Source organism: Streptococcus cameli, from assembly GCF_053207365.1.
This window is the reverse complement of record NZ_JBRUIM010000001.1, coordinates 114,530-345,215: the sequence shown is the minus strand read 5'-3', so window position 1 is coordinate 345,215 and position 230,686 is coordinate 114,530. Positions and strand designations below refer to the sequence as shown.

Genomic DNA, 230,686 nt, shown 5'->3' with positions numbered 1-230,686 from the left:
TCATTTTTGGTGGCAATCAAAATGCTGTCGCCAAAGTCAGCCACGTTGATCCCGCCAAAAGCTGCTAGTGGCAGTCCGCCTTCTGGCAGATGCGCATAGAGAAGTTTTTCATCTTCCACCAATACAGTAGCTCCCTGATGTTGCACCACTCGAACAGAACGGTTATGCTCTTGATTAAACATATCGACTATAAAGCCTAGCAAGCGAGTCGGGGAACTGTAATCAATAACGATAACATCAAAGCCGTTTTCTGCTTCCCAGATGGCATCTCCCTTGCTTGGAACGAGCGTTTCTAAAATCGCATCAAAGGGAGACAAGTCAGCTCGGTCTACTCCCCAACCCATGATCATATTATGGCCATTCATTTTTCCAATGTACCAATCGTTTTGATCTCTGTATTCATAGCGTTTTTCTGTCATAAGGTTACATGCTCCACTTTCAAATTCATGCCCAACCAGTCTTCTGCAATTTCACGAAAGGCTACCGGACTAGCTGTTGTGTAAAAGCGATGGTCTAACGCCTCGCTTGTTCGCTCATGGTTGATCTCAAAATAATTTAAGAGAACGGATATATCACGCGCACATTCTGCCCCAGAATCAATCAATTTGACCTCCTTGCCCATAACATTTTGGATAATGGGACGCAACAAGGGATAGTGGGTACAACCAAGTACCACCGTATCCACTTTACCAGCCATGTCCCGAAGGGTTTCATAAACCACTTTTTTGGCCAAACTGGACTGGTAATTATTGGATTCAACCAGTGGAACAAACTTGGGGCAGGCTAAATTTTCTACCTGGCTTTCCGGAGAAAGAGCTTGGATTTTTTGGCGGTAAATATCCGATTCAATCGTCATTGGTGTCCCTAAAACACCAATCTTACCTGATTGGGTGGCCTTGATGGCTGCTGATGCCCCTGGCAAAATAACCCCCAAAACAGGAATATCCAAGGCTTCTTTGACTTCCTCCCAAGCAACAGCTGTCGCTGTATTGCAGGCAAAGACAATCATTTTGACATTTTTGGTCAAGAGAAAATTCACCAGTTCCCAGGTAAATTCCCTGATCTGTTCAGCTGATCGTGGCCCGTATGGAGCACGTGCTGAATCTCCAATATACACAATTTCTTCATGAGGAAGCTGGCGCATGAGCTCTCTTACAACGGTAAGGCCTCCTACACCCGAATCCAAAAAACCAATTGGTCGATTATCCATCTTACTTTCCTTTGTCAGAGCCATTTGGCAGGATGAGCTTTGGCTCGAAAAAAGGACTTGGGATTGCATCCCAGTCCCATTTTATACTTATTTCTTTTTAGCAGCTTGTTTTTGCTGAGCTTTGATTTGACGGTAAGCCTGTTGGACTTTTGCTTCGCTTGGTTTTTGACCCATTTGGGTCATCATCACGCGCAAGGCATTCTCGTCAAGGACTGGTTTGTCCGCAATCATCTTTTCTACTTGTTTGCGTGCGATAAACATGCCTAATGCGACGCCTCCAAGCAAAGCTACGATGACTAACAAAACAATTAAAGTTGTATTCATTCTAGTTCAATCTCCTTTGAATTTTTCATTTCATTATACCAAAATCTGGACAGATTTACAATGGCTAGTAGTTGTTTTGAGACGCTTTCTAGAAATCAAATCCCTGAATAGTCGCAAAGTAATCTTCTGGGGTTTCCGCACGGCGAATGAGACGTGGGGTCCCATCTTCTTGTAAGAGAATTTCCGCTGAACGCAATCGGCCATTGTACTGGTAGCCCATGGAGAAGCCGTGGGCACCCGTATCATGGATGACAAGAGTATCGCCTACTTCTGCTTTTGGCAACTCACGGTGGACTGCAAATTTATCATTGTTTTCACACAAGGATCCTGTCACGTCAACGATTTCGGTCTCTGCATCTGGTCGTGTGCTATTGGTAATATGGTGGTAGGCCCCATAAAAGGCTGGGCGCATAAGGTTTGCTGCAGAAGCATCTACCCCAATGTAGGTTCGGTAGGTTTCCTTACGGTGCAAGACCTTGGTGACCAAAATCCCATGTGGGGCCAACATAAAGCGACCCAATTCGGTATAGATTTTCACATCACCCATGCCAGCAGGAGTTAAAATTTCCTCGTAGACCTTGCGGACCCCTTCACCAATCACTGCAATATCATTGGCCTCTTCTTCTGGACGGTAATTGACGCCAATTCCACCTGAGAGGTTGATAAAGTCCAAGGTGACTCCTGTTACTTCACGAATCTCCAGCGCCAATTCAAAGAGTTGGCGGGCCAACTCTGGATAATAGTCATTGGTCACCGTATTGGAGGCTAAAAAAGCATGCAGACCAAAGGTCTTGACCCCTGCTTCCTTCAACTCTTGGTAACCCTTGAGCAGTTGCTCCTTGGTCATTCCGAATTTGGAATCCTGAGGATGGTCCATGATATCTGTTCCCAAGGCAAAGACCCCACCTGGATTGTAGCGCAAGCAGACTGTATCTGGAAGCCCCGCTGTTTCTTTAAGAAAGGCAATGTGCTCATAGGCGTCCAAATTGATAATAGCCCCTGCTTCGCGTGCATAGACGAATTCTTCTGCCTGGGTATCATTCGAGGTAAACATGATGTCGTCAAAGCCCATCTTAACACCCATCATGACCTCAACATTAGTAGCACAATCCACACCACAATTTTCTTCTTGGAGAATTTTCAAAATGGCAGGAGTTGGGGTGGCCTTAACGGCAAAATATTCCTTAAAACCCTTGTTCCAAGAAAAAGCCTTGTTTAAAGCTCGTGCTTTCTCCCGAATGCCTTTTTCATCATACAAATGAAAGGGAGTTGGAAATTGGTCTGTAATCACATCTAGGGCTGTACCCGAAATAAAAGGAGTCTTGCTCATCTCTCTACCTCATCAAGTCATAAAATTTTTTTCTATTATACCACAATCCCATGGGAAAGGTTGGGGAAGCGACTATTTTCAAAAAGAAGGGGTAAAACTTGATTTATAGTCTGAAAGTTTTATAATAGAATTATCAAAAAAATTAGGAGTGCTTTATGGAAAAATTAACTGAACCTTTTACAGAGAAATTATTTGCCGATTACCTAGCCAATACCAAGTACCAGGCTATCGAAAATGCGGTGACCAACAATGGCTTACTCAAATCGCTCGAAACACGAAAAAGTCAAATTGACAATGACTTTACTTTTTCCATTGATTTGACCAAGGACGCCGTATCCAATCAAAAAGCTTCGGGTCGGTGTTGGATGTTTGCGGCCCTCAACACCTTTCGCCACAAATTGATTTCCGAATTCAAGTTGGAAAACTTTGAATTATCGCAAGCCCATACCTTTTTCTGGGACAAATACGAAAAATCCAACTGGTTTTTAGAGCAAGTCATTGCGACTGCAGACCAAGAATTAACCAGTCGTAAGGTCAAGTTCCTCTTGGATGTTCCTCAACAAGATGGTGGGCAATGGGATATGGTCGTGGCTCTCTTTGAAAAATACGGTGTCGTCCCAAAATCGGTTTACCCAGAATCCATTTCTTCCAGTGCCAGCCGTGAGTTGAATACCTACCTCAATAAATTATTGCGCCAAGATGCCCAAATTCTACGCGAAGCCCTTGCAAAAGGCGAGGATAATATTCAAGCAGTCAAAGAAGAGATGCTCCAAGAAATTTTTAATTTCCTAGCCATGAACTTGGGATTACCCCCTCGTAGCTTTGATTTTGCCTTCAGAGACAAGGACAACAATTTCCAAACAGAAACAGATATCACACCACAGGCCTTTTATGAAAAATACGTTGGCCTAGAACTATCGGATTACGTTTCTGTTATCAATGCCCCAACCGCTGACAAGCCTTACGGAAAATCCTATACCGTTGAGATGCTGGGCAATGTTGTCGGAGGACAGGATGTTCGCTACATCAACTTAGACATGGATCGTTTCAAAGAATTGGCCGTGGCCCAGCTTCAAGCCGGTGAAAGCATTTGGTTTGGTTGTGATGTTGGTCAATTATCTGACCGCCAAAAAGGCATCATGGCCATGGATGCCTATGACTTTACTGCTAGCATGGACCTTGCCTTTTCCCAAGACAAGGCCGGACGCTTGGATTACAGCGAAAGCCTCATGACCCACGCCATGGTCTTGACTGGAGTCGACTTAGATGAATCTGGCAAACCAACCAAGTGGAAGGTCGAAAATTCTTGGGGTGATAAGGTCGGTGAAAAAGGCTATTTTGTCGCTTCCGATGCTTGGATGGATGAGTTCACCTACCAAATCGTTGTTCGCAAGGAATTCTTAACACCTGAAGAATTGGCAGCCTACGAGGCAGAACCTACTGTCCTAGCACCTTGGGATCCAATGGGAGCCCTGGCTTCTCACTAATCAAAACCCAACAGCTTGGACAAGGTTCAAGCTGTTTTTTTCAAAAATAAAAGATGGAGCTTTTTGAAAACAAAAAAAGACCCTCTCGGATCTTTTTGCTTAGTCGCGTCTTCCCAATAAACGAAGGATATTGAGGAAGAGATTGATAAAGTCAAGATAGAGTTGAAGCGCCATGGAAACAGCCCAACCTTGGTTGACATTGCCGTTTGTCTCTTCAAAGACATAGCGAATGCGTTGGTTGTCATAGGCAATCAATCCGGAAAAGATGACCACGGAGATAATCGAGATAATCAAGCTCATGGTAGAACTTTGAAGGAAAATATTGATAGCTCCCGCAATGATAACCCCAATCAAACCAGCAAGAAAGGCTTGCCCCATACCAGAAAGATTTTTCTTGGTTGTCATACCGATAACAGCCATCACTCCAAACATCAAGACTGTTGAGAGAAAGGCTAAGAAGACGGTCTCCCCTGTATAAGCCAATAGGATAAAGCTCATGGTAAATCCATTCAAGGCTGAGTAGAGCAAGAAAAGTGGCAAAGCCATTGGACTATTTTTAGCTGCTGCACCTGATGCAACGAAGACCAGGGCAATTTCACCCAGCAAGAAGCCCCAAAGCAAGAAGCTACTACCAGTCAAGACTGCATAAGTCATCGACCAAAAAGTTGTTAGGGATAAGAAAGCGACCAAGGCTGAAATGGCTAAGCCCAAGGCCACAAAGCCGTAAATTTTACCGTAAAAACGGTTTAAAGCTGTATTATCAGACTGCGCCTGATGAACGATAAATGGATTGTCTTTCATATTAAATCTCCTCATAATTATGGTAGTTTCAAGCGGAGAATCTTGCGGTTTTTCCACTTGTGCTGCATAGGAAGGGTTGCTTCGCGTACAGCCCAGTACTTGTCCACACAGGTTACGATCCAAGATTCCTTGTAGCGTGGTGGTGCTATGGTTGCACCAAACATGTGTTTGACAATGATGTCTTCTTCAATCTTGTTAAGAGTTGTTAATTTTTTAGCATTTCTCACCGCAATACGTGGATGAGTCCAAGCATGGCTCTTCTTGAACTTGGTGGTTCGCCAGTCATAGAAGAACAAATCATGCATGAGCGCCCCACGGGCAGTTGATTTTGCATCCCAACCAAACCTCTTCGCCAATTTATAACTAGTATAGGAAACATTGATCGAATGTTCTAATCTTGTCGAGTGGTAGTGGTGGGTAATACCTGCTAATTTTTGAACAGATGGCGTGTCAATCAAATGACCAACATGTTCCATAAATTCAATATCTTTTTGATAGGGGGTCATGGTATACACCTCATTCCTTAGTATTTATTATACCATATTTTACTCAGCTTTTCTTAAACAAAACTGAACATGAGAATACCTGCTGCCACGGCAACATTTAAACTCTCTGCTTGACCTGGCATAGAAATATGTACCAATTCATCAGCTACTTGAACAATCCTATCTGAAATTCCCTGTCCTTCATTTCCCATGACCAAAGCCAGAGACAACTTGTTTCCCAATTTCTTATAATCAATCGAATCCGATGATAAGGTCGTTGCAAAAATCGGAATCTCTGCCTTTTTCAGATGGGCAATAATGTCTTCTATCGGCAAGCGATAGATTGGCAGATGAAAATGACTCCCCTGCATCGAACGTAAGACCTTGCTATTATACACATCTGCTGATTGATTGGTCAAAAAGACTGCATCAAAACCAGCCGCATCAGCCGTCCGAATCATAGTTCCGACATTTCCGGGGTCTTGGACGTCTTCTAAGACCAGATACTTCCCAGATGTTATGTCTAACAGTTCTTGTTGGGGCATGGCAATCTGAGCCACCACTCCTTGTGGCGCCTTGCTCTCTGATAATTCCGCTAAAATAGTTGCACTAACAACTGTTACCTTGTCAGTATGCGCAATCCGAGTAGCCTCTTCTTCTGAAACAAAGATTCGCTCAATGGTTGCCTGAAAAGACTGAGCTTCTTCTAATAAATGCCAGCCCTCAATTAAGTAAGAATCCTTACGGTATTTTTTTTGGTGTAATTTCTTGGCTTGTTTGATGAGTTGATTGTTTTTGGATCGGATAACTTCCATACTTTTCCTCTTTTTCATTCTCTGTCAACCATGATATAATAAAGTAAATCACTTGTCAAAAAGGAGCCGTTCAAATGAAAAAGGTAAAAATGATTGCTTCTGGCCGAGTGCAAGGCGTTGGCTTTCGCTGGAGTGTTCAATTTTTAGCCACTGAAATCGGAGAGATTTTTGGCCGGGTTTGGAACAACGAAGATGGGACTGTCACCATCCTAGCCCAATCCAGTCATCCTGAAAAACTCAGTCAGTTTATTCACCAAATTCGAAAAGGCCCCTCTCGCTTCTCCAAAGTCACTTATCTTGACGTGACGCTGGCGCAGTTCCAGGATTTCTCAGATTTCAAAGTAAAACACGAGGTCTGACTTGTATATTTTGCTAAAAACAAGTAAAATAGAACTTATCATGAAAAAAGGAATTGCAAACGTGAAAAAAAATAATCGCTTCGTCTTATCGAGTATCTTACTCAGTACTTTATTGTTCCTATCAGGATGTGTCCAACAAAAAAATGGCGTACCAACAGGTGAAGGCTGGGTATACAATCTCTTGGTAAAACCGATGGGGCAGGTCATTACCTACTTTGCTGAAAACCAAGGGCTCGGCTTTGGTGTTGCCATTATCATCGTAACCTTAATGGTTCGTTTTCTGATTTTACCGCTTGGCATTTACCAATCTTGGAAAGCGACTTATCAATCTGAGAAAATGCGCTATTTGAAACCGATTTTGGATCCTATCCAAGAACGGATGCGTAACGCCTCTACCCAAGAAGAACAAATAGCTGCTCAACAAGAATTAATGGCTACTCAAAAAGAGTATGGCGTCAGCCTATTAGGTGGGATGGGATGCTTGCCTCTCCTTATTCAAATGCCATTCTTTACAGCCTTGTTCTACGCAGCCCGCTTCACAGACGGAATTGCGGATGCCACTTTCTTTGGTATTAACCTTGGGGAACGCAGCATGGTACTCATAGTGATTGCTGGTGTACTCTATCTAGCCCAATCACTCTTTATGCAGGTTGGCATGGAAGAAGAACAGAGAAAACAAATGCGTTCCATGATGTTCTTAAATCCAGCCATGATTATGTATTTCTCATGGAATTCTCCAGCCGGCGTAACCCTCTACTGGGTTGTCGGTGGACTCTTTGGTATCATCCAACAAGCCATTACAACTTTCTTGGTTAAACCTCGCATTCGCAAACAAATTCAAGAGGAATTTGAAAAAAATCCACCAAAAGCTCCAGTCGTTCGTGCAAAAGATGTCACCCCAAAACCAGTTTCTGCCATTGAAACAACACCTAAAAAAACAAACCGTAACGCCGGCAAACAACGAACAAGAAAATAAATAAAAATGACGTGGCTCAGTAATGCTAAAACATCTAATGATCTATGCAGTGGCAATATTAACACTGTCAAAGTCAGTGAGTGTTACTCAAACCACTGCGTCTTATTTAACTCATAACCAATTATTTGAAGGCTGGGATTTTTGTCCCAGCCTCTTTTTGTCTAATCACATACAAAAAAAGAAGCCAATGGCTTCTTTTGGGTATTATTTAGTATAGAAAGCTACACCTTCGTATCTCCAACCATGTTTTGCAGCTAAGATATCTTTTTCATTTTTATTAGCTGTGTAAAGATGGGTTTGGAAAATTGGATGGTAGAGACGGTAAACTGGTTTTGTTCCACCTGAATACCAAGCTACACCCTCATATCTCCAACCATGTTTTGCAACCAAGATATCTCTCTCACCTTGACTTGTGGTGTAAAAATGTTTTGAAAGTGCGCGATTGTATAGGCGATAAACTGGTTTTCCAGAAGTTACCGTTCTGAAGCTTACCCCTTCAAATCTCCAGCCATGTTTCTGTAACGCATTTGCTTCATTAAGACTTTGTGTATACAGGTGGCGACGAAGATTTGGGTTATATAAACGATAGGTAGTACCTGATTTTGTCTCACGATAGGCAGTTACATTGACATTAGTTGCTTTGTTCTTCTTCGCAATATCAATCATCTGCAGGGCTAAGCCATCAATTCGACGTCCCCAGTTTTTGTCTCCATAAGGACGTACCAAACCATAACGACCAGCTGAGTGAACGCCGACAACTTGGTTTTTTGCATTAAGAATCGGAGACCCACTGTTTCCACCTTCTGTGTCGACAGTATGGCTAATTTGCTTACTAGAAATACCATCTGCTTTACCAAAAGAAGTATGCATGTAACGAGCTTTAGAAGATGTGTAAGCTGGATAGCCTGGAACCTGAAGACGTTCATTACGACTCACTGTTTTTGAAATAGGTAAGTAACCCACTGATGATGGAACATTTTTCGTTAATTTGATAACCGCAATATCGTAATTACTTGGTACAACATTGCCTTCTGTTGTGTATGTACGCAGAACATAGTAGTTCGCTGCTTCAAACTTACCATATGGTGTTTCTCCACCATTTCGAGCAGGGGCAGCAGTCACGGATTTTGCCCATTTTTTTGTACGTTGGTTATAGACATTATGTGCTACTGTTAGAATCAGATTAGGTGCAATCATAACACCAGAACCTACGTATGTCCCATCATCGTATTCCATTTCCAAATGCACTACTGTACGGTAAGGAAAGGCTTTGGTATTTTTAACACGGTATTGATCATCCTTGCCGATAATGGCTTCCAAGGTTGCGTTTTCAGATGATAAATCAGGTGCTGTCTTTTCGCTTGGCTCAGTAGAAGATGAACTACTTGGTTCATCGCTGGATGAACTGCTTGGTTCAACGCTAGAGGAACTACTTGGTTCAACGCTGGATGAACTGCTTGGTTCAACGCTGGATGAACTGCTTGGTTCAACGCTAGATGAGCTACTTGGTTCATCGCTGGATGAACTGCTTGGTTCAACACTAGAGGTGCTGCTCGGCTCAACACTGGATGAACTACTTGAGCTAACTGCTACTGATGAGCTAGTTGAAGATGTGCTCTCTGCTAATGTTGCGACTGGTAAGGTTGTACCAAGCAAAACACTGAGCAAGAGGACTGAACTAAGTGATTTTCTGTGTTTCATATGATTTCCTCCTATTATGAAGTATACTATTTTTCCCCTTAATTGTAAATAATATTTAGAAAAAAAGTAGGTCTCCCTACTTTCTTTCCTTATTTTGTTTTTTCAACTTTTAAAATTTGGATATCATATCCACCAACAGGTGTTTTAACTGTCACAGTGTCACCTGTTTTTTTACCAATCAGGGCTTGTCCGATAGGACTTTCATTTGACACCTTATTTGAAAAGGCATCTGCACCAGCTGCTCCAACAATGTGGTAGACTTCTGTTTCAGATTCACCAACTTCTTGGACCGTTACAGATTTACCAATTGCAACTTCATCTGCTGCAACGGCATCGCTATTAACAATCTCTGCGTAGCGAATTTTTGTTTCAATACTTGAAATTTGTCCCTCAACAAAAGCTTGTTCATCTTTTGCTGCTTCATATTCACTATTTTCAGAAAGATCGCCGTACGAACGAGCGATTTTAATCCGTTCCACAATCTCAGGACGTCGAACCAATTTTAATTCTTCCAATTCCTGCTCTAATTTTAACTTTTCTTCCATTGTCATTGGATAAGTTTTTTCAGCCATTTATTTCTTTCTCTCTTTTCCTTTTGGTTATCAAAATAAAATTATGTGGTGTTACCCACATAATTTGAATGAGTCTTACTCACTTAATTTACTGTTAACATACTGTTCTACCTTTTGATTGTGTTCTTCTAAGGTCACAGAATAATAGATAGTCCCAGTCGTAACATCTGCCACAAAATAGTAATAATCTGTTTTGTTGGGATTAACGGTTGCTTCAATCGCTGCTAAACTTGGACTAGCGACTGCTCCTGGCATAAGTCCAGTATGAATGTATATATTATAAGGCGAATCGATTCCGGTGTCAATACCCGCATCTTCTGCCAATGTTGTTTTTTCACCTAACTTACCCATTGCATAAAGGATTGCAATATTGGATTGCAATGGCATACCAGTATTGATGCGGTTATAAAAGACACTTGCAATATTGCGTCGGTCCTCATCAGTCGCACCTTCTTTTTCAACAAGCGAAGCCATTGTAAGAAGAGCATTGACATCTAAGCCCTTGTTTGACAAAACACCATAATAGGCTTGTAAATTAGCATCCATGGCTGCAATCATTTTTTCTACCAACTCTTCTACCGTTGTTTTCTCACTGTATTCATAGGTGGCAGGGAATAAGTATCCTTCTAGTTGGTAACGAACACCACTTTCCTTACTTGGCAGGCTCGCAAGTAAATTTGGATACTTTTGTACCATACTCTGAATAAATTCAGGATTTTGAACAGTTTCTAAGAATGCTTCTTTTGTAAATGGAGTTTTATCATCCTTGTCATCAGTATAGACATTATCTGTAACTGCTGACCCCATTTGCTCTAGTGTATAGCCTTCAATGATTAAAACTTTACCTGCAATTGGATCTTGAGGAATTGCTGCACCTGTTTCTTGCAAGGCTTTTGCTATCTCATCTACCGACATGGATTGGTTTAGATTGTAGTAACCACTTTGGAAATTATTGTAACTTTTTAGCTTTGCGTAATAATTGAAAATCGTCGCATTTTTAATTAACTTATTTTCAACCAAGATATTCCCAATATCCTTTGTGGTCGAACCTTCTGGAATCTGAATTTGAATATTTTGGGTCGATTGCTCATTAACAGGCTCCAAGCTAGTTTTTACGTACGTATACCCTGTAAATCCTGTAATCGCAATGGCTAACAGTACAACACTGATGATAATCGTAACAATCCGTTTTACTAAAGCTTCTTGTTTTTTTCTATTTCCACGATCACGAGAATTTCTGCGGCTTCTCGTTGCTGTTTGTTTTTCTGTTTGTTTCTTCGATGGCATCGGTGCAATAATGGTATCTTCTAATTCATCATTTGAAATCGACTCTTCTTCCTGCATCAGAAAATCAAATCGTTCTTCTGTTTGACTTTCTACAAGCGAGTCCATTTCAAGCATACTACCTAATAAAGATTCTGATGGTATCGTCGCTTCGACAGTATTCTCACTGATATGTTCTGATTCAGCCATATCTAGCATACTTTCAGCTTCTTCGGAAGAAAATGATTCAGATTGGATTTCAACCGTATGCTCGATTTCTTCTGTTTCAATTACTGATTTGGCCATCAATTTTTCAATGTGTTCTTTTAGCACACTATCGTCTTTTGAAGTTGGAGTGCTCGTAGCAGTCTCTCCTATTCTTTGGTCACGACCTTCTTCTAATTCTTTTAAAATTTTCTCTCTAAAACTAAGAGGTTGTGTGTCTTTTGATGTTGATTCGTCCACTAAAATGAAACTCCTTTCACACAATTACTTGTTATTATAACTTAAAACGATTATAAAAGCAAGAAATTCCGCATTGCAAAGGGGGTTAGCCCATTTTCTCTGCTTTGTAAAACAAAAACAAAGTGGCCAACATGACCACTTCTACTATTGAACATTTTTTGCAAGGTTAGCTAGCAATTGTTCAAATGAATATTCGTAGGATTGAATGTCTCCTGCTCCCATAAATACATAGACAGCATTACTATGATCCAGTAGCGGAGAAGTGTTTTCAACCGTAATCACACTGCCTTTTTTAGTGATTTTAGCAGCTAGATCTTCTACCTTAACTTCACCTTTATCCACCTCACGGGCAGAGCCGTATATCTGAGCTAGATAAACAGCATCGGCTTGGTTTAAGGCTTGGGCAAACTCGTCTAAGAGAGCGATGGTTCGTGTAAAGGTATGCGGTTGGAAAATCGCTACAATTTCTTTACTTGGGTACTTTTGACGGGCCGCATCAATGGTTGCAATGATTTCCGTTGGATGATGGGCAAAGTCATCAATCACAACTGTCCCATTGATGATTTTCTCGGTAAAGCGACGCTTCACTCCTGCAAAGGTTTTGAGGTGCTCTGCCACCAACTTCAAATCAAATCCTGCAATATAGAGATTCGCAATGACAGCTGTTGCATTCAAGACATTGTGTTTGCCAAAGGTTGGAATTTGGAAATCCCCCAATTCTTTTTCCTTGTAACGCAACTTGAATTGAGACCCTGTCGTTGAACGACGAAGATCATAAGCGACAAAATCGTCGTTTTCTTCAAAACCATAATAGTAGATCGGGGCCGTCGCACGAATCTGACGCAGCTGTTCATCTTCTCCATAGACAAAGAGCCCTTTTTGTACTTGCTTGGCATAGTCATTAAAGGCATTAAAGACATCTTCTAAACTCGTAAAATAATCTGGGTGATCAAAATCAATGTTGGTAATGATGCTATACTCTGGATAATAGGGTTTAAAATGGCGCTCATACTCATCTGATTCAAAGACAAAATATTGGGCATTTTCAGAGCCACGCCCAGTCCCATCTCCAATCAGATAAGAGGTGTCTGTAATATTGTGCATGACATGCGCCAAGAGTCCTGTTGTCGAGGTTTTTCCGTGTGCCCCAGCAACACCAAAGCTCGTAAATTGGCGCATGAAATCACCTAGAAATTCATGGTAGCGTTTATAGGGAATGCCTTGTGCATCTGCGTAAGCAATCTCTACATTGTTATCCGGACGAAAAGCATTTCCGGCAATCAACTCAACATCTGGGCCTATATTTTTTTCATCAAAAGAAAGGATATTAATCCCTGCTTGCTCTAGACCTCGTTGGGTAAAGTAATATTTGTCGACATCACTTCCTTGAACCTGGTGTCCCATTTGATGCAACATCAATGCCAACGCGCTCATACCTGAGCCTTTAATACCGATAAAGTGGTAAGTTTTTGTCATCCTATTCCTCTTCCATATGTGTCAAATTTAGCTCTTGTGCCAATTGACGTTCTTTGTTTCGTTTTCGTTCAGGATAATTATAGACCTGACTCTTCTTCAAAAAATCATAAGAATTTTTCTTTACAACTGATTCTTTTTGGCGTTCTTCTTTTTCCAAAGGATAAGTCACTGGCATATCTGCCAAAATATACTGCTCTTGTCTCAAACGATTGGCCAACTGATGAAGTGGAGAAACTTCTGGTTGCTGCGTCGGTACTGGTTTAGACACCTGGTTTACAGGCTTAGTCATACGACTTTGGATTGGTTTATCGTCTTTCAGATAAGCTGCGGAGCGTTTCTTCTTGAGATCCTCCCTCGCCTTCTCACGTGCTAGCTGTCCTTGCGTTTTTCCTTGATGAGAAGCAGTTTCATTTGAACGGCTAGCTTTTTGTAGTCGGTCTTTCCGTGAAAAGCGACTGGGTTCCGCATGAAACAAGGGTGGCAACAAGTCATTTGGTGTCACCGAAGGTCTAGATTGGTCTGTTTGAGAAGAGGCAGCGACAGGAATGCTTTCATAAACTGCTTTTTCTTGATAAGGCCCCTTGATATTGCTGATTAAATCCGACTCATCATAGAGGTTCATTTGCGGAATGTGCCCTACAATTGGCTCATCATCTCCTACTAATGGAAATCTCGTCTGTTTTTGAATCATACTTATTCCTTTCAAAAGATTATTATAGCATAAATCCGCTATTTGGTCTTCTACTTGATTAGGAAAGCCCTAAAATCTCCTTGATGTCCTCTGCCGTCATGCTGGAACGGCTCTCGTTTCCGTCTAAAACAGTCGTGACCAAATTCTTCTTGGTTTCTTGAAGCGCCTGTATTTTTTCTTCAATGGTGCCTCTAGTAATCAAGCGGTAAAATTCAACTGTTTCTGTCTGCCCCATTCGGTGGGCACGACTGATCGCCTGGGCCTCAACAGCGGGATTCCACCATAAATCAACTAGAATAACCGTATCTGCTCCAGTCAAATTCAATCCAACTCCGCCTGCCTTAAGGGAAATTAGAAAGGCATCCCGACTCCCTGCGTTAAAGGCACGAGTCATTTCTTGTCGTTGGCTAGCGGGAGTTGAACCTGTTAAGGTATAACTTGAAATCGCTAAATCTGCCAACTCTTCTTCGATGATATCCAACATATTGCGAAACTGGGAGAAAATCAGCACACGGCGTCCCCCTTCTTTCAGTTGCACCAGCAGGTCTCTCAAGCTATTAAGCTTCCCACTTTCCCCCTGATAACCATCCATAAACAATTGAGGTGTATCACAAATTTGCCGTAAGCGGGTAATACCAGAAAGAATTTCGATTTTGCGTCGGTTAATTTCTGCTTCACTGGCGCCAGCAATAGCTCCCTGCATCTGTTGCAATTGCGCTAAATAAATGGCTTTTTGCTCATCGGTCAATTCGTTTAGTACATTGATTTCCATCAAATCAGGTAATTCCAACAAGACATCTTCTTTTTTCCGCCTCAATACAAAAGGTTTGATAATACGAGATACTTGCTTGGCCGTCAGTTTGTTAAAAGCTGATTGTTCTGGCAAAAGACCCGGCAACACTATCTGGAAGATAGACCAAATTTCTGACAGATGGTTTTCGATTGGTGTTCCAGAAAGAGCAAAACAATTGCCAACTTCAAAATCACGTAACTGCTGGGCAATCTTGGTTTGGGCATTCTTCATGACTTGGGCTTCGTCCAATATCAGGTAATCATATCTGCCTTTTTTGTAGCTTTCAACATCTTGTCGAAAAGATGTGTAGCTGGTCACTACAACAGTATGTTCCTCTGCTAAGATCGCCTCACGTTCCGTTTTATTTCCATAGACAACAGCTACATCCAAGCGCGGTGCAAAACGATGGAATTCTTCCTCCCAATTGTAAATCAAGCTGGCTGGCGCCAAAATCAGGACACGAGAGGTCTTTTCAATCTTACTTGATAAAAAGGCGATGGTCTGCAAGGTTTTTCCTAAGCCCATATCATCCGCTAAAATGCCACCAAATCCATATTTGTCTAACATTGTCAACCATTTGACACCTAGTTCTTGGTAGTCCCGCAAGGAGGCTTGCAGAGACAAATCGGCTAGTTGTGTTTCTTCAGGATGCGTCAACTCATACGCCATTTCTTGAAAAGCTGCAGAAAGCTGAACAGTATCACTCGTTCCAGCTAAGCTGGCTAATTGATAAGAGGCCAAACTAGATAACTGCAAGCTTCCGTTTACCCCGTACTGTGCTCGCAACGCCAAGAGACTTTTGCTGATTTTTTGAATCCCTTCGTCAAAAACAATGATTTTACCGCTTTTACTGGTAAAGTACTCTTCCTGAGCCAGTAAACTTGCAACAGCTTGTTCAATCTCGTCTTCTTCAATCCCTGAAAAGTCAAAAGAGATATCTAACAGGGAACCCGTACGCTCAATCTGGATGGTGCTGCTTTCCTCCACAATCAAATCGGATAGTTCACCCGATACCTGAACCTGCCCCAAGTAAGACAGATGCTTAATAACTTCCTGATAAGAGGCATACCAAGAATCAAGATTTTCCAAAGAGAGTTGAGCCTGGAAACCTCCTTGAAATCCTAGATCACTAATAGTGGAAAAAATATGTTCCACATGCTGGTAATGTAGTGAAAACGGCAACTGTTCTAACGCTTCTTGACTCCTTATCTCAAACCCATCCAAGCGCAAAATTGTTTGCAACTGTAAGGCAGCCGCTGTCTTTGAAAGTACAAAACTCGGGGTTACATCATAAATCGTGAATTTTTTAGGGGCTTTTACGGGTCCCAATTCCCGCAACTCAAAGAGTGCCAAGGCCAGTTTATCTTGGTCTTGAAGGTCCACTTGAAGACTACGGTAGCCATCTTCTTTCACTGTGATGCTATTAACCCAGGCCAGTAATTTTCCTTGTTTTTCATCTAGAGTATAAATCTGATTTTTTTCCACCAAATAATGGCCATACAAAAGAGAGCGAACGGTTTTTTCCATCATTTTGAGTTCAATTACCTGCTGGTGAACAAAAACTTCGCTTCGCACGATTTCAAGACTGGCATCAAACGGCTGCACATGCAATTCCTGATACGTTTGAAAATCAGATTCAAATTGAAAAGAATAGAGATCTTGCAAGAGCTCCAAACCTTCTTCGAAATAAACCAAGGGAAATCGGAGATTGCGCCCAAAATGAATCAGAATATCTGTGTCTGATACGGACTTGGCAGGTAGCATCCGTCCTAAAAAAAGCAACAAGTCTTGACTGGCTTGGTCAAACTGCCCCAACGAAATCTGCTCATAGTAATTCTTCCCAATTTGGTAATGCCCTCCTTGTTGGACAATCCGCAAAAAAGTGCCAATGTCTCGAATAACATAGCTTCGCTGATCTGGTAGCCGACTAATTTTCAAGGTCCAATCAATTTGTTGTTCAAAAGGACGAAGACTACCTTCTGCTGCAAGGCGGTAGGTGATAGAGCGATTTGCCAAGGGTTGCAATAGTTGGTCTAAAAATACCCCACCTGCATAGGTTTTCAGAGAGCGCACCTCTTCTTCCTTGTCCTTCTTAGAAAGGTCTTCCACTGTTTCCCTACCTGTGGCATCATTTTTTAAATAATACTCCACAGCCGCTAAATGAGGGCAATAGCCTTTTTGAGCAAAACTCGAACAGCTACATTGGATGGTGGACTCGTCAAGGGCATAAGAAAATTCCTCACCTGCTATACGAAATGAGATGTGCCCATTGCCAACATTTTGGACAAGTAACTGCCCGGTTTCATACAATTCAATTCCCTCTTGGCGCACCCGCCCCGGCATCATTCTACTCATGTACTCTCCTTTGATTATCTCTTTATTATACCACAGTTCGCTCATCAAAAAACACTCGAAGAATCCAATCTTTCGAGTGTTTGTATGTTAACTTGCTGTTTTTGTTAAGCGAATCAGCTGAGCAGTCGCAACGATTGGAATCACGGTTAATAAAATCAGCGAAGCTATTTGCCAATCTATTCTAACATATGTGAACAGCCCGTATACCCAATGCCAGTTCGATAGCACAAAACAAATAAGAGCTAGGAGCCAAACCAAATAGTTTTGGCTTTTCTTGGCTAACAAAGAAACTAGAGTAGCTACAAAAATGACTGGCAAATGTGGTAGAAAAACCCACAAATAGGCAAAAGCTCCCCAACCACGTTCAAATCCAAAGAGTACAACAGCTGCAATCACATGTAAGACCCAGTAAAGAGCCAAATAGTGAAAGAGCATTGTTTGGTAGAATTTGATTTTTCGTTGGTTCATACAGGTACCTACTTTCTCTTGCGTGCAATCAAATGAATCGGTGTTCCTTCAAAGACAAAGGCCTTGCGAATCTGGTTTTCTAGGAAACGCATGTAAGAAAAGTGCATGAGCTCTTCTTCGTTGACAAAGACGACAAAGGTTGGTGGCTTGGTCGCCACTTGGGTTGCATAGAAGATTTTCAAGCGTCTACCCTTGTCTGTCGGAGTCGGATTGATGGCAATGGCATCCATGATGACATCATTCAATACGGCAGATGGAATGCGGGTATTTTGACTTTGGCTAATGGCCTTGATCATATCAGGCAACTTGTTCAAGCGTTGTTTGGTCAAAGCGGAAACAAAGATAATCGGCGCGTAAGATAAGTATTGGAACTGGTCTCGAATGTCTTCTTCCCAGTTTTTCATGGTGTGGTTGTCCTTTTCCAAGGTATCCCACTTGTTCACGACGATAATGATTCCTTTTCCTGCTTCATGGGCAAATCCAGCGATTCGTTTGTCGTATTCTCGAATGCCCTCTTCAGCATTGATGACCATCAAGACCACATCGGAGCGGTCAATAGCCCGCATAGCCCGCATGACCGAATACTTTTCGGTGTTTTCATAGACCTTACCAGATTTGCGCATACCCGCCGTATCAATCATGGTAAATTCTTGGCCTTCACTGTCTGTAAAATGCGTATCAATAGCATCACGGGTCGTTCCAGCCACTGGCGAGGCAATCACGCGGTCTTCACCTAAAATGGCATTGATCAAGCTCGATTTTCCGACGTTTGGACGGCCAATCAAGCTAAATTTGATAATATCTGGATTTTCTTCTTCAATGCGGGTTGGTAGGTTTTCCACTATGGCATCCAAAACATCCCCTGTTCCGATACCGTGAACAGAAGAAACAGGATACGGATCTCCTAGACCGAGTGCATAGAAATCATAGATTTCGTTTCGCATTTCAGGATTATCGACCTTGTTAACAGCCAAAATCACTGGCTTATTGGTCTTGTACAGGATTCGAGCCACATACTCATCCGCATCGGTAATGCCTTCTTTACCTGACACCACAAAAACAATGACATCCGCCTCGTCCATGGCAATTTCTGCCTGGTGCTTGATTTGGGTCATAAATGGGGCATCTACATCATCGATACCGCCGGTATCAATAATGGAAAACTTGCGATTCAGCCATTCTGCTGTCGCATAAATCCGGTCTCGGGTCACACCCTCCACATCTTCGACAATGGAAATGCGCTCCCCAGCGAGCCGGTTAAAAAATGTTGATTTGCCGACGTTTGGACGTCCGACAATTGCAATCGTTGGTAAAGCCATTTTTTCTCACTTTTCTATAATAGTTTGTGTTTTTCAAGAAGTAACTTGGTTTCTGGTTGCTCGACATCTTTAAACTGATTGACCAATCGCTCCGACCAAAGTTCGGTTTGTCTTGCACCTGCATACTCCGTTTGAACCGCATCATGATCTTCAATAGCAGCCACATCCTGTTCTTGGTATTCTTCTTCAAAGACAATGGCTTCATAGGCCATACGCGGTTTGACTGGATGCTGTTGGTTTGGTACACCAAGGGCGATACAAAAGATTGGATAGGTGTAATCTGGCAAGGCAATCAATTCTGATACTGCGAGAGCTACGTGGCGAATCATGCCAATAAAGACTCCGCCGTAGCCAAGGCTCTCTGCTGCCAACATAGCGTTTTGTGCCGCCAAAGAAGCATCAACAGACGAAATCAGGAGATTTTCTGTCCCCTTGGCATCAAAAGGAGCACCATGCAAGGCAGCAGCCTTGCTGGCTCGATTGTGGTCCCCGACAAACACCAAAATCTTATCCGCCTGTAAAATCGCAGGTTGGGGCAAGAGGTCATAGAGCGCTTGTTTTTTCTCAGTGGACGATAGGACAACAATCGAGTAAGATTGGAAATTCTTCCAGGTCGAAGCCGCGCGTCCCGCATTGATAATGGCTTTTAAGTGGTCTTCTGGAATCGCCTCTTCCTTAAAGCGGCGGACAGAAGAATGGCGGTTCATCAAATCAATCGTCTCACTCATGGCGTTGGTTTTCTCCTTCCAAATGAACTTCTTTTGCTAAAAAACGAATTCGTTCCATCACGCGCTTGGCCTGCCAGGTCTCATCACCAGATTTGCCTTGAGACAAGCGTTTTTCCAAATCAGCAAATGAAAAATTCGACGTAAAGAAGGTCGGTAAATTTTCCTGCATCCGGTGTTGTAAAATAACCTGCAAGACATCATCACGGACCCAAGGACTGTGCTGCTCCGCTCCAATGTCATCCAAAATCAGAATATCGGCCTGCTTAACCGCATCAATTTCAGTTTTAACTTGTCCAGTTTGAATGGCATTTTTGACATTGACAACAAAGCTCGGGTAATGGAGCATGGTTGTCCCGACACCGTATCTCTCTGATAAGTCATGGGCCAAAGCCGCCAAGAGAAAACTCTTTCCAACCCCAAAATCCCCATAGACATAGAGCCCCTTTTTTTCTTGAGAAGTAAAATTGGCAATAAACTCATTTAAAAGTGTCAAGGCTTGAGCACGACCGTTTGTCAACTGGACACTATTTGCAGTGCCAGGTTTGAGAGTGGCCTGCTTTAAGCTGGCTGGCAATTCCACCAAGTTCATTCGCCTACGAATAGCGTCTTGGCGTTGGGCTTCTACCAATTCTGCTGTCTCTTGATAGGAGACGTCCGCATACCCTTCGTTCATAATGAGGATCGGTTTATAGCCTTTTGCAATGTAGGTTTGGTCTTGACTAAGCCATTTGTCCCGTTCCTTGATGTATTCAAAAAACTTGGAAATCGAGCGTTCCACAACGGCCTCATCAAGCTGATGTAACTGTACAAAATGGGAAACTTCACTATCTGCTAGAATCTCTTGGCAAATTTCCTGATAGGACTTGCGAACATGACGAGAGGTTGGATGCAATTTATCTTGAATATTCTTCATCTAGTCTCCTTTCTCTAAGTTGGCTAAAATTTCACGTTGAATTTTTTCAAGTTCTACCAAATCTTCTGCTGTCGTTGTATCCTTATAATCTGGATTGCTCCAACTTGGAATATTGGATTCTTTATGGCTAGTCTCAGCTTTTTTCTGACCTGCTTGCGGTTTTCGTTCAATTTTAAGATGCAAAATAGCCGCTTCTGCCGTCCGAATTTGATGATAGGAAAAATCATTCCCTAACTTCATGGCATATTTTTCATTCAGATTGGCCGAATCCACCTTGTTAAAGGTGTAGAGCACAATCACATTGATGACTTCATTCAAGAGGCCCAAATGAGCTAGTTCGTTCAAACAGGCTCTCTCTGAAGCCATCACCGAAGCCCGTTTGTTGGTTTTAATAGCCGTTAAAAAATCCAATGGAGTGAGACTCTTGCTTTCTCGAATCAAGGCTTGCTCCGCTTTAGAAAATTCGGCTGGACTTGTTGCGCCAGAAGAAACTTGCAAACGCTCCTTCATCCGTTTCGGCGAGATTTGATGTCCAACTGCCGTTTCTTTCGCCAATTGATATAAACTCAGCCAATCCATCTGTTCACTTTCAGCTAAATGATAGAGCCCAATCAAATCCGACTCTTCATCTGTAAACCGCAACTGATGGCGAGCCATCATGTGTTGAAAGGCACTGCTATCAAAAGAGGTGTTTGCCTTTTTCTTCTCATCTGGTTGTCCATCCATTTGAAAGACTTGAGAAAAGCGCTTAGAAACAGAATCGCCCTTTACTGGATGGCTTGCCTGCATCTGTTCTACCGCATGCTCTCCGATTTTTTTACTTAAAAGAGAGCGATAGAGCCTCTCCTGTAAAAAATCTTCCTGCGACAGAGGAGCCTTTAAGACCAGAGTATAATGAGACTCGTTTTCAAAAATTTCCAACAACTGCAGAGCACTTAAGACATCAAGAGCTTGCTCCAAAACCGTTTGTCCAAAATTCAAATGGTTTAAAATCTGGCTAAAACGGTAACGCCCAGCACCACCATCCTCATTGGCCACCAAGTAATGGTAGAGAGCAAAGGCTGGTAAACCAATAATCGGCTGGTAACACTGGATTAAACTGTGGCTATCTGGAACAAAACGCGGGATTTTATGATAGGAAAAAGTGTTATTTGGGATCATGGCATTCTCCTATTTTTTATTGCGGTTCCCCTTGGTGATTTGCTTGAGGAGATTTTCGATTTCACTGACATCTTTAAAGGAACGGTAAACAGAGGCAAAACGAACATAGGTAATTTCGTCTAATTCAACCAATTCTTCCATGACAAAATTACCAATCACATCACTCTCTACTTCTCCATCACTATAAGAACGCACCTTTTGTTCAATTCGGTTCACGATTTCGTCAATATCAGCAGTTGAAACAGGACGTTTTTGTGCAGAACGAATAATGCCATTAAAGATTTTTTCACGAGAAAATTGTTCCCTTGTTCCATCTTTTTTAACAACTACTAGGGTTTTTTCTTCCAATCGTTCGTAGGTCGTAAAGCGATAAGCACAGTTTTCACATTCTCTTCTTCGTCTAATAGTATTTCCATCGTCAGCTTGACGCGTATCAACAACACTGGATTTTATACTCGTACATTTGGGACAACGCATCTTCTCTCCCCCATTCTATCATTATCACTTCATTGTACCACACTTTAGGGGAGATGGAAAGTTATCCCTATCTTCCTTTGAAAGAACAAAAAGACAAGCCAAGGCTTGTCCCAAGTTTAGGTTGTGGTTGCATCTTGACATTCAATATCCTTTTTAGCCAGACGACGATAAGTCCACTCACGAACTAGACGATAAACAACTGCAAAGATCGGGGTAAAAAAGACCATCCCCAATAAACCAAATAGATTTCCACCAATTAAGGCCGCAGCCAAGGTAAAAAGAGTCGGTAAGCCAACAGACTGGCCGACAACACGTGGGTAAATCACATTCCCCTCAATAAGCTGAATGACTTGAAACAACACAATAGAGCCCAAACCTAATAAGGGATCTTGAACAGCGATAAAGAGCGCACTAATCAAGCAAGCCGATAACGGACCAATATAAGGGATAAAAGAAAGCACTCCCGATAAAATCCCTGCCATCGCAGCATAAGGCATACCAAACAAACTATAACTCACAAAAACCAAGGTTCCGATAATAACAGCTTCTACGATTTGACTCATCAAAAACTTATCATAGGTATCCACAATAACCTCGCCAATGTAATGTACCATACGAACAATACGCTCTGAAAAAAAGGCATTCAATAACTTGATGGCCATAGAAGATAGATGCTCTTTGCTAGTTAAAATACTAATGGTAAAAAAGAATGCCATGATAAGCGTCAACACGTTGGAAAAAAGGCCTCCAACGTTTGCTACCAAACCAGACAAAAATGCCGTTACATAACCGGAAACACTATCCCAACCTTTAAAACTAGCAAGATATTCTTTCACCTGTCCCTCAATACTCTCTGGTAAGAATCCGCTATTGGTCAAAAAATCACCAATCTTCGGAATTGCGGTGTTCACAACGGTCACCAACTGTGAAATCGTTGTTGTCAAAGTGGGCAAAACAATCAAAACAAGGCCTGTCACAATTAAGACAAAGGCGACCAAGACACTGGCCAAGGCAAAGCCTCTACGAAATCGTTCTGGCAGCTTCAGCTTCTCCAGCAATTCTTCTGTTTTTTTCATAGGGACATTTAAAACAAAAGCCAACATCCCACCCACAAAAAGAGAATTCATACTGCCCAAAATCCATTGAAAGGATTGATACAACTCTCCATAATTCAAGACCGCTAACAAAACTAGGGCCGCAAAACTAATCAATGCTATCTTTTCTTTAAAACTTGTGTTCATTCTTTTTCAAACTCCAAAAAATCAGTATAGTTTATTATAGCGTACATGGGAAAAAAAGTCTGTTTTGAAGGCACAATAAAAGACTGAGTTCTATCTCAGCCTTTTATTCTTCATCTCTCATGGCATATCCAAAACCACGAATGGTGCGGATATAGGATTCTTGTCCTGGAACGTCTAGCTTGCCACGTAGATAGCGAATGTACACATCCACCACATTTGTTCCCGTAGCAGAATCATACTTCCAAACCTTTGCCAAAAGGTACTCACGCGTCAGAGGTTCCTGACTGTCCATCAAGATTGCTAACAAGTCATATTCTCTACGCGTTAAGCTAATCACTTCATTTCCACGCGAAACGGTTCGATTTTGAAAATCAATCTTCAAATCCCGATAAGCAGCCTGCAATTTGACTTGTTTACAATTCTTATCAATAAAATCACGACCACGGAAAATGGCTGCAACTTGCTCTACTAAGTCACTAATGACAAAGGGTTTTATCGTGTAAAAGACAGCGTATTGTTCAATCTCTTCTCCGTGAGCTTTGGCTTCATCACTTTCAACAACTACTACCATGACAGTAGCTGGTTTGAAACGGATAATTTCTTTGGCTAGTTGTGTACTAGTCATATCCGATAGTTGGTAACTCATCAAAATCAAATCAAAATCCGTCTCATGTGCTAAAAGAAGCGCTTCTGCTCCGGTCGCAGCATAATCCACAAGATAGTCATATTTTTGCAGTTCCATAGACACGAAATGTGAGAGATTTCGCTCTTTTCCTGCGATCAGAATTTTTTTAGCCATGCTTAGTTTTCATCATACCATGAATAATGGAATGTGCCTTCTTTGTCTTTTCGTTGGTAAGTGTGGGCACCAAAGTAATCGCGTTGCGCTTGAATCAAGTTGGCTGGCAAATCAGCAGAACGGTAGCTATCATAATAAGTAATCGCTGCTGAAAAGGTTGGAGCTGGCACTCCTGCTTGTACAGCAATGGTTACAATATCACGAACAGCCTGTTGGTACTTGCTGGTCACATCCAAGAAGTATTCGTCCAAGAGAAGGTTTGCCAAGTCTGCTTCACGGTTGTAGGCATCTGTAATCTTTTGTAAGAATTGCGAACGAATGATACAACCATCACGCCAGATAGAAGCGATGTCCGCAAATGGCAAGTTCCAGTTGTGTTCTTTAGAAGCTACGCGCAATTGAGCAAATCCTTGAGCGTATGAAATAATCTTAGAGAAGTACAAGGCTTGACGAATTTTTTCAATCAATTCAGCCTTATCACCTTCATAGGTATAGTCTACGCCTGGTAAAACTTTGCTAGCATGCACACGTTCTTCTTTATAGGTTGAGATATAACGGGCAAAGACTGATTCTGTAATCAGAGACAATGGCACACCCAAGTCAAGCGCGTTTTGACTTGTCCATTTACCTGTTCCCTTGTTTCCAGCAGCGTCTAAGATGTAATCCACGATTGGGCCATCTTGGCCTTGGTCATCTTTACGGCTCAAGATATCTGCTGTGATTTGGATCAAATAGCTGTCTAATTCTCCCTTATTCCATTCTGCAAAAATATCTGCCATTTCGTCTGCTGAAAGCCCCAGTAGATTTTGCATCAAATCGTAAGATTCAGCGATCAACTGCATGTCTCCGTACTCAATCCCGTTGTGGACTGTTTTTACATAATGTCCTGCACCATCTGGTCCGATATAGGTCACACACGGTTTGCCATCTTGTGGCGCTTTGGCAGAGATTTCTTCCAAGACATCTGCTACCAAGTCATAGGCTTCTTTTTGACCACCAGGCATGATGGATGGACCTTCGAGAGCTCCTTTTTCACCGCCAGATACACCTGTTCCAATAAAGTTAATACCTGAGTCTGCCAATTCTTTGGAGCGACGAATGGTATCTTCAAAGTAGGTGTTTCCACCATCAATCAAGATGTCGCCCTTGTCCAAGTGTGGCAAGAGGGCTTGGATCGTTGCATCTGTACCAGGACCTGCTTGAACCATCAACATAATGCGACGTGGGGTTTCAATCGATTGCACAAAACTTTCCACATCATAGCTTGGTAATAAGTTTTTACCTGGGTTGCTGGCTACTACATCTTCTGTTTTGTCTGCTGAACGGTTGTAAATCGCCACCTTATAGCCACGTGATTCTACATTGAGGGCAAGGTTACGGCCCATAACTGCCATACCAACCACACCAAAATTTGCTTTTGTCATGAATTCATACTCCTTAACATACTTTGCCAATTGAAAAATTGAGATTGTTTTCCCAATCAATTGGCGATGTTCCATTTTAATTTATAATTGGAACAAATTTTATCTCTTCTATTATACACAGAAAAATGTGATTTTTCAAATTTTCTGTCAATTTCATTCTTCATCGAATAATCCCTGCAATCCTGCAAAGGGACTTGCTTCTTCTTGTTTTTCCTGTAAGCTAGCTTGGTATTGACTTTCCGTCATCACCGTCCAATTTTCTCCAGAGGGCATTGCCTCTTCTTGCTCTTCCGCTTCTGTCAAAACTTTGGCAGGTAAGTTGAGCAGGATATTGTCCGCCACACTCTCATCTAAGATAATGGTCTCATTTTCAATCAGCAAGACCATCTCTGCATCGACCATGTCTTTTTCTTTGAGCGTTACTTCATCTGCTACAAACAACTCTAAAACAGGGTACGACTCCGTCCATGAAACAGGCTCCATGGAACGACTAGACGCCATGGTGATGTCATAAGAGAGTTGGTATTCCAAAAAATACATGCCTGCTTCGTAACGAACCCGACCAAGGGCAGTAAGTGATGAGAGGTCTAAAATCTCTGGATTCCTACTCAACAATTCTGCTGTTAAATCCAACTTTTCATCAAAGACGATGCCTTCTGGATTTTTCTGCAAGTCATAAATATGGAATTGAACCATCTTATCCCTCCAATTCCGTAATGTATTGGTAGACTTGTTGTCCCGCAATAGCTCCATCTCCAACTGCGGTCGTTACTTGACGCAAGTGCTTCTGACGCAAATCACCAATGGCAAAAATCCCCGCTTGACTCGTTTCCATTTTTTCATTGGTCAAAACCCAGCCAGCGTTATCTGTAATGCCTAAATTGGCAACCGATTCAGACATTGGATCCAAACCGACATAGATAAAGACCCCACCAAAGGCTTGTTCTGAAACATCACCTGTTTTGACATTTTTGATGACGACAGACTGAACTTTTCGCTCATCACCCTTGATTTCTTCGACCACACTATCCCAGATAAATTTAATTTTCTCATTGGCAAAGGCACGGTCTTGAATAATCTTTTGAGCACGGAGTTCATTGCGGCGGTGAACAATGGTCACACTGCTTGCAAACTGTGTTAAGAAAATAGCCTCTTCAACAGCTGAGTCGCCTCCCCCAACAACCAAGAGATCTTGGTCTCGGAAGAAGGCCCCATCACAAACCGCACAATAAGAAACACCACGGCTATTGAATTCTGATTCTCCTGGGACGCCTAGTGGACGGTGAACAGCTCCCATAGCAAGAATGACCGTTTTGGCTTCAAAGGTTTCATCTTCTGTGATGACTTTTTTGACCACACCGTCAGTCTCCACACGCACCACATGACCAAACAGGTGTTCTACACCAAATTTTTCCAAGGGCTCATACATCTTTTCTGCCAACTCTGGGCCTGTAATCATCTCATAGCCTGGATAATTTTCAATCTCGGAGGTATTGTTCATCTGTCCGCCGTAGATTCCACGTTCCAAGAGCCCAACTTTTAAATTACTACGGGCTGCATATAGTGCCGCTGTCATTCCAGCAGGGCCTGATCCAATAATTAGGGTATCGTACATATTTTCCTCATTCTAACTTGAACTTATGCTCGAAGCATCAACAAAATCCCAATAACACCAAAAGCTGTAATGGGAATGGTCATGACATTGATCATCAAAAGATCAACTAATACATCTCGTCTTTCCTGCAGGGTCTTGTCTACGCCCTTAAAAGCTCGGCGTAAAAACCAGACCAAACTAATAGATACAACTACAATTGCCGCAATCAACAAGCTTTGTAGGTAGAGACTTAAAATGGTTTGCAACATGGATTTTCCTATTCTTTTTAGAAGGTTTGACGTTTGGCCTTGCGCTCTGCACGACCTTTGGCACGGGCTTCTACACGTTTGGTTTTGCGGCGTTTCTCATCAACTGCCCATTTGATTTTTTTCTTGTAACCTGGTTTGATTTTTTTCTTTTTCTTCTTAACCAAGCCCATCATTTCCAAATCCAATTTTTCCTTGGATTTTTCCCGATTGATTCGACGGTCACGGTCGTAGGTATCTACGAACTCGCCATCTTTCATCTCTTTTGGAGCAAAGGAAATGTTGAGTTTTTCTAATTCACGGATATCAGCATCATCGCTTGGCTGGTATAGCGTGATGGCAATGCCAGATAGGCCATTTCGACCTGTCCGCCCAACACGGTGAACAAAGAAGGATAAATCTTGCGGAATTGCATCGTTGATGACATGACTGACACCTTCGATGTCAATCCCACGAGCTGCCAAATCAGTGGCCACAATGTATTCAAAATCCAGGTTTTTAACCTGGTTCATAATCCGTTTTCGTTCACGCGGTGGAATATCCCCATGGATTTTTGCTACCCGCAAGCCATTGGCTGTCAAATAGGCGTGGAGTTCATCAGCCCGTGTCTTGGTATTGACGAAAATCATGGCCAAATAAGGTTGCATGAGTTTGGTCATTTCCAAAATTTGCGCATTTTTATCCCGCCCCTTGGTGGAGATCAGCCAATTCTCAATGGTATCGGAAATCACTGTCTTGGTCTTGATTTGCTCCATTATCGGATTGGTCAAGTATTTTTTCAAAAAGGGTTGTAATTTCTGCGGAATTGTCGCAGAAAAGACCATGAATTGCAGTTGTTTAGGAAGACTAGAGGCAATTTTATCAACTGTTTCCAAAAAGCCCATGTCCAAGGTCATATCGGCTTCGTCCACAACAAAGACACCAGCCTTGTGAATGGCCAAATCCCCAGACTTCACCAAGTCATAAATACGTCCAGGCGTTCCAATGACAATGTGGGGCTGGTTGCTCTGCAATTTGCCTATTTGACGGGTCTTATCTGTTCCACCGACATAGTTGGCCACACGCACTTCAATCTCTGAGTGCTCCGCAATTTGCCGCGCAGCCTGGTAGATTTGCGTTGCTAACTCACGAGATGGTGCTGTAATCACCGCTTGGACCTGATCCTTTTCTTCTTCCAACTGTTGAAAAATCGGAATCAAGAAGGTATGGGTCTTCCCAGATCCTGTCTTTGACTCCCCCACCAAATCCCGTCCAGATAAGACAATAGGAATCAGCTTTTCTTGGACCTCTGTCGCTGTTACAAAGTTGATGGCTGCCAAGGCTTTCTGGATATAATCTTTTAATGTAAATTCTGTAAATTTCATAGTTTCCTCAATTTCTAGTATCTTCTATTATAGCAGAAAAAACAGCAGTTGACTGCTGTTTGATATTAGAAATACAAAATAGCCAGTGTGACAAGACTCATGAACAAGCCCAGTCCCCACAAAAAGGCGTCCACTTTCCATTCACTCCATTTTCCGCCTTTTCCTGTCAATCCACCCAGTTCCAAATGATGGTGGAAAGGGGTCATCCGAAAAATCCGACGGCCTTCTCCATATTTTTTCTTGGTATATTTGAAATAAGCAACTTGCAACATGACAGAAGCCGTTTCAATGACATAGACCAACCCTATCAAGAGAAGAGTCCATTCTTGGTGCAGCGCGATAGAAATGGTTGCTAGCATTCCACCGAGGGCCAAACTTCCGACATCCCCCATAAAAATCTTTGCAGGCTTGTGATTGTAAACAAAGAAGCCAAGCAAACCACCAATCATTGTTACACAGACCAATAAGATATCATACTGCTTTTGAACAAAAGCAATGATTGAATAAGCGACCAGACTAATCACAACGGAGATAGAGGCTAAACCATCAATACCATCTGTTAAATTGACGGCATTGGAAAAGCCGACTAACCAAAAGAGGGCAAAAAAGATATAGAAGACGCCGATATGGAGTGAATAGCCAAAAATATTTAATTCTCCACCACCAGAAGCTTGTACATGTGAAAAATAGAAAACCAAGCCACCTAGGATTTGCAAGGCCAGTTTTTGTCTAGGGTTCAAGCCTTCATTGATTTTACGAAAAACTTTCAAGAAATCATCTAAAAAACCAACAAAGCCATATAGTGTTAGGATAAACAATATTGCTGCTACCCCGCCTGTCAACATCTTACTAGCAAGGGCTGCTAAGAGGCTCACTAAAATCGAAACAAGCAAGAAGACAGTGCCGCCCATAGTTGGCGTTCCAGCCTTGAATTGGTGCTGCTTGACATCTTCATGCATCTGTTGGCCTTCAATGCGCTTGGCCTGATAAAATTTAATAAAAACTGGAATCAACAAAACTGTACCTATAAAGGACAAGATTCCTGCTACAAGAGTAGCTACCATATTATTCTCCTAGAGTTACTTTTATTTTTTTCGTTTTCTTAATCGACTTTCCTGTCTCTATATTCTGCTCAATGACTTTGCCACCTTCACCTTCAAAGACAACTTCAATTTTTGTCCACTCTGAAAACTGTTCTACATTCTCTTTTGTCCAGCCGTACATATCCGGCATGCTCTCTGGTTTTCCTGTATAGAGTAATACTTGTTGATTGGCAACAAGGTTTTCCCCGATAGGAACAGAGGTTTTTTTTATGGTATTGGTATGACCGATAATGATTGGCTGAACCAATTGCCGACGTAATTGATCTGCGGTATCACCTGGGGTCTGACCAACAACATCTGGCATGGCATAAGCCGTCTCATTCCGTACCATTGATAAGGTTGCAGCTGGACCCTCCAAATTTAAACTGTCCTTTAAGAGCATCGCTTCCTTTAAAACAGGGTTGACGATGTCTTGCCAATTTAAAAGCGAAAAAGCTTCTGGCTCCCTTAAGGTCACATACATGATAAATTCTGGATTTTCTGCAGGAACCATGGCAACAACCGAGTTGATAACAGCATTGGCTCCCTCTACATATCCTGTCCCATCATCTTTTGCAATCTCGGCTGTACCAGATTTCACTGCAACATTATAACCGTCAACCTTGATAACTGCTCCACCTGCATAAGAAGAATAAAGGGTTCCATAGTAAGGATCTGTACCAACGCCAATCATATATTGGCGGGTGTCCTGTGCTGCTTTTGCTGAAACTGGATTTCCGACCACTTCTTTTTGGGAAATCCGACTACTGTCTGTATTTGGATCATAGAGAGCAGAGATAAACTTAGGCTCTAGCATAATCCCATCATTTCCAATAGCACTAAAGGCACGAAGCATCTGTACCTGGGTCACCGAAATGGCCTGCCCAAAGGAACTCATGCCAATGGACACGATATTGTCTGCAGGAAGAATCCCTGCTTCTTCTCCTCCCATACCAAAACGAGTCGGATAGCCAAAACGAAACTTCGCCAAGTAATCCAACCACTTGGCATCTCCCATTTCATGTTGCAAGCGCAACATCCCAACGTTACTAGAGATTGTAAAGCCCTGAATGTAATTTAAAAGCATCGGATCTTTACCGCCATTGACCATCCAGTCATTGATGGTACGGTCTGCAATGGTATAACCATTATTGACATAAGTATCATGCGGTCGAAAGCTTCCATTATCAATGGCAGCAGCCACTGTCATCACTTTCATGGTTGACCCTGGTTCAAAGTTTTCTTGGTAGAGTTGCGAGCGCCATACCAAATCTTTTGTCAACCCTTTTTTGGTATCCGCATCGAAACTAGGTCTTTGAGCTGTCGCTAAAATCTCGCCGGTCTTTGCTGATACTAAAGTGGCATTTGCTAGCTTTCCTTTTGTCTTCTCATAAAAGACGTCCATGTTGGTTTCTAGTGAGCGTTGCAACTCAGTTGATAGAGTCGTATAAACGTCTTGTCCATCTCTTTTTTCACGTTCAACGGTTTCAGTACCTGGAATGATTCGTCCAGAACTATCTTTTTCATAACGAATTTTTCCATCTTGACCAGACAAAATAGCATTCAGCGCATTTTCTAAACCAGTCTGGCCTTTTAGGCTCTGGCTACCATCTTTATTGTCTTCCAACTGCGCCAATCCAATAAAAAAGCTCGCAAAATTTCCATTTGGATACATCCGTCCTGGACTAGTTGAAAAGCTAATACCTTTTATACCTGCTGATTCAGCATCTGCCAAAATTGCATTCATAGTACTGTATGAAATGTTTTTCCCTTTCACACCAAAATAAATCTGATAAAGGTTAGGAAGATTAAGCTGTTCTATAACGAAGGATTCTTTCATGTCCAAGTGCTTTTTGAAGATTTTGGCAACCTTGTTAAAGTGATCTTTCTGGACATACAGAGGTTCCCCTGAAGCAGAAACATAATTTTTATCTACTACCGCATAAACTGTATAGGTCGTAGAATCTTCTGCAATCGGCATCCCGGTCCGGTCATAGATGGTTCCTCTTTTCGCTTGTACCGTCACGGTCGTTTGATGGACACGCTTGGCCCCTTCTGATAAATCGACTCCAAACTTTTGATCTGTTCCAATGATAATGGCAAAATTGATCAAAAAGACAAAGAAAATAAACACACTCAAAAATGTTAAACTTTGGCCAACACGAGCTCTATTTTGTGCAGGAGTTTGCTTGTTTTTTAAGATATATCTCAGAAGTTTTTGTTTTTTACTTGGCATCTTATTCTGCTACTCCAATATTGTTATTATTGTAGACCAACCCCTCTTCTTCTGCAATTTCAAGCAAGGTTTCCTTTCGGATGGCATCGTGAACTGCCTGTTTGCCATCATTGATTTCTACTTGTTTGGCATTGATGTCTTGATTAGTCTTTGCCAATTCTGACTGTACTTGGAGAATTCTAGTTTGTAAAAAGATAATCCCAATGGCCAAGACCAAGCCGGATAAGATAATGCTGGCATAGAAGGCTTTTTCGACCCGGTTAAAGGTCTTTATTTTAGCTTCAATCACCTGCATGGTTAACTCTTTGCGTTTTTCTTGCAGCATTCGTCTCTCCTTTATTTTTCAAACACTTTCTTAGCAACTCTTAGTTTGGCAGAATGCGCCCGATTGTTTTGTTCCAACTCTTCTGTGCTTGGTAGAATCGGTTTGCGGTTGACTAATTCCAAGGGTGCTTTTAAGTCATCTGGAATAAATGGCAACCCTTTTGGCACATCTACTGTGCTTGCTTCCTTAAATAGTTGCTTTGTCAATCGGTCTTCCAAAGAATGGAAGGTAATGACTGAGATTCGGCCACCTGCGGCCAACAAGTCAATGGCTTGTTGAATGGATTCGTCAGCGGCCCCCAATTCATCATTAACTTCAATCCGGATGGCTTGGAAAATCTGTTTAGCAGGATGGCCTTTTTTCTTCAATTCTTTGGCTGGTTTAGCGGATTTGATAATCTCGGCCAATTCGGTTGTCGTTTCTATTGGCTTCACTTCCCGAGCCTGCTCAATTTTTCGAGCAATCTGTTTGGAAAACTTGTCCTCACCATATTTAAAGAAAATCCGTACCAAATCATGGTAATCATAGGTATTGACCACATCATAGGCTGAAAAAGCCTGGTCTTGGTTCATTCGCATATCCAATGGTGCATCTTGCTTGTAGGAGAAACCACGTTCCCGCTCATCCAATTGTGGACTTGAGACTCCCAAATCATAGCAAATGCCATCAATTTCTGAAACACCGTAATCAGCTAGACGCTCTTTTAACTGACGAAAATTGGCTTTTATAAAGGTAACCTGCCCTTTTTCAATAAAAGGAGCTAAACGATTCTTAGCATTGTCAATTGCTCTTTGGTCCTGATCAAAGGCATAGAGATGCCCCTTGTCGCTCAATTTCCCCAATAAATATTCACTGTGACCAGCTCCACCCAGCGTGGCATCCACATATATTCCATCTGGTTTAATGTCTAATAAATCAACCGTCTCATGTAGTAAAACGGTTGTATGTTGAAATTCTTTTGTCATATCTGTTTATTATACCATACTTGAAGAAATTACACCTTAAATTCTTATTTTGAAAATCTTTTCAAAAAAATATATCAGATATAGTTGATATGCTTTCGAAAAAGAGATATACTCAGTGTGTTGGATATAATTGACACATCGATGTTCTAAATTTGCTACAAGGAAGAATTGACTGAAAAAGAACAAAAGCAAGTTAGCCTCATTGGACTTCGGACCGGAATTCCTTTTGGACTCTTCCAAGCTCTTTTTAACGCTTGGAATTTAGGAGGAAACCTTCTTGAAAATCTATTTCAACCAAAAGTTCTATTCATAGCCATTTTCAGCGGTCTATTATTTGGTCTCAGCATGCATTTCATCGCAAAAAACAAGGAGGATTCTTCTAGGGAAGAATAAATAAGAGCGGAAAATCATCTTTTGGTGGTTTTCCCTTTCTTTTTTGATAGAATGTGATAAAATAGCTTCATATTTCATTTATTATAAGGATTTAAAAAGAGGAAAGATGTTTTTTTCTAAGCTTGTCTTAACACCGACTCAGCGGATTATTGTGAGTTTTATCAGTGTGATATTAATCGGTTCATTGTTATTGAGCCTCCCTTTTTTCCAGCTAGAGACGGCTTCTGCCACTTACTGGGATCACTTATTTATGGCCATTTCAATGGTCTGTGTAACAGGGCTTTCGACCGTTCCTGTTGCGGAAACCTACAATGGTTTTGGCCAGGCTATCTGTCTTTTATTGATTCAGATTGGTGGCCTTAGTCTGATTAGTTTTATCGGAATCTTTTCTTTAACTGCTGGTCGCAAGCTAAGTTTTATCAATCTAGCAACACTGCAAGAAAGTCTGAGCCGAGATGATACCAAACACTTCAAACAATTTATCCAATCAGTTTTTCTTTTTACATTTACACTTGAAGCACTTGGCGCACTCTTTCTTTCCTTTTATTTTGTGCCAGAATATGGTCTTGGAAAGGGATTATCGCATTCTATTTTCCTTGCAATCTCTGCATTTTGCAACGCTGGTTTTGACAACTTAGGAGCCATCAGTCTCCTTTCTTATCTTGAAAATCCTTGGATCAATCTTGTTATTGCTTCCTTGATTATCATGGGTGGACTTGGTTTTTCGGTTTGGTTTGATTTGCAAACACAATTCCAAAATAAAGCAAGCATTCGCAAGCTGCGTTTTCATTCAAAAGTCGTCATTAGCTTTACACTCCTTCTCTTGTTTTCTGGAACAATGATTACTTTCTTAACAGAATACAACAATCCAGATACAATCGGAAATTTATCTTTTGGCAACAAATTACTAGCTAGTTTCTTCCAAACAGTAACCATGCGGACCGCCGGATTTGCAACTATTGATTATACAAAAGCAAATCCTATCACCCTCCTCATCTATGTCTTTCAAATGATGCTGGGAGGAGCCCCAGGAGGGACTGCTGGAGGAATAAAAATAACAGCTTTTCTAACTCTTGTCCTCTTTGCTCGAAGTGAAATATTAGGATTGCCACATACAAACTTCATGGCTCACACCATTGACACGGTGACAATCCGAAAAGCCTTTGCTGTCTTTAGTGTCTTTATCATGACCTTCCTGTTCGGACTCTTAGCGATTAGCTTCACCGATCCCACAGTCCCATTTTTATTCTTAGTTTTTGAAGTCATGTCTGCTCTAGCCACTGTCGGTGTAACGGCTAATTTAACACCTGTGCTTAGCCAAGCTGGTCAGCTGGTTATTATGGCCCTCATGTTCTTTGGCCGGATTGGTCCTATGTCCATTCTAATGAGTCTATCCAGCCGCAAGCCATCCAAAGAAGACACTATTCAATATTCAAAATCATCAATGATCGTATAAAGGAGACATCATGCCTGTACACACTATTGGAATTTTAGGGCTGGGAGTATTTGGTACCAGTATTGCCAAAACACTCTGCAAATACAACAGCCATATTATTGCTGTTGATAACCACGAAAGTCAAATCAATCAATTAGAAGCTATTTTAACGCGAGGAGTTGTAGGAGACATTACCGACAAAGACTTGCTACGTGCTGCCGGAATTGCTTCTTGCGACACCGTTGTTATCGCAACCGGGAACAATTTGGAATCCAGTGTTCTTGCTGTCTTGCACTGTAAATCCTTAGGTGTTCCAAAAGTCATTGCCAAGGCTAAAAGCAAGACAACGCGTGAAGTTTTACTAAAAATTGGAGCAGACAAAGTCATCTCCCCAGAGCGTGAAACGGGTATTTCCCTTGCCAAACATTTGCTCCACCAAGACACAACCGATTTGATCGAATTAGATGATCATGTCACCATTGTGGAATTCCAGCCACCTGCAAAATGGCTCGGCAAAACCTTGGCCCAATTGAAACTGCGTCAAAACTACAACATGAACATCATTGGTTACCGAAGCAAACATTCTAAAGACCGCACACTCAATATCCAATTATCACCAGATTATATCTTCAATGAGGACGAACTCATTATGGCCGTAACGGATAACAACACCGTGGACCACTTCGAAGAATACACCAACAGAATGTAAAAAAACCTTGTCATTGACAAGGTTTTTTCTTACGAATTTGGGTCATCCAAACTACGGCCGTGGAGGCCTTTTTCTCGTTGGATTTGGCGTAACTTTTCGGGTGTCACGTCATTTCCTTCTTCGTCAACAACCTTGATTCCTTCTAGGTGGTGGCGAACGGAACGGCGGTACCCTTCGATGTATTCTTTGCGAAGGATAGCTTGTTCTGCCAATTCTTCCTCCGTCAAACCAAGCGTTTTTTTCTTGCGGGCCAACTCATTAATCCGATTAATCTTTGCTTGTTCCATACAACCTCCTATTTGGTATTGAGCTTGTTAAAGGCACAAATCGTATTGGCTTTTGCCACTAATGTTGCTAGCAAGGCTAGACGATTTTCTTTTACAGCTGCATCATCTGCCATGACCATGGTGTTGTCAAAGAAGGCATCAATGACTGGGCTAAGAGCAAAAAGGGCTGTAATCTTTTCGTCTGCTGTTCCCGTCAAAGCTAGCGCACTAATGGCCTGATAAAGTGTCTTTTCTTCTTCATTTTCAAAGAGGGCCTGATTGATTTCAACAGTTCCAGAAGCTTTTTCAGCCAAGTTAAAGGCACGTGACAAGCTCTCTACTGCTGGTTTGTAGCTGCTGTCTTTGCTAGCTGTTACAAGTGCAGTAGCGTTTTCCAACATTTCTGGAACCACAAAGGTTGAGCCAGCTAGAACGGCTTCTCGAATATCTTTTGGCACGTCCTTGTCCATCATCTTGTCGACACGGGCACGGATAAAGGACAACACTTCCTCTTTATGGGCATAGGTCAAACTAGCGAATTCCAAATCATAGAGGCTATCGATCAATTGGTCCATTGGAATAGTCCAGCCAAAGAATTCCAGAATTCGAACAATCCCTTGTGTGGCACGACGAAGGGCATAAGGATCATTGGAACCACTTGGAATAAGACCAACAGAGAAGAAAGATAGGAGGGTATCTAATTTATCAGCCAGGGCCAAAACAGCACCAACCCTTGTTTCAGGAAGGGCACCTTCTGCAGCATTTGGAAGGTAATGTTCCCGAATGGCAGCCGCAACTGCTGGATTTTCACCAGCTAAGAGGGCATATTTTTCCCCCATAATCCCTTGTAGCTCATCAAATTCACCGACCATCCCCGTCAAGAGGTCAAATTTGTAGATTTGGCTAGCACGAACCAGTTCCGTTTCTTCTTCACTGGTCAAATCCGCCTGGGCAGAAAGTGCTTTTGCAATCACACCAACCCGGTCCATATGCTCTGCGAGGCTACCGATTTTCTCATGGAAGGTAACGTTAGCGAGTTTCGCAACCAAGTCTGAAATCTGCAATTTTTGGTCTTCTCGCCAAAAGAATTCCCCATCTTCCAAACGAGCGACCAATACTTTTTCATTTCCTTTGACCACATTTTCCAGGTGATGGTGATTTCCATTACGGACGGAAATAAAGTTTGGCATGAGGTTGCCATCTTGATCACGGACCACAAAGTAACGTTGGTGATTTTTCATGGACGTTACCAAGACTTCTTCTGGTACATCCAAGTATTTAGCATCAAAACTGCCCATGAAAGCAGTCGGGTATTCAACCAGGTTCAAGACTTCATTAAGCAAGTCGGCATCAATTTCAACCTGAACATTTTGTGCTGCTTCAATGGCCTTGATTTGCTCAACAATCATGTTTTCGCGTTCTTTGGCATCTGCAATGACAAAGACCTCACGCAAGTCAGCTTCGTAGGAATCGGCATGCGTAATATCTGTCTCTTGACCCAAGAAACGGTGCCCACGGCTGACGCGACCAGATTGGATATCCAAGAAGTCCAGTTCAAGCGCCTCATCATCCAAGAGGACGGTCAATGTATGAACAGGACGGATGTATTCAAATTGGTTGCTTGCCCAATGCATACTGACTGGGAAAGTCAAGCTCGCAAGAATTTCAGGTACGTGTGCAAGAACTTCCTTGGCAGGCTTACCTGCTTCATTTTTCGTCACGTAGACATACTCTTCACCCTTGATTTCTTCAAAACGGATGTCGTCTGTTGTCAAGCCTTTGCCTCGAACAAAGCCTTCTGCAGCCTTGGTGAAGTTCCCATCGCTATCCACAGCAATTTTCTTAGCAGGACCTTTAAAGTCTTCTGTTAAATCCGTTTGTTGTTCTGCTAGTCCCATCACCCGCACTGCCAAACGACGTGGAGTTGAAAACGTTTGAAGACCTTGGAAACTCAAGCGGTTGTCTTCCAAGAATCGAGCAACTTTTTCACCCAATTGCTGTTCACTTGGTGTGACGACATAGGCTGGCAACTCTTCCAATCCCAATTCAATCAATAAATTCTTAGTCATTATTCTGCGTCCTCCTTCAAGAGTGTTGCTCTGCTTTCTTCATCCAACAATGGGAAACCTAATTTTTTCCGTTCTGCGACAAAGGTCTTAGCTACGACACGCGCCAAGTTTCGGATGCGGGCAATGTAGCCCGCACGTTCTGTAACAGAAACAGCCCCGCGTGCGTCTAACAAGTTAAAGGTATGGGAGCATTTCAAGACATAGTCATAGGCTGGATGCACCAAGCCTTCTTCCAAGGCCCGCGCCGCTTCTTTTTCAAACTTCTCAAAGTTCTCAAGGAGCATATCCTGGTCTGAGATTTCAAAGCTGTATTTGGAATGCTCGTACTCCGGTTGCAAGAATATTTCACCGTATTTGACACCTGGTGCCCACTCAATGTCGTAGACCGAATCCACTTCTTGGATATAAGAAGCGAGACGCTCCAGACCATAAGTAACCTCAGCTGTGACAGGTCCTGTTTCCAATCCACCAACTTGTTGGAAATAAGTAAACTGCGTGATTTCCATTCCATCCAACCACACTTCCCAGCCGAGACCTGCAGAACCGGTTGATGGATTTTCCCAGTTATCCTCGACAAAGCGGATATCGTGCTCCAAAGGATTGATGCCCAATTTTTCCAAGGATTCCAAATACAATTCTTGGATATTGCTTGGGCTTGGTTTCATAACCACTTGGAACTGGTGGTGTTGGTAAAGTCGGTTTGGATTTTCCCCGTAACGGCCATCTGCAGGACGACGAGACGGCTCAACATAGGCTGCATTCCATGGCTCTGGTCCAATAGCCCGCAAGAAGGTGTAGGGACTCATAGTTCCTGCCCCTTTTTCATTGTCATAGGCCTGCATGAGCATACAGCCTTGGTCATTCCAGTATTGTTGCAAGGTCAAGATAATTTCTTGAAAAGTTAATGATGTTGACATGGTGTTCTCCTTTTTTATGGTGTGGACAAGAACAAGAAAAAAGAACCGCTTCTTTCTCCTCCTATGTCCAGTGACATAGGGGCGTACAAGACGCGGTTCCACCCTAATTTATTGCTTCATTTTGTATTGAGTTTATTCTGAAAGCGCCCGCCTGTCTCCGTTTTTACCTGACTTCCACCATCACAGGCTCGCTAAAAAAACACTGATAAGACTTTCTTTCTTGACAAACATTATAGCAGAATATATGTTCTCTGTCTAGTTTTTCTGCCAGAAAGTCAGAATTAGAAATTGGTATTGTCCGGATCGTAGGGACCTGTGACACCGTTGATGGCTTGAATGGTCTCCATATCTTCAGGAATCAAATCGATATCTTGAAAATCCAAGTTTTCGATAATACGGCTTTCTGTCACGGATTTCGGCAGTGGTAAAAAACCATTGGCCCATGACCAAGCTAGTGCAATCTGAGCGACTGTCTTTCCGTATTTCTCAGCTAAGGCTAACATAGTGGGATGGCTAAACAACTCCCCACGTCCCAGTGGGCTCCAAGCCTCTAACACAATTCCTTTTTCTTTACAGTAATTGACAATCTCTTCTTGGTAGACACCAGGAGCTAGTCGCAATTGGTTGACAGCAGGAATAAGGGTTGCAGTTTCCAGCAAGGCTTCCAAATGGTGTACCAAGAAATTGCTGACGCCAATCGTACGAATCAGACCTTGCTCCACCATCTCTTCCATGGCACGCCAAGTGTCCGCATTGGCTTTTTGCCAGCAATCCCTTAAATTGACAGGGTTTGGCCAATGAATAAGGTACAAGTCAATATAGTCCAGTTGCAATTTTGATAAAGAATCGGCTAAAGCCACCTTAGCTTCTTCATACCCATGGGCATCATTCCAAAGTTTAGTTGTAATAAATAGTTCTTCTCGTGGAATACCTGAATCCCGAATGGCTCTGCCAATACTTTCTTCATTGCCATAATAAGCCGCTGTATCAATGTGACGATAGCCAGCTTTTAAGGCGACCAAGACTGCTTGGTAGAGTTCCTCGCCATCAGAATCAAAAGTCCCAAAACCAACTGCTGGAATGGAATATCCGCTATTCATCGTATAAGTCTTCATCTGCTTCTCCTTTTTTCTTTTAGTGATAGTATAACAAAAACCAAGCAAAAAGGCTTGGTTTAATCGGTATTTACCGGTGGCTAATTTTTCGTGTTAAATAGTCACCGATCAACTGGATGGTAAAGATAATAAGGATGATGATCCCTGTCGCAACCCAGGTGACATCATGATTAAATCGATCAAAACCATAAGATTTGGCAATATTTCCAATCCCGCCACTACCGATGGCTCCCGCCATGGCTGTTTCACCCACTAATGAAATCAAGGTAACGGTTGATACCCGAATCAAATCTGGCAGACCTTCACTGAGATAAACCTTTATTAGATCAAAAGTAGTCGCACCTGAAGCTTGAGCTGCCTCAATCACTCCTCGGTCCATTTCGGACATAACTACCTGGACTTGACGAGTAAAGAAGGCAAATGTCGCAAAGGCCAGAGGAACGATAGCCGCAGTTGGTCCAAGGCTGGTCTTCACAATTAAGTAAGTCAGAGGCTGTAAAATAAACAGTAAAATAATAAAAGGAATCGCTCTAAAAACAGAGGTCATCTTATCCAAAATATGAAAAACATATTTGTTTTCTAAAACCCCACCAGGAGCTGTCAAGACAAGAAAGAGACCCGTTAGCAGACCAATTGCTCCACCAAAAATAAAGGCCCATACTGTCATATAAAGCGTGGTATAAATGGCTGCCAACCAGCCCTTATCCCCAAATAATCCAATTTTATAGACATTTGGTAAGTAGGTTTGAATCCAATCTGTCATCTAGGCACCTCTTTTCAATACAGTCAATTGCACACCAGCTTGGACAATAGCTTCTTGAGCCGCTACTAAATCAGCTGGATTTCCCGATAGGACAACCACCATTTCACCTACCGGCGTATTGTCCAAAATTTCAATATTCCCATAAAGGATATTGGCGGTCACTTCAAAACGTTTGTAAATGTCATTCAAAATAGGCTCATCTGTAGTATGACCGGCATATTTTAACTGAGCCAAAATGGCATTGGCTGGCAGGTCTTCGACAATCTCTTGCTTGTTGATTTTGACCATGGCTTCATCAATTCCTGTTGCTGTTGTGATGAATTCACGGGTCAATTCTTGTTTTGGATGAGAGAAAATCTCCAAGACACTGCCTTCTTCAATCAAACGACCGTTTTGCATGACTGCTACACGATTGCAGATATCTTTGACAATCTGCATCTCATGGGTGATCATCACAACTGTTAACCCTAATTTTTGGTTCAAATCTTGCAAGAGTGCCAAAATTTGCTTGGTTGTTTTAGGGTCAAGCGCGGAAGTTGACTCATCTGAAATCAAAATTTCTGGGTCATTGGCCAAAGCACGCGCTATCGCCACCCGTTGCTTTTGACCACCTGATAACTGAGCAGGATAGTTGTCTGCCCGGTCTGCTAAACCAACCAACTCCAGCAATTCTTCTACTTTTGCTTCCCGATCAGTCTTAGATAATTCTGAATGACGAAGGGCAAAGGCCACGTTTTGACGGGCTGTTTTCTGGGCCATCAAATTGAAATGTTGGAAAATCATTCCTATTTCTTGGCGTTTTTGCCGCAATGCACTAGCTGACAATTGGACTTGACCGTTTGCATAGGTCACCAGACCATCAATGGTAATTTTACCTGCAGTCGGCACCTGTAACAAGTTGATCACCCGAACCAGGGTTGACTTCCCTGCTCCTGAATAACCAACAATTCCATAGATATCCCCTTTGTTAATGGCCACTGAGACATCTTTCACTGCCTCAATGACATTTTTTTTCTGGTGAAAGGTGATATCAATATTCTCTAATTGAATAATCGTTTCACTCATAACTTCTAATTAACTCCTCTATCATTTCTATATGGGTGACGTAATGGTCAATCGAAACATTTTCATCTCCCCCATGATCCCGGCTATTGGGGTTTCCAATCCCGAAGGCCACAATCGGAACTTCTAAAACTTCAAACACTTGGTGCATGGGACCCGTCCCTGCTGTTGTTGGTAAGACTGCAACTCCTTTTGGTGAGAATTCGTTCGCAATCTCAATGACTTTTACTATTGCAGGGTCTGTCATATCACTACGGTAACCTTCTTCACCCAAAGTATAGACCAAACGAACCTGTTCAAATCCATTTTTTCGTAATTGGTCTTGGATTTGTTGCAGGACTTTCTTGGGTTTCATACCAGGCACTAGGCGAACTTCTAATTTGGCACTGGCCTGAGCAGGTAGGATCGTCTTGACCCCCTGACCTTGGTAACCAGTTGAAAGTCCTTCAATGTTTAAGGATGGTTCAAAGAACAAGGTCTTAAGCAAACTTTCTTGATTTTGACTCAGTAAGGGCAACTGCAGATCATACAGATCAATCAAGCTTTCTCGATCAATAAAAGAAAATTCTTTGACCAAATCGAGTTCCCGCTGGGTCGGCTCAAGAACATCCTCATAAATTCCATCCACTAAAATCCGTCCATTGGCGTCCCGAAGACTGGAGAGAGCCTGAATCAGATACCAACTACTGCTATTGATATTCCCACCAAATTTAGAATGGATGTCCACATTGGCACTCTCCACCACTGCATCAAAGGTCACAATTCCCTTGGTACCACCCGAAATTTCTATCTGGCCTTGGGCATTGAAAATCCCTTGTTCCCATACGAGGAGATCCGCCCCAGCTAATTCTGATTGGTACTTTTCTAGGTAGTGTTCCAAATCGACAGAAGCCGATTCTTCTGCCCCTTCCATCATAAAAATGATATTGACAGGCAAGTCCTTGTGTCGATTTAAATACCGCTTGACAGCTGTCAAGCGAGCTGTAATATGCCCCTTGTCATCATCTACACCACGTCCATACAAGTACCCATCCCGCTCAGTCAGGGTAAAGGGATCACTGGTCCAAGGTTGATCAGCGTCTGCTGGTTGAACATCATAGTGGTTATAAAAAATGATGGTTCGAGCAACTGGATTGGAACTCTCAAAGCGAGCCAAGAGAAAGGGAGCTGTATAGGAATCATCAAGCAAGACACTTGCCCCAGCTTCTTCAAAGACTTCCTTAAGGTAGCTAGCCGCCTCTTTTAAGCCAGTTTGCTGGGCAAAGATACTTCTTTTGGCAATCAAGTTCTGCAAAATGGCAATATTCTCTTGGATAAACGAATCCGTTTGAAATAGCTCTTGTTTGTCTTTTGTCATCTATACTCCTTATAAACACAAATACGGCGTGTGTTCACACGCCAATATTTGTCCTGTTCTATTTTGGTAATGACCCACAAGTTTATTCTGCTGATGGAGCACCTTCCCATGCAGCAATATCAATACCATTTGAAGTATCTTTTAGGGCTTGTGCTACATTATCTGTTTGGTAAGCTTTCACCAAGGCTTTAATCAAGTCAGCTTTATCTGATTTTTCCCAATCTTTTTGAGCTGCAATCAAGTTTACCCACTGGTGTGATTCTGGAGTAATTTCTTCTTTAAACAATACTGTTGCGTAATCTACATCAGCATCAACAGCGTAGTTGTTGTTAATGATGGCTGCGTCTACTGATGTACGAGTAGAAGCTGTTTGGCTCGCATCCAATTCCTTGATGTCCAAATTCTTTGGATTTTCAACAATATTGACAATGGTCGCCAACTCTTCACCAGATACATCCAGCTTAATCAAGCCAGCTGATTCTAGCAAGTAAAGGGCACGGCTTTCATTTGTTGCATCGTTTGGTACTGAAATCACACCACCATCTGGAATTTGGGAAATATCTGTGTATTTTACTTTTTCCCCATCTAAACCAGAGAAAATACGAAGTGGACTAATCAAGGTGTCCCCTGCAGCTACCAAATCACCGTTGCTTTCCTTGTTCCAGTTGTTCAAGAAGTTGTAGTGTTGGAAGGCATTGACATCAATTTCCCCATTGGCAAGGGCCTTGTTTGGTTGTGAGTAATCTGTAAACTCAACAAAATCTAATTCAATTCCTTCTTTTTCAAGATTTTCTTCAACTTGATCCCACAATTCTTCAGTAGCATCCGTGAAGGTCATAACACCCACTTTTAGTGTTTTTTCATTGTCGTTATCAGAACCTGAAGACGGTGCACAAGCCGCTAATACACCAACAGACAAGGCTGCTACTGCAGTAAAACGAATCAATTTTGTAAACTTCATAATAAAAACTCCTTTTGGTCTTCTCTACATGACCAGTTTGTTAACTGTTCTAATCTTAACATAAGTAGGGCTATCTGGCTAGTAGAGATTTTTTAAGACCTTCTTAAAATTTTTTTATGACTCTTTTGTAATACTTATAGTTTTTAACTATACCATCATCAGATAAAAAAAGAAATGGACATTTTCCATTTCTATAATTGATGCACTAAATAGTGAAATAGACGGCGATTGTCAACACATTCCTTACTCAAGAGCTCTGGGTGCCATTGCAAACCAAGAAGTGGATACACTCGGTGTTCTATCGCCTCGATTGTGCCATCTCTTGGATCAAAAGCTGTCGCTACCAAATCTGGTGCCAAATCCTTGATGCATTGGTGGTGAAGAGAATTAATTTGCACCCCTTCTTGGAAGAGCTGACTCACACGGCTACGCGGTTTCACACTTAAAGAATGCGACGTCCCTGTCACCTCATCTTGCCAGTGATTGGTAATCGACTGTTCCAAGGTACCGCCTAGGGCAACATTAACCAGTTGCATGCCTCTACAAATGGCAACTATCGGCTTCTTCTGCTTAAGGGCTTCCTTAACCAAGGCCAATTCAAAGGCATCTCGTTCCAAGGAATAATCATCACTATCAATTTCCTTTTCTTGACCGTAAAAACTGGGATCCACATGCTGGCCACCCGACAAGACCAACTTATCAATCATAGCGATGTAATCCTTGGCCATATGTGGATGGCCGACAGGAATGACAATCGGTAAGCCTCCCGCTTCCTTGATGCTATCTGAAAAATTGCGAGGAGCTGCATCGTATTCTAGTCCTGAAAGGGCAGGCATTTCTTTGATATTTCCTGAAATCCCAACAATCACTTTTGACATAGACAACTCCTCCAATTTGAATTTTTATTATGATAACACGTTGAAGGTAGTCTGTCTAATATAGTTTTTAAAAGAGGGATTAAAGAATTTAAAAGGACGGTCGTTAAGATTTGTTTTGTCGAACAAAATGCCCTGGTTCTACTTCAACCCAGTCAAAAGCTTCTGTCAAAGTGAAATCTTTGATTTGACTGGAGACTTTAGCTAATTGTTTGCGGGCTTTTTCAGGTGATAGAGGCAGATTCGCCGCCAACAAATACTGGGTATAAGGATGCTGTGGATTGGCAAACAAGGTTTCAGCTGGCGCCACTTCCACCAATTTCCCCTTGTAAAGGACCGCAATCCGTTGTGCAAAATGCTCGACTACTGTTAAGTCATGGGAAATAAAGAGATAGGATAGCTGAAATTCTTCCTGCAAATCTGCCAACAAGCTCAAGATTTGAGCCTGAATAGACACATCCAGGGCTGAAGTCGGCTCATCGCAGACTACAAATTGCGGCCTCGATACCACAGCTCTTGCAATACCAATCCGTTGGCGTTGGCCTCCACTAAATGATTTTGGTCGCCTGTGGACGGCTTCTCCTTCAATCCCCACCCGTTTCAAAACGGCTAGCGCCATTTCTTCTGCAACATCTTTGGGATAGGCATAAAGTGGTTCCTTGACAATATCAAGAGCAGACAAGTAGGGATTTAAAGACGAATACGGATCCTGGTAAATAATTTGCAGAGCCTGATTCTGTAACTCTTTTGGACTCAATCCTGTATAGGCTACAGAACCACTGGTTGGTCGCTCCAGACCCAGAATCAATTTAGACAACGTCGATTTCCCGCTACCCGATTCGCCCACCAAGCCCAAAGTTTCCCCTTTATAGAGTGTCAAGCTAACCCCATCGACAGCAACTTGTCGGCTTTCTTTTCCTAAGAGTGATTTTTTACTATATATTTTTTGTACGTCTCTGACTTCCAACAATACATCTTTAGGCATGGCCAAGCTCCTTTCTGACAAAATGGGTTTCGGAAACAGCCACCAAGGCTGTTGGACCAGAAACCGTACTAAGCTCCTCATCGTCAACAGCTTCTAAGCGGGCTGCTTGCAATAATTTTTGTGTGTAAGAGTGCAAGGGATTGTCAAAAATATCCTCAATGGTCCCCTCTTCCACAATTTCTCCTGATTTCATGACCTTCACTTGGTCACAGAGACTGGCAATCACACCAAAATCATGGCTCACAATCACCACTGTCAATCCAAAACTTTCCTGCAATTCCTTAATCAGAGCCAATATCTGTGCTTGAATGGTGACATCCAAGGCCGTTGTAGGCTCATCTGCGATTAAAACCCGAGGCTCAGAAAGCAGAGCCATGGCAATCAAAATCCGTTGCCGCATCCCACCGGAAAACTCAAAGGGGTATTGGTTCAAGCGTTTTGCAGGCTGTGGAATCCCAACTTTTTCAAGGATAGCCAGCATTTTTTGTTCCCGTTCCTTAGCAGATAAACCTGGCGTATAACGATTGACAATCTCTTCTAAATGAAAGCCAATTTTACGCAAGGGGTTCAAGGACGTCATCGGGTCTTGGAAAATCATAGAAATTGGCAAAACCGCTCCCCTTTCTACTTCTTTTCCTTCAAATACCAAGCGTTTGTAGCTAGACTGAACACTTTTTGGCTCAATCCCCATAATGGTCTTAACCGTCAAACTCTTCCCACTGCCAGATTCGCCTACGATCCCAACAATTTTTCCACTTGGTATCCGCAAATCTACATCACTAACCAAGACCTGCTCAGCCTTTTTACTCCGATTGGTGATGGTCAGACCTTCTAATACAATCTTATCATCCATCAGTTTCCAACCTCCTTTTGTAGAGCATCGCGAATCAAATCGCCAATATTGTTAAATGAATAAATCGTCAATAAAATAAATAAACCTGGTAAAATCGCCATATAAGGAGCGCTTTGCAGGGTTGACTGGGCATTTTGCAAGAGGCTCCCCCAAGATGCCATTGGTTGCTGGATCCCAATTCCTAGAAAGCTCAGGGCAGACTCTGTCATAATAGCAGATGAAATGCTATTGGAAGCAGCGACGATCAAGGTCGGTAAAATCGCTGGCACAATATGACGTAAAAGAATGGTAATCGACTTAACCCCAATAAAAGCAGCGTACTGGACATAGTCCTGCTGTTTGGCAGACAGGGTCTCCGCTCGAATCAAACGGGCAATCCGCATCCATGAAAAACCACCAATCACCACGATAATGGTCGTCAAACCTGGTTTCAAAAAGACGCTCAGTACAATGACCAAGACCAGCCAGGGAATGGAAGACAAAATATCAACCAATCGCATCAAAAGACTGTCTATTTTTCCGCCCCAGTATCCAGCAACCAAACCTACTGTTGTCCCAATTAAGACCGAAGCAAACATGGCAAGAACACCAACCAATAGAGAGATCCGCCCACCAAAAACAACTCGGGCAAAATAGTCACGACCAACATTGTCCGTCCCGAATAAGTATTCTAGACTAGGCGCTTGGTTCATTTGGCTGATATTGGTTTCATTAGGTTCAAGCGGTAAGACAGGTGCCAAAAGCGATAAGAGCATCAAGCCCAACAAAAATAGAACAGAAAATAAATAAAGAGGAGAAGATAAAAGTTCTTCTTTGAACCGTTTAAAAAACTTCATTACATTTCTCCTCCTTTTGTGATACGCGGATCCACTAGGGTATACAAAATATCAGACAGCAAATTCCCTAAAATCACTAGGGTCGCAGAAAACAGCATAACAGCCATGATAACTGGATAGTCTAGACTGCGTGTTGCTGCGGTCAAATAAGGACCGACACCAGGCCATGCATAGATGGTTTCCGTAATCAAAGCTCCCGTCACCAACATCGGAAGAGCCAGTCCAATTTGGGTCACAATGGGAATCAAGATATTGCGGACAATGTGTTTGCCAAAAATTTCTTTTTTATTGGCCCGAAAAGCTTCCTGAACGGTCACATAATCCTTATCCACCTCCACAATGGCCGAACTTCGAATGTAGCGAATTAAATCCGGCATAAAGGCCATGACCAAGGTCACATAAGGAAGGATGAAATGGGCGAGAAAATCAGCTACATCCCCCTCTTTTCCAAGCGTATGCATCCCGATAAAGGGAAACCAATTCAAACGGTAGCCAAATACATAAATCAAAATCATGGCAAACCAGAATGTTGGCACCGCAATGCCAAGAGATGCAAACCCATCAATCAATCGATCCAAGAATTTTCCACGTTGCGAGGCAGCCAAAAGACCTAACAGAATCGCTAAGATTAGGGCTGTTATATAGGCTGGAAGCACCAAAGATATGGTATTAGGAATCTTGACGGCTAGGTCTGCGACAATACTGTGATGGGTCAAAAGGGAATAGCCGAAATCACCTGTTAAGATGTTTTTCAACCAGATAAAATACTGGACCAAAAAGGGCTGGTTCAGTCCATGTTGTTCCTTAAGCAATTCAATTTGGGCCGGCTCCATGTTCGGTGTCACCATGGAATCAATCACATCATAGGGTGCCAAATGAATCAAGGAAAATACAATAAAGGAAATCAACAGCAACAAGGGAATGGCCTGCAACATCCTTTTTAAAATATAGCGTAACATAATCTCTCCTGTAAATGGGAATAGACTGGCCTCAGCCAGTCCTTCCTTATTTTTTCACACGCAAGTGTGATGGATCTTCAAATGTGTAAATTGGAACCAATCCCGCTTCTTCAACCCCTTCAATACGGTTGTTAACCGCAAGAATTTTTTTGTTATCTACAATTGGGTAGATCGCTGCTTGGTCTGCCAAGGTTGCTTGCAAGTCATCATAGATAGTTGCACGTTTGTCCTTGTCCAACTCCACCGCACCTTCTTCAAATAAACCATCAATTTCTTCATCATTCAATTTGAAGTAGTTTGAACCACCGCCTGTTTTAAAGAGACGCGTATATTGATCTGGATCATTTCCCATGATGTAACCACCAAGGAACAAATCATAGGCAACAGAACCTTCTTTACGCAATTCTGTAAAGAGGGCAGTTGAATCGCCTCCAGCCAATTCAACTGTCACACCAATTTTAGACAATTGCTCTTGGATTAAAGTTGCTTGCAAGGTTTGAGCCGCATCAGATGAATTGTAGCCAAGGTTCACTGTCAAACTAGTCACACCCGCATCAGCCAATAATTTCTTAGCCTTATCAAGATCCTGTTTATAGGATTCTACTTTTTCCGTACGGAATGGATTGGCAACTGGTAAGAAGGATGTTGGCGCATCATAATACTCCTTATCAAGATAAGCTGCTTGGTTCATGTCCTCTTTGTTCAAGGCAAAGAGAAGGGCTTGACGAACACGAACATCTTTGAGTTCAGGCGTTGTTGTGTTCAAACCAAGGTAACCAACACGGTTTTCAGTATAGGCATAAGTTGTAATCGCCTTTGTATCCAAATCTTTGATATCAGTTGGAAGCACAAAGGATGCATCCACCTCACCAGTTTGAAGTGCAACCTTACGCGTATCCGCACTGGTAATGATTTTCAAGACCAAATTGTCAATTTCAGGCTCACCCTTGTAATAGTGTTCATTGGCTTCTAACTTAATGTGTTCACCATGCTTGTACTCTACAAATTTGTAAGGACCTGTTCCCACATGGGTATTGGTCAATTGAGAAACAGAGAAGTCTGCTTCATCATTGAAGACATGTTCTGGAAGGATATAAGTTTCTGTAACGATATTGTCCAAAGCTGCCGCACTGACTGCTGGAATGACAAATTTCACAGTGTAATCATCCACTTTTTCGACTGTCACTGGTTTTTCATTGATATAAAGACCAGATGAGCCACCGTTTTCTTCCTTGACTTTTTGCTTATAGGTAAAGAGAACATCATCTGCTGTAAAGTCTTCTCCATCTGACCATTTCACATCTTTGCGCAAAGCAACTGTAATGCTTAAACCATCTTCTGCAATTTTATAATTCTCAGCCAATTCATTGACATAAGACCCATCTGCTTCTACCCGAATCAATGGTGAATAAATAAAGTTGGTCAAGGTCAATCCCCAACGATCACTAGTGTTGATCGGATTAGTTGAACTTGGATCTCCATCAATAGCATAAGTAAATGTTTCAGGATTACCTGATGTAGTGGAAGAGGCCGTCTTTGTACTGGATGCTCCACCGCCACATGCAGCCAAAGTCACAACCGCTACTGTTGATAATAAACCTGCTAAGATTTTCTTTTTCATACAAAACTCCTTTGGAATGAGATAGTAGTTATCTTATCAATATTTAGTGAGTTTGTACAATATATATTTTTTAAGCTGACTTAAATATTTTTTATGAAAACGCCATAAAAAGAAAAGACCAGCCGAAGCTGGTTTTCGTTTTTTTAAAATCCTTCTACATTGGTGTAGATTTTCTGAACATCTTCATCGTCGTCCAAGGCATCATACAATTTTTCAAAGGTTGCCAAGTCATCTGCCGAGAGTTCGACTTCTGATTGAGGAATCATTTCCAGCTCTGTTACTTGGAACTCCACCACACCAGACTCTTTCAAGGCTACAATAGCCTTATGCAAATCAGTTGGTGCCGTATAAACTGTAATAGTTCCTTCTTCTGCTTCTACGTCTTCTACATCAACATCTGCTTCTAACAAGAGTTCAAAAATGCTGTCTGCATTGTCTCCTGCAAAGACGACCACTCCCTTGTTGTCAAACAAGTAGGAAACAGAACCACTAGCCCCCATATTGCCGCCATTTTTACCAAAAGCCGCACGAACATTAGCAGCCGTCCGATTCACATTAGATGTCAAGGTATCTACAATAATCATAGAACCATTTGGGCCAAAACCTTCATAACGACCTTCCACAAAGGTTTCATCTGTGTTTCCCTTAGCCTTATCAATCGCCTTATCAATGATGTGTTTTGGAACCTGTGCTTGTTTGGCACGATCAATAACAAACTTCAATGAGGAGTTGGTTTCTGGATCTGGGTCACCTTTTTTCGCAGCTACATAAATCTCTACACCAAATTTCGCATACACTTTCGAGTTTGCACCATCTTTAGCGGTCTTTTTCGCAACAATATTCGCCCATTTACGTCCCATGGGATTCACCTCATTCTAGGATCAAGCTTCTTTTTTCACTTGACCAACTTTGTATTTTTTCATTGGAAAATAGCAGAGCTACTTCCTTGTAACTCTCTTATTATAACATGTTGGAGAAGGTTAGTAAAATAGGAAATCACAATTTTTTCACTAGCTTTTCTAATTTTACTTGACTTATACAGTTAGACGATATATAATCAAACTATACAGTTAAGCGATATACAAAGGAGTTGTTTTATGAAAACATTTATCAAAAGTCTTAATGTTATCGGAATTTTTCTTGTCTCACAAATTTGGGGATTCCTTTTAGGAATGTTTGCTACACCAAGTCTCATGAGCGGCAGTAGCTTTAAACCCAACATACTCGTTCAACTCATCATCGTCCTATCTGCTATGGGTTCGGTTGGGTTAACTTGGTTTTTGGCAAAGAAAACGGATATCCCACTTCCGCAGTTTAAAGATTGGACCTTAAAAGCTACTGGTTTTGTCATCGCTGCAACCCTTGTAACAAGAAGTTTAGCTCATCTAGGCATTTACCTCTTGCATCAATCCAATATCGAGAGTACTGCTAACGATGCCGTTCTTAACCAATTCTTTGAACACTTTAGCTTTCCACTTCTCTTTATACTAGTCGCCATTTGCGGACCGATTTTAGAAGAATGGGTCTTCCGTGCAGGGATTATCGGCTACCTTTTTGAACGCTATCCCTTCATCGGAGTTATCATCAGTAGCATCATCTTTGGGGCTATGCACATGCCGACCAATCTCATTAGTTGGTTTATTTATGGCGGAATTGGGGCGGTTTTATCCCTTGTCTACTATAAGACCAAACGCTTAGAATTGGTTATGGTCATTCATATCCTCCACAACGCCGCTTCTTTCTGGCTTTAATTCTAAAAAAAGGAGATTTCAATGAAACGAAATCCTGCCCTACCACTCACCGAAACCAGTTACTACATATTGCTCTCTTTTTTGGAACCCCGCCATGGCTACGCTGTCATGCAAGAGGTCGAAAAAATGAGTCAGGGGGATGTCAAAATTGCCGCTGGTACCATGTATGGCGCAATTGACAACCTCTTAAAGTCTGGTTGGATCCTGCCAGTTGCAAGTCAAGATGCCAGACGCAAAACTTACCAAATTAGTCCCCTTGGCAAGGAATTGCTCCAACACGAAACCCAACGCATTCGTAAACTCAGCCGTATTGCTGAAAAACTAGATTTTTAGGAGTTGCTTATGAAAAAATGGAAAATCTTTTCCCACCTAAAAGACGAGGAAAATTGGATCAACAGTATTCAAGAAACAGGCTACCAACTTGAAAATGTCAATCTTTATCTAGGGATTTATCACTTTACACCCTGTCCTCCTCAGACTATCTCACCTATACGCATCGATTACCGTAGCAACTTTTCCAAAGAAGCCTACCAAGATTATTTAGCCTTATACCTAGATAGTGGTTGGGAGTTGATTTCTGGGCACCAAACCAGTGGCATACAGTATTTCAAGAAACTCCAACACGCCTCAGAAGATACCCTGTTTTCAGACCAGGAATCCCAAAATGCTTTTTACAAACGCTACCAGCAAAATGCTTTAACATATGCCTTTGTATTTCTTTGCTACACGTTTTTGCATCTTCAAGTAGCCAATAACCAAACGTACAGCATTTGGAACCCCAAAACCTTATTTTTAACACCCGATTTATGGCAAAAGGAGGGTGGTGCTTTCTGGTCTGCTTTCTTGTTTGAATTACCCTTCGCCTTCTTCCGAAGCGGACTCATCATTCTCATCATGTTTGCCGGAGCTCTTTTCTATCTCTACATCGCCTATCGCGCAAAACCTAAAAAATAAACTCTATTAGACACCCGACTACATATTGCGGTGTCTTTTTCTTTGTCCAAACACCACGAAAAAAGCGACCAGTTTTATCAACTAGTCGCTTTTTGATAGCTATTTTCATTAGATTTGAAATCAACGGTTATTTGCGTTTTGGTGGGTTGTGGATTGCAACACCAAGTACGTCCAAGAAGGCTTCGTACATAACCTCTGAGAAGGTTGGGTGTCCATGGATTGATGCCGCAACATCATCAACTGTCAATTCAGACTCCATGATGGTTGCTGCTTCATTGATCATATCCGCAGCGATTGGACCAATGATGTGAACACCAAGGATTTCATGGTATTTCTTATCAGCAATGACCTTAACAAATCCATGTGCTTCACTTGAGGCAATGGCACGACCGTTACCTGTAAAGCTGTTGCGTCCGATTAAGATATTGTCTTTACCATATTTCTCAATCGCTTGTTCTTCTGTCAAACCAACCATGGCAATTTCAGGATGAGTGTAAACTGCAGCTGGTGTGAAGTCCAGTTTCGCTTTATGGTGGTTGCCTTTAATGGCATTTTCAGCCGCCACTTCACCCATGCGATAAGCTGCGTGAGCAAGCATTTTCGTACCGTTAACATCACCTGGTGCATAGATACCTGGGATAGATGTTTCTTGGTAAGCATTGACCTTGATACGACCACGGTCCATTTCAAGGTTCAAGTTCTCAAGGCCAGCCAATTGTGGTACACGTCCGATAGACAAGAGGGCACGATCTGCAACCACTTCTTCACCATTGTTGAGTTTGATGGTCAAGTTGTTGCTGCCTTCAACGATTTCAGATACACCAACAGATGTCAAGAACTTCATACCTTTCTTAGAAAGGACTTTTTGAAGCTCAACAGAAATTTCACGGTCCATACCTGGAATGATGCGGTCTGCCATCTCGATAACAGTTACTTCTACACCGTAGGATGCCCATACAAGTCCAAGCTCGACACCGACTACACCACCACCCATGACAGCGAGTGATTTCGGCATTTCACGAAGGTCAAGGATATCATCTGATGTCAAGACAAATTTAGAATCGATACCTGGGATATTGATACGAGATACTTTAGAACCCGTTGCAAGAACGATCGAACGTCCTTTGATCGTTTCTGAACCAATTGTAACAGTCTTGTCAGGGTTAACTTGACCAAGTCCGTTAAAGATGGTTACTTTGTTCGCTTTCAAGAGACCTTGAACACCACCTGTAAGGGTCTTAACAACTGAGTTCTTGAAGTCAACTGTTTTGTCCATATCGATAGTGTAGTTTGTTGAAGCCAAGTTGATACCACGACCAGCGGCAATCTTCAAACCATCAAGGATTTCAGCGTTTTTAAGGTAAGTCTTGGTTGGGATACAGCCGACGTTCAAGCAGGTACCACCAAATTCAGATTTTTCAACGATGGCAATCTTACCACCAAGTTGCGCACCACGAATGGCTGCGTAGTAACCAGCAGGTCCACCACCAACAACAATCATGTCATACTCATCAGCAGCCAATTCTGCTTTTGGTGCAGCTGGAGCTGCAGCAGCAGGGGCAGCAGGAACTTCAAGACCAGCAGCTTTCAAGTCTGCTTCCGCTTGAGCAACAGCAGCTGCAGGAGCTGCAGCAGCACCTTCTTCAACCACTTCGCCTTCAGCACCGATGTAACCAATAACTTCTGTTACAGGAACTGTTTCACCGTTTCCACGAACGATTTTGATCAAGACACCTGAATCTTCCGCTTCTAATTCCATGCTGGTTTTGTCAGACATCATCTCTAAGATCACATCACCTTCATTGACAACATCACCTTCTTGTTTTTTCCACTCGATGATTTCGCCTTCTTGCATGTCAACGCCGAGTTTCGGCATAATAATTTCAACAGCCATTTTTTTATTTCCTTTCGAATAAGATACAAAATAAATTCATTTTCTTCCTTACTCGTCTGATAAGACAAGTAGTCGTTTCTGTCAGGTAACCTCTAAAGCACACAGACAGGTCATTCGTTACAACATCAAATCAACAACTCTAATGGATTTTCCAACAAGTGCTTCAAGTCAACCATGAATTTCGCACCATTCATACCATCAATAATACGGTGGTCGATGGTCAAGCAAAGGGCCATAATTGGACGAATTTTGATTTCACCGTCGATGACTACTGGTGTTTGAACAGTTGATGCAACACCTAAGATAGCAGAGTTTGGTTGGTTGATGATTGGGTTGAAAGTTTTTGTACCAAACATACCCAAGTTGGTGATAGAGAAGGTCGAACCGGACATCTCTGCACCTTTTAATTTACCAGATTGAGCTTTTTTGATAACATCTTTTGATGCCACAACAAAGTCTGATAAACTCATCTTATCTGCGCCATGAACAACTGGTACAACTAGTCCTTCATCCAAACCAACCGCAATCCCTAAATTCACAAATTTGTGCAATTCAATTTCTTGGGCATCGTTGATAAGAGAAGCATTCATATAACGGTGCTCTTCTTTCATCAAGGTACGCGTTACAGCAAGTCCGATCAAATCCGTAAAGGTTACTTTCAGACCTGTTTTGTTCATGATTGGCTCAAGAACTTGTTTACGAAGCGCCATCAAATTGGTCATATCGATGTCGTAATTCAAGGTAAAGGTTGGCGCTGTCAAGTAAGAGTTGACCATACCTTTTGAGATTGCCTTACGCATTGGGCTCATCTTGATGATTTCAACGCCTTCTGGTAATTCTTTAGCAGGTTTTTCTGCTGCAGCAGCTTTTGGAGCTGCTTGTGTTGGAGCTTGCGCTTCAAGAATAGCTAGGATATCTTCTTTAACAATCTTGCCACCGACACCGGTACCAATAATACTTGCAAGATCAATTCCCTTGTCTTCTGCCATACGACGAGCCAATGGAGTTGCTTTTGGTTGCGCACCTTTAAATTCTTCTACATCTGATTTATGTACACGACCATTTGCACCAGTCCCTGGAACAGTTCCCAAGTCGATGTTTAATTCGCGCGCCGCCTTACGAGCTGCAGGGGTTGCCCGAACTTTTTCACCACCTTGAGGAGCTGCTGCTACTGGAGCAGGAGTTGCTGGAACTGCCTCTTTAGGTGCTTCTGTTGCGACTACTGGAGCATCACCAGTTCCTGGAGATGAAGTAGCAACGACTGTCTCATCAATTGTCTCCCCTTCGCTTCCTAAGTAGGCAATGACTTCTGTAACCGGCACTGTTGCACCATTTCCATGGACGATTTTCAAGAGAACACCAGATTCTTCTGCTTCCAATTCCATGCTGGTTTTATCAGACATCATTTCCAAGATGACGTCACCTTCATTGACAAAGTCGCCTTCTTGTTTTTTCCACTCGATGATTTCGCCTTCTTGCATGTCTACACCGAGCTTAGGCATGATAATTTCTACTGCCATCTTATCTTCCTTTCTTCTGATTCTTAGTTATTGCTATTCAATGTCAAAGCTGGTTATCCAATTGCAGATAAACCAGCTCTTTTAGACAGAACATAAACTAGGAATTGATTCTTATCCTTTGTTGACTTGCTTGTAAATGGCTGCCTTGATTTTTTCAACGTTTGGCAAGACTGCATTTTCCAAGTTGTTGGCATACGGTACTGGAACGTCATCTGATGCAATACGAACAACAGGCGCATCCAAGTAGTCAAAGGCTTCACTTTCTGTGATGACTGAAGCAATCTCACCGATAAAGCCACCTGTCTTATAAGCGTCATTGACAAGGATAACCTTACCAGTCTTCTTAACTGATTCAATAATCAATTCTTTATCCAATGGAATAAGGGTACGTGGGTCAACGACTTCAACGCTAATTCCTTCTGCAGCTACTTCTTCAGCAGCTTTCAAGACACGCTCCAACATACGTCCGTAAGAGATAATGGTCACATCTGTTCCCTCACGTTTGATTTCACCTTTGCCAAGTGGGATATAGAAGTCTGGATCTTGGTTTACTTCCTCTTTTTTACCATAAAGAGCTTTTGGCTCCAAGAAGATAACAGGATTGTTGTCCAAGATAGAAGATTTCAAAAGACCTTTAGCATCGTTAGCAGTACCAGGTGCAACCACTTTGATCCCTGGAATATGAGTCAACCATGCTTCAAGAGATTGCGAGTGTTGGGCTGCTGAACCAATACCTGAACCTGATGCAACTCGGAACGTTACAGGTGTTTTCAAGCCGCCACCAAACATGTAGTTGGTTTTTGCTGCTTGGTTGACAATTGCATCCAAGGCAATGGTAATGAAGTCCATGAAGGTCAAGTCAACGATTGGGCGAAGACCAGTTTGGGCAGCACCTACTGCTGAACCGGCAATCGCAGCCTCTGAAATAGGCGTGTCGCGAACGCGTTTTGGTCCAAACTCTTCCAACATACCAACAGAGGTACCAAAGTCTCCTCCGTAGATACCAACGTCTTCTCCCATCAAGAAGACTTTTTCGTCCTTGCGCATTTCTTCACTTTGAGCCAGGTTAATTGCCTCACGCAAGGCCATTACTTTCATTTCTGACATGTATTCTTTCTCCTCTAAATAAAATACTGATTGATTTTTTGCTTAATCTACAAATACGTCTTCGAATGCAACAGACACATCTGGGAATGGACTTTCTTCTGCAAATTTCACAGCGTCTTCCACTTGTTGTGCCACTTGTGCTTCGATTTCGCTCAATTCTTCTTCAGTCGCAATCTTATTTTCAATCAAGTACTTACGGTAGCGTTTTACTGGATCTTTTGCTTTCCAAGTGTCTACTTCTTCTTTGGTACGGTATACACCAGCATCAGCGGTTGAGTGACCAAACCAACGGTATGACTCCACTTCGACTAGAGCAGGACCATTACCAGCACGAACATATTCAATCACTTCTTGCATTTTTTCATAGACAGCGATGATATCATTTCCGTCTTCAACATAATGACCTGGCATACCGTATGCATCTGCACGCATGTAAAGGTGTGGGATTTTAGTTGAGTAGTTGATGTCTGTTGAAATACCATAACGGTTGTTTGTGATAAAGAAAATGACTGGTAAATTCCAAACCGCTGCCAAGTTCATTGACTCATGGAAAGAACCTTCATTGGTCGCAGAATCTCCTGAAAAAGCAATAACAATGTTATCTGTTCCAAGGTACTGTTGGGTAAGGGCTGCACCAACCGCGAGGGCATATCCACCACCAACGATACCATTTGAACCGAAGTTTCCTTTTTCAACGTTGGCCAAGTGCATGGAACCACCGCGTCCTTTTGACGTACCTGTTGCACGACCTGCCAATTCAGCCATCATACCGTTGATGTCGATACCCTTTGCGATAACATGACCATGTCCACGGTGGTGTGAAAAGATAATATCTTGATCAGTCAAGCTAGCAATCGGACCAACTGCTGCTGCTTCTTCACCAACTGAGAAGTGTGTCATACCTTGAACGAAGCCACGACGGACCAATTTGTTCAATTTCATATCCACATCACGAATTTGTTGCATTTTTAAGAACATATCCAAATGTTGTTCTTTAGAGATAGATACCATAGTTCCTCCAAAATTATTCTAATTCACTACTTATGATAGACCAAAAATTCACAAATAGCAAATAATTTAACCGATTTCTACTATGAAATACCATCTAAAAAACCCTGTTATGTCACAGATTTTTCTAACAATTCTTTTTATAATCTAGAAAGAAAGTGTTGTTTTTCACAATGTTTTCAAAAAACATTGTCAACCGCTTACTTTTATGCTAACATAGACGCTGGAGGATGCTATGGACATTGATTTCTTTTTATTAATTTGTAACTATATTGGCACCATCGCTTTTGCTGTTTCTGGTGTTGTTAAAGGCTTTAAAAAAAATCTAGACATTTTTGGTATCACTCTCTTAGGAATGATTACAGCCGTAGGCGGAGGGATTCTTCGAGATTGCTTAATCAATCGGATTCCGGTCGCCTTAACTGATCCCACGTCTATCTATTTGTCTATTGTCGTGGCACTTGTCATGTATGTCGTTGTCATTACCAAGAAAAATGAAACACCTAGAGAAAAGCAGATGATTCAATTTTTGACCACTACAAACCTTGTATTTGATGCCATTGGGTTAGCGATTTTTTCTCTTATTGGAGCTAGTGCAGGTGTGCGATTAGAGCTAAATTTTCTAACATCTGGTATACTGGCAACGTTAACAGGTGTCGGAGGCGGAATTATCCGAGATTTGCTGGTCAATGAAACACCTATCGTGTTGAAAGAAGATGTTTATGCTGTACTAGCCTTCGTTGCTGGCATCAGCTACCATATCCTCGTGTTGGATTTTCACATGCAGCGTATCCCAGTTTACCTGATTCTCTTTACCATTTTCTTATTGATACGCTTAGCAGTTATTAAATACAAGATTCAGCTGCCAAATATGGAACGTAAGTCCAAATCATTGAATAACCCTCACTAGTCGTTGTCTTCACCTATTTTCAATAGGTGTTTTTTGTTCATGCTATGTGAATAAACAACAAGTCAAAATTCTCGCAATATCTAATTCCCTGTGATAGAATAGCACCGTAAAAATTTGAAAAGGGGACTTCATTCTCATGAGTCAAAGAAAAATTTCTGCTTCTGCAGCTATGTTAAACGTCTTAAAAACGTGGGGCGTTGATACAATTTATGGTATTCCTTCAGGAACATTAAGCTCATTAATGGACGCTTTAGCTGAAGACAAGGACATCAACTTCTTACAAGTTCGCCACGAAGAAACTGGTGCTCTTGCTGCTTTGATGCAACGCAAATTCGGTGGATCAATCGGGGTCTGCGTTGGTTCTGGTGGACCAGGTGCAACACATTTGATCAATGGAATTTACGATGCAGCTATGGATGCTACTCCGATGTTAGCTATCTTAGGTTCACGTCCTGTCAACGAATTGAACATGGATGCTTTCCAAGAATTAAACCAAAATCCAATGTACCATGGTGTTGCCGTTTACAACAAACGTGTTGCATATGCTGAACAATTGCCAAAAGTAATTGATGAGGCTTGTCGTGCAGCAATTGCTAAAAAAGGGCCTGCAGTTGTTGAAATCCCGGTTAACTTTGGTTTCCAAGAAATCGATGCAGATTCTTACTACGGATCAGGTCAATACGATCGTACATTTGTTGCACCAGCTTTGAACGAAGTCGAAATCGATAAAGCCGTTGAAATCTTGAACAAGGCTAAACGCCCAGTAATCTATTCTGGTTTTGGTGGTGTTGGTGCTGGTGAATTGGTAACGGAATTATCTCGTAAAATCAAAGCACCAATCATTACAACTGGTAAAAACTTTGAAGCATTTGAATGGAGCTACGAAGGCTTGACTGGTTCAGCTTACCGTGTTGGTTGGAAACCAGCCAACGAAGTGATCTTTGAAGCAGATACTGTTCTCTTCATGGGTTGTAACTTCCCATTCTCAGAAGTATACAATACCTTCAAAAATGTTGAAAAATTCATCCAAGTAGATATCGATCCTTACAAACTTGGGAAACGTCATGCCCTTGATGCTTCTATCCTTGGTGATGTTGCGGAAGCAACAAAAGCAATTACTGCTAAAGTTGATGCTGTTGAATCAACACCATGGTGGAGAGCAACTGTTAAGAACAACCAAAACTGGCGCGATTACATGAACAAGCTTGAAGGTAAAACTGAAGGCGAATTGCAATTGTACCAAGTATACAATGCAATTAACAAATACGCTGACGAGAATGCTATCTACTCTATCGACGTCGGTAACTCTACACAAACCTCTACACGTCACTTGCACATGACACCTAAGAACATGTGGCGTACGTCTCCATTGTTTGCGACAATGGGTATTGCCCTTCCTGGTGGTATCGCTGCGAAAAAAGACAACCCAGACCGTCAAGTATGGAACATCATGGGTGATGGCGCATTTGGTATGTGCTACCCAGACGTGATTACAAACGTTCAATACAACTTGCCAGTTATCAACGTTGTCTTCTCAAACGCTGAATATGCCTTCATCAAGAACAAGTATGAAGATACCAACAAACACTTGTTTGGTGTAGACTTCACTAACCCTGACTACAAGATGATTGCTGAAGCACAAGGTGCTATCGGTTTCACTGTTAACCGTATCGAAGATATTGATGCCGTTGTTAAAGAAGCAGTTGAACTCAATAAAGCTGGTAAGACAATCGTGATTGATGCCCGCATCACTCAACACCGTCCAATCCCAGTTGAAGCTCCTGAACTTCGTTTGGATCCAAAAGCCTACTCTGCTGAAGAGATTGCTGCTTTCCGTGAAAAATACGAAGCAGAAGAATTGGTACCATTTAGCCAATACCTTGCTGAAGAAGGCCTTGAGTCTCGTAACTACAAGTAAGACGATAGCTATAATAGCAAATAACCCTCTCAATCGAGAGGGTTATTTTTACGATCAAAAAAAGTAGCCTAAGGCTACTTTTTTATTGTTTGCTTTCTAAATCGCGCAGCATTTGATCAATCTTATTCCCATACTCGATGGATTGATCTTTTTCAAAAGCCAAATCAGGAATTTTGTATAACTTCAAATTCCGTCCCAATTCGCGTTTGATAGTACCAGTTGCTTTTTCCAAACCAGTTTGGGCTTTTTGATTGTCAGACGCTAGCGTACTGTGGATGGTATAGTAGATTTTTGCTAGTGACAAATCACCTGTCATATGGACATCTGTAATCGTCACTCCTTGGACACGAGGGTCACGAACTTTCTTTTGCAGAATGTCATTGACTTCCCGTTTGATCTCCATACCGACACGGTCGCTACGAAAATGATTGGCCATGATGGCTCCTTTCTAATCTTGTAAAAGGAAAGCTGAGAGACCTCTCAGCTTTTTTATAATCGTTTATTTTTTAATTTCTTCCATGATGTAGGCTTCGATAGTATCATCCACTTTCAAGTCGTTGTAATTGTCAATCATCAAACCACCCTCTTGGGCATTTCCGACTTCTTTTACATCATCCTTGTAATGTTTCAAGCTGACCAATTTGCCATCGTGAACAACCACACCGTCACGGATAACACGGACACTTGAGTCACGGGTAACTTTACCATTGATTACCATAAAGCCGCCGATAGTTCCCACTTTTGATACTTTAAAGGTCTCACGGATAATTGCTTCACCAATCACTTTTTCTTCAAATTCAGGATCCAACATACCTTTCATGGCATCTTCCATTTCTTCGATCACCTTGTAGATAATGCTGTGGAGACGAATTTCAACTTCATCAGCATCTGCTTGTTGGCGAGCCATTGGGGTCGGACGAACATTAAAGCCGATAACCAAAGCATTTGAAGCTGCAGCCAAGGTAATGTCTGATTCATTGATAGCACCAACCGCCGAATGGACGATAGTCACTTTTACACCTTCTACATCGATCTTCATAAGAGAAGAAGCCAAGGCCTCAACAGAACCTTGTACGTCTGCCTTGATAATCACATTAACAGATTTGACTTCACCAGCTTTAAGGGTATCAAAGAGGTTTTCAAGGTTGACACGTTGAGTTGCCTGACGTTGCTTGAGAAGTGCTCGTTTCGCCCGTTCTTCACCAGCTGCACGAGCTGATTTTTCATCTTCGTAAACCGCAAAGTGGTCCCCTGCCATCGGCGTTTCGTTTAAACCAGTGATGGAAACTGGTGTCGATGGACCCGCAACCTTGACACGGCGTCCAAGGTCATTTGTCATAGCACGAACACGTCCAAAGGTATTTCCGACAACGATTGGATCTTGTACATTCAAGGTACCTTGTTGGACCAAAAGGGTCGCAACTGCACCTTTTCCTTTGTCCAAGTGAGCTTCAATTACCGTACCGATGGCACGAACAGTTGGATCAGCCTTCAACTCTTGAATTTCAGCTACAAGGAGTACTGTTTCCAACAACTCATCGATGTTCTGATTGAATTTAGCTGAAATTTCAACAAACTCAGATTCACCACCCCAAGCAGTTGAGATTACACCGTGTTCAGCCAACTCACCGATTACACGTTCTGGGTTTGCACCTGGTTTATCGATTTTGTTGATGGCTACAATGATTGGAACTTCTGCAGCTTTTGAGTGGTTAATCGCCTCGATTGTCTGTGGCATAACACCATCATCTGCTGCAACCACCAAGATGGTCAAGTCAGTGACAGAAGCTCCACGAGCCCGCATGGAGGTGAAGGCCGCGTGACCTGGTGTATCCAAGAAGGTAATTTTCTTGCCATTTTCTTCGATTTGGTAGGCACCGATATGCTGGGTAATCCCCCCTGCCTCGCCAGTTGCAACACGCGAATTCCGAAGGGTGTCCAAAAGCGTTGTTTTACCGTGGTCAACGTGTCCCATGATGGTCACAACTGGTGGACGTTCCACTAATTGGTCTTCATTGAGGTACCCTTCTTCGACAAAGAAACGCTCAATGTCAGCATTGTCTACTTCAACTTTTTCCTTGGCTTCAATACCGTAATCAACCAAGAGCAATTCGATGGTATCTCCATCCAAAGATTGGTTTTGTGTCGCCATGACACCCATCATAAAGAGTTTCTTAACGATTTCAGCAGGTTCGCGTTTGATGCGTTTTGCAATGTCCGCAACCGTCATACCTGGTGTGTATTCTAATTCTGTTGGCAATTCATGGAACTTACGCTCTGTCACAGGTTTTGCCACAGGTGCATTCTTGCCTCGTTTGTTCTTTTTATTATTGTTCCAGTTACTATTTCTTTGATTTCTCACTTGATTTTGATTATTTCGATTCTTTTGTTGTTTGCGTGGGCCATCTTCCAAATCGTTTGTAAACTCGCGTTTTTTATCGACTTTGGCCTGTTTCTTCCGACGAGTATCTACTGCTGGAGTTGCAACAGGAGGTTGAACAACTGGTTTTACTTCAATAACCGGTTCTTCAAACTTGATTTCTTTTGGTTTTACCTGTTTTTGTTTCTTAGCTTCTTGAGCTTGACGGAAACGCTCTTCGCTACCACGAGCGTACTCTGCATTTTGTTCTGCTTTTAAGGCTGCTGCCCGAGCCTTAAAATCAATTTTGGGAGCAGCTGGACGCTGTTGTTGCCCATAGCCTTGTTGCTGGTCACGGCGTCCTTGTTGTGGACGGTTATCGCGATTTCGATCATTACGACGTTTATTTTCATTGCGATTGTTTGAACGGAAATCACGGCGTTCCCCACGCCCTTGTTCTTGATTCGGTTTTTGCTGTTGACGCTTAGCCCTTTTTTCAGCTTCTGCTTTTGCACGCGCTTCACGCTCTGCTTTAAAATTTCGACTTTGTGGCCGAACAGGAGCTGGTTTTGCTTCTGTTACTGCTTTCTCAGCTGGCGCAACAGGCGCCTTCTGTTCCACTTTTTCTGCTTTCGGTTGTTCGTTCTTAACTTCTTTTTTTACCGGTTCTACTTCAACCGGTTTTGAAGTTGCAGTTTTTGCAGGGCTTTTAGCTTTCTCAGCAGATGGGGAACCGAAGCTAGCTGCAATTTTTGCTGCTGCCGCCTCCTCTACACTGGAAGCGTGACTTTTGACTTCAAAACCTAGTTCCTGTGCTTTGGCAACAACTTCTTTACTGGCTACGCCCAATTCACGGGCGATTTCATTTAATCTCTTCTTAGACAATTTCTTGTCCTCCTGTTCTATTCCATAATAGACCTCATTTTCTTAGTAAATCCAGCATCTGTTAGGGCAATCGCCTTGCGGCTTTTGCCAACAGCAGTGCTTAATTCCAGCGTTGAAAACGCGGTGACAACGTCTACCTGATAAGACTGACTCTTATCGCTTACTTTTTTACTTAAGTTGTGGGCAGCATCATTGGCTAAAAACACCAACTTTGCCTGACCTTTTCGGATGGCCTCTACCACAAATTCTTCACCAGATACTAGGCAATTGGCCCGTTGGGCCAATCCGAGTAACTGCAATATTTTTTGTTTCTTATTCGAGTCCAAGCTCTCTCCTTTTGACCTTGTGGTCAACATAGGCAATCAATTCGTCATAAAACTCAGCCGGTACTTCCATGCTAAAAGAGCGATCAAACACCCGTCTCTTTTGGGCTTGTTGAGCCTCTTCATTAGACAATTTAATATAAGCACCACGGCCGTTTGCCTTCCCGGTTGGATCTATAAAGATGTGCCCGTCCTTGTTTTTTACAATTCTGAGAAGGTCTCGCTTGTCAATAATCTCTCCAGAAACAACTGACTTTCTTAATGGGATTTTTCTAGCTTTTGCCATAATGCCCCCTTAATCTTCTTGACTTTCCTCTGCTGTCTCTTCCGTCACATCTCCGTATAGTGCTGCTTCCATGGCTTCAAATTCTGAAGCGGACTTGATATCAATGCGGAAGCCAGTTAAGTGAGCAGCCAAGCGGACATTTTGACCACGACGACCAATTGCAAGGGACAATTTGCTATCTGGCACAACAACTGTCGCGTGTTTGCCATCTTCTGTATCAAACAGAACTTGGTCTACTTCAGCAGGTGCAATGGCATTGTAAATGTATTCTGCTGGATCTGCAACCCACTCAATGACATCGATATTTTCCTCAGTTGGAATCATCCGATCAGACTTAGCATCGTAGCGTGCTGGGTGGAATTTGCTGGTAATCTTTTTAATATTGGCTCCGCCACGACCAACGATAGTACCAATGGCATCCACATTTGGATTGTGACTGCGAACAGAAATCTTCGTGCGATCTCCTGCTTCACGAGCCACATTCATGATTTCAACTGTTCCGTCATAAACCTCTGGAATTTCTTGTTCCATCAAACGCTTGATCATCTCTGGGTGACTACGACTAACAAAGACATTGACTCCACGGCCGTTGTCTTCTACCTTGTAGACATAGACTTCGATACGGTCATGGGATTGGAAAACTTCTCCAGGGATTTGGTCCTGCTTAGACAACTGCGCTTCAATCGTTCCTAAATTTACATAGATAAAGCGATTGTCAAAACGCTCTACCGTTCCCGACATGATTTCATTCTCATGTTCTTTGTAGGTGTTATAGGTAATAGCACGCGTTTGCTTGCGCATTTTTTCCATAATAGTTTGTTTGGCTGATTGGGCTGCAACCCGTCCAAACTCTCCAGGTGCTTCTTCAAATTTGATCTTATCTCCTAATTCATAGGCAGATGAAATCGCTAGGGCATCTTTCAACGAAATCTCTAGACGACTGTCAAAGACCTCATCAACGACTTCACGAACCGTGTAGACACGAAAATCACCTTTTTTCTCATCAAATTCGATGGCTGCCGATTCAGATTGGCCATAACGGCGTTTGTAAGCAGAACGAAGTGATTCTGTCACCGCTTCGATAATGTCTTCTTTTTTTATACCCTTGTCTTCCTCTAAAATTCGGAAGGCTTCTAGCATTTCTTTACTCATGATGTATTCCTTTTGCTGGCAAAAGGTCCTTTCTTTTCTTCTTTTATAATTTAACCGCTAGGCGAGCTTTTGCAACAGATGCATAGGGAATGGACACTTCTTTTTGACGCGTCTTATCCATGTATTCTATCAGCAAGGTTTCGCCATCAAAGGAGAGTAGGGTTCCCTCAAATACTTTGATTTTATCAATCGCTTGATAGAGTTTAACGTTGATGTATTGACCAACAGCCTTTTCAAGTGCTTCTTTTGTTTTAAGCGGTCGCTCCAAACCAGGACTGGTCACTTCCAACATGTACTGTTCTGGGAATGGATCCGGTTTGATTTGGTCTAGCAAAGGACTGATTAACTCCGAAATTTCTGCTGTGTCATTGAGAGAAATCCCTCCCTCTTTATCAACAAAGACAGAGAGAACAAAATCACCACCCATTTTCCCGTATTCGACATCCACTAGTTCATAGGGAGCTTGAATAGCGGGTACGATGGCTTCTGTCACCAATTCAACAATTGTTGCCATACCTACCTCCTTTAAAATGAAAATGCTGAAAGGGTTGGCACAAGACCAACCCCCTTTTCATCTATTTTTTACTAGTATAGCATATTTCCCTTTGATTGTAAAGAAAAATACTTGACAATAACAGGCTTTATCCAAACCGTGCTTCCACCCGATAAATCGGCTGGCCTTTACTAGAGAATTTCTCTTCGTATTCGGTCATAATATTGCCTTCAAAATCACTGGCATGAAGGTCTAGCCATACTTGATTCAGAATCATGCCATACTGAGAAAAACTAGCCAAACTATATTCAAAGAGGCCACGGTTATCCGTCTTGAAGTGAATTTCTCCCTTTTCTGGTAAAATCGCTTCATAGGTTTCTAAGAAACTCTTGTAGGTTAAGCGGCGCTTGATATGGCGTTTTTTCGGCCATGGATCGGAAAAATTCAAGTAGAGACGATCAATTTCTCCATTATCAAAATAATTGGTTAAACTAGATCCGTCTACATAGAGCAATTTCACATTGGGCAAGCCTGCTTCGAGCGCCTTATCAAGGGCATAGCTCAAGACAGATTGTTGTACATCAATCCCAATGTAGTTGATAGTTGGATTTTGAACGGCCATTCCTGTAATGAAACGACCTTTACCAGACCCAACTTCAATGTGAATGGGATTGTCGTTGCCAAATATCTCTGACCAGCGCCCTTTGCATTCTTCGGGATTGGAAATCACATATTGGGGATTGTTGCGAAGGAAATCCCCAGCTCCTTTTCGATTTCTAACTCTCATAGTTCCTTATAGAATCGCTCACGAAATTGGCGAAGGGCATAAATTTCTTTATTGGCCGCCTCCATATCGTAGCTTTCAACATGTTTTGTAATTTGATTGAGATAACCTAGCTGCCCATACCAATAAACTTTACTAAGAACAGCGCGGTTGTACTTATAACCATAAGACTTTAACCACTCTTCCCAACCGGAGCGAGGAATGTAGTGGGTCAACAGATAAGCCACATCCATCATGCGATCGGTGATACAGGCCGTCTCCCAGTCTGTTAAATAAACCAGTCCACTGGTCGTTTCCACCCAGTTTTTATGGTGCAAATCACCGTGAACAAAAGTAGCAACTTCCTGATGAAAAGATGGTAAATTGTTAAGCAAATCATCACAAACCGCCAACAAATAGCTGTTTTGACGAAGACGATTTGGTGCATCATCTTGCCATTTTTTAACCAAATCTTTCGGCTCTTGGTAGGTGTAATTTAATTGCAAGGCTTGATTGAGCAAGATACGTGAAAAATGCATACGAACAAGGATTTGGCGAACTTGTTTTTTACCCATATCTGCTTTTTCAAGCGTTCGTCCATTTAGCCATTCTTGTTCCACCCTTTGTCCCACACCAACTTCACGATTGGTCGCAATAATGGGTGGAGTGATTTGTTCTCTGGCTAAAGCAGACACGATTGGAGGCATTTCATATTTGACAAAAACCGGCGTACCATCTGAACGAAGACCCTTGTATGCTTTTCCACTATTCCCTGCGATTGATTGTAGTTGCAGGCCATTTGTATCAAATTGCATGCCTTTCCTCCTTTTAAAAATTCTATACTATTCTACTAGTTTTAAACACTTTAGTCAATCAATTTCTTTGCTTTTATTGGTAAATAGATTTCACACAAAAATATGGTAAAAAAAGGAAGGCCGATGACATAAAACTTCTCCGTCACAAAAAACAATCCAATGATAGAGTGCAGCCCTGAAATCACATAAAGCACGTTTTTTAAAACAGTTTGAAAGGACTTGATTTTTGCAGATAGGGATAGGGGATACAAACGGGCCATCGACTGGTAATCATAGACGCTAAACAGAGCCAATAGTTGAAACAACAACAAATACTGAAACAAAAATGCCAAACCAATGGCCAACCAAGATAGTTGAATACTGATCAAACAGATGGTACTCAGCACCGTTAACCGTATGCTCAGCCCTAGAAAGTCCCCTGAACGCAGGAAAGCTCTAGCATAAAGGTAGTTCCAAGTTCCTCTTTGGTGTCGAACACGAGGCAAAAGCCCATCTAAATACGCACGGCGTTTGACACTAGTTGTGATTCCCTTAACCTTGGTAAAGAGCGCGAAAAACTGCAGTATTCCTTGTTTGCGTTTTTCCTCTGCCTGAATGAGGCCAGCCCAGTCCAAACTTCCATTTGAGACAAACTTGTTCGCCTGTCCTTGAAGGAGCATTTTTTTACTAAGAGTCAACACCAGCACAAACAAGACAAATCCAATAAATGGCAGGCCTAATTTTTCGTAGAGAGGCAACAACAATACTTGCCCCAATAACTGAACACTTGCCCAGATAAGAAATTGTCGATTGCGAGCTGCTTGAACCCAACTAGTAACCTCTTTTTCTTTCACTAATAAAAATTGCTGGTCGGCTGCCTCTAGATAGGTAGCTGTCTGTCCTGCAAAAAAGAGCAACACTGTTATACCAGCCAACAAGACATAAACTCCCCATGGATTTTCTGGGAAATGAAGCAATAATTCACGGTATTGCAAAGATAAAAAACCGATAAATACTAAGAGAACTAAGACAAAATGGTCGTTCATTACATAGCGACTGTATTTGAGACAGCGTAAAAGAAACTCCTGTCGTCTTTTTCGAAAGATTTCCTGCATGCCTAGCCCTCTTCTCTCGTCAGGGCTAAGTAAATATCATTTAAACTAGCAGATGGGCTTCCAAATTGCTGTCGCAATGCTTGTAAATCCCCATCAGCCAATACTTGTCCCTTGTGCAGAATGATAAAACGATCACACATTTTTTCAGCAGAATCCAACACATGAGTAGACATCAAAATAGAAGCACCCGCTCTTTTGGCTTCTGCCAACAGATCAATCAAATCCTGAATAGCAATGGGATCCAGCCCTAAAAACGGCTCATCAACAATCAATAGCCGCGGTTCAATCATTAAGGCACAGATAATCATAACCTTTTGCTTCATGCCCTTTGAAAATTGGACAGGAAACCACTCTAATTTTTCATCCAGACGAAAGATTTTCAACAAACGTTCCGCACGCGAAAAAGCGATATCCCAGTTTAAATCGTAGGCCAAAGCAACCACTTCCAAATGTTCTTTCAGTGTCAATTCTTCATACAAAACAGGCGTTTCGGGGATAAAGCCAATCTTCTTGCGATAGGTTTCCGAAGACGCTTGTATGGTACTACCATCAATCCGAATTTCTCCCTGATAAGGACTTAATAGACCGATGATTTCTTTAATCGTCGTTGATTTCCCTGCACCATTTAGACCAATCAGACCAACCAGTTCCCCATCATTCACTTCAAACGAGACATCTTTTAAAACGAGAATATTGGCATAGCCACCAGTTAGTTTTTTGACTTCTAACATACACTTCTCCGATAATTTGATATAATGTAATTATATCAAAAATTCCATAAAGAGGTGCTGTTTATGTCAGATTGTATTTTTTGTAAAATTGTCGCTGGAGAGATTCCATCTTCTAAGGTCTACGAAGATGACAAAGTCTTGGCTTTTCTAGATATTACCCAAGTAACCAAGGGGCATACGCTCGTCATTCCAAAAAAACACTATCGAAATGTTCTAGAAATGACTGAAACAGCAGCCAGTGAGCTCTTTTCTCCTGTACCAAAAATCGCTCAGCACCTAAAAGAAACACTCGGAGCCAACGGTGTCAATATCATCAACAACAATGAAGAAGCCGCTGGCCAGACGGTTTTTCATACCCACATTCATCTGCTTCCTCGCTTTGATGAAACAGATGAATTAGCGATTCAATTTACTGCTCATGAGCCTGATTTTGCTGCCTTATCAGACTTAGCCACTCAACTATATCTAGGAGAATCCGCATGAAATTAACCAACCTCCTGCTAACAGGAACCAGCGCCGCCCTTGCATATCTTGCCGTTTCTCACAGAAAGAAGATTCAAGAAGAATTATCTGAAACGCAAAACTTCTTAAAAGAGGCTAAAACCAGCTACCAAACGATTCAAGAAAAATTGGCAATCATCCAAAGTTACAAAGAGCCCATTCAAGAAATGGCCGAAGAATTGCAATACAAATCCAAAGTCTTTCAAGAAGAAAGTCAAGTCCGTCTTAAAGAAATCAAAAAAATCCAAGAAAAATATACGTCCCCAGATAAAGAAAGTGAATAAAAATAAAGAGAGGAAGTCCTCTCTTTATTTTTATTCTGAATACGATTCGCTGGTTGATCCTGGGTAAGTTGTATAAGGATCAAGAACCGTAATTGAACTGCCACCACCAAATACTTTTTCATATACATTGGCATTGGTTTTTAATTCAACTGAGGTTGGCAATTCCAATGATTCTTTTAGAACATTTTGCATTTCTAATAAATGCTCACTCGTCGGAATACTATAATATACTTCATTTACCATTTGTCCATCACCTGTCAGCTGATAGGATTCAAGTGTATCCAGCGAGTCCTTATAGCCCAATAAAGAAGGAATGGTCCCTGCCGAAATCTCGATATCCGTTTGCATATTATCAGACAGTGCATCTAAGATGCCTTTGTACTGTGTAAACCCATCTAATTTTAACAATTTGGTAACAATCGCTTCAATAACTTCACGTTGGCGTTTTTGACGCCCAATATCACCTTCTGGATCATCATACCGCATACGGGCATATACCAAGGCTTGCTTCCCATTTATGTGTTGCTTACCTGGTTGAACAACTGAAGTGTAATCAGGTTCTTGGGCAGAAATGGAGATAGGAAAGCCCAAGGTATTATTGACTGTAATGCCTCCCAAGGCATCGACCAGGCTCATAAGACCATCCATATTGATTTGAATGTAATGATCTATATTGATGTCCATCATTTTTTCAACAGTCGCCATCGCCATCGGTGCTTGCCCGTAGGCATAGGAATGATTTAACTTTTCAACGGTTCCGCTAGATGTTCCATCTGGATTAGCGATTTCAACCATCGTATCCCTGGTCAAACTCATCATAACCGTTTTTTTAGTATTGGGATTAACTGTGACCAGAATCATCGAATCACTTCGACCTTCCCAGCCTCCACCTCTGGTAGCCAAATCTACATCGACCCCCATTAACAAAATAGAAAACGGCTTCGTTGCTTTAATCACATCTTCCTTGTCTCCATCGTCGTTTCCAAGTCTACGATAGGTCTTTGAAAAAGCGTTGTCTGAATAACTCAAGAGACTCTTACTATATACAACAACCGCTCCCGCTGAAAGCAAGAGGATAGCCATCAACATCAATACTATTTTTTTCCCGATTTTCATTCTTTATCCTCATCTATCATTCGACTCATCATATAGACGTCCAGAAAGTCCCCATCTTTTGTTTTTGCGCCTCGTTGTTTAGTGCCCTCTATTTCAAATCCCATTTTTTCATAAAGAGAAACCGCCCGTTGATTACGAGCTTGCACAGTTAGTTCCAACCGACGGATAATCCCTGAATACGAAGCCCAAATAATGGATTCTTCTAGTAGAATACGTCCAATTCCTTGTCCCCAATAATCCTTTGAAACTACAACAAAGACATCACCAATATGGTTTAATTGACAATGTCGCTCTGTCATGATATTGATCACACCAATGACCTGTTGCTCAATCTTTGCTAACAAGCAGAATCGGTCTTCTGCTTCATACTGTTCTTGCAGACTGCTAGCAAAAACTCCAATATCCATAGCCGACATAGCATCATTATATATTAAGAAATCTGATTCTTTTTGCACCTGTTGAAGCAGATTCAGGATAAACGGAGCATCTGCGCTTTGGGCTTCTTCAAAACGAACTTCGTATTCTATTTTCATTCCAATATGTCCTTTTTGAGTTGTTCTGAGCGATGACCGTGAGCAGTTAATTCGAGCAACCGTCCTTCCCCAGATACTTGTAGAGAAACCTGCAAATAGTCTCCTAATAAACTTGGCTCCAGTAACTCTCCCCACTCAATGACTGTGACGCCTTCTCCAAAGAGAAAATCATCCAAATCAATCGAATCTGGATCATCACCAATACGATATACGTCTAAGTGATAGAGTGGTACCCGTCCCTCATACTCTCGAACAATGGTATAGGTTGGACTTTTAATCATCTGGTCAATTTCTAAACCTTTTGCAATTCCTTTTGTCAGAGTCGTCTTGCCAGCTCCTAAATTTCCCGACAATACCAAGACATCTCGTTTTTGCAATAGATGGCCAATTTTTTGACCAATCACCATCAATTCTGATTCATTTTGACTATACATGTCAATCATTATACCATAAGGCAAAGCGATTTGTCATGATAAAAAAGACTAGGATTCCCTAGTCTTTATGTGCATTACAAAATAGCTAAAATGATAAAGTTTAGGATAAACAAAGCCGTAGCTCCCCACAAAATCGGGTGCACTTCTTTTGCTTTTCCAGTTGCAATTTTTACCAAGCAATAGAAGATAAATGCCGCTGCAATACCGTACGAGATAGAGTAGCAAAGCGCCATAAAGAAGGCTGCAAAGAAGGCTGGAAGTGCATCTTCAAACTTGCTCCAATCCACATCAAGGAAGGAAGAAACCATCATCACCCCGACAATGATCAGAGCTGGTGCAGTAGCAGCTGCTGGGACAATTCCAATAACTGGCAACAAGAGGACTGAGAGTAGGAAGCAAACTGCAGTTGATACAGCTGTCAAACCAGTCCGGCCACCTTCCGCAATCCCTGCTGCAGATTCAACGTAGGTTGTCGTATTAGAAGTTCCGAATAAGGCACCGATTGATGTTCCAATGGCATCCGCAAAAAGAGCGCGGTCCATTTTTGAGTTGAATCCAGTTGAGTTTTCAAGCGCTGCTTCATCTTCTGCAGAGAAAATGCCTGTTTTACGACCAGTACCAATAAAGGTTCCAAGCGTATCAAAGGTATCTGACAAACTGAAAGCAAAAATGGTCATTAAGACAAGAGGCAACTTGCTGGTATCGCTAAAGAGAGAGGCCATTCCATCAAAAGCTGCAAGGAAGGTTGTTCCCAACTCAGCAAAGGCTGAACCAAGATTATTTGAAAAACTAATAGTAGAGAGGTCAACAACGCCCATCGGAATCCCCAAAAGTGTTGTTGCAACAATCCCAATTAAAATCGCACCACGAACATTTTTAATAACCAAAAAGGCTGTCAAGAACAAACCAATCACCGCTAAAATCACCGATGGGTTGGTAAAGGTTGAAATAGCCGGTACCACACCACCATTTGCGGCGATGGATTGAACACCTTGTGACAAATCCGCCGCTTCAGGTGCAGCCCCGTTGATGGACACAATATTTCCTGCTGACAATGAGAAATCAATGATATCCGCATTTTTAAAACCAAGATAAGCCACAAAGACACCGATACCACCACCGATTGCATGTTGCAAGCTAACCGGAATCGATTTGATGATGCTTTTACGGAACTTAGTTACGGTAATCAAAACATTAAACAAACCACAGATAAAGACCATAGCTAAAGCTTCCTGCCAGGTAAATCCAAGTCCAAACACGACGGTATAGGTAAAGAAAGCATTCAACCCCATACCCGGTGCAAGGGCATAAGGAACATTGGCAAACAAGCCCATAATCAATGTTGAAATAACAGTTGCAATAATGGTTGCTAAGAAAACAGCTTGAGTTGGCATGCCTGCAGCACTCAAAATAGACGGGTTGACAAACAAGATATAAGACATGGCAAAGAAGGTTGTAATCCCAGCCATAATTTCAGTGGAAACAGACGTTCCATGTTCTTTCAATTTAAAAAATTGATCCATTTTTCGTTAAAACTCCTTTATTTACGAACGATACTTTGATTATAAATGAAAAAATTCATTTTTCAAATGAAATACAAAGGAAAACGATTTATTCAGTAAAAAAAATCAAATTTAGAGAAAAAACACAAGCAAAAACCGAACATTCTTCTATGATTTTCCCTACTTCTAGTTTTATTTTGCTTCCAAACCTGCTTTTTGCTATACTGAAAGAGTTACAGAAAAAGGAGTCCCAATGAAAGAGAAAAAACTAATTGCCATCGATTTAGATGGCACTTTACTAAATGAAGAAGGCAAATTGTCTTCCTATACCGTAGACACCATTCAAAAAATACGAGAAGCAGGCCATACTGTTATCATCGCTACCGGTCGCCCTTACCGCATGGCAAAGGATTTCTACCAGCAGCTCCAACTCGATACCCCCATGATCAATTTCAACGGCTCTCTCACACATATTCCAAATAAAAATTGGAAATGGGAAAAAAGTGTTTTGATTGAAAAGGAATATTTTATCGAATTTCTACAAGCGGAGGAACGTTTCCAAGCAGATTTCATCGCTGGCGAATACAAAAAGAAATTTTTCATCACCCAAACACACTTAGATCGCATCGACCCTCGTTTAATGGGCGTTGAAGCTATTACACCAGAAACCTTGGTTGATATGAAACAAGTCACCAAGGATCCACATTCGATCTTGATGCAAACCAGAGCAGCAGACAAATTCGCACTCGCTGAAGAAATGAGGGGCTATTTCAAAAATGAATTGGAAATCAATACCTGGGGTGGTCCCTTAAATATTTTGGAAACCTGTGCTAAAGGTGTTACCAAGGCTTTTGCTTTGAACTATCTCCTTGATTTGTACCAAGCCAGCCCTAATGATTTGATCGCTTTTGGAGACGAACAAAACGATACACAAATGCTGCAATTTGCAGGAACAGCCTATGCCATGAAAAATGCCAATCCTATACTTTTGCCTTACGCTGACCACATAACAGAATTCAGTAATACAGAAGACGGTGTTGCTAAAGAGTTAGAGAAAATCTTCTTATAATATATCAACATAATAAAAGACAGGGTAAAACCTGTCTTTTTTAAAACGCTCCTGGTCGACCTCCTCCAGCACCTGGACCATTGGAGACAATACTTGTTTGCTCTTGTCCATTTAGAATAATGCTTCCTCCTGTAAATTCAGCGACACCATCATAATCAAAACCAGATTGGGCAGTGATGTTAATATTGCCACCTGAAACATAGATGTCTCCATTTGAATCAATGGCATCCGTATCCCCTTGAGCCATCTCAACTGAGATATCCCCACCGGTGATTCTAATAAAGATATCAGCCCCAGACACATCACTAGCAGCATTCAATCCATCATCCGTCGCGTACACCTGAATCGTTCCACCATTAATGGTCACATTAGTCCCTTCAAGTCCTTCCGTACTTTGAGTCACTGTAATCTCTCCACTGTCAATCACAAGACTATTGGAAGCATGTACAGCATCGTCACCTACAGATAGTGATATCGTTGCGTCACTAATATAGAGATTCCCTAGACTGGTATCCTCGTCATTGTCTGCATGAAGTCCATCCTCACTTGCTGTAATATCCAGTGTGGCATTTGTAATGTTCAACGCATCATTGGCATTGATTCCGTGACCGAATGCCGTAATAGTTATGGTTCCACCTGTAATTTTCATATCATCATTGGATTCAATCGCATTATTGTAATTCCCTTCAACCGTCAGACTACCACTACCATTAATAACCAAATCACTGGCTGAATAAATAGCTGCGTCGATATCGGCATCTGTATTTGAAGAAGAGTCTGCAATCGTATTCTTGCTTCCTTCTGCTAAGGTTATGGTGACCTTATCCGCTTCTTGCACATTGATGGCCGCCTTGTCTCCTGTCATACTGACGTTTTCAAAGACGAGTTGGACCTTATCGCTGTCTGCTGCAGCAACTACAATTTGGACATTTGTTGCACTACCAGATACCACATAGGTTCCTGCTGCGCTAATAGTCACCGTCGAACCTGATACACTTACTCCTTCCCCAGAAACTGTGGCACTCGAACCTGATAACGAAATCGTTGAAGCTGTTGATGTATCGTAGCTAGCATCCAGATCACTCTCTGAAAAATACTCAGAAGTCGTTGCTGTCTCCCCAGTGCTTGAACTCGTTTTTGAAGTGACCATTGATGAACTCGAAGTCGCTGTATACGAACTACTTGCACTCGTTTTGCTACAAGCTCCTAAAACCATACTCGCTAAAATAATACTACTTATCCCAACCTTTTTTAAATTGGAATTTCTATTGTTTTTGTTCTTCATTCCTTTTTTAAATCAGTCTCATTTTCAAAGACTGTCCCTTTCTGTTAACCTGCTCCCAGTATAGGCTTTAAAGCTTAAACATTTCCTAAGAAAAACTTAAAATTTCCTGAAACATTTCTGTTTTATTTCTAAAAATAATATGTATCTTCCTGTAATCTTTTTCTGTTGTCACATACAAGCCCTTGACAAAACAAGTGTAAGCGGTTTATAATGGGTTAGTCTTCAATGCAACTAATATATTTTAGTTACATCGAAACTGAAAATATTTAGGAGGTACAATAATGAGTATTGGTATCATTATTGCAAGTCATGGCGAATTTGCAGCTGGTATTCATCAATCGGGTTCGATGATTTTTGGCGAACAAGAAAAAGTTCAAGTTGTAACTTTTATGCCAAGTGAAGGACCAGATGATTTACACGCCAAATTCTTATCTGCCATTGACGCATTTGATCAAGATGATGAAATCTTGGTATTGGCTGACCTTTGGAGCGGCTCACCATTTAACCAAGCAAGCCGTGTAGCCGGAGAGAACCCAGACCGCAAGTTTGTCATCTTGACTGGTTTAAACTTGCCAATGTTGATTCAGGCTTATACAGAACGTATGATGGATGCTTCTGCTGGTGCTGAACAAGTTGCAGCAAATATCTTAAAAGAAGCACGTGACGGCGTGAAAGTTCTTCCTGAGAACTTGGAACCTGTTGTGGAAGCACCTGTTGCCCAAGCAACTGACAATGCACCAACATCCGCTATTCCTGAAGGAACCGTGATTGGTGATGGTAAATTGAAAATCAACCTTGCCCGTATTGACACTCGCCTCTTGCATGGACAAGTTGCAACAGGCTGGACACCTGCTTCTAAAGCGGATCGCATCATTGTTGCTTCAGATAAAGTGGCTGCAGATGAGTTGCGCAAAGGGTTAATCAAACAAGCTGCACCAGGAAATATCAGAGCCAACGTTGTTCCAATCAAGAAGTTGATTGAAGTCTCAAAAGACCCACGTTTTGGAAATACACATGCCCTTATCTTGTTTGAAACACCACAAGAAGCTCTTGAAGCCATCGAAGGCGGTGTTGAAATTGCAGAGTTGAACGTTGGTTCAATGGCTCACTCAACAGGTAAAACAATGGTCAATAATGTTTTGTCTATGGACAAAGAAGATGTTGCTACCTTTGAAAAACTACGTGACTTAGGTGTGAAATTTGACGTTCGTAAAGTGCCAAACGATTCTAAAAAAGACTTGTTTGAATTGATCAAAAAAGCAAACGTTAAATAATCTAACGAACCTATGTACAGATAGGTAATGCAAGAAACTCTAACAGAATTAGCATTCTTGTATTGCAATTCACAATTCATTTTCATTAACGAAAGGATTTATGACTTATCATGGATATTTCAATTATTTCAGCGATTTTGGTCATTGTCGTTGCTTTCCTCGCAGGTATGGAAGGTATTCTGGACCAATTTCAATTTCATCAACCTATTATCGCATGTACCCTTATCGGTTTGGTAACTGGTAACCTTGAAGCAGGTGTTGTTCTTGGTGGTACTCTTCAATTGGTTGCTCTTGGTTGGGCAAACATTGGTGCTGCAGTAGCCCCTGATGCGGCTCTTGCCTCTGTTGCCGCTGCAATCATCCTTATCAAAGGTGGTGATTTCTCACCAGCAGCTATCTCAGTTGCACAAGGTCTGGCAATCCCACTTGCCGTTGCTGGTCTTTTCTTGACTATGATCGTTCGTACGATCTCAGTTGGTTTGGTCCACGGTGCTGACGCTGCTGCGGAACGCGGAGACTTTGCGGCTCTTGAACGCACTCACTTGATCGCTCTTAGCTTGCAAGGTTTACGTATTGCGATCCCTGCTGCTGCCCTTTTGGCTATTCCGGCAGAAACAGTTCGTGCTGCTCTTGAAATGATGCCAGGTTGGCTCCAAGGTGGTATGCAAGTCGGTGGTGGTATGGTTGTTGCCGTTGGTTTTGCCATGGTTATCAACATGATGGCTACTCGTGAAGTTTGGCCATTCTTCGCCCTTGGTTTTGCCCTTGCAGCTGTTAGCCAATTAACCTTGATCGCTCTTGGTACAATCGGTGTTGCGATTGCCTTCATCTACCTCAACCTTTCTAAAAAAGGTGGTAATGGTGGTGCAGCAACTGCTTCAGCTGACCCAATTGGCGATATCTTGGATGATTATTAAGAAGGAGGTCTACCATGTCAGATAAATTACAACTTTCCATTTCAGATCGTAAAAAAGTTTGGTGGCGTTCAACCTTCCTTCAAGCTTCTTGGAACTACGAGCGGATGCAAAACTTGGGTTGGGCTTATTCATTGGTTCCAGCCTTGAAAAAATTATATACTAAAAAAGAAGACCAAGCGGCTGCCTTGCAACGCCACATGGAATTCTTTAATACCCACCCATACGTTGCTGCTCCTATCTTGGGTGTAACACTTGCCCTTGAAGAAGAACGTGCAAATGGTGTAGACATTGACGATGCAGCTATCCAAGGGGTCAAGATCGGTATGATGGGACCTCTTGCTGGTATCGGAGATCCAGTATTCTGGTTTACTGTTCGTCCAATCCTTGGTGCCCTTGGTGCATCTCTTGCCCTTGGTGGTAGCATCATGGGACCAATCATTTTCTTTGTTGGTTGGAACGCAATTCGTATGGCTTTCTTATGGTATACACAAGAATTGGGTTACAAATCTGGTAAAGAAATCACCAAAGACATGTCAGGCGGTATCTTGCAAGATATTACCAAAGGTGCATCTATCCTTGGTATGTTTATCCTTGCCGTCTTGGCACAACGTTGGGTTTCTATCAAATTTGCAGTAGACGTTTCAAAAGTTCCACTTGATGAAAAAGCTTATATCCACTGGGATAAATTACCAGAAGGTGGCGAAGGAATTCGTCAAGCCTTTGAACAAGTAGGTGCTGGACTTTCTCAAACTCCTGAAAAAGTGACCACTCTCCAACAAAACTTGGATATGTTGATTCCAGGATTTATGAACGTTCTTCTTGTATTCCTTTGCATGTGGTTGTTGAAGAAAAAAGTTTCTCCAATCACCATCATCATCGGTTTATTCGTAGTTGGTATCATTGCTCACGTTCTTGGACTCATGTAATCTACTAACTAAAAAAGGGTTTCGGTTTGAAACCCTTTTTGTTATAATAAGGAAGATACGAGAGGTACATTATGGCACAATCATTAAATACAACAGTCGAACTCCATACAACTGGCGTTTCCTACCTTGACTTTGGTGGTAAAGTTGGAAAATTTCTTATCGGAGATAAGGCAATTGAATTTTATCCTGATATCAATGTGGAGCAATTCATTCAAATCCCTTGGGAAAATGTGACCCAAATCGGCGCTAACGTTTCAGGGAAATCCATCAGCCGACACTTTGAAATCTATACCGACTCTGGAAAATTTTTATTTGCTTCTAAAGATTCGGGAAAAATTCTTAAAATCGCTAGAGAAAAAATCGGAAACGACAAGATCATCAAGTTGCCCACCCTGCTCCAAACCATTGGCTCTTGGTTCAAACGAAAATGATATCCCCTTTTCTTATTTGTATTAACTATTTACATTTTCTTTGAAATCTTGTATAATACCTGTAACGGATAAGTAGGATGCCTTTTCCTTTCAGAAAGTCTGCGGTCGCTGTGAGCAGATAGGAAAACCATGTGAAATTCTACCGTGAACTAATTTCATAAACATTAAGTGCACAGAAAGTGAAGCTGGATGGAACCGCGCGCAAGCGCTCCAGCAGATTCCTTTCTGTGTTTTTTCATATCAAAAGGAGGTCTCCCCATGTTAGACATTAAAAAAATTCGTGCCGACTTTGACGGCGTTGCTGAAAAATTAGCCACCCGTGGTGTCGAAGCCGATACCATCGCTAGCCTTAAAGAGCTCGACAGCAAGCGCCGTGAGTTATTAGTCGTGGCTGAGGAAAAAAAAGCAGAGCGTAACACGGTATCTGCTGAAATCGCCCAAGCCAAACGCAACAAAGAAGACGCGAACGACAAAATCGCTGCTATGCAAGCTCTCTCTGCTGAAATCAAGGGCATCGATGCAGACTTAACAGCCATCGAAGAGCAGGTAACAGCCATCATCACGACCATTCCAAATACGCCACATGACAGCGTTCCTGTTGGTGCAGATGAAGAAGAAAACGTTGAAGTCCGCCGTTGGGGGACACCTCGCGAATTTGACTTCGACGTCAAAGCTCACTGGGACCTAGGGGAAGACCTAAATATTCTCGACTGGGAACGCGGGGGCAAGGTCACTGGGGCCCGTTTCCTCTTCTACAAGGGGCTTGGTGCCCGTTTGGAGCGCGCGCTCTACAACTTCATGTTGGATGAGCACAATGCCGAAGGCTACACCGAAGTCATCACCCCATACATGGTCAACCACGACTCTATGTTTGGGACAGGCCAGTATCCAAAATTCAAGGAAGATACCTTTGAATTGGCGGATAGCCCTTATGTCCTCATTCCAACAGCTGAAGTCCCGTTGACCAACTATTACCGCAATGAAATCATTGACGGCAAAGACTTACCAATCTACTTCACGGCTATGAGCCCATCTTTCCGTTCTGAAGCTGGCTCTGCCGGCCGTGACACGCGCGGTCTCATCCGTCTCCACCAATTCCACAAGGTTGAGATGGTTAAATTTGCCAAACCAGAAGAGTCTTATGACGAACTGGAAAAAATGACCGCAGATGCAGAGAACATCCTCCAAAAACTTGGATTACCATACCGTGTCCTAGCGCTCTGTACAGGGGATATGGGCTTCTCAGCAGCCAAGACCTATGACTTGGAAGTCTGGATTCCAGCCCAAAACGCCTACCGTGAAATCTCAAGTTGTTCAAACACGGAAGATTTCCAAGCCCGTCGTGCCCAAATCCGGTACCGTGACGAGGCAGATGGCAAGGTCAAACTCCTTCACACCTTGAACGGCTCAGGTCTTGCAGTCGGCCGTACGGTTGCAGCTATCCTTGAAAACTACCAAAACGAAGACGGCTCTGTCACCATCCCAGAAGTACTTCGCCCATACATGGGAGGAGCGGAAAAAATGACACCATAATTATCCTTTAAAAAGCCAAACAGACTACTACTGTTTGGCTTTTTCTGTTCTATTTTTTTGACTGACAGTCTTTTCCAAATCCAACAAGTACTGTTTTCTTTCCAATCCTCCACCATAGCCCCCCAAGACTCCCATCACTTGCAATAACGCGATGACAGGGAATCAACAGCGAAATCTGATTTGCCCCGTTCGCATTTCCAATCGCTCGAACTTTCTTGCTATCTCCTAATTCTTCTGCCAACTCCTTGTAACTCCTCGTCTCACCAATAGGAATTGTTTTTAGTGCTGCCCAAACTACTTTTTGAAAGGGTGTCCCAAACATACAAATCGGCGTTTGAAACACCGCTAATTCCCCCTCAAAGTATGTATCCAGTTCTTCTTGCAGGTTTTGCAATATGGGATTTGTTCCATAAATCAAACGGGCATTCTGCTTGGCACGAAGTTTCTCAATTTCTTTTTCAAGTCCTCTCCTATTGTCAAATTCTAATAGGTAAAGAGCCTCCTCATCTGCAATAGCTACCATTCTACCTAAGGGAGTTCTTAAAAACGAAGTCGTTAATACAAGCAGATGTTTCCTTGAGCGAGGCGTTCCCATAATTCTAGAAAAGGCATCTTGAAAACCACTTGCAGATTGATATCCTTGAGCCAGTTGCTGGTCAATGAGACGGGAACCCGTCTGCAATTCCTTAAAAGCCAATCCCATCCGTCGTGCTCTTGCATATTGGACAAAGGTCATATTGTAAATCGCTTTAAACTTCCGACGAACCGTCGCAGAATGGATGCCCAAGTTCCGAAAATCTTCTTCCCTCCAACGTTTTTCAGGATTTTCTTCTATGGCTTTCACTAAAATCTCCACTTCTTGTGGTAACTCTTGCGGATAGGAGAGCGGTAGACAAATTTTGCAAGGACGAAATCCAGCTAAAAGAGCAGACTCAGCACTTGTATAAAACAGACAGTTTTCAAACTTGGGTTTCCGAGCCCGACACGTCGCATGGCAAAAGATACCTGTTGTCTGAATCGCTGCAAAGAAGATGCCATCAAAATTCGCATCCCGATCAACTAAAGAACGATAATATCGCTCTTGTAATTCCTTATCTTCGACTAACATACGTACTATTCTTTCTATCTTTTACCTTATCATAACAAAAAATATACCTGTTTATATCCGAAAACTGAACAAGTATTTTTTACTTGGTCACTTGGTAATAAGGCAAGAGTTGCTCAAAGGCCAATCGCAATTCTTGGGTTATGGATTCCAAGGTCTTATTTTCTTGAATGGAAACCTCTTTTTTGACCAACACTTTTCGGACCATACCGGCAGCCAATTTGCCCTTTAAGACTTGGCGGTTGTTTTCATCACCCGAATAGACAATGCTCTCTCCTTGTTCTTGAGCCAAATAATAAAGCGGTGCTTCAATGGGCACTTCCAAGACACGAGCTTGTTTTTCGAGGGTCTGATCCGATTTTTTGCGTTCCACAAAACTGACTTCTACCGAAATTCCAAAGTCCTTTTGATCACCGTATAAACGAATGGCTAACGCCACATCTGTCACAGCATCACTTGGCAATCGGTAGTAGACCCAAAAATGCGGACGGCAGATTTGTCCCTGGTTCATCCACTGGCTAACCCGCTCCATCTGAAATGGAGAAACTTGACTTTCTAACGCCTTACCAATGGTTTCAAACTCCTTGCGGGCAGCTTGGGCCAATTTCTTTAGTTCGATCATAGTTGAAGTCAATTCGCCCGCCTTCTCTGGTTTGACGTAGCGAACTCCTTGATAAGCAAGATACTCTTTCATTGCTGTACCCATCATTTCTCCTCTTTTCTCATCTATTTCAAAAAAAGCCATCTGAGATGGCTTTTTGATTGTTATGAACGAACACTAATCTACATAGTCTCCGCCTGGCACTCCGAAATATTCTTCTAGAGATAATCCCGAATTAAAAATATCTGTTGCTTCCTGGCCGATATAACGGATATGCCAGGTTTCTTTCATAAACCCAGTGATATGTTCTTTACCTTCTATATAGCGGACAATAAATCCATAACGATGGGCATTCTGAGCTAGCCAATAAGAGGCATTAGGTTCCGTTAATAGAGCCCCTGAAGCATCCAACACATCAAAAGCCAAACCTGTTTGATGCTCGCTATGCCCAGGACGAGCTGAATAGCTATCGACATTTTCCTTAGAATCAGAGGCCAGATAGCTGTTATAAAGGCTGGATTGGTATTCGTAACTACGAAAACCACTGTACTGATTGGAAACTGCATATCCTGCCGCTTTCATATCTCCTAGGAGTTGCCAAAAAGCTGCTAGAGCAGTTGGGTCTTCACCTGGAGCATAACTAGAAGATAGGGGGTGTTTCTTATTCACAATAATCACCTCTCCATACTTCCCTTGCACACTATAATAGGAACCATTGTACTGGGCTTTGGAAGCAGTGATAGATGATTGACTGCTTGAAGTTTCTGTTGTAGAAGGCGGGATTTCTTGCGAATCACTACTTTCACTAGATACAGGCTGACGAGTTGATTCTTCTGTTTTTTTGACTTGTACAGAAGATGATTTCGTAGTCGTTGTAGTCTTTTTCGTTTTTTCCGTTGTCGTTTTTCCGCAAGCCACAAGAACAAAGACTAGTAACAGCAAAACACTATACGCTATCGAATTCTTTTTCATCTTATCTCCTCTAATATTCACTAATCTCGTAGATAAGGAAACTGTCACCATTTGGACGCAGTTTAAAGACTTGATTTTTTTCGACAATATCCGATTTGCCACTTAGATAGACTTCTCTAAACTTATTGTGAACAGTAACAGCATAATCCTCACCAACTTTACGGATATCTGTTACGGTGTAATCCAAGGTTTCTTGGTAGTCAATTCTATTTTTAGCGACACCGCCTCCAGTAACGTAATTATCCATCGTCCGATACGCAGCACTGCTTGTATCATAATATCGGCTAAAATGATTCTGACGGACACGAATCGAACTTCTCATTGCACTGATGTAATCCATCATAAAGCTTTTGATCGCTGCTTCTTGTGCTTTTTCCTTTTGAGCCGCTGCCTCTTTTTCTTCTTTGACTTTTTGAGCAGCCTTGATTTTGTCTAACGTATCATTTGAGAGAGTCAGCTCTACTTCGATACTATCTTTTGCAGGAGAAACAACTACTTCTGCTTTTTCCGTATTTAATGGTGTTCCTTCGTACGAAAACTTCACAAAAATCTCTAGCGTTTGATTCTCCAACACTTTAACCTGCTTACTCAAAGATGTAGCAATCTCTTTATCATTGACCATCAACTTTGTATCAGAAAAAGTTGGAAGACCATCAGGAAGTTTTGCAACTACATTTTTCTCAATTGAATTTAAAGAAAGGTAAATTTCATTGTTTTCTGCTGTTTGCTTATTGGCAACAATTTCAGTGCTGATTTCCCCTAGTTCATTTTTTCCACTTAAGTGAAATTTTTTAGAAGGTAAACTGGTTTTGCCGACTACTACTTCTTTATCTTTGGGTAATTTTGTATCTCCTAATACCAAAGAATCAACATTTGTTTTAGCAGAAATTTCCACTGGATAGGTGACCACCTTGTAGTTTGAAAACAGTCCTAAAATATCATCTGTTTTCTTCATGCCGATTAAACGGTTGCCTTTATCATCAACATAAACATAGGATGGATCTGCAATCATTTTTTCAAGTTCCGTCTGGATATTGATTTCCTTGTCTAAATAACTGATAAACGCCTTGGCATCCGCTTGCTTCCACTTTTCATCTTGACTACTAAAATTTTTTGCGATGCTTGAATAATCTTCTTTTACAACCGCTTTTAAAAATTTTTCAGCTGCTACATCCGAACCTGTTTGTTGATCAAGGTAATAATAACCTGCTCCCAATAAAGCGATCACAGCAGCAATAGCTCCACCAATGAATACCTTTTTTTTCTTTTCTTTAGACCAAGGTTGTTTCATAGGTTGCGGAGCAAGTGCAGATGAAACTCCTGTCGGTGGAACAGCTGAAGTCACTCCTGCAGTTTGAACACTTGGAATTGTTTGAGGAGTAACAGATTGAGATTCAACAGGTTGTTTCAAAACCGGTTCTGCAACAGAAGATTGTTCGACCACTTGATCTTGCTGACTAGGACCTGAAGCGATTGATTTAATTTGTTTTAAATCAAAGTCACAGGCCTTACCTGCCATAAATTCCTGAGGACTAGGTTTTCGACCAGTTACAGTCTCAAACAACTGAATCCATTTTTCTTGTTTTTCCATCATGCTTCCTTCTATTTTCTAACTAGTAACCAAATGGATTAGACCCATACGGAGAGATTAAATCTTCCAAACCGCCTAAGTCACCTAAATTGCCCATCAAGCTATCGATCAACATCTCTCCTGCAATGGATACTCCAATCGCAAAGAAAATAGCTAGAATGACACCATATAAAATACTGGCTAAAAGGTATTTATGGAACATATCCATGTTCGAATGGTTAACTGTGTGGAACAAGGTATAACCTGAAGCTCCGATAAATAAGAAATTACTCAATGCAGTTAACAAGATGGATAAACTAGAAACTTCCAACATCGCAAATAGTGTTGAACCTGCCATTAAAATAATATTTAAAGATAAGAGACGACCAAACCATTCAAAACTGTATCCGAATGTAAAACGAGCTTCTTTGTAAATGAATTTTTTGACCGCAAATCCAGCTAAAATAAAGGCAAAATTGACAAAAGCAAAGCCTAATAAAACTGTAAAGAAAATGGAAAAATTAGCAACACCCATCTTCATTAGTGGCATCAATGTTGTTAGGGCAGTAAAGAAGACCAGCAAACCATATACTGTTACCCCATTGTATTTATGAGTCGGTCTATCCACAGTAGGATGTTGCCATGAAGCTTTTAACCAAATCCAAAATTGTTTCCAAAACAGTGAAAACTCTGATGGAACTGCAACTTGCACGGTATAGAGTTGTTGTTCTCCAGTAGCTGGTCCTTGTTGAAATTGAAGAGGTGGTTGTTGACCCTCTTGAACATTTCCTTGATAACCCGGTGGCACAGTTTGCTGTGTAGGCACTTGCTGAGTTTGTGTTTGTGCAGCTTGAGGTTGGGGCTGGACAGGTGTTACTTGTGGCTGCGGTGAAACTGTTTCAGGCGCAACCTGTACCTGTGGCTGTACAGGAGAAGTTGGGACTTGCTGCTCTACTGTTTCAGAAATAGTCGGCGTTCCTTCTGCCTCAAACTCACCTGCCACACGAGCTGCTTCTAATTCATGAGCCTCTGGACTACGTCCGTTTACGGCTTCAAAATAATCAATCCAATCTTGTTGTTTCATCTTTCAATCTCCTTTAATTGTATTCTCATTTAGTATATATGTATATTTGAGTTTCGTCAATAGATTTCTATTTTTTTAGCGAAATATATCACAAATTAATTCGCTGATAAAAAAAGATTGTTGAAAAACAATCTTTTTAAAATTTTCGAAAACGTTGATAGCGTTGTTCCAACATTTCTTCCATAGATAATTGCGAAAGTTCTCTTAATTCTTCTATAATGGCAACCTTGACATCCTGGATTAATTCTGATCCAAAACGACCACGTTCTGGAATGACCTTATCCACAATCTCCATCTTAAGCAATTCGTATGAAGTGATTTTCATCAGTTCAGCTGCTTCCATGGCTCTGCTGCCATCTTTCCACAAAATGGAAGCAAACCCTTCTGGACTTAAAACAGCATACATGGAATTTTCCAGCATCCAGACCCGATCGGCAACTGCTAACGCTAAAGCGCCACCAGATCCACCTTCGCCAATGATAATGGCAATAATCGGTACTTTCAAGTCACTCATTTCCATCAGGTTTCGAGCAATAGCTTCACCCTGTCCCCGTTCTTCTGCTCCAACACCTGGATAGGCCCCCGCAGTATTGATAAAAGCAAGAACTGGGCGGCCAAACTTTTCTGCTTGTTTCATGAGGCGAAGGGCTTTCCGATAGCCTTCTGGATGGGGTTGACCAAAGTTTCGCTTCAAATTATCTTGTAGATTTTTTCCTTTTTGGATACCAACAACTGTAACAGCTTGATCGCCAAGATGACCAATACCGCCAATCACAGCTCCATCATCACGGAAGTTACGGTCACCATGCAATTCGATAAAATCATCACAGATTCCTCTTGCAAAATCCAAAGCCGTCAGACGCCCTTGGTCTCTGGCCTGTTTGATAATCCGACTAATTTCTGTCATGCGTCACCTCCATGTAATCGAAGCAAATTGGCAATGGTTGCCCGCAATTCCTGACGCTTTACAATCTTATCCACAAAACCGTGTTCTAATAAAAATTCAGCCTTTTGGAAATCTGCAGGTAAGTTTTCACGCACTGTACTTTCAATCACTCGCCGTCCCGCAAAACCAACTAAGGTCTGGGGTTCTGCTAAAATAACATCACCTTCCATCGCAAAGGAAGCTGTCACTCCACCCGTCGTTGGATCTGTCAATACCGTCAGGTAAAACAGCCCTGCTTTTGAATGGCGCTGAACAGCAGCAGAAATTTTCGCCATCTGCATCAACGATAAAATCCCTTCTTGCATCCGTGCCCCACCAGAAGCTGTAAATAGAACAACTGGCAGTCTTTTTTTTATGGCCAATTCAAACAAGCGGGTTATTTTTTCTCCCACAATGGATCCCATAGAAGCCATAATAAAGTTGGCATCCATAATTCCGAGTGCCACTTGCTGGTTTTCAATTTTGGCAATTCCTGTCAATACCGCCTCATCTAAACCAGTCAATTCTCTCACCTTTTGTAACTTTTCTTCATATCCTGGGAAATTGAGAGGATTAGTTGTTTCCAAACCTGTAAACAACTCTTCAAAGGAAGCTTCATCTACAATAAGACGCAACCGATCCTTAGCTGAGATCCGAAAGTTATAGGAACAAGCTGGACAAGTTTTGTCCTCTCCTAAATCTTTCTGATAAATCGTCTTTTTACAGGCTGGACATTTGTCAAACAGTTCATCTGGGACCTCCGGCTTCGTCTGCGGTCCTTCTTGTATCCGTGAACGGTTTGGATTGATTCGGATATATTTATCCTTTCTCGAAAACAAAGCCATGGTCTCTCCTTATTTTATTTTTCCTGAAATTTTGGCAAAAACTCTTCCATTAAATAGGCCGTATCATAATCTCCAGCAACCACACGTGTATCCGAAATTAACTCCCACTGAAACTCAACATTGGTATGAACGCCTTCAATATCTAATTCGTACAAGGCCCGTTGCATTTTCATTAGAGCTTCAAAACGATTCTCGCCATGAACAATCACTTTTGCAATCATAGAATCATAGTAAGGCGGAATCGTGTAGCCAGGATATACCGCAGAATCTACACGGACACCGACACCTCCACTTGGCAAATACAAGCCTTTAATTTGCCCGGGACTTGGTGCAAAATTAAAGGCAGGATTTTCTGCATTGATACGACACTCAATCGCGTGACCTGTAATCACGATATCTTCCTGCGTTTTTTCAAGGATTTCACCTGCTGCAATACGAATTTGCTCTTTCACGATATCCACACCGGTAACAAATTCCGTCACAGGATGCTCCACTTGGACACGGGTATTCATTTCCATGAAGTAGAACTCACCCTTTTCTTCATCTAGGAGAAACTCTATCGTTCCTGCATTTTCATAACCAACTGATTCGGCAGCCCGAACAGCGGCTTGACCAATCTGATCCCGAAGTGTTTTTCCGATAGCAATAGAAGGTGCTTCTTCTAATACTTTTTGGTTATTGCGTTGAAGGGAACAATCGCGTTCTCCAAGATGCAACACGTGTCCATGCTGATCCGCTAAGATCTGTACTTCAATATGACGGGCAGGGTAAATGACACGTTCGAGGTACATAGCTCCATTTCCAAAAGCAGCTTTGGCTTCAGCAGAGGCGTTTTCAAACGCGGTTACTAAGTCTTCTGATTTTTCGACTTTGCGAATCCCTTTTCCACCGCCTCCAGCAGAGGCTTTTAGCATGACGGGATAACCAATTTTTTTAGCTACTTCTAAGGCTTCCTTAGCAGTATAAACCTCTCCATCTGACCCTGGAATGACAGGGACATTAGCCCGCATCATCTCTGCCCGAGCGTTGATTTTATCTCCCATAGTGTCCATAACCTTAGCAGACGGACCAATAAATTTGATACCGACTTCCTCACACAAGGTTACAAACTTTGAATTTTCACTTAAAAAACCAAATCCTGGATGAATGGCTTGCGCACCAGTCAAAACGGCTGCGGAGATGATATTGTTCATATTGAGGTAGGATTCTGTTGAACGAGCAGGTCCCACACATACTGCTTCATCTGCCAAGGCAACATGAAGGGCTTCGCGATCAGCTTCCGAATAAACAGCAACGGTCTCGATCCCTAATTCACGCGCTGCTCGAATAATCCGAACAGCAATCTCACCTCGGTTGGCAATTAAAATTTTTGAAAACATATCGGTCTCCTTCTAGGAACCGATAGCAAAGGTCAAGGTTCCACTTGCGGCTAATTTTCCATCTACTTCTGCCTTGGCTTCAACGACTGCAATCGTACCACGACGTTTGACAAATGTTGCTGTCATGACAAGCTGGTCCCCTGGAACAACTTGTTTTTTAAACTTCACCTTATCCATACCCGCATAAAAGACTAATTTCCCTTTGTTTTCAGGCTTAGACAATTCTAATACACCAGCTGTTTGGGCCAAAGCCTCCATAATCAAGACACCTGGCATAACTGGGTATTCTGGAAAATGACCGTTAAAGAAGGGCTCATTGATGGTCACATTCTTAATAGCTGTGATTTCATCTTCTGATACTTCCAATACACGGTCCACTAAGAGCATCGGGTAACGATGAGGCAAGGCCTCACGAATTTGTTGAATATCGATCATTTCAAACGCACCAATCCTTGTCCAAATTCTACCACATCTTCATTTGCAACCAAGATTTCTGTGACAATTCCATCACGTGGTGCTGGAATTTCATTCATGACCTTCATAGCCTCGATGATTAACAGAGTCTGTCCTTTTTTAACACTGTCACCAACAGAAACAAAGGCTGGTTTATCTGGCGATGGTGCCAAGTAAGCCACCCCAACAAGTGGACTGCCAACTTCTTCACCTTCAACTACCGTTTCGACAGCAACTGGACTTGCAGAAAACTCTTCTGCTGCCGGTGTAGATGGCACTGGAGTAGCAACAGGTACTACTGAGGCAGATGGGGCAACTGTTGCTACTAGAGCGCCTTCTGGTGCTGGGCTAAAATTGCCTTCATTTTTACTGAACACCAACTCATCTGTACTATTTTTATATGAAAATTCTCGTAGACTTGAGGCATCAAATTGGGCCATCAAATCCTTAATTGCTGTTAATTCCATTAGTCCTCCCAACGTTTAAAGGCGACAACTGAGTTGTGCCCACCAAATCCAAAGGTATTGGAAATGGCATAGTTAATCTCCATATTACGGCCTTGACCATAAATCACATCTGCTTCAATGTACTCTGACAATTCTTTTGTCCCTGCTGTCATTGGTGCATGGGAATGTTTCATGGCTTCAATAACGGCAATGGCTTCAACCGCACCCGCAGCTCCAAGCAAGTGACCGGTAAAGGACTTGGTAGAAGATACAGGAGTCTCCTTGCCAAAAACAGCTACAATAGCTTGGCTCTCGCCTTTTTCATTGGCTGGAGTAGAGGTGCCGTGGGCATTGATGTAGTCCACTTGAGCAGGTTCAATCCCCGCTTCTGCAATCGCCAACTTCATCGCCTTAATCGCTCCTAATCCTTCTGGATGTGGAGAAGTCATGTGGTGAGCATCACAGGTATTTCCGTAACCAACGATTTCTGCCAAAATAGTAGCACCACGTTTTTGGGCGTGTTCCAAACTTTCAACCACCAAGACACCTGCCCCTTCTCCCATGACAAAACCGTTGCGGTCCTTATCAAATGGAATAGAAGCACGAGTCGGATCTTCGGTTGTTGACAAGGCTGTCAGGGCTTGGAATCCACCAATCGCAAATGGGGTAATCGCTGCTTCAGCACCACCTGCCAAAATCACATCTTGGTAACCACATTTAATTTCACGGTAGGCATCACCAAGGGCATCATTGGAAGAAGCACAGGCAGTGATCACACACTTACAAATTCCGTTCGCACCAACCTTCATAGCAATATTTCCTGCTGCCATGTTTGGAAGAGCTTTCGGAAGAGCCATTGGACGAATCCGTTTTGGTCCCTTGTCGTTCATCCGCTCCACTTGCTCTTCAATTTCCTTGATACCACCGATACCAGTTGATAAAATGACTCCAAAACGATCTCTATCCACAGCATCTGTATCTAACTGAGCATTTTCTACCGCTTCTTGCGCTGCGTAAAGGGCATACAGCGAATAGGGATCAAAGCGATTGTTGTCCTTTTTAACAAAGTACTTGTCAAATGGAAAATCCTTGATTTCTGCAGCAATGTGCACGTTGTATTCAGATGTATCAAATTTTGTTAATGGTCCGATACCAATCTTGCCATCTTTTAAACTTGCCCAAAACTCTTCTGGAGTATTTCCGATTGGTGATGTTACACCGTAGCCTGTAATTACAACACGATTCATAGTCATTTTTCTCCTTTAAAGGGTGTTAGAAAATCATTCTCTTATTGCATGGTCAAGCCGCCATCGATCGCGATGACTTGACCAGTTAGGTATTCTTGTTGTGCTAAAAAGACGGCAACTGCTCCCACTTCTTCTGTTTGCCCAAAACGTTTCATCGGGATTTGCCCCAACATAGCATCCTTGATTTTACCTGAGAGGCCCGCTGTCATATCAGATTCGATAAATCCTGGAGCAATCACATTCACTCGAACATTACGAGTTGCCACTTCACGGGCAATGGACTTACTAAAACCAATCACACCCGCTTTTGATGCTGCATAATTGGCTTGTCCAGCATTTCCTGTTAACCCAACCACACTGGATAGATTGATAATCGCACCTGCTCGAGCCTTGGTCATTGGCTTCAAAACAGCCTGTGTCATGTTAAAGGTCCCTGTTAAGTTAATCTGAAGCACACTGTTAAAGTCCTCTTCACTCATGCGAAGGGCCATACCGTCTTTGGTGATTCCAGCATTGTTGATTAGAATATCCACCGAACCCAGTTGCTCAATGGATTCTTCAACCATGCGTTTCGCATCGGCATTGTTTGAAACATCCCCTGAAACGCCAATCACTTTGACCCCATAGGAGGCAAAGCTAGCTAGCAATTCTTCTGTAATAGCAGAACGACCATTCAAGACAACATTGGCTCCTAAACCAGCAAATTTATGGGCGATAGCAAGACCGATTCCTCTTGTAGAACCTGTCACAAATACATTTTTTCCTGAAATGTCCATGATTTCTCCTTATGCTTTTAATGCTTCTAAGCTCGCTATATCCTCTACAGCTGCTACAAAAATGGTTTTATCAATTTTCTTCATAAAGCCACTTAAGACCTTGCCAGGTCCAATTTCTATTACCTGGGTCATACCCAATTCTTTCAAGGTAGCCACTGATTCATAAAAACGCACAGGTTCCATCACTTGACGGGCTAGTAGCGATGGAATTTGTGCTTGTTCCATTACTTTTGCTTCAGTATTTCCAATTACAGGAATCTTAGGCGATTGAAAGGCAATCTTGTCTAATTCCAGAGCTAATTTTTCACTAGCAGGCTGCAAAAGAGCAGTGTGGAAAGGACCAGATACATTTAAAGGAATGAGGCGTTTAGCACCTGCTTCTTTTAGATACTCTACTGCTTGATCCACTGCTGCAATGTCTCCACCGATCACAATTTGAGCTGGAGTATTGTAGTTGGCAGATTTCACATAGCCCTTGTCCGATGCTTTTTCACAAGCTTCTTCAATAACAGAGACTGGGGTGTTCATAACCGCTACCATCTTGCCTGTACCTACTGGAGCAGCCGTTTCCATCAATTCTCCACGCTTTGCTATCAATGCGACCGCATCCTCGAAAGACAAGGCTCCTGCAGCTACCAAGGCAGAATATTCTCCTAGAGATAAACCTGCCACCATGTCAGGCTGGTAACCTTCTTCTAGAAGTAGGCGATAAATCGCAACAGAAGTGGTCAAAATAGCAGGTTGTGTGTAGCGGGTTTGATGGAGCTTCGATTCATCTTGATCAATCAGCTCCCGGACATCATAGCCCAAAATACGACTAGCTGTTTCAAAGGTTTCTTTTACAATCGGATAAGCATCGTATAAATCACGCGCCATTCCCAATTGTTGTGCTCCTTGACCGGCAAATAAAAAGGCGGTTTTTGTCATCACTCATTCTCTCTATCTATGTTTTACAGATTATTGGGCAACATCTGCCCAACGCTTGGCTTCTGCTTGAATCACTTTGGCCGCACCGTAGTAAAGATCTTTCAAAATTTCTTCACAGGTTTCTTCTTTGTCCACCATACCAGCGATTTGTCCAGCCATTACCGAACCGTTTACCACATCACCGTCAACAACTGCATTGCGAAGAGCTCCAGCTCCTAATTCTTCAATTTCTTCTGCTGTTTTCTTACCAGCTAAGAAATCTTTTTCTGCTTGGCTATAAGCTGTTGACAATTTATTTTTTATGGCACGGACAGGGTGGCCAACTACAGAAGCCGATACAACTGTATCAATATCTTTAGCCTTCAGAATTTTTTCTTTAAAATTTGCATGGGCATTGGATTCTTTTGCGACCGCAAACCGTGTCCCAACTTGAACAGCTTCTGCTCCTAGCATAAAGATAGCCGCAGCACCAGCTCCATCAGCGACACCACCAGCACCAATAACAGGAATATTTACAGCCTCTACAACTTGTCTCACAAGTGGCAGAGTCGTTAATTTCCCAATATGGCCACCAGCTTCCATACCTTCAGCAATAACTGCATCCACCCCTAGTTTTTCCATGCGTTTTGCTAGAGCGACACTTGGTACAACTGGTATTACAATAATCCCCGCCGCATGCAAGCGTTCCATGTATTTTCCAGGATTTCCAGCTCCGGTTGTCACGACTTTTACACCTTCTTCAATGACCAAGTCAACAATGTCATCTACAAATGGAGACAAGAGCATGATGTTGACACCAAAAGGCTTTGTCGTAATGGATTTTACCCGATCAATATTGGCCTTAACAACTTCTTTTGGGGCATTTCCGCCACCGATAATTCCTAATCCACCGGCATTAGATACTGCACCAGCCAAATCACCATCAGCAACCCAAGCCATTCCTCCTTGGAAAATAGGGTATTCAATATTTAATAATTCTGTAATTTTTGTTTTCATAATTCTCTTTTCTATAAGCCAATTATTGCTTAAGTAATAGTTTGAAGTTCAAACAATTACCTAAACAAGAGGGAGCACTTTTGAATAAAAACTTCTTCTATCAGTACTCCTCACATGCTTTCAATTACTTTGATTCTTCAATGTTTTGAATATCAAAGTTTTTATCGATTTAAAATGCTATCAGGATAGCATTTTAAATTATTTTGTTTGCTCTTCAACGTAAGCAACCAAGTCGCCAACAGTTTTCAAACCATCTTCAGATTCGATTTGAATATCAAATGCATCTTCGATTTCCGAAATCACTTGGAACAAATCCAATGAATCTGCATCTAAGTCTTCGAAAGTTGTTGTAAGTTGTACTTCTTCAGCATCCTTACCCAATTCTTCAACGATGATTTCTTGTACTTTTTCAAATACTGCCATGAGAGTGTTCTCCTTTTAAATTTAAAAATATTTTTAATAACTGTGTTGCCACAGTCCATTAACTAAAGTTTTAGAATGAGGCTGCCCCAAGTCAAGCCTCCGCCAAATCCGCTCATTAGAACCGTTTGACTTCCATCCAGTCGAATCATGCCTTTTTCAACACATTCAGACAGTAAAATTGGGATAGATGCTGCACTTGTATTTCCATATTCCATCATATTAGCTGGAAATTTCGATTCATCTGCTCCTAATTTTTTAGCCATCTTCGTCAAAATTCGATGATTAGCCTGATGCAATAAGAAATAATCAACTTGTGCACTGTTTAGACCTTCTCTATCTAACAAATCAGAAATTGAACCAGCTACATCACGAATTGCAAATTCGAAAATCGCTCGCCCATCCATTTTCAGAAACGGTTGATGGGGACTCTTTTCAGAAAAAGGAGCTGTTAAACCAGCATATCCTGATGTCAAATGATGTCCTCTTGTTCCATCCGTTCGCAATGTTTCAGCGATGAAAGAAGCTTGAGTACTGGCCTCTATTAAAACTCCACCTGCACCATCTCCAAATAGCACAGCAGTACTTCGATCTGCCCAATCAATTGTTTTAGACAGGACTTCTGCACCAATCACAATCCCTTTTTTATACACACCACTGGCTATCAACTTTTCCGCGGTACTTATAGCAAATACAAACCCTGAACAGGCTGCAACCAAATCATATGCAAACGCTGAAGTCGCACCAATTGCCGCTTGAACTTTTGAAGCTGTTGATGGCATCATTGCATCAGGTGTAATCGTTGCGACAATGATGAAATCAATTTCTTGGGCTTCTAATTCCGACTTTTCCAGTAATTGCTTGGCTACTTCAATTGCCAAATCACTTGTCTGTTGCGTCTCTACAATATGTCGATTTCGAATGCCAGTACGAGATGAAATCCATTCGTCATTGGTATCCATAATAGTAGCCAGCTCGTGATTTGAGACTTTTTGCTGTGGAACATAGTGAGCTACTTGACTGATTTTAGCATGGGGTGTCATTTTAAATCCTCCAAAAATTGGTACAATTTTGACAACCCCTTCTTCATTACTTCAAATTCTGTCGCATCCATATCTTCGGTTATTTTTTTAACCATTGCACGATGGAAACGCTGGTGCAAACGATAAAGTAAGCGTCCCTTTTTTGTCAAATAAAGATGAACAACTCGTCGATCTTTAGTGGAGCGAACTCGCTCAATATATCCTTTTCGTTCAAGATTATTTAAACTCGTCGTTACAGTACCTAATGTGACCATTAAAGCTCTAGAGACATCACTAGGTGTCGCACCTTTTTTATCTCCGATCACATCAATCGTATGCATCTCCTTAATCGAAACATCACTAAACTGGCTGCTTCGTAGGCTTGATTCCTCGATAATCAAGACATTATTAAAAATTGTCGTTAAATAGTCATTTATTTTAGAATCTTCCAAAACAGCCACCTCCTCTTTGTTTGACTTTCAAAGTATATCGAAAAATGTCTTGATTGTCAATTTTTTTATAGGAAAGTCTGTTTATTTTCCTTGAAAAACCGGACGTCTTCTTTCAGAATGGGCACGGACACCTTCCTTAAAATCCTCTTTAAATGCCAGTTCTCGTTGCAAATTCAACTCCAACTCTGCATATTCCTGCCAATTCTCAAATTCACTCTTCCAGACCATTTCCTTAATGGCTTTGTAGGAATTGATCGAGCCTCTTAATAATTTTTTCGTCACTTGTGCAACTGTCTTTTCTAATTTCTCAGACTCTACAACCTTATAAACAATGCCATAATCCAACGCTTTTTCTGCAGAAAGAGCCTCGCCCGTCAGGGATAATTGAGTTGCTCTACTCGCTCCAATTGAACGGGTTAACAAGAAGAGTCCTCCAGCATCAGGTGCTAAACCAACACCCACAAAAGCTTGGATAAATTTTGTCTTATCAGAAGCAATCACAAAGTCCGAAGCCACTGCCATATTGGCTGCTGCTCCTGCTACTGCACCATCTGTCACCATCACCACAATCTTAGGCAATTGTTTCAATGCAAATGAAATCGTATTGACCAGCTCCGCAATGCGTACTAAGGACGGGATGTCCTCTTCATCCACTGCATGCTTCATCTCGACTAAATCTCCTCCAACAGAAAAAATATTTCCTTCTGCCTTGATTTGTAAAATCATAATATCATGATTTTCTTTTGTCAGTGAAATAGCTTCTAAAATTTCCTCACACATAGGAATATTAAAGCCATTTGCCACATCGGGACGATTCAATGTTAGGGTCGCAATTGGTCCCTCGACTAAGTAGCTAATCGTAGAAAACGGCATTTCATTCTCCTTTTAATTTGATGATCAAATGATTTGTTTTTTGTTATTCTATCATACCTATGTAGAAAAAGTAACTTTCAAAGAAGAATTACCTGTGACATCCGAAACAAATAAACAAGTCTTTCTAATGGCAAAAAATAAAAAACGATTGAAAAACATCAACCGTTTACGCTAGAAAATCCAACAGAGAACTGAGATTAGAAAGGAGTCGATCGGCTTTTGATTGATTTACTCCATAATGTTTATCTTCAATAGCCCAAACCCGTATACCTGCCGCCTTTCCTGCTTCAATTCCTTTTTCACTATCTTCAATAATGACAGTCTCTTCTTTTGCAACACCCAAACTTTCCCAGGCACGCTCATAAACTTCTGGATCTGGTTTACATGCCCGGCACTCTGTTGCTGAAAAAATCGCATCAAAGTAACTACGAATCCCCGCTTCGTCCAAAGCTCGTTCAATATCGTTTCTATCTGTATTGGAAGCCAAAGCTATTTTAATCCCCTTGCCTTTTAATTGCTGCAGGGTCTCTTTTACATCTGGAAAAAGACAGGTTGCATAGGGAGCTCCATGTTTTTCTTTATAACTATTGTACGCTACTTCCAAAGTTGGGATATCCCAATTCTCATAAGAATCTCCCAAAATCTCTGGCCAAATCTGGTCCGCTCGTCCGCCCACAAAAAAAGCTGGGGGAATATGGTCGATTGAAATCCCTTTTTGAGATAAAAACTGTTTTCGTCTGTGGTAATAAAAGTCCTCCGTCTCAAACAGAACACCATCCATATCAAAAATAATTGCTTCAACAGCCATATCCTACTCTTCCCTTCATTTCTTACAAGATACTTTTGCTTTTTTCTATTTTACCACGATTTTCATTCTATTGCTTCTTTCAAAATGAATAAACATTCGGTTTGCCTTATATTTTTTAGATTCTTACTGACAAAACAAGTTCATTTTGCTATAATTTAGGTTATATGAACGAAAAGGAGCTTCTATGAAAGTTACAAAATTTGGTGGTAGTTCGCTCGCTTCTGCCACACAACTTGAAAAAGTATTCAACATTGTGCAGGCAGATCCGCAGCGAAAATTTGTTGTTGTCTCTGCACCTGGAAAACGTGAGGCAACAGATACAAAAGTCACAGATGCCCTTATCAAATATTACAAAGAGTATACGACTGGACAAGATGTGACTAGTAGTCAGGAATGGATCATCAATCGCTATCAGAGCATGGTCGATGAACTTGGTTTAAAAGCTCGTTCAATGGCTAAAATCAAGGAAAGCATCCTAGATTTAGCTAACCTTCCAATTGAAGGCAACGAGTTCCTTTATGATGCTTTTTTGGCTGCAGGAGAAGACAACAATGCCAAACTGATTGCGGAATATTTTACATTCAAGGGATTGCCAGCCCGATATGTACACCCTAGTCAAGCTGGTTTGATTGTTACAGATGAACCTGGAAATGCCCAAATTTCACCTGCTAGCTACGACAGGATTGAGGAGCTTCGGGAAACAGAAGAAGTCTTAGTAATCCCTGGCTTTTTCGGTGTTACGGCTAACGGAAATATCTGCACCTTCTCTCGTGGCGGTTCTGACATTACAGGATCCATTATCGCAGCAGGTATCAAGGCCGACTTATATGAAAACTTTACAGATGTCGATGGTATTTTTGCTGCCCATCCTGGTATTATAAACAATCCTCATTCTATTACGGAAGTCACCTACCGTGAAATGAGGGAATTGGCCTATGCTGGTTTTTCTGTGCTACACGATGAGGCCCTCTTGCCGGCCTATCGCGGCCGCATTCCATTGGTCATCAAAAACACCAACAATCCTTCTCATCCAGGGACACGTATTGTATTGGAACATACTGGCGAAACCTTACCTGTTGTCGGAATTGCGGCCGATGATGATTTTGTCAGCATCAACGTTTCCAAATACTTGATGAACCGTGAAGTCGGTTTTGGCCGCAAATTACTGCAAATCCTTGAAGACTTAAACATTCGATTTGAGCACATGCCTACTGGTATTGATGATTTGTCCGTCGTACTACGCGGTAGAGAACTCTCACCAATCAAAGAAGAAGAAATCCTCCGCCAGTTAAACCATCATCTAGAAGTTGATAGCGCCGAAATTGAGCATGATTTGTCCATTATCATGATTGTCGGAGAACAAATGAAAAGTCAAATCGGTGTTGCAGCAACCGCAACAACTGCACTCTCTAAGCGCAATATCAATTTGGCGATGATTTCACAGGGAGCTTCTGAAGTTTCTGTTATGTTTGTTGTCAAAACAGAACAACGTGATGAAGCCATTCGTGCTTTATACGATGCCTTTTTCAATTAAAACGAAAAACGATTGCCCAGGCAATCGTTTCTTTTTTATTCAACTGTGACCTTATCTGTCCATGGGCTAGCTGTTTTTGCTAAAACGGCATTCAATTCTTCCATGTTCTTACGGCCTTGGTCTGCCAACCATGCTTTTGCAGCTTCTTCCCCTTCGCCTGAGAAGATAGCTACTGCATCTTTCCAAGTCGCACGGCCACAAAGGACACCGTTAAAGGTAGAACCCGCTTCTTTTGCGACTTCTAATGTTTCTTGGAACAATTTAGCAGAAACACCTGCACTCAAGAAGATAAATGGCAAATGAGTTGCTTCATCTTGTTCTTTAAAGTAAGCTTTGGCTTCTTCCAAGGTATAGACAGGCTCTTGATCTGTATAGCCTTCTACAAAATTCATGTTAACTGGCACTTCGACTTTCAACACATCTGCCTTGTAACAAGGTTTTGAGAATTCGCGCATGGCACCATTCACTTTATGTGGTTTCAAGGCAGCATATTCACGAGAAGTCACATCCATCTCACTAGCATCATAAGTCAAAATTTCCACAAAATAAGGAATCTCTTCTGCCTGGCACTCACTACCAATCCGCTCAATCCAAGCATGTTTGATGTCATTGATTTCTGGTTTATCGTCTACATCATAGTAAAGAAGAATTTTAACAGCATCTGCTCCCAAGTCCTTGATCCGCTTTACTGACCAGTTGTCCAATAGGTCTGGTAAACGACCTGGTGTTGAGGCATCGTAGCCTGTTTTCTCATAACCTGCAATAAAACCGCATTCTTGAGCACGCAACTCAGACGCAGGTACGCCATACTCAGCGTCCAATAAAATAGAGCTGGCATAAGGTGTCAAATCACTTGAAATCACTTTTTTGAAGTCAATGAGAATCTCATCTCCAAACTCACCACCACCTGCTGCAGCTGCCAAAAGGCGTTTCAATGCTCCACGCTGGTCAATGGCCAAAGCTGCAATAACTTGTTGCTCGTCTGACAACCGTTTCATATGGTCAAACTTTGCTTGAGAGAGTTGTAATTTTTCCATTTTTTCCTCCTTAGGAATCTTTTTCAAACCGTTTTACACCGTCCAGATAAGTTGCCTGTAAATTTCCCTTGTCATCTACAACAATGAAATCTGCTTCTCTTCCTGGAACAATCGAGCCGCACAAATGATCAATTTCAACTGAACGAGCAGGAGCTAGTGAAGCCATCCGAAGGGCGTCTGGCAAACTCGCCAAGCCCCACTCGACAACATTTTGAACTGCCTGAATCAACTCAAGAATAGAACCCGCTAAGCTACCATTGTGTTTGAGGCGGGCTGCACCATCTTTGACCAGAACTTCAAACTCACCCAATCGAGAATCGCCTTCTCCTTGTCCACCAGCTCGCATGCAGTCCGTAATCAAAACAGTTTCTTTTGCACCACGGGCATTGATGACAATATCGACAGCTGCTGGATGAACATGATGACCATCACAAATGACTTCTGCAAAAACATCTTTCAGATCAAGAGCCGCTCCCACCATACCAGGCTCACGGTGATGAAGACCACTCATACCATTGTAAACATGAACAAATATGTTAGCACCTGTCTCAACGGCCTCTTTGGCTTCTTGATAGGTGGCATCACTATGGGCTAGAGCTGTGTGAATCGCCTTGCTGTTGGCAAACTCAATAAATTCTTTCACTCCGTCACGTTCTGGTGCGATGGCAATTTTATTGACCAATCCTTTTGACAATTGATGCCATTTGTCCAATTTATCAACAGACGGATCACTCATATACTTGGGATTTTGTGCACCTTTATATTTTTCAGTAAAGAAGGGGCCTTCAAGGAAAATCCCTCGAATTTTAGCACCTGTTTCTTCTCCTGCATGTTGCCCAATCGTCTCACAAACTGCATCGAGATTTTCAGTTGTATCTGTTAAAGTCGTCGGAAGCCAAGAAGTTACGCCACAAGATAACAGTCCTTCTGACATGACCTTAATCCCTTCAAAATCATTGTCCATCACATCATGTGAGGCATAGCCATGGATATGTGTGTCCACTAATCCTGGTGCAATATGGTAATCGGAGTAATCGATAACATCCCCTACTGGTCTTTCTTGAAAAATCGAACCGAACATTCCGTTATCCGTTAGTTCCAGATAGGCATTTTCGATTTCTTCATGATCCAAGATAATGGATTTTGCATGCAAATAAGTCGCCATAACTCCCCTTTCATAAGTCAATATACTATTTTATATAACTGGTTATAACCATCTGTTCTTACTACTATTTTAGTCTCCTTTTTACAGATTGTCAAGTTATTTTCTGTTTTTCTATTAAAGACGACAAAAAAACTGGTCCAAGACCAGTTTTTATGGTTTATAAATACGCGGAATACGATCCGATAAAAGGCAGACAATCTCATAATTGATTGTCCCCCGATAATCGGCCCAATCTTGAACCGTGATTTCCTCCTGCATATCCTGACCAATCAGGGTCACTTTTGTGTTGATTGGATATTTCTTTGGAAGCAAAATGGTCATTTGATCCATGGAGACACGACCGACAATCGGACAAACTTGACCGTCTACCAAGACATGAAACCCTTGCATGTCTCTGGTAAGGCCATCTGCATAACCAATTGGAACAGTTCCGATTACTTCATCTTGAGTTGTTTGATAGGTGCCACCATAGCCAATAAATGCCCCTTTTTCAAGTCGTTTCACCTGAATCAATTCGGAGGAAAGAGACAGAGCCGGTCTTGGGCTAAAAGGTAATTCAAGTTCGCGACCACTTGGGTTTAGACCAAATTGAATATCCCCTAAACGAACCATATTAAACACGGTATCTGGGTGCCAAATACTGGTTGCTGAGTTGCTGGCATGAATCATTTCTGGAACATATTGAAGAGAGGAGAGAATCTTGTTAAATTGAGCAACTTGTTGGTTAAACTGCATTTGATCTTGTTGATCTGCCGTTGCAAAGTGAGTGAATATCCCCTCAACAACCATTCCTTTTTCTGCCGCGATTGCCATAACTTCATCTATCTCTTGAGACGACCGAAAACCAACCCTTCCCATCCCAGAGTCGACTTTAATATGCACTTTTAAACCGTCAGCAAGTTGGACTTCTTGAAGCCATTCTTTTGTAAGCAATGTTAAGATGATGTTTTCCTGAATCGCCTGTTGAACGACTTGAGGCGGTACTGCTCCTAAAACCAAGATGTCTTTTTGAATCCCCAATTGACGCAATTCCAAAGCTTCATCAAAATTCGAGACACAAAATCCGTCTACCGCATTCTCCAAAAACGGTGCAACAGCCTCGACACCATGTCCATATGCATTGGCTTTTACAACTGAAAAAATCTTCGCCTGCTTTGGAAGTCTAGTCATCACCTGCTGAATATTGGCAAGAATAGCTGGGAGATCGACCTTTATCCTAGTAGGCCTATGAATACTTGCTTTCATCTTCTTCCTCCAAAATCACACTAGCTTGTACAAAGGAACCGGAATGACTAATGCTCATCCATGCCCTTGCGGAAACGGGCGACTGACTAACAAACGGAGCTCCTTTTTCATCGTTTAAAATTTCAATATCTTGAAAACGGAGCTTCCCAATCCCAGTCCCCAGAGCTTTTGCAAAAGCTTCCTTTGCTGCCCAACGACCAGCTATGTATTCTAATTTTCGTTTTCCGTTTAATGAAGCAAATACGTCCTGTTCTGCTCTTGTTAATACTTTCTCAGCAAAGCGTGGCTTTTGCATCGCTTTTTCAATCGCTTTTATTTCTTGGAGATCAATTCCGTGTCCTATTATCATCTTTTCAAAAAAGGTTAGGAAGAGCTCCCAACCTATTCCTTTTCTATTTTTTAACGACCATGGCAATTTTTAAATTTTTTGCCAGATTCACATGGGCAAGGTTCATTGCGGTCAACCCGATCAACAGCTGGCTCTTGGCCTGCTAATTGACCTGGAACAATATTTTTCACTGCTGTTGTATGGGCTTCGCCAGTCGCACGCTCACGCTCAATGTTATCATGGATTTGTGCCTTCATCATGAGACGAGTGACATCAAATTCAATCGCCGCAATCATGTCGTTAAACATCACAAATGCTTCTGATTGGTACTCCACGATTGGGTTATTCTGGGCATAGCCACGCAAGCTAACTGCATTGCGCAACTGATCCATAGCATCGATATGATCTGTCCACTTATTGTCTACCACACGGAGAATTAAGACTTTTTGGAACTCTTGTACACGTTCCTGGTCACGTAATTTTTCAACCTGTTGTGCATAGACAGCTTCTGCTCGTTGCATCAAATCTGCTTTGATTTGGGTTGCTGTTTTCCCTTCCAAATCTGACAATGAAATCGACTCTTCTGGTACCAAGCAGGTTTGTGCAAAGTTCAAAATAGCATCCACAGCCAGGTCACTTTTATCAATCTTATGATTGTCTACTTGACGACTAATGGTTCGTTTGATCATGCTCTTGATCTCTGGAGCTAAATCTCGGTCTGACGTAATAACGTCATGACGCTGACTGTAAATGATTTCTCGTTGCTCACGCATGACATCATCGTACTGCAAAACGTGTTTCCGAGAATCATAGTTATTTCCCTCAACGCGTTTTTGAGCGCTCTCTACTTGACGACTCAACATACCTGACTTCAGCACCGCATCTTCTTCTGAAAGCGTCCGCTCCATGAAGGATTTGATGCGTTCTGATGCAAAACGTTTCATCAAGTCGTCCTCAAATGAAATGTAGAATTGGGATTCTCCTGGATCCCCTTGACGTCCAGAACGACCACGCAACTGATTGTCAATCCGACGGCTTTCATGGCGTTCTGTACCAATAACGCACAAACCACCTAGTTCACGCACACCATGTCCTAGCTTGATATCCGTACCACGACCAGCCATGTTGGTTGCAATCGTAACTGCTCCACGCTGACCCGCATTCATAATAATTTGGGCTTCGCGGTAATGGTTTTTGGCATTTAAGACTTCATGCGGAACACCAGCTTCTACCAAGCGTTTTGAAAGATAGTCTGATGTTTCAACAGCCACTGTACCAACCAAAACAGGTTGTCCCTTTTCATAGCGGGCTTTCACATCTGCTACAACCGCATTGAATTTATACTGCAAGGTTGGATATAACAAGTCTTCGTGATCAATACGGATAATCTCTTTGTTAGTTGGAATTGGAATCACGCGCATATTGTATACTTCACGAAATTCTTCTTCCTCAGTTTTTGCTGTCCCCGTCATACCTGCCAATTTCTTATACATACGGAACATGTTCTGGTAGGTAATAGAGGCACTGGTTTTGGATTCGTTTTGAACTGGCACACCTTCTTTGGCCTCAATCGCTTGGTGAAGACCGTCTGAATAACGGCGACCTTCCATGGTACGACCAGTAAATGGATCAATAATCATGACTTCTTGATTTTCGTTCACCAAATAATCAATGTCATAAATCATAATGTAATTTGCACGAAGGGCATTGTCAATAAAGTGTGTCAAGGCGACGTTTTCAATATCATAGAGATTCTTCAAATTGAAGAATTTTTCAGCCTTGTCAATTCCTGAATCTGACAAGCCAATGGTTTTAGAAGAGACATCGATAATGTAGTCATCTTTGTCCAGTGATTTTACCAACTTATCTGCCATAAAGTAGAGCTGATTGGTTTCAGAACTAGTTGGACCAGATACAATCAATGGTGTACGAGCTTCATCAATCAAGACCGAATCGACCTCATCGACCAAGGCATAGTTAAGCGGGCGTTGTACCATATCTTCTGCTCGAACCACCATGTTATCACGCAGGTAGTCAAAGCCGATTTCTGAGTTCGTCGAGTAAGTGATATCACAGTTGTAGGCTTCTCGTTTTTCAAAAGAAGATTTGGCTGCTAGGTTGATCCCCACAGACAAGCCAAGCCAAGAATACAACTCTCCCATCTCTGTCGCATCACGAGTTGCCAAGTATTCATTAACAGTGACAACGTGAACACCTTGACCAGCCAAAGCATTCAAATAGACCGGCATGGTTGCTGTCAAGGTTTTTCCTTCACCGGTCCGCATTTCAGGAACATCCCCATTATGCATGACGATTCCACCCATGATTTGCACAGGATAAGGATAAAGACGCAATACACGTTTGGAAGCTTCACGAACTACCGCAAAGGCTTCGTAAAGCAATTCGTCCAAGGTCTCACCATTTTGGTAACGCTCTTTGAATTCAGCTGTCTTTGCTTGTAATGCTTCATCACTCAAAACTGCCATTTGGTCAGCGTATGCCATGACCTTTTCAGCCATTTTTTCTAGTTTTTTTAGTTCTCCCTTATCATTTTCAATGAGAGAACGAAGAATATTTCTTGCCATATTTTTCTTCCTATTTTGTTTTCAGTTCAATGATTTATTGTATCATATTTACTACTCGATTTCAAGGTTTGCTACCAATTCACACATAGTCCTAGTCCAATTTCATCTTGCTAAAAAATCAAGAAGTATTTTCTAGATCCATTCATTACTCAATACTGTTGAAGTTGATTTTTGATTTCATTGGAGCACGGTTCAAAATATTCGAGATTAAGTAGGCATTTTCTTTTTTAAGTGACATCTCTATATTTGATTCACGTGTTTACTTTTGCTAAAATTGTAATGAAAAGAAAACAAAGGAATGAGTTTTCGAAATCGGAAAAAATAAATCATCTAATTCTCACGTCTTAGTTGGTGGTGACAACTTTACCCTTACTCCAGCTTTTGTCGTAACAAATCTGTCAGTCCTTGCAACGAAATTCTTTTTTACAAGATACAATAGGAGGTCCCTGCTATGAAAAAGAACAGTGCCCTAAATGGAATCATTGCAACTATTCTAATCATTATGTTGTCCGTTACCCAAACGAACCAGCTTCAAGCCCAATCCAACACAGAAGCTGATACCAGTAATTGAAGCCAAATAAGCCCGCGGCTCGAAACCAGTCGCTATACGTCCTTACATACTTTTCGAAGACCGATTGAGATTGCAGGAGATAAACTGGAACTCGAAATTGACACACTATTATACAACCACGGTTCTTTCCGACAAGTTGAAGCAATACAAGGATACCGCTTGGTCAATAAATCAGAAAAACCGATCATTGCCATCGAAGATGCAACACTGAGTGTTTGGCCAGAGGGAGAGCGTCTGCCCTCCATTCGAATCCTCTACGCCTACACAGCCGCTCTCACTGTCAGCATTGACCAACACCAAGAAAGGACAATTGGCAACGAGCTGGAAAAAGCCGGTTTCCTGCACCAATATAGCCAAAACCAACGAAGCTATTATCGCATGATTCTTAGTCAAAATGGCTCCATCCGTCTCTATCAATAAGCCGGTCAGCCTGTATCATGCGAAATAATAACGAAAAGAGTTTGGAAACAGAGTCTTCAAACTCTTTTCTCATTCCAACCGTTAGGTTTTTTGTCTACTAGCGACTGGGACAGGACATGCCAATGATTACTGCCAAGACAGAACATATCACAACAAAGAAAAAGAGAAGTTCCCCTTGGAAATCGTCTTTTGAATGTGAACATATCTTGTCGGTGTAGTCTTATCCCAAAATCCCTGTTAAGACCGTTTTCTTGGCTTAAGAAGATAGTGAAAAAGTCCTAATCCGATCAGAAGGAAGAAACTAATGTAGTAGCCAACAGCCAAGTCTTCTTTAAAAACAGTTGCGATCTGATTGAAAAATGAAGTATTATAGACCATGCCATGAAACGGAATCGAATAAATATGCAAAACAATTAAGAGAATGGCCGCTTCACAAGTATTTTTTAAAGTTACCGCATTTTTTGTGAAAAGAACCATAAAAGAAAGACCAAGAGTAGCAAAATTACTGGAAAATAATGCTACTTCATAAATTCAACACCTAAGACTGCTACAAACTCATAGCAGGAACTATCGATTGTGTTGACAAAGGGGAGCAACAAAGACAATAAAAAGCGAGTATCCCAAACAGCTGAATCTTTTTCATCATTTTCTCCTTTTATATCAAACAAAAACGAATATTAACGTATATAATATCAATTTACAAAAAACTTTAGCTAAAATTATGCATTAGTATACTACCTTTTTTTAAAAGCCAATAAATCCTTGTCTACTTATTCTTTAAAATTCAAAAAAACAGTAATTATATACAAAGTGTGCGTATTTTGTTATAAAAAGAGCTTGGAAGACTTAGATTCCAAACTCTTTTTTCTTATTCTGAAATTTGTTTTGCAAGGGCAAAGTTTCCAAGAGTTGCAGAGCCGTTTTCAGGGACAGCTGGTGTCACAATGTATTCTGATAAATCAGGCACAGGAAGATAGCCATTGAGCAATTCTTCAAACTGAGTATGGACCCGTTTCACCATATGTTCTTGTGCCATTACCCCACCACCAAAGACAATCACTTGTGGACGGTACAAGAGAGTCGCTTGAATAGCCGCTTGTGCAATATAGTAAGCTTGAATATCCCAAACTTCTGAGTCTGCCTCAATCAATTCACCACGGATTCCTGTCCGTGCTTCCAAGGATGGACCAGCAGCCATTCCTTCTAAACAACCCTTATGAAATGGGCAAACTCCCGTGAAACCATTCTTAACATCTGTTGGATGCGGTGCCACGAAGACATGACCTGCCTCTGTATGGCCCATACCACCGACAAATTCACCACGTTGAATGGCTCCTGCACCAATTCCTGTTCCGATGGTGTAATAAACTAAGCTATCGACATCTTTGCGGACCAAGGCTTCGCCAAAAGCAGAGCTATTAACGTCTGTTGTAAAGTAAAATGGCACATTGAACTCTTTTGAAATGGAACCAACCAAATCAACATTGGCCCAATGTGGTTTTGGAGTTGTTGTGATGTAGCCATACGTTGGAGAGGCTTCATCAATATCAATTGGCCCGAATGAACCAATAGCAACACCTGCTAACTGCTCTTCATGCTTTTTAAAGAAGGCAATTGTTTGAGCAATGGCTTCATCAGGTGTAGCGGTTGGAAACTGGACTTTTTCCACTACTTCAAAATTTTCATCTCCGACAGCACAAATAAATTTTGTACCGCCTGCTTCTAAGCTACCGTATAATTTTGTCATCTTGATCTCTCCTTTTTTACTACCTCTATTATAGCACAGGTACAACCACAAGAAAAAGGCTTTTTCAGCCTTTTTCTGTTTTTTTATTTTGCAATTTTAAGGAAATCTGCACCGTGTGCAATTGTTCCTTGTGCAAGTCCTTCAACAGTTGTGAAATCAGCTGTGTTTGTGACAATCACCATAGTCGTATCGTCCAAACCTGCTGCCGCAATTTTCGCTGCGTCGAACTTAGCAATTGGTGTACCAGCCGTTACAGTTTGGCCAGCTCCAACCAATTTTTCAAAACCATTTCCGTTCATTGACACGGTGTCAATACCGATATGGATCAAGAGTTCTGCACCTGTTGCAGTTTTCAAACCATAAGCATGGCCTGTTTCAAAGGCAATGGTTACTTCAGCATCTGCAGGTGCATAGACAACACCTTCAGTTGGTTTGATGGCCAAACCTTTTCCCATTGCTCCTGAAGAAAAGACAGGGTCATTTACTTTGTCAAGAGATACAATCTCACCTGACAATGGTGAAACCAATGTTTCTTCTGTAGCAGTTGGCGCTGCTGCTGTTGTAGAAGCTACTGGAGTTGCTGCTGTTGCAACTGTTTCTGTCACTTCGTCTTCGTAACCGAAGAAGTAAGTCAAGGCAAAACCAAGAACAAATGATACGGCAACCATCAAGATGTATTGTGGCAATTGGCCATTACCTGCATATAAGGTTGCACCAGGAATGATGGTAACACCCATACCAAGACCAGCAAGACCTAGAAGAGAGGCCAAGGCACCACCGATAGCACCAGCAACCAAGGACAAGAGGAATGGTTTACGGAAACGCAAGTTGACACCAAAGATAGCAGGCTCAGTAATACCTAGGAAGGCTGAAAGAGCTGCTGGGAAAGCAAGAGCTTTTAATTTGGCATTTTTTGTTTTGACACCAACAGCAACCGTTGCTGCACCTTGGGCTGTCATAGCTGCAGTGATGATGGCATTAAATGCATTCGCTCCAGTATTGGCTACCAATTGAGCTTCTAAGAAGTTAAAGATATGGTGAACACCGGATACAACGATAACTTGGTGCACCCCACCAATAATCAAACCACCCAATCCAAATGGCAAGTGAAGAAGGGCTTGAGTACCAGCCAAGATATAATTTTCAACAACGTGGAAGATTGGGCCGATAACAAATAGTCCAAGAATCGACATCACAAACAAGGTAATAAATGGTGTTACCAAGAGGTCCAATACTTCCGGAACAAATTTGCGAACAAACTTCTCAAATTTAGCACCGACTAAACCGATAATAAAGGCTGGCAAAACAGATCCTTGCAAACCAACCACTGGAATGAAGCCAAAGAACATCGTTGGTGTTACATCACCACCTGATGCAACTACCCATGCGTTTGGAAGTGAACCAGAAATCAACATCATACCTAGTACGATACCGATTGTTTGGTTTCCACCGAATACGCGGAAAGTAGACCATACTACAAGAGCTGGCAAGACGATAAAGGCTGTATCCGTTAAGATTTGAGAATAAACATTCAAATCTTCTGGCAAGACGATATGAAAGGCTCCTAGTAAGCCACGTAGACCCATAAAGAGACCTGTTGCTACGATCGCTGGAATGATTGGGACAAATACGTCACCAAAGGTACGAATAGCCCGTTGGAACCAGTTTCCTTGTTTCGCAGCTTCTGCCTTCATTTCATCTTTTGATGAAGTTGGCAAACCAAGTGCGACCACTTCATCATAGATACGGTTAACTGTACCAGTACCAAAGATAATTTGGTATTGACCTGAGTTGAAGAAAGCACCTTGTACTTTTTCAATGTTTTCGACTGCATCCTTGTCGATTAACGTTTCATCTTTGACCATGACACGAAGACGAGTCGCACAGTGAGCTACACTGTTGACATTGCTTACACCACCAAGGGCATCAATGACTTTTTTTGCAATTTCTGTATTGTTCATCTTTGCAAAAATCTCCTTATTTTTCTTTTTTTGAAAGCATTTTCACTGCTTTCCACGTTTTCCATTATAACACTTTTTAAAATTATGTCAAACGTTTTGCAGAAATTTTATTTTTTAGCATAAAACAATTGATTTTTAAACAGAAAACGTTTACTATATATAGTGAGATAAACGAGATTGAGGAGTATCTATGAATCTATCACAAGAAGTCCGCTACCGCCCTTATGCCGACTGGAGCGAGACTGAAAAAAAACAAATCCAAGAAAATATTGCCAAATCCCCATGGCGGGTTGGCTACCATATCGAACCGCAAACTGGTCTTTTAAACGATCCAAATGGTTTTTCTTTCTTTAACGGAAAATATGTCCTCTTTTACCAAAACTGGCCTTTTGGCGCGGCCCACGGTTTAAAACAATGGGTCTACACCGAATCAGAGGACTTGGTGCATTTTACCGAAACTGAGACCCGCTTGTTGCCAGATCACCCTCACGATAGCCACGGTGCCTATTCTGGTTCTGCTTACGAAGTCGATGGCAAACTCTTCTTGTTTTATACAGGAAATGTCCGTGATGAAAATTGGATCCGCACCCCCTTGCAAATCGGAGCTTGGATGGACAAAGACGGGAACATTGAAAAGATGTCCGACGTTTTGATTGCACCTGCAGCCGATGCGACTGAGCATTTCCGTGATCCACAAATCTTTGACTATCAAGGCCAATTTTACGCCATTGTCGGTGCACAAAACCATGACAAACAAGGCTTTATTAAACTGTATCAAGCCATGGACAATGACGTCACCAATTGGGAATTCATTGGCAATTTAGAGTTTGAGGGAACTGGATCTGAATATATGATCGAGTGTCCTAACCTCGTCTTTGTGGATGGAAAACCAGTCTTACTTTATAGCCCACAAGGGTTAGACAAGGCTGAGCTGGATTACCAAAATATCTACCCAAACACCTATAAAATAGCCGATCAATTCGACCCACACACTGCCCGCCTCATCAACCCATCACCGATTTTGAATTTGGATTTTGGTTTTGAGGCCTATGCCACACAAGGGTTCAATGCACCAGACGGCCGTGCCTTAATTGTCAGTTGGATTGGCTTACCGGATGTTGACTACCCGACCGACCAATTTGATTACCAGGGTGCTATGAGTTTGGTTAAAGAATTGTCCATCAAAGATGGAAAACTCTACCAATATCCTGTGGCTGCCATCAAAGACTTGCGCATCAAAGAAGAAAACTTTGCTGCAAAAGAAGAAACAAGCAATTCTTATGAATTGGAACTGACTATCCCTGCAAATGATGTGACTGACTTGGTCTTATTTGCAGGTGCAAACGGTAAGGGCCTACGTCTCACCATTGATACCAAAGAAGGAGTTGTCACCTTAGACCGTAGCCAGGCCGGTGTCCAATATGCTACTGACTTTGGAACGACTCGTCACTGTGAAGTGGAGCCTGGTGAAACGACTGCTCGCATTTTTGTTGACAAATCCATCATCGAAATTTTCATTAACAAAGGAGAAAAAGTCTTTACTAGTCGCGTCTTCCCTGAAGAAGGCCAATCAGGAATTTCTATCCTTTCTGGTGCCGCTACTGGTCAATACTTTGAACTAAAAGGAACACATGGTCGCTAAATTAACAGATGTTGCAGCCCTTGCTGGAGTCAGTCCAACAACTGTCTCTCGGGTCATCAACAAAAAGGGATACTTATCCCAAAAAACCATTGACAAGGTCCAGGCTGCCATGCGGGAATTGGGCTACCAACCCAATAATTTCGCACGAAGCTTGCAAGGAAAATCAGCCAAACTGATTGGACTGATCTTCCCCAATATCAGCAATATCTTCTATGCAGAGCTGATTGAATACTTAGAAATTGCCCTCTTCGAACAGGGCTACAAAACCATCATTTGCAACAGCGAAAACAATCCTGTCAAAGAAAAAGAATACTTGGAAATGCTGGCAGCCAATCAAGTAGACGGTATCATCTCCTCCAGTCACAACCTGGGAATCGATGATTACGAGCGGGTCGAGGCTCCCATTATTGCCTTTGACCGAAACCTGGCCCCACACATTCCAATTATTTCATCGGATAACTTTGAAGGTGGCAAATTGGCTGCGCAAACCTTGGAAAAACACGGTTGCCAAAAGATGATCATGATCACAGGTAACGACAATTCCGATTCTCCAACAGGATTGCGTCAGCTAGGTTTTTCCTTCCATTTAAAACAAAGTGGAATTGCCCCACACATTATCAAGGTCCCAAACAACTTGTCCAATATGCGGCGAGAATTGGAAATCAAATCCATTTTATCCCAACACGAACCAGACGGTATCTTTGTGTCGGATGATTTGACGGCTATCTTAACCATTAAAATCGCCCAGCAGTTGGGACTGTCCATTCCCCAAGATGTCAAAATTATTGGCTATGATGGAACGAACTTCATTGAGAATTTTTACCCACAATTGACCACCATCAAGCAACCCTTAAAAGAAATTGCTCAACTGACCGTAGAAGTCTTGCTCAAAAAAATTGCCAGACAAAAAACTAGCAAGGACTATATCTTGCCCATTCGGTTATTACCTGGACAGAGTGTTTAATGCAACTAAAAACTCTTAGAAAAGCTCACTAATGATCTTTCTGAGAGTTTTTTTGTGAATCGGTTACACTAAACTAGACAGTCTTATAAAGTATTCTACACTAAAGAAAACAGGAGAATTCTATGTCTAGAAAAATACACCGTCATTTTACGGATGCCTTTAAACAACAAATCGTTGACCTTCACACTGCAGGGATGAAACGAAGTGCGCTGATCAAAGAATATGATTTAACCCCCTCGACCTTTGACAAGTGGGTGAGACAAGCTAAAACAACTGGATCCTTCAAATCGGTTGATAATCTTACAGATGAACAGCGGGAGCTGATAGCCCTTAGAAAGCCGAAACAAAGAACTTGAAAGGCAGTTAGACATCCTAAAGCAAGCAGCAGTGATTATGGCACAAAAAGGGAAATAATCACTGCTAACAAGAATAAGTACAACATTTCAGCTATGTGTCGTTAGTTGAATCTCCCGCGTTCCAGCTATTACTACAAATCCACGGAGGCAGTATCTGAAGCTGACCTTGAAGAAAAGGTGAAGCAGATTTTTCTTGAAAGCAAATCACGATACGGTGCTCGAAAGATCAAGCAATGTCTGGCCTCAGACGGGATCATTCTATCTCGTCGTCGCATTCGTCGGATAATGAAGCGATTAAATCTCGTATCTGTTTACCAGCAGTCTAGCTTCAAGCCTCATTCTAAAGGGAAAAACGAAGTCCCTATTCCAAATCGCTTAGCCAGACAGTTCCACCAAGAAAAACCACTGGAAGCAATTGTGACAGATTTGACCTATGTCCGTGTTGGTCAGCGCTGGGCTTATGTTTGCTTGATAATTGACCTCTATAATCGTGAAATCATTGGTCTGTCAGTCGGATGGCAGAAGACTGCAGAACTCGTAAAGCAAGCGATTCAGAGCATTCCTTATGCTTTAACCAAGGTCCATCTTTTTCATTCTGACCGTTGCAAGGAGTTTGATAATCAGCTGATTGATGAGGTATTGGAAGCCTTTGGCATCACCCGTTCCCTCAGTCAAGCTGGCTGTCCTTATGACAATGCGGTAGCTGAGGGCACCTACCGCTCCTTTAAACTGGAGTTTATTCATCAAGAAACATTTCAGTCACTTGAAGAACTAACCCTTAAAACCAAGGACTATGTCCACTGGTGGAATCATCATCGCATACACGGTAGTCTCAATTACCAAACACCCATCGCTAAGCGAGTGAGCGCTTAACGAAAAAACACTTTATAAAAATTGTACAGAAAAGGGTTGCCTTTTCATTGATTTGTAAAAAGGTTGAAGACGCCTGCTCAAACAGAACCCTCTTCAACCTTATCTACTAGAATATTGGATCTCTTTTATTCTTTTTCAAATTGGCTAAAATCTGGACTTTCATCATATGCCCACTCTGGACGACTATCTTCTTCTCCGATGTCTCTTAAAGAAATTGGTGCATTTTTTGTACGTATCACAACGGTAGCTTGTGATTCTTTTGCATCATATTGATAAGTTGAAATCTTCTCATCTTCTATAGCCGTACGTGGAACTTGTTTCACATCAATCATGATTCTTTCTTTTTCTGCTTTTAAATCAAAGCTAGTCTGCTCCAATGTTTCAAGTTCGAATAACGACACGCCAATGTTTTTTGTTTCAATTTCAACCTGACCAAGGTAGACCATTCCCTCCAAAGATAGTGTACTAGCGGGATATGCATCTGAACTAAGTACCTTGATTCGGCTGTCTTTTAACTGATTTTCCATCATATAGATATAGGAAATATCCTCCACTTCCAGATCGAGATTTTCCAGTCGACTCTCCAAAAGACCAATACTCCCTTCTCCTCTAAAGAACAATTCCCCGCTTTTAATGTAAGTTTCATTCAAGTAGAAACTGCTGCTATTTACTTGACCTGAGATCGAATCAACGAGGCTCTTTTCGCTAATCGTTATACTACTGTTGGAAACACTATCTAATACCAACTCCTGTATATGGAGCCCTGTAGTACTGAGTGAACTACCTGAATGCAATCGAAGCCGAACTTCCTTCAAATCCAATCCTTTTGGAACTTGCACAACAACCGGATATGGTTTATCTACCGGAAAAGTTCGAAACTCTTTCAAAATACTCAAAATGTCTGTATTGATTTCAACCTCAGATGAAACCTGTTGTTTTTGCTCGTTTTTAAGGGACAAGACCCCTTTTTCGTTTATCGCTTTCACATCGCCTAGCTGGTAAGATTCTGTTTCGACTTGGGTTTCTACTACCGTTACAAACTCAACTTCCGCTTCCTCAATCAAGAGATTTAGACCAGATAAATCCAAATCGAACCGTTCCACATTTTTAAATTCATGGGTTTTAATTTCCTCTTTGACATTCGAAGTCATATAAATTCTCTTAACATCTTTGGCTCCGCCCATCAACAAACCAAGGCCAATGGCTACGAAACCAGCCAAAAGACAAAACAGACCAATTACTGCTACTTTTTTCTGCCATTTAACCATTTTTCTTCACCTTTCTATACAAATGCCGTGCCAGTAAAACAACTCCTTTACCCGATAATGTACTAGCTTTAATTGCAAGTATAAATAGTAAGAAGGAAGCACCTAGACTGAGCAAGCCACCACCGATATTGAAGAACAGAATCCCTGTTGTCTGAAAATGCGTCAGACTTTCCCAAAGAAAAGCTCCACCTAGTAGTAAGCAAACAAGAACACCAGAAAACAACATTAGTAAAAAACAAATAACCAAAAGGATACCTGTCGCAACTAGTAACAACAAGGGAAGCAATACCATTAGACCTACTGGCGTTGCCGCAATCGCTAACAAAGCAAACCAAATCACTCCCAGTTTTTCCTTATGGGTTTGAGCTTCTTCGACCTTTTTGTCCAGCAAGTCCTCCATCACATCAGCTGAAGCAGTTTTGGGATCTCCCAAGCTAGTCATTAAATCTTGTTCTCCCTCAACACCAGCATCATCAAATAATTCTGTGAAATACCGCATAGTATCTTCATAGTCTGACTTTGATAACCCTTTTAAATGACTTGCTAAGGCAATCAAATACTTTTCGCGTTTCATTTCCGTACTCTCCCTTCAATAATGTTTGCTAAAATACCGATATGGTTGTCCCATTCTTCTTTGAGATACAACAGATACTCTCTACCAGTTTCTGTTATAGCATAATATTTCCGTTGTCTTCCTTGGTGTTCTTGACTATATGTCGTGACACGTTCCGATTGCTCTAATTTTTTTAAAATAGGATAGAGACTGGATTCTCGAATGGGGGCGACCAACTTAATAGTCTGACTTATCTCATACCCATAGGAATCTTGCTCGCTAACAATCGCTAAAATCAAGAATTCGATCAAGGTTGAGGATATAGGAAAATGCATCGAACTCCCTCCTTGTGTTTTATTTTTTTATATATTTTATTTTGTTATATGCTTATTTTAAACCTATTGATTTTATTTGTCAAGGAAAAACAAAAAACAACTTAGAGAGAACTCTAAGTTGTTATTCTGTTACAAAGTGGGTCAAAATCCCATTGATAAATTTAGCAGATGCCTCATCTGAAAATTCTTTGGCCAATTCAATGGCTTCATTGACCGCAACACGGTCAGGGGTTTCGTCCTGGTATTGGATTTCAAACAAACCCAAACGCAAGATGCTCTTGTCGATATTGGTCAGACGGTTCAAGGTCCAACCCGATTTCAAGCGGGTCGCCAAGCTGGCATCTAAGGCATCCTTGTGTTCGTAAACACCTGTTACCAACTGCAAGAGAAAAAGTGGAATCTCCACTTCAGCTTCGACTTCACTATCATACAAATAGGAAAATTGAGCTGCTTGTAGTGGATCTTGCCCAAACTCCAAGGACACAATGGCTTGAAGAGCTCGTTTCCGAAGGTGTTTTCTAGAATCTTGTGGTTTATTCTTCATCGAGGAAGTCCTCGCCGAACAAGTCTTTCAATTCTGGTTTTGGCGTTTCAGTTGGGACAATACCAACCACATGGATATTGACTGCTGAAACAGTCACATCTGCATAGTTTTGTACGGCTGTTTTCACAGCACGTTGGATATCCATTGATACTGCTGGCACATTGATACCGTATTCTAGGTAAACATAGATATCCGCAGTTAAGACACCTTCTTCATCCGTTTGAAGATAGACACCACGGTTGAGAGCCCCTTTGGATAATCCGTCTGTCAAATTTTTGTTGTGAAGTGAATGAACTCCTTCCACTTTTGCAGACGCAATACCTGTGATTACTTCTAAAACATGCGGTGCAATAACAATTTCACCAAGATTTTCTGTTGTCATAATCGGTTCCTTTCTAGTAGGAGAATACCGACCGGTTCATTGTCTTTCATGCTAGCAAATGAGATTTCCCATTTGTCACAATTCATTTACAATCAACTAGTCTGCATTCATTTCTTAGGCACGTGATACGTATGTTCCTTCAGCTGTATTGATCACTAATTTTTGACCAGCTTCGATGAAGTCAGGAACGTTTACAACCAAACCTGTCTCAAGAGTTGCTGGTTTACCAGAACCTGTTACAGTTGCACCCTTGATAGATGGTTGCGTTTCAACTACTGTCAATTCAACGGTTGTTGGAACCGTCACACCGATCACTTCCTCACCAAAGAATTGGATTTTCACTTCTGAGTTTTCAAGAATGAATTTCAGCTCTTCTTCTACATTAACCGTTGGGATTTCGTATTGCTCAAAGCTTTCAGTATCCATAAAGTAAGCAATGTCATCCATTTGGTACAAGTATGTCGCACCGCGTGTTTCGATGATGGCTTGTTCAAATTTTTCATCTGGACGGTATGTTGTATCAAATGTTGAACCAGTACGCACATCACGCAATTTCATCCGCATGATGGTGTTTCCTTTACCTGGTTTGTGGTGGCTAGCATCCAAGACACGCAACAAACGACCTTCATCTGTTGTAAACGTCATACCAGCTCTTAATTTACTTGCATCTACCATTGTAGTATTACCTCTTCAAAAAATATTTATTCGGTTTATTTTACCATAAATAAAGGCTTTTCTCAAATCTTTTCTTCTTTTAACAAACTGGCTTTTGATTGAAAAAAGTGCTCATTCGAGCACTTGCCTTAGATCACAATCAATTCTTTTGGTGCATGAGTTAAGATTTCACAGCCTGTTTCGGTAATGAGGAGGTCATCTTCAATCCGAAGGCCGTATTTGCCATCCAGGTAAATACCCGGCTCATCCGTAATCACCATACCAGCCTGAAGCACTTCTTCAGTCTTTCTAAAGAAAGGCTCCTCATGCACATCTAGTCCAATTCCGTGGCCAATGCCATGGGTAAAATAAGCCCCATAGCCTGCTTCTTCAATCACCTTTCGTGGAATCCCATCAACATCAATAAAGGACAGACCTGCCTTGGCTTTTTCGATCAAAGCCAGATTTGCTCTTAACACAATGTCGTAAATTTCCCGCTCTTCATCGGTCACATGACCAACATGAACAGTCCGCGTCATGTCACTCACATAATGGTTGTAGTAACAGCCAAAGTCCAAGGTTAAGGACTCACCAGCTAAGATGACCTTGTCACTCGCTCGCCCATGAGGCATGGCAGAACGGAAACCTGATGCTGCAATGGTATCAAAGGAAATACTGGATGCTCCGTACTCCCTCATGCGGAAATCGAGGAAGGTTGCCACCTCCAGTTCCGTTGTTTGCCCTGGCTTAATAAAGTCCAAGACATCCAAGAAAGCCTTATCTGAAATGCCACAAGCCTGTTTGATGGTCGCAACCTCAGAGGCATCCTTGATCAGACGCAACTCTTCTACGAAATTGGTTATTGGTTGCAATTGGTAATCCGAGAATGTTGCTTGCAACTGTTGGTAATAGCGAAAGGTAACTGCACTGTCAAATCCGATTGTCTCCATCTTGTCTGTTGCAATAGCCTTGGCAATTTCTCCCAATTCATCTCGACTATCAATGATGTCAAATCCTTTGACGATTTCTTTTGCCATCAAAATATAACGGGAATCCGTCACAAAAATTCGGCGTTTATCACTGATAAAGACTGTCGCATTGCTTCCGTGAAATCCTGTTAGGTAGTAAATATTGGTTAGGTTTGTCACCAAAATACCATCCACAGCTGTTTCAGCTAACTTTTCCTCAAAACGCTTGATCCGTTGTTCGATATAATTTGTCATTCTTGCCTCCAGAAAATAGATTACTCTTATTTTAGCATGAAAAAAATGAAATTGCGAGAGAAGAAAAAACCAATCTTAAGATCGGTTTTTTAGTTTGCTCTTCAAATACTGGCCTGTAAAACTATCAGGATGGTTGGCGACTTCTTCTGGTGTACCGGTCGCAACAATGGTACCGCCACCAACACCGCCTTCCGGCCCCAAATCTATAACATGGTCGGCCGTTTTGATCACATCCAAATTGTGTTCAATCACCAAAACGGTATTGCCATCATCCACAAAGCGTGTCAAGACCGTTAAGAGCTGGGCGATGTCTTCTGTGTGAAGACCCGTTGTCGGCTCGTCTAGGATATAGAGACTCTTGCCGGTCGAACGCTTGTGCAATTCAGAAGCCAACTTCATCCGTTGAGCTTCGCCCCCAGATAGGGTGGTTGCAGGCTGACCCAAGGTAACGTATCCCAATCCAACGTCCTGAATGGTCCGAATTTTGCGTTCAATTTTCGGAATGTGTTTGAAAAACTCAACAGCATCATTTACCGTCATATCCAAGACTTGAGCGATATTTTTTTCCTTGTAATGCACTTCCAAGGTCTCGGAATTGTAGCGCGTACCGTGGCAGACTTCACAAGGAACATACACGTCCGGTAAAAAATGCATTTCAATCTTGATGATCCCATCACCGCTACAAGCTTCACAGCGGCCACCTTTGACATTAAAGGAGAAACGCCCCTTCTTATAACCACGAACCTTGGCTTCATTGGTCTTGGCAAAGAGATCACGAATGTCATCAAAGACACCTGTGTAGGTTGCTGGATTGGAACGTGGTGTGCGGCCAATTGGACTTTGGTCAATATCAATCAAACGATCCAAGTGTTCAATTCCATTAACCACTTTGTGTTTGCCAGGTTTTTCAGAATTCTTGTTGAGTTTTTGGGCAACGGCTTTTTTCAAGATCGCATTGACCAAGGTTGATTTCCCAGAACCAGACACACCTGTTACAGCAATAAACTTCCCAAGTGGGAAGCGAACGGTGATGTCTTGGAGATTGTTTTCCTTGGCACCCACCACTTCGAGAAAACGTCCGTTTCCGATTCGACGCTCCAAAGGAACAGGGATTTCCCGCTTACCAGCCAGGTATTGTCCGGTAATAGACTTCTTGTTTTTGGCAACCTGTTTCGGTGTTCCTGCTGCCACCACTTCGCCACCAAAAACGCCTGCACCCGGCCCCATATCAATCAGGTAATCCGCCTCTCTCATCGTGTCTTCATCGTGTTCCACCACAATCAGGGTATTGCCCAAGTCTCGCATCTTTTTCAGACTGGCAATCAGGCGGTCATTGTCTCGCTGGTGCAGTCCGATAGAAGGTTCATCCAATATATAGAGAACACCTGAAAGATTAGACCCGATTTGTGTTGCCAAGCGAATCCGCTGGCTTTCTCCACCAGAAAGCGTCCCTGCTGCACGCGATAAGGTCAAGTAATTCAAGCCTACATTGTTCAAGAAAGACAAGCGGTCCTTGATCTCTTTTAAAATCGGTGTTGCAATGGTCGCATCATTCTTGGACAACTCCAGAGCATCAAGGTAAAGCAGGTGATCGGCCACTGATAAATCAGAGACTTGCCCCAAGTGAAAACCTTCTTCTCCTCCTACTCGAACGGCCAAAGCCTGGTCGTTGAGACGGTAGCCGTGGCAGGTTGCGCAGGTCAGTTCATTCATATAGGTCCGCATAACATTGCGGGTGTAATCACTATTGGTTTCCTTGTAGCGGCGTTCAATATTGGGAACAATCCCCTCAAATGGAATATCGATGTCTCGAACACCACCAAATTCATTTTCATAATGAAAATGGAATTCCTTGCCATCTGATCCATAGAGAATCAAGTCTTGTTCTTCTTGGGATAAAGACTTAAAGGGTTGGTCCATGTTAACTCCAAACTGGGCCATGGCCTGTTCCAACATCTGCGGGTAGTAATTAGACGAAATCGGATTCCAAGGCGCCAATGCTCCTTCTCGCAAGGTCTTTTTCGCATCAGGAATCACCAAATCCAAATCGACCTCTAACTTCATTCCCAAGCCATCGCACTCGGAACAAGAACCAAAAGGGGCATTAAAGGAGAAGAGGCGGGGTTCCAATTCTGGAATGGTAAATCCGCAGACTGGACAGGCGTAATGCTCTGAATACAAGAGTTCCTTGTCATCCATGGTATCAATCAGCACATAGCCATCTGCAATCCGAAGAGCAGCCTCAATCGAATCAAATAAGCGACTCCGAATCCCGTCTTTAATCACAATCCGATCAATAACGACTTCAATATCGTGCTGCTTGCTTTTAGACAACTCCGGCACTTCGGTAACATCATACACTTCGCCGTCAACCCGCACACGGACATAGCCATCCTTCTGTACTTTCTCAAAAAGGGTTTTAAACTGACCTTTTTTCTTACGGACAATCGGAGCCAGTACTTGTAGGCGTTGGCGTTCTGGCAATTCCAGCACTTCATCTACTATTTGTTCAACGGATGAGGCCGCAATTTCACCATGTCCGTTTACACAGTAGGGTTTCCCCACTCGAGCATATAGGAGGCGGAGGTAATCGTTGATTTCCGTTGCTGTTCCAACCGTTGATCGGGGATTTTTTGACGTTGTTTTTTGATCAATGGAAATGGCTGGACTCAAGCCCTCAATCGAATCCACATCTGGCTTGTCCATATTGCCCAAAAATTGACGGGCATAAGCTGACAGGCTTTCAACGTAACGTCTTTGTCCTTCGGCATAGAGCGTATCAAAAGCCAAGCTGGATTTCCCTGAGCCAGACAAACCAGTGACCACGACCAATTTATCTCGTGGAATCGCCACATCAATATTTTTTAAATTATGAGCTCTCGCTCCATGTATTTTAATGGTATCTTGCATGATTCTTCCCAAAAGTTTACCAGCCTTTCTGCAGTAGAAGCTCTGCTTGACCTCAATAGGCCATAGACTGAAAAAACTTTCCTTTCAATGTACGTTCAATTATACCATATTTTCGCAAAAACCTTTTCCTTTGGAGTGCTTTTTGATATAATAAGAGGTACGCCAAAATGCGTAAAATAAGCCAAGGAGGAGCATTGTATGAGACAGATTTTTCTATCTACACTGACTGATTTAGAAGAAATCCAGACCTTTGAACCGGGTACATGGATTAACTTGGTCAACCCCTCCCAGAGCGAATCCATGGAAGTGGCAGAACACTTCAATATCGATATCACCGATTTACGAGCACCGCTCGATGCGGAAGAAACCTCTCGTATTGTGGTGGAAGATGATTACAAACTCATCATCGTCGACGTTCCTATCCTAGAAGACCGTAGCAACAAAACCTATTACGTTACCATTCCTCTAGGAATTATCCTCACAGAAAATGCGATTATTACTACTTGTTTGGAGGAGTTACCCCTCTTTGACCAATTCATCCACAATCGCCTGAGAAATTTTTATACCTTCATGCGGTCACGCTTTGTTTTCCAAATTCTCTATCGAAACGCACAGCTCTATCTGAGTGCCCTGCGTATCATTGATCGAAAGAGTGAAGAGATCGAGCAACAGCTCCATGAAGCAACTCGAAACGAAGAGCTGATCGACCTCATGGAACTCGAAAAAACCATCGTCTACTTTAAAGCCTCCCTCAAAATGAACGAGCGAATTGTTAAAAAATTAGCCAGTTCATCTAGCCTTCTTCGCAAATATGAAGAAGACGAGGACTTACTAGAAGATACCTTGATTGAAAACCAACAGGCCATTGAGATGGCAGATATCTATGGAAACATTTTGAATTCCATGACCCAAGCTTATGCTTCAATTATTTCCAATAACCAGAACACCATCATGAAGACCTTGGCGCTTGCAACCATTGTCTTGTCGATTCCAACCATGATTTTCTCGGCCTATGGTATGAACTTTAAAGGCAATGATATCCCCTTTAACGACCACCCATTTGCCTTTGAATTGATCATACTCTTTGCCTTTGCAAGCAGTCTTTTCTTAACTTTCTACTTTATTCGTAAAAAATGGTTTTAAGCCCATTATCCCATATAGGAGACCACCATGCAGTTAAATGAATTAACCAAAAAAAACCAAGAATTTATTCACATCGCCACCACCACCTTGATCAACAACGGCAAATCCGATGCTGAAATCAAGGCATTATTAGAAGACATTTTGCCAACTATTCTGGAAAACCAGAAAAAAGGGATTACAGCCCGAGGCGCTTTTGGCGCACCAAGTGAATGGGCAAATAAGATTAGCAATCCTGAACCAAAAGAGCAAATCGTCGAAGAAAATGACAATCCATGGTTGATGTGGCTGGATGCAAGCCTGCTGATTATGGCCTTGTTAGGCTTTGTCAATGGAGTTATGAATCTATTTAACCAAGGAACACCTTATGGCATCCTGACTTTCCTTGTCATCTCTTTTGGAGTAGGTGCAGGAATTTACCTCATGTACCATTTTGTCTATCGCCATATGGGAGACAGCCAAAAACGCCCCAAAACTTGGAAAGCCATTCTTCTCTTGCTCCTTGCAACCAGCATCTGGTCCATCATCTTCTTCTTAGCAACCATGATTCCTGTCGCAATCAATCCAATTCTACCTCCTCTTGCGATGCTTCTTTTAGCAGCAGCAGCCTTTGGTGTACGCTATTACCTAAAGAAAAAATACAATATCCGCAATGCTATGCAACCCGTACGGTAAACACTTTAAAAAAGAATTTGGAGACTAAGCTCCAGATTCTTTTTTCTATAATCACTAGTCAATGGTCTAAAAGGTACTTCAATTTAGCAGAAGAAAAAACCAGCCAAAGCTGGTTTTTGATTAATCTTCTGTTACGAATGGTAGCAAAGCCATTACGCGAGCGCGTTTGATTGCTGTTGTTACTTTACGTTGGTTCTTAGCAGAAGTTCCAGTCACACGACGTGGTAAAATTTTGCCACGTTCTGAGATGAAACGGCTAAGAAGCTCAGTATCTTTGTAATCAACATATTCAATTTTGTTCGCTGCGATGTAATCAACTTTTTTACGGCGTTTGAATCCGCCACGACGTTGTTGAGCCATGTGTTTTCTCCTCTTTATATTTTCTTGGTTGTCCAATTTCTAATCACTGATTAGAATGGTAGATCGTCATCTGAAATATCCATCGGATTGCCACCGAATGGACTTTCTTCACGAGCAAAGTTTGGTGTTTGTGGTTGTGAAGACTGTGATTGGAAACCACCAGTTGAACCGCCAGCATAACCACCTGATGGTTGACTGTATGATCCACCTGCTCCACCTTCACGTGTAGCACGACTTTCCAACATTTGGAAGTTGTCTGCAACAATTTCCGTTACATACACACGTTGCCCTTGTTGGTTTTCATAATTACGAGTCTGAATGCGACCAGTAATTCCAATCAAGGCACCTTTTTTTGCCCAGTTTGACAAGTTTTCCGCAGGTTGGTTCCAAATCACGCAGTTGATGAAGTCAGCTTCACGCTCTCCGTTTTGGTTCTTCCGATTGCGGTTAACAGCCAAAGTAAACGTTGCTACTGCAACATTATTGGGTGTGTAACGAAGCTCTGCATCGCGGGTCATACGACCTACTAGTACTACATTATTGATCATAGAACACCTACTCTAATTAAGCTTCAAGCTTAACGATCATGTGACGAAGAATGTCAGTGTTGATTTTTGACAAACGGTCAAACTCATTAAGAGCGACGTCATCAGTTGCTTCAACAGTAACGATGTGGTAAAGTCCTTCGCGGAAATCTTTGATTTCGTATGCAAGACGACGTTTTTCCCATGCTTTTGATTCAACAACAGTTGCACCGTTGTCAGTCAAGATAGAGTCAAAGCGTGCTACCAAAGCGTTTTTAGCTTCTTCTTCAATGTTTGGACGAATGATATAAAGAATTTCGTATTTAGCCATTGATATTTCCTCCTTTTGGTCTAATGACCTACGCTCCTTGGCGCAGGTAAGTGAGGGATACTCACAAAACAATATTATACAGGAATCTTAGCTAAAAAGCAAGGGAAATCTCTATTAGAGAAGCAAAAAAGAAGCGGTTAAGCTTCTTTTTGATTTATTCAACACTGAATAGATATGGATAAACTGGTTGGTTACCCAAGTGGATATCTACTTCAATATCCTCAAATTTTTCTTCTAGGTTTTGGGCCAATTCTTGAGCCAGCGCTTCATCACCGTCTTCACCAACGTAAATGGTCACTATCTCACTATCTTCATCTAACATTTTGTTAAAAGTAGCTTCTAAAGTGGCCATCATATCTGGATTGGAAACCACGATCTTGCCATCCACCATACCGAGATTATCATTTTCATGGATTTCCAAACCGTCAATAGTTGTATCACGGACAGCCGTTGTCACACTACCACTTTTTACATCAGCTAACGAAGCTGTCATGGCTTCAAAGTTTGCTTCAATATCCACACTTGCATCAAAGGCCAACAGACTGGTTAAACCTTGTGGAACTGTTCTGGTCTCAATGACTTTCACAGCTACTTCTGCCACTTCTGCTGCCGATTGAGCTGCCATAAAAATATTTTTGTTGTTTGGTAAAATAATAATGTTACGGGCATTCACCAAATCAATCGCTTTCACAAAGTCTTCTGTTGATGGGTTCATGGTTTGTCCCCCTGAAATGACAAAGTCAACGCCTTGTGATTTCAAGATTTCTGTCAAACCGTCACCTGCTGCAACTGCAATAATGGCATATTCTTTTTGCTCAGCTGGACGTGTGAAACCTGTTTCTTCCTTCACAACTTGTGCTTCATGCTGATTGCGCATGTTGTCTACTTTGACTTTGACCAAGCTACCGTATTGCAATCCAGCCTGCATAACAAGACCTGGATCTTCTGTATGCACATGAACTTTGACAATCTCATCATCGTTAACTACAAGCAATGAGTCCCCAAGATCGTTGAGGTAGTTACGGAATTCTTCGTAATCGAAGTCTTTAACATAGGTTGGACCTTGGCGAAGGGCAACCATGATTTCTGTACAATAACCGAAGGTGATGTCTTCAGTTGCCACATGACCTGCTACTGATTTGTGGTGCTCTGCATTAATCATTTCTGTCATAACAGCTGGTGTTGCTTGGAAGTCTTCCGATGAAATGTACTCACCTGTCATAGCAGATAGGAAACCTTCATAGATATAGACAAGACCTTGACCGCCCGAGTCAACGACACCAACCTCTTTCAAGACCGGAAGCATGTCTGGGGTTTTAGCAAGGGCACGTTTTGCACCTTTCAAGGTCGCTTCCATGACTTCGATGGCATCATCCGTTTCTTCTGCTTTTTTAAGAGCAGCTGTCGCAGCCCCGCGCGAAACAGTTAAAATGGTGCCTTCTACTGGTTTCATAACAGCCTTATAAGCTACTTCTACACCATTTTGGAAGGCATGCGCCAAGTCTTTTCCATCCAACTCTTCTTTGTCTTTAATCGCTTGACCAAATCCACGAAATAATTGAGACGTAATAACTCCTGAGTTTCCACGAGCTCCCATCAAGAGACCTTTTGAAAGAATCTGGCCCACTTGACCAACGGTATCAGCAGGACGGTCCGCAACCTCCTTGGCACCGTTTGTAATGGTCATTCCCATATTGGTACCGGTATCGCCATCTGGAACGGGAAAGACGTTCAACGAGTTTACATATTCAGCTTGTTTATTTAAACGGTCAGAAGCCGCCTGCACCATTTCTTGAAATAAACTGGTAGTAATTTTAGACACAATTATTCTCCTACAACTTTAATATTTTGGATATAAACATTGACCGCATCAGCCGTGATGCCCAATTGGTTCTCCAAATTAAATTTCACTCGCTCTTGAATATTACGAGAAACTTCTGAGATCTTCACTCCATAGCTCATCACAGTATAAACATCCACTGCAATCGATCCGTCTGCTGTTGTTTTTACAACAACCCCTTTAGAATAGTTTTCTTTTCGCAAGAGGGCTTGGAAGTTATCTTTAATGGCTGCTTTACTTGCCATGCCGACTACACCGAAAATCTCCGTTGCAGCACCACCAACAACGGTAGCAATGACGTCATCTGTCAATTCAATTTGGCCGTCTTTTGTATTCATTTTAACAGTCATATTTTGTTACCTCAAATAGTTTTATCACTCTATTTTATCACAAATTCATGCTGGTGTAAAAAAGAAGCTGTTACAACCGAACCGCCAAACCTTTATAACTACAAAAAAAAAGCCCGAGGCTTTTTCTTATACACGTTCAACTTTGCCTGATTTCAATGCACGAGCTGAAGCCCAAACTTTTTTAGGTTTACCATCGATCAAAACAGTAACTTTTTGAAGATTTGGTTTAACAGTACGTTTTGTTTGGTTCATCGCGTGTGAACGGTTGTTTCCTGATACAGTCTTACGACCTGTAAAGTAACATACTTTAGCCATTTGTGTTTCCTCCTACGTAGTTTGTTAAGGATGTGCTAGCACCACATACTTATCTATTCTACCAAAAAGACATTCGATTTGCAATAGGAAAAGATTATGATTTTCAATTCTTTCTCTAATACAAAAACTTTAAATTCCTTTATTTGCTTGTTTTCCGGTTAAAAAGATATGCTAGTAAACAAAATACCAAACAAAAACCAAAGAAGAGGCTAACCATTTGTAAATTTGTCAGCAGGGCTCCAACTAACAATATCAGCGCCGATAAAATTGCAAAAACAGGAGCTATTAAACCTGTTATTCTATTAGTAATTTCACCCTTTAAACACAATCGCAACACGATGACGTACAAAATAATAAAACTAATATTGTTAAAGACAATGGTGATTTCACTAATATCACTACCAGGCAACAACTGAAATTTCATCGCCAAATAATGAATGAATAGCCAAAACAAGGTCACAACTGCCACAGAGACACTCGCAGGGATTGATAGTTGGTATTTTAAATGAATCTGTGAGAAGGATTGATTCTTTATCCAACCCCTTTCAGCAAAAGCTTGTGGAAGACGCATCGCTCCTAACAACATTCCGTTGGAGACCCCTAAAACCGAAATAATAATCACAACCAAAAGAAGGCGACTAGCTGTTTTTCCATATAACAGTTGCATAGCCATCGGCACAGCATCGTTTCCAGCTTTTAAAATAACAGAAGGCCCTAGAATCGCATTTAGTCCATAAAAGAAAGCCAAGTACAAACTTAAAATAAGTAAGGGCCCCACCAAAAAGGCTAAGGGAAGATTTTTCCGTGGTTGTTTGATTTCAGGCGCAATACTTGCTACGATGGTCCAGCCATCATAGGCAAAATACAACGGAACTAAGCCAGATAGCCAACTAACCCCTATATCATTAGGAATCGAAGTCAGAACCGCCTCCTGTGTATTTTGCCCAAATATGCCAACACAGGCAATAATCACCAGCGGGACAACCTTGATCACAGTCGATAAACTTTGGAATCGTCCAGCCAACACTTTTGAAAAAATATTTAATATGGTCAAAACCAGCAGATAAATCGCTGCTAAACTTACCTGGGCTTCAAGTGTCGATTGACTTCCTAAAGTATAAGCCGCAGCAACCCAAACAACAACTGCAATCACTGTCGGAAGATAGATATAAGCCGTAAATAAGCCCAGTGCAGTCGCCAGCCCAGGGTGAATATAATGAGCATAATAATGAAAAATCCCACCACTATCAGAATGACGCAAAGCCAACTCTGATAACGATAAACTCCCAAATACAATCGCAAACGAGCCTAGCATAATAATGGCCATTCCCAAAAGAACACTCCCGCCTGCAAAACTTAAAATATCATCTGCCTTAAAATAAATCCCCGATCCAATAACGATGCCAACAATCATGGCAATCGTTGTTCCCAAACCGTAACCTACACGGTTTTGTTCAAATTGTTCTTTTTCCATTTTTTTATTATAACAAAATTCCAGCCATATTGAAACGGCATTCGTTTACCAGTCAAAATGAAATCTATCGTTTTATTCCTACACTTTTAGCATCGTCTTTTGGGTGGTACTCAGCAAAAGAACAGCAGAGCTCCATTTCTCTACTGTTCTTCTTATTATCTATCTTTTTATTCTATATGAACGAATATATCAAAAGAATCGATTTACTGCAAGGCTGTTTGTAAAGCAGTCTCTAAGGCGATAATTTCATGATCAACCTGCTCAACAGTCGTATTTGGATTCAATTGTACGCCAACAGCATGTGTAATTGCCTTGTTTAAAGCATGGTAAACTTGGAAACTCTTCACAGGTAAGACTTCCTTATCTCTTCTAAAACGCGTGTTCCAAATCGCTTTATCTAATTTAGATTTTGTATAAATTGTCGCCTTATCAGTCGGTTGCAAATCAGGGTAGGCTAAAACTGCTTGTTGCAAGTTCTTAACCGCTTCTACCTGAGCTTTAATAGAATCTACTGATGCAAACGGATCGGCTATACGAAGCACTAGTCTTGTAATACCAAATCCCATATCAAGATTTGCTTGACGTACTTTATTTGATAAATTGTTTGTTGAGAAAGTAATCGCCTCAATCACATGCGTCAACGCTTCTATTCGAGCACCAATCGAATCCAAATCATAAATTGTATTAGGGTTAGCACGCAATTGTACTTCTATTTTCTCAACTGCTCTTACAGCTGTATTAACTTGTTGTTCATAATCTGTACCACGAACCTCTTCTTTGATAGCATCCAATTGAGCTTTTTCTTGAACCAATTGTTCTTGCAGTTGTTGAGTTTCTTCAGCAATAACTACTTCACTAGCTGGTACAGATACTCCATTTTCTTCAGCATAAACAGGAACAAGCACAGGAGACAACAACGCTACTCCGATTAATAAAGTGCTAGACCATTTAACAAAAAGGAAATCGAGGTCATTTTTTCCCAAGAGATTCAAAATAATATAGCATATAAGGCTGATAAAACCTATCAGAAAAACGATCCAGATGCTTTTGATTCCTAAAAAATTAAGAGAGTTCTCTCTAATAAATACAATATTAAAAAAGGTCATTTCAAACACACAAAAACTCATATATCGTAGTTCTAAAAACCTACATATTGTTGCTTTTCTTTCTTTAGTCTCTTCTGATTATAGTCATTTTTTTAGAGTAAATGAAAAACTTAAAACATTTTATCCACTGATATGGGAACTAAATCTGTTTCTCTACTCTAAATGAAAACTTCGCAAAAAAAGAAAGGGAACACAATTGCAAAAAAAAGGCTTACCCTTTCGGATAAACCCTCTGTTCAATAATGTTTCAACAAAAATTAAGCTTTGTTTGCACTATATAAATGAACACACAAAGATCTGTAATGTCATTCGGGGGCAAATCGGGGGCAAAATCATACTAAAAAGGCTTACCCTTTCGGATAAACCCTCTGTTCAATAATGTTTCAGCAGAAATTATGCTTTGTTTGCTGAACCGAATACATCGATGCGTTCTTCAACCATGTCTTGAACAGCTTTTACACCGTCAGCAAGGAATTTACGTGGGTCGAAGAGTTTTTTCTTGTCGTATTCTGCTTTGTTTGCTGAGTAGTCTGCAGCAAATTTAAGAGTTGCTTCAGTGAAGGCGATTTGTCCTTCAGTGTTTACGTTAACTTTCGCAACACCAAGACGGATAGCTTCTTGGATTTGCTCATCAGGAATACCTGAACCACCGTGCAATACGATTGGAGTTCCAGGAATTGCTTCTGTCAATTTCTTCAAGTGCTCAAGGTCAAGACCTTCCCAGTTTTCTGGGTATGGACCGTGGATGTTACCGATACCAGCTGCCAAGAAGTCAATACCAGTTTCAACCATTGCGATTGCATCTTCGATTGGTGCCAATTCACCTTTACCAACGATACCATCTTCTTCACCACCGATAGTACCAACTTCAGCTTCTACTGAGATACCTTTAGAATGAGCCAAAGCAACAACTTCACGCGCTTTTTCTAAGTTTTCTTCAACTGGAAGGTGTGAACCGTCAAACATGATAGAAGTATAGCCAACTTCGATACACTCAAGAGAGTCTTCGTAGTGACCATGGTCAAGATGGATTGCAACTGGAACAGTGATGTTCATTGATTCAATCAAGTTTGCAATCAGGTTACGAGCTGTTTTGTAACCACCCATGTATTTTGCTGCACCCATTGAAGTTTGGATCAATACAGGAGCTTGTTTTGCTTCTGCTGCACGCAAGATCGCTTGAGTCCACTCAAGGTTGTTTGTGTTAAATCCACCAACAGCATAGCCGTTTTCACGAGCTGCTTTGACAAATTTTTCTGCTGAAACTAATGGCATTATAGTAGCCTCCTATTGTTTTTTAGGGTTTAACCCCATACGAGTTTATTTTACCACTTTTTCATTCAAAATGCTAGTGAATTTTGAAACTTACTGAAAATCTGCTCTGTTTAAACTCAAAAAAAGACGACTAGGTCGCCTTTTCTTATTTTACAATATCTTTCACATCATCAATCATCAATTGTGAGGATTCTAAACCTCCACCACTGAGGTACCATAAATCAGATGTTAAGTTCACAATACCATTATTTTTCCCAGCATTTGTGGCTTGTACCAATTCATTTTGCAACAGGGATTCGTTGCTTGAATTGTCACCACCGATAGCCAGTGTACGATTTAAGACAAAAATCAAATCTGGATTGATTTCACTAATTCCTTCAAAACTGATTTCTTGCCCATGGCGTGATTCTTCAATTTTAGCATCTGTCGGATGGAAGCCGAGCGTTTGGTATAGAAAGGCAAAACGCGAATTGGCTCCATTGATAGCCATATTGCCCTCATTTAAGACCATGGCCAATGCTTTCTGATCTGATTTTTCGTTAGCAGCTGCAATGGATGAAATCTGGCTATCTAAAGCCGCCAATTGTTTTTCGGCCTCCGCTATGGCATCTTCACCATAAACGCTCGCAAGAGTTTGAATATTTGTCTTCACGGAAGTCCAATAATCTGCATTATTGGTTTCAAAAATGATGGTTGGTGCAATCTCACTGAATTGTTCCATATAGTCGACTGTACGACCTGAAGCAATGATCAAATCCGGCTCCAAAGCAGCAACAGCTTCCAAATCTGGTTCCTTCATATTTCCAACACTTTCACGATCCGATAAGTCTGATAGATAGGCGGGCAACCCTTGGGTTGGTAACCCAACAATTGTTTTTTCCTTTCCCAAGGCACGAATCGTGTCTGCTGCACCCAAGTCAAAGGTGACCACTTTTTTAGGATTGACAGGAACTGTTACATCTCCAATAGTGACTTCACTGACAGCCTTAGTCGTTGATTTGCTAGAATCTGCTGTTGAATCCGTTGTTTTTTGATTTGCACAAGCGATTAACACAACCGCTGCAAAAGTAGTTACCAGCAACATACCGACATATTTTACAATTTTTTTCATTTGAAAACTTCCTTTTCTATTTTTTAATAAATACAAATTTGTTTGCCATCGACCTCAATAAGATTGACAGACATATCATACAACTCATCCAAAATGGATTTGGTCATCACTTCCTTGGTCAAACCTGACTTGAAAATTTCTCCGTTTTTAAAGGCCACCATATAATCAACATAGCGACTTGCAATATTGATATCGTGAATCACAATGACCACTGTTTTTCCCAATTCATCTACTAATTTCCGAAGAATTGTCATCATAGCCATACTTTGTTTCATATCTAAATTGTTCAGCGGCTCGTCCAGAAGAATAATATCTGTATCTTGTGCGAGCACCATGGCGATAAACACCCGTTGGAGTTGTCCACCTGAAAGAGTATGAATATACCGATTTCTGAGAGTTTCTAGCTCCATATAAGAAATAGCTTGATTAATTTTCAACTCATCTTCTTTTCCGAGAGTATTTCCACTATAAGGAAAACGCCCAAAGGCCACCAACTCCTCCACTCGTAATTTGACTTGGTAGTATTGGGATTGCTTCAAAAGAGAGAGCTCCTTTGCTAATTCCTTGTCATCCCATGCTTCGATTTCCTGCCCTTTGATCCAAAGTTGCCCTTTGTCCTTAGGCAAGAGACGGCTCATAATATTAACAAGGGTTGATTTTCCAGCGCCATTTGGCCCAATAAAAGCAGTCAAATTGGCAGGTGGAATATCTAAGGAAATATGGCGCAAAACAGTTTCTTCACGAAAGTGTTTTTCAACCGATTCTAATTTCATAACCGTTTTTTCTCCCTAAAAATCAAATAAAAGAAAACCATCCCACCAATCAGCTCCACAATCATGCTAATATTCAAGCGGTAGCCTAGAAACCGTTCTACTATAAATTGCCCGGATAACAAAACCAGAAAACCTAATAGGCTGGCTAGGACAAATAATTCACGGTGTCGGTAACTATTGAGCAGGCGATAAGTGACATTTGAAACTAAAAATCCTAAATAGCTGAGCGGTCCGACAATCGCCGTAACGGTCGCTACAATCATCGCGATATACCATAAGATCAATCGTTCTTCTTTAACAACTTCCACTCCTAAAATCGTCGCTGTTTCACTCCCTAAATGAAGGACATCCAGCACAGGAGCTTTTCTCCATAGCAATCCAATCAATAAGATCAAAAACAAGATGCTAAATCCTAAAATCTCACTATTCATCCGTTGAAAGCTCGGAAACAACTTTGATTGCAACTGGTCATATTCATTTGGATCCATCGTGACTTGGATAAAAGTAGCCAAACTTCGCAACAAGGTTCCCAATGACATACAAATAAGCAACACCAGCATCAGTCCCTTATTTAACAAGGTTTTCAAGCTCGGTTGCAATAATAGAAAAAAGAGAGATTGAATCCCAATCAGAATCATACACTCTACGATGGGATGTAAGGAAATCGCACCAACCAACCGAAAAGAGCCCCAATAAAGAATCGTTTGTAATAAGACATAAACCGTTTCAAGCCCTAAGACACCAGGTGTTAAAAAACGATTCCCTACGATGGTTTGAAAACTAATACTCGAAAAGGAGATACCTGTTGCAACGAGTAAATAGGCAACTAACTTTTGACCTCTTGATTTTAAGATATAACTTGTAACAGGCCTACCAATTGGAAACAAGTACAAGACCATTGATAGAAGGATCCCTACACTCAACAATGCACATAATCTTATGACGGTTGACTTATCCCTATGCATAGACGCGCCCCTTCCATAATAAGACAATGAAGATGAAACTGCCTAAAACACCCAAAATTAGGCTCACAGACACTTCGTAGGGAGCAATCACAAGGCGGGCAAGAATATCACACAAAAGAACCAAAATAGCACCACACAAAGCTGTTAATCCTACTGTTTTTGTTAAATAATCACCATGATAGAGACGGATCAGATTGGGAACAACAACGCCTAAAAATGGCAGGGATCCAACTGTAATGACCGTAACACTGGTTGTCAATGAAATCAGTACAACAACCAATCCCTTATAACGGTCATAAGGCAATCCCAGGATACGGCTGGAATCCTCCCCCAAAGCCATGAGGCTAAAACTGCCAGATAAAGCCCAGGTTAAGATTAAGATCACCACATTCAAAAATAACCATTCATACTGGTGCGTTTGAACCATTGAAAAAGACCCTTGAAGCCAAGATGATAGGGATTGCACCAAATTGAAATGATAAGCCACTATACTAGCCACTGAGCCAATAATGCCGCTATACACTAATCCGACAAGTGGTAAGACCCATTGTTCTTTAGCCGACAATTCCTTCATCATCTTTAAAAATACAAGGGTTAATACAATTGCGGTGACAAAGGAGAAGACCATTTTTTGCATCAAACTAGCTTGCGGAAAAACAAATAGACTCAGTAGCATTCCAAATTGCGCTGCTTCTACTGTTCCAGTTGTAGACGGGGCTGCAAAAGCATTTTGCGTCATGGTCTGCATCAAGAGTCCTGCCACTGCCATACTTGAACCAGCAAGAACAATACTAAGTGTCCTTGGAAGACGAGATGTTTGAAAAACAAGCCACACTCCTGAATCTCCTTGCAATAGTCCCTGCCAAGAAAATGAACGACTAGCTCCAATGGTCAGAGAAAGAAGACTCAAAACGATAAACAATACAAGATACAACCAAAAATTTTTTTTTTGAATACAAGACACCTCCCCTGTTTACTTTGTTCAATTACTAACATATCAAAATCTAGATCAAAAATCAACAGAACATTAAAGTTTTCTGATAATTTTAATTTGATTAGAATCATTCTAATAACGTCAAGACACAAAAAAAACAGGCTTCTTTAACCTGTCTTTTTTTACGATGCGGAAAGAGGGACTTGAACCCTCACGACCTAAAGCGGTCACAGGATCCTTAGTCCTGCGCGTCTGCCAATTCCGCCATTCCCGCTTAACACAAGAAATAGTATACCATTATTTTCATATCTTTGTCAATACTTTTGTATCATTCTTTTTCATTTGAAATAATATGAAAATAGAAAAAGTCTCCTATTTACATTTAGGAAACTTTTTTATATTCAATCTTCGTCGAGATTTTCTTCATCATCAGAAAAATCATCATCTTCTTCATTCAATTCAACTTCCTCATCTCCTAATTCATCATCAGGGATAATTTCATTGATTTCAGAATCGTAAGACTCCACTTCATCCTTTTCATCATCTGGATTCTCTTCATCATAGGTTGAATCCACCGCAGAATCTTCGTAGTCGTCTTCATCTTCTGGGTCATCATTGCCATAATCAATAGCATCTTCATCTCCATCCATAAAGGCGTTCACACGTTTTTTCTTGCGTTTTGGCGCATCATCATCGTCTTCTTCAAGAGTGATAACTTCTTCATCAATTTCATCAACCGCATACCACGAACGAAGGCCCCACTTGTTTTCGCCAAGAGGAATAAAGCTACCATCCACATTCAAATCTGAATAAAAAATCGGAAGAGCTTCACGAATCTCGCTGTTACTACGACCAAGATAGTTTTGGATTTCGTTCACCAAATCATTGAAGTACATTTCATTGTCACGTCCACGTTCTTCTAAAATAGCACGTGCTACTTCAATCATGGACAATTCGCTTTTTTCTTGACCTGCAAATACGTTTAATTCCAAGGTTTTTCTCCTTTTATGTCTTTCCTTACTATTTTACGCTAATTTTAGCAATTAGTCAAAGAAATTTATTTTCTAACAAAAACAAATGAAAAGAGCAGTTGCTCTTTTCATTCGTTATCGTCTATTTTTTACCAAAACTAAACTCATAGCGGTGGCCTTGCGTCAAACTCTGGTAAAAGCAATCTCCTTCGTATAAATGAAAAACTTGAATTGTTTCTTTAGCTGTCTCATCTGGATAAACATAATCCACGTAAGGATTCTCTTCCAAGAGTTGTTTTAAATAGTCCTCTCCAACTGGTTTGGCCTTACCTTCCATTCGGATGACTTGAATCAAATAGTCCTGTTTCAACATGGCTGTGACAGCAACTTGATTATTGGCCATTAATTGCTGATAGCAAGAAGTGTCCTTACCAGTCATAAAGAACAAACCATGCTCATTGGCAACACCAATATACATAAAACGTGCATGGGGATTCCCATCTTCATCAACAGTCGCAAATACTGCCGCGTCCATGTCCTGCAAAATGGTCATAACATCTTGTAATTGCATCAAAACACCTCTCGAAATGGTTTTGGTCACTCTTTTAGTGAGACAACAAATTTAGACTTATTTTACAGTTGCTGTGCTTGTAATCAACTCAACTGCTTTTTTCACAGCAATATCATGTTGCAACATGTCTGCTGAAAGGAGTGAACGAACTTGTTCCACTTCCATGTTGTAGTTTGCAGCCAATTCTGCAATTTCTTTTTCAACTTCGTCTTGGCTTGCTTCAAAACCTTCTGCTTTTGCAATAGCTTCAATAACAAGGTTTGTCTTCACGCGTTTGTCCGCATCAGCTTCGTGTTGTTTGTGTAAATCTTCGCGAGTTGTTCCAGTGATTTGGAAGTACATATCTGGCGAGATACCTTGTTGTTGCATTCCGCCCAAGAATTCGTTCATAGAACGGTGTACTTCTTCATGGACCATTTCACCTGGAAGGTCTACGATTTCAGCATTTTCTACGGCCAATTCAATGGCTGCAGCTTCTACTTCATCATCAAATGCAACTTCTTTAGCTGCTTCTAACTCTTTGCGGTATTTCGCTTTCAACTCATCCAGTGTTTCCACTTCTTCATCGATGTCTTTTGCTAATTCGTCATCAAGAGCTGGTACTTCTTTTGCTTTTACTTCATGAACAGTTGTTACAAAGAGAGCTGCTTTACCAGCCAAGTCTGCTGCTTGGTAATCTTCTGGGAAGGTTACATTCACTTCAACAGTTTCACCAGCTTTGCTGCCAACCAATTGCTCTTCAAAACCTGGGATAAATTGACCTGAACCCAATTCAAGTGAATAGTTTTCGCCTTTTCCACCGTCAAATTCAACACCGTCAACAGAACCAACGAAGTCAATTACAACTGTGTCGCCGTTTGCTGCAGCATCTTCTTTGATCACTAATTCTGCCAAGTTATTGCGTTCGCGTTCAATTTTAGCATCCACATCTTCGTCTGATACTTCTTTTGAAGCTGAGACAGATACTTCAAGGTTTTTGTAGTCCCCCAATTTTACTTCTGGTTTTGTCACCACTTCAGCGTTGATAACCCAGTCTTGGCCTTTTTCCATTGATACCACATCAATTTTTGGTTGTGCAACTACTTCAAGACCTGCTTCTTTGACAGCTGCTTCATAAGCTGCTGGCAACAAGGCATTGACTGCATCTTCGTATAAAGCTTCTTCACCAAATTTTTGGTTGAAGACAGCACGTGGCAAGTGACCTTTACGGAAACCTGGTACGTTAATGCTTTTCTTTACTTTATTAAATACGCGGTCCAATTCTGGTTTGATTGCGTCTTGGGCAATGGTAAATGTTAACACACCGCGGTTTGTTTCTTTTGTTTCAAATGATACAGACATTACGTCATTCTCCTTAAAATTTTATTGTCATTCCTAACAATTCTATCATAAAGTATCGAAAAATCAAAGTTTTTCCACTGTTTTTTTACGAAATAAAAAAACAAATCTCTTGTCTACAATCGAAAAAGGAAGGCACTGCTTCCTTTCTTTTATAACTTCCGAATGTGATCTTCAACATAAGTTGCCCGCGCGCCGCCAATCAGTTTGGGACGGGTGGTCAAGGCGGTCACATGGGCACCACCTAATTCGCGCTGAATCGGCCTTAGCGGCACTTGGACGTGCTTAATGTGCATGCCAATAGCGGTGTCGCCAATATCAAGGCCTGTGTGAGCGGTGATAAACTCCACTTCAACCGGATCAATCATGTAGTCAAAAGCCGCCAACTGGCCACTGCCTCCGGCATGCAGGCTAGGCAGGACATTGACGATTTCCAGGTCTTTTTGGAGGGCCAATTCCCGCTCAACGACTAGGGCACGGTTGAGGTGCTCACAGCCTTGGACGGCTAGATAGATACCACGCGGGGTCAACTCGTCTAGTATCGTTTTGACGATAATCTGACCGATTTCACGACTCGAGGCCTTACCGATGACACCGCCAGCAACCTCACTGGACGACAGGCCAAGGACAAAAATCTGTCCTTTTTGAATGGCACTACGCTCCAGAATATCGTCTAAGATCAGCTTTGTTTCCTGAGAGAGTTTTGCAAGATCCATCTGACTAGGCCTCCACGACTTTTGCGGCAACCAAGAGGCGGTAGAGGCCATAGCCAAGGACTGCCCCGACAAGGTTTTGCATGATGTTATGCGGCACATCGGCTAGGGCTGCGCCCCATCCATGCATGAAACCTGAGAAGACAAAATAGCCCCCAACCATGCTAATAAGCGCCAAGGCTTGCCCAAGCCAGAAGAGTTTCCCCTTGAAGCCTGCAAAATAGCCTTGCAAACCGTGGTTGATAAGACTAGCCACCATCCACTGGGGATACCCAGCAATCAGGTCAATCAAGAAACCCGAAAGACCTCCGACAATGGCTCCCTCGCGCTTGCCTAGATAAAAGGCTGTAAAGAAAACCCCAGCATCCAGAAGGGTCACCATACCTGTCGGTGTTGGCAGGCGGAAGATATTCCCCATGGTAATGGTCAAGCCTGTTAAAATAGCTAAAAGGGTTAGTTTTTGTAGGTTAGTTGTTTTCATAGTGTTGTTTTACTCCGTATTGATCTGAATGGCGAATGGCTTCATAGACGAAATCTTTAGATAGGCGAACTGCTTCCTTGACAGCTTGTCCATTGACCAGTTGACTGGCGATGCTAGAGGCAAAGGTGCAACCTGCCCCAACGTTGTTGGTCTCAAGGATTGGGTACTCAAGAACCGTATAGTCCTCACCGTCATAAAAGACATCGAGGGCCACGTCTTGACTGAAGCGATTACCCCCTTTAATGACCACATTAGTAGCTCCCAAGTCATGGAGCTGCTTAGCCACTGCCTTCATGTCCTCAAGGGTTTTGATTGGCCTTTGGGCCAAAAGCTCCGCTTCTACCAAATTAGGAGTGATGATAGTCGCATAGGGGAAGAACTTAAGGAGCTCGTCCCGAAGCGCACTGACCTCGACATCATGGCTTTCCTTGCAGACCAGAACAGGATCCAAAACAATGGGAATATCCTTGTGGGCCTTGACAAAATCCAAGGCTAGCTCGGCCACCGCCACATTTGGTAAGAGACCTAGCTTAATACCTGAAAAGGGAACGTCTTTGAGGCTGTTTAATTGGTGGCCAAAGACGGTTTCGTCCGTCCCAAAGACTTCAAAGCCGTTTTCTGTCATGGCTGTCAGGCAGGTCACTGCCACAAAGCCATGAATACCGTTGGCTGAGTAGGTCGAGAGGTCGGCATAGAGGCCACCGCCACTAAAAATGTCATTTCCTGAAATCGCTAATAAATACTTAGTTGTCATAGTGTATCTCCTTTAAATAGAGGCCGTTGCCGGCAGCGGTTGGACCAGCTAGATTGCGGTCCATCTTGTCCAAGATGACATTGATTTGCCCCACGGGCATGCGGCCATTCCCGATTTTCAAGAGGGTGCCGACCATATTGCGGACCTGCTTGTAGAGAAAGCCATTCCCTGAGAAGGTAAAAACCAGAAAACCAGTGTGCGGATCCAGCTCAACCCGCGCTTCTGTGATGGTGCGCACCTTGTCTTCGACCGAAGTCCCAGAGGCTGTAAAACCCGTGAAATCATGGGTTCCAACCAAGTCCTGAATAGCTTCCTGCATCAGTGCCAAATCAAGCGCATACGGATAATGCGTGGCATAGTGGCGCATCATAGGGTTCTTAGGACGGCCATTGTCCACCAGAAATTCATAGGTCTTGCTGTGCTTGTTGTAGCGGGCGTGGAAGTCATCTGAGACCTGCTCCACTGCCACCACATCGATGTCTTCTGGTGATTGGGTGTCTAGGCCAAAACGGAGCTTTTCCACATCCCGAACTTCTGGCAAATCAAAATGAATAACTTGACCATAGGCATGGACGCCCGCATCGGTACGACCTGCCCCGTGCACGGTCACTTCTTGACCTCGGTTGAGGCGTTTTAGAGTTTTTTCTAATTCTTCCTGAACAGACCGTGCTTCTGGCTGGCGTTGAAAACCTGAGAAGAGGGTGCCGTCATAAGAAATAATGGCTTTGTATCGTGTCATGTTCTTATTTTAGCATGTTTAGAAATGGCAAACCAGAAAGAAAATTTCCATCTGTACGGGGACAGACAAGCGGTGCAAATTCTACTCGCCTATTCCTCAAAAAAAGTGTATAATGTTATAAAAGAAAGGAGGAGATATTGTGCATAGCGAACTATTCCAAGAAGTGTTAGATTACTTCAAACAAAAAGGCGTCCGTCTAACAGAAACTCGAAAAGCCGTCATCGCTTATTTAATTGATAGTTCTGACCACCCCAGCGCGGAGATGATTTACCACAATCTCCTTCCTCTACACCCATCTCTTAGCTTGGCAACGGTCTACAACAACCTTCGCCTTTTATTAGAAGCTGGTTTTATCACAGAGCTTAAACGAAAAAACGACCCAACAACCTACTATGACTTTATGGGGCACGATCACCTCAATATCATTTGCGAAAAATGCGGGGATATTCTGGACATAGATATCGAAAGAGAATCATTGATTGAAATGGCTGAAAAACAAACCGGATTCCATATTCATCGGGAAACTTTGACCATGTATGGTACCTGTCCACAATGCCTATCTAAATCCTAACAAAAAGCGGCAGCTCATCATCATCGATGAGCTGCCGCTTTTTGTATTAATAGGTTGCAAGGCGTTTTTCCAAATGGGTTTGACCAACCGCATAAAGCGTACAGATTATCCAGTAAATCAAAGCGACACAAATGTAGACCGTCATGTAATCTGACTGCGCACCACCAACAATCTTCGCCTTATTAAAAATCTCCGGAACGGTTATCATAGCGGTTAAGGAGGTGCTTTTGACCATGTCTAGAAGAACATTGCTCAAAGGAGGCAAGGCAATCCGAAAAGCTTGCGGAATAATAATTTTCCGATAAATAATCGGCGTTCTGAGCCCCAACGAACGGGCCGCCTCCCACTGTCCCTTGTCAATAGCCTGAAGAGAAGACCGAATAATCTCTGAAATGTAGGCACTAGACATAAAGGTAAAAGCGACAATACTCGCCACAATCGCATCGAGTTGTAACCCAACAAACGGCAAACCAAAATAGATAAAAAAGAGCAAGACCATAAGTGGGACACCTCGCATCAAAGAGATGTGCCACATAGCCAACCAGCGAAATGGCTTAAACGACGACATCCGCAACAATGCCACAAAAAAACCAAACACAGTACCTAGCCCAAATCCAATCAAGGATAAAGACAAGGTATAGGGCAATCCTTGTAAAATATCGGGTATAGCTTTGATTGCTAAATCCAAATCAAAAATGGCCTGCCAATTGATCATTTTACTTCTCCTCAAAACAGGGAAAAGATTGCAAGTGCAATCTTTTCATGTATTATTTCATATCAGACACATCAACAACAGGAAGATCCTCAACACCTTCTTCTTGTTTTGTCAAATCTTGTCCTGCATAGTATTCTTCAGAAATGGCCTTTAAGCTACCATCTTCTTTCATTTCCTTGATAACTTCATCTAATTTTTCTTTCAGAGAATCATCTTTTTTGCTCATGACAATGGCTTGCTTGGTTGGATTGTATTTGGCTTCACCCATTTTCACTTTGATGTCAGGGAATTTAGCCGTAATAAATTTCACCGCAATCACTTGTGTGTAGTAATCATTTGGAATGAAGTCTGTTCGGCCAGTTGATACGTCACGAAGATAAACATCGTTGGTCACATTGTCATAGATAACTGGCTCTGCGCCCAATTTTTCAGCAATCTTCATGTATGAAGTACCAGCTCCTCCTCCAGCTTTCTTGCCTTTCCAGTCAGACAAATCTGCTGCTTCAATGTTAGAGGAGCCATCTTCGCGAACAATCATCCCACCGATAGAATACTTGTAAGGCTCAGACATGTTGTATTTTTCAAGACGCTCAGGAGTGGTATCAAAGTTATTGACTGAAATATCAACCTTGCCACTATCAACTGCTGTAAAAGCTTCTGCAACACCGATTTCTTGGTATTCAATTTTGACATCAAGGCGTTTTCCGATTTCTTCCAACATCTCAATCTCATAACCAACCAATTTTTTATCATCATTGTAATAGGATGTTGGATAAAGGGTTCCTGGCGTAGCAACTTTCAAGACACCTGCTTCTTTAACACGTTCCCATTCAGTTTGTGTCTCCTTAGACGAAGAACCTGTATTGGAGCATGCCGCTAAAGCAAGCGAGGTGAGCAATAAGGTTGAAGCAATAACTTTCTTAAACATAAGATCTCCTTTTTGTATGTTACCTTTTTACATGTACAAGGGTAACACAATTCAAAACCTTTTTCAATTATTTTATCTTAGAAAAAACTAATTTTCTCTAAGTCCGCAGAAATACCTAACAAGAGATCCTCTCGCCCTTTTGCTGCGGTTAGTTGAATGCCGATTGGTAAACCATTTGCAGTTTCATATACTGGCAAACTAATAGAGGGTTGGCCCGTTAAATTGGCAAACATGGTGAAGGGAGTCCAAGCCAAACTCTCTGCAAACATTTCCCAAATCAGATCCTGTTGGTCCATCACATTAAAATCTGCCATATGGAGCAAATCTCTCTGCAAACCTTTGGATAAGTCAAACTGATGGTGTAAAGGGGCAACACTGGCTACCGTCGGCGTTAACAGTAGGTCATATCGACCATGAAAACCCTGCATCTGAGCACTGAATAAATCCCAATCTTGTAGGGTTTTCGAATAGAGTTTGGCAGGTATTGTTTGGCCACTCTGGTAAATCGCCCAGGTCATCAATTCCATGTCATCAGGTGTCACCTTGCGGCCCAGTCCGGCCTCAATCTCATCAAACATCTGAGCGGTCTCGACACTGTTCATCACATAATAAGAGCGAACAACTTGGTGGCCATCCATCGGAAAGCGATCTAGCTCAACTACATCATGCCCCAAGTGTTTTAAGGCCTCTACCGTCTCTTGGACTGCTTCTATGGCTTCTGCTGACACAGCAGAGCCAATCGGAGATGCTACGGTATAGGCGATTCGCAAGCGCTGAATGGGTTGTTGAAACGCTTTTTCCTCTAGCAGAGGAAGCGGAAAGGGGCTTTCCAATTGGCAGGTTTGCATCCCCATTAAAAGTGCCTTGGTATCGCGAACAGATTTGGTCAGGGCAAAATGAATAGACGCACCTTGCCAACCGCGATAAGAAGAAGGGCCAACCGGTATTCTACCCCTGCTTGGCTTCAAACCAATTAAGCCATTAAAACTGGCAGGAATTCTGATGGAGCCTCCACCATCAGAAGCTCCCGCTAAAGGTACCATACCTGAAGCAACTGCCGCAGCTGCACCACCACTGGAACCACCAGCATTTCTTCCCAAATCTTTTGGAAGATTGACCGCCCCATGCAGCTGACTATCTGAAATGTTTTTAAAGCCAAATTCAGGGGTATTGGTCCGACCAAGGACAATAAAACCCAGTTCTTCTATGCATTTTGTAAAGTTGTCTGTCTTGGATGCCCGTTGGTTGGCAAACAATTTTGACCCAGATGTCGAAACTTGGCCTGCTTGATTTTGTCCCAAATCCTTGAGCAAAATTGGCACGCCAGCAAAGGGTTTCGTAGCCAACTCTTTACTTTTTGAAAGCGCCAAGGCTTCCTCATATTGCTTGTGGACAAGGGCGTTGAGCATTGGGTTTTCTTCTTCGATTTTGTCAATCGCATCTTGAACCAACTCGGTCGCTGATACTTGTTTGGTTTTTATGGCCTCAGCCATTGCTGTCGCATCTTGAAACATCCTGTTACCCTACCTTTCCCTAACAGGTTATCATGAAACAAAAAAACCAGCAAGTAAAACTTGCTGTGTTTCTTATAAATCATCAAAAGCATCTTTTACTTTATCAAAGAATCCTTTTTTCTGAGGATGAACCGAAATATTACCAGCAGCCGCAAAATCGCGGAGGGCTGATTTTTGTTTGTCATTCAAACCGGTCGGTGTGACAATGTTGACCGTGACATACTGGTCTCCCATCACACCACCACGTAAGCTTGGCGCTCCTTTTCCTTTGAGACGGAATTTCTTGCCAGTCTGCGTTCCTTCTGGAATCACCAAATCCACGTCACCATGGACCGTTGGAACATGAACGGTATCACCGAGAGCTGCTTGGACAAAATTCAAATTAAGCTTGTAATGAATAGTGGTGCCATCTCGCTCAAACTGTTCAGAAGGCTGCACTTGAATAACCACAAAGAGGTCGCCGTAAGGACCACCATTGAAACCAGCTTCTCCTTGGCCTGCTAGACGAATTTGTTGGCCTGTTTCAACACCTGCAGGAATTTTAACGCTAACAGTATGGGCTTGTTTTTCATGTCCAGTTCCGTGACAAGTTTGGCATGGGTCCTTGATTTCTTGGCCGCGTCCTTGGCAGACATTACAGGTCATTTGACGACGCATGGTGCCAAGAGGAGTTTGGGTATCCACTGTAATCACACCAGATCCATGGCAACGACCACAGGTGACAGGGCTAGTACCTGGTTTGGCACCAGATCCTGTACAGGTTTTACAAGTTGCTTCACGATTGTACTTAACCTCTTTTTCAGCCCCGAAAATCGCTTCTTCAAACTTGAGATTAACCCGGTATTGGAGATCATCTCCTTGACGTGGCGCATTTGGGTTGCGGCTAGCACCGCCACCACCAAAGAAGCTAGAAAAAATATCTTCAAAGCCTCCGAAGCCTCCGCCATCAAAACCAGAGAAACCACCTCCGCCAAAGCCTCCATTGGCTCCTGCAGGTCCAAACTGATCGTAGCTAGAGCGTTTTTGAGGATCTCCTAAAGTTTCATAGGCTTCTTGGACATCCTTGTATTTCTGATCCGCCCCTGGATCCTTGTTAATATCGGGATGGTATTTTTTCGACATCTTCCGATAGGCTTTTTTTATCTCGTCAGCAGAGGCATCCTTTGAAACCCCCAGACGATCATAGTATTCTGTATTGTTCATAATTAAGATACAAAGGGCGTTAAAGGGACACAGCCAAAATAGGAATTTTAATGACGGACGTCTTGCGTCCTAGAAAAAATTATCTTTTTGGCACCGTCCCTAGCCCGTGTTCAGTTGCGAACACTTATTCCTTTCTGTAAGTTAGTAAGTTCAGGAAATTAGGAATGAGTTTTCACAGCGTCGTAGGCGAATTCAAATTGATAACTGACATGACACGCCTCAGCCCGTGTTCATTTCTAAACACTCTTCCTTTCTATATAGTTAAAAGGTGATTTTTGATAGTTTCAATAGGTAGTAAAGACTATTGCATTAGGCGCTTTCATTCGCTTATTGCCAAAAACAGAGGCTGGGAATCAACCTCTGTGATTGGATTTTTTTACTGTTCTCTATTCTAAAATGTGAGAAAAGCAAAATCAATACAAGCGAAATAGCAATGTGATTTAATTGAGTTCGAGCTAAGAACTTCGGAAAAAAGATAACTTTCCTTGAATGCAAGCATTCATCGTCAAGTTCCTATTTTTCTGTCGTTCTTTAAACGCTCTCACATCTTACTTCTCAGTAAACTCTCCATCAACGACGTCATCGTTGTTGTCTGCTGCTCCTGTTGGTTCAGCACCTTCAGCTCCTCCTTGGGCTTGTTGTGCTGCTGCAGCTTGCTCGTAGAGTTTAACGGCCAAACCTTGTGCTTTTTCGTTCAGGTTTTCAAGCTTCGCTTTCATGTCATCGATGTTGTTGGCTTCTTGCGCAGCTTTCAACTCGTCAAGAGCTGTTTGGGTTTCCGCGCGTTCTGCTTCAAACTGACCTTCTGTTTCCTTGAGGGTTTTCTCAGTCGCAAAGATGGCTTGGTCAACGTCATTGCGAAGATCTACTTCTTCTTTGCGTTTCGCATCTGCTTCGGCATTGGCTTCTGCATCTTTCATCATGCGGTCGATTTCTTCATCTGTCAAACCAGAGTTGGATTGGATCACAATGGTTTGTTCTTTTTGTGTACCAAGGTCTTTGGCTTTAACCGATACGATACCATTTTTGTCAATATCGAAGGTTACTTCGATTTGTGGGATACCACGAGGTGCTGCAGGAATGTCTGCCAATTGGAAGCGGCCCAACGTCTTGTTGTCTGCTGCCATTGGACGCTCACCTTGAAGAACATGAATATCTACGGCTGGTTGGTTGTCTGCTGCAGTTGAGAAGACTTGTGATTTAGAAGTTGGGATGGTTGTGTTACGGTCGATGAGTTTTGTGAAGACCCCACCCATTGTTTCGATACCAAGTGACAATGGTGTTACGTCAAGAAGAACAACGTCTTTGACATCACCTGTAATCACACCACCTTGGATAGCGGCACCCATAGCCACCACTTCATCAGGGTTAACGGATTTGTTTGGCTCTTTACCAGTTTCAGCTTTCACCGCTTCTACAACGGCTGGGATACGGGTTGATCCACCAACAAGAATCACTTCATCAATTTCTGACAAGGAAAGTCCTGCATCTGAAAGGGCTTGGCGAACTGGTGTCTTAGTGCGTTCAACAAGATCACGTGTCAAGTCGTCGAATTTGGCACGAGACAAGCTCATTTCCAAGTGAAGAGGTCCTGCACTACCAGCTGTGATAAATGGCAAGCTGATTTGAGTCGTTGTCACACCTGACAAGTCTTTCTTCGCTTTTTCAGCCGCATCTTTCAAGCGTTGAAGCGCCATCTTGTCTTGGCCAAGGTCGATGCCGTTTTCTTTCTTGAATTCTGCTACTAACCAATCAATAATTTTTTGGTCAAAATCATCACCACCAAGTTTGTTGTCACCTGCTGTTGACAATACATCGAAGACGCCATCACCTAATTCAAGGATGGATACGTCAAAGGTACCACCACCAAGGTCAAATACCAAGATTTTTTGGTCTTGATCTTGTTTGTCCATACCGTAAGCAAGGGCTGCTGCTGTTGGTTCGTTGACGATACGCTCTACTTCAAGACCCGCAATTTTACCTGCATCTTTTGTTGCTTGGCGTTGGGCATCATTGAAGTATGCTGGAACTGTAATAACGGCTTTGGTTACTTTTTCACCAAGGTACTCTTCAGCGTAACCTTTCAAATATTGAAGGATCATAGCTGAAATTTCTTGTGGTGTGTATTCTTTCCCATTTGCCGCAACTTTTTCAGATGTTCCCATTTTTGATTTGATGGAAATGATGGTTTCTGGGTTGGTTACCGCTTGGCGTTTTGCTGCGTCACCAACGATGATTTCACCGTTTTTGAAAGAGACAACAGATGGGGTTGTGCGGTTACCCTCTGGGTTTGCGATGATTTTGCTTTCAGTTCCTTCAAGAACTGCAACTGCTGAGTTAGTTGTACCTAAGTCAATACCGATAATTTTAGACATGTGTGTTACCTCTTGTTTTTTATTTCTTTTATTTTTATGGTTCTCTTAGGTGGCAGGGACGGAAGCGACCGCCTAAGGCGTTCCATTCCTAACTCTTGAGCCTAAGGTCTCAAGAGTTCCCTCGTGAGCTAAGCTAACGCTTATCTCACTCTGGCCACGGCGTGAACCATTGGTCTAGCTCGCTCTCGCTAAATCGTTAACAATTTCATATAGTTTACCGTCATTTCGGACGAATGCTTATAGGCTCAATCTCATGAAGACATAACCATCTTCAATGACATCTGATGCTTTGAAACCTATCCCCTCCCAAAAGCGATAAGCCTTGTGATTATCTGGTTGGACAGGGAGCGAGACTTGTTTAGCCCCGTAATGAGCTTTCAAATAAGCAAGACAAACTTGAGCAGCCTGCTTACCTAGCCCCCGACCTTGATGGGCCTTGTCAATCAAGAAATTGGTGATTTGGTAATGCTCCTCTCCAACATAAAAGGAAACGAAACCAATCAACTCAGCTTCCTGATAAATAGCCCACGGTCGAAAGTTCTGATTCAACCAAGATTCCGCCAATGAGAAGACGACAGGGTCAACGTAATCTTCTGATAAGGCGGGGTCTAAGTTCAAACAATCAAAGAAATTGTCTTCCGTGATTTCTTGCAACTGCAACATCAATTATACACCACTACCATGGCCGGTCTTAGGAGTCGCTCATGGAGTTTGTAGCCTTTTTGGAAGACTTGGGCGATGGTGTCAGCTGGATTGTCGTCGTCAGCTGGCAAGGTTTGAACAGCCATGTGAAGATTTGGATTGAAGGTTTCTGTTTCCACTTCTTCCACCCCTTCTTCTTTGAGGGCTTGCTTGAGGCTTTCTTGGACCATTTCAAGACCTTTTTTGACATCTTCGGTCAAGCCTTCAACCGCCAAAGCTCGTTCCAAATTATCTAAACTTGGTAGGATTTTTTTGGCCAGGTCTTGCGAACGGTAACGTTGCAAGGTTTGGCGCTCTTCGTTGGCACGGCGTTGGATATTTTGCATTTCGGCATGGGCACGGAGGTATTTGTTTTCAAATTCTTCTGCTCGCTCATTGGCAAGATCCAATTCTGATTTTTCTGTCACTTCTTCGACGGTTTCAACGGTTTCTTCAGCCGTCTCCACAACTTCTTCTGTGACTTCTTCGTTTTTAACTTCTTCTGACAAGGTTCAATCCTTTCTTAATGTACTTCGTAATGATTGCTATTGAGGTAGCGGTAATAGTCGCCTAACTTCATGGCAAGAACACGGCCAATAATGTTGATGAGACTGACACATCTCCTGTAATCCATATCGATGGAGCCGATGACAATCAATTGCCCAAGGCCACGATAGGGAATGAGGAATTTTTGTGTCAAGACGGCCACATCGGCCAAGGCTGGCTCGGCGCTGTCTGCCACTTGCACACTAGACATTTGGTCTTCCCGCATCTGGTTTCTAAAATGAAGGGCCAAGGCCTGTTCGTCATCTAAGAAACGATAGGTTTCAACGTCACTGTATTCCAGCGACTGAACTTTTCCAGCCACGAAGATGGTTTCCTTGAACAACTCCGAAAAGATGTAGTCCACCAAGTCCAGGACATTGTCCGTTGTGGCAAAATAACGCTGGACAACCTGGGGAATCTCGGTCCGCAAGCGGTAATGAATGTCCATCACACGACGGCCCAACAAGCGTTCTTCCACCAATTCTTTGAGGGTTTGCAAATCGCGGCTCAAGAAATTCTTGGGAATGGCAAACTGTACTGTCGCCGGCTTGGAGTCATCCACGGTCAAGATTGCCAAGGCATCATGATTGGATAATTGCACCACTTCAAAAGCGGTTAGGCGCTGGCGAGCTGGTTCCACATCCATAATGACAGAAGTAAAACCTGTTCGATCCGCCAAAATCTGACCGGCCTTTTGCAAGATATCTTCTAGCCTAAAGGCTTCAAAATCAAAGGCCTTGACGACTTGGTAGATATCTTGTTCATCAATATTGTCCATATTCAAGGAATGTTGGACAAAATACTTGAAACCTGCTGGACTCGGCATTCGTCCGCTGGAGGTATGGGCTTTTTCCAGTAAGCCTAGCTTTTCTAGCTGTGCCATATCATTTCGGATGGTGGCACTAGAAGAATCAATAACTGACTGCAAAGCCTTGGAACTGACAGGCTCATGCGTCTGTGTAAACAAGTCCACAATTAGATTTAAAATCTCATTTTGTCGTTGGGTAATCACACACACAGTCACCTCGCTTTCCTTTTTAGCACTCTCCTACCTCGACTGCTAATCTATGTCTCTATTATACTCCTTTTTCAACAACTGTCAAGACAAAATTAGCACTCTTTTGCCAAGAGTGCTAAAATCGGTCTGAAGACCTATTTTTTTGTCTTTTTAAAAAGATATGCTACCAGTAAAACAATCATCACCAGTTGCACAAAAGCCAGACCATTGATGGCCCAACCTGCAAAATGAGTGGCTTTTAAATCCACCCGCGGCCCAACAAATAGGGATAAGGTTATCACATTTAAGGAGAGGGCTGGGAACACCTTCGGTTTCCAACGCTTCATATCCTTTCCCCCTTTAACTCTTTACGCAACTGATAAAAGCGATAGGAGAGGTATAGGACAAACAAGCCATCAATAACCGCAACTGTCAACGAAAAATCTGTCTTATCAAAATACAAACCAATCCCAACCACCACTACCATTGTAGCAAGCAAAACCAGAAAACGCCTTTTAAATATTTGCTCAATCATGTCCCAGCGACTAGCTGGATCACTGAATAGCTCCTTATCACCGCTTTGAGCAGAACTTTTTCTAAAAATCGAAAAACTATTGCACTCGGCTACATAATCCCAACCATAGTCCTGATAAAACTGCCGGTAGCTAGGCACTTCTGTATGCTCTTTGTCTTTAAAGTGAAGCTTATAAACCATTTCCTCAGGCTCAATGGCTTCAAAATGATAAAACATGTCCCATGTGATGTGGGTCAACCGCCACCCTTTTTGGTGCATCCGCCTTAAATAAGCTTCTTCTTTTTCAAAATCCGTGATTAAGAAAATCCGCCATTCTATTTTTTCGTCATATATTACCCCCAATCTTGTTTTTCTTTTTGGTACTGACAATAAACAAACCCAACATAGCCAGCCCAAAGACTAAACACCAAGCCTAACAAGAGAAAATTGTGCAACTTCCAAGAAAGAATGTTTCCAAAAGTAGGAAATAAGGGAATAAAGGGTATGATGCTGGCATATAATTTGAGTCGAAATACTTTCTTTCGGTAATCCGCAAAACTAGTTCGGTCACTATACAACTCCAACTCTTCTTCGCATGTGGCAGAAGCTACCGCTTTTTTGAACAAAACATAAGGACGAAAACCACTCACCATCTGCCAACCAGCCGATTCGAATAACACTTTATAGTCACCATCATACTCGGGTAAAAATAATTCCCATTGTGATTTTGGTGTGTATATATCTAGCTTATAGATGACATCTTCTGCCTGACAAGGAACAAACTCAATCTTTCCTGTAAAAGGATTTATATTTTTAACCGCCCATCCTTCTTGGTGCATTTGCCGGAAATAAGCTTCCATTTGTTCAGGTTTACGTGGATTAAATTTCGTCATTTTTTTCATACTTTTTCCCTCGACTATTGTGATACAACCGTTCAATCCGTGCCAATTCACATTCCAATACTTCTTTTCCCAAAGAGGCTATCTGATACAGTTTTCTTTTGTCTTCTTCTCGCTTAAAAACAATTAAGCCATCTTTTTCCATTTTGGAAAGAGTACCATACATTGTACCTGGGCTAATGGTCACTTGTCCTCCTGTCAGCTCTAGAACTGATTGGCTAATCTGGTAACCATGAGCTTCCTGCTGCAAAGACAGTAAGATGTAAAACCCCGACTCTGTCATCGGCATATAGATTCGTTTGATTCGTTTATCCATTACTATTCACCTCGATACATCGAACTACGATATAAAAATAATATATCACACTTCGATATACTATGCAAGTCTTTGCACACAAAAAAAGCTAGAAAAATTCTAGCTCTTATCTTCTACTTATTTCGCTTCGTTGGCGATAATTTCAGCACCAGCTTGGCGGTAGGCCATACTACCGACTTCCTCGATGGTAAATGCCCCATCTGCATATTTCAAGACAGTGATACTCCCATTATCCAAAGCTAAATTAGTTGGGCGTTCTGGCTCCAACAAATCAACCAAGGTCGCAATGGTCATTCCATGGCTGACAATCAGGGCATTGCCGCCACCCATTTTTTCAACTTCTTGGGCGATGGACTCAAAACCAGCCAAAATACGACCACTTAATTCTTCCCAAGTCTCTGCCCATTTGGCAGAATCTGCTTCGTAAATTCCGTTTGCAATTTCTTCAAAGGTCATGTCTGACCCTTCCGCAATCCCGTTTAAACGCGGCAACACACCACTAAAGAGGTCTGCGTCATACATGCCTTCGTAACTACCAAAACACCACTCGCGGATGCGTTTATCTTGGTAATAAGGAATTTGTCCAAGGATGCCCAACTCTTGCTGAGCAATGGTAATCGTTTGAACCGTCCGTCCTAAATCACTGGATACTGCCAATTTAAATTCAAGACCAGCTTCTTTTAGGCCCAGCCCCAATTCGCGAATCCCTTCTTCACCAATCTTGGTCAAGGGAGTATCAGCCCAACCTTGAATACGGCCAATGGTATTAAACATGGTCCGTCCATGACGGGCAATGTACAATCTAGTTTCTGTCATTTTCTTCCTCCTGTGCTTTCTACCTACTATTATACCAAAACTAAAAAGCGTTGGCACGCCTGCCAACACTTTTTACACATTTTTCATCTAGTTTAATTTTTAAAGCTATGGATTGGAGCTGGGATTTGACCACCACGGGCAATAAAGTCCGCAGACGAATTCTGATTGACTTTCATAACCGGTGCGTAACCCAAAAGGCCACCCAATTCCAACATGTCTCCTTCCTCCCCGTAAGGAATAATGCGAACAGCGGTTGTCTTCATATTGATAACCCCAATGGCAGCTTCATCAGCGATCATAGCGGCAATAGTTTCTGCTGGAGTCGCTGCTGGAATAGCAATCATGTCTAGTCCAACCGAACAAATCGCGGTCATGGCTTCCAGTTTTTCAAGGTTGAGAGAACCATTTTGCACTGCCGCAATCATGCCTTCATCTTCGGATACAGGAATAAAGGCACCTGATAAACCACCAACTTGGTTACAGGCCATGACGCCTCCTTTTTTAACAGCGTCATTTAAGAGAGCAAGGGCAGCAGTTGTTCCATGCGTTCCGACTGCTTCTAGTCCCATTTCTTCCAAGACACGGGCAACCGAATCTCCGACTGCAGGAGTTGGGGCTAAAGATAAATCAACAATCCCGAAATCGACACCCAAGCGTTCTGAAGCCATGGTTCCGACCAACTGGCCGATACGTGTGATTTTAAAAGCTGTCTTTTTAACTGTTTCCGCGACTACATCAAAGCTTTCTCCCTTGACTTTTTCAAGCGCCCGCTTGACAACACCAGGCCCAGAAACACCGACATTGATAACCACGTCTGCTTCTCCAACACCGTGAAAGGCTCCCGCCATAAAAGGGTTGTCTTCTACCGCATTGGCAAAAACAACCAATTTCCCTGGTCCCATCTCAGAAGCTTCCGACGTTTCTTTGATGATTCGGCCCATATCTCGTACAGCTGTCATGTTGATCCCTGATTTGGTTGATCCGATATTTACTGACGAGCAGACAAAGTCGGTTTCTGCCAAGGCACGCGGAATGGAATTGATCAAAATTTCATCGCCTTTTTGGTAGCCTTTTTGTACCAAGGCTGAGTAACCACCGATAAAGTTAATGCCAATATCTTTAGCTGCCCGGTCCAAGGCTTTGGCAAAGGGAACATAATCTGTTGCGTTCGTCGCTGCCCCAATAATGGAGATCGGTGTAACGGACACCCGCTTATTCACAATTGGAATTCCCAATTCTGCGGAGATTTCATCTCCTACTTCAACCAGTTTTCCAGCCTTGTCGACAATTTTTTGGTAGACTTTTTCAGCTGCTCGGTCAATATCTGGATCGATACAGTCCAAGAGGGAAATCCCCATGGTAATGGTCCGAACATCAAAATTCTGCTCCTCAATCATGGCGATGGTTTCAGTAACTTGTCTAATATCCATGGAATTCCCTCCTATAAATTGTGCATGGCGTCAAAAATCGCCGCACTTTGAATGTTGATTTTCACTTGAAGGGTTTCTCCGTAGGCTTCCAACTCTGCACGTAATTGTGTAAAATCTTGCGTTTGATCTGAAGATACTACCGCCATCATGGTAAAATAATCATCCAAAACCGTTTGGGAGATATCATCGATATTAAGCCCTAAATCTGCAATTTTACTGGCAACACCCGCAACTATTCCTTTGTTATCTTTTCCAACTACTGTGATAATGGCTTTCATTTTTATCCCTCTTTTCATTTTTTACTATTGTAACACAAAAAAGCCCCTTCGGGCTTTTCTTTATAAAAATTCTTGAATATTATTTCACATTTTGCGAACGATTGGCATATTGTTTCCAGTCAATGCCACGCGCCTCACACCAATGGGCAACATCTCCTGACAAGACAAGGTCCTTCTGACGTAAATCCTGAACCGTTTTTGCGCCAAGAACTCCCATAACACCCTTCAATTGTTCTTTGATGGTTTGTGTCTCAAAGAGCGCATCCTCTAAGCCTCTATCTCTAGCTAGTTTCAAGAAATAATTGGACATGCCCACAGCATTTGCTCCCAAAGAAAGTGAAGTAACAATATCCAGCGCATTTTTAACCCCCCCAGAAGCAATAATCTCAGGACGTTCTGTCTCAGGAATAGACATGGCTTCCACTAAGGACAAGACCGTGGACTGCCCCCAACCATGCATATAGTCATATTTATCCAAGACCCGACGAGCGTCTTCAATGCGGGCAAAATCCGTTCCTCCAGCCCCAGAAACATCAACCGTTTTGACACCCACAGAAGCCAGTTGGCGAATGGTTTCACGACTCATCCCAAAGCCAACTTCTTTAGCTATAATCGGAACGGAAATCTCCCGTACAAGGGTTTCGATATTTTTTAACCACATGGAGAAATCCCGATCTCCCTCTGGCATGATGACTTCTTGCGGAGCATTCAAATGGATTTGCAGAGCATTTGCCTCCAACAAATCAACCGCACGTTTGGCGTTTTCCACATCATGGTGCGCCCCAAGATTGGCAAAAATAATGCCTTCTGGATTTTCAAAACGAAGGGTCGAAAAGGTTTTTGCCACACTTGGATCCTTAATCGCTGCACTGACAGATCCTGAAGCAATCGGAACCTTAGCTAAATAACTGAGAATCCCAAGTGTTCGGTTGATGTCTCCTGTTTCTTTAGTGCCTCCTGTCATGGCATTGATGAAAAAGGGAGATTCAATCCTTATACCTGCAATCGAAGTCTCCAAAGAGATTTCTTCCATATTTAACTCCGGCAACGAGTTGTGCACAAACCGACTCTCTTTGAAATCCTTGACTGAATCTAAGTTAAATTGTCTTTGGGCCAGGTTCACATGTTGGTCCTTACGATCCATGCCCCAGTATCCATATTCAAACATTGTTTCTCCTATTCTATTTCCGCAATTTTAAACGGAAGCGGTACAATTCCCGCTTTTTGCCATGCATTGATAATCGCCTCTTTTTGCTCCTTTTGCTCTACAAAACAAATTCCGCAGTCACCGCCACCTGCACCAGATGACTTGGCAACTGCTCCATGTTGTGCGGCAATTGTACAAAGCTTCTCCAACTCACGTGTCTCAATTAGAATAGCCATTTCCTTTGAAAATTGGCGCAAGAGGCCACGATTTTCTCGGATCTGTTCTTGAAACACACCGACTTCCTGATCTTGGCAAGATGCAATCAATTTTTCAACACAGATGCGGCTTTTTTCAAGAAAATCCGCATGGGCTTTTTTCTTATCCAGTTGGTGTTTTCGATCTTGAACCTGTCCCACAAAATCATCTGTTTTGGCAACCTGATGGGTCCAACCAATCAGAAGAGACAAGTCATCCGGCAAGGATACAGACCCTATCTTTAAGCCCTGCCATGGCATTTTTAGAAGACTCAGAATGGATTCCTGCTCCATTCTAGCCTTTAACCAAGCTTTATCCAACGATTGGTAGAAAACCACTCCACCAAAACTAGAAGCCGCCATATCTCCAAAGGAACCTGCCATCTCTAAACGCATCTGAGCTAAGACTGCCAGTCGAAAGACCTGTTCAGCAGGCAAGTTTTGGCCATAAAAAGCTAGAACCGCTCTGACAGTCGCTACTGTCACGGCGCCCGAAGAACCTAAGCCATATTTTTGGCCTGACTCCTGATTATCCAACTCTGTCTCGACATGGACAGCATAAGCCGATGATAGCGCAACTCCTCTATCAGAAACATAGTCCTCCACCACTTGCATAGCAGAGAGAATCAGTTGGTAATCATGTGCCGTGGCGACAACAATCTGCCCCCCTTTTCTTATCCAAGAAATAGTTTTTCCTTGTTGGCTAGAGTAAATCGTCCCATGAACCGCAGAAGAAACGCTCACTGTAATGTACTGGTCAATCGCTGCAATCAGAGCCAAATTCCCTGGCTCAACCACCGCATACTCTCCAGCCAAGAAAAGCTTGCCTGGTGCACTTGCTTGAACCCTCATATCCTGCTTCTTTCTAAAAATGTGACAGATGATACTTCCCACTCTTTTTCTGTCAATTCTTTTGCACCTTGTCCAGGCAAGGAGGAAATAATGTTTTCAGACGGAAGATAGGCTTGCAAAGCTTGAGCTAATTTTTCCATATCACTAGCCCGACACAAGACTTTTACGTTTGGACCAGCATCCATAGTCATAAAGGCGGGCAGACCTAAATCATCTCGAACCTGTCTCACCGCTTCTTGAGCCATTAAACTTTCTGCATTCCAATAGGTAAAAGGAGGATTGGCAGATAAGGTTGTGGCATGCATTTTCATGCCATTGTGCTCTGTAATCTCTCCCAATTGTTGAAAATCTCTTGTTGCAATAGCCTTTTTTATGGCAAGTAAATCAGATTTCGCCGTCTCTATCCATGCGGGGTAAAATGGTGAAGTCGCAACTGTATGTTCCATCCCGATACGGCTGGCGATTTTCTTTTCCTTGGTATCAACAGCAAGTATCAACATGCCAATATCCCAAGAAGCATCATCAATCGGTCTGGCAAGCGAATCTGCGGAACTAGTCCCCATATCCCACTCTACAAACCCACCGAACAAGCTACGAGTACTGGAGCCTGATCCACGTCTTGCGATCGTCGATAATTCCTCAAAAGACAAATCCAAACCAAGTGCCTGAGATGTCGCCAAAGCTAGCGCTGCAAAAGCTGATGCGGAGCTGGCCAAACCAGCAGCGGTCGGAACAAAATTGAGACTCTCCACACGAGCAAAAGGTCGCTTACCTATATATTCGCAAAACAAATCTAAAAAACGAGAAATTTTTTCAATTTCTTTTTTTTCTTGTAAAATTTGGTTTAAATAGAACGAATCCTCCGACAGTGTCTCATCAAAGACAACCTTCGTGTCGGTATAAAAAGCATCTAAGGTCAGAGACAAACTTGAATTCATGGGTAAAAATAATTCTTTGTCTCGCTTCCCCCAATATTTAATGAGAGCAATATTCGTATGGGCACGCGCAATGCCAACTCCATTTGTCATCTTATTCTCCTAAGTATTGTATCCAAGTTTGCCGAGCTCCTATTTTTTCTAACACTCTTGCAATCTCCTGGGCACTCTCTTTATCTTTTACAAGAGCAATCATGCAGCCACCACGACCACCTCCTGTCAACTTGGCTCCCAAGGCTCCAGCCCCTCGAGCACAGCTGACCAGCTGGTCCAACTGGTCATCAGAAACGCCCAGTTTTTGTAACAATTCATGTGAACGGTTCATTTTTTGACCAAGGGCTTTGGCATCATTCTCTTGCAAATCCAATTTTGCCTGCCGTGTCAATTCCCCCAACTCCTCAATCCAAGTTCGAGCAGCAAGAGATTCTCGGCAGAGCCGAGCGACATCTTCCACCGCTTCTAAAGTATGGCCAGTTTTTCCAGTATCCCCAACTACCAGATAAGCATCTAGAGAAAGGTACAAGGGCTGAATCGCCTGGTCTTTCATAAAATAGACTGGTTGCTTACCGCTGGTGGTTGCTGCATCCACTCCAGATGGATTTCCGTGGGCTATTGTTTCAGAAGACTGCACAATCTCCCACAGTTCTTGATCCGATAAATCTTTTCCATAAAAAGCAAAGAGAGAACGAGCAACCGCAACCGCAACCGCCGCACTAGATCCCATCCCTCGTTCTGCTGGAATCGTAGATGTAATCTCTATATGAATGGCTGGATCTGTCGGTGCTCCGATACGGTAAAGCGAAAAGCGAATGGCGTGCTTGAGCCCTTCCCAAATCTTTGGCATCTCGTGAACCAAACCCTCATAAAAGGCACAGGAGACACTCAAGGCCTCTCCTTTTCGAGTAACCCTTGATTGAATGTCAACAGCAGAAAAAGGCATTGCAATAGCCGGTTCGCCATATACGACTGCATGCTCTCCCATTAAGATAATTTTCCCTGTTGCTCTTCCGATTGCCATTTTTTCACTCCTTTTTTCGTTTTCTATTATACCATTTTCACTTGAAAGATTCTTAGAAAAAAGACCCTATCGGGTCTTCTTGGATAAATAGCGATGGAAAAGCAGGGCTAAAAAACTAGCACGAAAGACATTGTCTAAAACCGTAGCCAACCAGACCCCCATTAATCCCCAACCTAGAAGACGTGTCAAAACAAATCCCAAACCAACACGAATCCCCCACATCCCAATACTTGTCGCGTAAAAAGGGAGCTTGGCATTTCCTAGCCCCTGCCAGGTTGCTGTATAAATCAAGGTCCCCGCCGTTGCTGGTGCTCCGACCAACGAAAACAACATGACTAACAAACTAGCAGATAACACCTGAGCGTCTCTACTGTATAGGTGTGTCAGCGTATCTCCAAAAAACAAGACAAGGCCGGCCAGTAGCAAGAGACTAAGAACCGATAAGACAAGGTTGTAGCTCACCATTCGTTTGACCAGTTTCTGGTTTGCCTGTCCACTGGCTTGCGCCACCAAAATCACAGTCGCTGTCGCAAATCCAAGGGCTGGCATATAATTCAGTTGTGTCACTGTTTCACCAATCGCGTTCCCAGCCACAGTCGCTGTTCCCAACGACACAATCAAACCAACCACCACCACATCTCCTGCCCGCATCATGAGTCGCTCTCCTGCTGTTGGCAAGGCTAAGGCCAGCAAGTTCTTCTCTATGCGCCAACCTGTGTACTCAAGCGGGAACGGCAACTGTTTCCATAAAACAATACAGGCTATGACACGAGCTAATATCGTTCCTAAGGCCACTCCGACTATCCCTGCTTGAAAGACAAATACACCAAGCGCAGAAAAAAGCACATTTAGCACGTTACTCAGCAAACTAACATACATGGGTAACTGGTTCTTACCCGTCGCTCGTAATACCGCTCCCAAGGACGTCATAATCCCTAAAAAGATGATGCCACCCCCCACCAGCATTAGGTATAGTCCCCCTGCTTTTGCAACAGCTGCCTCTGCTCCTAACCAGAACAAGAGCTCTTGGCCAAAAACAATTGAAAACAGCCCTAAAACAACACTCGAAAAGACACTTAACAGCACGGATTGACCTGCTTGATGAGGCAATTTTTCTGTTTGTTGTTTACCGATTGATCGGGCCAAGATAGCAGAAGTCGCCGAAGCCAATGCGATAAATACGGCTTGAAAAACCGCTAAAATATTATTTGCAACCGAGACTCCTGAAAGCGCCACCACTCCGAGAAAAGCAACCAAATAAGTATCCACCATTCCCATCAAAAATTGCAAAAAGTTTTCAACCATAGCCGGCCAGGCAATCTTTAAAATTTTATTGATTTCATACATGTCTTTATTATACCAAGATTTTACGAAAGGCGATAAAAAAGGATTCTTGCCATCGAATCCTTTTATCCTATTTATAAACCAAGATACCGCTCTACTTCAGCCTGCATCTCATCTGCGGCCACAACGGTTGTGTGTCTCACTGGAGCCGTCTCAAGACCATCTACTGCTGGTGGCAAGGCTACCCCAGACACCTCATGCAAGAGCGCCAAGGCCTCAAAATCCGAAAGACCTGTTTGTTCTGTCACAGCTTCAACAGCCACAACTGGGAATTTGTAGGGACTGGCCGTCGAGACAATAACGGTCGGTCTGCTATCTTCAGTTTCTTCTCGATAGGCGTTATAAACGGCTGAAGCAACCGCCGTATGCGGGTCTTCCATGTACTGATTTTCATCCCAGACCCGTTTGATTTCAAGTGCGGTCTCGCTTTCTGTTGCAAAACCAGCCGCAAACAAGTTTAAGATGTCCTCATTCACTTCTGCTAAGCTATATTGTCCTTCATCGTTTAAAGCCTGCATCAAGGTTGCTGTTTTTGCGGCATTATTACCAACAAGATGGAAAATCAAACGCTCCAAATTAGACGATACTAAAATGTCCATAGATGGACTAGTCGTCACTTTGAACTCCCGTTTTTTATCGTAGGTTTTGCTGGCAAAGAAATCTGTCAAGACCTTGTTTTCATTGGAGGCACAGATCAATTTGCCAATCGGCAAACCGATTTGTTTGGCATAAAATGCCGCCAAGATATTTCCAAAATTCCCTGTTGGAACAGTGAAATTGACCTCGTCTCCTGCTTGGATTTCTCCTTTTTTAACCAATTGAGCATAGGCCCAAACATAATAAACAATTTGTGGCACCAAACGGCCGATGTTCATCGAATTGGCTGATGAGAACTGGAGACCTTTTTGCGCCAATTCTTCACGCAATGCAGCATTGTTGAACATGTCTTTGACATTGGTCTGTGCATCATCAAAGTTTCCATCAATGGCCACAACATGGGTATTGTTCCCTGTTTGTGTCGTCATCTGCAATTCTTGAACTTTTGAAACCCCATCACGTGGGTAAAAGACCACAATCTGAGTTCCTGGTACATCCGCAAAACCAGCCATGGCAGCTTTCCCCGTATCACCAGAAGTCGCTGTCAGAATCACAATGTCATTTTTTAGGCCGTGTTTTTTAGCTGCTGTTGTCATCAGATAAGGCAAGATCGACAAGGCCATATCCTTAAAGGCAATCGTTGACCCACGGAATAACTCCAAATTATACTGCCCTTTTAAGGCCACAAGCGGAGCAATCTCATCCGTATCAAACTTACTATCATAGGCATGAGAGACACAGTAGTCAATTTCTTCTGCTGTAAAATCATCTAGAAAAGCGGATAAAACCATGCGCGCCACATCTTGGTAGCTAGCGTCCTTCAACTGTTCAAAATCGAAAGTCAGAGTGGGATAGCTAGTTGGAGTAAACAAGCCTCCATCTCTTGCCAAACCTTGTAAAATAGCCTGACTGGCTGTTACCTTGTTATTTTCATCACGGGTTGATTGGTATAGTAGGGTCATAAGGTATCCTCGTTTGTATAATCTTTCATCTATTCTACCATAATTATCTGAAAATTGGGACTAAAACGTTAAAAACTCCACTTCATTCTCCTGACAAAAGAAAAAAGTTTGGAACAACCACCGTCCCAAACGATTGACAGGGTGTTCCTCTCTCTAACAACAGACCCTCCTTATCACTGTTTTACATTTATCGTAATATTTTATAAAACAAAATCTATCAAAAAAGCAACCAAACGGTTGCTTTTTCTGTCTATAAATCTAGTAAAAACTAGAAGGATTTGCCGTTATTTCAAACGTCCTGGACGTTCCTTGTATCCATAGTAAGCATCTTCAATGATTTCTTGCATGTGGTCTACCATTGGCAAGCGTGGGTTTGCTGGTGAACATTGGTCTTCATAAGCAAGGAGAGCCAATTCACGTGAGTATTTCTTGAGTTCTTTCTCGTCCACACCTTGTGCTTTCAAGTTCATTTCAATACCTACGCGCTCACCCAATTCGTAGACAGCTGTCGCAAAGGCATCAACTGCTTCTTCTGGTGTTGAGCATGGAAGGCCAAGCATGCGAGCGATGTCTTGGAATTTCTCATCTGCTTTCCAATAGTTGTACTTAGGCCATGTTGTTGTTTTAGATGGGCGAGTACCGTTGTAGCGGATAACATATGGAAGTAAGATGGCATTTGTCCGACCGTGAACTGTATGGAAGCGTCCACCAATCTTGTGGGCCATGGAGTGGCTCATTCCAAGGAAAGCATTGGCAAAGGCCATACCTGCCATGGTTGATGCGTTATGCATTTTCTCACGAGCTTCTGCATCAGCTGTTTTCACTGAAGCTTCAAGATATTCAAAGACCAATTTAATCGCCTGAAGCGCAAGACCATCTGTGTAGTCGTTGGCAAAGTTAGAGGTATAGGCTTCAGTTGCGTGCGTCAAGACGTCCATACCAGTGTCTGCTGCGATAAAGCCTGGAACTGTTTCTACCAAAGCAGGGTCTACGATGGCAATAGTTGGGGTCAATGAGTAGTCAGCAAGTGGATATTTGCGATTATTTGCTTTATCTGAAACAACGGCAAATGGTGTTACTTCTGAACCAGTACCAGATGTTGTTGGAATACCGATGTATTTGGCTTTTGCACCAAGTGATGGGAAGCGGAAAGCACGTTTGCGGATATCCATGAATTTTTGTACCAAGTCACGGAAATCAATTTCTGGTTGTTCATAGAAGAGCCACATTACTTTGGCTGCATCCATAGGAGAGCCACCACCAAGAGCAATGATGGTATCTGGTTCAAAATTACGCATCACCTCTGCACCGCGTTGGATTGTTGTGATGTCTGGATCTGGTTCAACATCTGAGAAGATTTGAACCGTTACTTTATTGGAACGGGCTTGAAGTTGGTCGACAATACGTTGTACAAAGCCAAGTTTTTCGATTGATTTATCAGTAACAATCATGACACGTTCAAGGCCTTCTGTTGTTTGAAGGTATTGAATCGCATTGCGTTCGAAGTAGATTTTTGAAGGAACTTTAAACCATTGCATATTATTTCTACGTTTCCCTACTTTCTTGATGTTGAGAAGGTTGATAGCAGATACGTTATCACCTACTGAGTTGCGTCCGTAAGAACCACAACCAAGTGTCAATGATGGTAAGAAGGCATTATAAACGTCACCGATACCACCGAAAGTAGATGGAGAGTTCCAAATCACACGCATCGCACGTACACGAGTACCAAATTCTTTCGCCAATTCTTCGTCTTTTGTATGAATCGCAGCTGAGTGACCAAGACCGTGGAATTCAACCATTGCACAGGCCTTGTTCAAACCGTCTTCACGGTCTTCTGCTTTCAATACAGCAATAACTGGAGACAATTTTTCACGTGTCAACGGCTCATTTTCACCAACTTCAGCACATTCTGCCGCTAAGATGTTGGTTCCTTCTGGTACTTTGAAACCTGCTTGTTCTGCAATCCATGCTGCTGGTTTCCCAACGATGTCCGCATTTAATTTAGCACCAGCACAGTTTTTGCTATTGGCTTTCACACCGAAACAGAATTCTTCAAGAAGCGCTTTTTCTTTTTTATTGACGAAATAAGTATGGTAAGATTTGAATTCTTCCACAAATTCTTTGTAAATTTCTTTGTCAATAATAACCGCTTGCTCAGAAGCACAGACCATACCGTTGTCAAATGATTTAGACATGACAATATCGTGAGCCGCTTGGCGGATATCAGCAGATTTTTCGATGTAAGCAGGAACGTTACCTGCACCGACACCAAGGGCTGGTTTTCCACATGAATAAGCCGCACGCACCATGGCGTTACCACCAGTTGCCAAAATAGTAGAGATACCATCGTGATTCATCAAAGCATTGGTTGCTTCAATCGATGGTTTTTCAATCCACTGCACACAGTTTTCAGGTGCACCTGCCGCAATCGCTGCATCACGAACGATACGAGCCGCATGAGCAGATGATTCTTGAGCTGATGGGTGGAAACCAAATACGATTGGGTTACGTGTTTTCAAAGAAATCAGAGCTTTGAAAATCGCAGTTGACGTTGGGTTAGTTGTTGGTGTCACACCACAGATAACGCCGACTGGTTCTGCAATTTTTGTCAAACCAGTAACTGGATCATCTTCGATAATCCCAACTGTTTTCACACCGCGCATATTGTTGACAACATGCTCACAGGCAAAGAGATTTTTAGTTGCCTTGTCCTCAAAGACACCACGACCAGTTTCTTCTACGGCATGTTGTGCCAAGATTCCATGTGCATCAAGAGCCGCTACTGAAGCTTTCGCTACAATGTAGTCTACTTGTTCTTGATCCAATTGTTTCATCGCCTCAAGAGCAACGAGACCTTTTTGCACCAATTCATCAACGTGAGCTTGTGCTTGTGCTACTTTTTCTTCAGGTGATAGAGTTTTATCAGCCATTGGGTTTCCTCCAAAATTTTGTTTTCTCTTTTTAAAAAGTTGCTTGTTAACTTTTTCACAATATTATTGTACCTTATTTCCGAGCATTTGTAAAGAGTTTGTTAAAAGATTCACAATGTTTTTTTCTTTTTTTGTGAAAATTTTTTGAAAATCCCTTTGTACCACTGTTTTAGATTTTTGATTGTGATTATTTTCTCAAACTTTTTTTCTTTCACAAATCAATACATAGGTAGGTAAGCGATTACATTTTCAGTGTAAAATACATACCTATCAAGAGCAATGATGGGTATTCTCTTTTTATATAGATTAGTTACATTTGTTTCCATCTAAAATCGTTCCTTGTGATATAACCTCCTTGTTTATTCTTTTAAATTTATTATACTAAATTCATTTTTGTTGGTCAATAAGATTCAAAAAAGACCCCAAATGTTCCTTTTCACGTCTAACATTTGGGGATCCTTACGAAGAAATCATCTTCTTATTCATTTATTTGGGCAAGCAAATCAGAAAATTGCTTGCTAATTTCCTCCAACGTCGCTACACACTCTTTTCTGGTCTGATTGTTTCGAAGAGTAACCTGTCCAGATTCCACTTCGCTCTCACCCAAGGTGATGAGGGTTTTTGCTTTTAAAACGTCAGCGGATTTGAATTGGGCCTTGATTTTGCGGTTCAATACATCGCGTTCTGCCTTAAATCCTTGTTTGCGGATGGCTTGTACCAATTCTAATGCTCTGCCATTGACAGACTCTCCGAGTACGGCGATGTAAACATCCAAGTCTTGCTCAACAGGAAGGGCGATACCCTGTTTGTCAAGAACCAAGAGCAAGCGTTCTAAGCCTAGTCCGAAACCAAAACCTGGTGTGTCTGGTCCGCCAAAGTATGCTACCAGGCTATCATAGCGGCCGCCGGCACAGATGGTCAATTCTGATTTTTCAACGGTGGTGATAAATTCGAAGATGGTGTGGTTGTAGTAATCCAAGCCACGAACCATATTGGTGTCAATGACATAAGGGATACCGATGGCTTCCAGCATGTCTTTGACAGCGTCAAAATGTGCCTGACTTTCTTCATCTAAATAATCCAAAATAGAAGGTGCCTGCTCAACCGCTAGCTTATCTTCTTTTTCTTTTGAATCCAAGACCCGTAGTGGATTTTCTTCCAAACGGCGTTGGCTGTCTGCTGACAATTGGTCCTTTAAAGGGGTCAGATAGGCAATCAAGGCCTCACGATAAGCCTTACGGCTATCGGCATTTCCCAGTGTATTGAGGTGCAGGGTCACATCCTTGATCCCTAGTTTTTCAAACAAATGATAGGCCATGGCAATGGTCTCGACATCTGTCGCAGGGTTTTTGGAACCAAAAGCTTCTACTCCGATTTGGTGGAACTCACGCAAACGTCCTGCTTGGGGACGTTCATAGCGGAACATCGAACCAATATAGTAGAGTTTCACTGGTTTTTGCACTTCTGGGGCAAAAAGTTTGTTTTCGACATAGGAACGCACCACCGGTGCTGTCCCTTCTGGCCGTAAGGTAATATGGCGCTCACCCTTGTCGTAAAAGTCATACATTTCCTTGGTGACAATGTCTGTCGTATCTCCAACAGAGCGGCTAATCACTTCGTAATGCTCAAACATGGGGGTGCGGATTTCTCCATAATTATAGGCCGCAAATGTCTCACGGGCTAAATTTTCAACATACTGCCACTTGGCAGCGTCCACAGGCAAAATATCCTGGGTTCCTTTTGGTTTTTGTAATCGCATTTTCATCTCCTTTGCCTCAAGTCTTATCTTTTATCCATTCTACCACAATTTTTGCACATTTTCTCCTTAAATGATAAGGACAAACTGACAAGTGTCGTTTATTGTACAAATAATGCAACACGATTCTTTTTTGTCCAATATATTGGTAAGAAATCCCTCTAAATAATCGTTTTTTAAGGAAACAGGCCCTTATCTGTTCATTTTTTTGAAAAAAAGTGTCAAGTAACTTTACTTTACAAAAATCTTTTGATATACTACTAGAGTTGGCAAAAGCCAAAGACACATTTGAAAGGAAACAAAAGAAAATGGCAGTACCTGCACGTCGCACCTCAAAAGCGAAGAAAAACAAACGTCGTACACACTACAAAGTAACAGCTCCAACTGTTAAGTTTGATGAAACTACTGGAGACTACTCACGTTCTCACCGTGTATCTTTGAAAGGATACTACAAAGGACGTAAAATCGAAAAAGCTGCTTCAGCTGAATAATAGAAGGGAGATACCATGCGCGTAAATATTACACTTGAACACAAAGAATCTGGTGAACGCTTGTACCTTACTTCAAAAAACAAACGTAACACTCCAGACCGTCTTCAATTGAAAAAATACTCACCAAAATTGCGTAAGCACGTTGTGTTTACTGAGGTAAAATAAGACAACATAAAGAAAGCCTATGAAATCAACGTTTCAAAGGCTTTTTTCTTTTGATTTTAGCAAAATAACTGAATTTTAACTGATTATGATAATCAGGATAATTTAACGATAAGAATGAATAACTCTAGTCTTGATTAAAATTCAGATTTGGGATTTGAATAGCTCCATAAGCACCTTCAGAAAACAAACCAATATATATTCTAAGTTTTTCTACCATTGGAGCAAGTAATGCTTGTTGAAATTCAATGTCGGCTAAAATATCTTTCGGCAAATCACTGACTAATACTGAATATGCAGATTCAATTTCTGCAATAACCTTATATTGAGGGTCCGGATAGGAAACTTCCATTTTCATTAAGATTATTTGATTTTCTTGACTCTCTTCCCTATCAAGAAGATTCATACTAATAGTAGCTTTGCCATCTTCATTAGTAGTTTTCTCATCCTGTTTTACAACAAATTCAAACTTATTGAATGTAACTTTTCTTATTTCTATATTTCTTGATTGCATCTTAACCTCCCAGAGAGAATAAAATAACATTATCTGCATTACTTTGCTGTTTATCGGTAACAGTTTGTTCTTTATACGATAATCTGGTTTCCGATTGATTTTTCACAATATAATGAAAATGTTGCTCCGGAGCAGAAACTTTTTCTTCTATAGTTCGACTAAATTGCTTAGTCATATTTTCAATTTGAATAGCTAATTGTTCTACTGAATTTTGAACCTGCTTGAATAATCCATCATTGATTAATTGAACCAAAGTTTGATTTAAGCTGACTCCCTCTATTTCAGAACGTTCTTTAACATCTCTATGTAATGATTTAGGTAATCTTAGAGTTACTTTTCCACTATACTCCTCTAGAGAATTCTCAAGGGGCTCTTTAATTTCTCTCCCCCACTCAAGGTTAGCCTCAATCCAGTCTGCTTTGGCTAATTCAATTTCATCATAAACTTCTTCTAAAGATTCACCATAAACGATTAGTCCTGGTAACTCTTTAATAGAGGCAGTGAACAAAAATTCACCCTCGTCATAAATTTTATCAATTAAAATCGGATAGTTCAATCCAAGATAATATTCTTTATCTTTCATCATTTAAACCCTCCTCCAATTCTATCACTTTCTCAATCATTCCTATCACATGTTTCACATAAACTGGTTTTATCGGCTTATGTCGCGGTATTGGATAGCTCTCTTCCAGTAAAGCATGAGAGGTTATTGAATGATTGGTTCCTTGCCTCCACATAAAACCATATTTTTTACACAGAGCTTCTAAGCGTTCAGGGGTAACAGATTTGGGGTTATTTTTTATTTTTTGCAACTCTTTTTCTTTGCCCATGATGTACCTCATTTATAACGACACTATATATGGTGTCACATTGATTATATACAAAAAAGTTGGTGATTTCAAGAATTTCTTTTATTTTTAACAAAATAATTGAATTTTAACTGATTACGATAATCAGGAGATTATTTCAGCCAAATCTATCATAGCTTGTTCAATCTTATCTTTCCCTTTTTGCATGACATGAAGGTAGATTTTTTCTATTTCTCTACTGTCTTCTGAATGTCCTAAAAATTCTCGAATAACGTTTAGACTTACATTTTTATCTGCCATAACTGAAACAAAGCTATACCGAAACATATGAGGAACTATGTGAATAGGTCTGCCAAAATCTACTAGTTCATCAATGACCTTATTCCTGTATTCTCTTATCTTGTTGTAGTTTGATTCTAGAGTAGTTTTTTCTAATCCTTCTAATAGAAATTTAGCTTTCAATTATTAATTTTAAAAATGGTCAATTTGTCATTTCAGCAACTTTAGAATTTTGTTTTAAAATTAAAAATCATAATTTTATTTTTATGTTAGTTTATGGAAGTTCCTATTGAAGTCAGACAAAAGATAAAGTAGATTAACAATACTTTTCACATACTATCGAAAGTTTACTCTTTTACTGGTATAAAAAATAATGGAGACAATTAAAACCATAATACATTCCATTATTAATAGGACACTTCTCATATCAAAATTTAAGACTAAAATACCTACCATTGATACAAGTCCCATCTCAACAACAGAATTTAAAACACCTAATGTTGTCGTTATCTGACCAATATTACTTGAAGGGAAGTTAATTTGTACGAAAGTACTAAAACCTGTATTGATGAATGCTAGTGCAAAGGATATAAGAAAGAATCCTGAAGCAGCGTGAAAATAAGTAGATGAAAGAGTGAACATAATGTACCCCAATACATAACCTACTGCCCCTAATAATACAAACATTCTTTCAGATATTTTTTCAATAATGATATTAATAATAAAAGCACCAAAAAGATAGCCTGCACCCGAAATACTCACTAATAATCCATATTCAGTATCACTCATTAACAGAACTATTTTAGAGAATGCGGCTTCAACAGAATCAAGACCAGCCGCAAGAATCAATAAAGAAGAAACCAAAAAGTAAGTAATAATGATTAGTTTATTTTGACTAACAAATTTTTTTAAGAAGCTCAATCCCTGAAATACTTCAGAGAAATATGATGTTGAGACTTGCGTAGCATCGATAAGATTTTCAAAGTGCGGTAACATTAAGATAAATATACCACATAAAAGCAATAGAACAGAATTAGTAGCAATTGCAAATAGTGGACTCCCAAGAGATACCAAAATACCTGCAAGCGCGGGACCGATTAAAAATCCCCCCGATGAGACTATGCTATTCCATGCGTTAAACCTCTTCAATTTATTTTTTGGAACTAATAACACAATATATCCCAATGAAATTGGTTCATAAAGGGAACGACAGACTTGAAGAAAAAATACGATAAAAGAAATGAACGTTATATTTTGCTTTATTAATAACAATCCAACCAAAATTGAACTTACAACATTGAGACTAAATAGCCAGTTTTTCTTATTAAACCTATCAATATATGCACCAAAAATGATATTTGTAATGATATCAGCAACGGGGCGTATGACATATAATAAGGCTATGTCCCCAGCATTACCACCATTACTTAAAATCATTAGATTTAAAGAAATAAAATATATCCACTCTGCTATACTTGATAATCCTAATGTTATCAGATATATAATAAAATTACTTTCCTTTTTCATCTATTTCTTTTATCCTTTCTATTATTAAGAAACTTATTTCATCAAAATAATTTTGTAAATAAAAATGTCCACCAGGAAACTTGTAGGAATCCAATCCTTCATTACGTTTGTATTGAAGAATAATTTTCAATAATAGGTTTTAAAGCATTTGAAATAGCTTCTTTAATACCCTGAACAGCTTGAAGTGTTTGATCAATATTATATATATTAACTATTTCACTAATATCTATTTTTTCTGGATCAGTCTTTTGTTTATCTAAATCTTTATTCATGATTTAATTATATTCTTTTTCTAGATTTTATACTAGTTATCATAGATTCTCGAACTATATTTATATGACTAAATCAATCATCTAGTCATCTCTACCTTTTTAGTAAAAACCATTAGAAACCTTGATTTTATAACGTTTTAGAGTTCAATATTATACTTTTACCGAAGTGAAGTAAATCAATATAAGAAAAGCCTATGAAATCAACATTTCAAAGGCTTTTTTCTTTGAAACATTGTTTATCTAAAGAAATTGACGAGATATAGTATTCATTTTTTCCATAACTGTCTATCATTTTTACGAGAAATTTACACAAGGAATGCTTGAATCTTTCTTTGATTTGTTATGCTATAAACAATAATATATACAAATAGGGGAACTTCATGCCATTGAACTATCTAAAAAATTCAAATTGGGAGCCATTTGCCAAAAAAAGGATACAGGAAATTATCCATTACTACGGAAACACCAAATCTGTTCCATTGCATGATCAACCTTATGCCGTGTTTGACTTTGACAATACATCTTGTTTTTTTGACATCGAAGATCACCTTGTGTTATACATGATTGAGCAGTTTGCATTTCGGCTCAATCCAGAGACTTTTTACCACATCCTATCTTGCGATTCCTACGAAACACAGACAATCTTAGACCCAAATCAACCACAGTTAACTCTTGAAAATTTAGCCAAGGATATTGTTACGAATTACCGACAAATCAAAAAAATGGCTGAGAAGCACCCATTGGAGAAAATCAGAGAAACAATTGCCTATCAAAATTTTCGTGCACAATTACTCGCTCATTATCAATTTGCTACAAGATTTTTTTCACCATCACCAGGGGGAAAATGGTTAACCTATTGGTTTATGGATTTCAGTGAACAGGACTTCAAAGAATTTGCGAAGCAAATGATCAATTGGGCATTTCAGTTACCTATTCAAAAAATCCAATATTATACAAAACCATTGGATTATGAAAAGAGCGGCTTTATCAGTGTCGAAATCGAGCAAGGGTTACGATTATCTGAAGAAATGAAAGAGCTCTATTCTGTTCTCCAAGCCAATCACATCACAACTTATATTGTAACCGCTAGTCCAGAAATATTAGTTGAGTCCATCAGCCATTATCTTGGTGTACCAACTTCCCAAGTATTTGGAATGAGAGTGACGAAAGACACTGCTGGCAATCTTAGTCCAGTCATTGAAAAAAATTGGTATATCACCAAAGGTATAGGAAAAGTCCATGTGATTAAAAATGAAATTGCTCCATTGCATAAAGGAAAGATGCCAGTTCTTGTTTTCGGAGATTCACAAGGTGATTATGAAATGTTAAGCCAAATTCTAGCTCCTTCATTAAGTGTTTTAATAAATCGTAACGAACAGAATATTGTAAAAAATTTAATTGTACAAGCTGAACAAGAATATAATCAATCTACAGCAAAAATAGTTGTCCAAGGACGTGATGAAAACAAACCGTCATTTCGCCCCAGTACACAGTCTCTTCTCCTTGGAGAAACAGAATCTATACTATCTCTAAAAACGGAGTAAGCGTGGCTTACTCTGTTCAGAACGTAGACAAACCCTTTAAACGCTAGAAAATAGCAAATTCAAAGCCTCCCCCAACTTTCGACCAACTCTTTAAAATGCTCATTTATCAGCGTTTCAAAAGATTTTGATATTTACTAACCAAAGAAAAAAGATTGAAGAAAATGATCCAAAATGGACTTTTTCTTCAATCTAAACAGAGTAAGCGTAACTTACTCTGTTTTTAGTTCATCATACAGGTGTCTACTCGTGTCAATGTCATCCTTGCTAATAGTGATCATTCGAACACCTTTCCCTAATTTCCCATAAGTATTAAAACCTGAGGACTGGCCATATACCAAATGAATGCCTTTGTACAGACCATCAAAATTATTGTCGTGATCATGCCCTACGAACATCCCCCAAATGGCATTGGTCTGAGTTAATTCAAAGAAAAAACCTGAATTTATCTCGGGTGAGGCTACAAAATTCTGAAAGATTGAAAGGTTTTTTTGCGTGTGGGACTCCACCACATTTGCCTCAATCTCTTCAGCAAATTCCCCATCTTTTATGTCTAAAGTCGCTAACCAATATTCCGGTATTGGAATATGCTGAAAAACTAGGTGCCTTCGACTGGCATTTTTAAAGTCATATTTTGCACTCATCTCCTTATACCATTTGATTTGTTCTGGCAAGATCCAAGCATAGTATGATGTATCCGTCTGCGCATAATCTCCCGAATCCAATACGAGGCATAGGTGTTCAATCGATTGACATGACGCGTCATAAATCGAAACAATGTAGGAATGGCGTTCGCCGATCATATGTTCTTCAATATATTCTGGACGATACAAGCATATGTCATCATACAGGGCACGTAATTGCTCTCTTTGGATAGCTGATCCCGGTTCGGAATCATGGTTACCAAAAGTGATGATATAGGGTGTCTCAAATCGATTGATGTATAACAAGAATTCCTTAAAACTCTCCAGAGGATTCATCGCAAAATGCTCTTTCAAGGAATAGATAATATCTCCCGTGAAAATCATTAAATCTGGTTTTAGCTTTTGAATAGAGTGTCCCAAGTTGGCTAAGGTTGCAGTATCTTTATCATGAAACGGATAGGAACCCAAATGTGTATCCGTTACTTGCATAATCCGAAAAGAATGTTGTGAATGTAAACAAAGCCTCATCTTCCCCTCCTTTTATAAACGAGTATGAATTATTCAACTACTATCATATCCTCTTTAATCAGATAGACCGTTAATGCGTCTCCAGGATCCTTGAAAAAAGCAGAGCGATTTAATTGGTCCATAATAATTTCTTCAGAATTTACCTCTAGCCAAAACCGTAAAACCGATCCCAACATCGATGTTCGCTTGACAACAGTGTGAAATGTATAATGTGGTACAGTAGGTTGGATAACAGTTAGCGTTTCAGGTCGAATCGCCACTAAATGAGTAGTTGAAAATGGTTCAGACGTGATTCGTTCGATTCCATCTCTATAAAAGAGATTATGATTTCCGATAAAGCGAGCTACATACGGTGTCTTAGGATGTCGATAGATTTCAGATGGGCTACCTTTTTGTTCAATTGTCCCATTTGCCATGATATAAATTTTTTCAGACATAGTCATGGCTTCTTCCTGATCATGAGTGACCAATACCATGGTAATCCCTAATCTGTATTGAATCTCTTTGATTAAACTACGCAATTCTAATCGAATCTTAGAATCTAAGGCAGATAGGGGTTCATCCAAAAATAAAACTTTCGGTTCAACTACTAGAGACCTAGCCAATGCCACTCGTTGTTGTTGTCCACCTGATAAATTTTTCGGATAAGCATTCTCTTTTCCTTTCAACCCAACGATACCAATCATTTTTTCAGCTTTTGCTGTATCAGACACACCCTTTAATCGTAGACCAAACATAACATTTTCTAAAACGGTCATATTCGGAAATAAGGCATAATGTTGAAAAACCATTCCAACATTGCGAAAACGAGGCTCTATATCTGTAACATCCTTACCATCAATTAAAATTTGACCACTATCAATACTCTCCAATCCAGCAATGCACCTGAGGAGTGTTGACTTTCCAGAACCTGAAGCCCCTAGCAAGGTGGTTAAAGTTCCCTCTTCCATTGTGACAGAAATATTTTCAATCACAGTTGTATTCCCGTATGATTTGGTTAGATTTTTAACCTCAATATAGGCCATCTATTTTTGCTCCTTTCGTGTTAAATCATTTGTCATTTTTAAACCAAGAACTGTCATTAAAGTAACAATTATAAAATACGAAATCGATATTGCTGCTGTATAATGACCAGACTTTGTCATATTCTGGCGTAAGAAAATTTGAATATTGGGAAACTCCCCACCTACTAATAAATTTAATGTACCGAATTCACCAAAAAGGGTCGAAAAACGAAACAGTGCTGATGCAATAATACCGCTTTTGATATTCGGTAGAATCACCCGAATAAATGCTTCAAACTTTGAAGTTCCTAAAATTTCTGAAGACTCAACTAACACCCTGCTATCAATAGTACACAATGCATTTCGTGTTCCAATCTGAATGATGGGAACACCACCAACAATATAGGAACCAATTACCAATGCCAGCATCGGGATCCCTTTTCCGGAATATGCTGACATCAAAGACATAGCAGAGATGACAGCAGGTACTGCAAACGATACAATCTGCAATACATCCATAATCCACAACCATTTCCGATGGTAAACATATAGAACATAAACTGTGGGAACAATTAACAAGATTGAGCCCAACGTCCCTACTATAGCCAAGACAAAGGTTCGAAGCATAGCCATGTAAAACGCTTGGTCACTAAACAAAGCTAAAAACCATTTTACAGTAAAATGTTCTGGTAATACGCTAGTCGTCCACCTTGTCGCTATCGAATATAGAAAAGTTGCTGTCAGTGGAATTAGCAAATACAACAACATAGCCAGCAAGAAAACCGAATAAAATCCCTTTATCAATGTAGCATTTCTATTAAAGTTCATAAATCGTATATCCTCCGACCTCTATTTTGTAACCAATGGCCGATTAACATATTCAACATCAGGATAACCCCTAAAACAATTGCTACAGCCGACCCAATTTCAGGCTGGGCAAAAATATCTCCTTGTATCGTATTGGCAATATTAATCGAAATCATATTGATCGAACTCCCTGTTAAAGCAACTGCTGTATCGTAAGTTCCAATAGCATTTGCGAACATCATGGTAAATACTCCAATCAGTGATGGAGCCAAGATTGGTAAACCTATCTTCATCCAATACTGCCCGACACTGGCTCCTAAAAGCGCAGAAGCTTCTCGCCATTTCTTGTCGAGTCCATTATAGATTGGTAAAAGCAATGTAATTCCTAAAGGAATTTGGAAATAGATAAAGGCTATTTTAAGACCATCTAAAGAATAAATTGAAAAATGATCCAGTACATCCCATCCAAATGCTTTAGAAAGATTCATAACTAATCCGGCATTGCCCATCAATAAAATCAAACCAAAGGAAAGCGGAACCCCAACATAGTTAGCCGTCAAATTAGCTAGTGAAAGAAAGAGTTGGTTCCATTTAGAAAAAAAAGCATGGATTGCATATGTCGCAAGGGTTGTTAACACTAGTCCGATTACTGCAGAAAAAAGAGACAACAAAACCGAATGAACAAAACCATTCACATATTGGTATTCTGTAAAAATTCTAATGTAATTATGAAAAGTAAAATGTCCACTTCCAGGCTCCTGAAAGCTGGAAATGAACATAGTGACAACCGGATACACTAAAATGATGGCAACAAGTAGAAAAAAGAGACACAGAATCATATAGAAGAGAAATAATTCTTTAATTTTTTTCAATTGAGTACTCCTATTCTTGATTTGAAACCTTATTTCATTTTAGAAATGACATTCTCTTGCCAAAGATTGCCTAATTGCGGAAGCAAACTATTCCAAGCGTCAGAATCCGTAATTGGGGCTACTTTTGCATCCTTGTATTCCGATTCAGGCAGTAGTGCAGCTTGCGCATCTTCATCCAAGGAAACATTTTCACGAATTGGTCTTGCATGTCCTCTAGCTAAGTTATTTTGACCTGCATCAGATAAGATATACTCTCTGGTTAACGCCGCTGCATACGGATGCTTTGTATAAGCATTTATAATGGTGGTATATCCTGACATAGAGGCTCCATCTTGCGGAATCACAACCTTAAAGCGTTCAGGGTTAGCTTCATTTAAGGTTTTTTGAATCGCCAAAGCATTAAAATCCCACATTGGAACAACTTGATGCTCTCCAGCTTCTAAGGTAGCTGTGTCCGCTCCTTGGACATTTAATCGTTTCTCCTCAGCCAATTGACCATAATAGTCTAAGCCAGGTTGAATATTCGTTTCGTCTCCACCATTTGCAACAGCAGCTGAATGCAGCGCAAACTGGTCCTGGTTCCCTGAAGATACATCCCCAATTGTTAATGTATAATCACCTTCAGATACGGCCTTCCAAGATGTTGGTACTTGTCCATTAGTCCCTTCTGTATCAACCAAAAAGGCCATAGTTCCCTTGTAAGCAAGCATCCAGTACCCTTCTCCTTCTGGATCCTTTGCCCATTCTGGAATGTCATCATAATAGGATGTTTTATAAGGCAATGCCAAACCACGAGATACAGCCTCCGGACCAAGCGCAATACCGACATCTCCAATATCTGCAGAAGCATCATTTTTTTCATTTTCAAAAGTAGCTAACTCTTCAGCAGAGGACATATCTGTATCCGTGTGTTTTAAACCATATTTCTCACTTAAATCTTCCCAGGTTTCTTTCCAGTTAGCCCAAGTATCCGGCATACCAACAGAATTAATAACACCTTCTTCCTTTGCTTTTTCTTCAATTGTAGCCACCCCAACCTTATTTAAATCAAGTTGAGCATTCTTTTCAGATGGATTAGAAGTATTTTGGCAAGCAACTAATAAGATACCTACTGCGCCAAGAAGAGAGGTTTTTAGAATTTTTTTGGTAGTTTGATACATAATAACTCCTTAACTAATTGTAATGTGATAGATAAACTACCTCTTCAATTTACCACATTATTATAAAGAGTAATCCAGACCTAAGTAAGGTTTCTGTAAAACATCTCTTCTGGCTTTATCACCTCTCAAATTGTCTCACTAGCAACAATTTCCCTCTTTTCCGCCCCAAACCAACGCCCTTCCCCAAAAACGTGGTATAATACTGGTAAACGCTAACAATCAGAAAAGGAGTCGATATGGCAACACCTTTGTTTTTACAATCTACTATGCACGAAAAGATTTGGGGCGGCACGCGCTTGCGGGACCAGTTTGGCTACGCCATCCCAAGTGAACAGACAGGCGAATACTGGGCCATTTCAGCCCATCCAAATGGGGTTTCGATTGTCGAAAACGGTCCTTATGCAGGGACACCTCTAGACCAACTCTACAAGGAACATCGGGAACTCTTTGGCAACCGAGAAGAAGAGGTTTTTCCCTTGCTGACCAAAATCCTTGATGCCAACGATTGGCTCAGTGTCCAGGTCCATCCAGATGACGCTTATGGCTTACAACACGAGGGGGAGCTCGGCAAGACAGAATGTTGGTATATTATTGCGGCCGATGAAGGTGCAGAAATCGTCTATGGCCACACCGCCCAGACCAGAGAAGCACTGGCTGGTCTCATTCACCAAGGAGACTGGGACCAGCTCTTGACCCGTGTCCCTGTCAAAGCAGGCGATTTCTTCTATGTCCCAAGCGGAACCATGCATGCGATTGGGGAAGGGATTTTAATTTTAGAAACCCAACAATCCAGTGACACAACCTACCGTGTCTATGATTTTGACCGCAAGGACGACCAAGGAAACCTAAGAGAATTGCACCTGGACAAATCCATTGATGTCTTGTCCATCGGAGAAATTCCAAACAGCCACCCATCAACCATTGCAGTGGCAGGTCAGGAATTAACCACCCTTGTGTCCAACCCTTTCTTTACAGTTCAAAAGTGGAACATCCATAGTCAAGCTTCCTTCCAACGCTTCGCTCCCTACCTATTGGTCTCTGTTTTAGACGGACAAGGGACGATTGCTGTTGATGGCCAAACCTATCCGATTCAAAAAGGTAGCCACTTTATTCTGACCAGCGACATTGAAAACTGGCAATTAGATGGTGAAATGGAATTGATCGTCAGCCATGTTTAAAAACAAACAAAAACCAGCCATATAGCTGGTTTTTCTTGTTATAATCCCATTTTAAGGTTAAAGAAGGCTTTCATTCGAGAGTAGGCTAAGTCATCACCTACAAAGAAGACATGGTCTCCTTTTTCAATGACCGCATAAGGACTTGGAGATAAAAGCAACTCTCCCTTGTGCTCGATGGCGATAACCGTCGCCCCGGTCTGGTGCCAGATATTCAAGTCATCGAGTGTCTGCCCAAAGTGATCACATGCTTTATTGACAATAATTTCATAGGGTGCCAAAGGGTAATGGCGACTGATGGATTGACTTTGCAAGAGAAAATCATTGACCGAAATAGACAAGGCTTCTAAATCGTCTTTTTGACGCTGGATTTCAGCTCGAATCTTTTCTTTGATGAGCGCAATCGAGTGAGTCGCTTCATAGTTTTCCAAAAATTCAATGGCTTTTTCTCTGGATAAGACAACTGCCCCACTACCATGTTTTAGACTGACAATCTTTAGATCCGCTAGGATATTTAATGCTTTTCGAGTTGTCTCTGGAGAGACCTTAAATTGAGCTGCTAGAGTTGAACGAGATTTAATTTTCTCTCCAACCTCGTAATCTCCACTCACAATTCGTTTCGCAACTTCTACTGCAATACTTTGGTATTTTGACCCCCGAATCTCTGATGTGTTGGTTCGCACCATGACTACCTACTTTCCATATGTTCTGTACATTCTATTAAATCACAATTCCTCCCTAGTCGCAAGGAAAACACGACAAAAAGAACTGCAAAGCAGTTCTCTTATAAAGTCCGCTATTACGCTAGAACTCTGCCTTCTTTTTCCAAGGCTTCTTTTGTTTTTTCCACTCCTGCTGCAGTTGCTTCTTTGATTTTTTCTGCAGAAGATGACGCAAATTCACCTGTCGCATGTGCCGCCTCCGTCATGCGATCTTGTACTGTTACAGAAGCTTTTTCATGTTCTTCCTTGGTACGAATATCTACAACATTGGCATTTAGTTCAACCACTTTCAAATGGGTCATGACGGCTACATTTTGGGCTACAATCGCTTTGATGCCTTCAACAATAGCCGGAATATCTTTACCATACTCCACTACAATGTTCAAATCAACAGCAACTTCCTTTGTCCCAACTTCAACAGAAACTCCATCTGTTACTGAGTCAGAATTGACCAAGTTGTTTTTCAAATTAGAGAAGAAACCGCCACTAACAGCTAGAAGCCCATCAACGTTTTCAAGAGCATGTCCTACAATTTTTTCAATCACTTTGTCGTCATAAGTTAGAGTACTTTTCATGTTTTGAACGTCTGTCATATCTTATACCTCTCCATCTTTATTGGCTTCATTTTTTAAACCATCTACAATACCTTTAACGGTATCTTTTGCATTTTCTATGCCTTCTTTTGCTTTCCCTGAAAGTTTTTCAACAACACCTTCAGCTTGGATTTCTTTGTCACCGGTTAGTTTACCAAATCCTTCTTTTACAGAACCGGATAATTGGTCTAATTTTGCATTCAATTTTTCTTCTGACATCTTGATTCCTCTTTTCTTTTTCTATACTGAACTTAAGTAACTTATTTTACACGTGGTTCAGCTTGCATATCTTCTACTTTTTCAATGCCTGTTCCAACTGCAGTTTTTACATTATCTACTTGATGGCTGGCAAATTCGCCTGTTGCATGAGCCGCATCTGCAACACGATCTTGTAAGCTCACAGAATCTTCTTCGTATTGGGCACGTGTCTTGATGTCGACAACCTTAACATTAACTTCAATCACGTCCAAATCTGTCATACGTTTCACTTCTGTTTCTACAATTTGTTTGATATTGTCATAAATAGTTGGCAAATGTTTTTGGTATTCCGCTACAATGTTCAAATCAATCGCCACTTGTTCTTTTCCGACTTCAACCGAAACGCCATCTCGAACTGTGTCTGTGTTGATTAATTTGTCCTTGATATTGGCCAAAAAGCCACCATCAACTGCTAATAAGCCATCAATATTGACCAAGGCAAGGCCAACAATTTTCTCAATGACCTTATCGTCAAATGTTAATTCTCCACGCATTTTTTCTGGTGCTTTTGGAGTTGTGTCTTTAATGTAAGTGTTGTTTGTCATCGCATTCCTCTTTCTTTTTGTGACGAATTGTTTTTTATGTAATGGGGACTGGATTTAGCCTTTTAGATTCCGAATAAAGGAATCCAGAAGTCCAGTTCGTTGGCAATAGAGACCACCCAGTATTCCTAGGGTAACTAATAGTAGCGCTAAGATGGTTTTGAAAAAACCAAATAAAATCAATAAAATCGCCAGTATTAGTCCGAGAACCCCTCCCACAATCGGGTATTTATATGTTTCAAATAAGTGCATAAGACCTCCTTATTTCACACGACTATGTTTGTGATGTGAAGTAGACTCCTCAACATCGTGAACATACACCTTAAAGTCAACAGGCCTTCCCAGACCAAAATAGCTCTGCAAGCCTTCTTCAATCCCTTTTTTCAAACCTTCAATTTTATCGGCTGTATGAAAGCGGGAATCTAAGGCACCTTTGACATGTAGCTTAAATTTCTTTTTATACATTTGGGCAACGACACTTGGATTTTCCATTAAACCTGTCTCTTTAACAGCTGTTCTTACATAACCCTCTAAAGCAGATTTTTTTAATACCAGAGACGTATTTTTTTCTGACAATGGAATTTCTGTGTAAATACGTGGGTAAAAGATGACCACAATCACTGCTACAAAAACAAGTATAAAGAAGACCAAAGCTAACCAAAAATAATAATGATGGTAAACATCTTCAATCCAGTATGGGAGATGCAAATCCCAATTTAACCAACTGAATTCTGCTGGTAAAATCAGTTCGCGTTGACTGACTACGGCAACAAACCCAAGTAATGTCAGCAACAAGACACCGATTACACTGTAAAGCCATTTTAATCCTTTATTCATAAGCACAACTTCCTTTCAAGTTTTTCAGTCCAATTAGGATTTTAGTTTTGTTAAGACAAATGAAGTGAGTGCTACTACAATAACTGCACCTAATATTGAAGGAAACAAGGCCATTCCTGCCAAGGTAGGTCCCCAACTTCCAAATAGTGGTTGACCTACGGACGAACCAACAAGTCCTGCAACAATGTTTGCAATCCAACCCATTGATCCGCTTTTTTTCGTAATGCTACCTGCGATAGCTCCGATGACTGCTCCAACGATTAATGTCCAAATCATAAATACTCCTTTTTTATTTCTTGGATGTAGCCTCCCACAAAACGTCTAGAATATAAAGTGACAAGAACTACTATTATTGAAATTGTCACATCTTCGTCCGTTTTTTCTTTAAATAAATTGAAAACGGATAACTTACTTATAAAACAGTGATTAAAAAAGGTGACAATGTGTTTATTTGTTTATATTGTCATTTTATCATATTTTTTGAAATTTGCAAGTGACACGCTTAATAATTTAAATTATTTTTATTTTTTTCTCATTCATGAATGAACCAACAAGAAACAACTCTTTCTAAAACTTTTATTTCAAGTCTAAGTTTATTTTTATATGAATCAAATCAAAAGAATGGTATTTGATACCCAACCATTTCATTTGTCGTCTATTTTATTATTTATTTTATATAGTAGAGTTTCTATTTTTTCTTAGTGAATCCATCTATTTTTAGGTGTTTTCGATTTATATTGATTTTATCCTTGACAAAAAGTGACAACTTGTGATAATATTAAGTATGTTCTGTTTTGGCAGAATATTTTTTTGTTTAAAAAAGTGACAACTTGCGTATTTTTATATATGGTTTGTTGTCTTTAGAAGGAGAAAGTATGGGAACAATATTAGAAGTCCAGGGTTTGACAAAAATCTTTGGAAAAAAGAAATCCGCTGCCTTAAAAATGGTGAAAGACGGAAAAAGTAAACAAGAAATTTTAGAAAAAACGGGTGCAACAGTGGGGGTCTATGATGCCAACTTCAGCATTAAAGAAGGTGAAATCTTTGTTATCATGGGACTTTCAGGAAGTGGTAAATCCACTTTGGTTCGAATGCTAAATCGGCTTATCGAACCCTCTGACGGACAGATTTTATTAGAAGAAAAGGACATTTCCAAGATGAACGACCACGAGTTGCGGGAAGTTCGTCGCCATGACATCAACATGGTATTCCAAAGTTTTGCTCTCTTTCCTCATAAAACCATTTTGGAAAATACTGAGTTTGGTCTTGAACTGCGTGGTGTACCAAAGGAGGAACGCCAGCAATTAGCTGAAAAAGCTCTTGACAACGCTGGGCTCTTATCATTTAAAGACCAGTACCCGAATCAATTATCAGGTGGGATGCAACAACGGGTCGGATTGGCTCGTGCCCTTGCAAACGGTCCTAAAATCCTCCTAATGGACGAGGCCTTTAGTGCCTTGGATCCACTTATTCGTAAGGAAATGCAGGATGAATTATTGGAATTGCAAGCCAATAATCACCAGACGATTATTTTTATCAGTCATGATTTGAATGAAGCTCTTCGAATCGGTGATCGGATCGCCTTGATGAAAGACGGAAAAATTATGCAAATTGGTACTGGTGAAGAAATCCTGACTAACCCAGCCAATAACTTTGTTCGTGAATTCGTAGAGGATGTTGACCGCTCAAAAGTCCTCACTGCTCAAAACATTATGATTAAACCATTGACGACAATTGTAGAGATTGATGGTCCTCAGGTAGCCCTAAATCGAATGCATAACGAAGAGGTATCCATGTTAATGGCTACTAATAAGAAACGAGAATTAGTGGGCGCTTTAACAGCTGATGCCGCCATCGAAGCTAGACGCAAGGGGCTCCCCTTATCAGATGTGATTAACCGTGACGTCTTAACAGTATCTAAAGACACTGTCATCACAGACATCATGCCACTGATCCACGACTCGACAAGCCCAATTGCAGTAACCGATGAACATAACCGCTTATTAGGTGTTGTTATTCGCGGTCGCTTAATTGAAGCCTTGGCTACTACACAAGAAGAGACAGAATAAGAAAAAAGGAGATACGAAAATTGGAAGAATTTTTACAAACCCCACTGCCACTTGCTGAGTGGGTTGAAACAACAACAGAATGGACAACCAAAACATTTGCAGGACTATTTGATTTCCTTCAATGGATTGGGAATCTACTCATGTCTTTTATAACAGACACGCTATTGTTTATACATCCACTTTTATTTATCGCCTTGGCGACTCTAGCTATCTTTTTTCTAGCTAAAAAGAAATGGCCTTTGCCAACTTTTGCTTTCCTTGGATTCTTTTTCATTTACAACCAAGGCCTCTGGGAAGAAATGCTCAATACCTTTACCCTTGTATTGGTGGCCAGTTTTATCTCTGTTATCATCGGTATCCCATTGGGTATCTGGATGGCAAAAAACAAGACCGTCAATCAAATTGTGAATCCGATTTTGGATTTTATGCAGACCATGCCAGCTTTCGTGTACTTGATTCCTGCCGTAGCATTCTTTGGTATTGGAATGGTGCCTGGAGTTTTTGCCTCAGTGATTTTCGCTCTCCCGCCAACTGTTCGTTTTACAACCTTAGGGATTAAAGAGATTTCAGCTGAATTGATTGAGGCCTCTGACGCTTTTGGCTCAACACCTAGCCAGAAATTATTTAAGGTGGAACTGCCGCTTGCGAAAAACACGATTATGGCAGGTATCAACCAAACCATGATGCTAGCACTTTCGATGGTGGTAACAGGATCCATGATCGGGGCTCCTGGTTTGGGACGAGAGGTCCTTTCTGCCCTTCAACATGCGGACATCGGTACTGGTTTTGTTAGTGGTTTGGCCTTGGTTATCTTAGCCATTGTCTTGGACCGTGTGACCCAAGCCTTTAATGAAAAAAATACTGAAAACAAGAAACACGATAAGACCATCAAATGGATTGGAATCGCTGCACTGCTTCTCTTTATTGGCTCTGCTTTGGCGCAAGCCTTTGTTGAACCATCAGCATCTAACAAAGGAAACAAGGGACAAATCCGCATTGCCTATGTTCAATGGGATTCTGAAGTGGCTTCAACCAACGTCCTGGCTCAAATCTTAAAAAATGAAGGATACTCCGTTGAGATGATCCCTCTAGACAATGCCGTCATGTGGCAAACTGTTGCCAACGGAAACGCGGATGTTTCAACTAGTGCTTGGTTACCAGTAACCCACTCCGAACAGTTTAAAAAATACGAGAAAGACTTGGAGGATTTGGGTCCTAACCTAGAAGGTACAAAACTCGGTTTGGCTGTCCCAACCTATATGACAGAAGTCAATAGTATTTCTGATTTAGCTCAAAACGCTAACCAGAAAATCACAGGTATCGAGCCAGGTGCCGGTATCATGAAGGCTGCACAAGAAACGCTAACCAATTATGACAATCTCTCTGATTGGGAATTGATTTCTGCCTCAACGGGTGCCATGACAACCGCTCTTGACCAAGCCATTAAAAAACAAGAAGAAATTGTCATCACAGCTTGGTCCCCACACTGGATGTTTGCCAAGTATGATTTAAAATACCTTGAGGACCCCAACCAAACCTTTGGTTCTTCAGAAAACATCCACACAATTGCCCGTAAAGGTTTTAAGGAAGAACAGGCTGATGCCTATGCTCTGATTGACCAATTTGAATGGTCACAAGAAGACATGGAGTCGGTCATGCTAGAGATGAGTAATGGTTCTTCTCCTGAAGCTGCCGCTAAAAAATGGGTAGACAATAACCAAGATAAGATTGCAAAATGGGTCAATTAACCCTCTTAACCAAGAAGAAAAAAAGCCTAGTGATTTTCTGTCCACTAAGCTCTTTCGTTTTTAGGATAATTTCTAAAAAGATGCTATAATAGATAAAAAATTAGAAGGGAGGAAAGAAGATGAAAAAAGTCTGTATTATCGTCAATCAACAATCGGGGCGATCTGAAAAAGATGAACTAGTCCCAAAAATTATGGATTTCTTTGCACAGCAAACCCAAAACCATTATCAGGTAACGATCCTCTCCCCCTCTTCTGCTAAAGAAGCTAGAGAAGCAGCCAAACAAGCTAGCCAACAAAAAGTGGATATTGTGATTCCTCTTGGAGGAGACGGCACCATCAACTTGGTCTGTGCAGGCGTGTTCGAAGGAGGGAGCCATTCGACCATCGGTATTGTCCCTTCTGGGACGGTCAATAATTTTGCCAAATCCCTCGGTATTCCCTTATCGATTCCCCAGGCACTAGAGGTTTTAGTCGCCGGTCGCACCAAGCAAGTAGATATCGCCCAAGTCAATGAGGAATACATGATTTCCAGCTTGACCTTGGGCTTGATGGCCGACATCGCCCTATCTGTCACCCCCGAGATGAAAAGGCGGTTTGGGGCCCGTGCCTTTTTAAAAGCAGGATGGAAAATTTGGCTTCGCCAACGCTCCTATAAACTGTGGCTTGTTCATGATGGCATGAAACGTAAGCTCAGAACCAGACTTCTTCTCATCACCATGACCAACCACATTGCTGGACAAAAAGGGTTTTCCCCCGAAGAAAGAAATAATGATGGCTTGTTTAGCGTCTATTCACTGGATAAAATCCATCTGCTTCGCTTCATGTGGTTTTACTTTATTCGCCAAAGAGGATTTAATGACTACCAACATTGGGAACATTTTCGGACAGGTAACTTGCAGATTATCAATCGTCGTACTTCCAAGTCCAAAAACCCTATCACCCGTATTGATGGAGATACCCGTTTTCGCCTGCCCGTCCACATTCGTGTACACCAAAAAGCCCTCACAGTCCTCGTTCCAAACCCAACAACACCTTAGCACAAGCTAAGGTGTTGTTTCATTTTCGAGTAATCTTTCCAAAATTTGCAGAACTCCAGAATCATCATTTGAGGGAGCAACTTGCTTGGCTGCGACTAAAACACTGTCAGGACTTCCCTCCATGGCATAGGAGACTCCAGCATATTCCAGCATTTCCAAATCATTGTCACTATCCCCAAAGGCCAGCATCTCCTCTGCTGCAATCCCCCACCGCTCTCCAAGAAAAGCCAAGGCTGTTCCCTTGTTGACACCTGGTAGGACAATGTCAATAAAATGAAAGCCACTGGAGACAGCTTGGACCTGCCCTCTTCCTAAGTCATTGATTTCTGCCACCAGTGTCGGAATATCCAAATGAGGAACATCTAAGGTCAAGATGGTGAAATCATCATCTGGTAAATCCTGCAAGCTCGGAATTTCTGTCCAGGCATGATTGTGTTTTTTTATCAAGCTTTTAAAGGCGGCATCAGCCCCCGCTTCAAAATAAAGGGATTCCAAACCAGATACAGAGCAGCGAGATAGAAGGTCTTTTTTGGCAAAGAGCTCAATCATCTTCTCTACAATGTCCCGGTCAAAATGCCGACTGTAAATCCGCTTCCCTTTTTCATAAATCTGGGCACCCACTTCTGAGACAATCACGATGTCTTCTTCAAATCCTTTGAAAAAAGATTGAATCTGCTGGTATTGGTTGCCAGAGTTGGCCACAACCCGGATGCCTTTTTCAAGTAATTTCGGCAAAAGGGCTTGAAATCGGTCCCGATCATAATCATTTTGGCTGTTGAGAAAGGTGCCGTCCATGTCAAAGGATACTAATCGAATCATATTGTTTCTTTCTATTTTACTATTGAGATGACAAGAGTCTGTCCATTTCCTTTAGGACACTTGATTGTTCATTGGTCGCTAGATGCCGATTAGCCACTTGACGAACCCGGTCGGAAGCATGGCCGACTGAATAAGCTAGTCCTGCCAATTCCAACATTTCCAGGTCGTTGTCATTGTCTCCAAAGGCAACTATATCGGCCGCTTCCACTTGTAATTCTTGTAAAATCCGCTGAATCCCAAAGGCCTTGTGGATACCCACCGGTAACAAATCAATGCTTCCAAATCCGCTGGTCACCGCATGGATTTTTCCAGCAAACACACGGTTGCATTCGTCAATGACTGCATCGACTTCTGCTTCTGGAGCCCACATGCCCATCTTGAAATAGGGCTTATCGGACACTGGTTCCAACTTCTCTAGATAGCTAATTTTCCGGTAAAAAGCCTGCATCTGCTCCTGGTCAATTGCTTTGAAATCCGCAAATGGTGTATGACTCCCATCTAACATGTAGAGCCCTGCTTCATGGGCCAGCATAAAACAGAGAGATTTCAAGCGGTCTCCGTAATAAGCGACCACTTCTCCTATCAAATCCAAGGGCAATTGGTAACGAAAAAGGGTTTGCCCATTTTGGTAGATGTGGGCACCGTTGTCTGCTACAAAAAAGATATTTTGGGCATCAGACCCAAAAATCCGAAGCAAACGAGCCATACTGTTGCCGCTTGCCACGACAAAGGGAACCCCTTGTTCATGCATGTTTTGGCGCAACTTGGCAAACAAGTCTTTGTCATACAGACCTTGGCTATCTAAAAAAGTCCCATCCATATCGCTTGCAATCAATTTGATACCCATAAGGCCTCCTTTCTTACCAATTCAAGTTCATAAAATCCTTCATTTCCTGATAGGCTACATCAATCCGACTCTTGGTAGGATCATCCAGCAAGTCTCGATGTTGGCCACCTTCGATAAAATCTTCTAAGATGAAGGTTTGGTAGCTATAAAGCGGTCCGCCATCAGCGGCATAGCGTCCATTTGGCACCCGACTCACCCAGGTTGGGTGGGCTTGGGCCATCTGAATAGTGGTGGTGTCTCCTGTTTTTTCAATAGTAACATCCATCAGGACACCTCTTTCTGTCCATTGGTAATTGTTGACGCCCTCCATGGTCTCCATCCGTTGGTTGGAGATGAAATTACCCATGGAATAGACAATCAATTTTTTCTGACCGTCCTTTTCGATGGTTTCGGTCGGCTGGGCAACATGGGGGTGGCCACCAAAGACCAAATCCGCTCCCCATTCGACCATCTGATGGTAGAGAGTCACTTGTTCTTGGGTTGGCTCCAGCTGGTATTCGACCCCCATCTGTGGCATGACAATGGTGATGTCGGCTTCTTGTTCTGCCCGCTCGATTTCCGCCTGCATTTTTTCCAGGTTCAAATCGGAAAGGTAGTTGTCATATTCTTCCTGCGACAGTATGCCTTCCATCCCATTAAAACCATAGGCATAGGCCAAAATAGCCACCTTAATCCCGTTGACCTCACGGATTTGCAGCGGAGCTGTGGAACGATTGCCCTCTGGATAGACACCGACGGTCGCAATCCCTGCTGTTGTAAAGGCTTTAGAGGTTGAAATCAGCCCTGGCAAGTTGGAATCCAGAATATGGTTGTGGGCCAAGTCGACAAGATCGTAGCCTGCATCTTTTATGGCTTCCACCACACTTGGCGGAGCATTAAATAGAGGATAACCGGCTAGCGGAAAGTCTGGCGAGATGGTTCCTTCAAAATCTGCAATAGCCAAGTCAGCTTGTTCAATCCAAGGTTTGACATAGGTAAAATTCTCATGGAAATCATAGGTTCCATCTTCCTGCTGGGCACTGATATAAAGAGCATCATGGTAAAGCAGATCCCCATGGGCCATAATCCGGGCTGTTTGAGTGGTTGATGGAGGAGTAGGAGAGGATTTTTGCTGTTGTTTTGTAGATGGAACACGAAGCCCCTTTGAAATAGCTCTAGAGTTAGACAAGGCAAAGACACCCGCCCCCACTATTCCAATCAAAACAAGAGCAAAGAAAATCGCACTCCATTTTCTCTTTTTATACCGTCTACGCTTGCCGACACGGTCTTTTCTTCTTTTCATTTCTCTCTCCTTTACTGGGTATTCTTTCTTCCAGTATAATCTTTTTAAGGCGAAAAATCCATGCTTTCCCTTACGAAAAAAGAATAGAACGCATCCATTATTTTCATGAAAATAAACAGAAAAGAAGCTGGATTTACCAACTTCTAGTCTAGAATATACTGTAATTTCCCACGGAAATCGTCGATGGTCTCATAGCCTTTTTCTGCCATAATGGCTTGCAATTCTTGGGTGATGCGGTCAAAGGCTGCCAAACCTTCTTTTTGAAGGGTGGTTCCGACCTGGACCATACTGGCCCCACAAAGAATGTGCTCGAAGGCATCGCGACCGGTTAAGACACCACCGGTTCCAATGATTTGGATTTCTGGTTTCAGGCGTTGGTAAAAGGCGTGCACATTGGCAAGGGCCGTTGGTTTGATGTATTCACCACCCAAGCCACCAAAACCATTTTTCGGTTTGATCGCGACGGTCTCGTCTTCAATATAGAGGCCATTTCCAATCGAGTTAACACAATTGACAAAGGCCAGTGGAAACTGGTTGTAAATTGCCGCCGCTTGGTCAAAGTGGACCATGTCAAAGTAAGGAGGCAACTTGATGCCAAGTGGCTTTGTAAAATAGGAAAAGACTTCCCGTAAAATCGTTTCCGTTGTTTCAAAATCATAGGCAATTTGTGGTTTGCCAGGTACATTTGGACAAGAAAGGTTCAATTCCACCAAACCCTTGTAATCACTGGCTTCAACGGTTTTCAATATCTCGTGCGTTTCATCAGGAGACAAGCCAACCAAGGACAAGATGAAGGTCCGATTTGGTTCGGTCTCTTGCAAGTCCAACAAATATTCCAAATAATAGTCTAAACCATTGTTGGGTAGACCCATGGAATTGATCGAACCTAAGGGTACATTTTTATAACGAGGTTCAGGATTCCCTGCCCGGTATTCCAAGGTGGCTGTTTTGGTGACAAAGGTTCCAGCTGCAGAATCCTTTACCCCCTCTAATTCCTCTTTTGTCATACACCACACACCTGCCGCATTCATCAAGCAGTTGTCAAAATCAAAACCAGCAATGCTTGTCTTTGTAGAAACCATGTATCATCCTCCTAAAATTTTTTCTATTATATCACAAAGAAAAACTAGAAAAAAATCTCTTGTTGCTCTTGTTCGGATTTTCTCAAATAGAAAAATTTTTCTGACAATTTAATCATTTTTCCTTTACAAGTCCAAGAGATGGTGTTATAATAATCAACAGATAAATTAAATTGTCTGACAATTTAATAATTAATTCTTAGAGGAGAATATGCATGACAAACGCAAAAGCCTATATTGAAGCTTCCTTTGAGGCCGTTAAAGCCCGCAATCCACACGAAACTGAATTTCTTCAAGCTGTTGAAGAATTATTCAGCACCTTAGAGCCTGTTTTTGAAGCTCACCCAGAATACATCACCGAAAATATTTTGGCCCGCATCGTTGAGCCAGAACGCGTTATCAGCTTCCGTGTGCCATGGACAGATAAAGACGGCAATGTCCAAGTCAACCGTGGTTACCGTGTCCAGTTCAATTCTGCTGTTGGACCTTACAAGGGCGGCCTTCGTTTCCACCCAACGGTCAACCAATCCATCTTGAAATTCCTTGGTTTTGAGCAAATCTTCAAAAATGTCTTGACCGGTTTGCCAATCGGAGGCGGTAAAGGTGGAGCAGACTTTGATCCAAAAGGCAAGACAGATGCGGAAATCATGCGTTTCTGCCAAAGCTTCATGACCGAATTACAAAAACACATCGGCCCATCTTTGGACGTTCCAGCTGGCGACATCGGGGTGGGTGGCCGCGAAATTGGTTACATGTATGGCCAATACAAACGCCTTCGCCAATTTGATGCCGGTGTCCTTACTGGTAAACCATTGGCTTTTGGTGGCTCATTGATCCGTCCAGAAGCAACTGGCTATGGCTTGGTCTACTTCACAGACAACATGTTACAAGCCAACGGCAAATCCTTTGAAGGACAAACCGTTCTAATTTCAGGTTCTGGTAACGTGGCGCAATTTGCTGTTCAAAAAGCAACTGAGTTGGGCGCCAAAGTCATCTCTGTTTCTGACTCAAATGGTTATGTGATTGACGAAACTGGTATTGACTTTGATCTCTTGGTCGACGTAAAAGAAAAACGCCGTGCCCGCTTGACAGAATATGCTGCTGAAAAAACAACTGCAACCTACTACGAAGGTTCTGTCTGGGACTACGAAGGACCTGCGGACATCGCCCTTCCATGTGCTACTCAAAACGAAATCGATGGTGAAAAAGCAGCGCGTTTGGTCAAAAACGGTGTCTACTGTGTCTCTGAAGGGGCCAACATGCCATCCAACTTGGATGCTATCCATACCTACAAAGAAAACAAGGTCTTGTACGGTTTAGCCAAAGCTGCCAATGCGGGTGGTGTGGCGACTTCTGCCCTTGAAATGAGCCAAAACAGCCTCCGTCTCTCTTGGACCCGTGACGAAGTAGATGCTCGCCTCAAAGACATCATGGCAAACATCTTTGCGACAGCCAAAGAAACAGCTGAAAAATACGATTTAGGCACAGATTACTTGGCAGGTGCCAATATTGCAGCCTTTGAAAACATTGCAGATGCGATGATTGCACAAGGTATCGTTTAATGTCATACAAAAAGAGTTGGATTAAGCCAACTCTTTTATTTTTTATTGGTCACTGGAAAAGGAAAAACAGCTGGTAATTCAATGCCTTCTTTCAATAAGGCCTCCTGGTAAAGGCCATAGAAATGATGGTAGACCATATACTGTTTGCCATTTTCGACAAAGAGACGGACCCGATAAGAGAATTGACCTGTCGGGCTGGTTTGAGGCCCCAAGACCGTCACCCCTTTGATAACCTCCTCAAATTTAGGCAGTTCCTTTTCATTGACTGCCGCAATGATCTGAGCAACTTTCTCCAAATCAGCTGTCGGATAAAGTGGCAAGTCAATCTGCGCCCGCATATCGCCACGAGACATGTTACTGACCACTAAAATATTGCGATTGGGAATGAAATGAAGGGTTCCATCTGCATCACGGACTTGCGTTGTTCGAATGCCTACACTGATAATCGTCCCTTCGATTACAATAGAGCCATTGGTTAGACGAACATACTCACCTACCTCAAACTGGCGTTCAATGAGAATGAAAAAGCCATTGACCAAGTCGGATAAGAAACCTTGCGCCCCCAGTCCAATGGCGACACCGGCAATCCCAGCACCCGCAAGGAGACTAGAGACTGGCAAACCTAGAATAGTCAAGATGAAATAAATCAAGAGAAAATAGAGTGCATAATTTAGGGAATTCTCTGCTAGACGTAGAATCGTTTTTTGCCGAGCTGGCGTGTGTTTTCCTAAACGCAAAGAGGGCGCTACTAATTTCTGAACGGCGATATGTCCCAACTTTTTAGTAATCAGAAAAATCAGGTACAAAAGTAGCAGAGAGACAAGTTTGTTAAAGACCGTCGTAGCGATGGCATCAACATCAAAGCGAGCCAGGTATTGTTGTATGTATTTCATCGTTTGTCCTTTGTAGATTGTTTACAGACTATTATACCAAAAAAACAGCAGGACGGGGCTCCGACCTGCTGCCTGTTTGTCATTACTCAGCTCTCTCTAATAGTTGCAAGAAACCACCATAGCCAGCTTCTGTCATATCATCTCGTGGCACAAAGCGAAGGGCTGCTGAGTTGATGCAATAGCGCAAACCTCCCTTGTCACGCGGACCGTCATCAAACACGTGTCCCAGATGGGCTTGACCTGCCCGGCTTTTGACTTCAATCCGATTCATCCCATGTGACAAATCTTGAGCATAGAGCGCTACTTCCTTGCTAATGGGTCTGGTGAAGGACGGCCAGCCACAACCTGCATCATACTTATCGGTTGATAAAAAGAGGGGCTCGCCAGTTGTAATGTCCACATAAATCCCAGCTTCTTCACTGTCCCAAAAGGCATTGTGGAAGGGGCGTTCTGTTGCGGCTTCCTGGGTGACACGATACTGTTCATCCGTCAAGCTTTCTTTTAAGACTTCTTGGTCTGGTTTTTGGTAATCCAACTGATCAATCACTGGAATTTGCGACTGGCGAACATCGATGTGGCAATAGCCATTTGGATTTTTCTTGAGGTAGTCTTGGTGGTATTCTTCGGCATCAATAAAGTGGCGTAAAGCTTCAACCTCTACCGCCAATTTTCTACCAAAAAGCGCAGCTTGTTCCGCCATAAAGGCATCGATGACTGGAATGTCGGCTTCATCTGTATAATAAATCCCTGTCCGGTACTGACGTCCCTTGTCCGCACCTTGTTGGTTGATCGAAAATGGATCAATCACGCGCATGTAATAGAGCAAGACCTCACGCAAACTCAAGATACTGTCATCATATGTTATCAAAACAGTCTCTGCGTGATCGGTTTGTTTGAGCAATTGGTAAGAAGTAGTTTCTACCTGACCATTGGCATAGCCCACACGAGTTTGTACAACCCCATTGATTTGGTCAAAATACTCTTCCAAGCCCCAAAAACAACCGCCTGCTAGGTAAATCTCCTTCATGTCTGCCTCCATTCTGTTCTATGGGTGATGGCAAAAAAGTCCAGAACGCGTCTGAACCTTTTGTCGTGTTAGCCGATTTCAGCTAAGATCGATTTGATTTGGTCTTTGGTGTGCACACCTGCCACTTGTTTAACGACTTGACCGTCTTTTTTGAACAAGAGGGTTGGGATCGACATAATTCCAAATTCACGCGCTGTGTTTGGATTTTGATCCACGTCCATTTTGAAGATGCGCAATTCATCTTCGTCTACTTCTGTAGACAATTGTTCCAAGATAGGTGCTTGCATACGGCAAGGACCACACCAAGTTGCCCAAAAATCAACCAGAACAACACCTTCTTGTGTTTCTGTTTCAAAAGTTGCATCAGTAATTGCTTGAACCATCTGTTTTCTCCTTTTATTGGTTATATGGGTCTCCATGCAAAACCTTATGGCTTTGCCTTCCTCCATTTGTACTGCTATTCTACACTAAATCGTGACATTTTCCAAAAATTTGCTACGTTTTTAGAAATCTATGGTTTGTTTCATGGTACAATAGGGAAAATAGCAAAGGAGTGATGCCCATGACCAGTGTGTACGATTTTACCATTCTCAATCAAGAGGGAGAACCTCAAAGCTTAGCCAATTATAAAGGCAAGGTGTTGCTCATTGTCAATACGGCAACCGGTTGCGGCTTAACACCGCAATACGAGGGCTTGCAAAGTCTGTATGATGATTACCAAGCAGACGGTTTTGAAGTCTTGGATTTTCCCTGTAACCAGTTCATGGGGCAAGCGCCTGGAACAGCTGAGGAAATCAATAGCTTTTGCAGTCTCAACTACCAGACAACCTTTCCCCGCTTTGCCAAAATCAAGGTCAACGGAAAAGAAGCCGACCCCTTGTATAACTGGCTAAAAGATCAAAAATCTGGACCTTTAGGTAAACGCATCGAGTGGAATTTTGCCAAGTTCCTAATCGGCCGAGACGGCCAAGTTTTGGCTCGGTTTTCTGCTAAAAGTGACCCTCTCGAAGCCAAAAAATCTATTAAACAGGCCCTAAATGAGCTACCATAAATCGCTAAAACCAAAGAAAAACCGCCTAAAGCAAGTTGCTCCATTAGCTCACTTGTTTTAGGTCGGCTTTTTTATTGATGAACAAGGTTGGCAAATCCAGCTTTCAAATCGTCATTTGCTGTTTCTTTCATATAGAATTTCCCATCATCCATGCCTTGGTTTTGTGCACTATACAAGACAATCGGAACCCCATCTGCCCTAATTGTAAAGTAGTAAGTATGCACTTGATTGCCACTATAATGGTAGCGGTAAATCGCCACTACTTGGTAATCCGAATTTCCTGTACCATCTTGTGAAAACTCCGTCGTAACGTCCTGAACCTGATTCAATCGCACACGGTTTTCTTGGACAAAGGTGACTTCGCTTGCTGTAATATCCTGATAGCTTGGCTGGTTCATCGAATTTCCCCAGTCAACCATGAAATTCGCTAATTGGTTCGATTTATCGGCATTCCATAAAACCCTTGCTTGCCGCTTAGGAATCAGTGATTTTAATAAGGTCTCTATTTGTTCTTGGTCTGCTTCCTCTAGAGTCAAAGCTACTTCTGTATCACCTGCTTGAAGTCGACTAACTTTCGTTTCAAATGATTTTCCTTTGATGCTAAACTGCACTTTTACATCAAAAACTTGACCTGGAAAAGCCGGTATAGTCGCACTCAGTTGATCAGATACTTTTTGTTCATTGACAAATAAAGCCAGCTCCTCAATGTGGTCGTCATCAAATGGCAGAATCGCTTCAATATCTTGTTCCAACAGTTCAATCATAACTGCTAATTTATTTTTCTTAGCCAAATCAGGATTGATCGATAGTTCCGTTTCAACCGTAGCTAATGCCGTCTTCCCCAAAACCTGCATTTCTCCTGGGATAAAGGGACGTTTGTCAACTAAAACAGCATCACCACTCTGGATAGGCTGGCCATCAATACTCAACTCTTCTAATTGACTTGTGACGACTATTTCCAATGGGTAAGTGACAAATTCATAGTTTGGAAAAACGAGCCATTTTTTTCCATTTTCGACTAGACCCAATAATTTATTCTGGTTTTTATCACGATAGATGTTGCGCTTGTTAATACCATTCAGTACCGCTTGAAGCCCACCTTCTTGGCTATCTAAGTAACGGACAAAGGCTTGGGCATCTTTTTTTGTCCATTTTGTTCCAGATTCTGACAGAAGGGTCGTAACCTCTTGAAAATCCTGACTTTTAACAGCAGATGAAAAAGTGTCTATCCTGGTTTCAAGCTTTGTTTGGTGGTGCCCCCAAGTCCATAAACTTCCTGATACTAACAGCAACAAAGCAACTGCAATCCCTAGCCATACGTTTCGTTTTTTGTTGGTTGTCAATGTAGGTGCCAACGAGACCGGCTCAGGAGAAGACGGAGGTGAAGCAACTTGATTTTGCGCTATTTGCTTGATTTTTTTGAGATCAAAATCACTTTGTTTCCCTGCTAAAAATTCTTGTGGAGTCGGCTTTCGACCAATGACTTGTTCAAATAAACTGACCCATTTTTCTTGTGGCGACATCGCATTTTCTACCTTTCATTGTTTTTGTTTGTTATTATTGCCATTATACCAAAAAAGAGAACTTCGCGTCCTCTTTTTTTCTATTTATACTGGTTCTCAGAACGGAATCCTTTTTGTTGGGTCCAACTGTCAATAATATCCACCGTTGTTTGGCGGAATTTACCCGATTCATACATGTGGTCTGCACCTGTAATGGAGACCAAGACGGAGTCCTTGTAATTTTTCGCTGTCTTGCGGGCAATGGCGGATACGGTCATCTTGTCTTCTGTCCCGGTGATGGTCAAGACTGGACAGGACACCTTGCTAAAATCCATGTAAGCAGAGCGTTTTTTATCCAACCAAGGAAAGGCCATTTCCGTATAGACGCGGCCTGATTCCGGTACCAAGTCTTTAAAAACAGCTTCCTTGTCTTCTTCTTTTTGGACATTCATGCAGTAGTTGAAAAATTCTTTTTTGTACTTGTGGGGAAGCATAGGCTTGTTCCAGAACTTCCACTCAAACAGGTGCTTGCCAAAGCATAATAACATGGTTGGGTAAAAAGCAAAGATATCCGCCGTCGGTGCTGGACCCATTAAAATCATACCCGCCACTTCTGCCCGAGCCGCCGCCAGCTGCGCAATCAAGCAACCCAGGGAATGTCCTAGTATAAGGGGTGGCTCTTCCATGGTCTCAATCAAGGCGACCGCGTCATCCACATAATCGGTTAAGCCAACCGTTCCAATCTTGGCCGCACATTCATCGTAAGGCAAGTCATGGTAACGCAGGGTCGGCGTATGAACCCGAAATCCCAAGTTTTCCAAATCAGTAGCAAACTGTCCCCAAACATCCTCCGTACACCAAGTACCGTGGATTAAAATAATATCTTTCATCTTCTTCCTTTTCTTTCTATGAACCGATTAACGATTAATCATTGCTACTCTTTGACCACATTAACAACGCTTGAAATCTGGTAACCGGCATAAGTTTCTAAGCCATCCAGAAAATCCGATAATGCTTGATTGTCCTCAAAGAATACTTCTAACAAATAGCAACCCACTCCAGCTGTTCGATAATGAAAGCCAACTTGCGACTGATATTGTCCGATATAGGCTTGATAAGCTGCATGATTAGGCTCTTTAAGCGTAACTGTAACCACCACATGGACAGGGCAGCCAAATTGACTCCGGTCTATCTCAACCGTATAACCTTTAATGGTCCCCTTGTCCTCTAATTTTTGAAGACGAGCTGAAACAGCAGGTGCCGTTAAATGAACTTTTTGGGCTATTTCGCTGACCCTGAGGCGACTATTCTCTTTTAATAACTTTATAATCTGCTTATCTGTCTGATCTAACATCCTATCTCTTTCTAAATGAAAGTTTTGAGGCCCAAAGACTTTCGAAAAGCCCTGTTCCTTTTTCCAACACTAGTGTATCATAGACCTAGTATTTTTTGAAAGGAAACACTTATGAAATTTCAACACATTCGACAATCTACTGCACGTCTCACTTATGCTGGGAAAACTTTCTTGATTGACCCTTTCCTTGCACCAAAAGGAAGCTATCCTGCTTTTGAGGGTGCTGTTACAGGCAATACAGAAAATAACCCCTTAATCGACTTGCCCCTGTCTCTAGATGCAGTCATAGCAGGTATCGATGCCGTTATTGTAACCCATCTGCATGCTGACCATTGGGATGCTGTTGCAGCTGAGACCTTAGCCAAAGACCTGCCTCTCTTTGTTCAAAACGAGGCAGATGCTTCTATTGTTAGAGAAGCTGGTTTTACCGATGTCCGTGTCCTCAAAACAAACACGCTATTTGAAAGCATTCATCTTCATAAGACAGATGGGGAACACGGGGAAAACCTCCACCTCTTACCAGATCCCTTACGAGACCTCATCGGATCCGTCTCAGGCGTGGTCTTTCAAGCAGACGGCGAAAAGACCCTCTACATCGCTGGCGATACCGTTTGGAACGAAAAAGTCCAAACAGCTATTGACACCTACCAGCCAGATGTAGTTGTGCTAAACGCTGGTGCCAACGCCCTCCTTCCAACTGGTAAGATTGTGATGGACACACAAGATGTCCTTGCTGTTGCTCAACAAACAAGCGCCCAACTCATTTCTGTTCATATGGAAGCTGTCAACCACTGGGTTCTCTCCCGCAAAGACTTACGCACATTTGCTGAAAATGAAGGTTTCTCTGAACGTCTCCACATACCAGTTGATGGGGAAAGTTACCAATTTTAAAATCAATAAAACGACTGTCTAAGATAGGCAGTCGCTTTATTTACTTAAAGGTCACAATGGTGGCTCCTGAGCCACCTGCATTTTGTGGTGCGTAGCCAAAGTCTTTTACGTTTCGGTTTTTGCGGAGGTACTTGGTCACTCCCTCACGGATGACACCAGTTCCAATACCGTGGATGATATCGACTTGGGCCATGTTGTTCAAGAGGGCCTGATCGATAAATTCGTCCAATTCCTGCATGGCTTCTTCATAGCGTTTGCCACGAAGGTCCAGGCGGGCCTTGGGACCTTTGCCAACTGCTCGTTTGACAATATTGACCTGTTTTTGTTTGGTCTGTTGGTCCTTCTCGGCCTTGACCAGGCCAAATTCATCTCGTTTCAAGGTCATCTTGATGAGGCCGACTTGGGCTTCAAAACGGCCATCTTTGAGTTCATTAATCAGGGTGCCACGCTGGCCATAAGCGGTTACGATAATCTCATCTCCAACCTTGGCTTTTCGTTCTTCCTTGGCCTTCTTCAAGACCTTGTTCTTGGACAAGTCAACCGTTTCAGGAGCCAATTGTTTCAACTGGCCTTTGGCTTCAATGATTTGGTGGGGTTTGAGGCTGGCCTGGTCATGAAGATTTTTCAAAATCTCTTCACTTTCTGCCAGGGCTAAGTCGACAATATCCTGGGCTTCCAGCCGGGCCTTATTGAGTTCGGTTTCTCGTTCGCGGACCAACTCATTGTAGAGTTTTTTCAGGGCCTGGTTCATCTTGAAGTTTTCTTGTTCAACGTCTTTGATCCGGTCCAAACGCTTGCGGCTCTCATAAGTCTGCTGCTCCAACTTTTCAATGATCTGATTGACATCACTATCGGTATCGGTCCAAGATTGGGCCTCTCGGATGATGGTCGCTGATAAGCCGAGACGGCGGGCAATTTCAAAGGCATTGGAACGGCCTGGTACGCCCTGCATAAAGCGATAGGTCGGTTTTAAACTGTCCGTATCAAATTCCATACTGGCATTTTCAACACCAACAGTCTCAATGCCGTAAGCCTTGAGCTCTGGGTAGTGGGTGGTCGCTAGGGTCTTGATCTGACGGTGACGGAGTTCTTCCAAAATCGCCATGGCCAGTGAAGCTCCCTCTTGGGGATCCGTTCCTGCCCCCAACTCATCAAACAAGACGAGGGACTGGGCGTCAGCTTTTTCCAAAATCGCCACAATATGGGTCATATGGCTAGAGAAGGTCGACAGACTCTGCTCGATGGATTGCTCATCACCAATATCGGCAAAAATCTCTGTGAAAATCGCCACCCGACTGCCTTCATCAGCCAAAATCGGAAGGCCAGACTGGGCCATCAAATGACTCAGGCCAAGGGTCTTGAGTAAGATGGTCTTACCACCTGTGTTGGGACCTGTGATGACGATGGCTTGCAGGTTTCTTCCAAAAGAAATGTCGTTTGGAACGGCTTGCTCGATCAGGGGATGCCGAACATTTAGGAGGGCAATTTCCTGTTGGTCAGACAGGTGAGGCACAATGGCATCCTGTTTTATGGCATAGAGGTGCTTGGCCCGCACAAAATCCAGATGCCCCACAATCCAAGCATTGTTGCGCAAGAGGTTGGTATGGGGACGCAACAAATCCGACATAGCCGCCAAAATGCGGGAGATTTCATGGCGTTCTTCAGCCCGCGCATTGGTGATGTCTTCACTTAAGGAGACAGCGGCCCGCGGTTCAATGTAGACCGTTGCTCCTGAGGCGGAGATATCATGAACAACGCCTGCGATACGGTTGCGGTAGCTGTTTTTGACCGGCAAAACATTGCGGCCATTTCGACTGGCCAGGACCGTATCGGATAACATGTCTGACTTGGTCTTGAGGTAGTCCTGCATGAGTTGGCGTACCTGGGTTTCTGCCGCCTGAATCCGTCTGCGAATCCGCATCAATTCTTCACTGGCAAAGTCTTCGACATAGCCACCATCATTGATGGACATGAGGGCTCCTTGTAGGGACGGAAAGGCCTCAATTTTTTCAAATAAAACCGGCAATTGTTTGAGCACAACATTTTCAAGCTGGCTATAAAAATCTGCCATGTCTTTTGAGACCTCTAGCACCCGCTTGACAGCTAATAACTCGGTGATGTTTAAGTCTGTATCCAATTCCAAACGCCGCATAGCTGGTCCGATATCTTGAATAGCTCCCATGGAAAACTGGGGATAGTGGACAAACAGATCCGCCATATCCGCCAATTCATCAAAAGCTTGCTGAATACGATGAGCTTCCGTCATCGGCATCAATTCCTGCAACTCAGTCAGACCTTGTTCGGTCACTAAAAAGGGTTCAAATTGGGCTTTTACCTTGTAAAATTCCAAGGTGTCAATAATTTTTGAATTCATAGTTCCTACTTACAAAAAGAGTAAGGCAAAGCCTTACCCGATGATATTGTTCACCCACAATTTTTCAAAAAGACTGGTGGTGATTGGTGTGTATTTTATGATCGTATTGGCAAGCAAGCTATCCTGCAAGAGCTGTTGGGTAGTCGCTAGGGGAATGGTTGCTAAAATGGTCAAGACCATCTGCAAGGACACCAGCGTAACCAAGACAGACAAGCCACCACTCAATAGATTCAAATTCCGAGAGTCGGGACTGATAAAATCAACCAAATGAACCAGTATTCCGACAATCCGCATGCCAACATATACCAGGGTATAGATAGCTAAGAAAGCCAATCCAGCATAGAAAATTTGGTCTAACTCAAACAAATATTTGCTGTCAAAAAAGAGATTTTTGGATCCTTCCGTCGCATTGGCAAATGGAACCCACAAATAAAATATCGCCGCCAACTTCTTATAAAAACCCGCCGCAATGATGAGACTAAAAACCATTGCAAAGGTATAAAAGGCTTGTAATAAGATTCCACGGCTATATCCAATATAAAAACTCCATAAAAGAAGTACTACAAGAACAAGCGAAATCATAGACTATCCTCTAATTCATCCAAATCCACCAAGGTTACATTCTTTTTCAAGGCAATTTCCTTGGCATTGGCCAATTCTTTTTCTGTTTTTTCGTGGGCGATTTCTCTTGTTAACTGAACAGAAAGTGCATTGATGGCCAACAAGAGTGCCAGAGTTTCTGAATCCGCTTTGGGCATCTTTTCTTGCAATGCTTGGTATTTTTCTTGTGCTACACGTTCAATTTCTTCCATAAAGAGATTGTCGTGCTCTGTTGTTACTGTTAACTGTTTTTTTCCAAATGTAAATTTGTATCGATTTAAATTTGCCATATGTTTACCTCAGATTCCATTATACCCTAAAATGATCATTTTGACTATCTGAAAACCCATCAAAGAGCGTGCTTGCGTCTTGCAAAGTCGACAAATTTAAACTTGTCCATGCGGTGCTTGCTCTCCGTGTATTGAAATTGCCTCGTATCTCCCAAATAGACACGAGAGCGAATGAGTACTAGGGACTCGTCTTTGGTGTCCAACCATTCCCGCTCTTGTTCGGTAGAAGCTTGAATAGTGATTTCTTTTTGGGCATAGGCAATGTCTAATTTTAGTTCTTCCTCTAAATAGGAATAAATAGAGCACTCTCCAATAGCAACGGTTAATTCTGGAACAATGGATTGATCCAAGTAATCTAAATCCAAGACAGAAACAGTCCCGTCAATCGTCCTAGTCCTCAATATCCTCCAAACTTTCTGTCCAACTTCAAAACCTGTTTTCTTTGACAAGCGCCCACTGATCGTAATCAATTCCAAATCCAAGACCTTGGTTTGACTGTTCAATTGCAGACTATTGACCAATTCCTTGTAGGAGGTCAAGCCTGATATCGGGAATTGCAAGAGTTCTTGCTCCAAAACTTGAGAGCCCCGACCTTGAATCTTTTGAATAAACCCCCGTTCTGTCAACAAGGCCAAGGCTTTTCGAATGGTGTCTCGGCTCGCTTGGTAGGATTCTTGTAATGCTTTTTCCGTGGGCAATAAGTCTCCTGATTGGTAATCGCCATTGAGTATCTGGTCGCGAAGATTATTGAAAATCTCTTGATATTTTTTCATTGTTTCTTTCATTGTTCTGCCTTTTTCCATACCTATTCCCCCTATTATAACAAAAAATAAAAATTTTTATTAAAAGCCTTGCAATTGGTATGGAAATCGGTTACAATGAAACGGTCTCGAAAATTTGTACGTACAAATTTTAAAATTAAACCATTCAAAAGGAGAACAAATGGGAAAATTTGAACAGGATGCCAAAGCACTGCTGCAAGCAGTCGGTGGCAAAGAAAATATTGCAGCCGTTTCACATTGTGCAACCAGAATGCGGTTTGTCTTAAACGATGACAGCAAGGCCAGTGTGGCGGATATCGAACAATTGTCTTCAGTCAAAGGAACCTTTACCAATGCGGGACAATTCCAAGTAATCATCGGAAACGATGTCCCCATCTTTTACAATGACTTTACGGCCGTATCGGGCATTGAAGGTGTCTCAAAAGAGCAGGTCAAATCCGCTGCTAACAAAAACCAAAACAAACTCCAACAAGCGGTGGCTTTTCTGGCTGAAATCTTCACACCCATTATTCCAGCTATCATTGTCGGTGGTTTGATCCTTGGTTTCCGTAATATCTTGGAAAATGTCGGTTTTGAATTTTTAGGCCAACAAGTGGTAGACGGCGTGAAACAAGTTTGGCCTGATGGCTCAGCCAAGTACAATACCATCACCATGGTCTCGCCATTCTGGAATGGGGTCAACCATTTCCTCTGGTTACCAAGTGAGGCGATATTCCACTATTTGCCAGTTGGCATTACCTGGTCTGTTACCCGTAAATTAGGAACTAGCCAAATCCTGGGGATTGTTTTGGGGATCTGTTTGGTTTCCCCACAGTTGCTTAATGCCTATGCAGTAGCGGGTACTCCTGCTACTGAAATAGCAGAAAACTGGGTGTGGAACTTTGGCGGATTTACCATTAACCGAATCGGATACCAAGCCCAAGTTATCCCAGCCCTCTTATCTGGCTTGGCCCTAGCCCATTTGGAAATTTTCTGGCGCAAACGGATTCCGGAAGTCGTTTCCATGATCTTGGTGCCGTTCCTCTCTCTTTTACCAGCCCTCATCTTAGCCCATACTGTTTTGGGCCCATTGGGTTGGACAATTGGTAAAGGGATTTCAACTGTTGTTTTAGCTGGTTTAACTGGTTCTTTCCGTTGGTTGTTTGGTGCCATTTTTGGTTCACTCTACGCCCCATTGGTTATCACTGGCTTGCACCACATGTCAAACGCCATCGATACCCAATTGATTGCGGATGCTGGTGGTACCATGTTGTGGCCAATGATTGCCCTATCCAATATCGCCCAAGCTTCATCAGTTATGGCTTACTACTGGATGAACCGCAAGAGTGAAAAAGAAGCGCAATTGTCCATGTCGGCAGGCATTTCGGCCTACCTGGGTGTCACAGAGCCTGCTCTCTTTGGAGTTAACCTCAAGTATGTATACCCATTTGTCGCTGGTATTATTGGATCAGGTATTGCTGGCCTTGTATCAACAACTTTTGGTGTTACAGCCAATGCCATTGGTGTCGGTGGCCTACCAGGTTTCTTGGCCATTCAAAGCCAAACAATGGGAATGTTTATCCTCTGTATGCTCATCGCTATTGTGATTCCATTTGCCTTGACCATTATCTTCCGCAAAGCCAACGTTTTGACAAAGGCGGAAGACCAAGTCAAACAACATCTTGTAACTCCTGCAGCAACTACACCTGTTGCACCAGCAGCAACTACGGAAGCAACTGTCTTCTTGAGCCCGTTGACCGGCCAAGTACAAGCTTTAGCTACTGCTACTGATCCTGCCTTTGCACAAGAAGCAATGGGAAAAGGGGTTCTCATCCATCCAACAAAAGGGGAATTAGTCGCACCAGTTGATGGAACCATCTCGGTCCTCTTCCCAACCAAGCATGCAGTTGGAATTACTTCCAATACTGGAGCAGAGTTGCTCATGCATATCGGCATGGATACCGTCCAATTGGAAGGCAAGGGCTTTACTGCACACGTTTCACAAGGTGATACGGTTCAAGCAGGCGACCTCTTGATTAGTTTTGACCTGGATGCCATCAAAGAAGCTGGCTTCTTGGTAGAGACACCTGTACTCATCACCAATCCGGATCAATTCCAACCGGTAATATCAACCGACTTGCCAACCAACATTGAAGCGAATCAACCACTCTTTACCGTTGGTCGCTAAACCAGTTTCTACTAGCCCAGTTTCCTAGACTGGGCTTGTTGGCATTTTTCATCTGTGGTATAGTTAAAAGAAATGACTATCCACCATACACTACAAAGGAGAGAACATGGCATTTGATAAAAGACAAGTCGTCTATCAAATTTACCCAAAATCATACAAAGACACCAGCGGAAATGGAGTAGGAGACCTGCGCGGAATTATTGAAACATTACCCTACCTAGCTGATCTTGGCATCGATGTTATCTGGCTCAACCCTTTCTATCCAAGCCCACAAAAAGACAACGGCTATGATGTCTCAGACTATACTGCCATCAACCCTCTCTTTGGTTCCATGTCCGACTTTGAAGACCTGGTTCAAGAAGCCAAAAAACACAACATTGGCCTGATGCTAGATATGGTCTTAAACCATTGTTCGACAGAGCACGAGTGGTTCCAAAAAGCACTGGCTGGCGAGCCCTTTTACCAAGATTTTTTCATTTTACGTGATGAACCGACCGACTGGGTTTCTAAGTTTGGCGGCAACGCCTGGGCACCTTTTGGAGATACTGGAAAAGACTACCTCCACCTCTTTGATGTGACCCAAGCGGACCTCAATTGGCGCAATCCCCATGTCCGTGAGGAATTGTTTAAGGTTGTGAATTTCTGGCGCGAAAAGGGGGTCAACGGTTTTCGTTTTGATGTCATCAACTTAATTGGAAAAGATGAGGTATTAAAAGACAATCCCAATTTTGATGGAAAACCAGAATATACTGATCGCCCCATCAACCACGATTACTTAAAACTCCTCAACAGCCAAACCTTTGGTCAAGACGAAACCGGTATGACCGTGGGTGAAATGAGCTTTACGGATATCCCAAATTGCATCCAATACAGCCATCCTGACAGCGGGGAATTAGACATGGTCTTCAATTTCCATCACTTAAAAGTAGACTATGAAAATGGCCAAAAATGGACACTAAAGCCCTTTGATTTCCAAGAATTGCAAAGCCTCTTCCATAGTTGGGGAGAAGAAATGAGCCTGGGCAATGGCTGGTCTGCCCTCTTCTGGAACAACCATGACCAACCACGCGCCCTCAACCGTTTTGTCGATATTGAAAACTTCCACCAGGAAGGAGCCACCATGCTGGCTGCCAGCATCCATCTTGCACGCGGAACCCCTTATATCTACATGGGTGAAGAAATTGGTATGCTGGATCCTGACTATAACAGCATGGCCGATTACGTAGACATTGAATCTCTTAACGCCTTCCAGGAATTAATAGACAAAGGGTTAACAGAAAGTGAAGCCTTTGCCATTATTAAAGCCAAGTCCCGTGACAATTCCCGCATTCCCATGCAATGGGATGCCAGCCCTCATGCCGGCTTTACTAGTGGTACTCCTTGGCTCAAGGCTGGAAAATCCTATCCAAGTATCAATGTTGAGAATGCCAAAGACGGGGCCATCTTCCAATTTTACAAAGAATTGATCCACTTGCGCAAAACACACCCCATTATTGCAGAAGGAAGCTATCAGGCCATCTTGCAAGGCCATGAACAGATCTATGCTTTTGAACGCCATTATGAAGATCAGAGCCTTTTGGTCTTAAACAACTTCTTTGGCCAAGAAACCGAGATTCCTCTTCCATCGACCTATCAAGAAGGCAAAATCCTCATCAGCAATTATCCTGACACACAAGTCGGGTCGTCTGTTGTCCTAAAACCCTACCAAACCTTGGCTATCCTTGCCTAATCCTATATCCCAGTAACCAATGGTTACTGGGATATTTTCTTAAAGATAAAAAGGCATTTGCACTCCTAACTCCCTTTTGGTACAATTGAGCCCAATTCTATCCCTGTTACTGATTTCCAAATTTGGGCCCAATTGGGTCTAGCAATTTGCAAGCGTTTTCGGTAAACTAACATTAGGAAGGAGAAAACATGTTTAACCAAAAAACACTCGTGATTTTGATGACGCTCTTACAAGAGCCTTCGATTTCGCTGTACACTCTTTCTGTCAAAACCAAAATGTCTATGAAAGACATCAAGGAACAAATCTCGCGTCTCAATGAGTATTTTAAAGACAAGTCCTTGCCACAATTGACACTTCATCAAGGCGGGTATCAATTGTCTACTCAAATTAAAAATTGTTCAGAGCAATTGATTGAGGAGCTGAGAACAGAGCAAGTCTATTTGTCTCAAAATGAGCGGATTTTTTTAATCTACCTCTATACTTTTTGCCGGGTGGATTTTGTGTCCAATCAACATTACCAAGATTTTCTGACTGTTAGTAAAAATACAGCCCTCTCTGATATCAAAGAGCTTCGTCACTTGCTAAAAGGATATAATCTTACCCTAGACTACACCAGGGCCAAAGGCTATACCCTACATGGGGACGAAGAAAAAAAGCATCAGTTGGCCCTGTACGCCATTAGTCAGCTTTTGAAGGAACCAATCGGTTTTTGGTCCTTGCACCATGTCTTAGCTGCCTGGGATTACCACTTTGAGTTCGAAAAAACGTTCCAGCGGGTTGAAGATTATTACCAAGCCTTTCAAATCACACCGATTCAAAGTCGATTGGAAGAATGCCTTTTTTTACTAGCTTTTATCCTCTTTCGTTACCAAAGAGGAGTCCAGCGGATTAAACGAAGTGCACGTCATTTCTCTGAAGCACTTCAATCATTGACCGATGTTATTAGTCAAGATATTACCAAAGACTATAATCTAAAAAGAGAGCTAGAACAAGAAGAAAAACAGTATTTGACCGGTATCTTATCTGGATGTTTTGAAGGAGATGAAGAACAAAACGATTCTTACTTCTTGGCCTTGACCAGAGCGATTATTGAAAAGATGGAAGAGGTCTCCCTCCTTGCTTTCGAACAAAAAGAGGCATTAGAGAAAGGTCTCAAACGACACATTATTCCAGCTTATTTTCGCTTAAAATACAAGCTATACAGCAACAACTCCTACACAGATCATATCAAGGACAGTTATCCTGACCTCTTTGACCTAGTGCATAGGGCATTGCAACCTTTAGAAAATGAAATTGGTTACGCCATCCCAGACACAGAAATTTCTTATTTTGTTGTGCATTTTGGAGGCTATCTAAAACCGGTTCCCGAGTCTCCTCTAGCCTATCGGGCCATGATCATCTGCCCAAACGGCGTCAGCTCCTCTTTGATTATTAAAGATCGTTTGAAGGACTTGTTTCCTAAAATTGATTTCATTGGAACCACCAAGGTAGAAGACCTGGACACCATCGACGAAGATTCCTATGATCTCATTTTCTCAACCGTTGAAATCCACAGTTCCAAACCCCATTACTTGGTTCCAATCTTGATGACGGACGAACAAGCCCTACGGTTAAATGAACTGATCGCTAAGGATTTCCCGGATATCTCAGAAGAAAATACCTTGCTAGAGAAGGTTATGAAGACCATTCGCCAGTATGCTTCTATCGAACGCGAAAAAGAGCTCCGCTTGGCCCTACAAGAACTATTGATAATACCAAAAGAAAATAGAAAGGAAACGCGACCCTTGTTACACGAATTGATTACTGAAGAAACTTATCAACATAGCTCCGTTACTTTAGATTGGCGAGAGGCTATCGAATTGGCAGCTAAACCACTACTTGAAAGCGGCCAAATTGAGGCCAACTATCCTCCTGCCATGATTAAAAAGGTAGAAGATTTCGGTCCCTTCATTGACTTAGGAAAAGGCATCGCTATTCCTCATGCTAGACCAGAAGACGGGGTCAACCGTGTGGGCATGTCGATGTTGGTTCTTGACAATCCTATCCACTTGGCGGATGATCCCACCCACGAAATTCGATTGCTGATTTGTATTGCGGCAACGGATAATCAAACCCATCTCAAAGCCCTGTCACATTTGACAACGATTTTGAGAGACCAGGCTAAGATTGATCAACTCTTAGCATCCAAAACTTATTCCGATATCAAAAATATTATTCAACAGGAGGCGTAATCTTATGTTACGAATTGGTACAGCTTGTGGTTCAGGACTTGGTTCAAGTTTCATGGTGCAAATGAACATTGAATCCATCTTACGTGATCTTGGTGTCTCAGACGTCGAGGTAGAACACTATGATCTTGGTGGGGCAGACCCTAGTGCGGCAGACGTTTGGATTGTCGGCCGTGATTTGGAAGATTCTGCGGGTCACCTTGGAGACGTACGCATCTTAAATAGCATCATCGATATGGATGAATTGACCGAATTGGTCACCGCTATTTGCAAGGAAAAAGGACTTATTTAATACTTTATTTTAAGGAGGAGTATCATGAAATTTTTAGTTGATATTGCCAGCACACCAGCGATTCTGGTTGCCTTGATTGCCATCATTGGTTTGCTTTTACAGAAAAAACCAATGCCTGATATCGTCAAGGGTGGAATTAAGACCTTTGTCGGTTTCCTAGTGGTATCCGGTGGTGCAGGGATTGTCCAAAGTTCCCTCAATCCATTCGGTGCCATGTTTGAACAAGCTTTTAATCTAGCTGGCGTTGTTCCAAACAACGAAGCGATTGTGGCTGTTGCCTTAACAACTTATGGCTCTGCTACTGCGCTAATCATGTTTGCGGGGATGATTTTCAACATCTTAATCGCTCGCTTTACAACATTCAAATACATTTTCTTAACAGGTCACCACACCCTTTACATGGCGTGTATGATTGCCGTTATCTTATCTGTTGCAGGATTTACTTCCCTTCCTCTTATTCTCCTCGGTGGTCTAGCACTCGGTATTATCATGAGCGTTTCACCAGCCTTTGTCCAAAAATACATGATCCAATTGACTGGAAATGACAAGGTTGCCTTGGGCCACTTTAGCGCACTTGGTTACTGGCTCAGTGGGTTTGTTGGCGGACTAGTTGGTGACAAATCAAAATCAACCGAAGACATCAAATTCCCTAAGAGCCTTGCTTTCTTGCGTGATAGCACCGTCAGCATCACCATTTCAATGGCTATCATCTACATTATTGTAGCCATCTTTGCTGGTCCAGCTTGGATTGCTAAAGAATTGAGTGGCGGAACAGATGGTATGGTCTACGCTCTTCAATTGGCAGGTCAATTTGCTGCAGGTGTCTTTGTTATCCTTGCCGGTGTTCGTTTGATCTTGGGTGAAATCGTTCCTGCCTTCAAAGGAATTTCTGAAAAATTGGTTCCAAATTCAAAACCGGCTCTCGACTGTCCGATTGTTTACCCATATGCACCAAATGCTGTTTTAATCGGATTTATCTCTAGTTTTGCTGGTGGTCTTGCAAGTATGGCCATTATGATTTTTGCAGGAACAACTGTGATTCTTCCTGGGGTCGTTCCTCACTTCTTCTGTGGGGCAACTGCCGGAGTTATCGGTAATGCATCTGGCGGTGTTCGTGGAGCAACTGTCGGGGCCTTCATGCAAGGTGTCCTTATTAGCTTCCTCCCAATCTTCTTGATGCCTGTCCTTGGTGGGCTTGGATTTGAAGGTTCTACCTTCTCAGATGCAGACTTTGGTCTTTCTGGTATCGTACTTGGTCTCTTAAATAATGCTGGTGGAACAACAGGTATCGCAGCAGGTATCATTGCCATTCTTGCTCTCTTAGTTGGTCTGTCATTCGTTGGTAAAAAAGACAAGGAGGCGTAAGAATGACGCTTACTTTAGAAGAACAAAATCAATTAAAACACTTTGCCAATCAAATCCGTATTCATACGCTCGAAACCTTGAACCATCGAGGTTTCGGCCACTACGGTGGTAGCTTGTCTATCGTCGAAACATTGGCTGTTTTATACGGCAAACTCATGCCGACAACACCTGACATCTTTGAACAAAAAAACCGAGACTATTTTGTGCTATCGAAAGGACACGCAGGGCCAGCTTTGTATAGCACCCTACATCTCAAAGGATTTTTTGACAAGGAATTTCTTCACTCCCTCAACAACAATGGCACTCGCCTGCCTTCCCACCCTGACCGTAACTTAACACCAGGAATCGATATGACAACTGGTTCACTCGGACATGGCATCAGTGTTGCAACAGGGATTGCCTATGGGCAACAAATCCAAGATTCCCCTTTTGTCACCTATGCGATTGTCGGGGATGGTGAATTGAACGAGGGTCAGTGTTGGGAAGCCTTCCAATTTGCAGCCCATCACCAATTGAAAAACCTCATTGTCTTTATCGATGACAATAAAAAGCAATTGGATGGTACGACAGATGAAATCTGCCAAACACAAGACTTCGTCGCTAAAATGACTGCTTTTGGATTTGAAGCTGTGCGTGTCAAAGGCGATGATATAGAAGGCATTCACGACGCCATCTTGGCTGCAAAAGAATCCTCTTCTCCAGCTCCTAAAGCCATTGTGTTGGATTCCATCAAAGGGCAGGGAGTTCCGCTTTTAGAAAACATGGAAGCCAACCATCACTTACGCTTAGATGATGATTTACGTCTAGCGCTCGAGAAAGCTCTATCGGAACTCGAAGCAAGAGAGGAGGTAACTGTATGACACGGACAACAAAAGAAATGCGACTGGTCTACCGTGACTTTCTAAAAGATCACAGTCATCCAGACCAAAAACTAGCTGTTTTAGAAGCTGATTTATCAAGCTCCATGGCCACCAATAAGTTAGCGGAAGACTTTGGCAAACGCTATGTCAATGTCGGCATTATGGAAGCTGAGATGGTGGGGGTGGCTGCTGGTTTGTCCGTCCTTGGTTACAAGCCCTATCTTCATACTTTTGGTCCCTTTGCTAGCCGAAGAGTCTACGACCAAGTCTTTCTCTCCCTTGGATATGCCCAGTTGGATGCGACCATTATCGGATCCGATGCCGGTGTTAGTGCGGAGATGAACGGTGGAACCCATATGCCATTTGAAGAAATCGGTCTTATGCGATTGATTCCAAAGGCTACGGTCTTCGAAGCCAGTGATGACCTTCAATTCCAAGCCATTTTAGAACAAACCTTGGATATCAAGGGTCTCAAATATGTTCGCACCATCCGTAAGGCTCCTCCAGCTATTTACAATGGGGAAGAGGATTTTTCAAAAGGTTATTACCAACTGCGTGAAGGAAAAGACCTCACCATTGTTGCCTCCGGTATTATGGTTGCCGAAGCCTTAACAGCAGCGGATTTGCTTTCAGAAAAAGGTATCTCAGTGAGTGTTATTGACCTATTTCGCATCAAACCACTGCCAGATGGCTTTTCAGATCTTCTCTCAGAAAGACCTGTCCTTACAGCCGAAAACCACAACCAAACAGGTGGAATAGGTAGTGCGATTAGTGAATTGCTCAGTGGCGATACACAGACACCCGTCTACCGTATTGGCGTCGCAGAGCGCTTTGGTCAAGTTGGACAAATGCCCTTCCTGATGGAAGAATACGGACTGACTGCAGACCACATTGCCAAAAAAGCTACAGAAATCCTATCCTAAATAAAAAAGAAGCTTGGTCGTGAGAACGACCGGCTTCTTTTCTCTTGTCCTTTACTATGGAATTTCCTGCTTTTGTGCTACAATGGAAGAATGAGTACAGTCGTTTTAAAACTGAGCAAAACAGAAATGAACCAGCTGATGACCCGCTACCAAGCCCATCAACTCCCCAATCCCAACGCTTATGTCCTTGGCTTTTTTAAGGTGGACGGAACTAGTATTACTGCCTACACATCTGGCAAAGTGGTCTTTCAAGGAGACCAGGCCGAAAAATTGGCCCAAACATGGGGCTATGTAGCCGAATATCCTGTGACTCGGATTTCCCCATCAGCAGAAATGATTGGAACAGATGAAGTTGGAAATGGCTCCTATTTTGGTGGATTAGCGGTCGTGGCCAGCTATGTCACACCAGCTGACCATGCTTTTTTAAAAAGTCTGGGAGTGGATGATTCCAAAAAGATGAACGACCAAAAGATTCGACAAATCGCTCCTCTCTTAAAAGAAAAAATTCCCCACCAAGCCCTGCTTTTGGCCCCACAAAAGTACAATCAGGTCATTGAGCAAGGCTACAATGCGATCTCGGTTAAAGTCGCTCTTCACAACCAAGCCATATTCTTGCTCTTGCAAAAGGGAATCAAGACCCAACATATTGTGATTGACGCCTTTACCACGGCCAACAATTACCAGAAATATGTCCGACAAGAAGCCAATCAGGTAGAACAGCCTATTACCTTGGAAGAAAAAGCCGAAGGGAAATACCTGGCGGTTGCCGTCTCCTCCATCATCGCTCGAAGCCTCTTCTTAGAAAATCTGGAAGACCTTAGCGATGCCATCGGCTTTGATTTGCCATCAGGAGCCGGACCAAAGTCGGATACCATTGCCAGTAAAATTCTTAAAGTCTACGGTATGGACGGCCTTGACAAGACGGCGAAATTGCATTTTGCCAATACACAAAAAGCTCAGAAATTACTATAAAGGAAAAAATATGAAAGCATTTCTAAAAGAGTGGGGATGGTTCTCCCTCTTCATCCTAATCATCCTTCTTTCCCGTCTCTTTATTTGGAGCCTTGTCTCAGTGGATGGGCATTCTATGGACCCTACCCTCCAAGACAGTGAACACCTGATCATGCTCAAAACGACCTCTATTGAACGATTTGATGTAGTGGTAGCTAGCGAGACAGATGCTGCCGGAAAGAAAAAAATGATTGTCAAACGGCTTATTGGCCTGCCTGGTGACACGATTCGTTTCGAAAACGACACCTTGTATATCAACAACGAGAAAGTGGAAGAGAAGTATTTACAAGAATACTTGACGGCATTTGAGAAAGACCGCTTGCAGGAAACCTATTCCTACAATCTCCAATTTCAGCAAACCGCCCAAACTGCCCGTGCTTTTACTGTGGATACCACAGGTAATCCCAATTTCACAGTTCAAGTTCCTGAGGGAGAATATTTCCTCTTGGGTGATGATCGCCTAGTGTCCAAAGATAGTCGAATGGTCGGAACCTTTAAAAAGGATCAACTCGAAGGCGAAATCGTCTTTCGCATTCTACCTTTCGACCGTTTTGGCTCCATTAACACCTAATCCATTAGTGGGAAAAGAGCTTCTTGCTCTCCTTTCCCCTTTTTTGTAGGAAAATAATATGACAGAAATTTATTTTACAGGAACCATTGACCGGATTATTTTTGAAAATCCCTCCAATTTTTACAAAATTTTACTATTGGAAATTGACGAAACCAACGCCGAATTTGATGATTACGAAGTTATCGTGACGGGAACCATGGCAGATGTTATTGAAGGAGAAGATTACCGCTTTTATGGCCAGCTGGTAACTCATCCAAAATATGGCCAACAACTGCAACTGTCTCGTTACGAACGCAGCAAACCAACTTCTGCCGGCCTTATTAAGTACTTTTCCAGCGACCACTTTAAGGGGATTGGCCGTAAAACGGCTGAAAAGATTGTCGAACTCTACGGAGAAGACACCATCGACAAGATTTTAGCGGCTCCTGAGCAACTCAGCAGCATTACCGGTCTTTCTGCCAAAAACAGGCAGGCCTTTTTAGAGACCCTGCAAAGCAACTATGGGACGGAATTGATTTTGGCAAAATTAGCGGAATACGGCATTCCCAACAAACTGTCCTTCCAAATCCAAGACACCTATAAGGAAAAAACCTTAGAAATTCTCGAAGAAAATCCCTACCAGTTGGTCGAAGAAATCCAAGGAATGGGATTTGGGATTGCTGATAAAATTGCTGACAATCTCGGAATCGAACCAGACTCCCCCAAACGCTTTCGGGCAGGGCTTCTTTATACCCTGCTCCAAAGTTCTCTCGAGACGGGAGATACCTACGTTGAAGCCAGAGATCTATTGGAAGCCACCCTTTTGCTCTTGGAAGAAGCCCGCAGAATCGAATTGGATCCGGCCCTGGTCGCCCAAGAATTGACCGGTCTAATCGCTGAGGGCAAACTCCAACAAATCGGTACCAAAATCTTCGACAATAGCCTCTTTTTTGCAGAGGCAGGCATTGAAAAACACCTGAAACGCCTTCTTGAAAAGAATACGGTGAAACCCTTTCCGGTTAATGCTATCGAGGCTGCCATCTCCCATATCGAAGACGAATCTGGCATGGTCTACGACAGCATCCAACGCCAAGCTATCAAGGAGGCCATCAACCAACCAGTCTTCGTCTTGACCGGGGGACCTGGCACCGGAAAAACAACCGTTATCAACGGCATTATCGCAGTCTACGCCCTCTTGCACAAAATGGATTTGACGAAAGTTACGGGGGATTTGCCCATCTTATTAGCAGCGCCAACTGGTCGGGCTGCCCGTCGGATGAACGAATTGACTGGTCTTCCGAGTGCAACCATTCACCGGCACTTGGGCTTAACAGAAGACCAAGGAGAATCGACCCGCGATGATTACTTGGATGCCGATTTTATTATTATTGACGAATTTTCCATGGTCGATACCTGGCTGGCCAATCAACTCTTCCAGTCCATCTCCAGCAACACCCAGGTCTTGATTGTCGGAGACGCGGAGCAGTTGCCGTCTGTTAGTCCCGGCCAGGTCCTAGCTGACTTGCTCAGCGTTCCCCATTTGCCCAGTATTACCCTTGAAAAAATCTTCCGCCAATCGGATGATTCTACTATCGTTCATTTGGCCAGCAGCATCCGCCAAGGCCAACTACCAACTGATTTTACAGAAAAAAAAGCTGACCGCTCCTATTTTGAAGCCCAGAACGAACACATTCCAGCCATGATTGAGCGAATTGTACCTGCCGCTATCAAATCTGGCATTCCAGCCCAAGAAGTCCAAATTCTAGCTCCCATGTACCGAGGGGCTGCCGGAATTGACCATCTCAACAAGTTGACCCAAACATTGCTCAATCCCCTCAAAGACGGGGAAATCGAATTTGCTTTCCAAGAACAGGTCTTTCGCCAAGGCGACCGGGTTATCCATCTGGTCAATGATGCTGAAAGCAACGTTTTTAATGGGGATTTGGGCTATATCACAGACCTCCTCCCGGCCAAATACAGCGACTCTAAGCAAGATGAGTTGACCATTCAATTTGACGGAGCAGAAATCACCTATCCTCGGGGCGAATGGTACAAATTGACCCTGTCCTATGCCATGTCCATCCACAAGTCACAGGGTAGTGAATTTCAAGTCGTCATCCTGCCCCTGACCCATTCCAGCCAACGAATGCTCCAACGCAACCTCCTCTACACAGCCATTACCCGCTCCAAAAGCAAGCTGATTTTACTAGGCCAACGCTCCGCCTTTGACCAGGCCGTTAAGCAAGCCGGTACCCAGCGAAAAACCTATCTTCTCCAACGTTTTATCGGCGACGAAGAAACCACTCTAGAAGAAGTAGCAACTCCTTCTCAGCAGCCTATGCCAGCCTCTACTAAACAGGAGACCAGCAGGGAGCCAAATCCTCCTTCGCCAGCCAGCCAACCACAAAACACCATCCTCACCAAGGAGAACCTCCTGACCATCGATCCCATGATTGGGATCAGCGAAGAAGATATTACTGCTTTTTTCAACTAAGAAAAAGCCCTCCAATCGGAGGGCTTCTTTTCATCTACCAGTCATTGGCCATGAAAGGGTAGAGAAAATGGTGGGACAATTATTTACGGACCAAGGTCTTACGGATATCAAGAGCTACTGCTACGATAATCACGATACCTTGAATCACGTTGGTCATATCTGGTGTGACGCCAAGATAGGTCAAACAAACCTTGAGCAATTCGAAAACGAATACCCCCAAGAGAATGCCCGGCACTGTACCTTGACCACCGGCCGTAGATACACCACCAATAGTCGCAGAGGCAATGGCATCCAACTCATATCCCATCCCGGCACCAGCACCAGCTGAACCCGTTTTGGCAGAAAGAAGGAAGCCAGCAAGACCATATAGCAAACCTGCCAAGGCAAAAATCTTAATCTTTTGAGCCCGAACATTTACACCGGATACTTCTGCAGCATTCTCGTTGCCACCAATTGCATACATGTATTTACCGTAACGAGTTTTATTGTAGAGCACCCACATAGCAAAACCAATAACGGCTGCAATAATCGCAATATAGGGCACAACTCCAAATAATTTCCCTTGTCCTAAACGGACAAACTCAGGCTTAAAGGTACCAATTGGTTTTGATTGAGAATAGATCAATACAAGACCATAGGTCATAATCTGAGTACCGAGAGTCGCTAAAAATGGCGGAACACTCAATTGAGATACAACAAATCCATTAAACAATCCCAAAACTAAACCAACCACAAGTGCTGCTAACAAGGCTACGAAAATAGGAACGTCCGGCAAATTAGGGAAGAACTTACCTACAAAATCAGGTCGTTGAACGAGGGTTGCAGTTACAATAGCCGTTAAACCAACAATCCGACCAGCAGAGAGGTCTGTTCCACGGATGATCAAACAGCCTGAAATCCCCAAGGCAATGATAAAGCGAACAGAAGTGTTGGCCATGATATTTCCTGCATTTCCAACCGTAAAGAAATTATCTCGCGTTAAGCCAGTATATAAAATCATGGCAATCACGACAATATACATTGAGTTTTTCGTCAAAAATTCATTCAGATTAAATGGTTTTTTCTGTTTTAATTCTAAATTCGGCATCTCCACTCCTCCTTAGTTGCCTGTCATAAACTTCGTTGCCAAGGTCATGACTTTTTCCTGATCCGCTTCTTCACGATTCAAGAAACCAGCCACTCGTCCTTCACACATCACCATGATACGATCAGATACCCCCAGTAATTCAGCCATTTCAGAAGTGATCATGATAATACTCTTGCCTTCTGCTGCTAAATTGTTAATGATTTGGTATATTTCGTATTTGGCACCGACGTCAATACCGCGCGTCGGCTCATCTAAAATCAGAATATCTGGATTGTTGGCCAACCAGCGTGCCAAAATCACTTTTTGCTGGTTACCACCAGATAAATTTTCAATGTGGGTCTTATTACTTGGCGTTTTTACTCGTAAGCGTTTGACATTGTCATCAACCACATGGTTGATTTCTTTTTCATTTAATAGTCCCATAGGTCCAACGTACTGTTTTAAGGCCGCCACCGAAGCATTATCTGTAATGGACAAGACCCCAAAAATACCATTGTGCCTACGGTCTTCTGTAACAAGGGCAATTTTGTTTTTAATAGCTGTTGCTGGATTTTTAATCGTCACTTCTTTGCCATTAACAATTATTTTCCCTTCTTCTAAAGTCCGCATTCCATATAGGGCCTCCATCAATTCAGTCCGCTGAGCTCCAACGAGACCACCAATACCAAGAATTTCCCCTTTTCTCAGTTCAAAACTGGCGTTTTTAAACGAAAGAGGATTGGGAGATGTCATATTTTCAAGTTTGAGTACAATCTCATCTTGAACTTGGTTTGTTTTATCCGGAAAGAGACTGGTCAACTCACGACCTACCATGGCCTTGATAATTTTGGCAGTTGTCATTTCTTCTGCCGGCCAAGTTCCAACATACTGACCATCTCGCATGACTGAAATGTCATCTGAAATCCGCAATATCTCATCCATTTTATGCGAGATATAGATAATACCAATATTACGAGCCTTTAATTGAGCAATTATTTCAAACAATTTTTCCACTTCAGAGCTTGTCAAAGAAGAGGTCGGCTCGTCCATAATCACAATCTTAGCATTATGAGAAATGGCTTTTGCAATCTCAACCGACTGCATCTGAGAAACCGTCAATTCATTTAACAGGGTTTTGGGATCAATATGCAAACCAACTTCTTCTAGCAAGGATTTGGTTTCCGCATTCATTTTAGCATGATCCACCAAGTTAAATTTTCCAAGTGGATAATTCCCTAAAAATACATTTTCTGCAATTGTCATCATACGAATCGGTTGCAATTCTTGATGTATCATCGAGATACCTGCATCAATGGCTTCTTTTGATTCTTTAAAATCAACTTCTTTCCCATCAAAAAGAATGGTTCCTCCATCCCGATGGTAAATCCCAAACAAACATTTCATTAGAGTGGATTTTCCAGCACCATTTTCTCCCATTAAGGCATGAACCGTTCCTGGACGTAAGTTAAATGTTACCTGATCCAATGCCTTAACCCCTGGAAATGTCTTGGTTATATCTTTCATTTCTAAAATATATTCACTCATTCTCCACGGCCTTCCCATTTTAAAAAAATAAGTTCCCACTGTTCTTATAGTGCTTATTTTAGCATATCGGAACAGTGAGAACACACGAGTCGTTTTTCAAAATTGATTACTCGAAATGATGACTATTTCGAATTTTTTTCACGTTCTGCATAACGTGCTTTCACTTCTTTTGTTGTCTCAGTTTTAGCTTTTGCTTCTTTTAATTCCGCATCAGCTTCACTAATTACTTTTACATAATCAACCCAATAGTAAGACTCCACATCTTTTCCATTGATTAACTCAACGGCAACATCTGCTGCAGTGTGGGACTGGTTAAAGTGGTCATTTAATACTGTACCTGTCAAATCACCTTTTGCGAGCAATTCCATCGCATCAGGAATAGCATCAACCCCCACAACTAAGATATCTTTGCCAACTTTACGACCAGCAGCTTGGATTGCTGTAACAGCTCCAACGGCCATACCATCATTGTTAGAGAATACAACGTCCAATTTTGTACCAAATTGCTCCAAAGCAGATGCTGTCATCTCTTGACCTTTGGCAGTATCCCAGTTCGCAAGATATGGTTCTGCCAAGGCTGCATTTTTAATTCCTGCATCTTCAATCGCTTTAACAGAATAAGTTGTCCGCTGTTGTGCATCAACATTGGCTGGATCTCCAAAGAGTGTAATGTAATGTAAAGTTCCATCTCCGTTGATGTCCCCTTTGGATTCAGTTGCAGCAATGATTTCACCCTGGAAAGTACCAGATTGTGTTGCATCTGCACCCACATAAGTTGTCTTACCTGGCCATAATTCTAAATCTGCGACCTCTGGCTCACGGTTGATAAAGACAACTGGTATCTCCGCAGCTTGAGCGGAACTAATCACAGAACCTGCTGCAGTCGGGTCAACTAAGTTCGCAAGAATAACATCTTTACCTTGTGCAATAAAGTTATTGATTTGCTCTGTTTGAGTTGCTTGATCTTGTTTCCCATCTTGAATATCCAACTTATAGGTATTGCCTGTTTCTTCACTCAATTGTTTGAAATAGCTTTCCAACTCTTCACGATAGAGTGTCATAAAGTTATCATTGAACTGATAGATTGCAACACCAACTTGGTAAGTTTCCCCCTTACCTTTTCCTGAGTCACTTCCAGAACCACCTGCATTTCCACATGCAACGAGTGAAGTTGCAACAGCTGCAACAGCAAAAAACTTCAAATACTTTTTCATTCTACTTCCTTTCTTTTTAAGAAAAAGCAATGCTTAAACAAGCAATCAATTTTGTAAACGGTTTCTTTATAAATCTATGGTATCTTTTTTTGAAAAAAATGTCAATAGAAAATCCATTCTTTTTACTAAAAATTAGTAAAAATAATAACACTATCTTTTGAATTTGAATACATTAATTATATTTAATTAATTTTATATTTCTAAAGAAGTCTATAAAACTACTTCATTCACTCTAACACCCTTTTTACTAGAGAAAATCTACTATATAAATAGCTAAAAATAAGATTGTTTTAGTAAATTTTTTATATTATAAACAATCAAATCTACAGCTTACGACAGTAAAAAATTCAAAAGAATCCTCTACTCCACTTGATCATATACCAATCGTACAAACAACAAACACCTGACAGTTCACTACTAATCAGGTGTTTTTTCTAAATTCGTGAGCGTAATCCCTAACAGCCGAATCCCTTTGTCAAATTGACCGATCCGGTCGACCAATTCCCTCGCTACACTCTCAATTTCATCAGCATTGTCGATCCAGTTTGTCAGACTTTTTCGCTTGGTCAATGTGGTAAAATCCGCATACCTCAGTTTGACCACAACAACCTTTCCTTTCTTTCCATACCTTTCCAAGCTTTGATGAACCCGCCGAGCAAGACTGATCAGTTCTTTATAAACATCGTCTTCTGTATACAGGAGTTTCCCATAGGTTCGCTCTTTGCCAATTGACTTTCTTTCTCGGTGTGTCACGACGGGCGAATTGGAAATTCCTCTAACCTTGCGATAGAGTTGGTAGCCAAATTTTCCAAATCGGTCAATCAAGGTCATCTCTGGAATCTCTAACAAGTCACGACCTGTATACACCCCCATCTCATGTAGTCGTTCAACACTTTTTTTACCAACACCGTGAAATTTCTCAATCGGCAAGGCAGATAAGACAGTAACTGCCTCTTCTGGCAATATAACTGTTAGACCTCTTGGCTTTTCCATATCAGATGCTATTTTTGCCAAAAACTTATTGTAGGAAACACCTGCTGAAGCTGTTAAATGTAATTCATTCCAAATATCATACTGGATCAATTTTGCAATTTTAATAGCAGAGGAAACTCCCAACTTGTTGTCGGTCACATCTAGATAAGCTTCGTCAATTGACATGGGCTCCACCAAGTCTGTATAGCGATGAAAAATAGCACGGACTTGCTGTCCTACTGCCACATATTTCTCATAATTTCCAGAGATAAAAATTGCTTGAGGACAGCGTTCATAGGCCTCTTTCGCAGACATAGCCGAATGAATCCCAAATTCTCTGGCTTCATAGGAACAGGTCGAAACCACTCCCCTGCCACCTGATGTCCGAGGATCTCGTGCAATGACGACCGGTTTGCCTTTTAACTTAGGATTATCGCGAACCTCTATGGCAGCAAAAAAGGCATCCATGTCAATATGGATAATTTTCCGCGAGGTATCATTGATCAAAGGAAAAATTAACATCACTGCCTCCTTATTGTGTCCTACATCTATTATACTGCAAAAAGATAAAAAAGCATAAAACGGGAGTAAAGCCAGTTCATTTATAGAAAATAACCATTCTAATTTTCATTTTATTTTCATAGGTTTCATGCCGTTTTCAACTTGTGATTTTTATCTCAAAGTGTTATAATACTAACATAAAGGTGTCTAAGACATCTAAAAAAAAGGAGAACCCTCATGTCAACAAAAGTACAATCACAAAATGTTACTGAAGACATTTTTGCCCAAGCCTGGGAAGGTTTTGCTGGAACGGATTGGCAAGACAAAGCAAGTGTAACGCGCTTCGTTCAAGCCAACTACAAACCATATGATGGCGATGAAAGTTTCTTGGCAGGCCCAACCGAACGCTCTCTCAAGATTAAGAAAATCATCGAAGAGACAAAGGCTCATTACGAAGATACTCGTTTCCCAATGGATATCGACCGTGCAACTTCAATTGCAGATATCCCAGCTGGTTATATTGACCAAGAAAACGAATTGATTTTCGGTATTCAAAATGACGAACTCTTCAAATTGAACTTCATGCCTCGCGGTGGTATCCGTATGGCTGAAACCACTTTGATTGAAAATGGCTATGAGCCAGACCCAGTTCTTCATGAAATTTATACAAAGCATGCAACAACTGTAAACGACGGTATCTTCCGTGCTTACACTGCTAATATCCGTCGCGCTCGCCACTCACACCACGTTTCAGGTCTTCCTGATGCTTACTCACGCGGTCGTATCATCGGTATGTATGCCCGTCTTGCTCTTTATGGTGCAGACTACTTGATGAAAGAAAAAGTAGCTGACTGGAATGCTATCACTGAAATTGACGAAGAATCAATCCGTCTTCGTGAAGAAATCAACCTCCAGTACCAAGCATTGCAACAAGTTGCAAAACTAGGTGACCACTATGGTGTTGATGTTCGCAAACCTGCGATGAACACTAAAGAAGCAATCCAATGGGTTAACATCGCCTTCATGGCAGTCTGCCGTGTGATCAATGGTGCTGCAACCTCTCTTGGACGTGTACCAATCGTTCTTGACATCTATGCAGAACGCGACTTGGCTCGCGGTACTTTCACAGAGTCTGAAATCCAAGAATTTGTAGACGACTTTGTGTTGAAACTCCGTACGGTTAAATTTGCACGTACAAAAGCATTTGATGAAATTTATTCAGGTGACCCAACCTTCTTGACAACATCAATGGCTGGTATGGGTAATGATGGTCGTCACCGTGTTACAAAAATGGATTACCGTTTCTTGAACACGCTTGACAACATCGGTAACTCACCAGAACCAAACTTGACCGTTCTTTGGTCAGACCAATTACCATATGCATTCCGTCGTTACTGTATGGCAATGAGCCACAAACACTCTTCTATCCAATACGAAGGTGTATCAACAATGGCCAAAGACGGCTATGGTGAGATGTCATGTATCTCATGCTGTGTGTCACCACTTGACCCAGAAAACGAAGACAAACGCCACAACATTCAGTACTTCGGTGCCCGCGTCAACGTGTTGAAAGGTCTCTTGTCTTCATGGAACAACGGTTACGACGATGTTCATAAAGACTATAAAGTCTTTGATGGTGTTGAAGAGTTCAACGAAGAAGTCTTTGACTATGATAAAGTGATTAAAAACTTTGAAATCGCCCTTGATTGGTTGACTGATACTTATGTCGATGCCATGAACATTATTCACTTCATGACAGATAAGTACAACTACGAAGCTGTTCAAATGGCCTTCTTGCCGACTCACCTTCGTGCCAACATGGGATTCGGTATCTGTGGATTCGCTAACACCGTTGACTCACTTTCAGCGATTAAATACGCGCAAGTTAAACCAATCCGTGACGAAGATGGCTTCATCTATGACTATGAAGTAATCGGTGAATTCCCTCGCTACGGTGAAGATGATGACCGTGTAGATGACATCGCAAAATGGTTGATGGAAGCCTTCTATACTCGTCTTGCAAACAAACCACTTTACAAAAACGCTGAAGCAGCTGTGTCTATCTTGACCATCACATCAAACGTTGCCTACTCTAAACAAACTGGTAACTCTCCAGTTCACCGTGGAGTATTCCTCAACGAAGATGGTTCTGTCAACACTTCCAAAGTAGAATTCTTCCCACCAGGTGCCAACCCAACTTCTAAATCACGTGGTGGTTGGTTACAAAACTTGAATTCACTTTCAAAACTCAACTTCAACCACGCTAACGATGGTATCTCACTCACCACTCAAGTTTCACCAAAAGCACTTGGTAAGACATTTGACGAGCAAGTGACAAACCTTGTGACCATTCTTGATGGTTACTTTGAAGGTGGAGGCCAACACGTAAACTTGAACGTTATGGACCTCAACGACGTCTATGAGAAAATCATGGCTGGCGAGGATGTTATCGTTCGTATCTCTGGTTACTGTGTTAACACCAAATACCTCACTAAAGAACAAAAAACTGAATTGACACAACGTGTCTTCCACGAAGTGCTTTCACTTGATGATTCTGTAGATGAGTTGATCAAATAAGACAAATAAAAAGAAGAAATCAATTGTTTTCTTCTTTTTTTACACAACTAACGAAAAGCCCCCCTGCTCAGAAATCAGTGGGGCTTTCATGTTTAATGAGGAGGATAAATATAAGAAACTTGACTCGTAGTATCTAATGGATTAAACCAACCACGATGGTTGTCAATCCACTGGCGTCCATTAATATTAGCCTCGAGCACTTGAATACGCGTATCACTTTCAACCGCAGTCACGTAGGCTACGTGTCCAAAACCACCGTCATTCCATACCACGATAGAACCAACAATAGGAGTTGTACCGACCGCAAAGCCTTCACGCGCCGCGTTACTAGCCCATGTTGACGCATTGCCCCACCAATCTCCAGCCCAGCCTGTTAACTTTTGAACTGCCCAAGTACACTGACCAACTGGATAGTTAATCCCTGGTTCATAATCGTAACCAGGCAAGTAGTAAGAAGAGTGATTGTGCGAAGTGGCTGTTACAACCCCTGGCAGTTGCAAGGCTTGTCCCGGAACAATCATATCATAGACAGACAATCCATTTGTTGTAGCTAACTGAACATAGTCCACACCATGAGCATAGGCAATAGAAGAAAGAGAGTCGCCACTTTGGACCGTGTAACTTGAGATAGCAGTTGTTGCAGAATTTGATGCTGGATTCTGTTGTACGATATTTGCATTTGTTCCAGGAATCGTGAGCATTTGGCCTGGTGTAATCACATCATAAATTCCTAAACCATTGTGGCCTGCCAATTCATAGGGATCAATCCCGTAGACTTGTGAAATAGAATAAAAGGAGTCTCCGCTTTGCACCACATAAGAATCCGCCTTCACAGATTGAGAGACGAGCAAACCTGCTACCAACACAGAAGCACACATAGTCCATTTACCGATTGACTTTTTCATCATTTTTTCTCCATATTTTTAGTAACCTAATCTTATCAAAAGAATACGTCAATCAAATCACATTCAGATTAAGAAAGAATAAATTTTATTACATTTTTTTATCAAAATAAGGCGAAATATGACAGTTTTGTATCAATTTGTTTGCGCAGCCAAATAGTCAGAAACAGCAAAAACCAAGGGACTTGCCTTGGTTTAGTCTCATAGCTATTGGGTTAAGAGAAAATCGTATTAGGATAGTATACCTATAAATTTTCTTTGATAACATCTCGCAGTTGCCTGCGTTTTTCAATCCATAAGGGCCGGTCATCATAGAGGTAGGTCCGATTGGTCAAGAAAATAGCAGCCACTTGTCGCTTGCGATTGAGCATAATAAATGGACCTGTGTAACCAGTATGATCCAGCCATTCCTCATCATCAAGATTCCACACAATCGAACGTGGTTTGGAGTGACTCAGGTTCTCCGTCACTGTTTCTGCAAAATCATCTTGCAAATAGTGCTGGACAAACTTTTCTAAATCAGAAAGAGTTGAAAACAACCCCGCAGACCCACAATGTCCTTCTAAGACCTTGGCCTTGGGGTCATGTACGACTCCATCACCAATTCCCTTGACGGTCGGCACTGCTTCAGAAACAGGCCCAAAGGAGGTCTCGGACATTTTCCAAGGCAGAAAGACTTGTTCCCTTAAAATCTGATCCAAGGTCTTCCCATACACCTCTTCCAACAAGAATCCCAATAAAATCAAGTTAATATCTGTGTAGCAAAACTCAGTATCATCTGTCACTGAGATAGCCAAAATGGCCTCTTTCAACTCATCTTGATTGAGGGCATCTCGGTTCGGAATATAGGGATCAATGCCTGATGTATGGGTGACCAACTGTCGAATCGTTACACTCTGATTTTGAAAAGCAGGATAGTAAAAGTGGAGCGTCTCATCTAAATCTATTCGTCCTTCTTGAATCAAGAAAATGAGAACAGTTCCTACTCCAACCACTTTCGAGACAGAGGCAATATCATAGATTAAGCCAGGCTTTGTTTGCCATTTTTCTGTATACCGGCCTAGATAATGCTCTTGCCACTGTCCATCTTGGTAAAGTGCTAAACTTGCTCCGAGATACAGATTTTCTGCTATCTGCTCCTCTATCTTTTTGAAAATGGCTTGGTTCATTTTTCAACCCAAACATCAATGTGGCTTGGATCGGATGTCTGAAGAAAACGACCCTTTTTATCCATAAAGCAATCACTCGTCAGGCTATTTTTTACCTTCTCTAAATCCGTTTCTTCTGTCACAATCAAGCGCAGACTCTCCAAGTCCCACGTTTCCTCGGCTGGAACAATTAAATCTTCTCCTTCTGCTTGCGAAAAGCTGAGACAATGGTTTGACCCTAGGAGATTTTCATAAAAAGCCTGACTAGCTGATGGATGTGGGGTGCGAATCGCAATGTCTTCCACTACAAAGGAACTGAGCCCATTAATATCCGAACGATCCGTAAAGTTAGCTTCTTCCATTTCAGTTAATTCTAGGACACTAGCTTCAGAATGAAGCAAATAAGCATCTCCCTCAGGAGAAATGGCTTCAAAGGCATAGCCTCTATTTCCCTTATAAAGATGACTGAATGGAGCTCCATGAGCCAAGAGGGTTTCAATCTCCGCTGGATCGGCCACCCGAATCGTAATCCGTTGTAATTTTTTTACTCCTTTAACAGCCCGCGTTCGTGCGCTCGGTGACTCCACTAAGACAAGCTGACATTCCTTTTGTTCATGGCCTGCAAATTCTGCAAAAGCAGATTCTTCCAAGATTGTTTTCATTCCAAGACTTTGTTCCAAAAAATCTTGATTCACTTTTCGATTGTTAATCCGTATTGCGGGAACAATCCTTTTTACCGTCACTGTCATTATTTTCTCCTTCAATACAATACCTTTCTATTTTAAAGAAAAAAGCAAATTTTGACAAATGTTTGTGTGCAGTTTCGTCACTTTTCTTTCACTTCTCTCATGCCTTGTAAACCAGTCTTCAAAATCAAAGAAGAACGGCACTATTTCGAGCTAGTTTTAGACAAAGGAAGGCTCTTTCGTTATAATGGAAACTAGTAGAACTTATTAGAAATGGGGAGAAAAGATGCGTTTTAATCAATTTTCTTATATCCAAACAGACACAAGTACCCAATTAGCTGAATTGCAAAAACTCGGTTTTGCTTTGTCACTTGACAAATCTGACAAGGAGAATCTCGAAATCTTTCTCCGTCGCTATTTCTTCTTAACAGAAGACATCGATTTCGCTCTTTCCAACTGGATTGCTGACGAAACAACAGATTTGCAAACATTTTTCACATCGGATGCCCCTTTGTCCGCCGACATTTTTTACACCGCCGCCCTTCAATTATTAGGATTTGTTCCCTTTGTAGATTACCAAGATTTGAAGAGCTTTCTTGCGGACACCCAATTTCCCATCACCTTTGAAAATGCCATTGACAACCTCTATCAGCTCTTAAATACCCGTACCAAATCTGGCAATCTTCTGGTAGAAGAGCTTATCAGCACAGGATTGCTCCCTGAAATAAATGACTATGTCTTCTTTAATGGAAAAACTCTCGCAACCTTTTCACACCATGATGTCATTCGTGAAGTGGTCTATGTCCAAACCCCCGTTGACACAACAAAGTCTGGAAAAACTGATCTAGTCAAGGTCTCCATCCTACGTCCCAACACAATGCATACCGTGCCAGCCATCATCACCAACAGCCCCTACCATCAAGGAACAAACGACAAGGCTAGCGATGCTGCTCTTCACAAGATGGAAGGAACACTCCAGCAAAAAGAAACAGGTCGGGTTGTCCTTAATACCCCCTATCTTCCAACAGATCAAGCAACAACTAGTGATGCACCCATTTCTGAAGCTACCGAAACCTTGGGCGCCATTGACTCTTATAGTCTAAATGACTATTTCCTAGCTAGAGGCTTTGCCAGTATCCATGTTTCAGGTGTTGGAACGCTGGGCTCTACTGGCTATATGACCTCCGGAGACTACCAACAAGTTTATGCCTTTAAAGCCGTTATTGATTGGTTAAACGACCGTGCGACTGCCTATACCAACCACCAACAAACCCACCAAGTCAAAGCTACTTGGTCTAACGGAAAAGTCGCTACAACTGGCTTGTCCTATCTGGGTACTATGTCAAACGCTCTTGCTACAACAGGTGTTGATGGTCTAGAAGTTGTCATTGCAGAAGCCGGTATTTCATCCTGGTATGATTACTACCGCGAAAATGGATTGGTAACCAGCCCGGGTGGCTATCCAGGTGAAGACTTAGATAGCCTGACAGCTCTGACCTATTCTAAGAATTTACAAGCCGGTGACCGCCTGCGCAACAATGGCTACTACCAAAAGGCTCTTAAAAAAGAAACGGAAGCCCTAGACCGGACAAGTGGCGATTACAATCAATACTGGCAGGACCGCAATTACCTCTTACACGCTGACAAGGTTACCTGCGAGGTCGTCTTTACCCACGGTCTGCAAGATTGGAATGTGCGGCCAATACATGTCTGGAATATGTTCCACGCTCTGCCAGATACCGTCAAGAAACACCTCTTCTTACACCACGGTGCCCACGTCTATATGAACAGTTGGCAATCGATTGATTTCCGGGAGTGCATAAATGCCCTTCTCACCCAAAAATTACTTGGCCAAGACAACCACTACCAATTGCCGACCGTCATTTGGCAGGACAACCAAACCGATCAAACTTGGAAAGTATTGAATGATTTTGGAGCAAAAAAACAACAAACCTTCCCGCTTGGTACTGATATCCAAACCATTGAACAAGCCTACTCTCAAGAAGACTTTGATCGCTACTGCAAATCCTTTGCAGTCTTCCATCAGGACCTCTTTGCCGACAAGGCCAATCAGATTACCATTGATATCCCACTAGAAGAAGACGTCCCCCTCAACGGCCGTGTCACCCTAAAACTAAAAGTGAAATCCAGCATTGCAAAGGGCTTTCTTTCTGCACGGCTTCTTGATTTCGGACAAGACAAGCGCCACAGCCACATGCCTTCTATACTTGGTCGTTCTGTACTTGGCAATGGTCGTTTCAATTTAAGAGATGGTCTCTTTGAACTGCCTTTTGCAAACTCCCCACACCGCCAAGTGACCCAAGGTTTCCTGAATTTACAAAACCGCTCTGATCTTTTGACCATCGAAGAAGTGCCAGCTGATCAATGGATAGAATTCTCTTGGGAGCTGCAGCCAAGTATCTACACCTTCAAAAAAGGGACAACCCTACGGGTCATCCTCTACACGACTGATTTTGAAATCACCATCCGCGACAACAGCGACTGGACAACCTCCATCGACCTTGCCGCATCAACGATTATCCTCCCTGTTGAATAAACCAAAACATGCAAAAAACCAGCCTAT

At 42.0% G+C, this 230,686-nt stretch carries 225 protein-coding genes, 1 tRNA gene and 5 pseudogenes (1 of these 231 only partly in view); 48 read left to right on the top strand and 183 right to left on the bottom strand.

Annotated features, from left to right (window positions below):
• The 4 genes from ACVR1I_RS01755 to ACVR1I_RS01740 form a co-directional block, all read right to left on the bottom strand.
• A protein-coding gene (locus ACVR1I_RS01755; RefSeq protein WP_447442326.1) for a nucleoside-triphosphate diphosphatase crosses the window boundary here: on the bottom strand, positions 1 to 419 show its 5' end (the start). The gene continues 586 nt to the left of window position 1, outside the view; 419 of the gene's 1,005 nt are visible here — the first part of the coding sequence; its start codon is at positions 417 to 419; the stop codon falls past the left edge of the window.
• Positions 416 to 1,210 carry a glutamate racemase gene (gene racE, locus ACVR1I_RS01750; RefSeq protein WP_447442325.1) on the bottom strand — a complete coding sequence of 265 codons (795 nt, stop codon included), beginning with the start codon at positions 1,208 to 1,210 and terminating at the stop codon, positions 416 to 418. Before racE ends, ACVR1I_RS01755 begins: the two co-directional genes overlap by 4 nt.
• A gap of 87 nt (positions 1,211 to 1,297) precedes the next feature.
• On the bottom strand, positions 1,298 to 1,534 hold the full coding sequence (locus ACVR1I_RS01745) for a YneF family protein (RefSeq protein ID WP_447442324.1): 237 nt from the start codon (positions 1,532 to 1,534) through the stop codon (positions 1,298 to 1,300).
• 88 nt (positions 1,535 to 1,622) lie between these two features.
• The gene (locus tag ACVR1I_RS01740) at positions 1,623 to 2,864 is read right to left on the bottom strand and encodes a diaminopimelate decarboxylase (protein WP_447442323.1); all 1,242 of its coding nucleotides are present in this window, start codon (positions 2,862 to 2,864) and stop codon (positions 1,623 to 1,625) included.
• A 155-nt stretch (positions 2,865 to 3,019) separates the two neighbouring features.
• On the opposite strand from ACVR1I_RS01740, the gene pepC reads away from it, so the two are divergent.
• The gene (gene pepC / locus ACVR1I_RS01735; protein WP_447442322.1) at positions 3,020 to 4,351 is read left to right on the top strand and encodes an aminopeptidase C; all 1,332 of its coding nucleotides are present in this window, start codon (positions 3,020 to 3,022) and stop codon (positions 4,349 to 4,351) included.
• Positions 4,352 to 4,450: 99 nt separating this feature from the next.
• Here pepC and ACVR1I_RS01730 read toward each other — a convergent pair whose 3' ends face one another.
• Genes ACVR1I_RS01730 through ACVR1I_RS01720 form a run of 3 tightly spaced genes read right to left on the bottom strand, consistent with a single transcriptional unit; the run spans position 4,451 to position 6,452 of the window.
• Positions 4,451 to 5,152, bottom strand: coding sequence for a Bax inhibitor-1/YccA family protein (locus ACVR1I_RS01730; RefSeq protein ID WP_447442321.1), 702 nt, complete (start codon positions 5,150 to 5,152; stop codon positions 4,451 to 4,453).
• Positions 5,153 to 5,169: 17 nt separating this feature from the next.
• Complete coding sequence (locus ACVR1I_RS01725) at positions 5,170 to 5,658, bottom strand: HD domain-containing protein (protein WP_447442320.1); 489 nt, start codon at positions 5,656 to 5,658, stop codon at positions 5,170 to 5,172.
• A 53-nt stretch (positions 5,659 to 5,711) separates the two neighbouring features.
• On the bottom strand, positions 5,712 to 6,452 hold the full coding sequence (locus ACVR1I_RS01720; RefSeq protein ID WP_447442319.1) for a TrmH family RNA methyltransferase: 741 nt from the start codon (positions 6,450 to 6,452) through the stop codon (positions 5,712 to 5,714).
• Positions 6,453 to 6,526: 74 nt separating this feature from the next.
• On the opposite strand from ACVR1I_RS01720, the gene ACVR1I_RS01715 reads away from it, so the two are divergent.
• Both ACVR1I_RS01715 and yidC read left to right on the top strand, forming a co-directional pair.
• On the top strand, positions 6,527 to 6,811 hold the full coding sequence (locus ACVR1I_RS01715) for an acylphosphatase (protein ID WP_447442318.1): 285 nt from the start codon (positions 6,527 to 6,529) through the stop codon (positions 6,809 to 6,811).
• Between the two features lie 61 nt (positions 6,812 to 6,872).
• Complete coding sequence (gene yidC, locus ACVR1I_RS01710; RefSeq protein WP_447442993.1) at positions 6,873 to 7,787, top strand: membrane protein insertase YidC; 915 nt, start codon at positions 6,873 to 6,875, stop codon at positions 7,785 to 7,787.
• A gap of 204 nt (positions 7,788 to 7,991) precedes the next feature.
• Here yidC and ACVR1I_RS01705 read toward each other — a convergent pair whose 3' ends face one another.
• From ACVR1I_RS01705 to rsmH, 23 genes are all read right to left on the bottom strand, one after another.
• Positions 7,992 to 9,488, bottom strand: a complete 1,497-nt coding sequence (locus ACVR1I_RS01705; RefSeq protein WP_447442317.1) for a trypsin-like serine protease — start codon at positions 9,486 to 9,488, stop codon at positions 7,992 to 7,994.
• 89 nt (positions 9,489 to 9,577) lie between these two features.
• A complete protein-coding gene (gene greA, locus ACVR1I_RS01700) occupies positions 9,578 to 10,060 on the bottom strand; it encodes a transcription elongation factor GreA (protein ID WP_447442316.1) in 483 nt (160 codons plus the stop codon).
• Between the two features lie 75 nt (positions 10,061 to 10,135).
• Positions 10,136 to 11,629, bottom strand: coding sequence for an endolytic transglycosylase MltG (mltG, locus tag ACVR1I_RS01695; protein WP_447442992.1), 1,494 nt, complete (start codon positions 11,627 to 11,629; stop codon positions 10,136 to 10,138).
• 303 nt (positions 11,630 to 11,932) lie between these two features.
• Positions 11,933 to 13,264 carry a UDP-N-acetylmuramate--L-alanine ligase gene (murC, locus tag ACVR1I_RS01690; RefSeq protein ID WP_447442315.1) on the bottom strand — a complete coding sequence of 444 codons (1,332 nt, stop codon included), beginning with the start codon at positions 13,262 to 13,264 and terminating at the stop codon, positions 11,933 to 11,935.
• 1 nt (position 13,265) lies between these two features.
• Positions 13,266 to 13,955, bottom strand: a complete 690-nt coding sequence (gene zapJ / locus ACVR1I_RS01685) for a divisome accessory protein ZapJ (protein ID WP_447442314.1) — start codon at positions 13,953 to 13,955, stop codon at positions 13,266 to 13,268.
• Between the two features lie 58 nt (positions 13,956 to 14,013).
• The gene (locus tag ACVR1I_RS01680) at positions 14,014 to 17,103 is read right to left on the bottom strand and encodes a pilus expression-regulating Snf2 family helicase (RefSeq protein WP_447442313.1); all 3,090 of its coding nucleotides are present in this window, start codon (positions 17,101 to 17,103) and stop codon (positions 14,014 to 14,016) included.
• Positions 17,104 to 17,190: 87 nt separating this feature from the next.
• On the bottom strand, positions 17,191 to 17,571 hold the full coding sequence (locus tag ACVR1I_RS01675) for a hypothetical protein (RefSeq protein WP_447442312.1): 381 nt from the start codon (positions 17,569 to 17,571) through the stop codon (positions 17,191 to 17,193).
• Positions 17,572 to 17,579: 8 nt separating this feature from the next.
• Positions 17,580 to 18,890, bottom strand: a complete 1,311-nt coding sequence (gene der, locus ACVR1I_RS01670) for a ribosome biogenesis GTPase Der (protein WP_447442311.1) — start codon at positions 18,888 to 18,890, stop codon at positions 17,580 to 17,582.
• 14 nt (positions 18,891 to 18,904) lie between these two features.
• Entirely contained in the window at positions 18,905 to 19,618 is a 714-nt protein-coding gene (locus ACVR1I_RS01665; RefSeq protein ID WP_447442310.1) for a nitroreductase family protein, read from the bottom strand.
• The gene (gene dnaI, locus ACVR1I_RS01660; protein ID WP_447442309.1) at positions 19,611 to 20,531 is read right to left on the bottom strand and encodes a primosomal protein DnaI; all 921 of its coding nucleotides are present in this window, start codon (positions 20,529 to 20,531) and stop codon (positions 19,611 to 19,613) included. Before dnaI ends, ACVR1I_RS01665 begins: the two co-directional genes overlap by 8 nt.
• Positions 20,532 to 21,692 carry a replication initiation and membrane attachment family protein gene (locus tag ACVR1I_RS01655; RefSeq protein WP_447442308.1) on the bottom strand — a complete coding sequence of 387 codons (1,161 nt, stop codon included), beginning with the start codon at positions 21,690 to 21,692 and terminating at the stop codon, positions 20,532 to 20,534.
• A 9-nt stretch (positions 21,693 to 21,701) separates the two neighbouring features.
• A complete protein-coding gene (nrdR, locus tag ACVR1I_RS01650) occupies positions 21,702 to 22,169 on the bottom strand; it encodes a transcriptional regulator NrdR (RefSeq protein WP_447442307.1) in 468 nt (155 codons plus the stop codon).
• 116 nt (positions 22,170 to 22,285) lie between these two features.
• On the bottom strand, positions 22,286 to 23,410 hold the full coding sequence (locus ACVR1I_RS01645; protein ID WP_447442306.1) for an AI-2E family transporter: 1,125 nt from the start codon (positions 23,408 to 23,410) through the stop codon (positions 22,286 to 22,288).
• A 103-nt stretch (positions 23,411 to 23,513) separates the two neighbouring features.
• On the bottom strand, positions 23,514 to 24,209 hold the full coding sequence (locus tag ACVR1I_RS01640; RefSeq protein ID WP_447442305.1) for a response regulator transcription factor: 696 nt from the start codon (positions 24,207 to 24,209) through the stop codon (positions 23,514 to 23,516).
• A gap of 2 nt (positions 24,210 to 24,211) precedes the next feature.
• Positions 24,212 to 25,633, bottom strand: coding sequence for an NADP-dependent phosphogluconate dehydrogenase (gnd, locus tag ACVR1I_RS01635; RefSeq protein WP_447442304.1), 1,422 nt, complete (start codon positions 25,631 to 25,633; stop codon positions 24,212 to 24,214).
• Positions 25,634 to 25,786: 153 nt separating this feature from the next.
• Complete coding sequence (locus tag ACVR1I_RS01630) at positions 25,787 to 26,329, bottom strand: YceD family protein (RefSeq protein WP_447442303.1); 543 nt, start codon at positions 26,327 to 26,329, stop codon at positions 25,787 to 25,789.
• 1 nt (position 26,330) lies between these two features.
• Positions 26,331 to 27,248, bottom strand: coding sequence for a thioredoxin-disulfide reductase (trxB, locus tag ACVR1I_RS01625; protein WP_447442302.1), 918 nt, complete (start codon positions 27,246 to 27,248; stop codon positions 26,331 to 26,333).
• Between the two features lie 23 nt (positions 27,249 to 27,271).
• Entirely contained in the window at positions 27,272 to 27,496 is a 225-nt protein-coding gene (locus ACVR1I_RS01620) for a DUF4059 family protein (RefSeq protein WP_447442301.1), read from the bottom strand.
• Between the two features lie 17 nt (positions 27,497 to 27,513).
• A complete protein-coding gene (locus ACVR1I_RS01615; RefSeq protein ID WP_447442300.1) occupies positions 27,514 to 28,857 on the bottom strand; it encodes a DEAD/DEAH box helicase in 1,344 nt (447 codons plus the stop codon).
• Positions 28,858 to 28,922: 65 nt separating this feature from the next.
• Entirely contained in the window at positions 28,923 to 29,921 is a 999-nt protein-coding gene (mraY, locus tag ACVR1I_RS01610) for a phospho-N-acetylmuramoyl-pentapeptide-transferase (RefSeq protein ID WP_447442299.1), read from the bottom strand.
• 1 nt (position 29,922) lies between these two features.
• Entirely contained in the window at positions 29,923 to 32,175 is a 2,253-nt protein-coding gene (pbp2x, locus tag ACVR1I_RS01605) for a penicillin-binding protein PBP2X (protein ID WP_447442298.1), read from the bottom strand.
• 1 nt (position 32,176) lies between these two features.
• Entirely contained in the window at positions 32,177 to 32,500 is a 324-nt protein-coding gene (locus ACVR1I_RS01600) for a cell division protein FtsL (protein ID WP_447442297.1), read from the bottom strand.
• A gap of 11 nt (positions 32,501 to 32,511) precedes the next feature.
• Entirely contained in the window at positions 32,512 to 33,465 is a 954-nt protein-coding gene (rsmH, locus tag ACVR1I_RS01595; protein ID WP_447442296.1) for a 16S rRNA (cytosine(1402)-N(4))-methyltransferase RsmH, read from the bottom strand.
• Positions 33,466 to 33,964: 499 nt separating this feature from the next.
• Here rsmH and ACVR1I_RS01590 point away from each other — a divergent pair, with 499 nt between their 5' ends.
• On the top strand, positions 33,965 to 35,314 hold the full coding sequence (locus tag ACVR1I_RS01590; protein ID WP_447442295.1) for a TrkH family potassium uptake protein: 1,350 nt from the start codon (positions 33,965 to 33,967) through the stop codon (positions 35,312 to 35,314).
• A 10-nt stretch (positions 35,315 to 35,324) separates the two neighbouring features.
• On the top strand, positions 35,325 to 36,002 hold the full coding sequence (locus tag ACVR1I_RS01585; RefSeq protein WP_447442294.1) for a potassium channel family protein: 678 nt from the start codon (positions 35,325 to 35,327) through the stop codon (positions 36,000 to 36,002).
• A gap of 29 nt (positions 36,003 to 36,031) precedes the next feature.
• On the opposite strand, the gene ACVR1I_RS01580 is transcribed toward ACVR1I_RS01585, so the two are convergent.
• The 15 genes from ACVR1I_RS01580 to ACVR1I_RS01510 all read right to left on the bottom strand — a co-directional run bounded on the left by ACVR1I_RS01580 (position 36,032) and on the right by ACVR1I_RS01510 (position 51,501).
• Entirely contained in the window at positions 36,032 to 36,289 is a 258-nt protein-coding gene (locus ACVR1I_RS01580; protein ID WP_447442293.1) for a DUF896 family protein, read from the bottom strand.
• Positions 36,290 to 36,297: 8 nt separating this feature from the next.
• Positions 36,298 to 38,337 (bottom strand): glycine--tRNA ligase subunit beta, encoded by a 2,040-nt coding sequence (gene glyS / locus ACVR1I_RS01575; RefSeq protein ID WP_447442292.1) that lies wholly within the window; start codon positions 38,335 to 38,337, stop codon positions 36,298 to 36,300.
• Positions 38,337 to 39,254 (bottom strand): glycine--tRNA ligase subunit alpha, encoded by a 918-nt coding sequence (glyQ, locus tag ACVR1I_RS01570; protein ID WP_447442291.1) that lies wholly within the window; start codon positions 39,252 to 39,254, stop codon positions 38,337 to 38,339. Before glyQ ends, glyS begins: the two co-directional genes overlap by 1 nt.
• A 281-nt stretch (positions 39,255 to 39,535) precedes the next feature.
• Entirely contained in the window at positions 39,536 to 40,369 is an 834-nt protein-coding gene (locus ACVR1I_RS01565) for an aldo/keto reductase (RefSeq protein ID WP_447442290.1), read from the bottom strand.
• A gap of 70 nt (positions 40,370 to 40,439) precedes the next feature.
• Positions 40,440 to 41,132 carry a methionine ABC transporter permease gene (locus ACVR1I_RS01560; RefSeq protein ID WP_447442289.1) on the bottom strand — a complete coding sequence of 231 codons (693 nt, stop codon included), beginning with the start codon at positions 41,130 to 41,132 and terminating at the stop codon, positions 40,440 to 40,442.
• Positions 41,133 to 42,197, bottom strand: a complete 1,065-nt coding sequence (locus tag ACVR1I_RS01555) for a methionine ABC transporter ATP-binding protein (RefSeq protein ID WP_447442288.1) — start codon at positions 42,195 to 42,197, stop codon at positions 41,133 to 41,135.
• Positions 42,190 to 43,551, bottom strand: a complete 1,362-nt coding sequence (locus ACVR1I_RS01550) for a M20/M25/M40 family metallo-hydrolase (RefSeq protein ID WP_447442287.1) — start codon at positions 43,549 to 43,551, stop codon at positions 42,190 to 42,192. The genes ACVR1I_RS01555 and ACVR1I_RS01550 overlap by 8 nt, the downstream gene beginning before the upstream one ends.
• 82 nt (positions 43,552 to 43,633) lie before the next feature.
• On the bottom strand, positions 43,634 to 44,512 hold the full coding sequence (locus tag ACVR1I_RS01545; RefSeq protein WP_447442286.1) for a MetQ/NlpA family ABC transporter substrate-binding protein: 879 nt from the start codon (positions 44,510 to 44,512) through the stop codon (positions 43,634 to 43,636).
• Between the two features lie 191 nt (positions 44,513 to 44,703).
• Positions 44,704 to 45,390 (bottom strand): gamma-glutamyl-gamma-aminobutyrate hydrolase family protein, encoded by a 687-nt coding sequence (locus tag ACVR1I_RS01540; RefSeq protein WP_447442285.1) that lies wholly within the window; start codon positions 45,388 to 45,390, stop codon positions 44,704 to 44,706.
• Positions 45,391 to 45,493: 103 nt separating this feature from the next.
• Positions 45,494 to 46,372, bottom strand: coding sequence for an ATP-binding cassette domain-containing protein (locus ACVR1I_RS01535; protein WP_447442284.1), 879 nt, complete (start codon positions 46,370 to 46,372; stop codon positions 45,494 to 45,496).
• A complete protein-coding gene (locus ACVR1I_RS01530; RefSeq protein WP_447442283.1) occupies positions 46,365 to 47,225 on the bottom strand; it encodes an ABC transporter ATP-binding protein in 861 nt (286 codons plus the stop codon). The genes ACVR1I_RS01535 and ACVR1I_RS01530 overlap by 8 nt, the downstream gene beginning before the upstream one ends.
• The gene (locus tag ACVR1I_RS01525; RefSeq protein WP_447442282.1) at positions 47,225 to 48,061 is read right to left on the bottom strand and encodes an ABC transporter permease; all 837 of its coding nucleotides are present in this window, start codon (positions 48,059 to 48,061) and stop codon (positions 47,225 to 47,227) included. The genes ACVR1I_RS01530 and ACVR1I_RS01525 overlap by 1 nt, the downstream gene beginning before the upstream one ends.
• On the bottom strand, positions 48,061 to 49,020 hold the full coding sequence (locus ACVR1I_RS01520; protein ID WP_447442281.1) for an ABC transporter permease: 960 nt from the start codon (positions 49,018 to 49,020) through the stop codon (positions 48,061 to 48,063). Before ACVR1I_RS01520 ends, ACVR1I_RS01525 begins: the two co-directional genes overlap by 1 nt.
• Before the next feature lie 46 nt (positions 49,021 to 49,066).
• Positions 49,067 to 50,641, bottom strand: a complete 1,575-nt coding sequence (locus tag ACVR1I_RS01515; protein WP_447442280.1) for an ABC transporter substrate-binding protein — start codon at positions 50,639 to 50,641, stop codon at positions 49,067 to 49,069.
• Positions 50,642 to 50,784: 143 nt separating this feature from the next.
• Entirely contained in the window at positions 50,785 to 51,501 is a 717-nt protein-coding gene (locus ACVR1I_RS01510) for a YebC/PmpR family DNA-binding transcriptional regulator (protein ID WP_447442279.1), read from the bottom strand.
• A gap of 237 nt (positions 51,502 to 51,738) precedes the next feature.
• On the opposite strand from ACVR1I_RS01510, the gene ACVR1I_RS01505 reads away from it, so the two are divergent.
• The 3 genes from ACVR1I_RS01505 to ACVR1I_RS01495 are packed head-to-tail and all read left to right on the top strand — an operon-like array spanning position 51,739 to position 53,346.
• On the top strand, positions 51,739 to 52,392 hold the full coding sequence (locus ACVR1I_RS01505; protein WP_447442278.1) for a CPBP family intramembrane glutamic endopeptidase: 654 nt from the start codon (positions 51,739 to 51,741) through the stop codon (positions 52,390 to 52,392).
• Between the two features lie 21 nt (positions 52,393 to 52,413).
• Positions 52,414 to 52,725, top strand: coding sequence for a PadR family transcriptional regulator (locus ACVR1I_RS01500; RefSeq protein WP_447442277.1), 312 nt, complete (start codon positions 52,414 to 52,416; stop codon positions 52,723 to 52,725).
• Positions 52,726 to 52,734: 9 nt separating this feature from the next.
• Positions 52,735 to 53,346, top strand: a complete 612-nt coding sequence (locus ACVR1I_RS01495; protein WP_447442276.1) for a DUF2812 domain-containing protein — start codon at positions 52,735 to 52,737, stop codon at positions 53,344 to 53,346.
• Between the two features lie 127 nt (positions 53,347 to 53,473).
• Here the strand turns inward: ACVR1I_RS01495 and lpdA are convergent, their stop codons facing one another.
• The 4 genes from lpdA to ACVR1I_RS01475 form a co-directional block, all read right to left on the bottom strand.
• Positions 53,474 to 55,240: a dihydrolipoyl dehydrogenase gene (gene lpdA, locus ACVR1I_RS01490; protein ID WP_447442275.1), complete on the bottom strand. Its 1,767-nt coding sequence runs from the start codon at positions 55,238 to 55,240 to the stop codon at positions 53,474 to 53,476.
• Between the two features lie 125 nt (positions 55,241 to 55,365).
• Positions 55,366 to 56,760, bottom strand: a complete 1,395-nt coding sequence (locus ACVR1I_RS01485) for a dihydrolipoamide acetyltransferase (RefSeq protein ID WP_447442274.1) — start codon at positions 56,758 to 56,760, stop codon at positions 55,366 to 55,368.
• Positions 56,761 to 56,871: 111 nt separating this feature from the next.
• Complete coding sequence (locus tag ACVR1I_RS01480; RefSeq protein ID WP_447442273.1) at positions 56,872 to 57,867, bottom strand: alpha-ketoacid dehydrogenase subunit beta; 996 nt, start codon at positions 57,865 to 57,867, stop codon at positions 56,872 to 56,874.
• 42 nt (positions 57,868 to 57,909) lie between these two features.
• Positions 57,910 to 58,878 carry a thiamine pyrophosphate-dependent dehydrogenase E1 component subunit alpha gene (locus tag ACVR1I_RS01475; RefSeq protein WP_447442272.1) on the bottom strand — a complete coding sequence of 323 codons (969 nt, stop codon included), beginning with the start codon at positions 58,876 to 58,878 and terminating at the stop codon, positions 57,910 to 57,912.
• 232 nt (positions 58,879 to 59,110) lie between these two features.
• On the opposite strand from ACVR1I_RS01475, the gene ACVR1I_RS01470 reads away from it, so the two are divergent.
• Positions 59,111 to 59,785, top strand: coding sequence for a trimeric intracellular cation channel family protein (locus ACVR1I_RS01470; RefSeq protein WP_447442271.1), 675 nt, complete (start codon positions 59,111 to 59,113; stop codon positions 59,783 to 59,785).
• A 136-nt stretch (positions 59,786 to 59,921) separates the two neighbouring features.
• Positions 59,922 to 61,703 (top strand): pyruvate oxidase, encoded by a 1,782-nt coding sequence (spxB, locus tag ACVR1I_RS01465; protein ID WP_447442270.1) that lies wholly within the window; start codon positions 59,922 to 59,924, stop codon positions 61,701 to 61,703.
• Positions 61,704 to 61,785: 82 nt separating this feature from the next.
• On the opposite strand, the gene rbfA is transcribed toward spxB, so the two are convergent.
• From rbfA to ACVR1I_RS01410, 11 genes and pseudogenes are all read right to left on the bottom strand, one after another.
• The gene (rbfA, locus tag ACVR1I_RS01460; RefSeq protein WP_447442269.1) at positions 61,786 to 62,139 is read right to left on the bottom strand and encodes a 30S ribosome-binding factor RbfA; all 354 of its coding nucleotides are present in this window, start codon (positions 62,137 to 62,139) and stop codon (positions 61,786 to 61,788) included.
• A gap of 63 nt (positions 62,140 to 62,202) precedes the next feature.
• Positions 62,203 to 64,383 (bottom strand): annotated as a pseudogene (gene infB / locus ACVR1I_RS01455) (translation initiation factor IF-2); the annotation flags it as partial.
• Positions 64,384 to 64,854: 471 nt separating this feature from the next.
• Positions 64,855 to 64,911, bottom strand: a pseudogene (locus ACVR1I_RS01450) (hypothetical protein); the annotation flags it as partial.
• Between the two features lie 53 nt (positions 64,912 to 64,964).
• Complete coding sequence (locus tag ACVR1I_RS01445; protein WP_447442268.1) at positions 64,965 to 65,303, bottom strand: YlxQ-related RNA-binding protein; 339 nt, start codon at positions 65,301 to 65,303, stop codon at positions 64,965 to 64,967.
• On the bottom strand, positions 65,260 to 65,556 hold the full coding sequence (rnpM, locus tag ACVR1I_RS01440; RefSeq protein ID WP_447442267.1) for an RNase P modulator RnpM: 297 nt from the start codon (positions 65,554 to 65,556) through the stop codon (positions 65,260 to 65,262). Before rnpM ends, ACVR1I_RS01445 begins: the two co-directional genes overlap by 44 nt.
• Before the next feature lie 9 nt (positions 65,557 to 65,565).
• The gene (gene nusA, locus ACVR1I_RS01435) at positions 65,566 to 66,708 is read right to left on the bottom strand and encodes a transcription termination factor NusA (protein ID WP_447442266.1); all 1,143 of its coding nucleotides are present in this window, start codon (positions 66,706 to 66,708) and stop codon (positions 65,566 to 65,568) included.
• 43 nt (positions 66,709 to 66,751) lie between these two features.
• The gene (rimP, locus tag ACVR1I_RS01430) at positions 66,752 to 67,222 is read right to left on the bottom strand and encodes a ribosome maturation factor RimP (RefSeq protein ID WP_447442265.1); all 471 of its coding nucleotides are present in this window, start codon (positions 67,220 to 67,222) and stop codon (positions 66,752 to 66,754) included.
• Positions 67,223 to 67,349: 127 nt separating this feature from the next.
• A complete protein-coding gene (trmB, locus tag ACVR1I_RS01425; RefSeq protein ID WP_447442264.1) occupies positions 67,350 to 67,988 on the bottom strand; it encodes a tRNA (guanosine(46)-N7)-methyltransferase TrmB in 639 nt (212 codons plus the stop codon).
• Complete coding sequence (gene ccrZ / locus ACVR1I_RS01420; protein ID WP_447442263.1) at positions 67,985 to 68,779, bottom strand: cell cycle regulator CcrZ; 795 nt, start codon at positions 68,777 to 68,779, stop codon at positions 67,985 to 67,987. Before ccrZ ends, trmB begins: the two co-directional genes overlap by 4 nt.
• Before the next feature lie 50 nt (positions 68,780 to 68,829).
• Positions 68,830 to 69,873 carry an ABC transporter permease gene (locus ACVR1I_RS01415; RefSeq protein ID WP_447442262.1) on the bottom strand — a complete coding sequence of 348 codons (1,044 nt, stop codon included), beginning with the start codon at positions 69,871 to 69,873 and terminating at the stop codon, positions 68,830 to 68,832.
• Positions 69,874 to 69,875: 2 nt separating this feature from the next.
• Complete coding sequence (locus ACVR1I_RS01410) at positions 69,876 to 70,604, bottom strand: ABC transporter ATP-binding protein (RefSeq protein WP_447442261.1); 729 nt, start codon at positions 70,602 to 70,604, stop codon at positions 69,876 to 69,878.
• Between the two features lie 63 nt (positions 70,605 to 70,667).
• Here ACVR1I_RS01410 and ACVR1I_RS01405 point away from each other — a divergent pair, with 63 nt between their 5' ends.
• Positions 70,668 to 71,087 (top strand): HIT family protein, encoded by a 420-nt coding sequence (locus tag ACVR1I_RS01405; RefSeq protein ID WP_447442260.1) that lies wholly within the window; start codon positions 70,668 to 70,670, stop codon positions 71,085 to 71,087.
• Positions 71,084 to 71,389 (top strand): hypothetical protein, encoded by a 306-nt coding sequence (locus ACVR1I_RS01400; protein WP_447442259.1) that lies wholly within the window; start codon positions 71,084 to 71,086, stop codon positions 71,387 to 71,389. Before ACVR1I_RS01405 ends, ACVR1I_RS01400 begins: the two co-directional genes overlap by 4 nt.
• A gap of 30 nt (positions 71,390 to 71,419) precedes the next feature.
• On the opposite strand, the gene lytR is transcribed toward ACVR1I_RS01400, so the two are convergent.
• The 4 genes from lytR to ACVR1I_RS01380 form a co-directional block, all read right to left on the bottom strand.
• Complete coding sequence (lytR, locus tag ACVR1I_RS01395; protein ID WP_447442258.1) at positions 71,420 to 72,505, bottom strand: glycopolymer--peptidoglycan transferase LytR; 1,086 nt, start codon at positions 72,503 to 72,505, stop codon at positions 71,420 to 71,422.
• Positions 72,502 to 73,038 carry a GNAT family N-acetyltransferase gene (locus ACVR1I_RS01390; RefSeq protein ID WP_447442257.1) on the bottom strand — a complete coding sequence of 179 codons (537 nt, stop codon included), beginning with the start codon at positions 73,036 to 73,038 and terminating at the stop codon, positions 72,502 to 72,504. Before ACVR1I_RS01390 ends, lytR begins: the two co-directional genes overlap by 4 nt.
• Positions 73,035 to 73,472 carry a tRNA (adenosine(37)-N6)-threonylcarbamoyltransferase complex ATPase subunit type 1 TsaE gene (tsaE, locus tag ACVR1I_RS01385; protein ID WP_447442256.1) on the bottom strand — a complete coding sequence of 146 codons (438 nt, stop codon included), beginning with the start codon at positions 73,470 to 73,472 and terminating at the stop codon, positions 73,035 to 73,037. Before tsaE ends, ACVR1I_RS01390 begins: the two co-directional genes overlap by 4 nt.
• A gap of 74 nt (positions 73,473 to 73,546) precedes the next feature.
• Positions 73,547 to 74,995 carry an NCS2 family permease gene (locus ACVR1I_RS01380; protein WP_447442255.1) on the bottom strand — a complete coding sequence of 483 codons (1,449 nt, stop codon included), beginning with the start codon at positions 74,993 to 74,995 and terminating at the stop codon, positions 73,547 to 73,549.
• Positions 74,996 to 75,227: 232 nt separating this feature from the next.
• Between ACVR1I_RS01380 and ACVR1I_RS01375 the strand changes: the two genes are divergently transcribed.
• Complete coding sequence (locus ACVR1I_RS01375; protein ID WP_447442254.1) at positions 75,228 to 76,043, top strand: Cof-type HAD-IIB family hydrolase; 816 nt, start codon at positions 75,228 to 75,230, stop codon at positions 76,041 to 76,043.
• 40 nt (positions 76,044 to 76,083) lie between these two features.
• Here the strand turns inward: ACVR1I_RS01375 and ACVR1I_RS01370 are convergent, their stop codons facing one another.
• A complete protein-coding gene (locus ACVR1I_RS01370) occupies positions 76,084 to 77,328 on the bottom strand; it encodes a carbohydrate-binding domain-containing protein (RefSeq protein ID WP_447442253.1) in 1,245 nt (414 codons plus the stop codon).
• Between the two features lie 281 nt (positions 77,329 to 77,609).
• Here ACVR1I_RS01370 and ACVR1I_RS01365 point away from each other — a divergent pair, with 281 nt between their 5' ends.
• The 5 genes from ACVR1I_RS01365 (at position 77,610) to serS (ending at position 82,409) form a co-directional block, all read left to right on the top strand.
• On the top strand, positions 77,610 to 78,602 hold the full coding sequence (locus ACVR1I_RS01365; RefSeq protein ID WP_447442252.1) for a PTS sugar transporter subunit IIB: 993 nt from the start codon (positions 77,610 to 77,612) through the stop codon (positions 78,600 to 78,602).
• A 116-nt stretch (positions 78,603 to 78,718) separates the two neighbouring features.
• Positions 78,719 to 79,519, top strand: coding sequence for a PTS mannose/fructose/sorbose transporter subunit IIC (locus ACVR1I_RS01360; protein ID WP_447442991.1), 801 nt, complete (start codon positions 78,719 to 78,721; stop codon positions 79,517 to 79,519).
• A 14-nt stretch (positions 79,520 to 79,533) separates the two neighbouring features.
• Positions 79,534 to 80,445, top strand: coding sequence for a PTS system mannose/fructose/sorbose family transporter subunit IID (locus ACVR1I_RS01355; protein ID WP_447442251.1), 912 nt, complete (start codon positions 79,534 to 79,536; stop codon positions 80,443 to 80,445).
• Positions 80,446 to 80,516: 71 nt separating this feature from the next.
• Positions 80,517 to 80,876 (top strand): DUF956 family protein, encoded by a 360-nt coding sequence (locus tag ACVR1I_RS01350; protein ID WP_447442250.1) that lies wholly within the window; start codon positions 80,517 to 80,519, stop codon positions 80,874 to 80,876.
• Positions 80,877 to 81,134: 258 nt separating this feature from the next.
• Complete coding sequence (gene serS, locus ACVR1I_RS01345) at positions 81,135 to 82,409, top strand: serine--tRNA ligase (protein WP_447442249.1); 1,275 nt, start codon at positions 81,135 to 81,137, stop codon at positions 82,407 to 82,409.
• Between the two features lie 27 nt (positions 82,410 to 82,436).
• Here the strand turns inward: serS and ACVR1I_RS01340 are convergent.
• The 19 genes and pseudogenes from ACVR1I_RS01340 to ACVR1I_RS01250 form a co-directional block, all read right to left on the bottom strand.
• Positions 82,437 to 83,517: pseudogene (locus tag ACVR1I_RS01340) on the bottom strand (bifunctional transcriptional activator/DNA repair enzyme AdaA).
• Positions 83,518 to 83,596: 79 nt separating this feature from the next.
• On the bottom strand, positions 83,597 to 84,220 hold the full coding sequence (locus tag ACVR1I_RS01335; RefSeq protein WP_447442990.1) for an HI_0552 family protein: 624 nt from the start codon (positions 84,218 to 84,220) through the stop codon (positions 83,597 to 83,599).
• Between the two features lie 72 nt (positions 84,221 to 84,292).
• The gene (ldcB, locus tag ACVR1I_RS01330) at positions 84,293 to 85,087 is read right to left on the bottom strand and encodes an LD-carboxypeptidase LdcB/DacB (RefSeq protein WP_447442248.1); all 795 of its coding nucleotides are present in this window, start codon (positions 85,085 to 85,087) and stop codon (positions 84,293 to 84,295) included.
• Between the two features lie 10 nt (positions 85,088 to 85,097).
• A complete protein-coding gene (locus tag ACVR1I_RS01325; protein ID WP_447442247.1) occupies positions 85,098 to 86,681 on the bottom strand; it encodes a TcaA NTF2-like domain-containing protein in 1,584 nt (527 codons plus the stop codon).
• 19 nt (positions 86,682 to 86,700) lie between these two features.
• On the bottom strand, positions 86,701 to 87,741 hold the full coding sequence (locus ACVR1I_RS01320) for a DUF6574 domain-containing protein (RefSeq protein WP_447442246.1): 1,041 nt from the start codon (positions 87,739 to 87,741) through the stop codon (positions 86,701 to 86,703).
• 136 nt (positions 87,742 to 87,877) lie between these two features.
• On the bottom strand, positions 87,878 to 88,648 hold the full coding sequence (locus tag ACVR1I_RS01315; protein ID WP_447442245.1) for an acetyl-CoA carboxylase carboxyl transferase subunit alpha: 771 nt from the start codon (positions 88,646 to 88,648) through the stop codon (positions 87,878 to 87,880).
• Complete coding sequence (accD, locus tag ACVR1I_RS01310; protein ID WP_447442244.1) at positions 88,645 to 89,511, bottom strand: acetyl-CoA carboxylase, carboxyltransferase subunit beta; 867 nt, start codon at positions 89,509 to 89,511, stop codon at positions 88,645 to 88,647. The genes ACVR1I_RS01315 and accD overlap by 4 nt, the downstream gene beginning before the upstream one ends.
• Before the next feature lie 14 nt (positions 89,512 to 89,525).
• The gene (locus tag ACVR1I_RS01305) at positions 89,526 to 90,890 is read right to left on the bottom strand and encodes an acetyl-CoA carboxylase biotin carboxylase subunit (protein WP_447442243.1); all 1,365 of its coding nucleotides are present in this window, start codon (positions 90,888 to 90,890) and stop codon (positions 89,526 to 89,528) included.
• 12 nt (positions 90,891 to 90,902) lie between these two features.
• The gene (fabZ, locus tag ACVR1I_RS01300; RefSeq protein WP_447442242.1) at positions 90,903 to 91,325 is read right to left on the bottom strand and encodes a 3-hydroxyacyl-ACP dehydratase FabZ; all 423 of its coding nucleotides are present in this window, start codon (positions 91,323 to 91,325) and stop codon (positions 90,903 to 90,905) included.
• The gene (accB, locus tag ACVR1I_RS01295; protein WP_447442241.1) at positions 91,322 to 91,810 is read right to left on the bottom strand and encodes an acetyl-CoA carboxylase biotin carboxyl carrier protein; all 489 of its coding nucleotides are present in this window, start codon (positions 91,808 to 91,810) and stop codon (positions 91,322 to 91,324) included. Before accB ends, fabZ begins: the two co-directional genes overlap by 4 nt.
• Positions 91,810 to 93,042, bottom strand: a complete 1,233-nt coding sequence (gene fabF / locus ACVR1I_RS01290; protein ID WP_447442240.1) for a beta-ketoacyl-ACP synthase II — start codon at positions 93,040 to 93,042, stop codon at positions 91,810 to 91,812. Before fabF ends, accB begins: the two co-directional genes overlap by 1 nt.
• A gap of 35 nt (positions 93,043 to 93,077) precedes the next feature.
• Positions 93,078 to 93,812, bottom strand: coding sequence for a 3-oxoacyl-[acyl-carrier-protein] reductase (gene fabG / locus ACVR1I_RS01285; protein ID WP_447442239.1), 735 nt, complete (start codon positions 93,810 to 93,812; stop codon positions 93,078 to 93,080).
• A gap of 9 nt (positions 93,813 to 93,821) precedes the next feature.
• Positions 93,822 to 94,739, bottom strand: coding sequence for an ACP S-malonyltransferase (fabD, locus tag ACVR1I_RS01280; protein WP_447442238.1), 918 nt, complete (start codon positions 94,737 to 94,739; stop codon positions 93,822 to 93,824).
• Between the two features lie 30 nt (positions 94,740 to 94,769).
• Positions 94,770 to 95,735, bottom strand: a complete 966-nt coding sequence (fabK, locus tag ACVR1I_RS01275) for an enoyl-[acyl-carrier-protein] reductase FabK (RefSeq protein ID WP_447442237.1) — start codon at positions 95,733 to 95,735, stop codon at positions 94,770 to 94,772.
• Between the two features lie 198 nt (positions 95,736 to 95,933).
• A complete protein-coding gene (locus ACVR1I_RS01270) occupies positions 95,934 to 96,158 on the bottom strand; it encodes an acyl carrier protein (RefSeq protein WP_447442236.1) in 225 nt (74 codons plus the stop codon).
• 62 nt (positions 96,159 to 96,220) lie between these two features.
• Positions 96,221 to 97,198 (bottom strand): beta-ketoacyl-ACP synthase III, encoded by a 978-nt coding sequence (locus ACVR1I_RS01265; RefSeq protein ID WP_447442235.1) that lies wholly within the window; start codon positions 97,196 to 97,198, stop codon positions 96,221 to 96,223.
• Positions 97,195 to 97,629: a fatty acid biosynthesis transcriptional regulator FabT gene (gene fabT, locus ACVR1I_RS01260; protein WP_447442989.1), complete on the bottom strand. Its 435-nt coding sequence runs from the start codon at positions 97,627 to 97,629 to the stop codon at positions 97,195 to 97,197. Before fabT ends, ACVR1I_RS01265 begins: the two co-directional genes overlap by 4 nt.
• Positions 97,630 to 97,710: 81 nt before the next feature.
• Complete coding sequence (locus tag ACVR1I_RS01255) at positions 97,711 to 98,502, bottom strand: enoyl-CoA hydratase (protein ID WP_447442234.1); 792 nt, start codon at positions 98,500 to 98,502, stop codon at positions 97,711 to 97,713.
• A gap of 166 nt (positions 98,503 to 98,668) precedes the next feature.
• Complete coding sequence (locus ACVR1I_RS01250; RefSeq protein WP_447442233.1) at positions 98,669 to 99,310, bottom strand: HAD family hydrolase; 642 nt, start codon at positions 99,308 to 99,310, stop codon at positions 98,669 to 98,671.
• 184 nt (positions 99,311 to 99,494) lie between these two features.
• On the opposite strand from ACVR1I_RS01250, the gene ACVR1I_RS01245 reads away from it, so the two are divergent.
• On the top strand, positions 99,495 to 100,844 hold the full coding sequence (locus ACVR1I_RS01245; protein ID WP_447442232.1) for an aspartate kinase: 1,350 nt from the start codon (positions 99,495 to 99,497) through the stop codon (positions 100,842 to 100,844).
• Positions 100,845 to 100,879: 35 nt separating this feature from the next.
• On the opposite strand, the gene lacD is transcribed toward ACVR1I_RS01245, so the two are convergent.
• From lacD to secA, 5 genes are all read right to left on the bottom strand, one after another.
• A complete protein-coding gene (gene lacD, locus ACVR1I_RS01240) occupies positions 100,880 to 101,881 on the bottom strand; it encodes a tagatose-bisphosphate aldolase (protein WP_447442231.1) in 1,002 nt (333 codons plus the stop codon).
• A 10-nt stretch (positions 101,882 to 101,891) separates the two neighbouring features.
• Complete coding sequence (gene nagA, locus ACVR1I_RS01235; protein WP_447442230.1) at positions 101,892 to 103,046, bottom strand: N-acetylglucosamine-6-phosphate deacetylase; 1,155 nt, start codon at positions 103,044 to 103,046, stop codon at positions 101,892 to 101,894.
• Between the two features lie 150 nt (positions 103,047 to 103,196).
• Positions 103,197 to 104,291 (bottom strand): alanine racemase, encoded by a 1,095-nt coding sequence (gene alr / locus ACVR1I_RS01230; RefSeq protein WP_447442229.1) that lies wholly within the window; start codon positions 104,289 to 104,291, stop codon positions 103,197 to 103,199.
• Positions 104,272 to 104,640: a holo-ACP synthase gene (acpS, locus tag ACVR1I_RS01225; protein WP_447442228.1), complete on the bottom strand. Its 369-nt coding sequence runs from the start codon at positions 104,638 to 104,640 to the stop codon at positions 104,272 to 104,274. The genes alr and acpS overlap by 20 nt, the downstream gene beginning before the upstream one ends.
• Before the next feature lie 50 nt (positions 104,641 to 104,690).
• Entirely contained in the window at positions 104,691 to 107,204 is a 2,514-nt protein-coding gene (secA, locus tag ACVR1I_RS01220; protein WP_447442227.1) for a preprotein translocase subunit SecA, read from the bottom strand.
• 730 nt (positions 107,205 to 107,934) lie between these two features.
• Between secA and ACVR1I_RS01215 the strand changes: the two genes are divergently transcribed.
• A complete protein-coding gene (locus tag ACVR1I_RS01215; RefSeq protein WP_447442226.1) occupies positions 107,935 to 108,195 on the top strand; it encodes a hypothetical protein in 261 nt (86 codons plus the stop codon).
• Between the two features lie 237 nt (positions 108,196 to 108,432).
• Here the strand turns inward: ACVR1I_RS01215 and ACVR1I_RS01210 are convergent, their stop codons facing one another.
• From ACVR1I_RS01210 to ACVR1I_RS01200, 3 genes are all read right to left on the bottom strand, one after another.
• Positions 108,433 to 108,672 (bottom strand): hypothetical protein, encoded by a 240-nt coding sequence (locus ACVR1I_RS01210; RefSeq protein ID WP_447442225.1) that lies wholly within the window; start codon positions 108,670 to 108,672, stop codon positions 108,433 to 108,435.
• Positions 108,673 to 109,063: 391 nt separating this feature from the next.
• Positions 109,064 to 109,942 (bottom strand): fructokinase ScrK, encoded by an 879-nt coding sequence (gene scrK / locus ACVR1I_RS01205; protein ID WP_447442224.1) that lies wholly within the window; start codon positions 109,940 to 109,942, stop codon positions 109,064 to 109,066.
• An 83-nt stretch (positions 109,943 to 110,025) separates the two neighbouring features.
• A complete protein-coding gene (locus tag ACVR1I_RS01200; protein ID WP_447442223.1) occupies positions 110,026 to 111,903 on the bottom strand; it encodes a sucrose-specific PTS transporter subunit IIBC in 1,878 nt (625 codons plus the stop codon).
• Between the two features lie 190 nt (positions 111,904 to 112,093).
• On the opposite strand from ACVR1I_RS01200, the gene ACVR1I_RS01195 reads away from it, so the two are divergent.
• The 3 genes and pseudogenes from ACVR1I_RS01195 (at position 112,094) to ACVR1I_RS01185 (ending at position 115,738) form a co-directional block, all read left to right on the top strand.
• Complete coding sequence (locus ACVR1I_RS01195) at positions 112,094 to 113,545, top strand: sucrose-6-phosphate hydrolase (protein ID WP_447442222.1); 1,452 nt, start codon at positions 112,094 to 112,096, stop codon at positions 113,543 to 113,545.
• A complete protein-coding gene (locus ACVR1I_RS01190) occupies positions 113,535 to 114,509 on the top strand; it encodes a LacI family DNA-binding transcriptional regulator (RefSeq protein WP_447442221.1) in 975 nt (324 codons plus the stop codon). The genes ACVR1I_RS01195 and ACVR1I_RS01190 overlap by 11 nt, the downstream gene beginning before the upstream one ends.
• A 122-nt stretch (positions 114,510 to 114,631) precedes the next feature.
• Positions 114,632 to 115,738: pseudogene (locus ACVR1I_RS01185) on the top strand (IS3 family transposase).
• A gap of 125 nt (positions 115,739 to 115,863) precedes the next feature.
• Here the strand turns inward: ACVR1I_RS01185 and ACVR1I_RS01180 are convergent.
• The 8 genes from ACVR1I_RS01180 to uvrA form a co-directional block, all read right to left on the bottom strand.
• Positions 115,864 to 117,006, bottom strand: a complete 1,143-nt coding sequence (locus ACVR1I_RS01180; RefSeq protein WP_447442220.1) for a hypothetical protein — start codon at positions 117,004 to 117,006, stop codon at positions 115,864 to 115,866.
• Entirely contained in the window at positions 116,999 to 117,580 is a 582-nt protein-coding gene (locus tag ACVR1I_RS01175) for a DUF1700 domain-containing protein (RefSeq protein ID WP_447442219.1), read from the bottom strand. The genes ACVR1I_RS01180 and ACVR1I_RS01175 overlap by 8 nt, the downstream gene beginning before the upstream one ends.
• The gene (locus ACVR1I_RS01170; RefSeq protein WP_447442218.1) at positions 117,577 to 117,894 is read right to left on the bottom strand and encodes a PadR family transcriptional regulator; all 318 of its coding nucleotides are present in this window, start codon (positions 117,892 to 117,894) and stop codon (positions 117,577 to 117,579) included. Before ACVR1I_RS01170 ends, ACVR1I_RS01175 begins: the two co-directional genes overlap by 4 nt.
• A gap of 121 nt (positions 117,895 to 118,015) precedes the next feature.
• Entirely contained in the window at positions 118,016 to 118,438 is a 423-nt protein-coding gene (gene nusB, locus ACVR1I_RS01165) for a transcription antitermination factor NusB (protein WP_447442217.1), read from the bottom strand.
• Positions 118,428 to 118,820, bottom strand: a complete 393-nt coding sequence (locus tag ACVR1I_RS01160) for an Asp23/Gls24 family envelope stress response protein (RefSeq protein ID WP_447442216.1) — start codon at positions 118,818 to 118,820, stop codon at positions 118,428 to 118,430. The genes nusB and ACVR1I_RS01160 overlap by 11 nt, the downstream gene beginning before the upstream one ends.
• 114 nt (positions 118,821 to 118,934) lie before the next feature.
• Entirely contained in the window at positions 118,935 to 119,495 is a 561-nt protein-coding gene (gene efp / locus ACVR1I_RS01155) for an elongation factor P (RefSeq protein WP_447442215.1), read from the bottom strand.
• A 128-nt stretch (positions 119,496 to 119,623) separates the two neighbouring features.
• Entirely contained in the window at positions 119,624 to 120,697 is a 1,074-nt protein-coding gene (locus ACVR1I_RS01150) for a M24 family metallopeptidase (protein WP_447442214.1), read from the bottom strand.
• 75 nt (positions 120,698 to 120,772) lie between these two features.
• Positions 120,773 to 123,607, bottom strand: coding sequence for an excinuclease ABC subunit UvrA (uvrA, locus tag ACVR1I_RS01145; RefSeq protein WP_447442213.1), 2,835 nt, complete (start codon positions 123,605 to 123,607; stop codon positions 120,773 to 120,775).
• A gap of 198 nt (positions 123,608 to 123,805) precedes the next feature.
• Between uvrA and ACVR1I_RS01140 the strand changes: the two genes are divergently transcribed.
• A complete protein-coding gene (locus ACVR1I_RS01140) occupies positions 123,806 to 124,750 on the top strand; it encodes a magnesium transporter CorA family protein (protein ID WP_447442212.1) in 945 nt (314 codons plus the stop codon).
• Positions 124,751 to 124,777: 27 nt separating this feature from the next.
• Entirely contained in the window at positions 124,778 to 125,422 is a 645-nt protein-coding gene (locus tag ACVR1I_RS01135; RefSeq protein WP_447442211.1) for a DUF1129 domain-containing protein, read from the top strand.
• Positions 125,423 to 125,542: 120 nt separating this feature from the next.
• On the opposite strand, the gene rpsR is transcribed toward ACVR1I_RS01135, so the two are convergent.
• The 21 genes from rpsR to truA all read right to left on the bottom strand — a co-directional run bounded on the left by rpsR (position 125,543) and on the right by truA (position 142,347).
• Complete coding sequence (gene rpsR, locus ACVR1I_RS01130) at positions 125,543 to 125,782, bottom strand: 30S ribosomal protein S18 (protein ID WP_018166749.1); 240 nt, start codon at positions 125,780 to 125,782, stop codon at positions 125,543 to 125,545.
• 50 nt (positions 125,783 to 125,832) lie between these two features.
• Positions 125,833 to 126,330 (bottom strand): single-stranded DNA-binding protein, encoded by a 498-nt coding sequence (locus ACVR1I_RS01125; protein ID WP_447442210.1) that lies wholly within the window; start codon positions 126,328 to 126,330, stop codon positions 125,833 to 125,835.
• A 16-nt stretch (positions 126,331 to 126,346) separates the two neighbouring features.
• Positions 126,347 to 126,637 carry a 30S ribosomal protein S6 gene (rpsF, locus tag ACVR1I_RS01120; RefSeq protein ID WP_447442209.1) on the bottom strand — a complete coding sequence of 97 codons (291 nt, stop codon included), beginning with the start codon at positions 126,635 to 126,637 and terminating at the stop codon, positions 126,347 to 126,349.
• Positions 126,638 to 126,791: 154 nt separating this feature from the next.
• On the bottom strand, positions 126,792 to 128,459 hold the full coding sequence (gene fakA, locus ACVR1I_RS01115) for a fatty acid kinase ATP-binding subunit FakA (protein ID WP_447442208.1): 1,668 nt from the start codon (positions 128,457 to 128,459) through the stop codon (positions 126,792 to 126,794).
• Between the two features lie 2 nt (positions 128,460 to 128,461).
• Entirely contained in the window at positions 128,462 to 128,827 is a 366-nt protein-coding gene (locus ACVR1I_RS01110) for an Asp23/Gls24 family envelope stress response protein (protein ID WP_447442207.1), read from the bottom strand.
• Positions 128,828 to 128,953: 126 nt separating this feature from the next.
• Positions 128,954 to 129,142 carry a 50S ribosomal protein L28 gene (gene rpmB, locus ACVR1I_RS01105; protein ID WP_018164578.1) on the bottom strand — a complete coding sequence of 63 codons (189 nt, stop codon included), beginning with the start codon at positions 129,140 to 129,142 and terminating at the stop codon, positions 128,954 to 128,956.
• Positions 129,143 to 129,281: 139 nt separating this feature from the next.
• Entirely contained in the window at positions 129,282 to 130,616 is a 1,335-nt protein-coding gene (locus tag ACVR1I_RS01100; RefSeq protein WP_447442206.1) for an APC family permease, read from the bottom strand.
• A 203-nt stretch (positions 130,617 to 130,819) separates the two neighbouring features.
• A complete protein-coding gene (locus tag ACVR1I_RS01095) occupies positions 130,820 to 131,731 on the bottom strand; it encodes a CAMP factor family pore-forming toxin (protein WP_447442205.1) in 912 nt (303 codons plus the stop codon).
• Between the two features lie 384 nt (positions 131,732 to 132,115).
• Positions 132,116 to 132,997: a class II fructose-bisphosphate aldolase gene (locus ACVR1I_RS01090; RefSeq protein WP_447442204.1), complete on the bottom strand. Its 882-nt coding sequence runs from the start codon at positions 132,995 to 132,997 to the stop codon at positions 132,116 to 132,118.
• Positions 132,998 to 133,142: 145 nt separating this feature from the next.
• Positions 133,143 to 134,108: a siderophore ABC transporter substrate-binding protein gene (locus ACVR1I_RS01085; RefSeq protein ID WP_447442203.1), complete on the bottom strand. Its 966-nt coding sequence runs from the start codon at positions 134,106 to 134,108 to the stop codon at positions 133,143 to 133,145.
• 23 nt (positions 134,109 to 134,131) lie between these two features.
• Positions 134,132 to 134,881: an iron ABC transporter ATP-binding protein gene (locus ACVR1I_RS01080; RefSeq protein WP_447442202.1), complete on the bottom strand. Its 750-nt coding sequence runs from the start codon at positions 134,879 to 134,881 to the stop codon at positions 134,132 to 134,134.
• Positions 134,878 to 135,780, bottom strand: a complete 903-nt coding sequence (locus tag ACVR1I_RS01075) for an iron chelate uptake ABC transporter family permease subunit (RefSeq protein WP_447442201.1) — start codon at positions 135,778 to 135,780, stop codon at positions 134,878 to 134,880. The genes ACVR1I_RS01080 and ACVR1I_RS01075 overlap by 4 nt, the downstream gene beginning before the upstream one ends.
• Before the next feature lie 58 nt (positions 135,781 to 135,838).
• Positions 135,839 to 136,780 (bottom strand): ABC transporter permease, encoded by a 942-nt coding sequence (locus ACVR1I_RS01070; protein ID WP_447442200.1) that lies wholly within the window; start codon positions 136,778 to 136,780, stop codon positions 135,839 to 135,841.
• Between the two features lie 188 nt (positions 136,781 to 136,968).
• Positions 136,969 to 137,054: transfer RNA gene (locus ACVR1I_RS01065), tRNA-Leu, on the bottom strand.
• Between the two features lie 127 nt (positions 137,055 to 137,181).
• Entirely contained in the window at positions 137,182 to 137,772 is a 591-nt protein-coding gene (gene rpoE / locus ACVR1I_RS01060) for a DNA-directed RNA polymerase subunit delta (RefSeq protein WP_447442199.1), read from the bottom strand.
• Between the two features lie 121 nt (positions 137,773 to 137,893).
• Positions 137,894 to 138,322, bottom strand: coding sequence for a pyridoxamine 5'-phosphate oxidase family protein (locus ACVR1I_RS01055; protein WP_447442198.1), 429 nt, complete (start codon positions 138,320 to 138,322; stop codon positions 137,894 to 137,896).
• A 57-nt stretch (positions 138,323 to 138,379) separates the two neighbouring features.
• A complete protein-coding gene (gene tig, locus ACVR1I_RS01050; protein ID WP_447442197.1) occupies positions 138,380 to 139,663 on the bottom strand; it encodes a trigger factor in 1,284 nt (427 codons plus the stop codon).
• 149 nt (positions 139,664 to 139,812) lie between these two features.
• Entirely contained in the window at positions 139,813 to 140,376 is a 564-nt protein-coding gene (locus tag ACVR1I_RS01045; protein WP_447442196.1) for a TIGR01440 family protein, read from the bottom strand.
• A gap of 4 nt (positions 140,377 to 140,380) precedes the next feature.
• A complete protein-coding gene (locus ACVR1I_RS01040; RefSeq protein ID WP_447442195.1) occupies positions 140,381 to 140,854 on the bottom strand; it encodes an ECF transporter S component in 474 nt (157 codons plus the stop codon).
• Complete coding sequence (locus ACVR1I_RS01035) at positions 140,841 to 141,608, bottom strand: bifunctional hydroxymethylpyrimidine kinase/phosphomethylpyrimidine kinase (RefSeq protein WP_447442194.1); 768 nt, start codon at positions 141,606 to 141,608, stop codon at positions 140,841 to 140,843. Before ACVR1I_RS01035 ends, ACVR1I_RS01040 begins: the two co-directional genes overlap by 14 nt.
• A complete protein-coding gene (truA, locus tag ACVR1I_RS01030; protein WP_447442193.1) occupies positions 141,598 to 142,347 on the bottom strand; it encodes a tRNA pseudouridine(38-40) synthase TruA in 750 nt (249 codons plus the stop codon). The genes ACVR1I_RS01035 and truA overlap by 11 nt, the downstream gene beginning before the upstream one ends.
• A 139-nt stretch (positions 142,348 to 142,486) precedes the next feature.
• On the opposite strand from truA, the gene ACVR1I_RS01025 reads away from it, so the two are divergent.
• Positions 142,487 to 142,918, top strand: a complete 432-nt coding sequence (locus ACVR1I_RS01025) for a Fur family transcriptional regulator (protein WP_447442192.1) — start codon at positions 142,487 to 142,489, stop codon at positions 142,916 to 142,918.
• A gap of 46 nt (positions 142,919 to 142,964) precedes the next feature.
• Here ACVR1I_RS01025 and ACVR1I_RS01020 read toward each other — a convergent pair whose 3' ends face one another.
• The 23 genes from ACVR1I_RS01020 to hisS all read right to left on the bottom strand — a co-directional run bounded on the left by ACVR1I_RS01020 (position 142,965) and on the right by hisS (position 167,931).
• Positions 142,965 to 143,633 (bottom strand): amino acid ABC transporter permease, encoded by a 669-nt coding sequence (locus ACVR1I_RS01020; RefSeq protein WP_447442191.1) that lies wholly within the window; start codon positions 143,631 to 143,633, stop codon positions 142,965 to 142,967.
• A gap of 52 nt (positions 143,634 to 143,685) precedes the next feature.
• Positions 143,686 to 144,561 carry a transporter substrate-binding domain-containing protein gene (locus ACVR1I_RS01015; RefSeq protein WP_447442190.1) on the bottom strand — a complete coding sequence of 292 codons (876 nt, stop codon included), beginning with the start codon at positions 144,559 to 144,561 and terminating at the stop codon, positions 143,686 to 143,688.
• Positions 144,562 to 144,638: 77 nt separating this feature from the next.
• Positions 144,639 to 146,075, bottom strand: coding sequence for an amidase (locus ACVR1I_RS01010; RefSeq protein WP_447442189.1), 1,437 nt, complete (start codon positions 146,073 to 146,075; stop codon positions 144,639 to 144,641).
• Between the two features lie 72 nt (positions 146,076 to 146,147).
• Positions 146,148 to 147,278, bottom strand: coding sequence for a molecular chaperone DnaJ (gene dnaJ, locus ACVR1I_RS01005; RefSeq protein WP_447442188.1), 1,131 nt, complete (start codon positions 147,276 to 147,278; stop codon positions 146,148 to 146,150).
• A 548-nt stretch (positions 147,279 to 147,826) separates the two neighbouring features.
• Entirely contained in the window at positions 147,827 to 149,653 is a 1,827-nt protein-coding gene (dnaK, locus tag ACVR1I_RS01000; protein WP_447442187.1) for a molecular chaperone DnaK, read from the bottom strand.
• Between the two features lie 237 nt (positions 149,654 to 149,890).
• Entirely contained in the window at positions 149,891 to 150,316 is a 426-nt protein-coding gene (locus ACVR1I_RS00995) for a GNAT family N-acetyltransferase (RefSeq protein WP_447442186.1), read from the bottom strand.
• Positions 150,316 to 150,843: a nucleotide exchange factor GrpE gene (gene grpE / locus ACVR1I_RS00990; protein ID WP_447442185.1), complete on the bottom strand. Its 528-nt coding sequence runs from the start codon at positions 150,841 to 150,843 to the stop codon at positions 150,316 to 150,318. The genes ACVR1I_RS00995 and grpE overlap by 1 nt, the downstream gene beginning before the upstream one ends.
• A gap of 14 nt (positions 150,844 to 150,857) precedes the next feature.
• A complete protein-coding gene (gene hrcA, locus ACVR1I_RS00985; RefSeq protein WP_447442184.1) occupies positions 150,858 to 151,892 on the bottom strand; it encodes a heat-inducible transcriptional repressor HrcA in 1,035 nt (344 codons plus the stop codon).
• A 140-nt stretch (positions 151,893 to 152,032) separates the two neighbouring features.
• Complete coding sequence (locus tag ACVR1I_RS00980) at positions 152,033 to 152,224, bottom strand: hypothetical protein (protein ID WP_447442183.1); 192 nt, start codon at positions 152,222 to 152,224, stop codon at positions 152,033 to 152,035.
• Positions 152,221 to 152,754, bottom strand: a complete 534-nt coding sequence (locus ACVR1I_RS00975) for a DUF2812 domain-containing protein (RefSeq protein WP_447442182.1) — start codon at positions 152,752 to 152,754, stop codon at positions 152,221 to 152,223. Before ACVR1I_RS00975 ends, ACVR1I_RS00980 begins: the two co-directional genes overlap by 4 nt.
• Positions 152,745 to 153,284 (bottom strand): DUF2812 domain-containing protein, encoded by a 540-nt coding sequence (locus tag ACVR1I_RS00970; protein ID WP_447442181.1) that lies wholly within the window; start codon positions 153,282 to 153,284, stop codon positions 152,745 to 152,747. The genes ACVR1I_RS00975 and ACVR1I_RS00970 overlap by 10 nt, the downstream gene beginning before the upstream one ends.
• A complete protein-coding gene (locus tag ACVR1I_RS00965; RefSeq protein WP_447442180.1) occupies positions 153,271 to 153,606 on the bottom strand; it encodes a PadR family transcriptional regulator in 336 nt (111 codons plus the stop codon). The genes ACVR1I_RS00970 and ACVR1I_RS00965 overlap by 14 nt, the downstream gene beginning before the upstream one ends.
• 117 nt (positions 153,607 to 153,723) lie before the next feature.
• Positions 153,724 to 154,422 carry a histidine phosphatase family protein gene (locus ACVR1I_RS00960; RefSeq protein ID WP_447442179.1) on the bottom strand — a complete coding sequence of 233 codons (699 nt, stop codon included), beginning with the start codon at positions 154,420 to 154,422 and terminating at the stop codon, positions 153,724 to 153,726.
• Between the two features lie 92 nt (positions 154,423 to 154,514).
• Entirely contained in the window at positions 154,515 to 155,852 is a 1,338-nt protein-coding gene (locus tag ACVR1I_RS00955) for a PFL family protein (protein WP_447442178.1), read from the bottom strand.
• Positions 155,853 to 155,863: 11 nt separating this feature from the next.
• Positions 155,864 to 156,130, bottom strand: coding sequence for an ACT domain-containing protein (locus tag ACVR1I_RS00950; protein ID WP_447442177.1), 267 nt, complete (start codon positions 156,128 to 156,130; stop codon positions 155,864 to 155,866).
• 79 nt (positions 156,131 to 156,209) lie between these two features.
• Positions 156,210 to 157,298 carry a type 2 isopentenyl-diphosphate Delta-isomerase gene (gene fni, locus ACVR1I_RS00945; protein ID WP_447442176.1) on the bottom strand — a complete coding sequence of 363 codons (1,089 nt, stop codon included), beginning with the start codon at positions 157,296 to 157,298 and terminating at the stop codon, positions 156,210 to 156,212.
• 8 nt (positions 157,299 to 157,306) lie between these two features.
• Positions 157,307 to 158,383, bottom strand: coding sequence for a phosphomevalonate kinase (locus ACVR1I_RS00940; protein ID WP_447442175.1), 1,077 nt, complete (start codon positions 158,381 to 158,383; stop codon positions 157,307 to 157,309).
• Positions 158,380 to 159,411 carry a diphosphomevalonate decarboxylase gene (gene mvaD, locus ACVR1I_RS00935; protein WP_447442174.1) on the bottom strand — a complete coding sequence of 344 codons (1,032 nt, stop codon included), beginning with the start codon at positions 159,409 to 159,411 and terminating at the stop codon, positions 158,380 to 158,382. Before mvaD ends, ACVR1I_RS00940 begins: the two co-directional genes overlap by 4 nt.
• 1 nt (position 159,412) lies before the next feature.
• On the bottom strand, positions 159,413 to 160,336 hold the full coding sequence (gene mvk, locus ACVR1I_RS00930; RefSeq protein WP_447442173.1) for a mevalonate kinase: 924 nt from the start codon (positions 160,334 to 160,336) through the stop codon (positions 159,413 to 159,415).
• Between the two features lie 66 nt (positions 160,337 to 160,402).
• On the bottom strand, positions 160,403 to 161,683 hold the full coding sequence (locus ACVR1I_RS00925) for an MATE family efflux transporter (protein ID WP_447442172.1): 1,281 nt from the start codon (positions 161,681 to 161,683) through the stop codon (positions 160,403 to 160,405).
• 71 nt (positions 161,684 to 161,754) lie between these two features.
• Entirely contained in the window at positions 161,755 to 163,239 is a 1,485-nt protein-coding gene (gene thrC, locus ACVR1I_RS00920; protein ID WP_447442171.1) for a threonine synthase, read from the bottom strand.
• A 284-nt stretch (positions 163,240 to 163,523) separates the two neighbouring features.
• Positions 163,524 to 166,172 carry a bifunctional acetaldehyde-CoA/alcohol dehydrogenase gene (gene adhE, locus ACVR1I_RS00915; RefSeq protein WP_447442170.1) on the bottom strand — a complete coding sequence of 883 codons (2,649 nt, stop codon included), beginning with the start codon at positions 166,170 to 166,172 and terminating at the stop codon, positions 163,524 to 163,526.
• A gap of 478 nt (positions 166,173 to 166,650) precedes the next feature.
• A complete protein-coding gene (gene hisS, locus ACVR1I_RS00910; RefSeq protein WP_447442169.1) occupies positions 166,651 to 167,931 on the bottom strand; it encodes a histidine--tRNA ligase in 1,281 nt (426 codons plus the stop codon).
• Between the two features lie 305 nt (positions 167,932 to 168,236).
• Here hisS and rpmF point away from each other — a divergent pair, with 305 nt between their 5' ends.
• Together rpmF and rpmG are read left to right on the top strand one after the other, a co-directional pair.
• Positions 168,237 to 168,419, top strand: a complete 183-nt coding sequence (rpmF, locus tag ACVR1I_RS00905; protein WP_093649839.1) for a 50S ribosomal protein L32 — start codon at positions 168,237 to 168,239, stop codon at positions 168,417 to 168,419.
• Positions 168,420 to 168,434: 15 nt separating this feature from the next.
• Complete coding sequence (rpmG, locus tag ACVR1I_RS00900) at positions 168,435 to 168,584, top strand: 50S ribosomal protein L33 (RefSeq protein WP_001265622.1); 150 nt, start codon at positions 168,435 to 168,437, stop codon at positions 168,582 to 168,584.
• 124 nt (positions 168,585 to 168,708) lie between these two features.
• On the opposite strand, the gene ACVR1I_RS00895 is transcribed toward rpmG, so the two are convergent.
• The 6 genes from ACVR1I_RS00895 to ACVR1I_RS00870 form a co-directional block, all read right to left on the bottom strand.
• Positions 168,709 to 169,095, bottom strand: a complete 387-nt coding sequence (locus ACVR1I_RS00895) for a hypothetical protein (protein ID WP_447442168.1) — start codon at positions 169,093 to 169,095, stop codon at positions 168,709 to 168,711.
• Between the two features lies 1 nt (position 169,096).
• Positions 169,097 to 169,681 (bottom strand): toxin-antitoxin system HicB family antitoxin, encoded by a 585-nt coding sequence (locus tag ACVR1I_RS00890; RefSeq protein WP_447442167.1) that lies wholly within the window; start codon positions 169,679 to 169,681, stop codon positions 169,097 to 169,099.
• Positions 169,668 to 169,925: a HicA family toxin-antitoxin system gene (locus tag ACVR1I_RS00885; RefSeq protein WP_143460124.1), complete on the bottom strand. Its 258-nt coding sequence runs from the start codon at positions 169,923 to 169,925 to the stop codon at positions 169,668 to 169,670. Before ACVR1I_RS00885 ends, ACVR1I_RS00890 begins: the two co-directional genes overlap by 14 nt.
• Positions 169,926 to 170,048: 123 nt before the next feature.
• Entirely contained in the window at positions 170,049 to 170,366 is a 318-nt protein-coding gene (locus tag ACVR1I_RS00880) for a tyrosine-type recombinase/integrase (protein ID WP_447442166.1), read from the bottom strand.
• A 153-nt stretch (positions 170,367 to 170,519) separates the two neighbouring features.
• Positions 170,520 to 171,710 (bottom strand): MFS transporter, encoded by a 1,191-nt coding sequence (locus ACVR1I_RS00875; protein ID WP_447442165.1) that lies wholly within the window; start codon positions 171,708 to 171,710, stop codon positions 170,520 to 170,522.
• A gap of 101 nt (positions 171,711 to 171,811) precedes the next feature.
• Complete coding sequence (locus ACVR1I_RS00870) at positions 171,812 to 171,982, bottom strand: hypothetical protein (protein ID WP_447442164.1); 171 nt, start codon at positions 171,980 to 171,982, stop codon at positions 171,812 to 171,814.
• A 386-nt stretch (positions 171,983 to 172,368) separates the two neighbouring features.
• On the opposite strand from ACVR1I_RS00870, the gene ACVR1I_RS00865 reads away from it, so the two are divergent.
• On the top strand, positions 172,369 to 173,526 hold the full coding sequence (locus ACVR1I_RS00865) for a haloacid dehalogenase-like hydrolase (RefSeq protein WP_447442163.1): 1,158 nt from the start codon (positions 172,369 to 172,371) through the stop codon (positions 173,524 to 173,526).
• Between the two features lie 209 nt (positions 173,527 to 173,735).
• On the opposite strand, the gene ACVR1I_RS00860 is transcribed toward ACVR1I_RS00865, so the two are convergent.
• Genes ACVR1I_RS00860 through ACVR1I_RS00840 form a run of 5 tightly spaced genes read right to left on the bottom strand, consistent with a single transcriptional unit; the run spans position 173,736 to position 178,538 of the window.
• Complete coding sequence (locus ACVR1I_RS00860) at positions 173,736 to 174,695, bottom strand: metallophosphoesterase (RefSeq protein ID WP_447442162.1); 960 nt, start codon at positions 174,693 to 174,695, stop codon at positions 173,736 to 173,738.
• A 29-nt stretch (positions 174,696 to 174,724) separates the two neighbouring features.
• A complete protein-coding gene (locus ACVR1I_RS00855) occupies positions 174,725 to 175,720 on the bottom strand; it encodes an ABC transporter ATP-binding protein (RefSeq protein ID WP_447442161.1) in 996 nt (331 codons plus the stop codon).
• Positions 175,721 to 176,527: an ABC transporter permease gene (locus ACVR1I_RS00850; RefSeq protein WP_447442160.1), complete on the bottom strand. Its 807-nt coding sequence runs from the start codon at positions 176,525 to 176,527 to the stop codon at positions 175,721 to 175,723.
• Positions 176,524 to 177,378, bottom strand: coding sequence for an ABC transporter permease (locus ACVR1I_RS00845; RefSeq protein ID WP_447442159.1), 855 nt, complete (start codon positions 177,376 to 177,378; stop codon positions 176,524 to 176,526). Before ACVR1I_RS00845 ends, ACVR1I_RS00850 begins: the two co-directional genes overlap by 4 nt.
• Positions 177,379 to 177,407: 29 nt before the next feature.
• On the bottom strand, positions 177,408 to 178,538 hold the full coding sequence (locus ACVR1I_RS00840) for an ABC transporter substrate-binding protein (RefSeq protein WP_447442158.1): 1,131 nt from the start codon (positions 178,536 to 178,538) through the stop codon (positions 177,408 to 177,410).
• 236 nt (positions 178,539 to 178,774) lie between these two features.
• Between ACVR1I_RS00840 and manA the strand changes: the two genes are divergently transcribed.
• Positions 178,775 to 179,716, top strand: a complete 942-nt coding sequence (gene manA / locus ACVR1I_RS00835) for a mannose-6-phosphate isomerase, class I (protein WP_447442157.1) — start codon at positions 178,775 to 178,777, stop codon at positions 179,714 to 179,716.
• 38 nt (positions 179,717 to 179,754) lie between these two features.
• Here the strand turns inward: manA and ACVR1I_RS00830 are convergent, their stop codons facing one another.
• The 7 genes from ACVR1I_RS00830 to ACVR1I_RS00800 form a co-directional block, all read right to left on the bottom strand.
• Positions 179,755 to 180,399: a GntR family transcriptional regulator gene (locus tag ACVR1I_RS00830; protein ID WP_447442156.1), complete on the bottom strand. Its 645-nt coding sequence runs from the start codon at positions 180,397 to 180,399 to the stop codon at positions 179,755 to 179,757.
• 113 nt (positions 180,400 to 180,512) lie between these two features.
• The gene (locus ACVR1I_RS00825; protein ID WP_447442155.1) at positions 180,513 to 181,028 is read right to left on the bottom strand and encodes an Asp23/Gls24 family envelope stress response protein; all 516 of its coding nucleotides are present in this window, start codon (positions 181,026 to 181,028) and stop codon (positions 180,513 to 180,515) included.
• 3 nt (positions 181,029 to 181,031) lie between these two features.
• Entirely contained in the window at positions 181,032 to 181,247 is a 216-nt protein-coding gene (locus tag ACVR1I_RS00820; RefSeq protein ID WP_447442154.1) for a CsbD family protein, read from the bottom strand.
• Positions 181,248 to 181,288: 41 nt separating this feature from the next.
• Complete coding sequence (locus ACVR1I_RS00815) at positions 181,289 to 181,831, bottom strand: Asp23/Gls24 family envelope stress response protein (RefSeq protein ID WP_447442153.1); 543 nt, start codon at positions 181,829 to 181,831, stop codon at positions 181,289 to 181,291.
• 54 nt (positions 181,832 to 181,885) lie between these two features.
• On the bottom strand, positions 181,886 to 182,080 hold the full coding sequence (locus tag ACVR1I_RS00810; protein WP_447442152.1) for a DUF2273 domain-containing protein: 195 nt from the start codon (positions 182,078 to 182,080) through the stop codon (positions 181,886 to 181,888).
• A 9-nt stretch (positions 182,081 to 182,089) separates the two neighbouring features.
• Positions 182,090 to 182,665, bottom strand: coding sequence for an alkaline shock response membrane anchor protein AmaP (gene amaP, locus ACVR1I_RS00805; RefSeq protein WP_447442151.1), 576 nt, complete (start codon positions 182,663 to 182,665; stop codon positions 182,090 to 182,092).
• A 33-nt stretch (positions 182,666 to 182,698) separates the two neighbouring features.
• Positions 182,699 to 182,941 (bottom strand): GlsB/YeaQ/YmgE family stress response membrane protein, encoded by a 243-nt coding sequence (locus tag ACVR1I_RS00800; RefSeq protein ID WP_447442150.1) that lies wholly within the window; start codon positions 182,939 to 182,941, stop codon positions 182,699 to 182,701.
• 599 nt (positions 182,942 to 183,540) lie between these two features.
• On the opposite strand from ACVR1I_RS00800, the gene ACVR1I_RS00795 reads away from it, so the two are divergent.
• The 3 genes from ACVR1I_RS00795 (at position 183,541) to ACVR1I_RS00785 (ending at position 187,519) form a co-directional block, all read left to right on the top strand.
• A complete protein-coding gene (locus tag ACVR1I_RS00795) occupies positions 183,541 to 184,734 on the top strand; it encodes a quaternary amine ABC transporter ATP-binding protein (RefSeq protein ID WP_447442149.1) in 1,194 nt (397 codons plus the stop codon).
• A 20-nt stretch (positions 184,735 to 184,754) separates the two neighbouring features.
• A complete protein-coding gene (locus ACVR1I_RS00790) occupies positions 184,755 to 186,482 on the top strand; it encodes an ABC transporter permease/substrate binding protein (protein WP_447442148.1) in 1,728 nt (575 codons plus the stop codon).
• Between the two features lie 119 nt (positions 186,483 to 186,601).
• A complete protein-coding gene (locus tag ACVR1I_RS00785) occupies positions 186,602 to 187,519 on the top strand; it encodes a diacylglycerol/lipid kinase family protein (protein ID WP_447442147.1) in 918 nt (305 codons plus the stop codon).
• A gap of 6 nt (positions 187,520 to 187,525) precedes the next feature.
• Here ACVR1I_RS00785 and ACVR1I_RS00780 read toward each other — a convergent pair whose 3' ends face one another.
• The 4 genes from ACVR1I_RS00780 to ACVR1I_RS00765 form a co-directional block, all read right to left on the bottom strand.
• Entirely contained in the window at positions 187,526 to 188,338 is an 813-nt protein-coding gene (locus tag ACVR1I_RS00780) for a Cof-type HAD-IIB family hydrolase (protein WP_447442146.1), read from the bottom strand.
• 19 nt (positions 188,339 to 188,357) lie between these two features.
• On the bottom strand, positions 188,358 to 189,185 hold the full coding sequence (locus tag ACVR1I_RS00775; RefSeq protein WP_447442145.1) for a Cof-type HAD-IIB family hydrolase: 828 nt from the start codon (positions 189,183 to 189,185) through the stop codon (positions 188,358 to 188,360).
• Positions 189,186 to 189,198: 13 nt separating this feature from the next.
• Positions 189,199 to 190,467, bottom strand: a complete 1,269-nt coding sequence (locus ACVR1I_RS00770; protein WP_447442144.1) for a CapA family protein — start codon at positions 190,465 to 190,467, stop codon at positions 189,199 to 189,201.
• Between the two features lie 143 nt (positions 190,468 to 190,610).
• The gene (locus ACVR1I_RS00765; protein WP_447442143.1) at positions 190,611 to 191,549 is read right to left on the bottom strand and encodes a dihydroorotate oxidase; all 939 of its coding nucleotides are present in this window, start codon (positions 191,547 to 191,549) and stop codon (positions 190,611 to 190,613) included.
• A 212-nt stretch (positions 191,550 to 191,761) separates the two neighbouring features.
• Here ACVR1I_RS00765 and gdhA point away from each other — a divergent pair, with 212 nt between their 5' ends.
• Complete coding sequence (gene gdhA, locus ACVR1I_RS00760) at positions 191,762 to 193,108, top strand: NADP-specific glutamate dehydrogenase (RefSeq protein ID WP_447442142.1); 1,347 nt, start codon at positions 191,762 to 191,764, stop codon at positions 193,106 to 193,108.
• A gap of 35 nt (positions 193,109 to 193,143) precedes the next feature.
• Here gdhA and ACVR1I_RS00755 read toward each other — a convergent pair whose 3' ends face one another.
• The 3 genes from ACVR1I_RS00755 to trxA all read right to left on the bottom strand — a co-directional run bounded on the left by ACVR1I_RS00755 (position 193,144) and on the right by trxA (position 195,447).
• A complete protein-coding gene (locus tag ACVR1I_RS00755; protein ID WP_447442141.1) occupies positions 193,144 to 194,001 on the bottom strand; it encodes a mechanosensitive ion channel family protein in 858 nt (285 codons plus the stop codon).
• Positions 194,002 to 194,083: 82 nt separating this feature from the next.
• Complete coding sequence (msrB, locus tag ACVR1I_RS00750) at positions 194,084 to 195,028, bottom strand: peptide-methionine (R)-S-oxide reductase MsrB (protein ID WP_447442140.1); 945 nt, start codon at positions 195,026 to 195,028, stop codon at positions 194,084 to 194,086.
• 68 nt (positions 195,029 to 195,096) lie between these two features.
• The gene (trxA, locus tag ACVR1I_RS00745; protein ID WP_522732205.1) at positions 195,097 to 195,447 is read right to left on the bottom strand and encodes a thioredoxin; all 351 of its coding nucleotides are present in this window, start codon (positions 195,445 to 195,447) and stop codon (positions 195,097 to 195,099) included.
• Between the two features lie 143 nt (positions 195,448 to 195,590).
• Here trxA and ACVR1I_RS00740 point away from each other — a divergent pair, with 143 nt between their 5' ends.
• Positions 195,591 to 196,079 (top strand): glutathione peroxidase, encoded by a 489-nt coding sequence (locus tag ACVR1I_RS00740; RefSeq protein ID WP_447442138.1) that lies wholly within the window; start codon positions 195,591 to 195,593, stop codon positions 196,077 to 196,079.
• A gap of 92 nt (positions 196,080 to 196,171) precedes the next feature.
• Here ACVR1I_RS00740 and ACVR1I_RS00735 read toward each other — a convergent pair.
• The 3 genes and pseudogenes from ACVR1I_RS00735 to ACVR1I_RS00725 all read right to left on the bottom strand — a co-directional run.
• A pseudogene (locus ACVR1I_RS00735) lies at positions 196,172 to 197,602 on the bottom strand (DUF4767 domain-containing protein); the annotation flags it as partial.
• Positions 197,603 to 197,682: 80 nt separating this feature from the next.
• Positions 197,683 to 198,471: an alpha/beta hydrolase gene (locus tag ACVR1I_RS00730; RefSeq protein WP_447442137.1), complete on the bottom strand. Its 789-nt coding sequence runs from the start codon at positions 198,469 to 198,471 to the stop codon at positions 197,683 to 197,685.
• A 44-nt stretch (positions 198,472 to 198,515) separates the two neighbouring features.
• On the bottom strand, positions 198,516 to 198,935 hold the full coding sequence (locus ACVR1I_RS00725) for an Lrp/AsnC family transcriptional regulator (protein WP_447442136.1): 420 nt from the start codon (positions 198,933 to 198,935) through the stop codon (positions 198,516 to 198,518).
• Between the two features lie 111 nt (positions 198,936 to 199,046).
• Here ACVR1I_RS00725 and ACVR1I_RS00720 point away from each other — a divergent pair, with 111 nt between their 5' ends.
• On the top strand, positions 199,047 to 199,826 hold the full coding sequence (locus tag ACVR1I_RS00720; protein ID WP_447442135.1) for an MBL fold metallo-hydrolase: 780 nt from the start codon (positions 199,047 to 199,049) through the stop codon (positions 199,824 to 199,826).
• Positions 199,827 to 199,866: 40 nt separating this feature from the next.
• On the opposite strand, the gene ACVR1I_RS00715 is transcribed toward ACVR1I_RS00720, so the two are convergent.
• Genes ACVR1I_RS00715 through treR form a run of 4 tightly spaced genes read right to left on the bottom strand, consistent with a single transcriptional unit; the run spans position 199,867 to position 203,863 of the window.
• A complete protein-coding gene (locus tag ACVR1I_RS00715; RefSeq protein ID WP_447442134.1) occupies positions 199,867 to 202,200 on the bottom strand; it encodes an endonuclease MutS2 in 2,334 nt (777 codons plus the stop codon).
• Positions 202,201 to 202,233: 33 nt separating this feature from the next.
• A complete protein-coding gene (locus tag ACVR1I_RS00710) occupies positions 202,234 to 202,782 on the bottom strand; it encodes a CvpA family protein (protein ID WP_447442133.1) in 549 nt (182 codons plus the stop codon).
• The gene (locus tag ACVR1I_RS00705; RefSeq protein WP_447442132.1) at positions 202,779 to 203,090 is read right to left on the bottom strand and encodes a hypothetical protein; all 312 of its coding nucleotides are present in this window, start codon (positions 203,088 to 203,090) and stop codon (positions 202,779 to 202,781) included. Before ACVR1I_RS00705 ends, ACVR1I_RS00710 begins: the two co-directional genes overlap by 4 nt.
• Positions 203,091 to 203,149: 59 nt before the next feature.
• The gene (gene treR, locus ACVR1I_RS00700; protein WP_447442131.1) at positions 203,150 to 203,863 is read right to left on the bottom strand and encodes a trehalose operon repressor; all 714 of its coding nucleotides are present in this window, start codon (positions 203,861 to 203,863) and stop codon (positions 203,150 to 203,152) included.
• A 169-nt stretch (positions 203,864 to 204,032) separates the two neighbouring features.
• On the opposite strand from treR, the gene treP reads away from it, so the two are divergent.
• The 10 genes from treP to recD2 all read left to right on the top strand — a co-directional run bounded on the left by treP (position 204,033) and on the right by recD2 (position 217,491).
• Complete coding sequence (treP, locus tag ACVR1I_RS00695; RefSeq protein WP_447442130.1) at positions 204,033 to 206,039, top strand: PTS system trehalose-specific EIIBC component; 2,007 nt, start codon at positions 204,033 to 204,035, stop codon at positions 206,037 to 206,039.
• Positions 206,040 to 206,145: 106 nt separating this feature from the next.
• Complete coding sequence (gene treC / locus ACVR1I_RS00690) at positions 206,146 to 207,768, top strand: alpha,alpha-phosphotrehalase (protein WP_447442129.1); 1,623 nt, start codon at positions 206,146 to 206,148, stop codon at positions 207,766 to 207,768.
• 188 nt (positions 207,769 to 207,956) lie between these two features.
• Entirely contained in the window at positions 207,957 to 209,999 is a 2,043-nt protein-coding gene (locus tag ACVR1I_RS00685; RefSeq protein WP_447442128.1) for a BglG family transcription antiterminator, read from the top strand.
• A gap of 4 nt (positions 210,000 to 210,003) precedes the next feature.
• Positions 210,004 to 210,288 carry a PTS sugar transporter subunit IIB gene (locus ACVR1I_RS00680; protein WP_447442127.1) on the top strand — a complete coding sequence of 95 codons (285 nt, stop codon included), beginning with the start codon at positions 210,004 to 210,006 and terminating at the stop codon, positions 210,286 to 210,288.
• A 21-nt stretch (positions 210,289 to 210,309) separates the two neighbouring features.
• Complete coding sequence (ulaA, locus tag ACVR1I_RS00675) at positions 210,310 to 211,653, top strand: PTS ascorbate transporter subunit IIC (RefSeq protein ID WP_447442988.1); 1,344 nt, start codon at positions 210,310 to 210,312, stop codon at positions 211,651 to 211,653.
• 2 nt (positions 211,654 to 211,655) lie between these two features.
• On the top strand, positions 211,656 to 212,513 hold the full coding sequence (locus tag ACVR1I_RS00670; RefSeq protein ID WP_447442126.1) for a transketolase: 858 nt from the start codon (positions 211,656 to 211,658) through the stop codon (positions 212,511 to 212,513).
• On the top strand, positions 212,510 to 213,436 hold the full coding sequence (locus ACVR1I_RS00665; RefSeq protein ID WP_447442125.1) for a transketolase family protein: 927 nt from the start codon (positions 212,510 to 212,512) through the stop codon (positions 213,434 to 213,436). Before ACVR1I_RS00670 ends, ACVR1I_RS00665 begins: the two co-directional genes overlap by 4 nt.
• Positions 213,437 to 213,526: 90 nt before the next feature.
• Positions 213,527 to 214,408 carry a ribonuclease HIII gene (gene rnhC, locus ACVR1I_RS00660; protein ID WP_447442124.1) on the top strand — a complete coding sequence of 294 codons (882 nt, stop codon included), beginning with the start codon at positions 213,527 to 213,529 and terminating at the stop codon, positions 214,406 to 214,408.
• Between the two features lie 10 nt (positions 214,409 to 214,418).
• A complete protein-coding gene (lepB, locus tag ACVR1I_RS00655) occupies positions 214,419 to 215,018 on the top strand; it encodes a signal peptidase I (protein ID WP_447442123.1) in 600 nt (199 codons plus the stop codon).
• A gap of 58 nt (positions 215,019 to 215,076) precedes the next feature.
• Positions 215,077 to 217,491, top strand: a complete 2,415-nt coding sequence (recD2, locus tag ACVR1I_RS00650; RefSeq protein ID WP_447442122.1) for an SF1B family DNA helicase RecD2 — start codon at positions 215,077 to 215,079, stop codon at positions 217,489 to 217,491.
• A gap of 79 nt (positions 217,492 to 217,570) precedes the next feature.
• On the opposite strand, the gene ACVR1I_RS00645 is transcribed toward recD2, so the two are convergent.
• The 4 genes from ACVR1I_RS00645 to dinB form a co-directional block, all read right to left on the bottom strand.
• Positions 217,571 to 218,578: a galactose/methyl galactoside ABC transporter permease MglC gene (locus tag ACVR1I_RS00645; protein ID WP_447442121.1), complete on the bottom strand. Its 1,008-nt coding sequence runs from the start codon at positions 218,576 to 218,578 to the stop codon at positions 217,571 to 217,573.
• 12 nt (positions 218,579 to 218,590) lie between these two features.
• The gene (locus ACVR1I_RS00640) at positions 218,591 to 220,102 is read right to left on the bottom strand and encodes a sugar ABC transporter ATP-binding protein (protein WP_447442120.1); all 1,512 of its coding nucleotides are present in this window, start codon (positions 220,100 to 220,102) and stop codon (positions 218,591 to 218,593) included.
• 122 nt (positions 220,103 to 220,224) lie between these two features.
• Positions 220,225 to 221,316, bottom strand: a complete 1,092-nt coding sequence (locus ACVR1I_RS00635; RefSeq protein WP_447442119.1) for a galactose ABC transporter substrate-binding protein — start codon at positions 221,314 to 221,316, stop codon at positions 220,225 to 220,227.
• 417 nt (positions 221,317 to 221,733) lie between these two features.
• Complete coding sequence (dinB, locus tag ACVR1I_RS00630; RefSeq protein ID WP_447442118.1) at positions 221,734 to 222,810, bottom strand: DNA polymerase IV; 1,077 nt, start codon at positions 222,808 to 222,810, stop codon at positions 221,734 to 221,736.
• 216 nt (positions 222,811 to 223,026) lie between these two features.
• Here dinB and pflB point away from each other — a divergent pair, with 216 nt between their 5' ends.
• Positions 223,027 to 225,366, top strand: a complete 2,340-nt coding sequence (pflB, locus tag ACVR1I_RS00625; RefSeq protein ID WP_447442117.1) for a formate C-acetyltransferase — start codon at positions 223,027 to 223,029, stop codon at positions 225,364 to 225,366.
• Positions 225,367 to 225,458: 92 nt separating this feature from the next.
• On the opposite strand, the gene ACVR1I_RS00620 is transcribed toward pflB, so the two are convergent.
• The 3 genes from ACVR1I_RS00620 to ACVR1I_RS00610 all read right to left on the bottom strand — a co-directional run bounded on the left by ACVR1I_RS00620 (position 225,459) and on the right by ACVR1I_RS00610 (position 228,165).
• Positions 225,459 to 226,274: a CHAP domain-containing protein gene (locus ACVR1I_RS00620; protein ID WP_447442116.1), complete on the bottom strand. Its 816-nt coding sequence runs from the start codon at positions 226,272 to 226,274 to the stop codon at positions 225,459 to 225,461.
• Between the two features lie 239 nt (positions 226,275 to 226,513).
• Entirely contained in the window at positions 226,514 to 227,437 is a 924-nt protein-coding gene (locus ACVR1I_RS00615) for a serine hydrolase domain-containing protein (RefSeq protein ID WP_447442115.1), read from the bottom strand.
• Positions 227,434 to 228,165, bottom strand: a complete 732-nt coding sequence (locus tag ACVR1I_RS00610; RefSeq protein ID WP_447442114.1) for a CppA N-terminal domain-containing protein — start codon at positions 228,163 to 228,165, stop codon at positions 227,434 to 227,436. The genes ACVR1I_RS00615 and ACVR1I_RS00610 overlap by 4 nt, the downstream gene beginning before the upstream one ends.
• Positions 228,166 to 228,388: 223 nt before the next feature.
• Here ACVR1I_RS00610 and ACVR1I_RS00605 point away from each other — a divergent pair, with 223 nt between their 5' ends.
• Positions 228,389 to 230,659, top strand: a complete 2,271-nt coding sequence (locus tag ACVR1I_RS00605) for a Xaa-Pro dipeptidyl-peptidase (protein ID WP_447442113.1) — start codon at positions 228,389 to 228,391, stop codon at positions 230,657 to 230,659.
• The last annotated feature ends 27 nt before the right edge of the window (positions 230,660 to 230,686 follow it).

What these genes read in the sequence shown, in the direction of transcription:
- ACVR1I_RS00855 (WP_447442161.1), bottom strand. Translation starts at nt 175,720, where the DNA reads ATGGCCTATATTGAGGTTAAAAATCTAACCAAATCATACGGGAATACA.
- ACVR1I_RS01715 (WP_447442318.1), top strand. Translation starts at nt 6,527, where the DNA reads ATGAAAAAGGTAAAAATGATTGCTTCTGGCCGAGTGCAAGGCGTTGGC.
- mvk (WP_447442173.1), bottom strand. Translation starts at nt 160,336, where the DNA reads ATGGCAATCGGAAGAGCAACAGGGAAAATTATCTTAATGGGAGAGCAT.
- ACVR1I_RS01740 (WP_447442323.1), bottom strand. Translation starts at nt 2,864, where the DNA reads ATGAGCAAGACTCCTTTTATTTCGGGTACAGCCCTAGATGTGATTACA.
- ACVR1I_RS01040 (WP_447442195.1), bottom strand. Translation starts at nt 140,854, where the DNA reads ATGAAAACAACTAACCTACAAAAACTAACCCTTTTAGCTATTTTAACA.
- ACVR1I_RS01210 (WP_447442225.1), bottom strand. Translation starts at nt 108,672, where the DNA reads ATGGTTCTTTTCACAAAAAATGCGGTAACTTTAAAAAATACTTGTGAA.
- ACVR1I_RS01080 (WP_447442202.1), bottom strand. Translation starts at nt 134,881, where the DNA reads ATGAAATTAGAATCGGTTGAAAAACACTTTCGTGAAGAAACTGTTTTG.
- mraY (WP_447442299.1), bottom strand. Translation starts at nt 29,921, where the DNA reads ATGGTAGCTACTCTTGTAGCAGGAATCTTGTCCTTTATAGGTACAGTT.
- serS (WP_447442249.1), top strand. Translation starts at nt 81,135, where the DNA reads ATGTTAGACATTAAAAAAATTCGTGCCGACTTTGACGGCGTTGCTGAA.
- ACVR1I_RS01600 (WP_447442297.1), bottom strand. Translation starts at nt 32,500, where the DNA reads ATGCTGCAAGAAAAACGCAAAGAGTTAACCATGCAGGTGATTGAAGCT.
- ACVR1I_RS01545 (WP_447442286.1), bottom strand. Translation starts at nt 44,512, where the DNA reads ATGAAGTTTACAAAATTGATTCGTTTTACTGCAGTAGCAGCCTTGTCT.
- ACVR1I_RS01475 (WP_447442272.1), bottom strand. Translation starts at nt 58,878, where the DNA reads ATGGTATCTATCTCTAAAGAACAACATTTGGATATGTTCTTAAAAATG.
- ACVR1I_RS01250 (WP_447442233.1), bottom strand. Translation starts at nt 99,310, where the DNA reads ATGGCTGTTGAAGCAATTATTTTTGATATGGATGGTGTTCTGTTTGAG.
- tsaE (WP_447442256.1), bottom strand. Translation starts at nt 73,472, where the DNA reads ATGTATAGTCAAAATGAATCAGAATTGATGGTGATTGGTCAAAAAATT.
- dnaK (WP_447442187.1), bottom strand. Translation starts at nt 149,653, where the DNA reads ATGTCTAAAATTATCGGTATTGACTTAGGTACAACTAACTCAGCAGTT.
- ACVR1I_RS01615 (WP_447442300.1), bottom strand. Translation starts at nt 28,857, where the DNA reads ATGAAATTTACAGAATTTACATTAAAAGATTATATCCAGAAAGCCTTG.
- treR (WP_447442131.1), bottom strand. Translation starts at nt 203,863, where the DNA reads ATGAAAAAATATCAAGAGATTTTCAATAATCTTCGCGACCAGATACTC.
- ACVR1I_RS01350 (WP_447442250.1), top strand. Translation starts at nt 80,517, where the DNA reads ATGGCACAATCATTAAATACAACAGTCGAACTCCATACAACTGGCGTT.
- ACVR1I_RS01725 (WP_447442320.1), bottom strand. Translation starts at nt 5,658, where the DNA reads ATGACCCCCTATCAAAAAGATATTGAATTTATGGAACATGTTGGTCAT.
- fni (WP_447442176.1), bottom strand. Translation starts at nt 157,298, where the DNA reads ATGTTTGAATATGGATACTGGGGCATGGATCGTAAGGACCAACATGTG.
- ACVR1I_RS00860 (WP_447442162.1), bottom strand. Translation starts at nt 174,695, where the DNA reads ATGAGGCTTTGTTTACATTCACAACATTCTTTTCGGATTATGCAAGTA.
- ACVR1I_RS00820 (WP_447442154.1), bottom strand. Translation starts at nt 181,247, where the DNA reads ATGTCAGAAGAAAAATTGAATGCAAAATTAGACCAATTATCCGGTTCT.
- ACVR1I_RS01580 (WP_447442293.1), bottom strand. Translation starts at nt 36,289, where the DNA reads ATGGAACAAGCAAAGATTAATCGGATTAATGAGTTGGCCCGCAAGAAA.
- ACVR1I_RS00850 (WP_447442160.1), bottom strand. Translation starts at nt 176,527, where the DNA reads ATGAACTTTAATAGAAATGCTACATTGATAAAGGGATTTTATTCGGTT.
- ACVR1I_RS00815 (WP_447442153.1), bottom strand. Translation starts at nt 181,831, where the DNA reads ATGACAAACAACACTTACATTAAAGACACAACTCCAAAAGCACCAGAA.
- ACVR1I_RS01305 (WP_447442243.1), bottom strand. Translation starts at nt 90,890, where the DNA reads ATGTTTTCAAAAATTTTAATTGCCAACCGAGGTGAGATTGCTGTTCGG.
- trxA (WP_522732205.1), bottom strand. Translation starts at nt 195,447, where the DNA reads ATGGAGACCCATATAACCAATAAAAGGAGAAAACAGATGGTTCAAGCA.
- ACVR1I_RS00980 (WP_447442183.1), bottom strand. Translation starts at nt 152,224, where the DNA reads ATGAAGCGTTGGAAACCGAAGGTGTTCCCAGCCCTCTCCTTAAATGTG.
- ACVR1I_RS01550 (WP_447442287.1), bottom strand. Translation starts at nt 43,551, where the DNA reads ATGACAAAAGACAAACAAGAGCTATTTCAAACGGATTCGTTTATCCAA.
- ACVR1I_RS01665 (WP_447442310.1), bottom strand. Translation starts at nt 19,618, where the DNA reads ATGAGTGAGACGATTGATTTGATGAACCGCCATTCTTCTGTCCGCCGC.
- ACVR1I_RS00710 (WP_447442133.1), bottom strand. Translation starts at nt 202,782, where the DNA reads ATGATTTCGCTTGTTCTTGTAGTACTTCTTTTATGGAGTTTTTATATT.
- racE (WP_447442325.1), bottom strand. Translation starts at nt 1,210, where the DNA reads ATGGATAATCGACCAATTGGTTTTTTGGATTCGGGTGTAGGAGGCCTT.
- ACVR1I_RS00795 (WP_447442149.1), top strand. Translation starts at nt 183,541, where the DNA reads ATGGGAACAATATTAGAAGTCCAGGGTTTGACAAAAATCTTTGGAAAA.
- fabD (WP_447442238.1), bottom strand. Translation starts at nt 94,739, where the DNA reads ATGACAAAAACCGCCTTTTTATTTGCCGGTCAAGGAGCACAACAATTG.
- ACVR1I_RS00830 (WP_447442156.1), bottom strand. Translation starts at nt 180,399, where the DNA reads ATGGTGCGAACCAACACATCAGAGATTCGGGGGTCAAAATACCAAAGT.
- ACVR1I_RS00770 (WP_447442144.1), bottom strand. Translation starts at nt 190,467, where the DNA reads ATGAAAAGAAGAAAAGACCGTGTCGGCAAGCGTAGACGGTATAAAAAG.
- ACVR1I_RS00870 (WP_447442164.1), bottom strand. Translation starts at nt 171,982, where the DNA reads ATGAATAAAGATTTAGATAAACAAAAGACTGATCCAGAAAAAATAGAT.
- lacD (WP_447442231.1), bottom strand. Translation starts at nt 101,881, where the DNA reads ATGGAAAAATTACAACTCTCTCAAGCAAAGTTTGACCATATGAAACGG.
- ACVR1I_RS00670 (WP_447442126.1), top strand. Translation starts at nt 211,656, where the DNA reads ATGACGCTTACTTTAGAAGAACAAAATCAATTAAAACACTTTGCCAAT.
- rnhC (WP_447442124.1), top strand. Translation starts at nt 213,527, where the DNA reads ATGAGTACAGTCGTTTTAAAACTGAGCAAAACAGAAATGAACCAGCTG.
- dnaJ (WP_447442188.1), bottom strand. Translation starts at nt 147,278, where the DNA reads ATGAACAATACAGAATACTATGATCGTCTGGGGGTTTCAAAGGATGCC.
- ACVR1I_RS01180 (WP_447442220.1), bottom strand. Translation starts at nt 117,006, where the DNA reads ATGGTTAAATGGCAGAAAAAAGTAGCAGTAATTGGTCTGTTTTGTCTT.
- ACVR1I_RS01085 (WP_447442203.1), bottom strand. Translation starts at nt 134,108, where the DNA reads ATGAAAAAAATTGTAAAATATGTCGGTATGTTGCTGGTAACTACTTTT.
- ACVR1I_RS00720 (WP_447442135.1), top strand. Translation starts at nt 199,047, where the DNA reads ATGAAATTTCAACACATTCGACAATCTACTGCACGTCTCACTTATGCT.
- fabK (WP_447442237.1), bottom strand. Translation starts at nt 95,735, where the DNA reads ATGAAAACAAAAATTACAGAATTATTAAATATTGAATACCCTATTTTC.
- ACVR1I_RS00635 (WP_447442119.1), bottom strand. Translation starts at nt 221,316, where the DNA reads ATGAAAAAGTATTTGAAGTTTTTTGCTGTTGCAGCTGTTGCAACTTCA.
- ACVR1I_RS01140 (WP_447442212.1), top strand. Translation starts at nt 123,806, where the DNA reads ATGAGACAGATTTTTCTATCTACACTGACTGATTTAGAAGAAATCCAG.
- ACVR1I_RS01335 (WP_447442990.1), bottom strand. Translation starts at nt 84,220, where the DNA reads ATGGGTACAGCAATGAAAGAGTATCTTGCTTATCAAGGAGTTCGCTAC.
- ACVR1I_RS00730 (WP_447442137.1), bottom strand. Translation starts at nt 198,471, where the DNA reads ATGAAAGATATTATTTTAATCCACGGTACTTGGTGTACGGAGGATGTT.
- ACVR1I_RS01150 (WP_447442214.1), bottom strand. Translation starts at nt 120,697, where the DNA reads ATGACAAATTATATCGAACAACGGATCAAGCGTTTTGAGGAAAAGTTA.
- ACVR1I_RS01515 (WP_447442280.1), bottom strand. Translation starts at nt 50,641, where the DNA reads ATGAAAAAGAAAATCTTAGCAGGTTTATTATCAACAGTAGCGGTTGTG.
- ACVR1I_RS01190 (WP_447442221.1), top strand. Translation starts at nt 113,535, where the DNA reads ATGGTCGCTAAATTAACAGATGTTGCAGCCCTTGCTGGAGTCAGTCCA.
- ACVR1I_RS01020 (WP_447442191.1), bottom strand. Translation starts at nt 143,633, where the DNA reads ATGATCAATTGGCAGGCCATTTTTGATTTGGATTTAGCAATCAAAGCT.
- pbp2x (WP_447442298.1), bottom strand. Translation starts at nt 32,175, where the DNA reads ATGCCAAGTAAAAAACAAAAACTTCTGAGATATATCTTAAAAAACAAG.
- ACVR1I_RS01375 (WP_447442254.1), top strand. Translation starts at nt 75,228, where the DNA reads ATGAAAGAGAAAAAACTAATTGCCATCGATTTAGATGGCACTTTACTA.
- ACVR1I_RS01035 (WP_447442194.1), bottom strand. Translation starts at nt 141,608, where the DNA reads ATGACAACTAAGTATTTATTAGCGATTTCAGGAAATGACATTTTTAGT.
- secA (WP_447442227.1), bottom strand. Translation starts at nt 107,204, where the DNA reads ATGGCAAGAAATATTCTTCGTTCTCTCATTGAAAATGATAAGGGAGAA.
- treP (WP_447442130.1), top strand. Translation starts at nt 204,033, where the DNA reads ATGGGAAAATTTGAACAGGATGCCAAAGCACTGCTGCAAGCAGTCGGT.
- ACVR1I_RS01055 (WP_447442198.1), bottom strand. Translation starts at nt 138,322, where the DNA reads ATGCAATTACAAGATGTTATGACCATTTTGCAGGACATGGACGCGGCA.
- ACVR1I_RS01405 (WP_447442260.1), top strand. Translation starts at nt 70,668, where the DNA reads ATGTCAGATTGTATTTTTTGTAAAATTGTCGCTGGAGAGATTCCATCT.
- ACVR1I_RS00715 (WP_447442134.1), bottom strand. Translation starts at nt 202,200, where the DNA reads ATGAATTCAAAAATTATTGACACCTTGGAATTTTACAAGGTAAAAGCC.
- ACVR1I_RS01680 (WP_447442313.1), bottom strand. Translation starts at nt 17,103, where the DNA reads ATGAGTAGAATGATGCCGGGGCGGGTGCGCCAAGAGGGAATTGAATTG.
- nagA (WP_447442230.1), bottom strand. Translation starts at nt 103,046, where the DNA reads ATGGCGACTTATTTGCATGCAAAATCCATTATCTTGGATCATGAAGAA.
- ACVR1I_RS01505 (WP_447442278.1), top strand. Translation starts at nt 51,739, where the DNA reads ATGAAAACATTTATCAAAAGTCTTAATGTTATCGGAATTTTTCTTGTC.
- dinB (WP_447442118.1), bottom strand. Translation starts at nt 222,810, where the DNA reads ATGTTAATTTTTCCTTTGATCAATGATACCTCGCGGAAAATTATCCAT.
- adhE (WP_447442170.1), bottom strand. Translation starts at nt 166,172, where the DNA reads ATGGCTGATAAAACTCTATCACCTGAAGAAAAAGTAGCACAAGCACAA.
- ACVR1I_RS00680 (WP_447442127.1), top strand. Translation starts at nt 210,004, where the DNA reads ATGTTACGAATTGGTACAGCTTGTGGTTCAGGACTTGGTTCAAGTTTC.
- ACVR1I_RS01270 (WP_447442236.1), bottom strand. Translation starts at nt 96,158, where the DNA reads ATGGCAGTATTTGAAAAAGTACAAGAAATCATCGTTGAAGAATTGGGT.
- rpsF (WP_447442209.1), bottom strand. Translation starts at nt 126,637, where the DNA reads ATGGCTAAATACGAAATTCTTTATATCATTCGTCCAAACATTGAAGAA.
- zapJ (WP_447442314.1), bottom strand. Translation starts at nt 13,955, where the DNA reads ATGATTCAAAAACAGACGAGATTTCCATTAGTAGGAGATGATGAGCCA.
- truA (WP_447442193.1), bottom strand. Translation starts at nt 142,347, where the DNA reads ATGACACGATACAAAGCCATTATTTCTTATGACGGCACCCTCTTCTCA.
- rpmG (WP_001265622.1), top strand. Translation starts at nt 168,435, where the DNA reads ATGCGCGTAAATATTACACTTGAACACAAAGAATCTGGTGAACGCTTG.
- rimP (WP_447442265.1), bottom strand. Translation starts at nt 67,222, where the DNA reads ATGGCAACAATTGTTGAATTGGTGACAGAAGCCATCGTACCCGCTATT.
- nusB (WP_447442217.1), bottom strand. Translation starts at nt 118,438, where the DNA reads ATGAAGAATAAACCACAAGATTCTAGAAAACACCTTCGGAAACGAGCT.
- ACVR1I_RS00890 (WP_447442167.1), bottom strand. Translation starts at nt 169,681, where the DNA reads ATGATGAAAGATAAAGAATATTATCTTGGATTGAACTATCCGATTTTA.
- ACVR1I_RS01320 (WP_447442246.1), bottom strand. Translation starts at nt 87,741, where the DNA reads ATGAAACAACAAGATTGGATTGATTATTTTGAAGCCGTAAACGGACGT.
- ACVR1I_RS01125 (WP_447442210.1), bottom strand. Translation starts at nt 126,330, where the DNA reads ATGATCAATAATGTAGTACTAGTAGGTCGTATGACCCGCGATGCAGAG.
- ACVR1I_RS01170 (WP_447442218.1), bottom strand. Translation starts at nt 117,894, where the DNA reads ATGCATTTTCCTATATCCTCAACCTTGATCGAATTCTTGATTTTAGCG.
- rpmB (WP_018164578.1), bottom strand. Translation starts at nt 129,142, where the DNA reads ATGGCTAAAGTATGTTACTTTACAGGTCGTAAGACTGTATCAGGAAAC.
- ACVR1I_RS01470 (WP_447442271.1), top strand. Translation starts at nt 59,111, where the DNA reads ATGGACATTGATTTCTTTTTATTAATTTGTAACTATATTGGCACCATC.
- ACVR1I_RS01415 (WP_447442262.1), bottom strand. Translation starts at nt 69,873, where the DNA reads ATGCAGGAAATCTTTCGAAAAAGACGACAGGAGTTTCTTTTACGCTGT.
- ACVR1I_RS01555 (WP_447442288.1), bottom strand. Translation starts at nt 42,197, where the DNA reads ATGAGTGAAACGATTATTCAATTAGAGAATATTGATATCACCTTTCAC.
- ACVR1I_RS00645 (WP_447442121.1), bottom strand. Translation starts at nt 218,578, where the DNA reads ATGCCGAATTTAGAATTAAAACAGAAAAAACCATTTAATCTGAATGAA.
- nusA (WP_447442266.1), bottom strand. Translation starts at nt 66,708, where the DNA reads ATGAGTAAAGAAATGCTAGAAGCCTTCCGAATTTTAGAGGAAGACAAG.
- ACVR1I_RS01325 (WP_447442247.1), bottom strand. Translation starts at nt 86,681, where the DNA reads ATGATGGAAAAACAAGAAAAATGGATTCAGTTGTTTGAGACTGTAACT.
- ACVR1I_RS01520 (WP_447442281.1), bottom strand. Translation starts at nt 49,020, where the DNA reads ATGTTACGCTATATTTTAAAAAGGATGTTGCAGGCCATTCCCTTGTTG.
- ACVR1I_RS01590 (WP_447442295.1), top strand. Translation starts at nt 33,965, where the DNA reads ATGTTTTTTTCTAAGCTTGTCTTAACACCGACTCAGCGGATTATTGTG.
- rpmF (WP_093649839.1), top strand. Translation starts at nt 168,237, where the DNA reads ATGGCAGTACCTGCACGTCGCACCTCAAAAGCGAAGAAAAACAAACGT.
- ACVR1I_RS00610 (WP_447442114.1), bottom strand. Translation starts at nt 228,165, where the DNA reads ATGACAGTGACGGTAAAAAGGATTGTTCCCGCAATACGGATTAACAAT.
- ACVR1I_RS01255 (WP_447442234.1), bottom strand. Translation starts at nt 98,502, where the DNA reads ATGCCGTTTTCTACGATTAGCTACTTAGTCGAGGGACCAATTGCGACC.
- ACVR1I_RS01500 (WP_447442277.1), top strand. Translation starts at nt 52,414, where the DNA reads ATGAAACGAAATCCTGCCCTACCACTCACCGAAACCAGTTACTACATA.
- ACVR1I_RS00740 (WP_447442138.1), top strand. Translation starts at nt 195,591, where the DNA reads ATGACCAGTGTGTACGATTTTACCATTCTCAATCAAGAGGGAGAACCT.
- ACVR1I_RS00780 (WP_447442146.1), bottom strand. Translation starts at nt 188,338, where the DNA reads ATGATTCGATTAGTATCCTTTGACATGGACGGCACCTTTCTCAACAGC.
- ACVR1I_RS01315 (WP_447442245.1), bottom strand. Translation starts at nt 88,648, where the DNA reads ATGACAGAAATTAGTCGGATTATCAAACAGGCCAGAGACCAAGGGCGT.
- glyQ (WP_447442291.1), bottom strand. Translation starts at nt 39,254, where the DNA reads ATGTCAACATCATTAACTTTTCAAGAAATTATCTTGACCTTGCAACAA.
- alr (WP_447442229.1), bottom strand. Translation starts at nt 104,291, where the DNA reads ATGAAAGCAAGTATTCATAGGCCTACTAGGATAAAGGTCGATCTCCCA.
- recD2 (WP_447442122.1), top strand. Translation starts at nt 215,077, where the DNA reads ATGACAGAAATTTATTTTACAGGAACCATTGACCGGATTATTTTTGAA.
- ACVR1I_RS01535 (WP_447442284.1), bottom strand. Translation starts at nt 46,372, where the DNA reads ATGCCTAAAGATGTATTGTTGGAAGTCAGAGACGTACAAAAAATATAT.
- rnpM (WP_447442267.1), bottom strand. Translation starts at nt 65,556, where the DNA reads ATGGCAAAAGCTAGAAAAATCCCATTAAGAAAGTCAGTTGTTTCTGGA.
- ACVR1I_RS01675 (WP_447442312.1), bottom strand. Translation starts at nt 17,571, where the DNA reads ATGAACCAACGAAAAATCAAATTCTACCAAACAATGCTCTTTCACTAT.
- ACVR1I_RS01540 (WP_447442285.1), bottom strand. Translation starts at nt 45,390, where the DNA reads ATGTCAAAAGTGATTGTTGGGATTTCAGGAAATATCAAAGAAATGCCT.
- ACVR1I_RS01245 (WP_447442232.1), top strand. Translation starts at nt 99,495, where the DNA reads ATGAAAGTTACAAAATTTGGTGGTAGTTCGCTCGCTTCTGCCACACAA.
- ACVR1I_RS00605 (WP_447442113.1), top strand. Translation starts at nt 228,389, where the DNA reads ATGCGTTTTAATCAATTTTCTTATATCCAAACAGACACAAGTACCCAA.
- ACVR1I_RS01730 (WP_447442321.1), bottom strand. Translation starts at nt 5,152, where the DNA reads ATGAAAGACAATCCATTTATCGTTCATCAGGCGCAGTCTGATAATACA.
- ACVR1I_RS00965 (WP_447442180.1), bottom strand. Translation starts at nt 153,606, where the DNA reads ATGGATAAACGAATCAAACGAATCTATATGCCGATGACAGAGTCGGGG.
- ACVR1I_RS01705 (WP_447442317.1), bottom strand. Translation starts at nt 9,488, where the DNA reads ATGAAACACAGAAAATCACTTAGTTCAGTCCTCTTGCTCAGTGTTTTG.
- ACVR1I_RS00895 (WP_447442168.1), bottom strand. Translation starts at nt 169,095, where the DNA reads ATGCAATCAAGAAATATAGAAATAAGAAAAGTTACATTCAATAAGTTT.
- msrB (WP_447442140.1), bottom strand. Translation starts at nt 195,028, where the DNA reads ATGAAGGAGATTTACCTAGCAGGCGGTTGTTTTTGGGGCTTGGAAGAG.
- ACVR1I_RS01410 (WP_447442261.1), bottom strand. Translation starts at nt 70,604, where the DNA reads ATGTTAGAAGTCAAAAAACTAACTGGTGGCTATGCCAATATTCTCGTT.
- tig (WP_447442197.1), bottom strand. Translation starts at nt 139,663, where the DNA reads ATGTCTGTATCATTTGAAACAAAAGAAACAAACCGCGGTGTGTTAACA.
- ACVR1I_RS01480 (WP_447442273.1), bottom strand. Translation starts at nt 57,867, where the DNA reads ATGTCAGAAATGAAAGTAATGGCCTTGCGTGAGGCAATTAACCTGGCT.
- accD (WP_447442244.1), bottom strand. Translation starts at nt 89,511, where the DNA reads ATGGCTTTGTTTTCGAGAAAGGATAAATATATCCGAATCAATCCAAAC.
- ACVR1I_RS01510 (WP_447442279.1), bottom strand. Translation starts at nt 51,501, where the DNA reads ATGGGACGTAAATGGGCGAATATTGTTGCGAAAAAGACCGCTAAAGAT.
- ACVR1I_RS00955 (WP_447442178.1), bottom strand. Translation starts at nt 155,852, where the DNA reads ATGGATATTAGACAAGTTACTGAAACCATCGCCATGATTGAGGAGCAG.
- fabZ (WP_447442242.1), bottom strand. Translation starts at nt 91,325, where the DNA reads ATGATCGATATTCAACAAATTCGTGAGGCCTTGCCTCATCGTTACCCG.
- manA (WP_447442157.1), top strand. Translation starts at nt 178,775, where the DNA reads ATGGCAACACCTTTGTTTTTACAATCTACTATGCACGAAAAGATTTGG.
- ACVR1I_RS00615 (WP_447442115.1), bottom strand. Translation starts at nt 227,437, where the DNA reads ATGAACCAAGCCATTTTCAAAAAGATAGAGGAGCAGATAGCAGAAAAT.
- ACVR1I_RS00765 (WP_447442143.1), bottom strand. Translation starts at nt 191,549, where the DNA reads ATGGTTTCTACAAAGACAAGCATTGCTGGTTTTGATTTTGACAACTGC.
- ACVR1I_RS01620 (WP_447442301.1), bottom strand. Translation starts at nt 27,496, where the DNA reads ATGTTGCAAACCATTTTAAGTCTCTACCTACAAAGCTTGTTGATTGCG.
- fabF (WP_447442240.1), bottom strand. Translation starts at nt 93,042, where the DNA reads ATGACTATGAATCGTGTTGTAATTACAGGCTACGGTGTAACATCACCA.
- mltG (WP_447442992.1), bottom strand. Translation starts at nt 11,629, where the DNA reads ATGGCCAAATCAGTAATTGAAACAGAAGAAATCGAGCATACGGTTGAA.
- ACVR1I_RS01745 (WP_447442324.1), bottom strand. Translation starts at nt 1,534, where the DNA reads ATGAATACAACTTTAATTGTTTTGTTAGTCATCGTAGCTTTGCTTGGA.
- ACVR1I_RS00785 (WP_447442147.1), top strand. Translation starts at nt 186,602, where the DNA reads ATGAAAAAAGTCTGTATTATCGTCAATCAACAATCGGGGCGATCTGAA.
- ACVR1I_RS01160 (WP_447442216.1), bottom strand. Translation starts at nt 118,820, where the DNA reads ATGACAACAGAAAATCTTGGTGAAATTGTTATTGCACCGCATGTTTTA.
- uvrA (WP_447442213.1), bottom strand. Translation starts at nt 123,607, where the DNA reads ATGCAAGATACCATTAAAATACATGGAGCGAGAGCTCATAATTTAAAA.
- mvaD (WP_447442174.1), bottom strand. Translation starts at nt 159,411, where the DNA reads ATGACAAATGGAGTTGGCATTGCGCGTGCCCATACGAATATTGCTCTC.
- trmB (WP_447442264.1), bottom strand. Translation starts at nt 67,988, where the DNA reads ATGAGAGTTAGAAATCGAAAAGGAGCTGGGGATTTCCTTCGCAACAAT.
- ACVR1I_RS00960 (WP_447442179.1), bottom strand. Translation starts at nt 154,422, where the DNA reads ATGACAGAAACTAGATTGTACATTGCCCGTCATGGACGGACCATGTTT.
- ldcB (WP_447442248.1), bottom strand. Translation starts at nt 85,087, where the DNA reads ATGAAAAAGAATTCGATAGCGTATAGTGTTTTGCTGTTACTAGTCTTT.
- ACVR1I_RS01195 (WP_447442222.1), top strand. Translation starts at nt 112,094, where the DNA reads ATGAATCTATCACAAGAAGTCCGCTACCGCCCTTATGCCGACTGGAGC.
- ACVR1I_RS01010 (WP_447442189.1), bottom strand. Translation starts at nt 146,075, where the DNA reads ATGTTTCAAGATGCGACAGCAATGGCTGAGGCCATAAAAACCAAACAA.
- ACVR1I_RS01015 (WP_447442190.1), bottom strand. Translation starts at nt 144,561, where the DNA reads ATGTTTAAGAAAGTTATTGCTTCAACCTTATTGCTCACCTCGCTTGCT.
- ACVR1I_RS01720 (WP_447442319.1), bottom strand. Translation starts at nt 6,452, where the DNA reads ATGGAAGTTATCCGATCCAAAAACAATCAACTCATCAAACAAGCCAAG.
- gnd (WP_447442304.1), bottom strand. Translation starts at nt 25,633, where the DNA reads ATGACAAAAGCAAATTTTGGTGTGGTTGGTATGGCAGTTATGGGCCGT.
- trxB (WP_447442302.1), bottom strand. Translation starts at nt 27,248, where the DNA reads ATGTACGATACCCTAATTATTGGATCAGGCCCTGCTGGAATGACAGCG.
- ccrZ (WP_447442263.1), bottom strand. Translation starts at nt 68,779, where the DNA reads ATGCAATTTGATACAAATGGCCTGCAACTACAATCAATCGCAGGGAAT.
- ACVR1I_RS01400 (WP_447442259.1), top strand. Translation starts at nt 71,084, where the DNA reads ATGAAATTAACCAACCTCCTGCTAACAGGAACCAGCGCCGCCCTTGCA.
- ACVR1I_RS00665 (WP_447442125.1), top strand. Translation starts at nt 212,510, where the DNA reads ATGACACGGACAACAAAAGAAATGCGACTGGTCTACCGTGACTTTCTA.
- treC (WP_447442129.1), top strand. Translation starts at nt 206,146, where the DNA reads ATGGCATTTGATAAAAGACAAGTCGTCTATCAAATTTACCCAAAATCA.
- ACVR1I_RS00685 (WP_447442128.1), top strand. Translation starts at nt 207,957, where the DNA reads ATGTTTAACCAAAAAACACTCGTGATTTTGATGACGCTCTTACAAGAG.
- ACVR1I_RS01565 (WP_447442290.1), bottom strand. Translation starts at nt 40,369, where the DNA reads ATGAAGACTTATACGATGAATAGCGGATATTCCATTCCAGCAGTTGGT.
- ACVR1I_RS00885 (WP_143460124.1), bottom strand. Translation starts at nt 169,925, where the DNA reads ATGGGCAAAGAAAAAGAGTTGCAAAAAATAAAAAATAACCCCAAATCT.
- ACVR1I_RS01560 (WP_447442289.1), bottom strand. Translation starts at nt 41,132, where the DNA reads ATGACAGATTGGATTCAAACCTACTTACCAAATGTCTATAAAATTGGA.
- ACVR1I_RS00620 (WP_447442116.1), bottom strand. Translation starts at nt 226,274, where the DNA reads ATGATGAAAAAGTCAATCGGTAAATGGACTATGTGTGCTTCTGTGTTG.
- nrdR (WP_447442307.1), bottom strand. Translation starts at nt 22,169, where the DNA reads ATGCGTTGTCCCAAATGTACGAGTATAAAATCCAGTGTTGTTGATACG.
- ACVR1I_RS01100 (WP_447442206.1), bottom strand. Translation starts at nt 130,616, where the DNA reads ATGGAAAAAGAACAATTTGAACAAAACCGTGTAGGTTACGGTTTGGGA.
- ACVR1I_RS00800 (WP_447442150.1), bottom strand. Translation starts at nt 182,941, where the DNA reads ATGATTTGGACATTAATCGTTGGAGCAGTCATCGGAGCTATCGCAGGT.
- pepC (WP_447442322.1), top strand. Translation starts at nt 3,020, where the DNA reads ATGGAAAAATTAACTGAACCTTTTACAGAGAAATTATTTGCCGATTAC.
- ACVR1I_RS01485 (WP_447442274.1), bottom strand. Translation starts at nt 56,760, where the DNA reads ATGGCAGTAGAAATTATCATGCCTAAGCTCGGTGTAGACATGCAAGAA.
- ACVR1I_RS01445 (WP_447442268.1), bottom strand. Translation starts at nt 65,303, where the DNA reads ATGTTGACCACAAGGTCAAAAGGAGAGAGCTTGGACTCGAATAAGAAA.
- fabG (WP_447442239.1), bottom strand. Translation starts at nt 93,812, where the DNA reads ATGGACATTTCAGGAAAAAATGTATTTGTGACAGGTTCTACAAGAGGA.
- rsmH (WP_447442296.1), bottom strand. Translation starts at nt 33,465, where the DNA reads ATGACAAAAGAATTTCAACATACAACCGTTTTACTACATGAGACGGTT.
- murC (WP_447442315.1), bottom strand. Translation starts at nt 13,264, where the DNA reads ATGACAAAAACTTACCACTTTATCGGTATTAAAGGCTCAGGTATGAGC.
- ACVR1I_RS01645 (WP_447442306.1), bottom strand. Translation starts at nt 23,410, where the DNA reads ATGAACACAAGTTTTAAAGAAAAGATAGCATTGATTAGTTTTGCGGCC.
- acpS (WP_447442228.1), bottom strand. Translation starts at nt 104,640, where the DNA reads ATGATAATAGGACACGGAATTGATCTCCAAGAAATAAAAGCGATTGAA.
- ACVR1I_RS01630 (WP_447442303.1), bottom strand. Translation starts at nt 26,329, where the DNA reads ATGGTTCAATTCCATATTTATGACTTGCAGAAAAATCCAGAAGGCATC.
- ACVR1I_RS01370 (WP_447442253.1), bottom strand. Translation starts at nt 77,328, where the DNA reads ATGAAGAACAAAAACAATAGAAATTCCAATTTAAAAAAGGTTGGGATA.
- ACVR1I_RS00840 (WP_447442158.1), bottom strand. Translation starts at nt 178,538, where the DNA reads ATGTATCAAACTACCAAAAAAATTCTAAAAACCTCTCTTCTTGGCGCA.
- ACVR1I_RS00755 (WP_447442141.1), bottom strand. Translation starts at nt 194,001, where the DNA reads ATGAAATACATACAACAATACCTGGCTCGCTTTGATGTTGATGCCATC.
- lpdA (WP_447442275.1), bottom strand. Translation starts at nt 55,240, where the DNA reads ATGGCTGTTGAAATTATTATGCCGAAACTCGGCGTTGACATGCAAGAA.
- ACVR1I_RS01200 (WP_447442223.1), bottom strand. Translation starts at nt 111,903, where the DNA reads ATGAACAATACAGAAATTGCAAAAAAAGTCATTGATGCCCTTGGTGGT.
- hisS (WP_447442169.1), bottom strand. Translation starts at nt 167,931, where the DNA reads ATGCGATTACAAAAACCAAAAGGAACCCAGGATATTTTGCCTGTGGAC.
- ACVR1I_RS00925 (WP_447442172.1), bottom strand. Translation starts at nt 161,683, where the DNA reads ATGTATGAAATCAATAAAATTTTAAAGATTGCCTGGCCGGCTATGGTT.
- accB (WP_447442241.1), bottom strand. Translation starts at nt 91,810, where the DNA reads ATGGAATTAACAGCAATTAAGGATTTGATGGCCCAATTTGATGCCTCA.
- ACVR1I_RS00705 (WP_447442132.1), bottom strand. Translation starts at nt 203,090, where the DNA reads ATGGCAAATTTAAATCGATACAAATTTACATTTGGAAAAAAACAGTTA.
- ACVR1I_RS01090 (WP_447442204.1), bottom strand. Translation starts at nt 132,997, where the DNA reads ATGCCATTAGTTTCAGCAGAAAAATTTGTCAAAGCAGCTCGTGAAAAC.
- ACVR1I_RS00775 (WP_447442145.1), bottom strand. Translation starts at nt 189,185, where the DNA reads ATGGGTATCAAATTGATTGCAAGCGATATGGATGGGACTTTTTTAGAT.
- ACVR1I_RS00970 (WP_447442181.1), bottom strand. Translation starts at nt 153,284, where the DNA reads ATGACGAAATTTAATCCACGTAAACCTGAACAAATGGAAGCTTATTTC.
- ACVR1I_RS01390 (WP_447442257.1), bottom strand. Translation starts at nt 73,038, where the DNA reads ATGAAAATAGAATACGAAGTTCGTTTTGAAGAAGCCCAAAGCGCAGAT.
- ACVR1I_RS00640 (WP_447442120.1), bottom strand. Translation starts at nt 220,102, where the DNA reads ATGAGTGAATATATTTTAGAAATGAAAGATATAACCAAGACATTTCCA.
- spxB (WP_447442270.1), top strand. Translation starts at nt 59,922, where the DNA reads ATGAGTCAAAGAAAAATTTCTGCTTCTGCAGCTATGTTAAACGTCTTA.
- lepB (WP_447442123.1), top strand. Translation starts at nt 214,419, where the DNA reads ATGAAAGCATTTCTAAAAGAGTGGGGATGGTTCTCCCTCTTCATCCTA.
- ACVR1I_RS01655 (WP_447442308.1), bottom strand. Translation starts at nt 21,692, where the DNA reads ATGATCCCAAATAACACTTTTTCCTATCATAAAATCCCGCGTTTTGTT.
- ACVR1I_RS00940 (WP_447442175.1), bottom strand. Translation starts at nt 158,383, where the DNA reads ATGAGGGTTCAAGCAAGTGCACCAGGCAAGCTTTTCTTGGCTGGAGAG.
- ACVR1I_RS01380 (WP_447442255.1), bottom strand. Translation starts at nt 74,995, where the DNA reads ATGGATCAATTTTTTAAATTGAAAGAACATGGAACGTCTGTTTCCACT.
- ACVR1I_RS01135 (WP_447442211.1), top strand. Translation starts at nt 124,778, where the DNA reads ATGCAGTTAAATGAATTAACCAAAAAAAACCAAGAATTTATTCACATC.
- dnaI (WP_447442309.1), bottom strand. Translation starts at nt 20,531, where the DNA reads ATGAAGAATATTCAAGATAAATTGCATCCAACCTCTCGTCATGTTCGC.
- rbfA (WP_447442269.1), bottom strand. Translation starts at nt 62,139, where the DNA reads ATGGCCAATCATTTTCGTAGCGACCGTGTCGGTATGGAGATCAAACGG.
- efp (WP_447442215.1), bottom strand. Translation starts at nt 119,495, where the DNA reads ATGGTAGATGCAAGTAAATTAAGAGCTGGTATGACGTTTACAACAGAT.
- ACVR1I_RS01365 (WP_447442252.1), top strand. Translation starts at nt 77,610, where the DNA reads ATGAGTATTGGTATCATTATTGCAAGTCATGGCGAATTTGCAGCTGGT.
- ACVR1I_RS01265 (WP_447442235.1), bottom strand. Translation starts at nt 97,198, where the DNA reads ATGACACCCCATGCTAAAATCAGTCAAGTAGCTCACTATGTTCCACAG.
- pflB (WP_447442117.1), top strand. Translation starts at nt 223,027, where the DNA reads ATGTCAACAAAAGTACAATCACAAAATGTTACTGAAGACATTTTTGCC.
- ACVR1I_RS00950 (WP_447442177.1), bottom strand. Translation starts at nt 156,130, where the DNA reads ATGAAAGCCATTATCACAGTAGTTGGAAAAGATAACAAAGGAATAGTT.
- ACVR1I_RS00810 (WP_447442152.1), bottom strand. Translation starts at nt 182,080, where the DNA reads ATGCACTTATTTGAAACATATAAATACCCGATTGTGGGAGGGGTTCTC.
- ACVR1I_RS01525 (WP_447442282.1), bottom strand. Translation starts at nt 48,061, where the DNA reads ATGAAGTTTTTTAAACGGTTCAAAGAAGAACTTTTATCTTCTCCTCTT.
- ACVR1I_RS01640 (WP_447442305.1), bottom strand. Translation starts at nt 24,209, where the DNA reads ATGGCTAAAAAAATTCTGATCGCAGGAAAAGAGCGAAATCTCTCACAT.
- greA (WP_447442316.1), bottom strand. Translation starts at nt 10,060, where the DNA reads ATGGCTGAAAAAACTTATCCAATGACAATGGAAGAAAAGTTAAAATTA.
- lytR (WP_447442258.1), bottom strand. Translation starts at nt 72,505, where the DNA reads ATGAAAATCGGGAAAAAAATAGTATTGATGTTGATGGCTATCCTCTTG.
- ACVR1I_RS01175 (WP_447442219.1), bottom strand. Translation starts at nt 117,580, where the DNA reads ATGAAACGCGAAAAGTATTTGATTGCCTTAGCAAGTCATTTAAAAGGG.
- thrC (WP_447442171.1), bottom strand. Translation starts at nt 163,239, where the DNA reads ATGACCCTACTATACCAATCAACCCGTGATGAAAATAACAAGGTAACA.
- rpsR (WP_018166749.1), bottom strand. Translation starts at nt 125,782, where the DNA reads ATGGCTCAACAACGTCGTGGCGGATTCAAACGCCGTAAAAAAGTTGAT.
- ACVR1I_RS01530 (WP_447442283.1), bottom strand. Translation starts at nt 47,225, where the DNA reads ATGGATGATAAGATTGTATTAGAAGGTCTGACCATCACCAATCGGAGT.
- amaP (WP_447442151.1), bottom strand. Translation starts at nt 182,665, where the DNA reads ATGAATAAAGGATTAAAATGGCTTTACAGTGTAATCGGTGTCTTGTTG.
- ACVR1I_RS01355 (WP_447442251.1), top strand. Translation starts at nt 79,534, where the DNA reads ATGTCAGATAAATTACAACTTTCCATTTCAGATCGTAAAAAAGTTTGG.
- ACVR1I_RS01075 (WP_447442201.1), bottom strand. Translation starts at nt 135,780, where the DNA reads ATGGTCTTGTACTTGTTTCCAATTGGTAGGCCTGTTACAAGTTATATC.
- ACVR1I_RS01495 (WP_447442276.1), top strand. Translation starts at nt 52,735, where the DNA reads ATGAAAAAATGGAAAATCTTTTCCCACCTAAAAGACGAGGAAAATTGG.
- der (WP_447442311.1), bottom strand. Translation starts at nt 18,890, where the DNA reads ATGGCTTTACCAACGATTGCAATTGTCGGACGTCCAAACGTCGGCAAA.
- ACVR1I_RS00995 (WP_447442186.1), bottom strand. Translation starts at nt 150,316, where the DNA reads ATGTTGCAGTTGCAAGAAATCACGGAAGACAATTTCTTTGATTGTTTG.
- ACVR1I_RS00875 (WP_447442165.1), bottom strand. Translation starts at nt 171,710, where the DNA reads ATGAAAAAGGAAAGTAATTTTATTATATATCTGATAACATTAGGATTA.
- ACVR1I_RS00725 (WP_447442136.1), bottom strand. Translation starts at nt 198,935, where the DNA reads ATGTTAGATCAGACAGATAAGCAGATTATAAAGTTATTAAAAGAGAAT.
- scrK (WP_447442224.1), bottom strand. Translation starts at nt 109,942, where the DNA reads ATGACAAAATTATACGGTAGCTTAGAAGCAGGCGGTACAAAATTTATT.
- ACVR1I_RS00825 (WP_447442155.1), bottom strand. Translation starts at nt 181,028, where the DNA reads ATGACAGACGTTCAAAACATGAAAAGTACTCTAACTTATGACGACAAA.
- gdhA (WP_447442142.1), top strand. Translation starts at nt 191,762, where the DNA reads ATGACAAACGCAAAAGCCTATATTGAAGCTTCCTTTGAGGCCGTTAAA.
- glyS (WP_447442292.1), bottom strand. Translation starts at nt 38,337, where the DNA reads ATGACTAAGAATTTATTGATTGAATTGGGATTGGAAGAGTTGCCAGCC.
- ACVR1I_RS01045 (WP_447442196.1), bottom strand. Translation starts at nt 140,376, where the DNA reads ATGGATCTTGCAAAACTCTCTCAGGAAACAAAGCTGATCTTAGACGAT.
- ACVR1I_RS01110 (WP_447442207.1), bottom strand. Translation starts at nt 128,827, where the DNA reads ATGACTGTTAAAATGAATACAAAAGACGGCCAAATTGAATTGACAGAT.
- ACVR1I_RS01585 (WP_447442294.1), top strand. Translation starts at nt 35,325, where the DNA reads ATGCCTGTACACACTATTGGAATTTTAGGGCTGGGAGTATTTGGTACC.